The sequence below is a fragment of the Serratia proteamaculans genome (assembly GCF_008830365.1).
GTDB classification, from domain to species: Bacteria; Pseudomonadota; Gammaproteobacteria; order Enterobacterales; family Enterobacteriaceae; genus Serratia; species Serratia proteamaculans.
Genome location: NZ_WBKI01000002.1, coordinates 569,182 through 798,164, shown reverse-complemented (window position 1 = coordinate 798,164; position 228,983 = coordinate 569,182). Strand labels below are relative to the sequence as shown.

The 228,983-nt window shown below is 55.2% G+C and carries 211 protein-coding genes, 1 tRNA gene, 1 other RNA gene, 2 pseudogenes, 1 riboswitch and 1 other annotated feature (2 of these 217 only partly in view); of the genes and pseudogenes, 103 read left to right on the top strand and 112 right to left on the bottom strand.

Annotated elements, in window-relative coordinates; all coding sequences use genetic code 11:
- The 6 genes from F8R23_RS12780 to ppnP form a co-directional block, all read left to right on the top strand.
- Window positions 1-196, top strand: the 3' portion of a protein-coding gene (locus F8R23_RS12780; protein ID WP_099064866.1) for a YaiA family protein. Its footprint begins 5 nt before the window's first position; 196 of the gene's 201 nt are visible here — the last part of the coding sequence; its start codon lies off the left edge, out of view; its stop codon occupies window positions 194-196.
- 307 nt (window positions 197-503) lie between these two features.
- Complete coding sequence (locus tag F8R23_RS12775) at window positions 504-1,277, top strand: IclR family transcriptional regulator (RefSeq protein ID WP_099062334.1); 774 nt, start codon at window positions 504-506, stop codon at window positions 1,275-1,277.
- Between the two features lie 195 nt (window positions 1,278-1,472).
- Window positions 1,473-3,038 (top strand): OPT/YSL family transporter, encoded by a 1,566-nt coding sequence (locus F8R23_RS12770; protein WP_112347736.1) that lies wholly within the window; start codon window positions 1,473-1,475, stop codon window positions 3,036-3,038.
- 32 nt (window positions 3,039-3,070) lie between these two features.
- Window positions 3,071-4,000, top strand: a complete 930-nt coding sequence (locus tag F8R23_RS12765) for a DUF1177 domain-containing protein (protein WP_129939038.1) — start codon at window positions 3,071-3,073, stop codon at window positions 3,998-4,000.
- Window positions 4,001-4,004: 4 nt separating this feature from the next.
- Complete coding sequence (locus F8R23_RS12760) at window positions 4,005-4,682, top strand: AroM family protein (RefSeq protein ID WP_151415685.1); 678 nt, start codon at window positions 4,005-4,007, stop codon at window positions 4,680-4,682.
- 212 nt (window positions 4,683-4,894) lie between these two features.
- Window positions 4,895-5,185 (top strand): pyrimidine/purine nucleoside phosphorylase, encoded by a 291-nt coding sequence (gene ppnP / locus F8R23_RS12755; RefSeq protein WP_099062330.1) that lies wholly within the window; start codon window positions 4,895-4,897, stop codon window positions 5,183-5,185.
- 63 nt (window positions 5,186-5,248) lie between these two features.
- Here ppnP and rdgC read toward each other — a convergent pair whose 3' ends face one another.
- Window positions 5,249-6,160, bottom strand: a complete 912-nt coding sequence (gene rdgC, locus F8R23_RS12750; RefSeq protein WP_012005468.1) for a recombination-associated protein RdgC — start codon at window positions 6,158-6,160, stop codon at window positions 5,249-5,251.
- An 88-nt stretch (window positions 6,161-6,248) separates the two neighbouring features.
- A complete protein-coding gene (locus F8R23_RS12745) occupies window positions 6,249-8,861 on the bottom strand; it encodes an ATP-binding protein (protein ID WP_151415684.1) in 2,613 nt (870 codons plus the stop codon).
- A 141-nt stretch (window positions 8,862-9,002) separates the two neighbouring features.
- Here F8R23_RS12745 and F8R23_RS12740 point away from each other — a divergent pair, with 141 nt between their 5' ends.
- The 6 genes from F8R23_RS12740 to F8R23_RS12715 are packed head-to-tail and all read left to right on the top strand — an operon-like array spanning window position 9,003 to window position 15,161.
- A complete protein-coding gene (locus F8R23_RS12740; protein ID WP_129936012.1) occupies window positions 9,003-10,523 on the top strand; it encodes a sugar ABC transporter ATP-binding protein in 1,521 nt (506 codons plus the stop codon).
- Window positions 10,524-10,551: 28 nt separating this feature from the next.
- Window positions 10,552-11,541: an ABC transporter permease subunit gene (locus tag F8R23_RS12735; RefSeq protein WP_099062326.1), complete on the top strand. Its 990-nt coding sequence runs from the start codon at window positions 10,552-10,554 to the stop codon at window positions 11,539-11,541.
- 43 nt (window positions 11,542-11,584) lie between these two features.
- Window positions 11,585-12,529 (top strand): ABC transporter substrate-binding protein, encoded by a 945-nt coding sequence (locus tag F8R23_RS12730; RefSeq protein WP_085115406.1) that lies wholly within the window; start codon window positions 11,585-11,587, stop codon window positions 12,527-12,529.
- 60 nt (window positions 12,530-12,589) lie between these two features.
- Complete coding sequence (locus F8R23_RS12725) at window positions 12,590-13,276, top strand: D-lyxose/D-mannose isomerase (protein WP_129939034.1); 687 nt, start codon at window positions 12,590-12,592, stop codon at window positions 13,274-13,276.
- 11 nt (window positions 13,277-13,287) lie between these two features.
- Window positions 13,288-14,148, top strand: coding sequence for a ketose 1,6-bisphosphate aldolase (locus F8R23_RS12720; RefSeq protein WP_012005474.1), 861 nt, complete (start codon window positions 13,288-13,290; stop codon window positions 14,146-14,148).
- The gene (locus F8R23_RS12715; RefSeq protein WP_129939033.1) at window positions 14,148-15,161 is read left to right on the top strand and encodes a carbohydrate kinase family protein; all 1,014 of its coding nucleotides are present in this window, start codon (window positions 14,148-14,150) and stop codon (window positions 15,159-15,161) included. Before F8R23_RS12720 ends, F8R23_RS12715 begins: the two co-directional genes overlap by 1 nt.
- On the opposite strand, the gene F8R23_RS12710 is transcribed toward F8R23_RS12715, so the two are convergent.
- Window positions 15,136-15,876: a response regulator gene (locus F8R23_RS12710; protein WP_151415683.1), complete on the bottom strand. Its 741-nt coding sequence runs from the start codon at window positions 15,874-15,876 to the stop codon at window positions 15,136-15,138. The genes F8R23_RS12715 and F8R23_RS12710 overlap by 26 nt on opposite strands.
- Window positions 15,877-16,086: 210 nt before the next feature.
- On the opposite strand from F8R23_RS12710, the gene mak reads away from it, so the two are divergent.
- On the top strand, window positions 16,087-16,995 hold the full coding sequence (mak, locus tag F8R23_RS12705) for a fructokinase (RefSeq protein WP_129936008.1): 909 nt from the start codon (window positions 16,087-16,089) through the stop codon (window positions 16,993-16,995).
- Window positions 16,996-17,081: 86 nt separating this feature from the next.
- Window positions 17,082-17,222, top strand: a pseudogene (locus F8R23_RS12700) (PIN domain-containing protein); the annotation flags it as partial.
- A gap of 2 nt (window positions 17,223-17,224) precedes the next feature.
- On the opposite strand, the gene licT reads toward F8R23_RS12700, so the two are convergent.
- The 3 genes from licT to sbcD form a co-directional block, all read right to left on the bottom strand.
- Entirely contained in the window at window positions 17,225-18,067 is an 843-nt protein-coding gene (gene licT / locus F8R23_RS12695; protein WP_129936006.1) for a BglG family transcription antiterminator LicT, read from the bottom strand.
- A gap of 244 nt (window positions 18,068-18,311) precedes the next feature.
- Entirely contained in the window at window positions 18,312-21,563 is a 3,252-nt protein-coding gene (gene sbcC, locus F8R23_RS12690; protein WP_129936004.1) for an exonuclease subunit SbcC, read from the bottom strand.
- Window positions 21,560-22,792 (bottom strand): exonuclease subunit SbcD, encoded by a 1,233-nt coding sequence (sbcD, locus tag F8R23_RS12685; RefSeq protein ID WP_129936002.1) that lies wholly within the window; start codon window positions 22,790-22,792, stop codon window positions 21,560-21,562. The genes sbcC and sbcD overlap by 4 nt, the downstream gene beginning before the upstream one ends.
- 201 nt (window positions 22,793-22,993) lie before the next feature.
- Here sbcD and phoB point away from each other — a divergent pair, with 201 nt between their 5' ends.
- The 6 genes from phoB (at window position 22,994) to proY (ending at window position 30,539) form a co-directional block, all read left to right on the top strand.
- Entirely contained in the window at window positions 22,994-23,683 is a 690-nt protein-coding gene (gene phoB, locus F8R23_RS12680; protein WP_020825449.1) for a phosphate response regulator transcription factor PhoB, read from the top strand.
- 24 nt (window positions 23,684-23,707) lie between these two features.
- Window positions 23,708-25,024: a phosphate regulon sensor histidine kinase PhoR gene (phoR, locus tag F8R23_RS12675; RefSeq protein WP_112347724.1), complete on the top strand. Its 1,317-nt coding sequence runs from the start codon at window positions 23,708-23,710 to the stop codon at window positions 25,022-25,024.
- A 15-nt stretch (window positions 25,025-25,039) separates the two neighbouring features.
- Window positions 25,040-25,978 carry a PstS family phosphate ABC transporter substrate-binding protein gene (locus F8R23_RS12670; protein ID WP_129939030.1) on the top strand — a complete coding sequence of 313 codons (939 nt, stop codon included), beginning with the start codon at window positions 25,040-25,042 and terminating at the stop codon, window positions 25,976-25,978.
- Between the two features lie 210 nt (window positions 25,979-26,188).
- Window positions 26,189-27,295, top strand: coding sequence for a cobalamin-independent methionine synthase II family protein (locus F8R23_RS12665; protein WP_129935999.1), 1,107 nt, complete (start codon window positions 26,189-26,191; stop codon window positions 27,293-27,295).
- Window positions 27,296-27,741: 446 nt separating this feature from the next.
- Complete coding sequence (brnQ, locus tag F8R23_RS12660; protein ID WP_112347721.1) at window positions 27,742-29,061, top strand: branched-chain amino acid transport system II carrier protein; 1,320 nt, start codon at window positions 27,742-27,744, stop codon at window positions 29,059-29,061.
- Between the two features lie 71 nt (window positions 29,062-29,132).
- A complete protein-coding gene (gene proY, locus F8R23_RS12655) occupies window positions 29,133-30,539 on the top strand; it encodes a proline-specific permease ProY (RefSeq protein ID WP_129935997.1) in 1,407 nt (468 codons plus the stop codon).
- Between the two features lie 57 nt (window positions 30,540-30,596).
- Here the strand turns inward: proY and F8R23_RS12650 are convergent, their stop codons facing one another.
- From F8R23_RS12650 to F8R23_RS12635, 4 genes are all read right to left on the bottom strand, one after another.
- The gene (locus F8R23_RS12650) at window positions 30,597-30,884 is read right to left on the bottom strand and encodes a HigA family addiction module antitoxin (RefSeq protein ID WP_112363951.1); all 288 of its coding nucleotides are present in this window, start codon (window positions 30,882-30,884) and stop codon (window positions 30,597-30,599) included.
- Window positions 30,884-31,162 (bottom strand): type II toxin-antitoxin system RelE/ParE family toxin, encoded by a 279-nt coding sequence (locus F8R23_RS12645; RefSeq protein WP_129935995.1) that lies wholly within the window; start codon window positions 31,160-31,162, stop codon window positions 30,884-30,886. Before F8R23_RS12645 ends, F8R23_RS12650 begins: the two co-directional genes overlap by 1 nt.
- Window positions 31,163-31,253: 91 nt before the next feature.
- Window positions 31,254-31,517, bottom strand: a complete 264-nt coding sequence (locus F8R23_RS12640; protein WP_129935993.1) for a hypothetical protein — start codon at window positions 31,515-31,517, stop codon at window positions 31,254-31,256.
- A 131-nt stretch (window positions 31,518-31,648) separates the two neighbouring features.
- Window positions 31,649-32,914, bottom strand: a complete 1,266-nt coding sequence (locus F8R23_RS12635) for a mechanosensitive ion channel family protein (RefSeq protein ID WP_129939028.1) — start codon at window positions 32,912-32,914, stop codon at window positions 31,649-31,651.
- Window positions 32,915-33,163: 249 nt separating this feature from the next.
- Between F8R23_RS12635 and malZ the strand changes: the two genes are divergently transcribed.
- Complete coding sequence (malZ, locus tag F8R23_RS12630) at window positions 33,164-34,987, top strand: maltodextrin glucosidase (protein WP_151415682.1); 1,824 nt, start codon at window positions 33,164-33,166, stop codon at window positions 34,985-34,987.
- A 64-nt stretch (window positions 34,988-35,051) separates the two neighbouring features.
- Here the strand turns inward: malZ and ggt are convergent, their stop codons facing one another.
- From ggt to F8R23_RS12615, 3 genes are all read right to left on the bottom strand, one after another.
- Window positions 35,052-36,815 (bottom strand): gamma-glutamyltransferase, encoded by a 1,764-nt coding sequence (gene ggt, locus F8R23_RS12625; RefSeq protein WP_129939026.1) that lies wholly within the window; start codon window positions 36,813-36,815, stop codon window positions 35,052-35,054.
- A gap of 229 nt (window positions 36,816-37,044) precedes the next feature.
- Window positions 37,045-37,647 (bottom strand): peroxiredoxin C, encoded by a 603-nt coding sequence (locus F8R23_RS12620; RefSeq protein WP_012005499.1) that lies wholly within the window; start codon window positions 37,645-37,647, stop codon window positions 37,045-37,047.
- A gap of 229 nt (window positions 37,648-37,876) precedes the next feature.
- Window positions 37,877-38,458 (bottom strand): ACP phosphodiesterase, encoded by a 582-nt coding sequence (locus tag F8R23_RS12615; RefSeq protein WP_129935985.1) that lies wholly within the window; start codon window positions 38,456-38,458, stop codon window positions 37,877-37,879.
- 245 nt (window positions 38,459-38,703) lie between these two features.
- Here F8R23_RS12615 and queA point away from each other — a divergent pair, with 245 nt between their 5' ends.
- From queA to secF, 5 genes are all read left to right on the top strand, one after another.
- Window positions 38,704-39,774, top strand: coding sequence for a tRNA preQ1(34) S-adenosylmethionine ribosyltransferase-isomerase QueA (gene queA, locus F8R23_RS12610; RefSeq protein ID WP_151415681.1), 1,071 nt, complete (start codon window positions 38,704-38,706; stop codon window positions 39,772-39,774).
- Between the two features lie 72 nt (window positions 39,775-39,846).
- On the top strand, window positions 39,847-40,971 hold the full coding sequence (gene tgt, locus F8R23_RS12605; protein WP_085115431.1) for a tRNA guanosine(34) transglycosylase Tgt: 1,125 nt from the start codon (window positions 39,847-39,849) through the stop codon (window positions 40,969-40,971).
- 33 nt (window positions 40,972-41,004) lie between these two features.
- Window positions 41,005-41,337, top strand: a complete 333-nt coding sequence (yajC, locus tag F8R23_RS12600) for a preprotein translocase subunit YajC (protein ID WP_012005503.1) — start codon at window positions 41,005-41,007, stop codon at window positions 41,335-41,337.
- Window positions 41,338-41,362: 25 nt separating this feature from the next.
- Window positions 41,363-43,210: a protein translocase subunit SecD gene (gene secD / locus F8R23_RS12595; protein ID WP_129935981.1), complete on the top strand. Its 1,848-nt coding sequence runs from the start codon at window positions 41,363-41,365 to the stop codon at window positions 43,208-43,210.
- Between the two features lie 10 nt (window positions 43,211-43,220).
- The gene (secF, locus tag F8R23_RS12590) at window positions 43,221-44,189 is read left to right on the top strand and encodes a protein translocase subunit SecF (RefSeq protein ID WP_012005505.1); all 969 of its coding nucleotides are present in this window, start codon (window positions 43,221-43,223) and stop codon (window positions 44,187-44,189) included.
- 59 nt (window positions 44,190-44,248) lie between these two features.
- Here the strand turns inward: secF and ttrR are convergent, their stop codons facing one another.
- Together ttrR and ttrS are read right to left on the bottom strand one after the other, a co-directional pair.
- Entirely contained in the window at window positions 44,249-44,869 is a 621-nt protein-coding gene (ttrR, locus tag F8R23_RS12585; RefSeq protein WP_151415680.1) for a tetrathionate respiration response regulator TtrR, read from the bottom strand.
- Complete coding sequence (gene ttrS, locus F8R23_RS12580; RefSeq protein WP_129935977.1) at window positions 44,844-46,601, bottom strand: tetrathionate respiration histidine kinase TtrS; 1,758 nt, start codon at window positions 46,599-46,601, stop codon at window positions 44,844-44,846. Before ttrS ends, ttrR begins: the two co-directional genes overlap by 26 nt.
- 153 nt (window positions 46,602-46,754) lie before the next feature.
- Here ttrS and ttrB point away from each other — a divergent pair, with 153 nt between their 5' ends.
- Genes ttrB through ttrA form a run of 3 tightly spaced genes read left to right on the top strand, consistent with a single transcriptional unit; the run spans window position 46,755 to window position 51,620 of the window.
- Window positions 46,755-47,489 (top strand): tetrathionate reductase subunit TtrB, encoded by a 735-nt coding sequence (gene ttrB, locus F8R23_RS12575; protein ID WP_151415679.1) that lies wholly within the window; start codon window positions 46,755-46,757, stop codon window positions 47,487-47,489.
- Window positions 47,486-48,544 (top strand): tetrathionate reductase subunit TtrC, encoded by a 1,059-nt coding sequence (gene ttrC, locus F8R23_RS12570; RefSeq protein ID WP_129935973.1) that lies wholly within the window; start codon window positions 47,486-47,488, stop codon window positions 48,542-48,544. Before ttrB ends, ttrC begins: the two co-directional genes overlap by 4 nt.
- Window positions 48,537-51,620, top strand: a complete 3,084-nt coding sequence (gene ttrA / locus F8R23_RS12565; protein WP_151415678.1) for a tetrathionate reductase subunit TtrA — start codon at window positions 48,537-48,539, stop codon at window positions 51,618-51,620. Before ttrC ends, ttrA begins: the two co-directional genes overlap by 8 nt.
- Window positions 51,621-51,666: 46 nt before the next feature.
- Here ttrA and F8R23_RS12560 read toward each other — a convergent pair whose 3' ends face one another.
- Window positions 51,667-52,221 (bottom strand): SadB/YajI family lipoprotein, encoded by a 555-nt coding sequence (locus F8R23_RS12560; protein ID WP_129935969.1) that lies wholly within the window; start codon window positions 52,219-52,221, stop codon window positions 51,667-51,669.
- A gap of 186 nt (window positions 52,222-52,407) precedes the next feature.
- Here F8R23_RS12560 and nrdR point away from each other — a divergent pair, with 186 nt between their 5' ends.
- The 6 genes from nrdR (at window position 52,408) to pgpA (ending at window position 56,536) form a co-directional block, all read left to right on the top strand.
- Window positions 52,408-52,857, top strand: coding sequence for a transcriptional regulator NrdR (nrdR, locus tag F8R23_RS12555; protein ID WP_004949256.1), 450 nt, complete (start codon window positions 52,408-52,410; stop codon window positions 52,855-52,857).
- 10 nt (window positions 52,858-52,867) lie between these two features.
- Window positions 52,868-53,977 (top strand): bifunctional diaminohydroxyphosphoribosylaminopyrimidine deaminase/5-amino-6-(5-phosphoribosylamino)uracil reductase RibD, encoded by a 1,110-nt coding sequence (gene ribD / locus F8R23_RS12550; RefSeq protein WP_099062297.1) that lies wholly within the window; start codon window positions 52,868-52,870, stop codon window positions 53,975-53,977.
- 119 nt (window positions 53,978-54,096) lie between these two features.
- Window positions 54,097-54,567 (top strand): 6,7-dimethyl-8-ribityllumazine synthase, encoded by a 471-nt coding sequence (gene ribH, locus F8R23_RS12545; RefSeq protein ID WP_099062296.1) that lies wholly within the window; start codon window positions 54,097-54,099, stop codon window positions 54,565-54,567.
- A gap of 20 nt (window positions 54,568-54,587) precedes the next feature.
- Window positions 54,588-55,004, top strand: a complete 417-nt coding sequence (gene nusB / locus F8R23_RS12540; RefSeq protein ID WP_085115442.1) for a transcription antitermination factor NusB — start codon at window positions 54,588-54,590, stop codon at window positions 55,002-55,004.
- Window positions 55,005-55,056: 52 nt separating this feature from the next.
- Window positions 55,057-56,040 (top strand): thiamine-phosphate kinase, encoded by a 984-nt coding sequence (gene thiL / locus F8R23_RS12535; RefSeq protein ID WP_129938626.1) that lies wholly within the window; start codon window positions 55,057-55,059, stop codon window positions 56,038-56,040.
- On the top strand, window positions 55,982-56,536 hold the full coding sequence (gene pgpA / locus F8R23_RS12530; RefSeq protein ID WP_176979003.1) for a phosphatidylglycerophosphatase A: 555 nt from the start codon (window positions 55,982-55,984) through the stop codon (window positions 56,534-56,536). Before thiL ends, pgpA begins: the two co-directional genes overlap by 59 nt.
- A 43-nt stretch (window positions 56,537-56,579) precedes the next feature.
- Here pgpA and F8R23_RS12525 read toward each other — a convergent pair whose 3' ends face one another.
- From F8R23_RS12525 to xseB, 4 genes are all read right to left on the bottom strand, one after another.
- Complete coding sequence (locus F8R23_RS12525; protein ID WP_129935965.1) at window positions 56,580-57,554, bottom strand: aldo/keto reductase; 975 nt, start codon at window positions 57,552-57,554, stop codon at window positions 56,580-56,582.
- Between the two features lie 107 nt (window positions 57,555-57,661).
- On the bottom strand, window positions 57,662-59,527 hold the full coding sequence (dxs, locus tag F8R23_RS12520) for a 1-deoxy-D-xylulose-5-phosphate synthase (protein ID WP_151415677.1): 1,866 nt from the start codon (window positions 59,525-59,527) through the stop codon (window positions 57,662-57,664).
- Window positions 59,528-59,684: 157 nt separating this feature from the next.
- A complete protein-coding gene (gene ispA, locus F8R23_RS12515) occupies window positions 59,685-60,605 on the bottom strand; it encodes a (2E,6E)-farnesyl diphosphate synthase (RefSeq protein WP_151415676.1) in 921 nt (306 codons plus the stop codon).
- A gap of 5 nt (window positions 60,606-60,610) precedes the next feature.
- A complete protein-coding gene (gene xseB / locus F8R23_RS12510; RefSeq protein ID WP_129935961.1) occupies window positions 60,611-60,874 on the bottom strand; it encodes an exodeoxyribonuclease VII small subunit in 264 nt (87 codons plus the stop codon).
- 232 nt (window positions 60,875-61,106) lie between these two features.
- On the opposite strand from xseB, the gene thiI reads away from it, so the two are divergent.
- The gene (thiI, locus tag F8R23_RS12505; RefSeq protein WP_129935959.1) at window positions 61,107-62,555 is read left to right on the top strand and encodes a tRNA uracil 4-sulfurtransferase ThiI; all 1,449 of its coding nucleotides are present in this window, start codon (window positions 61,107-61,109) and stop codon (window positions 62,553-62,555) included.
- 150 nt (window positions 62,556-62,705) lie between these two features.
- Here the strand turns inward: thiI and yajL are convergent, their stop codons facing one another.
- A complete protein-coding gene (gene yajL / locus F8R23_RS12500; protein WP_129935957.1) occupies window positions 62,706-63,296 on the bottom strand; it encodes a protein deglycase YajL in 591 nt (196 codons plus the stop codon).
- Entirely contained in the window at window positions 63,259-64,170 is a 912-nt protein-coding gene (gene panE, locus F8R23_RS12495) for a 2-dehydropantoate 2-reductase (protein ID WP_151415675.1), read from the bottom strand. The genes yajL and panE overlap by 38 nt, the downstream gene beginning before the upstream one ends.
- Before the next feature lie 182 nt (window positions 64,171-64,352).
- Between panE and F8R23_RS12490 the strand changes: the two genes are divergently transcribed.
- Window positions 64,353-64,844 (top strand): YajQ family cyclic di-GMP-binding protein, encoded by a 492-nt coding sequence (locus tag F8R23_RS12490; protein ID WP_012005524.1) that lies wholly within the window; start codon window positions 64,353-64,355, stop codon window positions 64,842-64,844.
- Window positions 64,845-65,047: 203 nt separating this feature from the next.
- On the opposite strand, the gene F8R23_RS12480 is transcribed toward F8R23_RS12490, so the two are convergent.
- The 8 genes from F8R23_RS12480 to F8R23_RS12445 form a co-directional block, all read right to left on the bottom strand.
- Entirely contained in the window at window positions 65,048-66,412 is a 1,365-nt protein-coding gene (locus F8R23_RS12480) for an MFS transporter (protein ID WP_112363311.1), read from the bottom strand.
- Window positions 66,413-66,612: 200 nt separating this feature from the next.
- A complete protein-coding gene (cyoE, locus tag F8R23_RS12475; protein ID WP_012005526.1) occupies window positions 66,613-67,503 on the bottom strand; it encodes a heme o synthase in 891 nt (296 codons plus the stop codon).
- Window positions 67,504-67,520: 17 nt separating this feature from the next.
- The gene (locus F8R23_RS12470; protein ID WP_012005527.1) at window positions 67,521-67,859 is read right to left on the bottom strand and encodes a cytochrome o ubiquinol oxidase subunit IV; all 339 of its coding nucleotides are present in this window, start codon (window positions 67,857-67,859) and stop codon (window positions 67,521-67,523) included.
- Window positions 67,856-68,473, bottom strand: a complete 618-nt coding sequence (locus F8R23_RS12465; protein ID WP_012005528.1) for a cytochrome o ubiquinol oxidase subunit III — start codon at window positions 68,471-68,473, stop codon at window positions 67,856-67,858. Before F8R23_RS12465 ends, F8R23_RS12470 begins: the two co-directional genes overlap by 4 nt.
- Entirely contained in the window at window positions 68,463-70,454 is a 1,992-nt protein-coding gene (cyoB, locus tag F8R23_RS12460) for a cytochrome o ubiquinol oxidase subunit I (protein ID WP_085115455.1), read from the bottom strand. The genes F8R23_RS12465 and cyoB overlap by 11 nt, the downstream gene beginning before the upstream one ends.
- Window positions 70,455-70,458: 4 nt before the next feature.
- Window positions 70,459-71,409 carry a cytochrome o ubiquinol oxidase subunit II gene (gene cyoA / locus F8R23_RS12455; RefSeq protein ID WP_129935953.1) on the bottom strand — a complete coding sequence of 317 codons (951 nt, stop codon included), beginning with the start codon at window positions 71,407-71,409 and terminating at the stop codon, window positions 70,459-70,461.
- A gap of 443 nt (window positions 71,410-71,852) precedes the next feature.
- Window positions 71,853-73,331: a muropeptide MFS transporter AmpG gene (ampG, locus tag F8R23_RS12450; protein WP_112347698.1), complete on the bottom strand. Its 1,479-nt coding sequence runs from the start codon at window positions 73,329-73,331 to the stop codon at window positions 71,853-71,855.
- A gap of 53 nt (window positions 73,332-73,384) precedes the next feature.
- On the bottom strand, window positions 73,385-73,963 hold the full coding sequence (locus F8R23_RS12445) for a lipoprotein (RefSeq protein WP_099062285.1): 579 nt from the start codon (window positions 73,961-73,963) through the stop codon (window positions 73,385-73,387).
- 365 nt (window positions 73,964-74,328) lie between these two features.
- Here F8R23_RS12445 and bolA point away from each other — a divergent pair, with 365 nt between their 5' ends.
- The 9 genes from bolA to F8R23_RS12395 all read left to right on the top strand — a co-directional run bounded on the left by bolA (window position 74,329) and on the right by F8R23_RS12395 (window position 85,008).
- Complete coding sequence (bolA, locus tag F8R23_RS12440; RefSeq protein ID WP_012005533.1) at window positions 74,329-74,643, top strand: transcriptional regulator BolA; 315 nt, start codon at window positions 74,329-74,331, stop codon at window positions 74,641-74,643.
- 366 nt (window positions 74,644-75,009) lie between these two features.
- Window positions 75,010-76,314, top strand: a complete 1,305-nt coding sequence (gene tig, locus F8R23_RS12430; protein ID WP_112347697.1) for a trigger factor — start codon at window positions 75,010-75,012, stop codon at window positions 76,312-76,314.
- 438 nt (window positions 76,315-76,752) lie between these two features.
- A complete protein-coding gene (gene clpP / locus F8R23_RS12425; RefSeq protein WP_012005535.1) occupies window positions 76,753-77,376 on the top strand; it encodes an ATP-dependent Clp endopeptidase proteolytic subunit ClpP in 624 nt (207 codons plus the stop codon).
- Between the two features lie 162 nt (window positions 77,377-77,538).
- On the top strand, window positions 77,539-78,810 hold the full coding sequence (clpX, locus tag F8R23_RS12420; protein ID WP_085115460.1) for an ATP-dependent protease ATP-binding subunit ClpX: 1,272 nt from the start codon (window positions 77,539-77,541) through the stop codon (window positions 78,808-78,810).
- 194 nt (window positions 78,811-79,004) lie between these two features.
- A complete protein-coding gene (lon, locus tag F8R23_RS12415) occupies window positions 79,005-81,359 on the top strand; it encodes an endopeptidase La (protein ID WP_112347696.1) in 2,355 nt (784 codons plus the stop codon).
- 215 nt (window positions 81,360-81,574) lie between these two features.
- Entirely contained in the window at window positions 81,575-81,847 is a 273-nt protein-coding gene (gene hupB, locus F8R23_RS12410; RefSeq protein ID WP_085115462.1) for a nucleoid-associated protein HU-beta, read from the top strand.
- A gap of 182 nt (window positions 81,848-82,029) precedes the next feature.
- Window positions 82,030-83,916: a peptidylprolyl isomerase gene (gene ppiD / locus F8R23_RS12405; protein ID WP_151415674.1), complete on the top strand. Its 1,887-nt coding sequence runs from the start codon at window positions 82,030-82,032 to the stop codon at window positions 83,914-83,916.
- Window positions 83,917-84,055: 139 nt separating this feature from the next.
- Window positions 84,056-84,439, top strand: coding sequence for a ComEA family DNA-binding protein (locus F8R23_RS12400; protein WP_129935945.1), 384 nt, complete (start codon window positions 84,056-84,058; stop codon window positions 84,437-84,439).
- Window positions 84,440-84,594: 155 nt separating this feature from the next.
- On the top strand, window positions 84,595-85,008 hold the full coding sequence (locus F8R23_RS12395) for an acyl-CoA thioesterase (protein ID WP_151415673.1): 414 nt from the start codon (window positions 84,595-84,597) through the stop codon (window positions 85,006-85,008).
- Window positions 85,009-85,043: 35 nt separating this feature from the next.
- Here F8R23_RS12395 and queC read toward each other — a convergent pair whose 3' ends face one another.
- The gene (gene queC, locus F8R23_RS12390; RefSeq protein ID WP_085115466.1) at window positions 85,044-85,742 is read right to left on the bottom strand and encodes a 7-cyano-7-deazaguanine synthase QueC; all 699 of its coding nucleotides are present in this window, start codon (window positions 85,740-85,742) and stop codon (window positions 85,044-85,046) included.
- A gap of 118 nt (window positions 85,743-85,860) precedes the next feature.
- Window positions 85,861-87,588 (bottom strand): SgrR family transcriptional regulator, encoded by a 1,728-nt coding sequence (locus F8R23_RS12385; RefSeq protein WP_129935943.1) that lies wholly within the window; start codon window positions 87,586-87,588, stop codon window positions 85,861-85,863.
- A 104-nt stretch (window positions 87,589-87,692) separates the two neighbouring features.
- Here F8R23_RS12385 and cof point away from each other — a divergent pair, with 104 nt between their 5' ends.
- Window positions 87,693-88,517 carry an HMP-PP phosphatase gene (gene cof, locus F8R23_RS12380; protein WP_129935942.1) on the top strand — a complete coding sequence of 275 codons (825 nt, stop codon included), beginning with the start codon at window positions 87,693-87,695 and terminating at the stop codon, window positions 88,515-88,517.
- A 60-nt stretch (window positions 88,518-88,577) separates the two neighbouring features.
- On the opposite strand, the gene F8R23_RS12375 is transcribed toward cof, so the two are convergent.
- The gene (locus F8R23_RS12375) at window positions 88,578-89,618 is read right to left on the bottom strand and encodes a PLP-dependent cysteine synthase family protein (protein WP_129936119.1); all 1,041 of its coding nucleotides are present in this window, start codon (window positions 89,616-89,618) and stop codon (window positions 88,578-88,580) included.
- A gap of 122 nt (window positions 89,619-89,740) precedes the next feature.
- Here F8R23_RS12375 and F8R23_RS12370 point away from each other — a divergent pair, with 122 nt between their 5' ends.
- The 5 genes from F8R23_RS12370 to amtB all read left to right on the top strand — a co-directional run bounded on the left by F8R23_RS12370 (window position 89,741) and on the right by amtB (window position 95,795).
- Window positions 89,741-90,202 (top strand): Lrp/AsnC family transcriptional regulator, encoded by a 462-nt coding sequence (locus F8R23_RS12370; RefSeq protein ID WP_085115469.1) that lies wholly within the window; start codon window positions 89,741-89,743, stop codon window positions 90,200-90,202.
- 91 nt (window positions 90,203-90,293) lie between these two features.
- The gene (locus F8R23_RS12365; protein WP_129935941.1) at window positions 90,294-92,069 is read left to right on the top strand and encodes a SmdA family multidrug ABC transporter permease/ATP-binding protein; all 1,776 of its coding nucleotides are present in this window, start codon (window positions 90,294-90,296) and stop codon (window positions 92,067-92,069) included.
- The gene (gene smdB, locus F8R23_RS12360; RefSeq protein ID WP_129938619.1) at window positions 92,062-93,840 is read left to right on the top strand and encodes a multidrug efflux ABC transporter permease/ATP-binding subunit SmdB; all 1,779 of its coding nucleotides are present in this window, start codon (window positions 92,062-92,064) and stop codon (window positions 93,838-93,840) included. The genes F8R23_RS12365 and smdB overlap by 8 nt, the downstream gene beginning before the upstream one ends.
- A 293-nt stretch (window positions 93,841-94,133) precedes the next feature.
- Entirely contained in the window at window positions 94,134-94,472 is a 339-nt protein-coding gene (gene glnK, locus F8R23_RS12355) for a P-II family nitrogen regulator (protein ID WP_012005549.1), read from the top strand.
- Window positions 94,473-94,508: 36 nt separating this feature from the next.
- A complete protein-coding gene (gene amtB, locus F8R23_RS12350; protein ID WP_129938618.1) occupies window positions 94,509-95,795 on the top strand; it encodes an ammonium transporter AmtB in 1,287 nt (428 codons plus the stop codon).
- A 90-nt stretch (window positions 95,796-95,885) separates the two neighbouring features.
- Here amtB and tesB read toward each other — a convergent pair whose 3' ends face one another.
- The gene (tesB, locus tag F8R23_RS12345; protein ID WP_099065380.1) at window positions 95,886-96,749 is read right to left on the bottom strand and encodes an acyl-CoA thioesterase II; all 864 of its coding nucleotides are present in this window, start codon (window positions 96,747-96,749) and stop codon (window positions 95,886-95,888) included.
- A 230-nt stretch (window positions 96,750-96,979) separates the two neighbouring features.
- On the opposite strand from tesB, the gene F8R23_RS12340 reads away from it, so the two are divergent.
- On the top strand, window positions 96,980-97,471 hold the full coding sequence (locus tag F8R23_RS12340) for a YbaY family lipoprotein (protein WP_099065379.1): 492 nt from the start codon (window positions 96,980-96,982) through the stop codon (window positions 97,469-97,471).
- A gap of 65 nt (window positions 97,472-97,536) precedes the next feature.
- On the opposite strand, the gene F8R23_RS12335 is transcribed toward F8R23_RS12340, so the two are convergent.
- Window positions 97,537-97,851, bottom strand: a complete 315-nt coding sequence (locus F8R23_RS12335) for an MGMT family protein (RefSeq protein ID WP_112347684.1) — start codon at window positions 97,849-97,851, stop codon at window positions 97,537-97,539.
- Window positions 97,852-98,009: 158 nt separating this feature from the next.
- Here F8R23_RS12335 and ffs point away from each other — a divergent pair.
- Window positions 98,010-98,106, top strand: an RNA gene (gene ffs, locus F8R23_RS12330) — signal recognition particle sRNA small type.
- Between the two features lie 264 nt (window positions 98,107-98,370).
- Here ffs and F8R23_RS12325 read toward each other — a convergent pair.
- The 3 genes from F8R23_RS12325 to F8R23_RS12315 all read right to left on the bottom strand — a co-directional run bounded on the left by F8R23_RS12325 (window position 98,371) and on the right by F8R23_RS12315 (window position 104,015).
- Entirely contained in the window at window positions 98,371-100,347 is a 1,977-nt protein-coding gene (locus F8R23_RS12325) for an alkyl/aryl-sulfatase (RefSeq protein ID WP_151415672.1), read from the bottom strand.
- Between the two features lie 496 nt (window positions 100,348-100,843).
- The gene (locus F8R23_RS12320) at window positions 100,844-102,187 is read right to left on the bottom strand and encodes an NCS2 family permease (protein WP_129938616.1); all 1,344 of its coding nucleotides are present in this window, start codon (window positions 102,185-102,187) and stop codon (window positions 100,844-100,846) included.
- A 40-nt stretch (window positions 102,188-102,227) separates the two neighbouring features.
- Window positions 102,228-104,015, bottom strand: coding sequence for an adenine deaminase (locus F8R23_RS12315; protein WP_151415671.1), 1,788 nt, complete (start codon window positions 104,013-104,015; stop codon window positions 102,228-102,230).
- Between the two features lie 137 nt (window positions 104,016-104,152).
- Between F8R23_RS12315 and F8R23_RS12310 the strand changes: the two genes are divergently transcribed.
- Entirely contained in the window at window positions 104,153-105,082 is a 930-nt protein-coding gene (locus tag F8R23_RS12310) for a LysR family transcriptional regulator (RefSeq protein WP_151415670.1), read from the top strand.
- Window positions 105,083-105,161: 79 nt separating this feature from the next.
- On the opposite strand, the gene F8R23_RS12305 is transcribed toward F8R23_RS12310, so the two are convergent.
- From F8R23_RS12305 to F8R23_RS12295, 3 genes are all read right to left on the bottom strand, one after another.
- Window positions 105,162-105,365 carry an HHA domain-containing protein gene (locus F8R23_RS12305; RefSeq protein ID WP_012005558.1) on the bottom strand — a complete coding sequence of 68 codons (204 nt, stop codon included), beginning with the start codon at window positions 105,363-105,365 and terminating at the stop codon, window positions 105,162-105,164.
- Between the two features lie 55 nt (window positions 105,366-105,420).
- Window positions 105,421-105,789: an Hha toxicity modulator TomB gene (gene tomB, locus F8R23_RS12300; protein ID WP_004940312.1), complete on the bottom strand. Its 369-nt coding sequence runs from the start codon at window positions 105,787-105,789 to the stop codon at window positions 105,421-105,423.
- A gap of 162 nt (window positions 105,790-105,951) precedes the next feature.
- Complete coding sequence (locus F8R23_RS12295; protein WP_232810690.1) at window positions 105,952-106,305, bottom strand: hypothetical protein; 354 nt, start codon at window positions 106,303-106,305, stop codon at window positions 105,952-105,954.
- A 448-nt stretch (window positions 106,306-106,753) separates the two neighbouring features.
- Here F8R23_RS12295 and F8R23_RS12290 point away from each other — a divergent pair, with 448 nt between their 5' ends.
- From F8R23_RS12290 to F8R23_RS12280, 3 genes are read left to right on the top strand one after another with little or no spacing between them, the layout of a single operon-like run.
- Window positions 106,754-107,467, top strand: coding sequence for a metal ABC transporter ATP-binding protein (locus F8R23_RS12290; RefSeq protein ID WP_129935935.1), 714 nt, complete (start codon window positions 106,754-106,756; stop codon window positions 107,465-107,467).
- Window positions 107,464-108,321: a metal ABC transporter permease gene (locus F8R23_RS12285; protein ID WP_129938614.1), complete on the top strand. Its 858-nt coding sequence runs from the start codon at window positions 107,464-107,466 to the stop codon at window positions 108,319-108,321. The genes F8R23_RS12290 and F8R23_RS12285 overlap by 4 nt, the downstream gene beginning before the upstream one ends.
- 25 nt (window positions 108,322-108,346) lie before the next feature.
- Window positions 108,347-109,225 (top strand): metal ABC transporter substrate-binding protein, encoded by an 879-nt coding sequence (locus F8R23_RS12280; protein WP_151415669.1) that lies wholly within the window; start codon window positions 108,347-108,349, stop codon window positions 109,223-109,225.
- A 115-nt stretch (window positions 109,226-109,340) separates the two neighbouring features.
- On the opposite strand, the gene ykgO is transcribed toward F8R23_RS12280, so the two are convergent.
- The 4 genes from ykgO to sdeX all read right to left on the bottom strand — a co-directional run bounded on the left by ykgO (window position 109,341) and on the right by sdeX (window position 114,429).
- Window positions 109,341-109,481: a type B 50S ribosomal protein L36 gene (ykgO, locus tag F8R23_RS12275; protein ID WP_112347676.1), complete on the bottom strand. Its 141-nt coding sequence runs from the start codon at window positions 109,479-109,481 to the stop codon at window positions 109,341-109,343.
- A gap of 12 nt (window positions 109,482-109,493) precedes the next feature.
- Window positions 109,494-109,751, bottom strand: a complete 258-nt coding sequence (locus tag F8R23_RS12270; protein ID WP_112347675.1) for a type B 50S ribosomal protein L31 — start codon at window positions 109,749-109,751, stop codon at window positions 109,494-109,496.
- A 326-nt stretch (window positions 109,752-110,077) separates the two neighbouring features.
- Window positions 110,078-113,224: a multidrug efflux RND transporter permease subunit SdeY gene (gene sdeY, locus F8R23_RS12265; RefSeq protein WP_129935932.1), complete on the bottom strand. Its 3,147-nt coding sequence runs from the start codon at window positions 113,222-113,224 to the stop codon at window positions 110,078-110,080.
- Between the two features lie 17 nt (window positions 113,225-113,241).
- A complete protein-coding gene (gene sdeX / locus F8R23_RS12260) occupies window positions 113,242-114,429 on the bottom strand; it encodes a multidrug efflux RND transporter periplasmic adaptor subunit SdeX (protein ID WP_129935931.1) in 1,188 nt (395 codons plus the stop codon).
- Window positions 114,430-114,571: 142 nt separating this feature from the next.
- Between sdeX and acrR the strand changes: the two genes are divergently transcribed.
- The 3 genes from acrR (at window position 114,572) to mscK (ending at window position 119,121) form a co-directional block, all read left to right on the top strand.
- Complete coding sequence (gene acrR / locus F8R23_RS12255; RefSeq protein WP_099065366.1) at window positions 114,572-115,255, top strand: multidrug efflux transporter transcriptional repressor AcrR; 684 nt, start codon at window positions 114,572-114,574, stop codon at window positions 115,253-115,255.
- An 11-nt stretch (window positions 115,256-115,266) separates the two neighbouring features.
- Window positions 115,267-115,626, top strand: a complete 360-nt coding sequence (locus tag F8R23_RS12250) for a DsrE/DsrF/TusD sulfur relay family protein (RefSeq protein ID WP_390900934.1) — start codon at window positions 115,267-115,269, stop codon at window positions 115,624-115,626.
- 102 nt (window positions 115,627-115,728) lie between these two features.
- Entirely contained in the window at window positions 115,729-119,121 is a 3,393-nt protein-coding gene (mscK, locus tag F8R23_RS12245) for a mechanosensitive channel MscK (RefSeq protein WP_151415668.1), read from the top strand.
- A gap of 45 nt (window positions 119,122-119,166) precedes the next feature.
- Here mscK and rsmS read toward each other — a convergent pair whose 3' ends face one another.
- A complete protein-coding gene (rsmS, locus tag F8R23_RS12240) occupies window positions 119,167-119,346 on the bottom strand; it encodes a pleiotropic regulatory protein RsmS (protein WP_112347671.1) in 180 nt (59 codons plus the stop codon).
- 106 nt (window positions 119,347-119,452) lie between these two features.
- Window positions 119,453-119,989 (bottom strand): primosomal replication protein PriC, encoded by a 537-nt coding sequence (gene priC, locus F8R23_RS12235; RefSeq protein WP_129935929.1) that lies wholly within the window; start codon window positions 119,987-119,989, stop codon window positions 119,453-119,455.
- Between the two features lie 150 nt (window positions 119,990-120,139).
- Between priC and F8R23_RS12230 the strand changes: the two genes are divergently transcribed.
- The 12 genes from F8R23_RS12230 to F8R23_RS12175 all read left to right on the top strand — a co-directional run bounded on the left by F8R23_RS12230 (window position 120,140) and on the right by F8R23_RS12175 (window position 133,402).
- Window positions 120,140-120,520, top strand: coding sequence for a DUF454 family protein (locus tag F8R23_RS12230; protein ID WP_112347670.1), 381 nt, complete (start codon window positions 120,140-120,142; stop codon window positions 120,518-120,520).
- A 114-nt stretch (window positions 120,521-120,634) separates the two neighbouring features.
- Complete coding sequence (gene apt, locus F8R23_RS12225; RefSeq protein WP_099065360.1) at window positions 120,635-121,186, top strand: adenine phosphoribosyltransferase; 552 nt, start codon at window positions 120,635-120,637, stop codon at window positions 121,184-121,186.
- Window positions 121,187-121,269: 83 nt separating this feature from the next.
- Window positions 121,270-123,222: a DNA polymerase III subunit gamma/tau gene (gene dnaX / locus F8R23_RS12220; protein ID WP_099065359.1), complete on the top strand. Its 1,953-nt coding sequence runs from the start codon at window positions 121,270-121,272 to the stop codon at window positions 123,220-123,222.
- Window positions 122,555-122,619 (top strand) — a sequence feature (DnaX frameshifting element). Its footprint overlaps the gene before it by 65 nt.
- 41 nt (window positions 123,223-123,263) lie before the next feature.
- Window positions 123,264-123,593 (top strand): YbaB/EbfC family nucleoid-associated protein, encoded by a 330-nt coding sequence (locus F8R23_RS12215; protein ID WP_012005575.1) that lies wholly within the window; start codon window positions 123,264-123,266, stop codon window positions 123,591-123,593.
- Complete coding sequence (recR, locus tag F8R23_RS12210; protein WP_012005576.1) at window positions 123,593-124,198, top strand: recombination mediator RecR; 606 nt, start codon at window positions 123,593-123,595, stop codon at window positions 124,196-124,198. Before F8R23_RS12215 ends, recR begins: the two co-directional genes overlap by 1 nt.
- 144 nt (window positions 124,199-124,342) lie before the next feature.
- Window positions 124,343-126,208 carry a molecular chaperone HtpG gene (gene htpG, locus F8R23_RS12205; protein ID WP_165366375.1) on the top strand — a complete coding sequence of 622 codons (1,866 nt, stop codon included), beginning with the start codon at window positions 124,343-124,345 and terminating at the stop codon, window positions 126,206-126,208.
- 203 nt (window positions 126,209-126,411) lie between these two features.
- Window positions 126,412-127,056, top strand: coding sequence for an adenylate kinase (gene adk / locus F8R23_RS12200; RefSeq protein ID WP_085115497.1), 645 nt, complete (start codon window positions 126,412-126,414; stop codon window positions 127,054-127,056).
- A 166-nt stretch (window positions 127,057-127,222) separates the two neighbouring features.
- Window positions 127,223-128,356 carry a sugar diacid recognition domain-containing protein gene (locus F8R23_RS12195; RefSeq protein ID WP_151415667.1) on the top strand — a complete coding sequence of 378 codons (1,134 nt, stop codon included), beginning with the start codon at window positions 127,223-127,225 and terminating at the stop codon, window positions 128,354-128,356.
- Window positions 128,357-128,474: 118 nt separating this feature from the next.
- Entirely contained in the window at window positions 128,475-129,740 is a 1,266-nt protein-coding gene (locus tag F8R23_RS12190; RefSeq protein ID WP_129938610.1) for a GntP family permease, read from the top strand.
- Between the two features lie 9 nt (window positions 129,741-129,749).
- Complete coding sequence (locus tag F8R23_RS12185; protein ID WP_129935924.1) at window positions 129,750-130,898, top strand: glycerate kinase; 1,149 nt, start codon at window positions 129,750-129,752, stop codon at window positions 130,896-130,898.
- A gap of 145 nt (window positions 130,899-131,043) precedes the next feature.
- Window positions 131,044-132,006 carry a ferrochelatase gene (gene hemH, locus F8R23_RS12180; protein ID WP_129935923.1) on the top strand — a complete coding sequence of 321 codons (963 nt, stop codon included), beginning with the start codon at window positions 131,044-131,046 and terminating at the stop codon, window positions 132,004-132,006.
- Between the two features lie 91 nt (window positions 132,007-132,097).
- Window positions 132,098-133,402, top strand: a complete 1,305-nt coding sequence (locus tag F8R23_RS12175; protein WP_112347663.1) for an inosine/guanosine kinase — start codon at window positions 132,098-132,100, stop codon at window positions 133,400-133,402.
- 48 nt (window positions 133,403-133,450) lie between these two features.
- On the opposite strand, the gene ybaL is transcribed toward F8R23_RS12175, so the two are convergent.
- Together ybaL and F8R23_RS12165 are read right to left on the bottom strand one after the other, a co-directional pair.
- Window positions 133,451-135,142 carry a YbaL family putative K(+) efflux transporter gene (ybaL, locus tag F8R23_RS12170; RefSeq protein ID WP_129935922.1) on the bottom strand — a complete coding sequence of 564 codons (1,692 nt, stop codon included), beginning with the start codon at window positions 135,140-135,142 and terminating at the stop codon, window positions 133,451-133,453.
- Window positions 135,143-135,388: 246 nt separating this feature from the next.
- Window positions 135,389-136,609: an MFS transporter gene (locus F8R23_RS12165; RefSeq protein ID WP_129938609.1), complete on the bottom strand. Its 1,221-nt coding sequence runs from the start codon at window positions 136,607-136,609 to the stop codon at window positions 135,389-135,391.
- A 180-nt stretch (window positions 136,610-136,789) separates the two neighbouring features.
- On the opposite strand from F8R23_RS12165, the gene ushA reads away from it, so the two are divergent.
- Window positions 136,790-138,445 (top strand): bifunctional UDP-sugar hydrolase/5'-nucleotidase UshA, encoded by a 1,656-nt coding sequence (gene ushA, locus F8R23_RS12160; RefSeq protein ID WP_129935918.1) that lies wholly within the window; start codon window positions 136,790-136,792, stop codon window positions 138,443-138,445.
- 36 nt (window positions 138,446-138,481) lie between these two features.
- Here ushA and ybaK read toward each other — a convergent pair whose 3' ends face one another.
- The 3 genes and pseudogenes from ybaK to F8R23_RS12145 all read right to left on the bottom strand — a co-directional run.
- Window positions 138,482-138,961 carry a Cys-tRNA(Pro)/Cys-tRNA(Cys) deacylase YbaK gene (gene ybaK / locus F8R23_RS12155; RefSeq protein ID WP_112347659.1) on the bottom strand — a complete coding sequence of 160 codons (480 nt, stop codon included), beginning with the start codon at window positions 138,959-138,961 and terminating at the stop codon, window positions 138,482-138,484.
- 226 nt (window positions 138,962-139,187) lie between these two features.
- Window positions 139,188-139,991 (bottom strand): TraB/GumN family protein, encoded by an 804-nt coding sequence (locus tag F8R23_RS12150; RefSeq protein WP_151415666.1) that lies wholly within the window; start codon window positions 139,989-139,991, stop codon window positions 139,188-139,190.
- A 180-nt stretch (window positions 139,992-140,171) separates the two neighbouring features.
- Window positions 140,172-140,357 (bottom strand): annotated as a pseudogene (locus F8R23_RS12145) (cation transporter); the annotation flags it as partial.
- A gap of 117 nt (window positions 140,358-140,474) precedes the next feature.
- On the opposite strand from F8R23_RS12145, the gene cueR reads away from it, so the two are divergent.
- Complete coding sequence (gene cueR / locus F8R23_RS12140) at window positions 140,475-140,876, top strand: Cu(I)-responsive transcriptional regulator (protein WP_099065345.1); 402 nt, start codon at window positions 140,475-140,477, stop codon at window positions 140,874-140,876.
- Here the strand turns inward: cueR and F8R23_RS12135 are convergent.
- The 3 genes from F8R23_RS12135 to allS all read right to left on the bottom strand — a co-directional run bounded on the left by F8R23_RS12135 (window position 140,873) and on the right by allS (window position 143,238).
- Complete coding sequence (locus F8R23_RS12135; RefSeq protein ID WP_129935914.1) at window positions 140,873-141,334, bottom strand: NfeD family protein; 462 nt, start codon at window positions 141,332-141,334, stop codon at window positions 140,873-140,875. The genes cueR and F8R23_RS12135 overlap by 4 nt on opposite strands.
- A 2-nt stretch (window positions 141,335-141,336) precedes the next feature.
- Complete coding sequence (locus tag F8R23_RS12130; RefSeq protein ID WP_017891872.1) at window positions 141,337-142,242, bottom strand: SPFH domain-containing protein; 906 nt, start codon at window positions 142,240-142,242, stop codon at window positions 141,337-141,339.
- Between the two features lie 81 nt (window positions 142,243-142,323).
- A complete protein-coding gene (gene allS / locus F8R23_RS12125) occupies window positions 142,324-143,238 on the bottom strand; it encodes an HTH-type transcriptional activator AllS (protein WP_129935912.1) in 915 nt (304 codons plus the stop codon).
- Window positions 143,239-143,604: 366 nt separating this feature from the next.
- Here allS and F8R23_RS12120 point away from each other — a divergent pair, with 366 nt between their 5' ends.
- The 7 genes from F8R23_RS12120 to F8R23_RS12090 all read left to right on the top strand — a co-directional run bounded on the left by F8R23_RS12120 (window position 143,605) and on the right by F8R23_RS12090 (window position 151,373).
- Entirely contained in the window at window positions 143,605-144,090 is a 486-nt protein-coding gene (locus F8R23_RS12120; protein WP_129935911.1) for an ureidoglycolate lyase, read from the top strand.
- Window positions 144,091-144,157: 67 nt separating this feature from the next.
- A complete protein-coding gene (gene allR, locus F8R23_RS12115) occupies window positions 144,158-144,973 on the top strand; it encodes an HTH-type transcriptional repressor AllR (RefSeq protein ID WP_129935909.1) in 816 nt (271 codons plus the stop codon).
- Window positions 144,974-145,108: 135 nt separating this feature from the next.
- Window positions 145,109-146,890, top strand: coding sequence for a glyoxylate carboligase (gene gcl / locus F8R23_RS12110; protein WP_129938608.1), 1,782 nt, complete (start codon window positions 145,109-145,111; stop codon window positions 146,888-146,890).
- Between the two features lie 11 nt (window positions 146,891-146,901).
- Window positions 146,902-147,681, top strand: a complete 780-nt coding sequence (gene hyi, locus F8R23_RS12105) for a hydroxypyruvate isomerase (RefSeq protein WP_129935905.1) — start codon at window positions 146,902-146,904, stop codon at window positions 147,679-147,681.
- Window positions 147,682-147,691: 10 nt separating this feature from the next.
- Window positions 147,692-148,573 carry a 2-hydroxy-3-oxopropionate reductase gene (gene glxR, locus F8R23_RS12100; protein WP_129935903.1) on the top strand — a complete coding sequence of 294 codons (882 nt, stop codon included), beginning with the start codon at window positions 147,692-147,694 and terminating at the stop codon, window positions 148,571-148,573.
- 139 nt (window positions 148,574-148,712) lie between these two features.
- Entirely contained in the window at window positions 148,713-150,083 is a 1,371-nt protein-coding gene (locus tag F8R23_RS12095; RefSeq protein ID WP_340641153.1) for an MFS transporter, read from the top strand.
- Window positions 150,084-150,230: 147 nt separating this feature from the next.
- Window positions 150,231-151,373 (top strand): glycerate kinase, encoded by a 1,143-nt coding sequence (locus F8R23_RS12090; protein ID WP_129935899.1) that lies wholly within the window; start codon window positions 150,231-150,233, stop codon window positions 151,371-151,373.
- A gap of 52 nt (window positions 151,374-151,425) precedes the next feature.
- On the opposite strand, the gene allE is transcribed toward F8R23_RS12090, so the two are convergent.
- From allE to allD, 4 genes are all read right to left on the bottom strand, one after another.
- The gene (allE, locus tag F8R23_RS12085; protein ID WP_129935897.1) at window positions 151,426-152,211 is read right to left on the bottom strand and encodes a (S)-ureidoglycine aminohydrolase; all 786 of its coding nucleotides are present in this window, start codon (window positions 152,209-152,211) and stop codon (window positions 151,426-151,428) included.
- Between the two features lie 59 nt (window positions 152,212-152,270).
- Complete coding sequence (locus F8R23_RS12080; RefSeq protein WP_129935895.1) at window positions 152,271-153,533, bottom strand: MFS transporter; 1,263 nt, start codon at window positions 153,531-153,533, stop codon at window positions 152,271-152,273.
- On the bottom strand, window positions 153,530-154,777 hold the full coding sequence (gene allC, locus F8R23_RS12075) for an allantoate deiminase (protein WP_151415665.1): 1,248 nt from the start codon (window positions 154,775-154,777) through the stop codon (window positions 153,530-153,532). The genes F8R23_RS12080 and allC overlap by 4 nt, the downstream gene beginning before the upstream one ends.
- Window positions 154,778-154,947: 170 nt before the next feature.
- On the bottom strand, window positions 154,948-155,997 hold the full coding sequence (gene allD, locus F8R23_RS12070; RefSeq protein WP_129935892.1) for an ureidoglycolate dehydrogenase: 1,050 nt from the start codon (window positions 155,995-155,997) through the stop codon (window positions 154,948-154,950).
- Window positions 155,998-156,307: 310 nt separating this feature from the next.
- Here allD and F8R23_RS12065 point away from each other — a divergent pair, with 310 nt between their 5' ends.
- The 5 genes from F8R23_RS12065 to cfa all read left to right on the top strand — a co-directional run bounded on the left by F8R23_RS12065 (window position 156,308) and on the right by cfa (window position 162,450).
- On the top strand, window positions 156,308-157,975 hold the full coding sequence (locus F8R23_RS12065; protein WP_151415664.1) for an acyl-CoA synthetase FdrA: 1,668 nt from the start codon (window positions 156,308-156,310) through the stop codon (window positions 157,973-157,975).
- 9 nt (window positions 157,976-157,984) lie between these two features.
- A complete protein-coding gene (locus F8R23_RS12060) occupies window positions 157,985-159,250 on the top strand; it encodes a YlbE family protein (protein ID WP_151415663.1) in 1,266 nt (421 codons plus the stop codon).
- A gap of 32 nt (window positions 159,251-159,282) precedes the next feature.
- The gene (locus F8R23_RS12055) at window positions 159,283-160,101 is read left to right on the top strand and encodes an oxamate carbamoyltransferase subunit AllH family protein (RefSeq protein ID WP_129935886.1); all 819 of its coding nucleotides are present in this window, start codon (window positions 159,283-159,285) and stop codon (window positions 160,099-160,101) included.
- Between the two features lie 89 nt (window positions 160,102-160,190).
- Window positions 160,191-161,093: a carbamate kinase gene (locus F8R23_RS12050; RefSeq protein WP_151415662.1), complete on the top strand. Its 903-nt coding sequence runs from the start codon at window positions 160,191-160,193 to the stop codon at window positions 161,091-161,093.
- Between the two features lie 205 nt (window positions 161,094-161,298).
- Complete coding sequence (gene cfa, locus F8R23_RS12045; RefSeq protein WP_129935882.1) at window positions 161,299-162,450, top strand: cyclopropane fatty acyl phospholipid synthase; 1,152 nt, start codon at window positions 161,299-161,301, stop codon at window positions 162,448-162,450.
- 40 nt (window positions 162,451-162,490) lie between these two features.
- Here the strand turns inward: cfa and F8R23_RS12040 are convergent, their stop codons facing one another.
- The 3 genes from F8R23_RS12040 to tesA form a co-directional block, all read right to left on the bottom strand.
- Entirely contained in the window at window positions 162,491-163,345 is an 855-nt protein-coding gene (locus tag F8R23_RS12040) for a co-chaperone YbbN (RefSeq protein ID WP_151415661.1), read from the bottom strand.
- Between the two features lie 79 nt (window positions 163,346-163,424).
- Entirely contained in the window at window positions 163,425-164,201 is a 777-nt protein-coding gene (locus F8R23_RS12035) for an SDR family oxidoreductase (RefSeq protein ID WP_112347652.1), read from the bottom strand.
- 25 nt (window positions 164,202-164,226) lie between these two features.
- On the bottom strand, window positions 164,227-164,865 hold the full coding sequence (gene tesA, locus F8R23_RS12030; protein WP_165366381.1) for a multifunctional acyl-CoA thioesterase I/protease I/lysophospholipase L1: 639 nt from the start codon (window positions 164,863-164,865) through the stop codon (window positions 164,227-164,229).
- Between tesA and ybbA the strand changes: the two genes are divergently transcribed.
- The 4 genes from ybbA (at window position 164,836) to galE (ending at window position 170,870) form a co-directional block, all read left to right on the top strand.
- Window positions 164,836-165,522 (top strand): putative ABC transporter ATP-binding protein YbbA, encoded by a 687-nt coding sequence (gene ybbA / locus F8R23_RS12025; RefSeq protein ID WP_020825556.1) that lies wholly within the window; start codon window positions 164,836-164,838, stop codon window positions 165,520-165,522. The genes tesA and ybbA overlap by 30 nt on opposite strands.
- Window positions 165,519-167,951: a putative ABC transporter permease subunit YbbP gene (ybbP, locus tag F8R23_RS12020; protein WP_129935876.1), complete on the top strand. Its 2,433-nt coding sequence runs from the start codon at window positions 165,519-165,521 to the stop codon at window positions 167,949-167,951. The genes ybbA and ybbP overlap by 4 nt, the downstream gene beginning before the upstream one ends.
- Before the next feature lie 419 nt (window positions 167,952-168,370).
- Window positions 168,371-169,777: a sugar porter family MFS transporter gene (locus F8R23_RS12015; protein WP_129935874.1), complete on the top strand. Its 1,407-nt coding sequence runs from the start codon at window positions 168,371-168,373 to the stop codon at window positions 169,775-169,777.
- Window positions 169,778-169,853: 76 nt separating this feature from the next.
- Window positions 169,854-170,870 (top strand): UDP-glucose 4-epimerase GalE, encoded by a 1,017-nt coding sequence (gene galE / locus F8R23_RS12010; RefSeq protein ID WP_129935872.1) that lies wholly within the window; start codon window positions 169,854-169,856, stop codon window positions 170,868-170,870.
- Window positions 170,871-170,939: 69 nt separating this feature from the next.
- Here galE and purK read toward each other — a convergent pair whose 3' ends face one another.
- The 4 genes from purK to ppiB form a co-directional block, all read right to left on the bottom strand.
- The gene (gene purK, locus F8R23_RS12005; RefSeq protein ID WP_129935870.1) at window positions 170,940-172,007 is read right to left on the bottom strand and encodes a 5-(carboxyamino)imidazole ribonucleotide synthase; all 1,068 of its coding nucleotides are present in this window, start codon (window positions 172,005-172,007) and stop codon (window positions 170,940-170,942) included.
- Window positions 172,004-172,528: a 5-(carboxyamino)imidazole ribonucleotide mutase gene (gene purE, locus F8R23_RS12000; RefSeq protein ID WP_112347647.1), complete on the bottom strand. Its 525-nt coding sequence runs from the start codon at window positions 172,526-172,528 to the stop codon at window positions 172,004-172,006. Before purE ends, purK begins: the two co-directional genes overlap by 4 nt.
- Window positions 172,529-172,694: 166 nt before the next feature.
- Window positions 172,695-173,417: a UDP-2,3-diacylglucosamine diphosphatase gene (gene lpxH / locus F8R23_RS11995; RefSeq protein ID WP_129935868.1), complete on the bottom strand. Its 723-nt coding sequence runs from the start codon at window positions 173,415-173,417 to the stop codon at window positions 172,695-172,697.
- 10 nt (window positions 173,418-173,427) lie between these two features.
- Window positions 173,428-173,922 carry a peptidylprolyl isomerase B gene (ppiB, locus tag F8R23_RS11990; RefSeq protein WP_129935866.1) on the bottom strand — a complete coding sequence of 165 codons (495 nt, stop codon included), beginning with the start codon at window positions 173,920-173,922 and terminating at the stop codon, window positions 173,428-173,430.
- Between the two features lie 302 nt (window positions 173,923-174,224).
- On the opposite strand from ppiB, the gene cysS reads away from it, so the two are divergent.
- On the top strand, window positions 174,225-175,610 hold the full coding sequence (gene cysS / locus F8R23_RS11985) for a cysteine--tRNA ligase (protein ID WP_151415660.1): 1,386 nt from the start codon (window positions 174,225-174,227) through the stop codon (window positions 175,608-175,610).
- A 68-nt stretch (window positions 175,611-175,678) separates the two neighbouring features.
- Here the strand turns inward: cysS and ybcJ are convergent, their stop codons facing one another.
- Both ybcJ and folD read right to left on the bottom strand, forming a co-directional pair.
- On the bottom strand, window positions 175,679-175,891 hold the full coding sequence (ybcJ, locus tag F8R23_RS11980; protein ID WP_129935862.1) for a ribosome-associated protein YbcJ: 213 nt from the start codon (window positions 175,889-175,891) through the stop codon (window positions 175,679-175,681).
- A 10-nt stretch (window positions 175,892-175,901) separates the two neighbouring features.
- A complete protein-coding gene (folD, locus tag F8R23_RS11975) occupies window positions 175,902-176,768 on the bottom strand; it encodes a bifunctional methylenetetrahydrofolate dehydrogenase/methenyltetrahydrofolate cyclohydrolase FolD (protein WP_099065332.1) in 867 nt (288 codons plus the stop codon).
- 332 nt (window positions 176,769-177,100) lie between these two features.
- On the opposite strand from folD, the gene F8R23_RS11970 reads away from it, so the two are divergent.
- A tRNA-Arg gene (locus F8R23_RS11970) sits at window positions 177,101-177,177 on the top strand.
- Window positions 177,178-177,412: 235 nt separating this feature from the next.
- On the opposite strand, the gene F8R23_RS11965 is transcribed toward F8R23_RS11970, so the two are convergent.
- The 3 genes from F8R23_RS11965 to F8R23_RS11955 all read right to left on the bottom strand — a co-directional run bounded on the left by F8R23_RS11965 (window position 177,413) and on the right by F8R23_RS11955 (window position 179,801).
- The gene (locus F8R23_RS11965) at window positions 177,413-178,303 is read right to left on the bottom strand and encodes an alpha/beta hydrolase (RefSeq protein ID WP_211369074.1); all 891 of its coding nucleotides are present in this window, start codon (window positions 178,301-178,303) and stop codon (window positions 177,413-177,415) included.
- Window positions 178,304-178,366: 63 nt separating this feature from the next.
- Window positions 178,367-178,867, bottom strand: a complete 501-nt coding sequence (locus tag F8R23_RS11960; protein ID WP_151415659.1) for a nuclear transport factor 2 family protein — start codon at window positions 178,865-178,867, stop codon at window positions 178,367-178,369.
- 265 nt (window positions 178,868-179,132) lie between these two features.
- Complete coding sequence (locus F8R23_RS11955; RefSeq protein WP_099065383.1) at window positions 179,133-179,801, bottom strand: isochorismatase family protein; 669 nt, start codon at window positions 179,799-179,801, stop codon at window positions 179,133-179,135.
- A gap of 155 nt (window positions 179,802-179,956) precedes the next feature.
- On the opposite strand from F8R23_RS11955, the gene F8R23_RS11950 reads away from it, so the two are divergent.
- Window positions 179,957-180,307: a winged helix-turn-helix transcriptional regulator gene (locus F8R23_RS11950; RefSeq protein ID WP_151415658.1), complete on the top strand. Its 351-nt coding sequence runs from the start codon at window positions 179,957-179,959 to the stop codon at window positions 180,305-180,307.
- Between the two features lie 529 nt (window positions 180,308-180,836).
- Here the strand turns inward: F8R23_RS11950 and F8R23_RS11945 are convergent.
- The 8 genes from F8R23_RS11945 to F8R23_RS11910 form a co-directional block, all read right to left on the bottom strand.
- A complete protein-coding gene (locus F8R23_RS11945) occupies window positions 180,837-181,622 on the bottom strand; it encodes an SDR family oxidoreductase (RefSeq protein WP_129935858.1) in 786 nt (261 codons plus the stop codon).
- A gap of 124 nt (window positions 181,623-181,746) precedes the next feature.
- A complete protein-coding gene (locus F8R23_RS11940; RefSeq protein ID WP_129935856.1) occupies window positions 181,747-182,544 on the bottom strand; it encodes an SDR family oxidoreductase in 798 nt (265 codons plus the stop codon).
- Between the two features lie 57 nt (window positions 182,545-182,601).
- A complete protein-coding gene (locus F8R23_RS11935; RefSeq protein WP_129935854.1) occupies window positions 182,602-183,657 on the bottom strand; it encodes an ABC transporter permease in 1,056 nt (351 codons plus the stop codon).
- Window positions 183,658-183,674: 17 nt separating this feature from the next.
- The gene (locus F8R23_RS11930) at window positions 183,675-185,219 is read right to left on the bottom strand and encodes a sugar ABC transporter ATP-binding protein (RefSeq protein ID WP_129935852.1); all 1,545 of its coding nucleotides are present in this window, start codon (window positions 185,217-185,219) and stop codon (window positions 183,675-183,677) included.
- 1 nt (window position 185,220) lies between these two features.
- Window positions 185,221-185,841 (bottom strand): DUF2291 family protein, encoded by a 621-nt coding sequence (locus F8R23_RS11925; protein ID WP_151415657.1) that lies wholly within the window; start codon window positions 185,839-185,841, stop codon window positions 185,221-185,223.
- A 42-nt stretch (window positions 185,842-185,883) separates the two neighbouring features.
- Window positions 185,884-186,819: a D-ribose ABC transporter substrate-binding protein gene (locus F8R23_RS11920; protein WP_129935848.1), complete on the bottom strand. Its 936-nt coding sequence runs from the start codon at window positions 186,817-186,819 to the stop codon at window positions 185,884-185,886.
- Window positions 186,820-186,952: 133 nt separating this feature from the next.
- Window positions 186,953-188,473, bottom strand: coding sequence for an FGGY family carbohydrate kinase (locus F8R23_RS11915; protein ID WP_151415656.1), 1,521 nt, complete (start codon window positions 188,471-188,473; stop codon window positions 186,953-186,955).
- Window positions 188,474-188,836: 363 nt separating this feature from the next.
- Window positions 188,837-189,787, bottom strand: coding sequence for a sugar-binding transcriptional regulator (locus F8R23_RS11910; RefSeq protein ID WP_129935844.1), 951 nt, complete (start codon window positions 189,785-189,787; stop codon window positions 188,837-188,839).
- A gap of 367 nt (window positions 189,788-190,154) precedes the next feature.
- Here F8R23_RS11910 and F8R23_RS11905 point away from each other — a divergent pair, with 367 nt between their 5' ends.
- The gene (locus F8R23_RS11905; protein ID WP_129935842.1) at window positions 190,155-190,985 is read left to right on the top strand and encodes a transketolase; all 831 of its coding nucleotides are present in this window, start codon (window positions 190,155-190,157) and stop codon (window positions 190,983-190,985) included.
- The gene (locus F8R23_RS11900) at window positions 190,978-191,913 is read left to right on the top strand and encodes a transketolase family protein (RefSeq protein WP_151415655.1); all 936 of its coding nucleotides are present in this window, start codon (window positions 190,978-190,980) and stop codon (window positions 191,911-191,913) included. The genes F8R23_RS11905 and F8R23_RS11900 overlap by 8 nt, the downstream gene beginning before the upstream one ends.
- A gap of 82 nt (window positions 191,914-191,995) precedes the next feature.
- Here F8R23_RS11900 and F8R23_RS11895 read toward each other — a convergent pair whose 3' ends face one another.
- From F8R23_RS11895 to F8R23_RS11890, 3 genes are all read right to left on the bottom strand, one after another.
- Window positions 191,996-192,685: a VIT1/CCC1 transporter family protein gene (locus tag F8R23_RS11895; protein ID WP_129936115.1), complete on the bottom strand. Its 690-nt coding sequence runs from the start codon at window positions 192,683-192,685 to the stop codon at window positions 191,996-191,998.
- Window positions 192,686-192,945: 260 nt separating this feature from the next.
- A complete protein-coding gene (locus F8R23_RS24280) occupies window positions 192,946-193,107 on the bottom strand; it encodes a YnfU family zinc-binding protein (protein WP_218165635.1) in 162 nt (53 codons plus the stop codon).
- A 315-nt stretch (window positions 193,108-193,422) separates the two neighbouring features.
- Window positions 193,423-194,484 carry an aldo/keto reductase gene (locus F8R23_RS11890; protein ID WP_129935840.1) on the bottom strand — a complete coding sequence of 354 codons (1,062 nt, stop codon included), beginning with the start codon at window positions 194,482-194,484 and terminating at the stop codon, window positions 193,423-193,425.
- Window positions 194,485-194,580: 96 nt separating this feature from the next.
- Between F8R23_RS11890 and F8R23_RS11885 the strand changes: the two genes are divergently transcribed.
- The 3 genes from F8R23_RS11885 to F8R23_RS11875 all read left to right on the top strand — a co-directional run bounded on the left by F8R23_RS11885 (window position 194,581) and on the right by F8R23_RS11875 (window position 198,245).
- Window positions 194,581-195,492 (top strand): LysR family transcriptional regulator, encoded by a 912-nt coding sequence (locus F8R23_RS11885; protein ID WP_129938584.1) that lies wholly within the window; start codon window positions 194,581-194,583, stop codon window positions 195,490-195,492.
- Between the two features lie 130 nt (window positions 195,493-195,622).
- Window positions 195,623-196,174, top strand: coding sequence for a flavodoxin family protein (locus F8R23_RS11880; protein ID WP_112350019.1), 552 nt, complete (start codon window positions 195,623-195,625; stop codon window positions 196,172-196,174).
- A gap of 616 nt (window positions 196,175-196,790) precedes the next feature.
- Window positions 196,791-198,245: a GGDEF domain-containing protein gene (locus tag F8R23_RS11875; RefSeq protein ID WP_151415654.1), complete on the top strand. Its 1,455-nt coding sequence runs from the start codon at window positions 196,791-196,793 to the stop codon at window positions 198,243-198,245.
- Between the two features lie 6 nt (window positions 198,246-198,251).
- Here F8R23_RS11875 and F8R23_RS24165 read toward each other — a convergent pair whose 3' ends face one another.
- Window positions 198,252-198,413, bottom strand: a complete 162-nt coding sequence (locus F8R23_RS24165; RefSeq protein WP_165366374.1) for a YnfU family zinc-binding protein — start codon at window positions 198,411-198,413, stop codon at window positions 198,252-198,254.
- A 216-nt stretch (window positions 198,414-198,629) separates the two neighbouring features.
- Window positions 198,630-199,109: a cold-shock protein gene (locus F8R23_RS11870; RefSeq protein ID WP_017891897.1), complete on the bottom strand. Its 480-nt coding sequence runs from the start codon at window positions 199,107-199,109 to the stop codon at window positions 198,630-198,632.
- Between the two features lie 166 nt (window positions 199,110-199,275).
- On the opposite strand from F8R23_RS11870, the gene F8R23_RS11865 reads away from it, so the two are divergent.
- Window positions 199,276-199,785 carry a VOC family protein gene (locus tag F8R23_RS11865; protein ID WP_129935834.1) on the top strand — a complete coding sequence of 170 codons (510 nt, stop codon included), beginning with the start codon at window positions 199,276-199,278 and terminating at the stop codon, window positions 199,783-199,785.
- Between the two features lie 31 nt (window positions 199,786-199,816).
- Here the strand turns inward: F8R23_RS11865 and F8R23_RS11860 are convergent, their stop codons facing one another.
- The 5 genes from F8R23_RS11860 to F8R23_RS11840 all read right to left on the bottom strand — a co-directional run bounded on the left by F8R23_RS11860 (window position 199,817) and on the right by F8R23_RS11840 (window position 204,883).
- Window positions 199,817-200,644: an amino acid ABC transporter ATP-binding protein gene (locus F8R23_RS11860; protein ID WP_112350022.1), complete on the bottom strand. Its 828-nt coding sequence runs from the start codon at window positions 200,642-200,644 to the stop codon at window positions 199,817-199,819.
- Between the two features lie 9 nt (window positions 200,645-200,653).
- Window positions 200,654-201,541 carry an amino acid ABC transporter permease gene (locus F8R23_RS11855; protein WP_112350023.1) on the bottom strand — a complete coding sequence of 296 codons (888 nt, stop codon included), beginning with the start codon at window positions 201,539-201,541 and terminating at the stop codon, window positions 200,654-200,656.
- Window positions 201,542-201,588: 47 nt separating this feature from the next.
- A complete protein-coding gene (locus F8R23_RS11850) occupies window positions 201,589-202,116 on the bottom strand; it encodes a GNAT family N-acetyltransferase (RefSeq protein ID WP_129935832.1) in 528 nt (175 codons plus the stop codon).
- Window positions 202,117-202,208: 92 nt separating this feature from the next.
- Entirely contained in the window at window positions 202,209-203,534 is a 1,326-nt protein-coding gene (locus F8R23_RS11845; RefSeq protein WP_170287988.1) for an LLM class flavin-dependent oxidoreductase, read from the bottom strand.
- 185 nt (window positions 203,535-203,719) lie between these two features.
- The gene (locus tag F8R23_RS11840; protein WP_151415653.1) at window positions 203,720-204,883 is read right to left on the bottom strand and encodes a M20 peptidase aminoacylase family protein; all 1,164 of its coding nucleotides are present in this window, start codon (window positions 204,881-204,883) and stop codon (window positions 203,720-203,722) included.
- A 346-nt stretch (window positions 204,884-205,229) separates the two neighbouring features.
- On the opposite strand from F8R23_RS11840, the gene cspE reads away from it, so the two are divergent.
- Window positions 205,230-205,439 (top strand): transcription antiterminator/RNA stability regulator CspE, encoded by a 210-nt coding sequence (cspE, locus tag F8R23_RS11830; RefSeq protein ID WP_002210315.1) that lies wholly within the window; start codon window positions 205,230-205,232, stop codon window positions 205,437-205,439.
- A 67-nt stretch (window positions 205,440-205,506) separates the two neighbouring features.
- Here the strand turns inward: cspE and F8R23_RS11825 are convergent, their stop codons facing one another.
- The 4 genes from F8R23_RS11825 to F8R23_RS11810 all read right to left on the bottom strand — a co-directional run bounded on the left by F8R23_RS11825 (window position 205,507) and on the right by F8R23_RS11810 (window position 209,280).
- Window positions 205,507-206,697 (bottom strand): multidrug effflux MFS transporter, encoded by a 1,191-nt coding sequence (locus tag F8R23_RS11825; RefSeq protein WP_129935826.1) that lies wholly within the window; start codon window positions 206,695-206,697, stop codon window positions 205,507-205,509.
- Window positions 206,698-206,702: 5 nt separating this feature from the next.
- Window positions 206,703-207,299, bottom strand: a complete 597-nt coding sequence (locus F8R23_RS11820) for a TetR/AcrR family transcriptional regulator (RefSeq protein WP_112350029.1) — start codon at window positions 207,297-207,299, stop codon at window positions 206,703-206,705.
- A 300-nt stretch (window positions 207,300-207,599) separates the two neighbouring features.
- A complete protein-coding gene (gene crcB / locus F8R23_RS11815) occupies window positions 207,600-207,983 on the bottom strand; it encodes a fluoride efflux transporter CrcB (RefSeq protein WP_099065404.1) in 384 nt (127 codons plus the stop codon).
- Between the two features lie 76 nt (window positions 207,984-208,059).
- Window positions 208,060-208,122: riboswitch (Fluoride riboswitch) on the bottom strand.
- A gap of 96 nt (window positions 208,123-208,218) precedes the next feature.
- Window positions 208,219-209,280 (bottom strand): diguanylate cyclase, encoded by a 1,062-nt coding sequence (locus F8R23_RS11810; protein ID WP_129935824.1) that lies wholly within the window; start codon window positions 209,278-209,280, stop codon window positions 208,219-208,221.
- A 219-nt stretch (window positions 209,281-209,499) separates the two neighbouring features.
- On the opposite strand from F8R23_RS11810, the gene tatA reads away from it, so the two are divergent.
- Window positions 209,500-209,712 (top strand): Sec-independent protein translocase subunit TatA, encoded by a 213-nt coding sequence (gene tatA, locus F8R23_RS11805; RefSeq protein WP_129935822.1) that lies wholly within the window; start codon window positions 209,500-209,502, stop codon window positions 209,710-209,712.
- An 86-nt stretch (window positions 209,713-209,798) separates the two neighbouring features.
- On the opposite strand, the gene lipA is transcribed toward tatA, so the two are convergent.
- From lipA to leuS, 13 genes are all read right to left on the bottom strand, one after another.
- Complete coding sequence (gene lipA / locus F8R23_RS11800) at window positions 209,799-210,764, bottom strand: lipoyl synthase (RefSeq protein ID WP_062869912.1); 966 nt, start codon at window positions 210,762-210,764, stop codon at window positions 209,799-209,801.
- Entirely contained in the window at window positions 210,757-211,425 is a 669-nt protein-coding gene (gene lipB / locus F8R23_RS11795; protein ID WP_165366372.1) for a lipoyl(octanoyl) transferase LipB, read from the bottom strand. Before lipB ends, lipA begins: the two co-directional genes overlap by 8 nt.
- 134 nt (window positions 211,426-211,559) lie before the next feature.
- On the bottom strand, window positions 211,560-211,823 hold the full coding sequence (gene ybeD, locus F8R23_RS11790) for a DUF493 family protein YbeD (protein WP_009636895.1): 264 nt from the start codon (window positions 211,821-211,823) through the stop codon (window positions 211,560-211,562).
- A 111-nt stretch (window positions 211,824-211,934) separates the two neighbouring features.
- Window positions 211,935-213,146 (bottom strand): D-alanyl-D-alanine carboxypeptidase DacA, encoded by a 1,212-nt coding sequence (dacA, locus tag F8R23_RS11785; protein WP_099065407.1) that lies wholly within the window; start codon window positions 213,144-213,146, stop codon window positions 211,935-211,937.
- A 178-nt stretch (window positions 213,147-213,324) separates the two neighbouring features.
- Complete coding sequence (gene rlpA / locus F8R23_RS11780; RefSeq protein WP_112350032.1) at window positions 213,325-214,398, bottom strand: endolytic peptidoglycan transglycosylase RlpA; 1,074 nt, start codon at window positions 214,396-214,398, stop codon at window positions 213,325-213,327.
- Between the two features lie 10 nt (window positions 214,399-214,408).
- Window positions 214,409-215,521 (bottom strand): peptidoglycan glycosyltransferase MrdB, encoded by a 1,113-nt coding sequence (mrdB, locus tag F8R23_RS11775; RefSeq protein ID WP_099065409.1) that lies wholly within the window; start codon window positions 215,519-215,521, stop codon window positions 214,409-214,411.
- Window positions 215,522-215,529: 8 nt separating this feature from the next.
- Complete coding sequence (gene mrdA, locus F8R23_RS11770; RefSeq protein ID WP_099065410.1) at window positions 215,530-217,425, bottom strand: peptidoglycan DD-transpeptidase MrdA; 1,896 nt, start codon at window positions 217,423-217,425, stop codon at window positions 215,530-215,532.
- A 38-nt stretch (window positions 217,426-217,463) separates the two neighbouring features.
- Window positions 217,464-217,934: a 23S rRNA (pseudouridine(1915)-N(3))-methyltransferase RlmH gene (gene rlmH / locus F8R23_RS11765; protein ID WP_004949595.1), complete on the bottom strand. Its 471-nt coding sequence runs from the start codon at window positions 217,932-217,934 to the stop codon at window positions 217,464-217,466.
- A 3-nt stretch (window positions 217,935-217,937) separates the two neighbouring features.
- Entirely contained in the window at window positions 217,938-218,255 is a 318-nt protein-coding gene (gene rsfS, locus F8R23_RS11760) for a ribosome silencing factor (RefSeq protein WP_085115571.1), read from the bottom strand.
- A 188-nt stretch (window positions 218,256-218,443) separates the two neighbouring features.
- Window positions 218,444-219,106 carry a nicotinate-nucleotide adenylyltransferase gene (gene nadD / locus F8R23_RS11755; protein WP_112350033.1) on the bottom strand — a complete coding sequence of 221 codons (663 nt, stop codon included), beginning with the start codon at window positions 219,104-219,106 and terminating at the stop codon, window positions 218,444-218,446.
- Window positions 219,096-220,130 (bottom strand): DNA polymerase III subunit delta, encoded by a 1,035-nt coding sequence (gene holA, locus F8R23_RS11750; RefSeq protein WP_099065412.1) that lies wholly within the window; start codon window positions 220,128-220,130, stop codon window positions 219,096-219,098. Before holA ends, nadD begins: the two co-directional genes overlap by 11 nt.
- A complete protein-coding gene (lptE, locus tag F8R23_RS11745) occupies window positions 220,127-220,687 on the bottom strand; it encodes an LPS assembly lipoprotein LptE (RefSeq protein ID WP_112350034.1) in 561 nt (186 codons plus the stop codon). Before lptE ends, holA begins: the two co-directional genes overlap by 4 nt.
- A gap of 14 nt (window positions 220,688-220,701) precedes the next feature.
- The gene (gene leuS, locus F8R23_RS11740) at window positions 220,702-223,284 is read right to left on the bottom strand and encodes a leucine--tRNA ligase (protein WP_129935816.1); all 2,583 of its coding nucleotides are present in this window, start codon (window positions 223,282-223,284) and stop codon (window positions 220,702-220,704) included.
- 309 nt (window positions 223,285-223,593) lie between these two features.
- Here leuS and F8R23_RS11735 point away from each other — a divergent pair, with 309 nt between their 5' ends.
- Window positions 223,594-224,076, top strand: a complete 483-nt coding sequence (locus tag F8R23_RS11735) for a zinc ribbon-containing protein (RefSeq protein ID WP_085115576.1) — start codon at window positions 223,594-223,596, stop codon at window positions 224,074-224,076.
- Between the two features lie 57 nt (window positions 224,077-224,133).
- On the opposite strand, the gene F8R23_RS11730 is transcribed toward F8R23_RS11735, so the two are convergent.
- The 6 genes from F8R23_RS11730 to F8R23_RS11705 form a co-directional block, all read right to left on the bottom strand.
- A complete protein-coding gene (locus tag F8R23_RS11730; RefSeq protein WP_129935814.1) occupies window positions 224,134-224,832 on the bottom strand; it encodes an FMN-dependent NADH-azoreductase in 699 nt (232 codons plus the stop codon).
- 149 nt (window positions 224,833-224,981) lie between these two features.
- A complete protein-coding gene (gene rihA, locus F8R23_RS11725) occupies window positions 224,982-225,914 on the bottom strand; it encodes a pyrimidine-specific ribonucleoside hydrolase RihA (RefSeq protein ID WP_129938579.1) in 933 nt (310 codons plus the stop codon).
- 111 nt (window positions 225,915-226,025) lie between these two features.
- Window positions 226,026-226,751 carry an amino acid ABC transporter ATP-binding protein gene (locus F8R23_RS11720; protein ID WP_129935810.1) on the bottom strand — a complete coding sequence of 242 codons (726 nt, stop codon included), beginning with the start codon at window positions 226,749-226,751 and terminating at the stop codon, window positions 226,026-226,028.
- On the bottom strand, window positions 226,751-227,425 hold the full coding sequence (gene gltK / locus F8R23_RS11715; protein WP_085115580.1) for a glutamate/aspartate ABC transporter permease GltK: 675 nt from the start codon (window positions 227,423-227,425) through the stop codon (window positions 226,751-226,753). The genes F8R23_RS11720 and gltK overlap by 1 nt, the downstream gene beginning before the upstream one ends.
- Window positions 227,425-228,165 (bottom strand): amino acid ABC transporter permease, encoded by a 741-nt coding sequence (locus F8R23_RS11710; RefSeq protein WP_099065420.1) that lies wholly within the window; start codon window positions 228,163-228,165, stop codon window positions 227,425-227,427. Before F8R23_RS11710 ends, gltK begins: the two co-directional genes overlap by 1 nt.
- 199 nt (window positions 228,166-228,364) lie before the next feature.
- Window positions 228,365-228,983, bottom strand: the 3' portion of a protein-coding gene (locus tag F8R23_RS11705; protein WP_151415652.1) for an amino acid ABC transporter substrate-binding protein. 278 nt of this gene lie beyond the right edge of the window; 619 of the gene's 897 nt are visible here — the last part of the coding sequence; the start codon falls outside the window, past its right edge; its stop codon occupies window positions 228,365-228,367.

Sequence of the window (228,983 nt, the reverse complement as noted above, 5' to 3'; positions counted from 1 at the left end):
CGAAAATAATCGGCCTGGCTATCCGAGAACTGCCCGAGTGGTCGCCGTTGACCGGGGCGATCCGAGCTTGAATATGCACCGTTTTGAGGTGCGCACCGATGACATTGAGCCCAATACGCTACTCAGTGAACACCCTACCGAGCAGGAAGCGCTCGATGCCAAGCACCGCTATGAAGATCCGGCGCTGGAAGATTAATTAGCTCGCCTCAGAAACCGGCGTCAGGTCGGTTTCTTTATTTATTCCGCTTACCGCTTTCACTAACTACCTCGCAACGCCGTGCCAAATTAGCATGACATGCTGGTTTATAACGGCACAGTCGAATAACCACGCGGTAATTGACCTGTTTTATCAGCGTTCTCTGTTGTATTTAATTTAGAGAAGCATCATTCGCTGCTATTAACCTACTGGATAGAAAATAAACTGCTTGACGATAAGTTGTACGAGTTTTAGTTTCTTATTATCAAACAGGAACTAAGTTCCATATAGTGGAACAAGGTGCATCATGACAACACTGGAAAATGCTGCTGCGGTATTAAAGTTATTTTCACAACAGCGAATGATGCACGGCCAGTCCGGTATTTCATTCAGCGATGTGGTGAATCAATTGGCGTTGCCAAAAAGCACCGCATCACGTCTGCTGCAGACTATGGAAATCCAGGGCATGCTGGAACGGGATGCTGACAGCAAGCTGTATAAAATTGGCCGTTTGTTGTTATCAGTCTCCAGTCACTATCTGTCGACGCCGTTGGTCGACAGCGTGGCAGCCAACATGGTGCAGCTCAGTCAGCAGACCCACTGCACGGGTTATGTCTCGGTGTTGGAGGCGCAGGAAATCATGGTGATGCGCATGTTCCCTGGCCGCCATTTCCTCCAGGTGGTGACGCCGGCAGGCAGCCGTTCACCGGTGGCGGAAACCTCGGTGGGCCGGGCGATATTGGCGCGTGACAGCGATGAACAGGTGATAGCGCGTTTTACGGCTGGCTACCGTGCGGCTTCACCTAACGCTCCGCAAACGCTGGAGGCGTTATTGAATAAGCTCGCGCAGATCCGGCGGCAGGGCTGGTCCCTGGCGCGCAACGAAACCCTGCAGGGCATCAGTTCGCTGGCGACTGCGGTGACCAACAAACACCGCAATGAAACGGTCGGTCTGTGCTTGTCTTTCCCCACGCAGGCGGAAGAACAGCCGTATTCACCCGGCGTGCTGGAGGCATTAATGACAGTATCCCGGCAATTGGCGGAAAAACTCGGTGATGATTATTGGCAACAGATCAAATAACACACCGAAACAGTTCGTCAGCACCTGATAATTAACGAAAACCAACGCCAGGGAATTTCTTAATTATCTCACTTAGCGTTATGGGTAATAACTCTTTAATTTCACTCGCAGTTCCAATATTTGGAACTGCGATGGCCGCCTTATGCCGAAATTAACGAGATCAAACGCCAGGGAATATTCAGGGAAATTAAAACGATGAAACCAAATAGCAGCATAAATCCGTTGAAAGATATTGGCACCCTGCTGGTGATGGTGCTGCTGTCCATCGTTGGCGCAATTATCGGCGTGCAGTTGATCACCACGCTGGGGGTTACGCCCAACACGTCGATCATTGGCGCGTTACTCGCCATGTTGTTGGCGCGTATTCCGCTGCAAATGTTCCAGCGTTACCGCTCGGTGCATACGCAAAACCTGGCGCAGACGGTGATCTCCTCCGCTACCTTTGGCGCTGCCAATTCATTACTGATGCCGATTGCCGTGCCTTATGTGATGGGGCAACCGCAGTTGATCCTGCCGATGTTTTGCGGGGTGGCTGCGGCGATGTTGCTGGACGCCTACCTGCTGTATCGCATGTTCGACACTAAAATTTTTCCTGCGGCCAATGCCTGGCCACCGGGCGTCGCGGCGGCGGAAGCCATTAAGGCCGGTGACCGGGGCGGTAAACAGGCCTGGCTGTTGGTGGTGGGTGTTGGGGTAGGTATCGCCGGTTCGATGCTGAAAATCCCGATGGCGGCGTTTGGTACCGCGTTTATCGGAAATATCTGGGCCTTGGGCATGTTTGGTATCGGCCTGTTGCTGCGAGCCTATGCAGAACCGATGGCGGGTTTCGACATCAATGCGAATTTCATTCCTCACGGAGTGATGGTCGGTGCCGGGCTGGTGGCGTTGATCCAGGTGGTGCAGGTGATCCGCAGCAAACGCACGGACACCGCCGGTTTCAGCCGGGACGACAGCGAAGTCCGCAAGGCGCTGGGGTTGGGCGCGGTGGGTTATATCGTTATTGCCGCGCTGCTGGCATTGGCCGCTGGGCTGTACAGCGAGATGTCGCTGGGCATGCTGGTGTTGTTTGTGATTTACGCCGCGTTTGCCGCCTTCGTGCATGAGTTGATCGTCGGCATTGCCGCGATGCATTCCGGCTGGTTCCCGGCCTTTGCGGTGGCGCTGATTACCCTGATTATCGGCATTCTGATTGGTTTCCCACCGTTGGCGCTGTGCGTGCTGACTGGGTTTACCGCCGCCACCGGCCCGGCGTTTGCTGACATGGGTTTTGATCTGAAAGCCGGCTTCATTCTGCGCGGCTACGGCAAAGATCTGCAGCAGGAGTTGCTGGGGCGCCGCATTCAGTTGTTTGCCGCATTGCTCGCCTTTGTCGTTGCCATCCCGGTGGTGTACTTCGCTTACACCAGCTACTTCCTGCAGGATCTGATCCCGCCAGTTGCACGGGTGTATGCCAAAACCATCGATGCGGGTGCTCAGCCGGGCATTGCCTACAGCCTGCTTATCTGGGCGATCCCCGGAGCCATTGTACAGTGGATTGGCGGACCCAAGCGTCAGCTCGGTGTGCTGTTGGCCACCGGTCTGTTGATCAATAACGCGTTGGCGGGTTGGGCTGTGCTCGTCGGTATTGCGCTGCGCATCCTGATTATTCGCCGCTGGGGTGACAAGGGCCGCACGCCGATGGAGATCATGGCGGCCGGTTTTATCGCCGGTGACGCGCTGTACAGCTTCTTCAATTCCATTTTTTCCAGCAAAGGGAAATAACCCACCCGGTTAAATTGTGAGGTCAACCGATTATGAGTTTGCAACAAACACTGCAGGTCTTTGAATTAATTGATAGTGCTTACGCAAGCGGTCAGGAGGTCGTCGATCTGTTCACGTCGTATCCCGGCATCCGGGCCAGCACGCTACGTGCCAGCGGGCCGAAAGGCGCGACCGACTTCGTGCGCATTGAGATCCCCGGCAGCAATGGTAAAAGCCAGGGTGGCGATGCGCCGACGTTGGGCATCATCGGCCGATTGGGTGGTATCGGTGCGCGGCCAACGCGTATTGGCCTGGTATCCGACGGTGACGGGGCGATCGCTGCGATTGCCAGTGCGCTAAAACTGGCGGAAATGCAGCGCAAGGGCGATGTGCTGGCGGGCGATGTGATCATCACCACCCATATTTGTCCAGATGCGCCCACTCGTCCGCACGATCCGGTCGATTTTATGGATTCGCCGATCGATGATGTGACGATGAACGATAATGAAGTGGTGGCAGAGGTCGATGCGATTTTGTCCATCGACACCACCAAGGGCAATCGCATCATCAACCACAAAGGTTATGCGTTGTCGCCGACGGTGAAGGAAGGCTACATCCTGCGGGTCGCGGAAGATCTGCTGCGGATTATGGAGATGACCAGCGGTCGCCCGGCGGTGACCTTCCCGATCACCACCCAGGACATTACGCCGTACGGCAACGGGGTGCATCATCTGAACAGCATTCTGCAGCCTTCTACCGCGACCTCTGCGCCGGTGGTTGGCGTGGCGATTTGTACCGAGTCGGTGGTGCCGGGTTGCGGTACCGGTGCCAGCCATGAAGTGGATATTGCGCTAACCGTTAAGTTTGCGGTGGAAGTGGCGAAAGAGTTCGGGCGCGGTACCTGTCAATTTTATCAGGCCGACGAATATGCGCAGCTGCTGGCCCTGTACGGCAGCCTGAGCCACCTGCAAAAAAGGAAATAACCGGATGAATGCCTCATTTGCCACGCTGACTATCGGCCAGGCGCCGCGCAACGACATCATGCCGTTGCTGTCTGCCTATCTGCCCGCGGAGCAGGTGAGGCACGTTGGGTTGCTGGACGGGCTGAGTACCCGCCAGATTGACGAAGGTTACGCACCGCAGGCCGGAGAGAAGGTGTTGGTTTCACGCCTGCTGGACGGCACACAGGTGAGATTGGCGGCCTTGCGGGTTGAGCAGGGGTTGCAGCAGAAAATCCATGTGCTGGAAGCGGAGGGCTGCGAGGTGATCCTGCTGTTGTGCACCGGGGAGTTTGGCCAGTTGCATGCAGAACAGGCGCTGTTACTGGAGCCGGATCGCATTATTCCACCGCTGATTTCTGCCATTGTCAGCCAGCATCGGGTCGGTATTGTGGTGCCGGTGGCGGAGCAAATCAGCCAGCAGGCGGGCAAGTGGCAGTTACTGGCGACGCCGCCCTGTTTCGCCGTTGCCAGCCCTTATCTGGCGGATGACGCGGTACTGGAGTTGGCCGCGTGCGAGCTACAGCGGCAGGGGGCGCAGGTAGTGGTGCTCGACTGTATCGGTTATCACCGCCAGCATCGTGATTTCCTGCAGGCACGGCTTGAAATACCGGTGCTGTTGTCCAACGCGCTGGTGGCCAAGCTGGCTGCAGAGCTAATAGACTGATTAAAAAAGCTAATAAAATCTTATCTGGCGGTCCGTCGGGGGCGGCGCTGCGTGCTTTTGGCCGTGGATCCAGAACGGCGGGCTGACGGTCAACTGCTCGGCAGAGTTTTACTCTGCGCCACGATCGCATTTCGTGAGAAAAACCAGTGACAGATCAACCGCAATCCCCCAATATGGATTTCCCATAAAGTTGATTACGCGGGTGTCAGTCTATGCTGAAAGTGAACGAGTATTTTGCCGGAAAAGTGAAGTCTATCGGTTTCGATAGTAGCAGCATCGGCCTTACCAGCGTCGGTGTTATGGAAGAGGGAGAGTACACCTTTACCACCGCCCAGCCGGAAGAAATGACCGTGATTACCGGAGCGTTGAAAGTGTTGCTGCCGGGCTCGCCGGACTGGCAGGTGTTTATGCCGGGTGAGAAATTCTTCGTGCCGGCCCACAGTGAGTTCAACCTGCAGGTGGCTGACGCAACCGCCTACCTGTGCCGTTACTTAAGTAAATAATTTTCACCCTTCGGTGAGAAATCAGGGCTCTGCATGCAGAGCCCTTGGTATTTTCAGGCAGGATTAACGTTGGGCTTCGCCACCCAGGGCTTCGATGGTGTTCTTGATTAACGCCGCCAGTTCGCTGGTCATCAGGATAAAGTCGGCGTCAAAACGCTGGGCGAAGTCGTCACGATCGATATCGTCATTCTGTTCACGCAGCGTATCGGCAAATTTCAAACGCTTCAGTGAGCCGTCGTCTGCCAGCACCAGCTGAATACGCTCTTGCCAGTCCACTGCCAACTTGGTCACCAGCTTGCCGGCTTCGATATGCACCGCAATCTCATCGCTGATCAGGTTCTGTTTTTTGCAGCGGATCACGCCGCCGTCTTCCAGAATTGCTTTCAACTCCGCTTCGTCCTGAATGATAAATCCGGCCGGCAGTTCGCCGGAACGCACCCATTCGGTCAGCGTCAGTTCGATTGGGCTTTCCATGGTCAAGGGTACTACCGGCAGTGAACCCAGGCTTTTGCGCAGCAGCGCCAGAGTGTCTTCCGCGCGTTTGGCGCTGGCGGCATCAACCATGATCAGATCGTTAACCGTGTCGATCCACATAAAGGTCTGGTTAAAGCGGCTGAAGGCGCGTGGCAACAGGCTGTGCAGCACTTCATCTTTCAGCGCATCTTTCTCGGTTTTCTTCAGCTTGCGGTGTTGTTCGCCTTCCAGGCGTTCAATCTTGGCCTGCAACTCTTGTTTGATGACCGGCGACGGCAGGATTTTTTCTTCCTTGCGCGCGCAGATAACGATCTGGCCGTTAACCGCATGCGTCAGTGACTCGCTGTGTGAGCCCATCGGGGAAACCCAGCCGGTTTTCGCCATGTCCTGGCTGCCGCACGGGGTGAAAGCAAAAGCGCTGAGCTGTTTTTCCATTTCATCCGCGTTTAACGCCACTTCGCGGCTCAAACGGTAAACCATCAAATTCTTAAACCACAGCATAATGTTATCCCTGGCTGGGCGTGCGTCTGGCACGCTGATTCATCAAAAGCAGGGCGGCATAATAACGAATCAGAGGCGAAAAATCGCCTCATTCCCTCCTAATTGCGTCGTCGGCCGCGTTTGAATGGCGTGCCCGTTGCAGTGCCAGTGCCAATTGCCGCTGGCTGAAAGGTTTGCGTAGCAGTTCCACATTGGGCAGTGTGTCTTCGTGGTGGCGGCGTATATCCTGACCGCTGATCAGCAGCGCGGTGATATGCGGATTAATCTCTCGCGCCAGGCCAATCACCTGCACGCCATCCAGTTCACCCGGCAACATCAGATCGCTGATCAATACCCCAATATCCGGCGTCTGGCGCAGCAGGGCCAGCGCCTCATGGCTCTCCGCGCAGTCCAGCGTCAGGTAGCCGAGCTGGTGCAGATGCTCACACAGCGTATGACGCACGTCGTTTTCATCTTCCAGCACCAGTACCAGATTGTCGGTGCCGTCGTTTTCCTCGGGCGGCAGGATTGGCGCTTGCGCGACGGCCGGTGTAGGGGCTCGCGGCAGCTGCAGACGCACCAGCGTACCTTCGCCCGGAGTGGTCTCAATCTGCACCCGACCACCGGACTGGCGGACAAAGCCGTACACCATCGACAACCCCAGCCCGCTGCCACTGCCGACGGCCTTGGTGGTGAAGAAGGGCTCGAACACCTGTGCCTTCACCTCTTCCGACATGCCGCAGCCGGTGTCGATTACCTCCAGCGCCACCATGTCCTGCTTTTTGCCGCCGCTGCGTTGTACCCGCTGGTTGTAGATGCGGATCTTCACTACGCCGCTACGGCCTTCCATGGCATCCCGGGCGTTGACCACCAGGTTGATCAGCGCGTTTTCCAACTGGTTGGCATCGACCCACGCCGGCCAGCCGGGCCGCTGGGACTCAATGGTCAGCGACAGCGTGGTAGGCAGAGAGTGACGCAGCAGCTCCTGCAGATTCTCCACCAGTGACTGCAGCGTGACGGCCTGCGGGTGCAGTGCCTGTTTACGCGAGAAGGCCAGTAACCGTTGGGTAAGCTGTGCACCGCGTTCGGCGGCCTTCAGCGCGCGGGCGATGCGCTGCTCGGTTTGCGCATCCTGAGTCTGTTGGGTGGTCAGTTCCAGGCTGCCGATGATCACCGCCAGCAGGTTGTTAAAATCATGCGCCAGACCGCCAGTGAGCTGGCCTACCGCCTTCATTTTTTGGCTGTGCAGCAGCGCCTCTTCCAGCGCCTTGCGCTCGGTGCGTTCCAGCACCACGTTGACTACGCCGCGATTGGGTACCGGGCTAAAGCGCAGTTCTACGGTGCGGCCATCGCTCAGGCGCAACTCCTGTGGCTGCGGCAGTTCGCTGGACAGGTTAGCCAGTACCGCTTCCCAACGCTGGCCCGCCGGTGGCGTCACGTGTTGCAGCAACTCACGGTAGTGCTGACCACGGTGTAACTGGTGTTCGTTGAGTCCCAGCAACAACGGATACTGCGGGTTCCACACCACCAATTGGCCGTCGTTATCGAACAGCGCAAAGCCGTCGCGCATCGCCAGAAAGGTGGTTTCAAGTTGGGTGCTTTTCTCTTTCAGCAGGCGGGAGGTCTGTTCCAGCGAAGCGGTGTTGCGCGCAAAGACGTTGAATGCCCGCGCCAATTCGCCCAGTTCGTCACGCCGTTGCAACGCCGGTACGCTGACGTCACGTTCACCGCGCGCCAACCGCGTCATGGCACCGGCGATTGCCGTCAGGTTCGAACCGAGATTGCGGTAGATATACAGCCCGGCGAAGCCGGTAATCACCAGCGCCAACAGTGCGAACAGGCCGATAAACCAGCTGATGGAGCTGAGCTCACGATGCGTTTGGTGGGTGCGCAGCTCTGACTCGTCCGCCACCTTCTGTACGTAAAGGTTGATGTCGTCGTTGAGCATCGCCACCAGGGCTTTGATATGGTAGGTGTAATAGGCCAGCGCCAGATCGCTTTGCTCCAGCTCCAGCGTTTCGGGCAGCAGGCGCTGCTCACTGTCGCGAAACTGGCGCATTTTCTCGTCGACCAAGGCATCCGGGCTGCGCTGCGGCCAGTAGGCCATCACGCTGTCGAGCTGTTGGGCGGCGGCCTTGGGCGTTGGGGTTTGAATGGCGATCGCCAGCAGTCGGTCAATCTGGCTTAGCAGCGGCAGCGGAGGCTGGTTCAGGTTATTACGCTGATTGAGGCTGGCGATATGCCGCAGCGTGCTCTGAGCCTGATATAGCCCACTGAGCAGAATATTGCGTTGCAGATGCCGTGCGTGACCGAGATCCAGCATGCGGGTCACGCTGGTTTCCAGCGCGTTGCTGCGGCTGATGATGCGCTGGACTAGTTCCGGCTCGCTGTGTGCCAACGGAGCGTCCGCCAGTCGGCTGAGCGAGGCCTGCAGTGCTAACTGGGTCTGCTTCAGGCGGGCCGATTCGCTCTGGTACTCCAGCGCGCCCACCACCTGCGAAAGCCGGATGGCGGCGGTCGCCACGTTCGAAGTATCCCGGCTCAGCGCCATGCTGCCGTTCATCTCTTTCAGTGTCTGCGCCTGCACCTGTTCCTGCAGCTTGCCCGCATGGTTAAAACCGACGATCGCCACGCCGCTGACCATCAGCGTCACCGCCACCACCAGCAGGTTGAACATCAGCAGGCGCCCACGTGCACCGGCAAGGAAAGGCAGTCTGCGCATCGTATCCCCCGTAACTGACTGTTCGCAGTATAAATCCTCGTTCCATTAACAATATGACAAAGATGAACGGCCGCTGACATTTTGCATTTATTTATGCGTGGTTAACTGCACTCAATCCGAACCGCAACCTGAGGTATGACGATGAGCGCAACCCCGATACTGGAAATGCACAACATCGCCAAGAGTTTTGGTCAGTTCTATGCGCTGAAGGGCGTCAACCTGACGGTTTATAGCGGTGAGATCCACGCGCTGATGGGTGAAAACGGCGCGGGTAAAAGCACGTTAATGAAAATATTGGCCGGCGCTTATATCGCCAGCAGCGGGGAAATTTTTATCGATGGGCAGCCGTTTGCCATTAAAGGGCCAAAAGATGCCCTGGCAGCAGGCATCACGCTGATTTATCAGGAAATGAATCTGGCGCCGAATCTGACGGTGGCGGAAAACATTTTTCTGGGCAGCGAGATCCAGCGCGGTGGCCTGGTGAAGCGCCAGCAGATGTTGCTGGAAGCACAGAAGGTGATCGATCGTTTGGGCGCGCAGTTCAGCGCCGGCGATCGGGTGATGAAATTAACCATCGCCGAACAGCAGCAGGTGGAAATCGCCCGCGCACTGCACCGCAACAGCCGTATTCTGGTGATGGACGAACCGACGGCGGCACTCTCTTCGCGTGAGACACATCGGCTGTTTGAGTTGATCAAACGTCTGCGCGATGAGGGGATGGCGATCATTTACATCAGCCACCGCATGGCGGAAGTGTATGAGCTGTCGGATCGCGTTAGCGTGCTGCGCGACGGCCAGTACGTCGGTAGCCTGATGCGCGACAAACTGTCTGCCAGCGAATTGGTGCGCATGATGGTGGGCCGTCCATTGAGCGATTTGTTCAACAAGGAACAGGGTATTGCCGTGGGTGAGCCGCGCCTGACGCTACACGGACTGACCGACGGCAAGAAAGTGAAACCGGTCAGCCTGCAGGTCCGTGCCGGAGAGATCGTCGGTCTTGCCGGGCTGGTAGGCGCGGGCCGTTCCGAACTGGCGCAGTTGATTTTCGGCGTGCGCAAGTACAGCGGCGGTACGGTCGAAATTGACGGCAAACCGGCCAATATCCATTCACCGCGCGACGCCATTGCGCTGGGCATCGGTTTTCTCACCGAAAATCGCAAGGAGCAGGGCTTGTTCCTCGATCTGGCGGCGCATGAAAATATCGTTATGGCGACGCTGGAGCGCGACGGGCGCTATGGCCTGCTTAATCGCCGTAAGGCACAGCGTATTTCCAGCGATGCCATCGGCCTGCTGAATATCCGCGTGCCGCATGCTCAGGTACGGGCCGGTGGGCTGTCCGGCGGCAACCAGCAAAAGCTGCTTATTTCACGCTGGGTGGCGATCGGCCCGCGAATTCTGATCCTCGATGAACCGACACGCGGCGTTGACGTCGGCGCTAAAAGCGAAATTTACCGCATTATGAGCCAGATGGCGCAGCAGGGCGTGGCGATCCTGATGATATCTAGTGAACTGCCCGAGGTGGTCGGCATGAGTGACCGGGTCTACGTGATGCACGAAGGCAGCATTGCCGGGGAGCTGAGCGGCGGCGAGATCAGTCAGGAAAGCATTATGACGCTGGCCACCGGCGTCGAACCTGTCCTGGAGGCGGCCAGCCATGAATAATTCTATCCCTACGCTCAAGGAGCCTGTCATGACTTCAAATCCGCTGCCACCGGCCGCAAAAAATCCGACACTGAAACGGGCATTTTTGGGCGATATGATGCAAACCGTCGGGATCTTGCCGATCTTGATCCTGATCGTCGCGGTTTTCGGCTTTGTCGCGCCAAATTTCTTTACCGACGCCAACCTGCTGAATATTGCCCGGCAGGCGTCGATTAACATCGTATTGGCGGCGGGCATGACCTTCATCATCCTGACCGGCGGTATCGATCTCTCGGTGGGCTCGATGCTGGGTACCACCGCGGTGGTGGCGATGGCGGTCTCACTGATGCCGGGCCTGGCCGGGTTGTCGATCCCCCTGGCGCTGCTGGCCGGTTTGGGCATGGGCCTGTTTAACGGTTTTCTGGTGGCCTATGCCGGGCTGCCGCCGTTTATTGTCACGCTAGGGACCTATACCGCCCTGCGTGGTGCGGCTTATTTGCTGGCCGACGGTACCACCATCATCAATTCCGATATCAGTTTTGAATGGATCGGCAACTCTTATCTGGGGCCGATCCCCTGGCTGGTGATTATCGCTTTCGCGGTGATCGCGCTGTGCTGGTTCATCCTGCGCCGCACTACCCTGGGCGTCCATATCTACGCGGTGGGTGGCAACATCCAGGCGGCACGCCTGACCGGGATCAAGGTCGGTGCGGTACTGCTGTTCGTCTACGGCATGAGCGGCTTGCTGTCAGGGTTGGGGGGGATAATGAGTGCCTCACGCTTGTACAGCGCCAACGGCAACCTTGGCATGGGCTATGAGTTGGACGCGATCGCTGCGGTGATCCTCGGCGGCACCAGCTTTGTCGGCGGCATTGGTACCATTACCGGCACGCTAGTGGGGGCGCTGATTATCGCCACCCTGAACAACGGCATGACGCTGATGGGCGTCTCATACTTCTGGCAATTGGTGATCAAAGGGGCGGTGATCATCATAGCTGTACTGATAGATAAGTACCGCACCCGCAATTACCAGCATTAATCGCAGACCTTCAAAATATCCGGATAATAATGAGGAAAACACTATGCGTTTCAAGCCATTGATTACCGCTTTACTGGTTACCGCTGCGCTCGGCAGTGCCTCGTTGGTGCAGGCAAAAGAGTTGAAATCGATTGGGGTGACGGTAGGCGATTTGGCCAACCCTTTCTTTGTCCAGATCACCAAGGGTGCAGAAATGAAAGCGCGTGAGTTGGCCGGCGACAAGGTCAACGTGACGCTGGTGTCGAGCGGTTACGATCTTGGCCAGCAGGTGGCGCAGATCGACAACTTTATCGCTGCCAAGGTCGATATGATCATCCTGAATGCCGCAGACTCCAAGGGCATTGGCCCGGCGGTAAAACGGGCCAAGGATGCCGGTATCGTGGTGGTGGCGGTTGACGTGGCGGCCGAAGGGGCCGATGCGACTATCACCTCGGACAACACCCAGGCCGGGGCGATGGCCTGTAAATACATCAGCGATCGTCTGAAAGAGAAAGGCAACGTGGTGATCATCAACGGGCCACCGGTGTCTGCTGTGCAAAACCGGGTAGAAGGCTGCATGACCGAGCTGAAGAAACACCCGGAGATCAAACTGCTGTCTTATAACCAAAACGCCAAGGGCAGCCGTGAAGGCGGGCTGGAGATCATGACCGCACTGTTGGCGGCCAATCCGAAGATCGACGGGGTGTTCGCGATTAACGATCCTACGGCGATCGGTGCCGATCTGGCCGCCAAACAGGCACAGCGCAGCGAATTCTTTATCGTTGGCGTAGATGGATCGCCGGACGGTGAAGAGGCGCTCAAGCGCGGCGGAAAATCGCTGTTTGTCGCGACGCCGGCACAGGATCCTCAGGTGATGGCGGCCAAGGCGGTCGAGATCGGTTACGACATTCTGCAGGGTAAACCCGCGCCAACCGGCCCGGTGCTGATCCCGGTAACCATGATCGATAAAAACAATATCGGCAGCTACAAAGGCTGGACGGTGAAATAACCTGTTATCGGCGGGGCCTGCCGATCGGGCCCCTCATTCCTTATCGCTTCCGGAGGCACCATGAACCGTTCCGCCGTGAACCAAATCCTGCAGCAAACCCAGCATTTTTTTGCCCGCTTCGACGTCCATCTACCGCCGTTTGCCCATTTTAGCCCCGCGGTCTGGCAGCAGCTCGATCGCCAGCCTTGGCAGGAAGTGTTTGACCTGAAACTGGGGTGGGACGTCACGGCATTTGGCGATGATGATTTCGCCCGCAAGGGGCTAACGCTGTTTACCCTGCGCAACGGTTCACCTGGCGGTAAACCCTATGCCAAAGGCTATGCGGAGAAAATCATGCATTGCCGCGAAGCTCAGGTGACGCCAATGCATTTCCACTGGCGTAAACGGGAAGACATTATTAACCGTGGCGGCGGTAACCTGATCGTTGAACTGCACAACGCAGACACTCGGGACGGGCTGGCCGAGACCGCCGTGACCGTGACGCTGGATGGCTGTCGCCAGACCCACGCCGCCGGTTCGCGCCTGCGCCTGGCGCCGGGAGAAAGCATTTGTCTCACGCCGGCTATCTATCACAGTTTTTGGGGCGAAGAGGGCTTCGGAGACGTTTTGGTAGGGGAAGTCTCGACGGTAAACGATGACGATAACGACAACCGTTTCCTGCAGCCGCTCAGCCGCTTTAGCCAGATTGAAGAGGACCAGCCACCGCAGTGGTTGCTGTGTCATGAATATTTGCGCTTTATCGCTTAAGGAGAACCAGCATGGCATTGATTTCATTGGCGCAGGGGTTGGCGCAGGCTCGCCAACACGGCTATGCGCTGGGCGCATTTAACGTGCTCGACAGCCATTTCCTGCGTGCGTTGTTCGCTGCGGCGCAGGCCGCGCGATCGCCGTTTATTATCAATATTGCCGAAGTACACTTTAAGTACGTCTCGCTGGAGTCCCTGGTGGCGGCGATTAAAAGCGAAGTGGCGCAGCACGATATCCCGGTGGTGTTGAATCTGGATCACGGTCTGCATTTCGAGGCGGTGGTGCAGGCGCTGCGGCTGGGATTCAGCTCGGTGATGTTCGACGGTTCCGGCCTGAGCTACGAAGAGAACGTGCGTCAGACGCAGGAAGTGGTACGGATGTGTCACGCGGTCGGCGTATCGGTTGAGGCTGAGCTGGGTGCGGTCGGCGGTGACGAAGGCGGCGCGCTGTACGGCGAGGCGGACAGCAACAAATTTACCGATCCGCAGCGGGCGCGCGAGTTTGTCGAATTGACCGGCATTGATGCGCTGGCGGTGGCGATTGGCAATGCGCATGGCAAATACAAAGGCGAGCCGAAGCTTGATTTTGAGCGGCTGGCGGCGATCCAGCAGCAGGCCGGTATCCCGCTGGTGCTGCACGGCGGTTCCGGCATCAGCGATGCCGATTTCAAACGCGCGATCGGCCTGGGCATTCACAAAATCAACTTCTATACCGGCATGTCGCAGGCAGCGCTGGGGGCGGTTGAACAGCGGATCACGCAACGCCACGCGATTTACGATGAATTTGCCGAAGTGCTGCTGGCGGTGGAGCAGTCGATCAGCGAAGTGGTGCAGCAGCAGATGCATATTTTCGGCAGCGCCGGACGGTTGTGATGAGCCGGCGTGGCATTGTTTCAGCCGGCAATATGCTGGTGGATCATGTGCATCAAATTGCTCACTGGCCGCAGCCGGGCTGGTTGGTGGAGATTGAATACAGCCAACGCGCCACCGGCGGTGCCCCACTGAATGTGCTGCTGACGCTGGCACGCATGGAGGCCGGGTTGCCACTGGCGGCGCTCGGGTTGATCGGCTGCGATGCGGATGGTGACTACATCCTGCAGATGTTGGCGCAGCATCAGGTCGACAGTGACCTGGTGCGGCGCAGCGAAACGGCAATGACTGCCATGTCGCAGGTGATGACCGAGCCGGGCGGGCAACGGACGTTCTTTCACGCACCGGGTGCCAATCGGTGTCTGGATCTGGCCGATTTTGACGGACTGGACAGCGAGCATAAAATTTTCCATCTGGGTTATCTGCTGCTGCTTGACAGCCTGGATCGTCCGGATGAGGAATTCGGCACTCGCAGCGCCCGCCTGCTGGCACAGATGCAGCAGCGCGGTTACCAGACTTCATTGGATCTGGTATCGCGCCAGGGGGATCCACGCTATCGCCCGTTGGTGTTACCGGCACTGCGCTGGCTGGATTATCTGGTGATCAACGAACTGGAGGCCGGTGAGTTTACCGGGCTGGCATTGCGTGCGGCTAATGGTGAGGTGCAGCCGCAGTTGATGGCCGAGGCGGCAGAACAGTTATTGCAGGCCGGTGTGCGGCGGCGGGTGGTGATCCACTGCCCGGAAGGCGCATACGGCGTCGAGCAAGGGGGAGAGGCGCGCTGGCAGCCGTCTTGGCGTGTGAGTGAAAGCGAAATTGTCGGCAGCGTCGGCGCCGGGGATGCTTTCTGCGCCGGTGTGTTGTATGCCAGCCATGAAGACTGGCCACTGGTAGAGACATTGCAGTTGGCACATGCCTGTGCGCGGTTCAATTTACTGTACGCCAACGCGATCGATGGCGCACGATCCTTGCCGGAACTGCAGGGTTATATCAGGCGACAGCCACCGGTTGGCTGACGTCGGCGGCAAAAACATAGCCCAGCCCGCGAATGGTACGGATCAATTCGGGCTGATGTGGATTGCTCTCGATCTTGCGTCGTAACCGCATGATCAGCACGTCGATGGTGCGATCGAACACCTCCAGCGTTTCGCTGTGGGTTAGTTCCAACAGGCGGTCGCGGGTCAGTACTTTGCGCGCATGTTGCACCAGCGCCAGCAGCAGGCCGTATTCGCCCTGGGTCAGATCGACCGGTTGTCGCTGTGGGTTGTGCAAGGTGCAGCGGGCAGTATCCAGGCACCAGCCGTTAAACTGCCAGCCTTCGGGTTTGTTGTGACCGGCGGCGGCCGGTTCCAGCGCCAACGCACCGGTACGACGTAATACCGCCTTGGCGCGGGCGACCACCACGCGTGGGTTAAAGGGTTTGGCGATGTAGTCGTCGGCCCCCATCTCCAGACCGACCACCACGTCGGACTCGGAGCCCAGGCCGGTCAACATCACCACCGGCAGATCCGGTCGCAGCCGGTGGATCTGCTGCAACACCAGCAGGCCGTTGGTGTCCGGCAGGATCAGATCAAGCAGCACCAGCGCAATGTCCGGCTGCTGGTTGAGTAGTGTCAGCGCCTCGCTGCCCCGGTGGCAGGCATGCACGGTAAATACGTGCTCATTGAGCACGTCGCAGAGCAGATCACAGATAGTGGGGTCGTCATCGACAATCAATATGGCAGGTTTCATCGCTGCTCTCCGGATTTTATGATGCGGAAAATGTTATCAATAAGTTAACTGGCTAACTGCAGTGTACCCGATGGCTAATTAATAAGCGGTAGTCGGTGCGGATCTGATGCGGAAATTGCCATCACCGTCACACTCGGCGCTGATTGAGTGATCCTGGTAACTGAATATATTAGGCTGTGACAACGTTGTGGTGCATTGAGGAGAAAAATCGTGCGCATTGGTATTGACCTGGGTGGCACCAAAATTGAAGTGATCGCGTTGGCTAACGATGGGCAGGAACTGTTCCGCCATCGCATCGCTACGCCGCGCCATGACTACCAGCAAACGCTGGATGCGATTACCGGTCTGGTGACGTTGGCAGAAGAAAACACCGGCCAGCAAGGCTCGGTCGGCGTGGGTATCCCCGGCACGCTGTCGCCCTATACCGGGCTGGTCAAAAATGCCAACTCGGTATGGCTCAACGGCCAACCGCTGGATAAAGACCTGTCAGCGATGTTGGCGCGCGAAGTCCGTATTGCTAACGATGCCAACTGTCTGGCGGTATCGGAAGCCACCGATGGCGCTGCCGCCGGCAAGCAAACCGTGTTTGCGGTGATTATCGGCACCGGTTGCGGTGCTGGAGTGGCGATCAACGGCCAGGCACACTCGGGCGGGAACGGTATCTCTGGCGAGTGGGGGCATAACCCGCTGCCGTGGTTGGATGAGGACGAGCTGCGTTTTCGCGCAGAGGTCCCATGTTACTGTGGAAAGCAGGGCTGTATTGAAACCTTTATCTCCGGTACCGGTTTTGCCACCGACTATGCACGTTTGAGCGGCAACCCGCTGAAAGGGCATGAAATCATGACGTTGGTGAAGCAAGGGGACAGGTTGGCGGAGCAAGCCATCAGCCGTTACGAGCTGCGGCTGGCGAAGTCGCTGGCGCACGTGATCAATATTTTTGATCCGGACGTGGTGGTGTTGGGCGGCGGGATGAGCAATGTGGATCGTCTGTATCAGCGGGTGCCGCAGTTAGTGAAATCCTGGGTATTCGGCGGCGAATGTGAAACCCCGATCCGCAAGGCCGTCCACGGCGACTCCAGTGGCGTGCGCGGCGCGGCCTGGTTGTGGCCACAGCTGTAACTGTTGCAAAAAAGCGCGGGCCCGCTCGCGCTTCAATCAATTCCCTGTACAAAAATTAGACTCCCATCTGTGCTTCAGCTAACTTAGCTAAGGAGATCGCGCCGCATCATCAGGATCCTTTTGATCGCATGTTGATCGCTCAGGCGCAGGCCGAAGGGCTGACGTTGATTTCCGCCGATGCCGCTTTCCCGCAGTATGGCATCCGGGTGTTTGACGCCCGGCGCTAGATCTATTTCACTTCGCTTTCGCTGCGTACCCGTTCGATATGAATAGTCAGGAACATCATTTCTTCGCTGGTTAGCTGGTGTTGGTAATTTTTTTCGATGTGTTGGTTAATCTTGCCTGAGCAGGCGAAGGACTCGCGGTATTTTTCTTTCACTACCTGATAGAGCGAATCGTCGTTGCTGTCGACGTAGTTTTTCCCCAGCAGGCGCTGCGCGAAGAACTTCAGATGGGTGACAAAACGGTGATAGCTCAGGGCTTCTTCGTTGTAGTCAAAACGGAAGTGATATTTGACGATGTTCAGGATCTCCTGCATCACCCGGGTGATGTGCAGGGTGTTGTGCATTTCGTCATTCAGTTGGGCGTTGACCAGGTGCAGGGCGATAAACCCGGCCTCGTCTTCCGGCAGGGCGGTGCCCAGCCGTTGAGCGATCAGCGCCAGCGCTTCCAGCCCGACGGCAAACTCCGCCGGGTAGAGTTTTTTGATTTCCCACAGCAACACGTTTTTAATGTCCAGCCCTTGCGCGTGGCGCTGCAGCGCAAAGTGGATATGATCGGTCAGCGTGATATAGACGATGTTGTGCAACTTGCCCGGCAGACGCTGGCGGGCAAGTGTGATGATCTTGTCGGCGGTGGTCACGCAGGCCAACGGGATCTCCGACAGCAGCGTTTTAAAGCGCTCGGCCATTTCGCTGCCGTTTAGGGTAAAGATCTTCTCGATCAGGCTTTCGTCCAGTGGATCGCCGGCCTTCTTTTTAAAACCAATACCTTTCCCCATGACGACCGTTTCTTCCTGACGATCGTCCAGCGTAATCACCACGTTATTATTGAGTATTTTTTCGATCTTCATGGCTATTCCCGGATGTTTCAGCATGCTGAAAACGAAAAAACCTGACGCACAGGAGCGATCCCGTGCGTCAGGTTTTGCCTGTATTTAAATATCTCTACCCTATGAATTTCAAGCTGCGGCTTGAAAGGCGACGGGTATACAGTAACAATCCTGTTATTAGCCGCATCATAACCCTTGCTAGCGTTGGCTCAATGCTTTTAGCCGGGGACTGCCGCCGCGGTCACATTTCTTAGTCAGTGCAGCATTATTCCAGGCGGAACTGCGGCTCCAGCCGGCTGATGCCGAGACCGTTAACCTTTTTCACCTTAATCTGCACCGGAATGCGTTCTTTCATGGCTTCAACGTGGCTGATTACGCCAATGGTTTTCCCGGAGGCGTTCAGGCTGTCGAGTGCGTCCAGCGCGGTATCCAGGGTTTCTGCATCCAGAGTACCAAAGCCTTCGTCGAGGAACAGCGAGTCGATGCTGGTCTTGTGGCTGACCAGATCGGACAGCGCCAATGCCAGCGCCAGGCTTACCAGGAAGCTTTCACCGCCGGACAGGGTGCGGGTATCGCGCAGCGCATCCGCCTGCCAGGTATCCACCACCTGCAATTCCAGCGCGTCGCTGGTTTTGCGTTGCAGCAGGTAGCGCCCATGCAGCCGCCCAAGCTGGTTATTTGCCAGATACACCAGATGATCGAGCGTCAGCCCCTGGGCAAACTTGCGGAATTTGTCCCCCTCTTTGGAGCCGATGAGCTGGTTGAGATAGCTCCAGTCGTCGTACTGACTCTGGCTTTGACTGATTTGCTCAAACAGCGACTGCTGATTGATGCGGCGCGCGGCATCGCTTTCTAACTGATTGCGCACCTCACCCTGGCGTAGCTGCAGGGTTTTTAACTGCTGTGCCAGCGCTTCCAGACTCTGGCTCAGGGTCTGAGGATCGACCTGACTCTCATCCAGCCCTTCAGGGCGCTGTTGTTGGTGCTGTTGCAGGCTGTCTGTGGCCTGGGCCAGCAGGGCGCTGGCTTCAACCTGACGCTGTTGCAACTGCTCTTTACGCTGTTGCAATTGCTGACGCTGGTGGTCATCCAACAGCGCGGCGCTAAAGGCGGCCTCGTCGCTGAATTCACTGGCGGCCAGCGCCTGTAGCCACTCTTGCTCTGCCTGCTGCAACCGCTCGGTCTGTTGCAGCAGTTGCTGCTGTAGTACGGCCAACTGGCCACTCAGACGATCGCGTTGCTCCTGGGCTTTCTGCCATTGTTCGTTAGCCTGCTGGCTGGCCTGCTCACAGGCCGTCTGGCGGGCGCGTAATTGTTCGCGCACCTGCGTGATTTGCTGTTCGCCAAACAGGGCCAGCCTCTGTGCACGTTGTTCACTGAGGGCTTGTTCACCCTCCTGCCACTGCTGCTGCAAACGCTGCTGTTGCAACTGGGCTTCGGTGTGGCTTCTCTCCAGCAGGGTGAAACGCTCGTCCAGCCGCGCCTTGTCTTGTTGCGCCTGCTGCTGCTGTGTTTGCAGTGCGGCCAATTGGTCTTTGGCCTGTTGCACGGCGCGCGACGCCTGCTCGTGTTGCAGCAGAGCGGCCTGACCCAGACGTTCTTCGCTGTCGCAGGCGTTCAGCCACTGGCTCAGACGTTCGGCATCCTGCAGGGCAAAATCAAACGCCAGCGGTGTGCTGAGAGTTTGCCACTGCTGCAGGTGTGCGGCTAGCTGTTGCTCGTCTTGCGCGATGAGTTGCTGTTGGCGCTGTTGCTGTTCTTTCAGGCTTTCGCAACGGGTGCGCAGCTCGGTGCCCTGAGTATACAAAGCCTCGGTTGTAACGCGCATCTGGGCCAGGCGCAATGCGGTCTCAGAAGGTTTTACCGCCTGATACTGTTCAATGGCAGGATGACTGCTGGAACCGCACAGCGGACAGGGTTCACCGGTTTGCAGACGAGTGCGTTCGGCCTCCAGGCTGACAATGCGCTGTTCCAGCTCGAGGGCTTTTTCCACGTCCAACTGGTGGGCTTTTTGTTGTTTATACTGCTGTCGCGTCTCTTCGAGCTGCTTTTCATGATCGCCGAGTTGCGTCTGCCGGGCGGCAAATTCTTTACGCTGTTGCTCCAGCCGCTCGCTGACCTGGCTGAACAGCGAGGAGAGGGCGAATAACTGCTGGCGCACCGGGCGCAGCTCGGCCAATTCGGTCTGACGCTGACGCAGCGCAGCCAGCGGGGACTGGGCTTCCAGCGTATTTTGCAGCTGTTGCTGCGTTGCCAGCGCGTCGGTGAGACCGTTAAGCTTTTCCTGATGCTGTTCGGCCTGTGCGGTTAACTGGGCTCGCTGAAGCTCGAGCTTTTCCAGCTCCGCTTTTTGCAGTGCGTATTGCTGGATGGCGTTAGTGCAGGCCTGTTGCAGTTCGGCCTGGGTTTTCTGCCACTGGGCGATCTGGTTATCGAGCGGAACCACGTGCTCGTCGATCACACGCTGTTGGGTCTGCTGGTGTTCAACATGCGTCTGCAATTGCGCGCGCGCTTGTTCTACCGCCTGCTGCAACGGCGCCATCTGCGCAAGCTGTTGCGCCTGCTGCTGCGTCAACTGGGCGATCTGCTGTTGCAGCGTCTGTTGATCGTGGCGGCAGCGGTTACGTTCGTTAAGCAGCGGTCGCAGTTTTTCTGCCGGCTCGCTGCGCGCTAACTGCTGCAGTTGCGGTTCGGCCGCGGCCTGTTCCAGCTGTGCAGCGCTCAACTGGCGTTGGTATTCCTGCTGCTTATGTTGCGTCTGTTGCCACTGCTGTAACCAGTTCAGCGCCTGCTGCTGCTGGCGGGTCTGTCCGCTAAGGGTATTTTCCTGCGTCCCCAGCTCAATTAATTGGTTTTCAAGCTGCTGACGCTGTTCGTCATTCAGCAGTTCAATGCCGCTGGCGCGTTGGTGCAGTGCATCCAGGTCGGCCTTGGCCTGCTTATGCTGTTCGAAAACCCGCTCGGAAAGCTGGCCGTAGATCTCGGTGCCGGTCAGCTCTTCCAACAGTTCGGCGCGATCGTTGGCGTCGGCATTGAGGAAGGCGGCGAACTGCCCCTGGGACAGCATCATCGATTTGGTAAAGCGGCCGAAATCCAAGCCGGTGATCGCGGCGGTCATATCCAGCTTGTCGCGCACTTTGTCTGCCAGGATCTTGCCGTCTTCACGCAGCGCCAGTTCGACCTTTGGTGCCTGCAAATTGCCGTCCGGGGCGTTTTTGGCGCGTCGTTGGCTCCAGAAAGCACGATAGCCGACGCCTTTAACTTCAAATTCGACCTCAGCCAGCGATTCGGCGGTGTGGCGCGTCATCAGCTCGTTTTGGCTTGGCGTAACGTTAAGGCGTGGCGTTTGGTGGTACAACGCCAGACAGATGGCATCCAGCAGGGTAGTTTTGCCCGCGCCGGTGGGCCCGGTGATGGCGAACAACCCATTACTGGCAAAGGGTTCGGCGGTGAAGTCGATCTTCCATTCGCCCTGCAATGAATTGAGGTTTTTTAATCTCAGGCTGAGAATTTTCATTGGCTCGGCTCCTGGTCGTTATGCTGTACGGCCTCGACCACCTGCTGGAACATTTGGCTCATTCGTTGCCGACGTTCTTCAGCCATTTCAGGCTCCTGTGCCAGCCGCCGTTCGAACACCTCATTGACGCTCAGTTCGTTCAGCGTTTCTTTGTCCTGCTGTTCAATCGCCTGGCGGCGTTGTTCTTTGCTGCGGCGCAACAGCACCACTTCTACCGGCAGCTGATCGGCCAGGAGCTGGATGCGGCGCTGAATGTCGCTAAGGTAATCCTGCGTTGCGACTTCGATATCCAGCCACACCGGTAATTCACCCTGATAATCGGCGAACTGCTGCAATTGTTGCTCGATCTGTGCCAAATTGCCCTTGATAAGCTGCATGGGCTGGAAGCTGGGGATCTCCAGCGCGCTGACCTGTTGCAGGACACCCGCGCTGAAATCCACCATAAACACGCTTTTGGCCTTGCCCAACTCGTCAAAACTGAGTGGGATCGGCGAGCCGCTGTAGCGAATATGTTCGGATTTTGCGACGTTCTGCGCACGGTGAATGTGCCCCAGCGCGATGTAGTCGGCCGGTGGGAAGGCCTGTGCCGGAAAGGCATCCAGCGTGCCAATATAGATATCGCGCACCGAGTCGGAGGTGGTGACACCCACGGTGGTCAGGTGGCCGGTGGCAACAATCGGCAGGGGCAAGCCCAGCGCGTCACGGCGTGCACAGGCCGCCTGATACAGCGTTTGATAATGGTCGGCGATGGCCTCTTGCAGCGCCTGCTGTTTTTGTACCCCGGATTCCCCGGCGCGGCTGGTGAGCAAATCACGCGGGCGCAGGAACGGGATGGCGCACAGCACCGCACCCGGCTGGCCGTCGCGCTGATTCAGCACCAGGATTTGCTGTTCGGTTTCGCTCTGTGCGTTGGCAATCACGGTGGTATTCAGGCAAGAAAGCAATTCACGTGATTCATTTAAGGTTGCCACGGAGTCGTGGTTGCCGCCCAACACCACCAACTGGCAGCCGGTGTGCTGCAGCTCGACCACAAAACGGTTATACAGCTCGCGGGCATAACTTGGCGGCGAGCCGGTATCGAACAGATCTCCGGCGACGATCAGCGCATCCACCTGCTGTTGTTCGATCTGCTCGATCAGCCAGCGCAGAAAAGCCTGATGTTCGGCGGCACGGCTTTTGGTGAAAAAATACTGGCCAAGATGCCAGTCAGAGGTGTGGATCAGGCGCATGACACTCCCAGGGCGATAGAGTAATGGCAGGGATTATAAAGGGAATATGATGTTTCTGCGTGACTAGAAATAATCGCTATGCTTACTGCCTACAACAGGCAGGTTTTGTCATGGCTATTTATTTCATAAATCTGTCACAAAACTGACGCATAATGGCGCCCGCAATCAACTGTGATCGCTAACACATTGGCAGGATTGACGATGGCAAGACGCATACTGGTGGTGGAAGACGAAGCGCCGATCCGTGAGATGGTGTGCTTTGTGTTGGAACAGAATGGTTACCAACCGTTGGAAGCTGAGGATTATGACAGCGCAGTGACGCGCCTGTCTGAGCCGTTCCCTGATTTAGTGTTGCTCGACTGGATGTTACCCGGAGGCTCCGGCATTCAGTTTATCAAACATATGAAGCGTGAAGCGCTGACCCGAGATATTCCGGTGATGATGCTGACTGCCCGCGGTGAAGAAGAAGACCGGGTACGTGGTCTGGAAGTCGGGGCGGATGATTACATCACCAAACCCTTCTCGCCAAAGGAACTGGTGGCACGCATCAAGGCGGTCATGCGCCGTATTTCACCGATGGCGGTGGAGGAAGTGATTGAAATGCAAGGGCTGAGCCTGGATCCTTCTTCACACCGGGTGATGGCTAACGAACAGGCGCTGGATATGGGGCCGACCGAGTTCAAATTACTGCACTTCTTTATGACCCATCCTGAGCGTGTTTATAGCCGCGAACAGTTGCTTAATCACGTCTGGGGCACTAACGTTTATGTGGAAGACCGCACCGTTGACGTGCATATCCGTCGACTCCGTAAGGCGTTAGAGACCAGTGGTCATGACAAAATGGTTCAAACCGTTCGGGGCACCGGCTACCGATTCTCAACGCGCTACTGATCGCGCCGCGCTGGAGAATATGCCGTGCTAGAACGTCTATCCTGGAAGAGGCTGGCCCTGGAGCTGGCTCTTTTCTGCCTGCCTGCGTTACTGCTGGGGCTGCTTTTCGGCTATCTGCCTTGGTTGCTGCTGGCCTCCGTGCTGGCGGCGCTGGTATGGAATTTCTACAACCAACTCAAACTTTCCCACTGGCTGTGGGTTGACCGCAGCATGACACCACCCCCTGGCCGCTGGAGTTGGGAACCGCTGTTTTACGGCCTGTACCAGATGCAGCAGCGCAACCGTCGCCGGCGTCGTGAGCTGGCGCTGTTGATCAAACGTTTCCGCAGCGGGGCGGAATCGCTGCCCGATGCGGTGGTGATGACCACCGTCGAAGGCAATATCTTCTGGTGTAACGGTTTAGCGCAGCATCTGTTGGGTTTCCGCTGGCCGGAAGACAATGGTCAGCACATCCTTAACCTGCTGCGTTACCCGGAGTTCAGCCACTATCTGCAACAGCAGGAGTTCTCCCGGCCGTTAACCTTGCAGTTGAACAATGAACATTACGTCGAATTTCGTGTGATGCCTTATTCCGAAGGGCAGTTGCTGATGGTGGCGCGTGATGTCACCCAGATGCGCCAACTGGAAGGTGCGCGACGCAACTTCTTCGCTAACGTCAGCCACGAGCTTCGCACTCCGTTGACGGTGTTGCAGGGCTATCTGGAGATGATGAGCGACGAAGAGCTGGATGGCTCGCTGCGTGGCAAGGCGCTGGGCACCATGCAGGAGCAGACCCGACGAATGGACGGGCTGGTCAAGCAGTTGCTGACGCTGTCGCGGATTGAGGCAGCGCCTAATGTCGAAATGAACGAACGGGTCGATATCCCGCTGATGCTACGGGTGCTGCAACGCGAAGCTCAGTCGCTGAGCGGGGGCAACCATGAGATTACTTTTCGGGTGAACGAGCAGCTCAAGGTCTTCGGTAACGACGACCAACTGCGCAGTGCGGTATCAAACCTGGTGTATAACGCCGTCAATCATACGCCGAACGGCACCAATATTGAGGTGAGCTGGCAGCAGACGCCAAACGGGGCGCAGTTCCAGGTCAGTGATAATGGGCCGGGCATCGCTGCCGAGCATATTCCGCGCCTGACCGAACGCTTCTATCGCGTCGACAAGGCCCGTTCACGCCAGACCGGTGGCAGTGGACTGGGGCTGGCGATCGTCAAGCATGCCCTCAGCCACCACGACGCGCGGCTGGAGATCCTCAGTGAGCAGGGTATTGGCACCCGATTCATCTTTACCTTGCCTAACCGGTTGATTGTTCCCGCAGCTTTGTCAGAGAATGCGGTGAAAAATTAACGCGGAGAGGCTGGTATGAACCGAATGACCCGAGGGCTGTTGCTTTGCCTGGCGCTGCTGGCGAGCCGTGGCGCGTTAGCACAGCCGGATGGCATGCTGTCCGGCAACCTGTCGAGCGTCGGTTCCGATACATTGGCCAATCTGATGGCGCTGTGGGGGCAGGACTTCAGTCAGCATTACCCCAACGTTAATTTACAGATCCAGGCCGCAGGTTCCTCGACCGCGCCTACTGCATTGGCGGCAGGTGCCGCGCAGCTTGGGCCCATGAGTCGCCCGATGAAAGCGGCGGAGGTGTCGGCTTTCGAACACCGTTATGGCTACGCCCCCCTGGCAGTACCGGTTGCGGTGGATGCGCTGGTGGTGCTGGTGCATCAGGACAACCCGCTGCGTGGTCTTAACCTGCAACAGCTTGACCGGATTTTCTCCGCGACTCTACGCTGTGGCGAAAACCGACCGTTGACGCGCTGGGGAGAACTGGGGCTGAGCGGCGATTGGCAGCAGCGCACTCTACAGCGCTTTGGTCGCAATTCGGCATCCGGTACCTACGGCTACTTCAAACTGCGTGCGCTGTGTGGCGGTGACTTTATGCCACGGGTCAATGAATTGCCCGGCTCGGCCTCGGTGGTACAGGCGGTGGCCGGTTCGTTGAACAGTATCGGCTACGCCAGCATCGGTTTTCGTGCCAGCGGCGTGCGGCTGTTGCCCCTGGCGGAGTCCGGCGAAAACTATGTCATCCCTAACGACACCAACGTGCGCAACGGCAGCTACCCGTTGTCACGCTATCTGTACATTTATATCAACAAAGCGCCCAACCAGCCGTTGGAGCCGCTGACCGCCGCATTTCTCGATCGTGTGCTATCCGACACCGGACAAAACCTGGTGAACCACGATGGCTATCTGCCGCTGCCGTCGGCCACCCTGAAGAAAACCCGCCTGGCATTGGGCCTGAAATAAACTTCTCCCGGGAGCGGCAACGCGCCCAACATGAATTTCTCTCACTACCGATGAAATTTCTTCTATTGCTGCCCAGCAGTCGATATGACAGCATGCTGTTTATTGGATTTCTAGACGTCTGGATGTCTATTGTAACCCAGCGTAATAGTTCACACCGTAAATTACTGAGGCAAAGGCCCGATCTTTTGCCTGCCACCGGGAGTCATAAATATGTGCGATTGCAATCACGCTTTTCACGCTGACGTTGTCGGCAGCCTGTTGCGCCCTGACGCGCTGAAGACCGCTCGCCAACAGTTCCAGCGGGATGAAATTAATGCTGACCAACTGCGTGCGGTTGAAGACGAGCAGATCCGTCTGGCGGTGGCCAAACAGAAAGATCTTGGCCTGGCGGTGGTGACCGACGGCGAATTTCGTCGGGCGTGGTGGCATTTTGATTTTCTGGAAGGGCTGGACGGCGTGGAAGGTTATGACGCGGAGCAGGGGATCCAGTTCAACGGCGTGCAAACCCGGGCGCGCAGTATCAAGGTGGTCGGTAAGCTGGGTTTTAACCAGCAACACCCGATGCTGGCAGATTTTCGGTTCCTGAAGGCGACCGCCGGTGATGCGGTGCCGAAAATGACCATTCCCAGTCCAAGCGTGCTGCACTTTCGCGGCGGGCGCAAGGCCATAGACAGCCAGGTTTACCCGGATCTGAACGCCTATTTTGACGATCTGGCGCAGACCTACCGCGACGCGATCAAGGCGTTTTATGACGCCGGCTGCCGCTACCTGCAACTGGATGACACCGTTTGGGCCTATCTGTGCTCGGACGATCAACGGCGGCAGATCCGCGAGCGCGGAGAAGATCCGGATCGCCTGGCGCGTATTTACGCGGACGTGTTGAATGCAGCGATCGCCGACAAGCCGGACGATCTCATCATTGGTTTACACGTTTGCCGCGGCAATTTCCGCTCCACCTGGATCTCCGAAGGCGGCTATGAGCCGGTGGCGGAGATCTTGTTTGGTCAGGTGAATATCGATGCCTTCTTCCTGGAGTACGACAATGAGCGCTCCGGCGGGTTCGAGCCGTTACGTTTTATCAAACCGGGTAAACAGCAGGTGGTGCTGGGGTTGATCACCACCAAAAACGGCGAGCTGGAAAATCCTGAGCAGGTGAAACAGCGTCTTGAGGAGGCTGCGCAATTTGTCGATCGCCGCCAACTTTGCCTCAGCACCCAGTGCGGTTTTGCCTCGACCGAAGAGGGCAACAGCCTGAGTGAATCACAGCAGTGGAATAAACTGCAAAGCGTGGTGAACATCGCCCGACAGGTTTGGTAACGGCGAACATTCCGTCCAGACCGCGCGGAAATTGGCTGTTTATTGGCGTTTTCGCGCGGTCATTAGCTTTAGGCTTCACGTTTTGTGAATGTGTCGCTCAAAAATGATACAAATCATGTATTGTATATTTATTGATAGCCACTATGATCGACTGGCCCCGAAAGATTATCTGGTCTATAACTCTGCTTTTTGTCATGCGCCTTGCCTTTCAACGCTATAAACGTTTAACTTAGCCTCCGTTGTCGGACTAAACCTCCATTTATAACTCTTAAAACTCTGCCCATCATCATGAGTGGTCACTTTCGAATAAGGACAAAACGCCGGACGTTATGCGTTTTCTGCTCTTATTGGTCTCGCGATGAAATGGCAAGCCGGCAACCGGGTGGGGCATAACGCCACCACGTATCGGGCACTTTTTTTCATTTGAACAGGCAACACGACATCGTATGAGTCATCGTTTAACGTCAAAAGATATTATTGCATTGGGTTTTATGACCTTTGCCTTATTCGTCGGCGCCGGGAATATTATTTTCCCGCCGATGGTCGGTTTACAGTCAGGTGATCACGTCTGGACCGCAGCTATCGGCTTCCTGATCACCGCCGTCGGTCTGCCGGTGATGACCGTGATTGCGCTGGCACGCGTCGGTGGCGGTATTGACGCCCTGAGCACGCCGATTGGCCGCCGCGCCGGTCTGCTGCTGGCGACTGTATGCTATCTGGCTGTCGGCCCGCTGTTCGCCACCCCGCGTACCGCGACCGTCTCCTTCGAAGTGGGGATTGCACCGCTGACCGGTGATGGCGCCATGCCGCTGTTTATTTACAGTCTGGTGTACTTCGCTCTGGTGATCGGCATTTCTCTGTATCCGGGCCGCCTGCTCGATACCGTGGGCCACGTATTGGCACCGCTGAAAATTGTTGCGCTGGGCGCGCTCGGCATCGCCGCGCTGGCCTGGCCTGCAGGTACGCCAATACCGGCGACCGAGGTTTATCAGAACGTTCCATTCTCTACCGGCTTCGTTAACGGCTATCTGACCATGGATACGCTGGGCGCGCTGGTATTCGGCATCGTCATTGTTAACGCCGCGCGTTCCCGTGGCGTGAAGGATGCCAAATTGCTGACGCGTTACACTATTCTGGCGGGATTGATCGCCGGTGTGGGCCTGACGCTGGTTTACCTGAGCCTGTTCAAGCTGGGTTCCGGCAGCGGTGTATTGGTGCCTGATGCAACCAACGGCGCGGTGATCCTGCATGCTTACGTACAGAATACTTTCGGTGGGCTGGGCAGTTTCTTCCTGGCGGCGCTGATCTTCATCGCCTGTATGGTAACTGCGGTCGGCCTGACCTGCGCCTGCGCCGAGTTCTTTGCCCAATACCTGCCGTTCTCTTACAAGACGCTGGTGTTCATTCTGGGGCTGTTCTCGATGCTGGTTTCCAACCTGGGCCTGAGCCATCTGATCCAGATATCCATCCCGGTGCTGACCGCGATTTATCCGCCGTGTATCGTGCTGGTGGTGCTGAGTTTCACCCTGCGTTGGTGGAACAGCGCACCGCGTATCATTGCGCCGGTAATGTTAGTCAGCCTGTTGTTTGGTATCCTTGACGCGGTGAAAGCGTCTACCTTCCAGCACTTCTTGCCGGAGTGGACCAATCACCTGCCATTGGCGGATCAGGGACTGGCATGGTTGCCACCGTCGCTGTTGATGCTGGTGCTGGTCGCGATTTATGACCGGGTTTGTACGCGCTCCGAAGTGACCGCGCACTCCTGATTTCCCGGCTAAATTTTGGGCCACGGACTTGTCCGTGGCTTTTTTACGTTTAAAAACCACGGGTTATTTTCATGCAACAACAGTCACCCGCCGCTCCCGCGGCCAATAAGCTGAAACGCGGTCTCAGCACGCGTCACATTCGCTTTATGGCTCTGGGATCGGCTATCGGCACCGGTCTGTTCTACGGCTCGGCAGACGCGATTAAAATGGCCGGTCCAAGCGTTTTGCTGGCGTATCTGATTGGCGGCATCGTCGCCTTTATCATCATGCGTGCGCTGGGCGAGATGTCGGTCAACAACCCGCAGGCCAGTTCGTTTTCACGCTATGCGCAGGACTACCTTGGGCCGATGGCCGGCTATATCACCGGTTGGACCTACTGTTTTGAGATCCTGATTGTCGCCATTGCCGACGTGACCGCCTTTGGTATCTATATGGGCGTCTGGTTCCCTGAGGTACCGCACTGGATTTGGGTACTGAGCGTGGTGCTGGTGATTGGTGCCATCAACCTGATGAGCGTGAAGGTGTTCGGTGAGCTGGAGTTCTGGTTCTCGTTCTTTAAAGTGGCCACCATCATCATCATGATTGCTGCCGGTATCGGCATCATCATTTGGGGGATTGGCAACGGTGGTCAGCCGACCGGTATCCATAACCTATGGTCTAACGGCGGCTTCTTCAGTAACGGCTTTATCGGCATGATCCTGTCGCTGCAGTTGGTGATGTTTGCCTACGGCGGTATCGAAATTATCGGTATCACCGCCGGCGAAGCCAAGGATCCGAAAACCTCGATTCCCAAGGCCATCAACTCAGTACCTTGGCGCATCCTGGTGTTCTACGTCGGTACACTGTTCGTCATCATGTCGATTTACCCGTGGAACCAGGTGGGCACCAGCGGCAGTCCGTTCGTGCTGACCTTCCAGCACATGGGCATTACCGTGGCGGCCGGCATCCTTAACTTTGTGGTGATTACTGCGTCACTGTCCGCGATCAACAGCGACGTGTTTGGCGTTGGTCGCATGCTGCACGGCATGGCCGAACAGGGCCACGCGCCGAAGATGTTCAGCAAGGTCTCCAAACGCGGTATTCCGTGGGTTACGGTAGTGGTGATGATGCTGGCACTGCTGCTGGCGGTGTATCTCAACTACATCATGCCGGAAAACGTGTTCCTGGTGATTGCCTCACTGGCGACCTTCGCCACCGTGTGGGTGTGGATCATGATCCTGTTCTCTCAGATTGCCTTCCGTCGCAGCCTGAGCAAAGAGCAGGTGAAAAACCTGGCCTTCCCGCTGCGCGGTGGCGTATTTACCTCGGTGGTGGCGATCATCTTCCTGGTGTTTATCATCGGTCTGATTGGCTACTTCCCAACCACCCGCGTATCACTGTACGCCGGTCTGGTCTGGGTCGTGGTGTTGCTGGCGGGTTACTACTTCAAGCTTAACCACCAGAAGAAGCTGGCGGTGCTGGCGCAGCAGCAGGATTAAAAATAAAAACACCGGCCATGCGCCGGTGTTTTTTTATCGTAAGTTCAATAGTGCCCGTTACGCAAAATCCAGTTTACGTAGTTTTGATACATCGATAGATTGTCTGGCGTGCCACAGGTCGTAAGCATCCTGCATTCCCATCCATACCCGTTCTGAGCTGCCGATAACTATCGACAAACGGATAGCCATCTCTGGCGAAATATCCGATTTGCCGGTAATAAGGCGCTGTACCGTTGATGGTGCTACGTCTAACGCTTTAGCCAGACCACGAGCGCTGAGGTTTAATGTCTCCATGGTTTCTTTTATCAGTTCTCCGGGATGCGGCGGGTTAAACATTTGAGTCATTAGTGATAATCCTCATAGTTAACGATATAGACGTCACCCTCTGTCAGCTCAAAAGTGATTCGCCAGTTACCGGTTACAGTTATTGACCAGAGCCCGATTCGATCGCCCGTTAACGAATGCAAAAAGAAACCAGGGAGAGCCACATCATTGATTTCCTTGGCCAGGTCCAAGACGCTCAAACGGAGGCTGATTTTTTTCGCCTGTTTGGTATCGATACCCGCCGTTGAACCGGTTTCAAAAAATTTCTTTAGTCCTTTATGCCTGAAGCTTTTTATCATCCTGAAGGCTCCTTGGGTGTTGCGCTATACGCATCATAGTTCTGTGCCGCGTATGACGCAATGAATTTGACTGTTTTATAACCTCTTTCGTTTAACGTTTTTCCTCTGGCTCATCGTCACCGGAGGAGCGAGCTTCGATGCGCAGGCTGCTGTCGTTCAGTCGTTCTTCCTTCCCTTCTCCTGCTGCGCGAGCCAGAACTTCGCGGATATCCTGCATATTGCTGCTCAGGGCGCTCAGTGCCGGCTGCAAGGTCCGACTCATACGGCTTTCGTCCAGTGAAGCGCTGTGCAGGCAGCCAATAAACAGCAGCGTGGCCAGCAGGGTAAACAGCCGGTGGCGTAATGATTTCAGCAATCCTCTTTTCCTTCTGCGGGCGATAATCAACGCATTAACGCGGTTTTTATGCCGAAAGAGAAGCGAACCGAGACATCCGTTGCCCCTGGGTTGATAGTCATTACCGGCTGAAACAGTTACGTCAGCCTGCGTCAGGAAATCTCCGTCGTTTGTCGCACTTGGCTAAGCATGCTGCGCATGTCGTTGCCGGTTGGCGTTTGGTGCACCCGCAGATCGAATTCGTTAATCACCGCCAGAATATGGTCAAAAATATCCGATTGAATACTTTCGTATTCAGCCCAGACCGTGGTGTTGGTGAAGGCGTAAATCTCCAGTGGCAATCCTTCCGGCAGCGGGGCCAGCTGGCGCACCATCAGCGTCATATTCTGATGAATATTCGGGTGGGCGCGCAGATACGCCACCAGATAAGCGCGCAGCGTACCCAGGTTGGTCAGGCGGCGGCCGTTGAGGGGGGAACTGAGATCGACGGCAATCTGCTGGTTATGTTGGCTTAACTCCTGCGTTTTATCGTTCAGATAGCGTTGCAGCAGCGGGTTGCGGTTCAGCCGTTGCTGCTCTTCGTCCGACAAGAAATGCACGCTGGTGGTGTCGATATTGATGCTGCGCTTGATGCGACGTCCGCCGGATTCGGACATTGAGCGCCAGTTCTTAAAGGAATCGGAGATCAGCGCGTAGGTCGGGATGGTGGTGACGGTATTATCCCAGTTGCGTACTTTTACCGTGGTCAGGCCGATGTCGGTGACCGCACCGTCCGCGCCGTATTTCGGCATCTCCAGCCAGTCGCCAATGGTCAGCATATCGTTGGCGGAAAGCTGAATGCCGGCCACCAGACCGAGGATCGGATCTTTAAACACCAACATCAGCACGGCGGTCATCGCCCCCAGACCGCTGAGCAGCAGCAGAGGTGACTTACCCATCAGCAGGGATACGATCATGATGCCAATCAGAATGGCAGCGACCAACTTCAGCCCCTGGAAAATCCCGCGCAACGGCAACTGGTTTGAAATCGGGCTTTGGCGCAGCATCGCCAACAACGTATCCAGCAGGGAAAACAACGATAACAGGGCGAATCCCATGATCCACACCTGGGCAGCGGTGACGATAATTGCCTGGGTCTGACCGCCAGAGTGCAACCACAGCACCGCCTGCAAATTAATGATCACCCCTTGCAGTAACAGCGCCATGCGCTGGAACAGCTTGTACTGGGTGATTGCCTGTTGCCATACGCGCTGCGATTGCTGACCACGACGTTGGATCGCCTTCAGTACCACGCGGTGCAGCACCAGATGGATCACCACCGAAATCAGGACAATCAGCCCCAGCACCATCAGCAGAGACATCACCCCGCTAAATTCCAGCCCGAACTTCTCCAGCCACAGGGTTATCTGTTGTTGCATTACCGCTCCTTTAAAAAATGTGCAAAAAATATCCAATACACTCAAAACACGTTAGCCTAATGGCTGCGGGCCATAATGTGCGTCTTTTTACCCTTTTTTACATAGGTTTGCCGCTGACCGACTATCTCCACCCCCCGGCTCCTCCCCGAGTTTACCGGCCAGAGAGGAGGGGGACTGGCACTCAACGTGGCATTGTTCGTGGCATTGAATAACGTCGTCGATTTCGTTTTGTACAGCAGGAGGAAAGTCATGCTTAACGCCTGGCATCAACCGGTCCCGCCCTTCGTGGTGAAGAAGGGGCAGCGCCTTGATATCACGCTGTGGTTACAGGGGGAGGATTTACCCGAACGGGTATTTTTACGTGCCGAACCGGATAATGAAGAATGGCTGCTGACGATGAAAGTACAGCAGATTGACGGGCTGTATCGCTATCAGGTCAACCTGACGCTGAATGAGGGTGAACCGACCCGCCGTTACTGCTTCAAGCTGGTTTGGGCCGATCGTCAGCAATGGTTCGGCCCCCAGGGCTGGTCGGTGACGCCGCCGGGGCAACTGGCACAGTTTGCTGTCGATATGCCCGACAGCAGCCCTGCCTGGGTGGCGGATCAGGTTTTCTATCAAATTTTCCCCGATCGTTTTGCCAGTAGCGGGGGTGAACATGGCATTCAGAACGGCCGCTATCGTCATCATGCGGCCGGTTGCGATGTAGTGCGCCACGATTGGCAGCATCCGCTGGAAGACCACCATGCCGCGTCCACCTTCTACGGTGGCGATTTGGAGGGTATTAGCCAAAAACTGCCTTATCTACAGCAACTGGGCGTGACGGCGCTGTATCTGAATCCAATTTTCACCGCACCCAGCGTGCATAAATACGATACCGAAGACTATTACCAGGTCGATCCCTATCTCGGCGGTAACGCTGCCCTGCAGCGTTTGCGAGTGAGTACTCACAAGGTGGGAATGAAACTGGTGCTGGATGGGGTGTTTAACCATACCGGTGATTCGCATCCGTGGTTTGACCGCCACCAGCAAAGTGATAACGGTGCTTGCCATCACCCCGATTCACCGTACCGCGGCTGGTTCAATTTCTACCCCGATGGCCGCGCGCTCGACTGGAAGGGTAATGCCAGCCTGCCGAAGCTCAATTTTGCCGAGCCGCAGGTGGCAGAGGCGATTTATCGCGGCGACGGTAGCGTGGTGCGTCACTGGCTGCGGCCGCCGTACAGCATTGACGGTTGGCGGCTGGACGTGGTGCATATGCTGGGCGAAAACGGTGGCGCCACCGGCAACCTGCAACATCTGGCGGGCATTTATCAGGCGGTTAAACAGGAAAACCCGCAGGCTTACGTGCTGGGCGAGCATTTTGGCGATGCGCGTCGTTGGCTGCATGCCGGTGTGGAAGATGCCGCGATGAACTACATGGGCTTCGCCCTGCCGGTGCGGGGTTTCCTTGCCGGGCTGGACGTGGCGCACCACCCGGTGCAGATGGATGCGGCGGACTGTGCCCAATGGATGGACGACTACCGGGCCGGGTTGCCGCATGGCCGCCAGTTGATTCAGTTTAACCAGCTGGACAGTCATGACACTGCGCGCTTTCTGACACTGCTGCAGGGCAATCAGGCGCGGATGCGCATGGCGGCGGTGTGGCTGATGTGCTGGATCGGCGTGCCTTGCTTATATTACGGCGACGAAATTGGCCTGGATGGTGCCAACGATCCGTTCTGCCGCAAGCCTTTCCCGTGGGACGAAAGCCAGTGGGATCAGCGTCTGTTGGCCCTGTGCCAGCGCATGGCAGCACTGCGTAAACAGAGCCTGGCACTGCGTCGCGGCGGCTGTCAGGTGCTGCATGCTGCGGCAGAAACACTGATATTTGTGCGTCTTTATCAGCAGGAACAGGTGTTGGTGGCGTTACAACGTGGCGGGAGCGGCAAAGTGACGTTGCCGCACAGCCCACTGCTGACGGCAGGCCAATGGCAACGTCTGGAAGGGGACGGTGAGTTGAATAATGAGCTGAACGCTATCGCGCTGCAGTTGGGCGAGGAATCGGTGAGCCTGTGGCGGCGGGTAGGGTAAGGCTGACAGGGGCCGATTTTCCGACCCCTGGATAAGTTAGTGGGCGTTCACACGCCCAGTTAGATCAATAACCTACGGCGGAACCGGCCGGACGACGAACGTCGTTGGCACCGTACAGGTAGCCTTCGCGCACCTTGCCGGACACCGCAGAGTCATTGCCTGAGTTAGCCGGGCTGACGCCTGCCGCACCTGGCAGGCCAACCAGAATCAGTTCGGCAGCGCCCCAGGGGGTTTGTTCAACCATTTTGTAACCCATACCGCTGAGGATTTTCAGCGTATCGGCAGAAACCCCACGCTGTTCGTAGTAAACCTCATCCGGCAGCCATTGATGGTGAATGCGCGGCGCATCGACAGCTTCCTGCGGTGCCATGCCGTGGTCGATCACGTTCAGTGCGGTCTGCAGCGTGATGGTGATGATGCGCGAACCGCCCGGCGAGCCGAGTACCATAAAGATTTTATTGTCTTTGGTCACCAGAGTCGGGCTCATTGACGATAGTGGGCGCTTACCGGGGGCAATGCTGTTGGCGGTTCCCTGCACCAGCCCATAGAGGTTTTTCTCACCCACTTTGACGGTGAAGTCGTCCATTTCATCGTTGAGGAAGAAGCCGGTCCCCGGGGCGATCACCACCGCGCCAAAACGACCGTTGACGGTATAGGTGGTGGAGACGGCGTTACCCTGATGATCGACAATCGAGTAGTGGGTGGTTTCCGGCTTCTCGTGGGGTTCCATACCGGGTTGCACGTTCTCAGACGGCGTGGCCTTGTCCGCAACGATTTTCTTGCGGATCTCTTCGGCATAGCTCTTGCTGACCAGTCTGTCGATCGGGTTCTTGATGAACTCCGGGTCGCCGAGGTAGGTATTACGGTCCATATAGGCGTGGCGCATGGCTTCGGTCATGGTATGGATGGCCGCCGCCGAATTAAAGCCCATGTTTTTTAGATCATAACCTTCAACCACGTTGAGGATTTCGCACAGCGTCACGCCGCCGGAGCTGGGTGGCGGGGCCGAAACAAATTTATAACCGCGATAGCTGCAGGTAATCGGTGGGGTTTCGGTGACTTTGTAATTGGCGAAATCGGCTGCGGTCAGGATGCCTCCGCCCTGTTTGGCTGCTGCCTCAACCGCCTGTGGAATTTTACCTTTATAGAAGGCATCCGGGCCGTCTTTGGCGATGGCCTCCAGCGTATTGGCCAGGTCGCTTTGCACCAGGCGATCGCCCGGCTGCAACGGCGTGCCGTCCGGGTGCAGGAAGATCCGGGCAGATTCCGCATCCTGTTTAAAGCGTGCGATGGTGGTATCGAGGATATCGGTATCGGCACGGGTCAAAACAAAGCCCTCGCGTGCCAGTTTGATCGCTGGCTCCATGACCTGCTCGCGGCTCAGTTTACCGTATTTTTTGCGTGCGGTTTCCATGCCCAACACGGTGCCCGGCACGCCCGCAGCCAGATAGCCGTACAGGCTGGCGCCTTTCTTCACGTTGCCTGCGGCATCCAGATACATATTGGCACTGGCCGCTGCCGGCGCGGTTTCACGGAAGTTGATAAAGGTGTCGGTGCCGTCGGCCAGGTGCACCGTCATAAAACCACCACCGCCAATGTTGCCGCAGCAAGGGTTAACTACTGCCTGTGCATAGCCGACGGCTACGGCGGCATCAATCGCATTGCCGCCCAGCTTCAGGATATCCACGCCGACCTGCGAGGCCAGATGTTGCGATGTCACTACCATGCCGTTTTTGGCTTCGACCGCCGGATTGGATGCGGCATACAGGCTGCTGCTGACCAGCAGCGCCGCCATGGTCAGCGGTTTGCTCCATTTTTGTAAAAACATAGTTATTCCTACCCTGTCAGTTTTCTTATTGTGTTTGGCTTGCCTCTCCAGCTGTGCAAAGAGCGGGCCAGCGTTATTGATACTAGTCAGAGTTTAGGGATAGCGCGGAGAACAGCCGGGTAAATGTGAGCGGAAACAAGGAAATGAAGCACACAATGGAGGCGGTTGCCCTAAAAAAGGGCAAAAAAAACCGGCCGCGAGGGCCGGTTGATACACTTGCAGGCTGAAATTACAGCTTGGAAGCGTTCTCAGACAGGTATTTAGCTACGCCGTCCGGAGATGCGCCCATACCTGCTTTGCCTTTTTCCCACTGAGCCGGGCAAACTTCGCCGTGTTGCTCGTGGAATTGCAGCGCGTCAACGGTACGGATCATTTCGTCGATGTTACGGCCGATTGGCAGGTCGTTAACAACCTGAGCGCGAACCACACCGTCTTTGTCGATCAGGAAAGAACCACGCAGGGCAACGCCTGCTTCTGGGTGCTCGATGCCGTAAGCTTTCTGAATTTCACGCTTGATGTCAGCAACCATTGCGTATTTCACTTCCCCGATGCCGCCATTCTCGACTGGGGTTTTACGCCATGCGTTGTGGACAAATTCTGAGTCGAATGAAACGCCAACCACTTCAACGCCACGCTTCTGGAATTCTTCATAGCGGTGATCGAAAGCGATCAGCTCAGAAGGACATACGAAGGTGAAGTCCATCGGCCAGAAGAACAGTACGGCTGGTTTGCCGTTCAGGTGCTTCTTGAAGTTGAAGTTTTCTACGATTTCGCCACTGCCAAGTACGGCAGCTGCAGTGAAGTCAGGGGCTTGACGAGTTACCAGGACCATAATTACTCCTGTAATAGGTGTTAAGGGGTTGATGTAAAAGCAAGGGCCAGTATAGGGGCCACGACTTAGTGAAGAAAGGGTAAAAGACCAATCAATGAGATAGCTTTCACCTATCAAAGTCGGTGATTAAATTTAGCAGTCTTTAAAAATAACCTTTTCCCATAAAAGGGCAAGGCTTAAAAAGCAATTTCTTGTAAAGCATCGCATTTTCAATGGCTTTGGCTTGACCTTACAGCTTCTTGTCTTTGGCCTGCTCCATCATCTGCGGGTAAAACTGCCAGAATTGTGTTTCAAGCTGATGATAGTTGCGTTCCACGTCGGCGAAAGAACCGGCCAGTGCGGCAAGGCGCGGACGACGGCTGGCCATGCCTGCCAGCACGTTGCCGATAAACGGCAGCTCGGCGTAGCGTTCCAGCCAGCGTTCCGGCCATAAATAGCCGTTCAAATTCTGAAAACGCGGCGGCGTCAGCGCTAAATGCGGCACGATCTGGCTGCGGGCGTGCTGGGTAAACCCCTGCAGGCTGAGAGAGGGCTCCAGTTGTTGCCAATGGCGCGCCAGGAAGTGATCCCACACCACGTCCAGCGTGATGGGGGACACGCGCCGGTGCTCATCAGAGAAATACGCGCGGCAGGCCTTTACCTGCGGCAGACTGTCGGTCAGAACATCGATGCGGCGGTGCATCATAATGCCGGCCACCACGGCGGGATCGTACTCGCCTGCGGGGTTGCCGCGCACGAAGTCGGCCAACAGATTGCCCAACAACGAGCTTTCCGCCAGTGAGGCTAAATGGAGATGAGCGAGAAAATTCATTCGGCAACTATACCTGAAGTCATGCAAATCCTCCTTATTTCTTGCCGCTGACCGCCCGCAGCTTTAGACTAGGCCGCCTGTTTTTTTTGACCAACATACCCGTCGCCTTTCAAGCCGCAGTGTTGTTGGCTGCACTTACCCACCCCAGTCACTTACTCCAGTAAGCTCCCGGGGATGAGCAAGCTGGCCGCCTAACTGCAACTTGAAATTCATAGGGTATATACAATGAAGAAGTGAATAGAGCCATGCGCGTCGCCGATTTTTCGTTTGAACTTCCCGAGTCCCTGATTGCCCACTACCCTCAACCTGAACGCAGCGCTTGCCGTCTGCTGCAGTTGGACGGGCCGAGCGGGGAGCTTAAGCATGGCGTATTCACCGATTTGCTGGATAACCTGGAAGCCGGCGATCTGCTGGTGTTCAACAATACCCGGGTGATCCCGGCACGCCTGTTTGGCCGCAAGGTCAGCGGCGGCAAGATTGAAGTCCTGGTTGAGCGCGTGCTGGACGACCATCGGGTGTTGGCGCACGTTCGCGCCTCGAAGGCCCCCAAACCGGGTACCGATTTGCTGCTGGGTGACGACGAAAGCATCGCCGCGACGATGGTCGCCCGCCACGATACGCTGTTCGAACTGCGCTTTAATGATGAGCGCGACGTATTCACTATCCTTAATGCCGTCGGCCATATGCCGCTGCCACCGTATATCGATCGTCCCGACGAAGACGCCGACCGCGAACTTTATCAGACGGTCTACAGCGAGAAACCGGGCGCCGTAGCGGCACCAACCGCCGGGCTGCACTTCGATGAGCCGCTGCTGGCTGCACTGCGTGAGAAGGGCATTGAGATGGCGTTTGTCACCCTGCACGTGGGCGCGGGCACCTTCCAGCCGGTGCGGGTGGAAACCATCGAAGAGCACGTCATGCATGCCGAATACGCAGAGGTGCCGCAAGAGGTGGTTGACGCAGTTTTAGCCTGCAAAGCGCGCGGCAAGCGTGTGGTGGCAGTTGGTACCACTTCGGTACGTTCTCTGGAGAGCGCCGCCAACGCCAGCAAAGAGGCATTGATTGCGCCGTTCTTCGACGACACCAGCATCTTTATCTTCCCGGGTTACCACTATCAGGTGGTTGACGCACTGGTGACCAACTTCCACCTGCCGGAGTCGACGCTGATTATGCTGGTTTCCGCCTTTGCCGGTTATAAAAACACCATGCATGCCTATCAGCAGGCGGTGGCCGAGCAGTACCGTTTCTTTAGCTATGGCGATGCGATGTTCATCAGCCGTAACCCGCAGGCGGAGCAAGAGTCCGTCGGCGCCTGATTTCCTGGGCTGCGCATCTGGCGCAACCCTGTTTTAACGACATCAGACTGTTTCTCTGATGCTGGAGGCTTTGTGAAGTACGAATTAGACACAACCGATGGCCGCGCCCGCCGTGGCCGCCTGATTTTTGAACGTGGCGTGGTGGAAACCCCAGCCTTTATGCCGGTCGGCACCTACGGCACGGTAAAGGGCATGACGCCGGAAGAAGTGAAAGAGACCGGTGCGCAGATCCTGCTGGGTAACACCTTCCATCTGTGGCTGCGCCCAGGGCAGGAGATCATGAAACTGCATGGCGATCTGCATGATTTCATGCAGTGGCATGGCCCGATCCTCACCGACTCCGGCGGCTTCCAGGTGTTCAGCCTGGGCGCGATGCGCAAGATTAAAGAAGAAGGCGTTCATTTCCGTAATCCGATTAACGGCGATAAAGTGTTCCTCAGCCCGGAAAAATCGATGGAAATCCAGTATGACCTGGGTTCCGACATCGTCATGATCTTCGACGAATGTACGCCGTACCCGGCAGACTGGGACTACGCCAAGAGCTCGATGGAAATGTCCCTGCGCTGGGCGCAGCGCAGCCGTCAGCGTTTTGACGAACTGAATAATAAGAACGCTTTATTCGGCATTATTCAGGGCGGTGTTTACGAAGATTTACGTGATGTATCAGTAAAAGGGCTGGTGGATATCGGTTTTGATGGTTACGCTGTGGGCGGCTTGGCAGTCGGTGAGCCAAAAGAGGATATGCATCGCATTCTTGAACATGTTTGCCCGCAAATTCCGGAAGATAAGCCACGCTACCTGATGGGCGTGGGCAAACCGGAAGATCTGGTTGAAGGCGTGCGTCGCGGTATCGACATGTTCGACTGCGTGATGCCAACGCGTAATGCCCGTAACGGTCATCTGTTCGTGACTGACGGTGTGGTAAAAATCCGTAATGCCAAGCACAAGGATGATACTTCTCCGCTGGATAAAGACTGTGATTGCTACACGTGTCGCAATTACAGCCGCGCCTACTTGCATCATCTCGATCGTTGCAACGAAATACTGGGTGCCCGATTGAACACCATTCATAACCTGCGTCACTACCAACGCCTGATGGCGGGTTTACGCGAGGCCATTGAACAGGGTAAATTAGAGCTGTTTGTTGCGGATTTCTACGGTCGGATCGGTAAACCGATTCCACCTTTAAACGCTTGAATTAATAATTGATAACTTAATGAGGGAATTTCAATGAGCTTTTTCATTTCTGACGCCGTCGCATCCGCAGGAGCTCCGTCTCAGGGAAGCCCGTACTCTCTGATCATTATGCTGGTGGTTTTTGGCCTGATTTTCTATTTCATGATCCTGCGTCCACAGCAGAAACGCGCTAAAGAGCACAAGAAACTGATGGACTCGATCGGCAAGGGTGATGAAGTGCTGACCACCGGTGGCCTGATTGGCCGCGTGACCAAAGTGGCTGACACCGGCATTATCGCTATTGCGCTGAACGACACCACGGAAGTGATGATCAAGCGTGACTTCGTGGCGGCCGTTCTGCCGAAAGGTACCATGAAGGCCCTGTAATTTTGTTTTCCCGAAGGGAATTGCCGTGCTAAACCGTTATCCTTTGTGGAAGTATCTGATGCTGATCGTAGTGATCATCATCGGTCTGCTTTATGCGCTTCCCAACCTCTATGGTGAGGATCCGGCTGTACAAATCACTGGCGCGCGCGGTGTCGCCGCCAGTGAAACTACGCTGGACCAAGTCCGTACCGTATTAGAAAAAGACAAGATCGCGAGCAAGTCGATTGCGCTGGAAAATGGCGCCATCCTGGCTCGCTTTAGCAATCCTGATATTCAGCTGCGCGCGCGTGAAGCCTTAATGGCGGAGCTGGGCGACAAGTTCGTGGTGGCGCTGAACCTGGCCCCGGCCACGCCGGCCTGGTTGGCCATGCTGGGCGCCGAACCGATGAAACTCGGTCTGGACCTGCGCGGTGGCGTGCACTTCCTGATGGAAGTGGACATGGACACTGCGCTGAGCAAGCTGCAGGAACAGACCATGGACACCCTGCGCAGCGAGCTGCGTGAAAAGGGCATTCCTTATGCGTCTATCCGCAAGCTGGACAACAACGGCGTGGAAGTGCGTTTCCGTGACGATGCTGCCCGCGATCAGGCCATCAGCTACCTTGGCCCACGCCAACGTGACATGGTGTTCTCTGCCAACGGCACCAACACCCTGAAAGCCAACCTGACGGATGCCCGCCTGAGCGAAGCGCGTGAGTATGCGGTGCAGCAGAACATCACTATCCTGCGTAACCGTGTTAACCAGCTCGGCGTTGCCGAACCGCTGGTACAACGCCAGGGCTCTGACCGCATCGTGGTCGAACTGCCGGGTATTCAGGATACCGCACGTGCCAAAGAGATCCTGGGTGCCACTGCGACTCTGGAATTCCGTTTGGTTAACACCAATGCGGATGCTACTGCGGCAGCCAACGGGCGCGTGCCGGGCGACTCCGAAGTAAAAGACACCCGTGAAGGCCAGCCGGTTGTGCTGTACAAGCGAGTGATCCTGACCGGTGACCACATTACCGACTCCACCTCCAGCACCGACGAATATAACCAGCCGCAGGTTAATATCTCGCTGGACAGTGCCGGCGGTACCGCAATGTCCAACTTCACCAAGGACAATATCGGCAAGCCGATGGCGACCCTGTTTGTGGAGTACAAGGACAGCGGCAAGAAAGACGCTAACGGCCGTGCAGTCCTGGTGAAACAGGAAGAAGTGATCAACGTGGCGAACATTCAGTCGCGTCTGGGCAACAGCTTCCGTATTACCGGTATCGGCAACCCGAACGAAGCACGCCAGCTCTCGCTGCTGCTGCGCGCCGGTGCGCTGATTGCGCCTATCCAGATCGTGGAAGAGCGTACTATCGGTCCGACCCTGGGACAACAGAACATCACCCAAGGTCTGGAAGCCTGCTTGTGGGGCCTGGTGGCTTCCATCGTGTTTATGGTGGTTTGGTACCGTAAGTTCGGCATGATCGCGACCACGGCGCTGGTCGCCAACCTGGTGCTGATTGTCGGCGTGATGTCCCTGCTGCCGGGGGCGACGCTAACCATGCCGGGTATTGCCGGTATCGTGCTGACGCTGGCGGTGGCGGTCGACGCCAACGTACTGATCAATGAACGTATCAAGGAAGAGCTGAAGAACGGACGTTCCGTTCAGCAGGCGATCCATGAGGGCTATAAAGGCGCGTTCTCCAGTATCGTTGATGCCAACATCACCACTCTGATCACCGCGATTATTCTGTACGCAGTGGGCACCGGTTCGATCAAAGGCTTTGCGATTACCACCGCAATCGGTGTGGCGACGTCCATGTTCACCGCGATTGTCGGTACCCGTGCCATCGTCAACCTGCTTTACGGCGGCAAACGCATTAACAAGCTGTCTATCTGAGGAGTGCGTTGTGGCACAGGATTATACTGTTGAACAACTCAACTACGGCCGTAAAGTCTATGACTTTATGCGCTGGGATTACGTGGCCTTCGGCATCTCGCTGTTGCTGCTGATCGCGTCAATCGCCATTATGTCGGTGCGTGGTTTTAACTGGGGTCTGGACTTCACTGGCGGTACCGTCATTGAAATCAGCCTGGAACAACCGGCCAACCTCGATCTGATGCGTGATACGCTGGAAAAAGCCGGGTTCCAGGACCCGATTATTCAGAACTTTGGCAGCAGCCGTGACGTGATGGTGCGTATGCCACCGGCGATCGGCACCGCAGGCCAGGAACTGGGTAACAAAGTAATCAGCGTGATTAACGACTCGGTCGATAAAAACGCCACGGTGAAGAGGATTGAGTTCGTCGGCCCGAGCGTGGGCACCGAACTGGCGCAAAACGGCGGCATGGCGCTGCTGGTAGCGCTGATCTGTATTCTGATTTACGTCGGTTTCCGCTTCGAATGGCGCCTGGCGCTGGGGGCGGTTATCGCGTTGGCGCACGACGTGGTCATCACTCTGGGCGTGCTGTCGTTGTTCCATATCGAGATTGACCTGACTATCGTCGCATCATTGATGTCGGTTATCGGTTACTCGTTGAACGACAGCATCGTGGTTTCCGACCGTATTCGTGAGAACTTCCGCAAGATCCGCCGCGGGACGCCTTACGAAATCATGAACGTGTCGTTGACCCAGACGCTGAGCCGTACCTTGATGACTTCCGGTACCACCCTGATGGTGGTTCTGATGCTGTACATCTTCGGCGGCGCGATGCTGCACGGCTTCTCTCTGGCTATGTTGATTGGTGTGTCTATCGGTACCATATCCTCTATCTACGTGGCGTCCGCGCTGGCGTTGAAACTGGGTATGAAACGCGAACACATGCTGCAGCAGAAAGTGGAAAAAGAGGGCGCCGATCAGCCTTCGATTATGCCGTGATTCGCCCGTGAGTTGAAATACGATGCCGGTCGGCTTATTCCGACCGGCATTTTTTTTGCCTACAGGCGGCTAATCCCGCTCTCTGGGGGTTTGGTTAACGTCAATTGGTTGAGCGATTTCACCAGCTCCGCCAGGCTGGCGGCCTGCATTTTTTCCATCACTCTGGCCCGATGCACTTCAACGGTACGCACCGCGATAAAGTGACGATCGGCGATCAGTTTATTGGTCATTCCCGCAGCTACGGCACGGGCTATTTCACGCTCACGTGGCGTCAGCGCACTGAAACGCTGCTGTAGCTGATGGCGTTCAAACCGGTATTGAGAATGGGCGATCCCGCGATCCAGCGCTTCGATCAGCGGCGCGGCGGCAATCGGTTTTTGCAAGAAATCCACGGCCCCCAGCTTCATCTCCGTCACGGCCATGGCAATATCACCGTGACCGGTGACGATCACCACCGCCAGCGTACTTTCCTGCCGACGCAGTTGTTGATGAACCTGTTGCCCGTCCATGCCCGGCATCCGAATATCCAGCATCACCACACCGCATTGATAAAGACTGACCTGGTCGACGAACTTTTGGCTGTCGTGCCAGATCTGCACCCGATAGTTCAGCCCCTCGAGTAAAAAGCGGCAGGCGTCGGTAACGGCTAAATCGTCATCGACCAGATGTATTAACGCCATGGCAGGTTTCCTGTTGGATCACGGGGAAGTACAGGGTCACGCGCAACCCTTGCTGTAGAGAATCGGAAAAATAGTTTTCCAGTGTCAGATCTCCGCCCTGGTGCTTCAGCAACCGCTGGCAGATCACCAACCCCAGGCCGAGGCCTTCCTGCTTGCTGCTGCGAAAGGGCACGAACGGCAGTGTCAGCTGTTCGGTGCTCAAACCGCCGCCGTCATCTTCAACCATCAGTCGTTGCTGGTGGGAGTCGGTTTCCAGCCGAAGGGTGATGTGTTGGGCACCTGCTTGCAGGCTGTTACTCAGCAAATTAGTGAGCACTTGCTCCAATAGCGTCGTCTGGCTATACAACTGGCTTTGAGCCGGGATGGCCAGGGTTATGCGGCACAGCGGATACTGTTGTTCTATCTGCATCAGTTTAACCAGGTGTTCCACCAGCGGTCGCAATAACAAGGGCTGCGCGTTTTCATGGTGCGGAGTCTTGCTGGCCCAGCGGCGTAAATTAACAATGCTTTCCGCGCCCCGCTGCGCCTGCTGACCAATCTGTTCGAGGATCGGCAGCAGTTCATGCTGTCGATCGCTGCGCTCAAGACGAATACGGCAGCCCTCCGCATAGTGCCGGATCGCCGCCAGCGGCTGGTTAAGCTCGTGAGCAAAGCCGGACGCCATCTCCCCCAGGGTACTGAGGCGTTGTGCCTGAGCCAGCGCGGTTTCTCTGGCGCGCAGCGTCTGATGCATCTGTTCGAGCTGACGCCCGCGACGGCGTACCAGATGACCAATCCACAGATGGTTAGCGCCGAGCAACAGCATCCCGCCGAAGATGCCACCGAGCAACAGCAGGTGTTGTTGTGCCCAAAGGGTCACCTCCTGCCAGAGTGAGCGTTGGCTTGGGTGGATATTCAAATCGCGCAGTAGCTGATTAACCTGGCGGGATGACGCCGGGGCGCCCCAAACCGGCAGGCCGGGGGCGTTCATCTGCAGTAACTGGCGGGTTAACTCATCTGCCAGCCGATCCGGGACGTGGTTCAGGGCGGCAAATGACCAGTTGGGATACAGATCGGTGCTGGTCAGGCAGGTCTGGCCACTGTGTTTTGCCAACAGGGCGCGGTAATCACTGGCTTGCAGCAACCCTTCCGCCTGCATTTTCTCCAACAGACAAACCGGCACTATCACCGCATCCAGCGCCCGATCGCGCAACTGATAAAGCAGGGCATCCGCCGGGTAACCGCTGAAATGCAGTTGCAAGTCTTTCTCCGGGTCAAGGCCCGCGCCAAGCAGTTCTTTATATCCCAGCAGGTAGCCGCCAAAGGCGTCAGCGGCGACGGCACCGACCTTTTTACCGACTAACTGGCTGGCCATAGTGGTTGGGCTGTCGTGGCGCACCAGTATGACGCTACCGACCACGTTGCCCGAGGCCTGTTGCGGCTGTTGGGAAGAACGCAGCGAAACCAGCCAGCGTAGCGGGTAGCGGTTATCCAACTGGACATATTGCGCCGGGTTGGTGAGCAAAAAGTCCACGTGTTCATTACGGACCGCCTCATCCATACCGGCCAGGCTTAGCGGCAACAGTTGGAAATGATCGCCGGGAAACTGGCGATTAAGGTGATCGGCCAAGGGTTGCCACTGGGCCAGTGCATGGGCATCGCCGCGCAGCGCCAACACCGCGATGGTCCATTGTCCCGCCCAGGCAGCATTTAACCAACCGCCCAGCAACAGGATTAGCGCTGCTCTTTTCACATCGTCTCCACTTTTATGATCCACATCACCGGGTTGAATTGTCCTGGATCAAGCCGCCGTGGGGAATGTGGTAAACCACAATATTGGCGGTCGGTCGCTGTTTTTACACTCCTTTGTATCAGTTCCCCGGCGGATACTTATTGGGAGAAATCAATGGACAGTGGAAAGCGGCAGTTTTTACAACGACTCGGTGCATTGACCGCCGGCGCAGCTCTGGTGCCGCTGGCGCAGTCAGGCTGGCAGTTGCAACCCGCGCGGCGAGAAGGTGACAGCAAAAAGCGCATGGCGATGCTGATCGACCTGCGCCGCTGCATTGGCTGTCAGGCCTGTACGGTCAGCTGTGCGGTGGAAAACCGGTTACCTCAGGGGCAATTTCGCACCAGTGTACTGCAATATCAGGTCAGCCTGACGGGGCAGGGCTCAACCACCAACGTTTTGTTACCCCGGCTGTGCAACCACTGTGACAATCCGCCCTGTGTGCCGGTCTGCCCGGTGCAGGCGACTTTCCAGCGTCAGGACGGCATTGTGGTTGTCGACAATACCCGCTGCGTCGGCTGTGCCTATTGTGTACAGGCCTGCCCTTATGAGGCCCGGTTTATCAACCATGAAACCCAGACCGCCGACAAGTGTACTTTCTGTGTGCATCGGCTGGATGCCGGGCTGTTGCCTGCCTGCGTCGAGTCCTGTGTCGGTGGTGCGCGGATGATTGGCGATCTTAACGATCGGCAAGGTGCATTAAGGCGGGCTCTGGATGAGCATCAGGCACAGCTCAAGGTCCTGAAACCCGAACAGGGGACACATCCTCAGGTGTTCTATCTGGGGCTTGATGAGGCATTTGTCAGTCACGTCCGGGGACAACCGGCGCTGTGGCAGGAGGTGTACCCATGATCCGCGAAATTATGGCTCGCCCGCAGGAGATCGCCTGGTTGCCCTGGGCGGTGCAGTATTTTTTCTTTATTGGCCTGGCATGCGGCAGCATCATGATTGCCGTCTGGCTGCGCTGGCGCGATCCGCAGAACTCATCCCGGCTGGAGCTGGCCGCCGTCTCACTGGCTGTGGTGAGTGGCACCGTGGCGCCGATGGCCCTAAGCGCGGACTTACATCAGCCCGCCCGCATCTGGCATTTCTACGCCTACTTTACCCCCTGGTCGTGGATGTCGCTCGGCTCGCTATTTTTACCGCTGTTTACCCTGCTGGTGGTCAGCTATTTCATTTTGCTGTTGCGGGGGCAGTTGCGAGCGAAAAGCCTACCGTTGTGGGCACGCTGGTTACAGTTCCGACCGGCATGGTGTGAAGATAAATGGCTGCGCGGGGTGGCATTGGCCACTTTGCTTTCGGCGTTCAGTATCCTGCTCTATACCGGACGTGAGGTTTCGGTGCTGCGGGCGCAGCCGCTGTGGTACAGCCTCTGGTTACCCTGGCTACTGTTACTGACCGCTATCCAGGCCGTTCCGCCGCTGTTGGCTTATTGGCTGCGTCAGGAGCCGCAATGGCAGCCGCGCCTGGCTCGCTATCAGGCAGTCAGCCTGCTGCTGTTGTGCCTCTCCGCTCTTGGTTGGTGGCTGGATGGCAGCAGGTCCTCCGTCGCATTGCACTCGCTGGCGACTCAGGGGGCCGTCTGGCTCTGGACAGGTATCGCTTTTGTCGGTTTGACCCTGTTGCTGTTGGCGCTGGCATGGCGAGCACGCATTCAGGCGTTGGGCTCTAATGGGCTACGGGTGCAGTGTGTCGCAGCGCTGCTGCTGTGCTGGGGCGTGCGTTGGATGCTGCTGATGCAAACCCAGACGCTGCCCAAGTTCAACGTATTGACCAATCCTTATGTGTTACCCCTCGGCAGCGAAGGGCTGTTGGCTATCCTGGGCACTTTAGGTTTGTGGATAGCTTTAATCATTGGAATTCGTGAACTACAGCATGGGCTGATGGAGAAAAAATACTATGGCTAAGTCAACGCGGCGTCAGTGGTTAAAAGGCGGGCTCGCCCTGGGTGGATTGGCAGTGTTTGGTGCCAGTTACAGCGAGATGGTGCAGAAAGTGTTTACCGGCCTGCGCGACGGCAGCAGTGGCAAGTTGACGCTCGACCGGATCAGCGCCAACTCGCTGCCGACAGAGGGACGTCGGCACCCGGATGGCTGGCAGGCCAATCCACAGCAGGCGGTGTCCATGACCCAATGTTTTGGCTGCTGGACGCTTTGCGGCCTGCGGGTCAGGGTGGATCGCGACAGTAATCAGATTTTGCGCGTGGCGGGTAACCCATATCATCCATTGTCTCATGACCATCATTTTCCCTATTCTTTGCCGGTGAGTGATGCACTCAACCGTCTGGGGGGCGATGAAGGTCTTGAGCAGCGTTCCACCGCCTGCGCCCGTGGCGCGACCTTGCTGGAAGGGTTGACCAGCCCCTATCGCGTGCTGGAACCGATGAAACGGGTTGGGCCACGCGGCAGCGGGCAGTGGCAGCGCATCAGTTTTGAACAGTTGATCCACGAAGTGGTCGAGGGCGGCGATCTGTTTGGCGAAGGGCCGGTTGAGGGGCTGAGAGCGATCCGCGATCTCGAAACGCCGCTCGACCCTGAGCAACCTTCGCTGGGGCCAAAGGCCAATCAGTTGCTGGTCACCAACGCCGGTGATGAAGGGCGGGACGCTTTTATCAAACGTTTTGCGCAAAACGCCTTTGGGACACGTAACTTCGGCCATCATGGCGCTTATTGCGGACTGGCCTACCGGGCGGGATCCGGGGCATTAATGGGCGATTTGGAAACCAATGCGCACGTTAAACCGGATTGGGACCATTTACGTTTTGGACTGTTTCTCGGTACCTCGCCGGCGCAGTCCGGCAACCCATTCAAACGTCAGGGGCGTCAGTTGGCCAACGCCCGTCTGCGCGATGAGTTCCGTTACGTGGTGGTGGCACCGGCATTGCCATTAACCACCACGCTGGCCAACGATCACAACCGTTGGGTCCCGGTGTTGCCGGGTACCGATTCCGCGCTGGTGATGGGCATGATCCGTTGGATCATCGAGCAGGAGCGTTATAACGCTGGCTACCTGGCGCTGCCCGGCGAAACCGCCATGCAGGCGGCCGGTGAAAAGAGCTGGACCAATGCCACACATCTGGTGGTGATGAATGACGATCATCCGTTGTGCGGTCAGTTTTTGCGCCAGGTACATTTGGACGGCGGCGCAACCGGAGAGGCCGAAAGTCCGCCTTTGGTCTGGGATACGCAGCGGGCTGAACCGGTGTCGGCCAACCAGGCGCTACAGGGCGCGTTGCGGGTGGAGCAACAGCTGCGGCTGGCCGACGGTTCACAGGTCCAGGTTCGTTCGAGCTTTCTCTGTCTGCAGCGGGCGGCTGAGCGCTTCACGCTGGCTGAGTACAGCACCCGTTGTGGCGTTAGTGCCGAGACCATTGCTGCCCTGGCCAGGGAGTTTACTTCCTATCAGCGGCAAGCGGCGGTGATCGCCCATGGCGGTATGATGAGCGGCAACGGCTTCTATAACAGTTGGGCGGTGATGATGCTCAATGCGCTGATCGGTAACCTGAACCTTAAGGGCGGCGTCTCGGTCGGTGGTGGTAAGTTCAAAGAGTTTGCCGATGGGCCTCGCTATAACCTGAAGAGCTTCCCCGGCATGGTGAAACCGAAAGGGCTGGTGCTGTCGCGCAGCAAACAGGCGTACGAGCAATCGGACGAATATCGCCGCAAACTTGAGCAGGGTGAAAAACCTTATCCGGCGCGCGGGCCCTGGTACCCGTTTGTCGCGGGTCAGTTCACCGAGCAACTGGCTCCGGCGCTGCTGGGATACCCCTACCCGCTGAAGGCCTGGATCAGCCATATGGGTAACCCGCTGTACGGCGTTGCCGGTCTGCGCGAGGTGGTTGAAAGCCGGCTGAAAGATCCCCGCCAATTGCCGTTGTTTATCGCGATCGACGCTTTTATTAACGAAACCAGCGCCCTGGCGGATTATATCGTGCCGGACACCCATAACTTCGAGAGCTGGGGCTTTACCGCGCCCTGGTCCGGCGTGATGGTGCGGGCAAGCACTGCACGGTGGCCAGTGGTTCCGTCGCGAACTGCGACCACGGCGGACGGTCAGCCGGTGGCACTGGAAAGCTTTGTTATTGCGTTGTCGAAGGCGATGCAGTTGCCGGGGTTTGGCGATGCCGCCTTGCAGGATGCGCAGGGGAATGCCTGCGGCTTGCACAACGCCGAAGATTATTATCTGCGTGCTGCGGCCAACGTGGCTTTTGCTGGTGAGCCATTGCCGGAAGCGACGGAAAGCGAGCTGCGGCTGACCGGGGTGGATCGCCTGCAACCGGCGTTGGATAGGGTCTTGAAAACGGATGAGCGGTTGCGGGTCGGCTATATGCTGGCGCGTGGTGGACGTTTCGCGCCTTATGAACAGGCCTGGCGAGGAAATGAAACCGGGCCGCAGTGGAAGAAAGGGCTGAATATCTGGAACGAAGAGGTGGCGCGCCATCGTCATGCGATAACCGGAGAACGTTATAGCGGCTGTCCGACCTATTATCCGCCGCGCTTTGCCGACGGTTCCGACGTTGGGGAGCACTATTCAGAGGAGGCATGGCCGTTCCGCCTGATGTCGTTTAAGTCGCACCTGATGAGCAGTTCAACGGCACCGATCGATCGCCTGCGCGCGGTGAAACCGGTCAATCTGGTGGCGCTTAATCCGGCCGATGGTGAGCGTTATGGCCTGCAGCATGGCGATCGGGTGCAGTTGCAGACCCCGGGCGGCAGCGTTGAGGCGCAGATCAGCTTGCTGGATGGCGTGATGCCCGGCGTGATTGCTATTGAGCACGGTTATGGCCATCGCGAGATGGGGGCGCGAGCGCATATGCTGGATGGTCAACTGCTGGCCGCCGATGCGCGCATTGCCTCCGGTATCAACTTAAACGACCTTGGGTTGCCCGATCCGACCAGAGAGATCAGCAATAGCTGGCTTGACTGGGTCAGCGGTGCGGCGGTGCGCCAGGGGCTACCGGCAAGGCTGCAACGGTTGGGTTAAGCTGATGGCCCACTCTCGAGATGGGTTGAGTGTGGGCCTGGCCTGGTTAGTTTGCTGCGGCTGCCGCTGCAGTGGGTTCTACGCTGTGCAGTCGAACATAGCCCAGTTGATCTGGCGTCAGGCCACTGAAACGCAGCTCAAAACTGTGCTCCGTTTTGGGTAGCAGCGAGTCCGCACTGGCGATCGGCTGAGAAAGCGCATCGGCCGTCAGTGGCTTGCCGGTGGCCGCATCCAGTTGGCCCCATTCCACTATGGCTTTGAAGGCCGGCAGCGACGCCTGCGAAAGCGTGCGAACGTGCAGCATGGCCTGGGTGCCGTTAGCCTCGCTCTTCACGTGGCTGAGTGACACGCTCAGTTCACCGAGACTGCTGTGCAGGCGAGCGCCGTTATTGGCCGCCGGCAGCAGGTAAACGCCGCTGGTGGAGTTTTGGTTCAACTGGTTTTGCTGTTCCAGCGCCGTGGCCTGGTTAGTCAGGGTGGTTAATTGCTGATTCAGTGCAACCACCTGATTATGCAGTTTTGGCACTTCGCGAGTTTGCGCGCAGCCTGCCAGCAGTACCAGTGTGCCGAGCAGGAAAATCTTGGGGTAACGGGTTGTCATGGCGGGGATTTCCTATTCAACTTCTCCTGTTATCAGCTTAGTCCGCCTGGCCGGGAAAGTCATGTTAACCCTCGTTTTGACCGCCGTTGATAACGGGTCTTCGCAACAAATAACCGACGGCCTTTGTTGTAACCGCACTTCGGGGTAAACTGTTCTTAACTATGAAAACGTTTATCAGGACGTGTTATGCATTGCCCTTTCTGCGCCGCCGTTGATACCAAAGTCATTGATTCCCGCCTGGTGGGTGATGGTTCGCAGGTGCGCCGTCGCCGCCAATGTTTGGTTTGTAATGAACGCTTCACCACTTTTGAAGTGGCTGAGCTGGTGATGCCGCGGGTAATCAAAAGCGACGAAGTCCGTGAGCCTTTCAACGAAGACAAGCTGCGTCGCGGCATGCTGAAGGCGTTGGAAAAACGCCCGGTCAGCTCTGACGACGTGGAAAACGCGATCAACCACATTAAATCCCAGTTGCGCGCCACCGGCGAGCGTGAAGTGCCGACTAAGCTGGTCGGTAACCTGGTGATGGACGCGTTGAAAAAGTTGGATAAAGTGGCCTATATTCGCTTTGCTTCGGTCTACCGCAGCTTTGAAGATATCCGTGAATTCGGCGAAGAGATCGCCCGTCTGCAGGACTAAGGGACCTTTGATGCATAACGACGAATTGTATATGGCACGCGCCTTTGAACTGGCGCGATTGGGCCGTTTCACTACCGCACCGAATCCCAATGTCGGCTGCGTTATCGTGCGCGATGGTGAAATCGTCGGAGAAGGTTACCATCTGCGCGCCGGTGAACCCCATGCGGAAGTGCATGCGCTGCGCATGGCGGGCGAAAAGGCGCGTGGTGCCACCGCTTATGTCACGCTGGAACCCTGCAGTCATCATGGCCGCACGCCACCCTGTGCCGATGCGCTGGTGGCTGCCGGCGTAGCCCGGGTTGTGGCGGCGATGCAGGATCCCAACCCAGAGGTTGCCGGTCGTGGGCTGTACAAATTACAGCAGGCGGGGTTGGATGTCCGCCACGGTTTTATGCTGGCGGAGGCCGAAGCGGTGAATCTGGGCTTCCTCAAACGGATGCGCACCGGCTTTCCTTATGTACAACTCAAGCTCGGCGCTTCACTGGATGGCCGCACGGCGATGGCTTCCGGCGAAAGCCAATGGATCACCTCACCGCAGGCGCGTCAGGATGTACAGCGCCTGCGGGCGCAAAGCGCCGCGATCCTCAGCACCAGCGCTACCGTGCTGGCGGATGATCCGTCACTGACGGTACGTTGGGATGAGCTGGACGCCGAGACGCAAAGCATTTACCCGCGTGAAAACCTGCGTCAACCGCTGCGTATTATTCTGGATAGCCAAAATCGTGTCACCCCGCAGCATCGGGTGGTGCAACAGCCGGGGCCTACCTGGCTGGCACGCCTGCAGCCGGATCGGCAAACTTGGCCGCAGGATGTCGAGCAACTGACCTTCCCGGCGCACGGTGGCGGGGTCGATCTGGTGGTGATGATGATGCAACTGGCGAAACGTCAGGTGAATTCCATCTGGGTCGAGGCCGGCGCGCAGTTGGCCGGTGCCTTGCTGCAGGCCGGGTTGGTCGATGAGCTCATTTTGTATATCGCGCCAAAATTGTTGGGTGATAATGGCCGCGGCCTGTGTCACCTGCCGGGCCTCGAGCGCCTGGCTGATACACCGGAGTTCGTCTTTAGCGAAGTACGGCAAATCGGCCCTGATTTACGGCTGCGATTGAAGGCAAAATACTGAATGTAACGTCCGCTTGCCGGGACGGTCGTCGTTTTACAAAACCGCCCGCGCAGGCTGATAAAGAATGTGATAGAATCCGCCCCCCTGCGGGGTATTGAACCCATTTTTAAGGAAAGCCCATGAAAGTTATCGAAGGTGTTGTTGCTACTCCAAATGCCCGTGTGGCGATTGCAATTGCACGTTTTAACAATTTCATCAATGACAGCCTGTTGCAAGGTGCCATCGACGCACTGAAGCGCATTGGTCAGGTTGCTGACGACAACATCACCGTTGTCTGGGTCCCGGGCGCTTACGAGTTGCCGCTGACTGCACGCGTGCTGGCTAACACCGGCAAATACGATGCAGTGATCGCACTGGGCACGGTTATCCGTGGGGGCACCGCGCACTTCGAATTTGTCGCGGGCGAAGCCAGCTCCGGCCTGGGCAGTGTTTCTCTGAACACTGAAATCCCGGTTGCCTTTGGCGTGCTGACGACCGAAAGCATCGAACAGGCTATCGAGCGTGCCGGCACCAAAGCAGGCAACAAAGGCGCTGAAGCGGCTCTGACCGCACTTGAAATGATTAATGTTATCAAAGCTATTAAAGCCTGAATTTAGTTAAGGGGAATTCCGTGAAACCTGCTGCTCGTCGCCGCGCTCGTGAGTGCGCTGTTCAAGCGCTTTACTCTTGGCAGTTGTCTAAAAATGACATTGCCGATGTTGAACACCAGTTCCTGTCGGAGCAAGATGTCAAAGATGCAGACATCGCCTATTTTCGGGAGCTGTTGTCCGGCGTAGCGGTGAATGCAGGTCTGCTGGATAGCCTGATGGCACCTGTCCTGTCGCGTCAGCTCGAAGAGCTGGGCCAGGTAGAAAGGGCCGTTCTGCGCATTGCGCTATACGAGCTGAAAATGCGTGAGGATGTACCTTACAAGGTGGCAATCAACGAAGCGATCGAGCTGGCGAAAACCTTCGGCGCTGAAGACAGCCACAAGTTTGTGAATGGCGTGCTGGATAAAGTGGCACCAAGCATCCGCAAGAAAAAATAAAAAATTAAGGCCGGTATCCCCGGCCTTAATTTCTTCTATTGGAATATCGACCATGGCATGTGGCGAATTTGACCTCATTGCCCGCTATTTTGACCGGTTTAAGAGTCTGCGCCGGGATGTACAGTTGGGCATTGGAGATGACTGCGCACTTCTGACAGTGGCAGAAAAACAGCTTTTGGCCGTCAGTACCGACACTCTCGTTTCGGGCGTTCACTTCTTGGCGGATATCGATCCCGCCGATCTCGGCTACAAAGCACTGGCAGTTAACCTGAGCGACCTGGCGGCCATGGGCGCCGATCCCGCTTGGCTTTCATTGGCACTAACCCTGCCGGACGTGAATGAGCCCTGGCTGAAGGCGTTCAGCGACAGCCTGTTCGAACAACTTAATTATTACGGCATGCAGTTGATTGGCGGCGATACCACTCGCGGTCCGTTAAGCATGACGTTAACCATTCACGGCCTGATCCCAGCCGGGCGGGCATTGACCCGCAGCGGCGCGCGCATCGGTGACTGGATCTACACCACAGGTACGCTGGGTGACAGCGCCGCGGGGCTGGCTGTGCTGCAGGACCGTTTGCAGGTGGCAGATACCGAAGCACGCAATTACCTGCTTGGCCGCCATTTGCGGCCGCAGCCACGGGTGTTGCAAGGGCAGGCGTTGCGCGATCTGGCCAGTTCGGCGATTGATATTTCGGATGGCCTGATTTCCGATCTGAAGCACGTGCTGAAAGCTTCTGATTGCGGGGCACGCATCAATCTCGATGAGCTGCCGCTGTCGCAGGCGTTAAGCAGCCATACGGACGCTGATCAGGCACTGCGCTGGGCGTTGACCGGGGGTGAGGATTACGAACTGTGCTTCACCGTGCCGGAAATCAACCGCGGCGCGCTGGAAGTGGCGTTGAGCCATCTGGGCGCTGACTACACTTGCATCGGCCAAATTGGTCCGCTGTCTGAAGGCATCAAGTTCTACCGCAACGATGAAGTGGTGGAGCTGCCATGGCAGGGTTTCGATCATTTCAGTGAAGGGCAGGCGTAACATGGATGAAGCTAAACGCCGCTTGCGGATGAGCAATCCGTGGCACCTGTTGGCCACCGGATTCGGTAGCGGTTTGTCGCCGGTGATGCCGGGCACCATGGGGTCATTGGCAGCGATCCCGTTCTGGCTGCTGCTGATCCAATTGCCATGGCAACTGTATTCGCTGTTGGTGATGTTCAGCATCTGCATTGGCGTCTACCTGTGTCACCAGACCGCCAAAGATATGAAGGTACACGACCACGGCAGCATCGTCTGGGACGAATTTGTCGGTATGTGGATCACGCTGATGGCGCTGCCGGTCAATGACTGGCAGTGGGTTGCGGCGGGTTTCGTGATTTTCCGTGTTTTGGATATCTGGAAGCCGTGGCCAATCCGCTGGTTTGATCGCAACGTGCACGGCGGCATGGGGATCATGGTCGACGACATTGTCGCCGGGGTGTTTTCTGCCGGTATTATCTACCTGATTGGCCACCACTGGCCGCTTGGGTTGCTCTGATCTTGAGGGCGTAGTTCAATGCTACGCCCTTGAACCCTCTGCGTTATTCAAATCCTGTCACGTGGTGCGGTACATAAGCCGTTTCCAGCTCGGCAATCTCTTCCGGTGTTAACTCAAGATCGACGGCGGCGACGGCGTCCTCCAGATGATCATGGCGTGATGCGCCGATAATCGGTGCGCTGACAACCGGCTTGCTCAACAGCCACGCCAGGGCGACTTGCGCACGCGTCACACCGCGTTCTTCAGCAATACTGGCCACGCGTTCGGCAATGATGGCATCGATACCTTCGGTTTCATCGTACAGATTTTTACCGACCTGATCGGAGACCAGCCGCGCGGTCGTTTCGCCCCAGGGGCGGGTTAATCGACCCCGTGCCAGCGGGCTCCACGGCAGCACCGCAATGCCCTCGGCGGCACACAGTGGCAGCATTTCCCGCTCCTCTTCACGCTGGATCAGGTTGTACTGGTCCTGCATGCTGACGAAGCGCGTCCATCCGTGCAGATCGGCGGTGTACAACGCCTTGGCGAACTGCCATGCGTACATTGAGGATGCGCCGATGTAGCGTGCCTTACCGACTTTCACCACCTCATGCAGCGCTTCCAGTGTTTCCTCCAGCGGCGTTTCATAATCCCAGCGGTGGATCTGCAGCAGATCAACGTAATCGGTGCCCAGCCGCTTGAGGCTGTCGTCGATGGACTGCATGATTTTGGCGCGCGACAGGCCGCGTTCCAGATTGCTCAGGGGGAAGTAGACTTTGGTAGCGATCACCACCTGGTCGCGGCGGGCATAATCGCGCAGTGCCCGGCCGACGATCTCCTCACTGCTGCCATCTGAGTAGCTGTTGGCGGTGTCGAAGAAATTGATACCGGCATCCATCGCCTGTTTCAGCAGTGGTCGGCTGCTTTCCTCCGGTAACGTCCAGGCATGGTTGCCGCGGCTGGGTTCACCGTAGGTCATACAGCCCAGACAGATGCGTGAGACGTTCAGGTCGGTGTTACCCAATTTCAGATACTTCATGCTTGCCTCCCGGTGTCAGCACAGAACTTTAACTGTAGCGGATTTTCGGACGGCAGAAACAAAAACGCCCCCGCAAAGCGGAGGCGTTGATCAACCCGGCGCGAGGATTATTGCGCCAGCCAGGTCTCAATTTGCCGTTGTATACCGGCAGCGTCCAGACCCAGATCGCTACGGACTTCTTCCTGACTACCCTGGGAGACAAAGTAGTCCGGCAGGCCGATATTCAGCACCGGAACTACGCGGCGCTTGGCCATCAGCAGCTCGTTCACACCACTGCCAGCCCCTCCCATAATGGCGTTTTCTTCCAGCGTGACCAGCGTGCCGTGGCTGGCTGCCAGTTCAAGTACCAACTGTTCATCCAGTGGCTTCACAAAGCGCATATCCACCAGAGTGGCGTTGAGGTTTTCTGCTACCTGCGCGGCTTCCGGCAGCAATGTGCCGAAATTCAGGATCGCCAGCTTTTCACCCTCACGACGAACAACGCCTTTGCCGATCGGCAGAGAGTTGAGAGGTTCCAGTGGTGCACCGGTACCATTGCCACGCGGATAACGCACGGCGCTTGGGCCTTCGTTATAGTGATAGCCGGTGTACAGCATTTGACGGCACTCATTCTCATCACTTGGCGTCATGATCACCATGGTCGGGATGCAACGCATAAATGACAGATCAAAGGCTCCCTGGTGAGTCTGGCCGTCAGCGCCGACAATACCGCCGCGATCGATGGCAAACATCACCGGCAGCTTTTGAATGGCGACATCGTGGATCAACTGATCGTAAGCGCGCTGCAGGAAGGTGGAATAAATCGCCACCACCGGCTTATAACCGCCAATGGCCAAACCGGCAGCGAAGGTCACCGCGTGCTGTTCGGCAATCGCTACGTCAAAATATTGCTGCGGATAGTCGCGGGAGAACTGCACCATGCCCGAGCCTTCACGCATGGCCGGGGTGATGGCCATCAGCGAGCTGTCTTTGGCGGCGGTTTCACACAGCCAGTCGCCAAAGATTTTTGAATAGGTCGGCAGACCACCGGCGCTTTTTGGCAGGGTACCGCTGGCCGGATCAAATTTCGGCACCGCGTGGAAGCTGATCGGGTCTTTTTCCGCCGGGGCGTAACCACGGCCTTTTTTGGTCATGATGTGCAGCAGCTGCGGGCCTTTCAGGTCACGCATATTTTTCAGCGTGGCGACCAGCCCCTGGACATCGTGGCCGTCGACCGGACCGATGTAGTTAAAGCCCAGCTCTTCGAACAGCGTGCCCGGTACCACCATGCCTTTCAGGTGCTCTTCGGTGCGCTTGACCAACTCTTTGATTGGTGGCAGGCCGGACAACACTTTTTTACCGCCCTCACGCAGGGTGGAGTAGAGCTTGCCGGACAGCAGCTGCGCCAGATGGTTGTTCAGCGCGCCGACGTTTTCCGAAATCGACATTTCGTTATCGTTCAGTACCACCAGCATATCCGGATCGATATCACCCGCGTGGTTCATGGCTTCAAACGCCATACCGGCGGTGATGGCGCCATCGCCAATCACGCAGACCGTGCGGCGATTTTTGCCTTCACGCGCAGCGGCTACGGCCATGCCGAGACCGGCGCTGATCGAGGTGGATGAGTGGCCAACCGACAGAACGTCATATTCACTTTCCGCACGCCACGGGAAAGGGTGCAGACCATTTTTTTGGCGAATGGTGGCAATTTTATCGCGACGTCCGGTCAGGATTTTATGCGGGTAAGCCTGGTGGCCAACGTCCCAGACCAGATGATCGAAGGGGGTTTGGTACACATAGTGCAACGCCACCGTCAGTTCGACGGTACCCAGCCCGGAGGCAAAGTGGCCACTGGAGCGGCTAACGCTGTCCAGCAGGTATTGCCGAAGTTCGTCACACAGCTTCGGTAGGCTCTCTTTTGGCAGCGAACGGAGTTCATCGGGATTTTCCGCTAGCGCCAGGGTCGGGTATTTGGCTATATCAAGACTCATTCGATACTCATATCAGAGGATTTTACCCTTCATCTTTCAAGGTGCAGCGGTGTTGGCCGCCTTTTCTCACCCCCGTCACTGGAATGTCCAGCTCCAGGGGATTCGCTCAGTTGCCGCCTGGCTGCAACTTGAAATCTATTGGGTATCACGTCACACGTTAATTGTCGCGTTCAATAATGAAGCTGGCTAACGCTTGCAATGGCGCTGTGTTATAAGATTGTGCTGCCAAAGTGTCTAATGCAGCTAAAGCTTCCTGATAGAGATCCCACGCTTTTGCTTTCGCGCTGTCAAGCCCGAGCAAAGCTGGATAGGTACTCTTTCCGTGTTGCTGGTCCGCCCCCTGGCGTTTACCGATTTTTTCGGTTTCGCCGACCACGTCCAAAATATCATCCTGCACCTGGAACGCCAGGCCAATCGCAGCGGCGTAGCGGTCAAGCTGCACCAGTGCGGCACGGCCAGGTTGACCTGCGGCTAACGCCCCCAGGCGAACAGCTGCGCGAATTAACGCACCAGTCTTATGGCGATGGATCTGCTCCAGTGCTTCCAGACCAATCTGCTGGTCCTCGGCTTCGAGATCCAACGACTGGCCGCCACACATGCCGGCAACACCGCTGGCGGTCGCCAGTTCGGAAACCATCGCCAGCCGATCGCGCAGCGCCACGTCGGGCATCTCGGCATCGGCCAGAATGGAAAATGCCAGCGTCTGCAGTGCATCGCCGGCCAAAATGGCGTTGGCCTCACCAAATTTGATGTGGCAGGTCGGTTGACCGCGACGCAGGTCGTCGTCGTCCATGGCCGGTAAGTCGTCATGAATCAGTGAATAGGCGTGAATGCATTCTACCGCAGCGGCGGGCGCATCCAAATTATTCAGTGATACGCCAAACATCTGCCCAGTGGTGTACACCAGGAATGGACGTAGGCGTTTACCGCCCAGCAGCGCGCCGTGACGCATTGCTGCCACCATATTGCCATCGTTGAACGGCAGCGGCGCGATAAAATCCAGCAGCGTGCGGTCGGCCCGCTGGCGCAAGGCCTGCAACTGGTCAGAAAAAGCGGTCTGTTGGACAGTTTCGGACATGGTAATTACTCGGCATCCGGTGTGAAAGGCGCCAGCGCGGCATCATCGGCGCTGTCGTTAAGCAAAATCTGTACGCGTTGCTCCGCCTGCTGCAATTTCTGCTGGCCCTGACGCGCCAACTGTACGCCGCGTTCGAATTCATTCAGCGCGTCTTCCAGCGGTAGCTCACCCGATTCCAGACGCGTCACGATGTTTTCCAACTCGCTGAGGGAGTTTTCAAAGCTGACGCTTTGCTCTGTACTGTCTGATTGTGTAGGTTTTTTTGGCATAATTTTCTTTTTACATCATCATGTGAACAGTGGCGCCAGAGCCTATCTTAGCGGCTCTTGATTGGCAAATCATGGCGCACAAGTGTGGTTTTGTGCACCGAGCTCCACCAGATAGTGGTATACTCGGCGCCGCAAATGCGATTGATAAAACATTCGGCAGCCCCGTTGGTTTTATCAATCGCATATACATTGTAAATCCTTTTCCCTCGTAATTCTGACAATAAAGACCGCCATGAAGTTTATCATTAAATTGTTCCCGGAAATCACCATCAAGAGCCAATCTGTGCGCTTGCGCTTTATCAAGATCCTCTCGACCAGTATTCGCAACGTCCTGAAGCAGTATGATGAAACACTGGCGGTTGTCCGTCACTGGGATCATATCGAAGTTCGCGCTAAAGATGAAAACCAGCGACCTGTGATTGCCGATGCGTTGACGCGCATTCCTGGCATTCACCACATCCTGGAAGTGGAAGATCGCGACTATACCGATATGCACCATATTTTTGAGCAGACGCTGGAAGCCTATCGCGAGCAACTGGAAGGCAAAACCTTCTGTGTGCGCGTTAAGCGCCGCGGCAAGCAGGACTTCAATTCGCAGGACGTAGAACGTTACGTTGGCGGCGGTCTGAACCAGCACATTGCCAGCGCGCGCGTTAAGCTGTCGCATCCGCAGGTGACGGTCAATCTGGAGATCGAAGACGACAAGTTGATGCTGGTTAAAGCTCGCCGTGAAGGCATCGGCGGTTACCCGGTCGGGACTCAGGAAGACGTGCTGTCGCTGATTTCCGGTGGTTTCGACTCGGGTGTTTCCAGCTATATGCTGATGCGCCGCGGTTGCCGCGTGCATTATTGCTTCTTCAATCTGGGCGGTGCGGCGCATGAAATTGGCGTGCGTCAGGTAGCTCACTACCTGTGGAACCGCTTTGCCAGTTCGCACAAGGTGCGCTTTATCGCCATCGATTTTGAACCTGTGGTTGGCGAGATCCTGGAAAAGGTCGAAGACGGCCAGATGGGCGTAGTGCTCAAGCGCATGATGGTGCGTGCTGCTTCGCAGATTGCCGAACGTTATGGCGTGCAGGCATTGGTGACCGGTGAAGCGCTGGGGCAGGTATCCAGCCAGACGCTGACTAACCTGCGCCTGATCGACAACGCGTCCGATACGCTGATCCTGCGTCCGCTGATCTCTCACGACAAAGAGCACATCATCAAAGTGGCGCGTGAGATTGGTACCGAGGACTTCGCCAAGACCATGCCGGAGTACTGCGGTGTGATCTCGAAAAGCCCGACGGTGAAGGCGATTAAAGCCAAGATCGAAGAAGAAGAAGGGCACTTTGATTTCAGCATTCTTGACCGTGTGGTTAGCGAAGCCAAGAACGTGGATATTCGCACCATCGCCGAGCAGACTCAGGAGCAGGTTACCGAAGTCGAAACCGTGGCGGAATTCGATGCTGACCAGGTGATTCTGGATATTCGTTCTAACGACGAGCAGGAAGACAAACCGCTGAAGCTGGATCAGGTTGAGGTGAAACCGCTACCGTTTTACAAACTCAGCAGCCAGTTTGGCGACTTGGATCAGAGCAAAACCTACCTGCTGTACTGTGAGCGTGGCGTAATGAGCCGCCTGCAGGCGCTATATTTGCTGGAGCAAGGCTATACCAACGTGAAGGTCTACCGTCCATAATCCACTTCATACTTGAAGCTGCAACTGTGTTGGCTGCGTACACTCACCCCAGTCACTTACTCAAATAAGCTCCCGGGGATTCCCGTACTGGCCGCCTTGTTGCAACTCCAATTATTTTGCGGATTTTATACTTTTTTCAGAACGGGGTATTTAATCGCGGAAATCATACATTCCCGGTATCAATACCAGCTGAGCGGCGATCTCCGCCGCTTTGGCTTTCCCCAGCAGTAAATCAATCAGCTTCAGCGCAAACTCCATTGAAGTTCCCGGCCCCTGGCTGGTGAGCAGGTTAACGCGCGGATCGAACACCACACGTTTCTCTATCCATTTGTCGGCCGGGATCTGTTCTTTCAGCCCCGGGAACCCGGTCATATTGCCAATGGGGAACAGATCGTGGTGTTGCAGTACCAGTGCCGGCGCTGCGCAGATGGCGGCGACGATATTACCCTGCAGGTGCATCTGACGCACTTTCTCCACCAGCAGCGGGCTGTCGCGGAAGCACTCGGCACCTTTCAGGCCACCGGGCAGCACGATGGCGTCGAAAGGTTCGTCCACAATAGATACCAGCGGTGCATCGGCCAGCAGCTTTACCCCGCGTGAACAGACGGTAGTCAGGTCGCCATCGCCGGCTACGCTGGCGGTAGTCACTTTAACGCCCGCCCGCACCAGTAAATCTATCGTGGTGACGGCTTCGATTTCTTCGCTACCAGGTGCCAGGCAGACCAGCGCCGATACGCTCATATTCATTTTCCTTTCGCTTAATCAATTCAAACAGTCGCGCGTTCTCTGGCAGAGTCACGCCGTGGCTACGCGCGCGGCGCAGCAGGTAGCCGGTAATGTAGTCGATCTCGGTGTGCCGCTGGGTGCGGATGTCTTGCAGCATTGAAGAGACGTTGTCCGCAGTGCTTTGGATCACTTCCATGACGTACTGCTGCAAGCCCTCGCATGAGGTGTGGTAACCCTCCATTTCCATCACGCTGGAGACTTCGCGGCAGATAAGCTCGATTTGTTCCGGATAGCGTTGCAGATCGCCATTACGGCAATTATACAGCGCCGTTAGTGGGTTGATCACGCAGTTGACCGCCAGCTTGCGCCAGTTCGCCGAGGCAATATTGTTGTGCCAGGCGACGTCAGGCAGGGCCTGATGCAGCACTTCCGCCAGGTGGCTAAGGGATTGCGCCGCCGGGGAGGTCGGGCCGATATGGGTGGTGCCACCGGCGACATGGATAATAGTGCTGCCGTCATGGCGCGCCGCATGGGTGGTGGTGCCCTGCAGTATCGGTTGGTTGTTCGGTGGCAGTTCATCCTGGGTGCCCATGCCGTTGTGCAGCAGCAGGACGGCGCAACGCGGGTTCAGTTTTGGCAGCAGCGTGCTGACCGCGCTGGACACCTGCCAGGCCTTCAACGTGACCAGCAGCAGTTCGCTCTGGGCTAAATGTTCGGGATCGTTGGTGGGCAAATTACGGTTGAACGAAGCGCCTCCCGGCTCAATCACGTTCACTGCGCAGAAGGGCTGTGGCACTCGTAGCCATCCCTGAACATCGTGACCCTGCTGATAAAGCCGGGAGAGCCACAGTTGTCCGAGCGCACCGCAACCAAGAATAGTTATTTTCATCCAGACTCCTGGGGGTAACGGGAATATCGCTCAATGACTGTCGTATAATTATAGACTTTTCTGCTGTTCGGCGGCTTATTCGCCGGTAGCTTCAGCCGATTTTGCCTGCGGCGCTAAAGCGGTTATCATGCTCGGCATCGAAATCGCCTATCGCATTAGGCTCTCATTCAGGAGGAAGAAGTATGCCATCTTTCGACATTGTTTCCGAAATTGATATGCAGGAAGTGCGTAACGCCGTAGAGAACGCCACGCGCGATCTTGGCACCCGTTGGGATTTCCGTAACGTGCCGGCCAGTTTTGAGCTGAACGAAAAAGACGAAAGCATTAAAGTGGCCAGCGAGTCTGATTTCCAGGTGCAGCAGTTGCTCGATATTCTGCGTGAAAAGCTCAGTAAACGCAGCATCGAAGGCAGCGCACTCGAGATCCCGGAAGAAATGACGCACAGCGGTAAAACCTACAGTGTGGACGCCAAGCTGAAGCAGGGGATTGAAAGCGCCCAGGCGAAGAAACTCGTCAAGCTGATCAAAGACAGCAAGCTGAAGGTCCAGGTTCAGATTCAGGGTGATGAAGTGCGGGTAACCGGCAAGTCACGCGACGATCTGCAGGGCGTGATGGCGCTGGTGCGCGGTGCCGATCTGGGACAACCGTTCCAGTTCAAGAACTTCCGCGATTAAGGTTTTTACGAAGGTGACGATCTTGAAGGGCCAGCTTGCTGGCCCTTGGGTTAGATGACAAAGTTGTCTTTGAGCCCGAGATACTCGGGCCTAGCGCACCGAGGGGCACTCCGGCGGGCAAGCCGCTACGACCCCTTCGGCACGCTCTCCCTAATAATGGGCTTTGTCAGCCGTCTGAAGGGCCAGCTTGCTGGCCCTTTTCTTTACAGTGAATTCACCAGCGCTTCCAATTGGCCGCGGTTGGTTTGTTTGGTATCGACCTTCACGTAGGCGCTGCGCTCTTCCGGCACCACTATCGCTTCCGCCACGCCCGGTTGGGCTTTCAGGCGGCTTTCCAGTGCCGAATCCTTCACGGCCAGTTCCGACAGCGTAATACGCAGGCTGCTGACGTAAGGCGGTTCTTGCATGGTACTGCTGACCAAAAACCAGATTGCCGCTAACACCGCCCCGGCGATAAACACCAGCCCCGCACCCTGCAGGCCATACAGCAAGCCACCCAGGCTGCCGCCGATCGCCACACCGATAAACTGGCTGGTGGAGTAAACCCCCATCGCGGTACCTTTGTAGCCAGCCGGAGACTCTTTACTGATCAGCGATGGCAGAATGGCTTCCATGACGTTAAACGCCATAAAGAACAGCTGCACGCCGGCAATGATGCCCCACAGGTGCGCGCCGGACAGCCACAGCAGCACTTCCGCGCAGAATAACACCGCTACGCAACCCATAAAGACCTGCTTCATGCGGCGCTTCTTCTCGGCATAAATGATAAATGGCACCACGGCAGCAAAAGAAACCAGCATGGTGACCAGGTAGACAATCCAGTGCTCGCTCGGGGCCAAACCGGCTTTCTCCATCGCCAGCGGCAACGCCACGAAGCTGGACATCAGCAGGATATGCAGACACATGATGCCGAAATTCAGCTTTAGCAGGCGGGAATTGCTCAACACCTTGCTGAAGCTGCCGCGCACGATGCTGGATTCACGGTTCAGCACGTGGTGGCTGGCGGAAGGAACTACCGCCAGAGTGATCACGATGCCAGCCAATGCCAGTACCGCAATCATCCAAAACAGCGCATGCAGGCCAAAGGCGTGAGTGACGATCGGGCCCACCACCATGGCAATGGCGAAGGTAATACCGAAGCTGACGCCGATAAACGCCATTGCCTTGGTGCGGTTCTGTTCACGGGTCAGGTCGGACAGCAGCGCCATCACCGCCGCTGCAATAGCGCCCGAGCCCTGTAATGCCCGGCCGAGGATCACGCCCCAGATGGAGTCGGTCGCGGCGGCAATCACGCTACCCAGCGCAAAGATCAGCAGGCCGCCCACAATCAGCGGCTTGCGGCCGATACGATCGGATATCAGGCCGAAGGGGATCTGGAATACCGCCTGCGCCAGGCCATAAATACCGATGGCGATACCGATCAGCGTTTCGCTGGCGCCGTTCAACGCCATACCGTAGGTGGTCAGTACCGGCAGCACCATAAACATGCCCAGCATGCGCAGTGAGAATACGGTTCCTAATCCCCAGGTCGCTCGTCGTTCCAGCGGGGTCATTGCATTATCGTTCATTAAAACCTCATTAAAAGCCATTCCCTCAGGCTATCGGTGATAACGCCTGAGGGGATAGCTTCTGTCAAAGCTGCGTCATTTTAGTGTGAAGGGCAGGGGGGGTAAATCTAATGTTGTTTAACAGATATTACAGTTCGTTGGCTTTTTGGCGAGACAAATAAAATGGGCCGCTAAAGCGGCCCATTCACAGACGATTTGGCTTACCAGACGTAAGTCATCAGCGCTTCCGGCGCGGCTGTCGCACTGAAGTCGATAGACATCATTACGCTCAGCGAAGTGATGGCAACAATCGAGAACACAAACAGCTTACGTGCCCAGACGCTGTCATTTTCGGTTTTGTAACCACGCAGCGCCATACCCAGCCACCATACGCTTACTGCCGCAGCGACAATCAGGTATTTGTAGCCGGCGTAGCCGCCCAGGGTCAACATCAGGGTGGCAATCATAAACGCCACAATGTAGACCGTGATGTGGTTCTTCGCCACCGAAATGCCTTTCACTACCGGCAGGACCGGAATGTTGGCTGCCTGGTAATCTTTAAAGCGGAAGATGGCAATCGCATAGGAATGCGGCATCTGCCACAGGCTAAAGATAGCCAGCAGGATCAACGCACCGGCATCGAACTCGTTGGTGACTGCGCAATAACCGATAACCGGTGGCGCAGCGCCCGACAAGCTGCCGATCAGCGTGCCATAGACCGAGTGGCGTTTCATGTACAGGCTGTAGACGCCGACATAAACCACAAAGCCCATCACCGCCAGCCACATGGCCAGCGGGTTGGCGCCGATATACAGCAACGCAAAGCCCGCAATACCCAGAGCGGTAGCGTAAACCAGGCTTACACTCGGCGCGATCAGGCCTTTAACCAGCACCCGATTCTTCGTTCTCTCCATTTTCTTGTCGATGTCGCGGTCAATGTAGTTGTTAAATACACAGCCCGAAGCGACAACCAACGAGACCCCCACCAGGGTGGCGAGAAACAGGGGATAGTCGATGCTCCCTTTAGAGGCGAGCAGGAATCCCCCGACGACAGAAATTAAATTGCCGAAAATAATTCCTGGTTTAGTTACTTGCAGGTATTGCTTAATCATCACGTCCAGCTCTGCTCTTAATCGACCATCATATTGATGTTGAGGTTGTACATAATCCAGAGTGAACCCACAACAACGATACCGATGATCATAGCGGTGAACAGCAATGCCACCAGGTTCCAGCGCTCTTCCGATGAGGTATTCATGTGCAGGAAGTAAATCAGGTGAACAACCACCTGAATCACCGCCATGCCGACTACAACCGCCAGGATAGTTGAATGAGAGGCGGTGCCGCTCATCACCATCGCAAATGGAATCACCGTCAGGATGATCGACAGAATAAAGCCGATCAGATAGGTCTTGACGCTACCGTGGCTTGCGCCGCCGTGAGAAGTTTCATGGGATGAATGACTCATGACATAACCCCCAGCAGGTAAACAACGGTGAATACGCAGATCCAAACCACGTCCAGGAAGTGCCAGAACAGGCTCAGGCACATCAGACGGGTTTTATTGGTTGAAGTCAGGCCGCGCTTGCTGACCTGAATCATCATGATAACGATCCAAACCAGACCGGTAGTCACGTGCAGACCGTGGGTAGCAACCAGTGCGAAGAAGCCTGACAGGAACGCGCTGCGATCCGGGCCATAGCCTTCAACGATCAGGTGATGGAACTCATAGATTTCCATCGCTACGAAGCCCAGACCAAACAGGAAGGTCAGGAACAGCCAGGTATTCACGCTGCCAACCTTGCCTTTGTTCATGCCGATCATCGCCATACCGTAGGTGATGGAGCTGAACAACAGCAGGAAGGTCTCAACCAGAACAAACTTCAGATCGAAGATGTCTTTGCCAGAGGGACCGCCAGCGGTCCCGTTCACCAGTACTGCATAAGTCGCGAACAAGCTCGCAAACAAAATACAGTCGCTCATCAGGTAGATCCAGAATCCGAAGACTTTGGTCTCTCCTGCGTCGTGGTGCCCATGCTCTGCATGGGCTGCGTCATGGTTAGTCAGAGTATCAGTTGACATGTTTCACGCCTGCTTTGCTGATTTGTTCATAGTGTTGGTTTTCAATGCGCTCGATTTCATCAACCTGCACATAGTAATCAACATCTTGATCGAAGCTCTTGGCAATCCAGGTCACGATCATACCTACGAAGGCAGCGATCGCCATCCACCAGATGTCCCAGATCATCGCGAAACCAAATACCAGGCTGAAGCCAGCAATAATCACACCGGCACCGGTATTTTTCGGCATATGAATCGGTTCGTATTTCGCCGGTTTCTTATAAGCGTTGCCTTTTTCTTTCATGTCCCAGAATTCATCACGGTCATGAATCTGTGGCACTACGGCAAAGTTATAGAACGGCGGTGGAGACGAAGTAGACCACTCCAGAGTACGAGCGCCCCATGGGTCACCGGTCAGATCACGGTTCTGCTCACGGTCACGCACACTGACGTAGATCTGAATCAGTTGGCACAGTATACCGCAGGCAATCAGAGCCGCGCCGCCAGCCGCTACCAGCAGCAGTGGGTGGAACTCTGGGTTGATGTTCTGGCTGATACGACGAGTCATACCCATAAAGCCCAGAGCATACAGTGGCATAAAGGCCACGAAGAAACCGATGATCCAGAACCAGAACGCACGGATACCCCAGGTTTCGTTCAGCGTGAAGCCGAAGGATTTAGGGAACCAGTAGGTCAGGCCGGCGAAGCAACCAAACACCACACCACCGATAATCACGTTATGGAAGTGGGCAATCAGGAACAGACTGTTGTGCAGCACGAAGTTCGCGCCCGGTACTGCCAGCAGAACGCCGGTCATCCCACCCACGGAGAAGGTGATGATGAAGCCGATGGTCCACAGCATTGCGGAGTTGAGCTGAATGCGGCCCTGGTACATGGTGAACAGCCAGTTGAAGATTTTCACCCCGGTAGGAATGGAAATGATCATGGTGGCGATACCGAAGAAGGCGTTAACGTTCGCGCCGGACCCCATGGTAAAGAAGTGGTGCAGCCATACGATGAACGACAGAACGGTAATCGCGATGGTTGCCCATACCAGTGAGGTATAGCCGAACAGGCGTTTTCTTGAGAAGGTCGCGGTGACTTCAGAGAACACACCAAACACTGGCAGAACCAGGATATACACCTCTGGGTGACCCCAGGCCCAAATCAGGTTGATGTACATCATCATGTTGCCGCCCATATCATTGGTAAAGAAATGGAAGCCCAGGTAGCGATCCAGGGTCAGCAACGCGATGGTAACAGTCAGAATTGGGAAAGAAACGATGATCAGGACGTTAGTACACAGCGCCGCCCAGGTGAACACCGGCATCTTCATCAGAGGCATGCCAGGAGCACGCATCTTCATGATGGTGGCGAAGAAGTTCACACCGGTCAACAGGGTACCCAGACCGGAAATCTGCAGACTCCAGATCCAGTAATCGACCCCGACGCCAGGACTGTATTCCTTGCCCGACAGCGGCGGATACGCCAACCAACCGGTCTGCGCAAACTCACCCACCCCCAGAGAGATGTTGATCAGTACAACACCCACCACGAAGAACCAGAAGCTCAGGGAGTTCAGGAACGGGAAGGCAACGTCACGTGCACCGATTTGCAAGGGCACAACCACGTTCATCAGGCCGACCACGAAAGGCATCGCCATGAAGAAGATCATGATTACGCCGTGGGCGGTAAAGATCTGGTCGTAGTGGTGCGGTGGCAGGAATCCGGCCTCGCCGGCGGACGCAAGCGCCTGCTGGCTACGCATCATGATGGCATCGGCAAAACCACGCAGCAACATAACCATTGCCACGATGATGTACATGATACCAATTTTTTTATGGTCGACCGAAGTCAGCCAATCGCTCCATAGCCATTTCCACTTGCCGAAATAGGTTATCAGCGCCAGCAGAGCCAGGCCCCCGATAACAATTGCAGCAACGGTGACCATGATGATCGGTTCGTGGTACGGAACCGCATCAATCGTTAATTTTCCCAACATCAGTTTATTCCTCGGCTCCGGCGTGAGCAGCATGTTCACCCATGTCCATACCCTGGCTCATGTCCATACCTTCGTGCGTGGTAGCGCTCTTGTGCATGTTCATATCGCCCATGAATTTGCCAATAGTTTCTTTGAACAAATTAGGTTTGACACTGGAGAAGTACTCGACCGGGTTATTTTCACTCGGCTCTGCCAGTTTGTTAAAGTCGCTGGTGGCGTTAAGGTTAGTCGACGATGCTTTCACCTTGGCAACCCACTGATCGAAGTCGCCTTCGGTAGGGGTGACAATGGCGGTGAATTTCATGCCGGAGAACCCGCGACCGCTGAAGCTGCTGGAAATACCGTCGTATTTGCCGGCTTCATTGCCGATCAGGTGCAGTTTGGTCTGCATCCCGGCCATCGCATAAATCTGCCCACCTAACTGAGGAATAAAGAACGAGTTCATTACCGAGTTAGAGGTGATTTTGAATTCAACTGGAACATCTTTCGGGAAAGCCAGTTCATTAACCGTTGCGATGCCTTGTTCCGGGTAGATAAACAGCCATTTCCAGTCAAGCGACACCACTTCGATCGTCATCGGCTTCTTGTCAGTCACAATCGGCTTGAACGGATCCAGCTCGTGGGTAGTCTTCCAGGTAATGGTGCCAAGGATGGCGATGATAATGATAGGAATGGTCCAGACGACCGCTTCGATTTTGTTGGAGTGTGACCAGTTCGGACTGTATTTGGCATCTTTGTTGGAAGCACGGTACTTCCAGGCAAAGGCGAACGCCATAAAGATGACTGGTACCACCACGATCAACATCAAGGCGATTGCAGTGATAATCAGTGTCCGTTGCTCAACACCAATTGCTCCTTTGGGATTCATCAATACCATATTGCAACCGCTGAGCATTACAGTGGAAGCAATTAATGACAACATCCCAATACTTTTATTGTATTTCTTAAGTCTCATCTAACGACCCCAATTACAAAGGCTCTATATTGTCGTTTCATGTGTGCGGGCATTTTACGGGAAGGTTGCAGTACTGTAAACATGCTTAAGGGAGTGTCAGCGCCTTGTTGACACTTTCTGTTAAGGGGGTCACAGATGTCACGTTGCGTGACAATTTACTAATGGCAACAAAGCGTTGGCTCGCTGAATCGTGACGAGCAGACTCTATGTTAAGGAAAACTAAAGGTATGCTGAGTTTGGCAGATTTAGCTGTCGTTTTTAAATACGCAGGAAAGGTTTATTTAATGTAAAATAATTGTGTATTTAAAGTGAATTTAATTTTATTTCCGAGTGCCTTAGTCGGATAAAAAAATAATTCCTCCGCCATTTATGTTCTTTTATCCGAAATAAACTCATCACGCTGATGCATTTTTGCCGACCGGTGTGATCACCTGCCGACGATATCAGGCAAGTTTAGTGCGGCGCAGTGCCAGATAGTCCAGCAAACTGCCCATCACTATGCCGACCAGACTTAGCGCGGCACCCAACTGCAACAACCGATCGGCCAGGTTCGGCAAGGCACTCCAGTCGAGCGCGTTGGTGATCAGCAGAATCAGCCACAGCCCCAGCAGTGAACAACCCAGGGTCAGCATGCGTAGCGCCCAGCGGTAAAACTGGCGAAATTCAGTGCGTGGCATGAAGTTATCGGTGCGCTGCGTGTATTCCAGCGTCTGTCGGCACAGGCGCAGCAACAGCAGGCCGGGCAAGGCCGCGGCGATCGAGAATAGATAGAACAGCGGCCAGCCGTGTGCTTCGACAAACCAGCCAGCAATGGGGCCAACATAGACGCGACCGACTGCCGACAGTGCTGACAGCAGGGCAAACTGAGTGGCGGAAAATGACCGGTTGCACAGCGTCATCAGCAGTGCGACGAAGGCGGCGGTACCCATGCCGCCGCACAGGTTTTCCAGGAAGATGGCGCTGCCCATGGTCATGATGTTTTTATCGGTGACCGCCAGTATCCAGTAACCGAGATTGGAAACTGCCTGCAGGATGCCGAACAGCATCAGGGCACGGAACAGACTAAGGCGTTGCATCAGTACGCCGCCAAACAGCGCACCGACGATGGTGGCGAACAGGCCGAGGGTTTTGTTCACCAGCCCGACTTCTCCGGCATCAAAGCCGACACCGCGGATCAGGAAGGTGGTGCTCAGGCTACCGGCAAAGGCATCGCCCATCTTGTACATGACGATCAACAGTAAAATCAGCCAGGCGTTGTTGCGCGCGAAGAAATCACGCAGTGGGGCGACGACTGCCTCCTCCATGGTGCGCGGCGCAGGAATGCTGTTGTCCGGCTCCGGTGCCAGTAGGGTGGCGACGATACCGATCAGCATCAGCCCGGCCATTAGCCAGTAAGTAGACTGCCAACCGAAATAGCGATCTGCCAGCCACAGTGCCAGCCCGCCGGACACCAGCATCGCCAGTCGGTAACCCAGAACCGAGACCGCAGCGCCAGTGCCACGTTCTTCAGCGCTCAACAGATCGGTTTTATAGGCGTCGAAAACAATATCCTGCGACGCAGAACAGAACGCCACCAGTACCGCCAGTGCTGCCAACCACCACAGATGCTGTGCCGGTTGCATAAAGCCCATCGCCACAATCGACACCACCAGCAGCAGTTGGCTGATCAGCAACCAGCCACGCCGCCGCCCAAGGAATGGCGGGGTGTAGCGGTCCATAAAGGGTGACCACAGGAATTTGAACACATAGGCCTGACCAACCAGCGAAAAGATACCGATGGTTTTCAGATCGATGTTTTCGACGGTCATCCAGGCTTGCAGCGTGCCGGAGGTCAATGCCAACGGCAGACCTGACGCAAAGCCCAGCAGCAGGAGGATGGCGGAGTTACGCTGGGTGAAGATATTCAGATAGTTTTTCGACATGAGTTCCCTGTCTGCACCGCCCGACTGTCCGGGCGGCACAAGGCGTTCGTGGCTTAACGCGCGTTTTGCTTGATAAAATCGTTGACGCTGGTGTCTTGCGCCATATCGGCAATGACGTCGCCGAGCACGGTGTTGACCGCGTTGGTGATTTTCTCGTTGGTCGCCGTGAAGGCGCCCTGCACGTTATAGGTTGAGCGGTAGTTTTTCACCTGCTTGTTGCCGTTCTTCGCTTGGGCGGTGATAGAGATATCGGCCTTGGTGGTGATGTTGTAGCGCAGGTTGCCTTCGGAGACGTCCGCATACAGGTTATTGACCACGATTTGCAGGTCAACGGCACCGTCAGCACCGATCATATAGCCGCGTGCGCCCATTTGTTTCTCTAGCACTTCCTGCAGCAGGAAGCGCAGATCGCGGGATGGGGTAAGGGTCACCAACTGGCCGTCGCGGTTCACTTTCGCCAGTGCCTGATCCTGGCGCTGATCCGCACCGTTAATGCTGATGGTCACACCTTGCAGCGTCGGATCCTGTTGTGGCAAGACGATCTTTGGCGTGACGTTCAGGGTGTTGCTGCTGGTAGCACAGCCAGCCAGCAGCAGTGCGGCCAACAGTGGAAGGCAAAGTTTCTTTAACATAGTTACTGTCTCATTCTCGATGGATTTTAAGCCGACGCAAACAGCCCATGACAGAGAGGCCGATTTGAGCAAGCTTTCTGTAATAATCAGAGCGGGATAGCCAACAACAAATTGTCGACATCATAGCATCGCCGCCGGCCGGAGGAAGCGCAGAACGCACCGGAGTGACAAATTTTTACCTGCCGTTGATAAAAACATGCTTTTTTGACCGTCTCAATCAGAAAAACCTCAAGCGACGGCGGATGTTGGCCGTTTTTTGCCCGCAAAGAAGAGAAATTTAGCTGAGGAATGGTCTAAACGGGAAGAAAGCGGCTAATATTGAAATAGATGGGGACGGTCCTCTGCCGGTGTAGTAAGGAGATCCTATGATTCGCGAGCAAATAGAAGCAAAGTTAAGGGCGGCATTTGAGCCCGCGTATCTGGAAGTCGTTGATGAAAGCTATCGTCATAACGTTCCGGCGGGTTCAGAAAGCCATTTCAAGGTGGTGTTGGTCAGCGATCGCTTCGTCGGCGAACGTTTCTTGACGCGGCATCGCTCTATTTACGGCGTTCTGTCGGAAGAGTTATCCGATGGCGTGCATGCGCTGGCGCTGCACACCTATACCCTGAAAGAGTGGGAAGGGTTGCAGGATACCGTGCCGGCTTCTCCCCCTTGTCGTGGTGCCGGAACCTTGGCCTGACGGCTAAATTTGCGGTATCAGTGGAACTTTGACCACGATTTGGGGTATTACTACAGACGAATTTTGGAACGGCCTGCGGGCCGTTTCTGTTTTTGACGACGACACAGCCGATGCGCAATGCAGCCAAGGCCGGGTCGGCTTCGGCGGCCTTTTGGCGATCAAATCGGCAAAAGTGTGAGTTTTAGCGCGCCGCCGCCGCCTTGCTTTCCTCGACTCGCTCCGCATGCGCCGCTATAATGTCGCGTCTTATTTTTCCGGAATGGTTTCGGGACGCTTCTGTCATCAGGAAACTCGGTTCTGTAATGTAGCCGTCCTGGTTCTTGGAACGGAGTTGACCGAGCACTGTGATTTTTTTGAGGTAACAAGATGCAAGTTTCAGTAGAAACCACTCAAGGCCTTGGGCGCCGTCTCTCTATTACTGTACCCGCTGATACAATCAAGCAGGCTATTAAAAAAGAGCTGATCAACGCTGCAAAAAGCGTTCGTATCGATGGCTTCCGTAAAGGCCATGTACCGATGAACATCGTTGAGCAACGTTATGGCGCTTCTGTTCGTCAAGACGTACTGGGCGATGCGATGCAACGCAGCTTCGTTGATGCGATCATCAAAGAAAAGATCAATCCGGCTGGCGCACCAAACTACGTGCCAGGCGAGTACAAAGAAGGTGAAGACTTCACTTTCGCCGTTGAGTTCGAAGTGTATCCAGAAGTTGAGCTGAAAGGCCTGGACGGCATCGAAGTTGAGAAGCCGGTGGTTGAAGTTAACGACGCTGACGTTGACACCATGCTGGACACCCTGCGCAAGCAGCAGGCGACCTGGAAAGAGACCGATCGCGCAGCTCAGGCTGAAGACCGTGTGACCGTTGACTTCTCAGGCTCTATCGACGGTGAAGAATTCGAAGGCGGCAAAGCCTCTGATTTCGTACTGGCCATGGGCCAGGGCCGTATGATCCCAGGCTTCGAAGAAGGTCTGGTCGGTCATAAAGCCGGTGAAGAATTCGCTATCGACGTTAACTTCCCTGAAGATTATCACGCTGAAAATCTGAAGGGCAAAGCGGCTAAGTTCGACATCGTTCTGAAGAAAGTGGAAGAGCGTGAATTGCCAGAGCTGACTGAAGAATTCATCAAACGTTTCGGCGTGGCTGATGGTTCTACCGAAGGCCTGCGTGCTGAAGTGCGTAAAAACATGGAGCGCGAGCTGAAAGGCGCAGTGCGTAACCGCATCAAAACTCAGGCAATCGACGGCCTGGTCAGTGCTAACGAAATCGACGTTCCTGCTGCGCTGATCGACGGCGAAGTTGACGTTCTGCGCCGTCAGGCTGCACAGCGTTTCGGCGGCAACGAGAAGCAAGCGCTGGAACTGCCACGCGAACTGTTCGAAGAGCAGGCTAAGCGTCGCGTCGTTGTCGGTCTGCTGCTGGGCGAAGTGATCAGCACCAACGATCTGAAAGCTGACGAAGATCGCGTTAAAACGCTGATCGAAGAAATGGCTTCCGCTTACGAAGATCCAAGTGAAGTTGTTGAGTTCTACAGCAAAAACAAAGAGCTGATGAACAACATGCGCAACGTTGCTCTGGAAGAACAAGCGGTTGAAGCCCTGCTGGCAAAAGCGAAAGTGACTGAGAAAGCCACTACCTTCAGCGAGCTGATGAACCAGACTCAACAGGCGTAATGTCTGTACGCCAGGGCGCAACTCGTTGCGCTCTCGGGGCCGCCTGGTCGGTCCCGGCGTTAAAAAAGCCCGTAACCTTCGGTTGCGGGCTTTTCTTTTTGCCACGTTGCTGATTAATCTCAGGTTAAGCGTGACAATATGCACTATATTTACACTGTTGATCTTGCAACAGTCTGGCATGATGGTTATCACCCGCAGCGAAGGTGTGCAGGATAGCCGCTAAAAATACGCCGCCGGGCTTGAAATTCTGACAGTGGCCCCAATCTGTAAAATGTATATATATAGGCTGTTTGCCAGAGTGCGCGGGATAAAAAAGCCGTCGGGTACGTGTGGCGTGGGTCGAATGCTTGAGCATAGTCATCATGACCGTTCTCAAGTAGAATCGGTGTAATAGGGTGTAACCCTGGCCGCCAAGGCAATTTCTATTAGGAGACGGTAATGTCATACAGTGGCGAACGAGATCAATTTGCACCTAACATGGCCCTGGTGCCGATGGTGGTAGAGCAGACTTCACGCGGGGAGCGTTCTTACGACATTTATTCCCGCCTGCTGAAAGAGCGCATTATTTTCCTGACCGGCCAGGTCGAAGATCACATGGCCAACCTGATTGTGGCGCAAATGCTGTTCCTCGAAGCAGAAAGCCCGGAAAAAGACATTTTCCTCTACATTAACTCCCCGGGTGGCGTGATCACCGCAGGCATGTCAATCTATGACACCATGAAGTTCATCAAGCCGGACGTCAGCACCATTTGTATGGGCCAGGCGTGCTCGATGGGCTCCTTCCTGCTGACTGCCGGTGCCAAGGGCAAGCGCTTCTGTCTGCCGAATTCACGCGTGATGATCCACCAGCCGCTGGGCGGTTATCAGGGCCAGGCGACGGATATCGAAATCCATGCGCGTGAAATCCTGAAGGTGAAGGCGCGTATGAATGAGCTGATGGCAGAACACACCGGCCAGACACTGGAGCAGATCGAACGCGATACCGAGCGCGATCGCTTTATGACCGCGGAAGAAGCGGTAGAATATGGTCTGGTTGACGGTATTCTGACGCACCGCAAGTAACACCACGCGGCTGGCGAGATAATTGTGCGAGCCGATAGACTATAGTAATCAGAGCGGGCGTGGCTCGCTCTGGTGAGCATTATCGGCATTCCCGGTATGAATTCGGGGCGTACGGCCGCCGTGATTTTCCTGCGGGACAAAGACTAAAGAAGAGGTTTACTGATGACAGATAAGCGCAAAGACGGTTCAGGAAAGCTGCTGTACTGCTCTTTCTGCGGCAAAAGCCAGCATGAAGTGCGTAAGCTGATTGCCGGTCCGTCAGTGTATATCTGCGATGAATGTGTTGATCTGTGTAACGACATTATTCGCGAAGAGATTAAAGAAGTTTCACCGCATCGTGAGCGCAGTGCGCTGCCGACGCCGCACGAGATCCGCCATCACCTGGATGACTACGTCATCGGTCAGGAACCGGCGAAAAAAGTGCTGGCAGTCGCGGTGTATAACCACTACAAACGGCTGCGCAACGGCGATACCAGCAACGGTATCGAGTTGGGCAAAAGCAACATTCTGCTGATTGGTCCTACCGGTAGCGGTAAAACCCTGCTGGCGGAAACGCTGGCACGCTTCCTGGATGTGCCATTCACCATGGCCGATGCCACCACGCTGACCGAAGCCGGTTATGTGGGTGAGGACGTGGAAAACATTATTCAGAAGCTGCTGCAGAAGTGTGACTACGACGTGCAGAAAGCTCAGCGCGGCATTGTCTATATCGATGAAATCGATAAGATTTCTCGTAAGTCAGACAACCCGTCGATTACCCGTGACGTTTCGGGTGAAGGCGTGCAGCAGGCGCTGTTGAAGCTGATCGAAGGCACCATTGCCGCCGTTCCGCCGCAGGGCGGCCGTAAGCATCCGCAGCAGGAATTCCTGCAGGTTGATACCTCGAAAATCCTGTTTATCTGTGGCGGCGCCTTTGCCGGCCTGGATAAGGTGATCGGTCAGCGCGTGAATACCGGTTCCGGTATTGGTTTTGGCGCCACAGTGAAGGGTGAGGCTGAGAAAGCGACCGAAGGCGAACTGCTGCTGCAGGCTGAGCCGGAAGATCTGATCAAGTTTGGTCTGATCCCTGAGTTCATCGGTCGTCTGCCGGTCGTGGCTACGCTGAGTGAGCTGAGCGAAGATGCGCTGATCCAGATCCTGAAAGAGCCGAAAAATGCCCTGACCAAACAGTATCAGGCATTGTTCAATCTGGAAGGTGTAGAGCTGGAATTCCGTGAAGAAGCACTGAACGCCATCGCCAAGAAGGCCATGAAGCGTAAAACCGGTGCTCGTGGCCTGCGTTCCATCGTGGAAGCCGCGCTGCTGGACACCATGTACGACCTGCCATCAATGGACAGCGTCGACAAAGTGGTGATCGACGAGTCGGTCATCGCCGGCCAGTCCAAACCCTTGCTGATTTACGGCAAACCGGAAGCGCAGGCTTCAGGCGAATAATTCGCCAGTCAAACCAGAAAGTTAATGTCAAAATGGGGGATTTTATCCCCCATTTTTATTTCCTGCATTCTGCCGTTGAATGTAAGAGATTCATCCCCATATACTCATTAACCAGATTTTATGAAACGTTTGATGCTTGCGTCTCATGAGATTCCCCCTCAACCTGGCGGAAGTTAAACTTAAGAGAGAGCTCTATGAACCCTGAGCGTTCCGAACGCATAGAAATCCCCGTCTTGCCGTTGCGCGACGTGGTGGTTTATCCGCACATGGTGATCCCGTTATTTGTTGGCCGGGAAAAATCAATTCGGTGCCTCGAAGCAGCAATGGATCATGATAAGAAGATCATGCTGGTGGCACAGAAAGAGGCCTCAACGGATGAACCTGGCATTAATGATTTGTTCTCTGTCGGCACCGTAGCGTCGATCCTGCAAATGCTGAAATTGCCTGATGGCACGGTAAAAGTGCTGGTCGAAGGGCTGCAGCGGGCGCGTATTACTACGCTTTCCGACAGCGGAGAGCATTTTGCTGCCCAGGCCGAATATCTTGAGTCACCTGCGATTGATGAGCGTGAACAAGAAGTGCTGGTGCGCACTGCAATCAATCAGTTTGAAGGCTACATCAAACTGAACAAGAAAATTCCACCGGAGGTGCTGACGTCATTGAACAGCATCGACGATGCTGCACGCCTGGCGGATACCATCGCCGCGCACATGCCGCTGAAACTCAGCGACAAGCAGTCGGTACTGGAGATGTTCGATATCACTGAACGTCTTGAATACCTGATGGCGATGATGGAATCGGAAATCGACCTGCTGCAGGTTGAAAAACGCATCCGTAACCGCGTCAAAAAACAGATGGAAAAAAGTCAGCGCGAGTACTATCTGAATGAGCAGATGAAGGCGATTCAGAAAGAACTGGGCGAGATGGACGATGCGCCAGACGAGCATGAAGCGCTGAAGCGCAAGATCGAAGCGGCGAAAATGCCGAAAGATGCGCGTGAAAAAACCGAAGCGGAACTGCAAAAGCTGAAAATGATGTCGCCAATGTCTGCGGAAGCCACCGTGGTACGCGGCTACATCGACTGGATGCTGCAGGTTCCGTGGAATGCGCGCAGCAAGGTTAAGAAAGACCTGCTCAAGGCGCAGGAAGTGCTCGATATCGATCACTACGGCCTGGAGCGCGTCAAAGACCGTATTCTTGAGTATCTCGCAGTACAGAGCCGCGTCAGCAAAATCAAAGGGCCTATTCTGTGTCTGGTAGGGCCTCCTGGCGTAGGTAAAACCTCGCTGGGTCAGTCGATCGCCAAAGCGACCGGTCGCCAGTACGTGCGTATGGCGTTGGGTGGCGTGCGTGACGAAGCGGAAATTCGCGGTCACCGTCGTACCTATATCGGTTCCATGCCGGGCAAGCTGATCCAGAAAATGGCCAAGGTTGGGGTGAAAAACCCACTGTTCCTGCTGGACGAGATCGACAAGATGTCTTCCGATATGCGCGGTGACCCAGCCTCTGCACTGCTGGAGGTACTGGATCCGGAACAGAACGTGGCGTTTAACGATCACTATCTGGAAGTGGATTACGATCTGTCCGACGTGATGTTCGTGGCTACCTCGAACTCGATGAACATTCCTGCGCCGCTACTGGACCGTATGGAAGTGATCCGCCTGTCCGGATACACCGAGGACGAGAAGCTCAACATTGCCAAGCAGCACCTGTTGCCGAAGCAGCTCGAGCGTAACGCCCTGAAGAAAGGTGAGCTGACGGTCGACGATAGCGCCATCACCGGCATTATCCGCTTCTACACCCGTGAAGCTGGGGTGCGTAGCCTGGAGCGTGAAATCTCCAAGTTGTGCCGTAAAGCGGTGAAAACGCTGCTGATGGACAAGAAGATCAAGCATATTGAGATCAACGGCGACAACCTGAAAGATTACCTGGGCGTACAACGTGTCGATTACGGCCGTGCGGATACCGAAAACCGCGTGGGTGAGGTTACCGGCCTGGCGTGGACGGAAGTGGGTGGCGATCTGCTGACCATCGAAACCGCCTGCGTACCGGGCAAAGGTAAGCTGACCTACACCGGCTCGCTCGGTGAAGTGATGCAGGAATCTATTCAGGCCGCACTGACCGTAGTGCGTGCGCGCGCGGATAAATTGGGGATTAACCCTGATTTTTACGAGAAGCGTGACATCCACGTGCACGTGCCGGAAGGCGCTACACCGAAGGATGGCCCGAGCGCCGGTATTGCGATGTGTACCGCGCTGGTTTCCTGCCTGACGGGCAACCCGGTTCGCGCCGATGTGGCGATGACCGGCGAGATCACGCTGCGTGGTCAGGTACTGCCGATTGGTGGCCTGAAAGAGAAACTGCTGGCGGCCCATCGCGGTGGTATCAAAACCGTGCTGATCCCGTATGAGAACAAGCGCGATCTGGAAGAGATCCCGGCGAATGTTATCGCCGATCTGGATATTCATCCGGTACAACGAATTGATGAAGTTTTGGACCTTGCGTTGCTGAATCCGGCCTTCGGCGCACTGCCGGTAGCGGCAAAATAGTGACGTATCGCAAAAACCATTGATAAAACTTATGCTGGCAAGCCATTTCGGACTTGCCAGTCTTTTTTTGTACCGCTAAGTTAGACAGCTGTCGGCCCGCGTTTTGTCACGCTTTCGGTGGCTTGCCAAGGTACGATGGGATTGATATAACAGCTGCGCTGTCGTGCCGTAGGGATTTTTCGGTGCGACGATTGAATTCTAGAGGGGATGATAGAGTGAATAAGTCACAACTGATCGACAAAATTGCCGCAGGTGCTGATATTTCCAAAGCGGCAGCTGGGCGTGCTTTAGATGCAGTGATTGCATCTGTTACTGAATCCTTGAAGGAAGGGGATGATGTGGCCCTGGTAGGTTTCGGTTCCTTCACCGTGCGTGAGCGTTCGGCCCGTACTGGCCGTAATCCGCAAACTGGTAAAGAGATCGCCATCGCGGCAGCCAAAGTTCCGGCCTTCCGTGCAGGGAAAGCGCTGAAAGACGCAGTAAACTGATTGTTTGCGTCTAACCGTTTAGCGTTACAGGGCTTTGTAATAAACAATCACCTGACGCAACGGTGCTGGTAAGGTAAGATATAAGGCGCATCAGATTGATGCGCTTTTTTTATTTTTGTCGCAGGGAACGCGCCTGCGCAAGGGTGTTTTTAATCCACATCACAGCGGAGTGTTGTCACACTATGATGGACAATTTACGCGCGGCAGCTAATAACGTCGTGCTCAAAATCATCCTGGCCCTGATCATCTTGTCATTTATTTTGACCGGGGTGGGTAACTACCTGATCGGCGGTTCCGGCGATTATGCAGCGAAAGTAAATGGTCAGGTGATCGAGCGCGCTCAGCTGGAACAGGCTTTCCAAAGTGAACGCAGCCGCATGCAGCAACAGCTGGGTGACCAGTTCTCTGCACTGGCGGGCAACGAAGGCTATATGCAGCAGATGCGCCACCAGGCACTGTCACAGTTGATCGACAACATGCTGCTGGATCAATATGCCAAGAAATTAGGTCTGAGCGTCAGCGACGATCAGGTAAAAGACGCTATCCGCAAGGCGCCTTACTTCCAGACTGACGGCCAGTTCGATAACGCCAAATATCTCGATCTGATTAGCCGCATGGGTTACACCGCCGATAACTTTGCGCAGTCCATGCGTCAGCAGCTGGTTAACCAGCAGGTGATCCAGGCCTTTGGCGGTTCAGGCTTCATTCTGCCTGCCGAAGCTCAGGACATGACGGCACTGGTGCTGCAACAGCGCGATGTGCGTCTGGCGACGCTGGATCTGAAAGCGTTGCAGGCCAAGCAGACCGTGACCGACGACGAGCTGAAAGACTACTACAGCCAGAACAAGAACAGCTTCATTGCGCCAGAACAGGTCAAAGTAAGCTACATCCCAATGGATGCCGCTTCCATGCAGGACAAGGTAACGGTAACCGATGCGGATATCAGCGCCTACTACGACCAGCACAAAAGCAGCTACGGCCAGCCTGAGCGCAAGAACTACAGCGTGATCCAGCTGAAAACCGAGGCGGAAGCCAATGCGGTACTGGACGAACTGAAAAAAGGCGGCGATTTCGCCACGCTGGCGAAAGACAAATCCACCGACATCATCTCACGCCGTACTGGCGGTGAGCTGGGCTGGCTGGAGCCGGACACCACGGCAGACGAACTGAAGCAGGCTAACCTGACCGAAAAAGGTCAGCTTTCCGGCGTCGTGAAGTCCTCAGTTGGGTATTTAGTGATCCGTCTGAACGACATTGAGCCGGAGAAAGTGAAGCCGTTGAGCGAAGTGCGTGACGCCATCGCCAAGCAGGTTAAGCAGGAGAAAGCCGTAGACGCTTATTACGCGCTGCAGCAGAAGGTCAGTGAAGCGGCTACCAGCGATAACGAATCTCTGGCATCAGCCGAAGAGGCTGCTGGTGTGAAAGCGGCGCATACCGACTGGTTTACCCGCGACAATATTCCGGCAGCGCTGAACTTCAAACCGGTCATCCAGTCGATTTTTGACGGCACCCTGATTGGCGAGGGCGGCTCTCCGGGCAGCAACTCCGACGTGATCACCGTTGATGGCGACCGTGCCTTCGTGATCCGCGTGTCTGGCCACAAGCCGGAAGGCATTGAACCCTTCGACCAGGTGAAAGATCGCGTGGCGGAGCTGGTCAAACGCAACAAAGCGGAACAGGAAGCGAAACTGCAGGGCGAGAAGCTGCTGGTTGAGCTGAAACAGGGTAAGGGCGACGAGGCGATGAAAGCGGCCGGCCTGAGCTTTGGCAGCGTGCAGAAGATGGCTCGTGCGCCGGAAGACAGCCAGTTGGTGCAGAGCGTGTTCGCGTTGCCGCATCCGCAGGAAGGCAAGCCGGTTTATGGCATGTCGCAGGATCGTCAGGACAACGTGGTGCTGATTGCGCTGGATGCAGTGAACCCTGGCACTTTGTCGGCAGAAGAAATGAAAACCTTCGTCAGCAAAATGGAAGAAGGTTCGACCGGCGTGTCCTTTGACTCTCTGCTGGCCAGCCTGCGCAAAGAAGCCAAGATCACCATGGGCGCCGCTGAGCAGCAGCAACCTCAGTAAAGCGCCGCAGTTTTCTGCAACGCAATGTAATCCTCAAAGGCCGCTTTCGCGGCCTTTTCCATATCTGAAATCCGCCAATTGCTGAAGTTTCCCCGCTGCGGCAAGGTGAGCTTGCTGTTAAACACAAGGAGGACACAGCATGCAACTTACAGAAATAAAAGCGGTAAAGGCTTTCAGCTTCAAAGCGTTGCTGACCATAGCGCTGCTCTCCCTGGCCGGGCTATCGGTGGCCGCGGAAGAGAAAGTGGGGGCTGGGCAACCGGTGCTGTCCGTGCCGGCGGGTAATGCAGGACAAGGTGCAGAGGCCGGAGCGGCTGCCAATGATGAGGCGTCGGTCAGTATCAATCAGGCCGATGCAGAACAACTGGCCAGCATGCTCAAAGGGGTAGGGTTGAAGAAAGCGGAGAGCATTGTGCGCTACCGTGAGCAGAACGGTCCCTTTACGCAGATTGAGCAACTTCAGGAAGTACCGGGCATTGGGCCTGCACTGTTTGAAAGGAATCGCACACGGCTCAAAATGTGATTTCGATCACGGCTGTGTGGCAAAGTGATAATGCAGCCCTTTTTCCTCTGCTACATTTTACAGGTCTTACCAGTTTGGCATCTTGACCAAATGGGTGAAGGAGTCGCTTGCGGCTCCTTCTTTCTGTAATCACCTGGCAGGAGTAGCCGTTTCCTATGCACCAGACCTTTATCAAAGTTCGTGGTTATCATCTTGATGTTTATCAGCACGTGAATAACGCCCGCTATCTGGAGTTTCTGGAAGAGGCGCGTTGGGATTGGCTGGAGAACCAGGAAGGCTTCCGCTGGATGACGGAAAATAACATCGCTTTCATCGTGGTGAACATCAACATTAACTATCGCACCCCGGCAGTATTGGGCGACAAGCTACGCATTGACAGCCAGATGGTGCAGCTAAACGGCAAAAGTGGCGTGTTGAGTCAGAAGGTATTGCAGGATGCCTCGGGGGCTCAGGTGGCGGATGCGCTACTGACCTTCGTTTGTGTCGATCTGAAAACCCAACGGGCCTTGCCGATTGAGGGACAACTGCGCGAACACCTGCAGGTGCTCACGCCGCCAGAAGGTCAGTAAAGCAACGAGCGGCAGCCCGTGCCGCCGTTATTCAATCAGACCAGACCGGTCTTTTGCTTCAGGCTCGCCATCACTTCTGCTTTGTTGATTTGGTATTGCTTCAGCCCGTTGGCGCGCAGATGGCAGGCCGCACATTCACCGCAGCCGTCACCCTTAATACCGTTGTAGCAGGTCAGGGTGTCCTGTTGCACCAGCTCCAACTGATGGTAGTAATCCGCCAGTGCCCAGGTTTCTGCCTTGTTCAGCCACATCAGTGGCGTTTCAAAGCGGATATCGCGGGCGATGCCCAGCACTATTGCCTGGTTCAGCGCTTTGACAAACTCGTCACGGCAGTCAGGGTAGCCGGAGAAGTCAGTCTCACAGACGCCGGTGATCACCGCTTCAGCTTCGACCTGATAGGCATAAATTGCTGCCAGCGTCAGGAACAAAATGTTGCGACCTGGCACAAAGGTGCTCGGTAACCCATTGCTCTGCGTGCTGTCGTAGGCGGGAACCGGAATGTTGTCACGGGTCAGGCTGCTGATCGCCAGCTCATTGAGCAGGCCTACGTCCAGCAGCTTATGCGCCTTGGCCCCCAGGGCCACCGACAGTTCCTGAGCCACCTCAATCTCGGCGCGATGGCGCTGGCCGTAGTCAAAGGTGACGCAGTGAACTTCATCATACTGTTTCAATGCCTGAATCAAGCAGGTCGTGGAATCTTGTCCACCGCTGAAAACGACAACCGCGCGCTTCATAAAATAACCTCAAATTATTGCTGAGACCCTACCCGATACACATTCGGGCGGTAGGATAAAAATGCGTTGCGGCAACAATGGTAGCAGAAATGTCTGGTTACCGCAGAGCCAGCCAGACTTAGTTTGTCGAAGGGGATCCCATGGTGTCCACCGGCGGTGGTAGCCAGGCCTGACAGAAATCGAACCAACCGTGGGCGGTCAGGGTAACGCCATGAATGCGCGGTGGCGCGCTGATTTGATACTGATAGTGAAACAGCGGGGTGATGATCGCTGCCGCCATCAGCTGCTGATAATAGTCTTTCAATTGCTGATAACGCGGCGGCTGTGCCGGGAGCTGCTGGATCTGTTGCAGCGTTTGTTGCTGATGCTGCCAGCGAGCGTCGGGCAGGATACCCCGCCACAGCGTATCCTGCCGCAGCCAGCTTTCCAGCGTTGCTTCCGGTGATTCCCCGATCAGGTTATCCGCCAGCAGCAGATCGGCCTGTTCGATTTGTTCGGTACTTTGCCAGCGCTTGCCCGCGTAGTAGCGTAGCTCCAGCTCGCAGCCATGTTGCGCCAACAGTTGCTGCAAGGCCACTGTGACCGTTTCCAACTCCACCGGTGGCCGATACAACAGCGTCAATTTGGCGGGCAGGGCAATATCCTCGTCGGCCTGATGCAGTGGGATTGCCCAGCCGGGCAGCATTTCGTGGCTGGGGGTGATGACGCTGTTGGGCACCGGCAGATTAGCCAGCAGGCCGGATCGCTGGATCAGCATCAGCAGTTTTTTCCCCTGTGCTTCACTGAGTACGCCGTGCTTCAAATTCACCGCCAGATAGCACCAACCCAGGCTCATGCTGCGCTGTACCGGCCGGGCCAACGCCATCTCTTCCTGCTGGCCAAGGGTAATGCGTACCGGATGCTGGCAACTGGTATAAGCATCGCCAACATTCAGTTCGGGAGTGATCCAATACTCAATGCTCTCCAGATAGGGATGCTGCAAATGGTAAAACGGGTGTTGCTCCAGCCGGACCAGGTGCGGTTGGTTCAGCGTCAATTTAAACGGGCCGGCACCCATGCCTGAAGCATCCGGGTGGGTCAGCAGGCAAGGCAATTCCGCCAGCCGGTGCGCCAGCCAGTAGTCCGGATGCTGCAAATCAAACTGCAGGCACAGCGGATGGGGCAGACTGAGGTTGGCAACGTTGGCCAGGCTGGGTTGACTGCGAGGATGCTGCTGCAGTTTTTCCAGCGTTTGCAGCAGTTGCTGGCCGGTCAGTGGTTCACCGTTGTGCCAGCGTAGTTGGCTGCGCAGAAAGAATTGCCAGCGCAGGCCGTCATGGCTGATTTGCCAATGGTGAGCCAGATCTGATTGTGGCTCGGGATTACCGGTAATAAACCGCGTTAACCCGGCATGCAGGGTGGCAACCAAATGCTGTTCGGCTCGGCCGGTAAGGGTCAGCGGATCCAGCGATTCGAGCGTGCGGTAGTAGGGGATACGCAGCGTTGGGCTGCCAGCTTGCCATTGACCACCAAGATGTGGGCTAAGCAGTTCCTGTAAATGTTGCGGATCTAACTGCGCCATTTCCAACGCGCCCTGATGATCGCCCTCCTGCAGCAGCCTCTGGAGATGGGCAGCCCGCAGCTCGTCCGGCGTTTTCAGGCAATGCAAACACGCACGTTTACCGCGCCCGGGCTGTGACTGCCAACTCAGCCAGCCCTGATCCTGCAGTTGCTGCACCAGAGTGCGGGCGTGGCGCTCGCTGCAATAGAACATCGCTGCCAGCTCACCAATGGTGATGGCGACCGGTGTGCTACCGAGTTGCAGGTACAGGCGTTGATATTGGCTGAGGCGGTGGGTCAGGCGCATGTTAGTAAATCCGGAACAGTTTTCCAGAATTGTTCACTATTACTTCCGCAAATACCATCCCATACTGCAGGGACTGTAATCGCGTTCACATTCATGAGGTCTTTATGTATCGCCTGGCGGCTTTTGATATGGACGGCACGTTGTTGACACCGGATCACCGGGTCGGACCGGAAACTCTGGCGGTGCTAAAGCAACTCCTCGAGCGGGAGATGATCGTCACTTTCGCCACTGGGCGGCACTACCTTGATGCGCAGCCGATCATGGCGCAGTTAGGCCTGCAAGGCTACCTGATTACCGGTAACGGCACGCGGGTCTATGACAATCAGGGGCAGCAACTGCACGCCACCGACTTGCCAGCCGATATTGCCGAAGAGGTGCTGCATACCCACTGGCGAACCGACGCCAGCATGCACGTCTTCCGTGATGAAGGCTGGATGACCGGGTTTGCGGTGCCGGAGGAAATGTTGCTGGCCCACCATCTGAGCGGCTTCCATTATCAACTTACCGAACTGCGACGTTTACCGGCGTTCGGTAACAGCAAGGTTTGTTTTGTTGGTCCGCACGAGGAATTGCTGAAACTTCAGGTGCAGCTGCGCCAGCACTTTGCAGCGCGTGTCGATCTTTGTTTCTCGGCTTATGAATGCCTGGAGGTATTGCCACTGGGCTGCAACAAGGGGTCGGCGCTGGATATGCTGAGCCGCCATCTGGGGCTGGAGATGGCGGATTGTATGGCGTTTGGTGATGCGATGAACGACAAGGAAATGCTGGCGGCGGTAGGGCACGGGGTGGTGATGGGCAATGCTCTGCCACAGTTGAAGTCGCTGTTGCCACAGCTACAGGTTATCGGTCACTGCGAACAGCAGGCGGTGGCTCACTATTTGCAACATTGGCTGCGTTCACCTTACCTCACCTATTCCCCCGAATTATGAGGCTTTATTGGCAGCCGCCGGGTAAGACTTACCCGGCTTTTTTTCGTCTGAACCTGCCGATTACAAATCCGCCAGCTGCGCCAGATACGGCGTCAGATCACCGATATTGTTGCTGACCCATTCTGGGTTGTAATAGGTGTCCAGGTAGCGTTCACCGCTGTCGCACAGCAGAGTGACGATGGAACCCTGCTCGCCGTTTTCTCGCATTTGCTTCGCCAACTGCAGCGCGCCCCATACGTTGGTGCCGGTAGAAGCCCCCACCTTGCGCCCGAGAACTGTCTCCAGCCAGTGGATGGTGGCGACGCTGGCGGCATCAGGCACGCGGATCATGCTGTCGACCACCGACGGAATAAACGAGGGCTCGGCGCGTGGGCGGCCAATGCCCTCGATACGGCTGCCGCAACTGCCGATAAGGGTACGGTCGCGCTGGTGGAAGCAATCATAGAACACCGAGTTTTCCGGGTCGACCACTGTCAGGCGGGTGTCGTGCCCCTGATAGCGGATATAGCGCCCCAGAGTCGCGGAGGTGCCGCCAGTGCCGGCGCTCATCACGATATGTTTTGGCACCGGGAAGGGTTCGCGCGCCATCTGCCGGAAGATGCTGTCGGCGATGTTGTTGTTGCCGCGCCAGTCGGTTGCCCGCTCGGCGTAGGTGAACTGATCCATATAGTGGCCGTTCAGCTCTTGAGCCAACTGTTCGGAAACGGCGTAAATCTGCGCCGCATGGTCGACGAAGTGGCAACGACCGCCGTAGAACGCGATCTGCTCAACCTTGCGGCGTGCGGTGCAGGAAGGCATTACGGCAATAAACGGCAGGCCAATCAACCGGGAGAAGTAGGCTTCGGACACCGCCGTACTGCCGGAGGAGGCCTCGATAATCGTGGTGTTTTCGGTGATCCAGCCGTTACATAGGCCGTACAAGAACAGTGAACGCGCCAAGCGGTGCTTCAGGCTGCCGGTCGGGTGAGTGCTTTCGTCTTTCAGGTACAGGCAGATACCGGGAAATTCCGGCAGGTTCAGGCGGATCAGGTGGGTATCGGCGGAGCGTTGAAAATCCGCTTCTATTTCGCCGATAGCATATTTTACCCAAGAATTTGTCATCATCTGGCCTCAGAATAGGGGGCTTGTTTGATGCATAATATAGCCTGCTGTGGGGAAAAAAGGATTGCCATTTTTCCTGTTTAATCGCCTAATGAGAGAAAACTATTCTCCTGGTTGACGATATGCTAGATAAAACAGACCGTAAATTACTGTGCATGCTGCAACAGGACTGTACGCAGCCGCTGCAGGTGTTGGCCGACGCGGTCAATCTGACGTCGACCCCCTGCTGGAAAAGGCTCAAGCGGCTGGAAGAGGACGGTTATATCCGGGGGCGAGTCGCGCTGCTGGATAACGAAAAGCTCGGCCTGGGCCTGACGGCATTTGTGCTGATCAAAACCCAGCAGCACAGCAGCGAATGGTATCAACAGTTTGTGCAACTGACCAAGCAGATGCCAGAGGTGCTGGCGTTCTATCGCATGGCCGGAGAATACGACTACCTGATGCAGGTGGAAGTGGCGGATATGAAGAGCTACGACAGCTTTTACAAGCGTCTGGTGAACGGTGTACCGGGGCTGATCGACGTCACTTCCAGCTTCGCAATGGAAAAAATCAAATACACCACTGCACTGCCGATTCCTGAGTGAAAAGTTCACCAAATTGGCAAAGTAACGGTGGTATCCTACTCTGCTGAGGCAGAACAAGAGACAAAACCATTACATCCTGGAATAAAACTGCGTGAGACTATTTGCTCAAATCGGCTGGTATTTCCGCCGCGAGTGGCGTCGCTACCTCGGGGCGGTGGTGCTGCTGATCATCATTGCCATACTGCAACTATTGCCGCCCAAGCTGGTGGGGATCATTGTGGATGGCATCACCGAAAAACAGATGTCCGGCGGCGTGCTGATGGCATGGTTGGGACTGATGCTTGGCACCGCCGTGGTTGTCTACCTGCTGCGCTACGTGTGGCGGGTGCTGTTGTTTGGGGCGTCCTACCAGCTTGCCGTCGAACTGCGTGAAAACTTCTACCGCCAACTTAGCCGTCAGAATCCGGCCTTCTATTTACGCCACCGTACCGGTGATCTGATGGCGCGCGCCACCAACGATGTCGATCGGGTGGTTTTCGCTGCTGGTGAAGGGGTGCTGACGCTGGTGGATTCGCTGGTGATGGGATTGGCGGTGCTGGTGGTGATGAGCACCCAAATTAGTTGGCAGCTAACCCTGTTGTCGCTGATCCCCATGCCAATCATGGCGATCGTTATCAAGTACTACGGCGACCAGTTACACCAGCGTTTTAAATCGGCGCAGGCGGCGTTCTCCAGCCTGAACGATCAGGCGCAGGAAAGCATGACCAGCATCCGTATGATCAAGGCGTTCGGTCTGGAAGATCATCAGTCTAATCAGTTTGCCGAAGTCGCTGCCCAGACCGGTGCCAAAAACATGCACGTGGCGCGGGTGGATGCTCGTTTCGACCCAACGATTTATATCGCCATCGGTACCGCCAATCTACTGGCGATCGGCGGCGGCAGTTGGATGGTGGTGAACGGAACCATGACGCTGGGCCAACTGACCAGCTTCGTGATGTACCTCGGCCTGATGATTTGGCCGATGCTGGCGCTGGCCTGGATGTTCAACATCGTTGAACGCGGCAGCGCGGCCTATAGCCGTATTTGCAGCCTGCTGGAAGAAGCCCCGGCAGTGACCGACGGTGAGCGATCGCTGCCGGCCGGGCGTGGCAATCTGGCGATCGATATCCGCGCATTCCACTACCCGGGCAATAGTCAGCCGACGCTGCATGATGTGGTGCTGAAGCTGGAACCAGGGCAAATGCTTGGCCTGTGTGGGCCGACCGGCGCCGGTAAATCGACGCTGCTGTCACTGATCCAGCGCCAGTTCGATGTTGATGACGGCCAGATCAGCTATCAGGGGCTGCCGTTGACCCAGGTCAAACTCGACGACTGGCGCTCGAGGTTGTCCGTGGTCAGCCAGACACCCTTCTTGTTCTCGGACAGCGTGGCGAACAACATCGCGCTGGGAAATCCGGGGGCGACGCAGGAACAGATTGAGCGCGCGGCCCGCCTGGCCAGTGTGCATGAGGATATTTTGCGCCTGCCGCAGGGTTATGAAACCGAGGTGGGCGAGCGTGGCGTGATGCTCTCTGGGGGGCAGAAGCAACGTATCTCCATTGCCCGCGCCCTGTTACTGGATGCAGAAATCCTGATCCTCGACGACGCGTTGTCGGCGGTGGATGGCCGTACCGAACACCAAATCCTGCATAACCTGCGCAGCTGGGGGCAAAACCGCACGGTGATTATCAGCGCGCACCGGCTTTCGGCACTGACCGAAGCCAGCGAAATTCTGGTGATCCAGCACGGCGCTGTGGCACAGCGTGGCCAGCATGCGTCCCTGGCCGCTCAACCCGGCTGGTATCGCGATATGTATCGCTATCAGCAACTGGAGGCGGCATTGGATGAGGCCCCGGAAAGCGGCGAGGAGAGTGAAGCCAATGAATAAGATGCAAAAGCTGTGGCCGACGCTGAAGCGCTTGCTGGCTTATGGATCGCCGTACCGAAAGCCGCTGGGGCTGGCGGTATTGATGCTGTGGGTCGCCGCGGCGGCGGAAGTCGCCGGGCCGATCCTGGTCAGTTACTTTATCGATAACTACGTTGCCAAGGGCCAGTTACCGCTGATGATCGTTTGCGGGCTGGCAGCAGCCTATATCCTGCTGGAGCTGTTGGCGGCGGCGCTGCACTATTTTCAGGCGTTGTTGTTCAACCAGGCGGCGGTCGGGGTGGTTCAACGTCTGCGAACTGACGTGATGGACGCTGCGTTGCGCCAACCGCTGAGCGCCTTTGATACCCAACCGGTCGGGCAGTTGATCTCGCGGGTGACCAATGACACCGAGGTGATCAAAGATCTGTACGTGATGGTGGTGTCCACGGTGCTGAAAAGCGCGGCGCTGATCGGTGCCATGCTGGTGGCGATGTTCAGTCTTGACTGGCGTATGGCGCTGGTGGCGATCTGCATCTTCCCGGCGGTATTTGTGGTGATGGGCATTTATCAGTACTACAGCATTCCTATTGTGCGCCGGGTGCGTAGCTATCTGGCGGACATCAACGACGGCTTTAACGAAGTGATTAACGGCATGGGCGTGATCCAGCAGTTCCGCCAGCAGATCCGCTTCGGGGAGCGCATGAGCGCCGCCAGCCGTTCACACTATACCGCGCGTATGCAGACGCTGCGGTTGGACGGTTTCCTGTTGCGTCCGCTGCTCAGCCTGTTCTCGGCGCTGGTACTGTGCGGTCTGCTGATGTTGTTCGGTTTCAGCGGTGAGGGGTCGATCGGCGTTGGTGTGCTGTATGCCTTTATCAACTATCTGGGTCGTCTGAATGAGCCGCTGATTGAGCTGACATCGCAGCAGTCTATCCTGCAGCAGGCGGTGGTGGCCGGTGAGCGTATTTTCGAACTGATGGATCGCAAACAGCAGAGCTACGGGGCGGACGATCGCCCGCTGGAGAGCGGTCGTATTGATATTGACGACCTGAGTTTTGCCTACCGTGATGACAAAAAGGTACTGCAGCATATTTCGCTATCGGTCCCTTCGCGTGGCTTCGTGGCGCTGGTCGGCCATACCGGCAGCGGTAAGAGCACGCTGGCCAACCTGCTGATGGGCTATTACCCGGTCGATCAGGGTGAAGTGCGTCTCGACGGACGTCCTCTGGCCAGCCTTTCACACCGGACTCTGCGCCAGGGTGTCGCGATGGTGCAGCAGGACCCGGTGGTGATCGCCGAGTCAGTGCTGGCCAACGTCACGCTGGGACGCAATATCAGCGAAGAGGCGGTTTGGCAGGCATTGAAAACGGTACAACTGGCCGAATTGGTGCGCAGCTTCCCGCAGGGTATTCATACCCGGCTGGGCGAACAGGGCAATAATCTGTCGGTGGGCCAGAAGCAGTTATTGGCGATGGCCAGGGTATTGGTACAGGCACCGCAGATCCTGATCCTCGATGAGGCCACCGCCAATATTGACTCAGGCACGGAACAAGCGATTCAGCGGGCGCTGCGTTTGATCCGCGAACACACCACGCTGGTGGTGATCGCTCACCGTTTGTCGACCATTGTGGATGCCGATTCGATTCTGGTGTTGCACCGCGGTCAGGCGGTCGAGCAGGGCAACCATCAGCAACTGCTGGCGCAGCAGGGGCGTTACTACCAGATGTATCAACTGCAACTGGTGGGTGAAGAGCTGGCTGCCGCCAACCGCGAAGAAACACAAACTGCATAATGTCAGAGGCCGCTTTAGCGGCCTCTTTCTTTTCCGCTACGCACCACAAACTGGCATCGCCGCGTTTTAAATCCCTTTCTCTGCACTTTTTCGACGCGTCACGCACCAAAGTAGTGCGCAATATTTAATCAATTCCTTGTGCGGTAGCGTGTCGCTGGCTCATCGCAGTGCGCCCGATTGCCGTCCTGCCGGTTAATTTGCTGAATTAGCGTACAAAACCATTTGTGGCATAGCCTTTGCTTTATAAGACTCGTACCAGGGGTGAGTTTGGGCTTAATTCGTGGAGGGGCAATATGAAGCTGGTGACCGTGGTGATTAAACCATTCAAGCTGGAGGACGTGCGTGAAGCCCTATCCTCTGTAGGTATTCAGGGGCTGACCGTAAGCGAAGTAAAAGGCTTTGGTCGCCAGAAGGGACATGCTGAGCTCTATCGCGGAGCTGAATACAGCGTCAACTTCTTACCTAAAGTAAAAATCGACATCGCTATCGCTGACGATCAGTTAGATGAAGTGGTTGATGTCATTAGTAAAGCGGCCTACACCGGCAAAATCGGTGACGGCAAAATTTTCGTTGCCGAATTGCAACGTGTCATTCGCATTCGCACCGGCGAAACAGACGAAGCAGCACTGTAATCACTGGCTCAGTAAAGTAATGGGGATGGATTGATAATGAAAAAACTTTTATCCATGTTGGGCCTGAGTACGGTAACCATGGTTCCTTCTTTGGCACTGGCCGCTCCGGCGGTCGCAGACAAGGCGGATAACGCCTTCATGATGATTTGCACCGCTTTGGTGCTGTTCATGACCCTGCCGGGTGTCGCTTTGTTTTACGGTGGTTTGCTGCGTTCCAAAAACGTGCTCTCCATGTTGACCCAGGTGACCGTCACCTTTGCACTGGTGTGCGTGCTGTGGGTGCTTTATGGCTACAGCCTGGCCTTCAGCGAAGGCAATGCGTTCTTCGGCGGTTTCCAGACGGCGATGCTGAAAGGCATTGGTATCGATAGTGTCACCGGAACCTTTAGCCAGATGATCCACGTGGCGTTCCAGTGTTCATTCGCCTGTATTACAGTGGCGCTGATAGTGGGCGGCTTTGCCGAGCGCATCCGCTTCTCTGCGGTGGTGATCTTCGCGGCCATCTGGTTCACCATCTCTTACCTGCCGATTGCCCACATGGTGTGGGGCGGCGGCTTCCTGGCCGCTGATGGCGCGCTGGACTTCGCCGGCGGTACCGTTGTGCATATTAACGCCGCAAGCGCCGGTCTGGTGGGGGCTTACCTGTTGGGCAAACGGGCCGGTTTCGGTAAAGAAGCGTTCAAACCGCACAACCTGCCAATGGTGTTTACCGGGGCTTCCATTCTGTACATTGGCTGGTTTGGCTTTAACGCCGGTTCTGCCAGCGCGGCTAACGGCATTGCGGCACTGGCGTTCCTGAACACCGTGGTGGCGACTGCGGGTGCTATCCTCTCCTGGACCTTTGCCGAGTGGATTGTTCGTGGCAAACCTTCACTGTTGGGCGCCTGTTCCGGCATGATCGCCGGGCTGGTTGCCATCACACCGGCGGCAGGCACCGTGGGCGTGGGCGGGGCGTTGATTATCGGCCTGATTGGCGGCATTGCCGGTCTGTGGGGTGTGGTCACGCTGAAGAAATGGCTGAAGGTAGATGATACCTGTGACGTGTTCGGTGTACATGGCGTGTGCGGTATCGTCGGTTGCTTGCTGACCGGGGTATTCACCTCCGCTTCACTGGGTGGCACGGGGTATGCAGAGGGGGTCACCATGGGGCATCAGGTGTGGATCCAGCTGTTAAGCGTGGTAACCACGCTGGTGTGGTCTGGTGTGGCCGCTTTCATTGCCTTCAAAGTGGCGGGCGCCATCGTTGGTCTGCGCGTACCGGAAGAACAGGAACGCGAAGGTCTGGACGTCAACAGCCATGGCGAGAGTGCCTATAACCAATAGGCCTGAAGAAGGGCAGTGCGCTAAATAATTCGAAAAATAATGATGATAGAAAGGGCGATGGAAACATCGCCCTTTTTCTTTGGCTTGCGTTTAGGCTTCGCGTTGGCGGATCACGCCTTCCTGTACCGTGGTGGCAACCAGTACGCCTTCACGGGTATAGAATTGGCCGCGTACAAATCCACGAGCACCGGAAGCGGAAGTGCTTTCCACTACGTACAGCAGCCAGTCATCCATGCGGAATGGGCGGTGGAACCACATTGAGTGATCGATGGTGGCTACCTGCATGCCGGGCTCCAGGAAACCGACGCCGTGTGGTTGCAACGCCGTCGGCAGGAAGTTGAAGTCAGACGCATAACCCAGCAAATATTGATGGATGCGCAGATCGTCCGGCATGGTACCGTTGGCGCGGAACCACACGTAGCGGTGCGGATCTTCCACACTGCCTTTCAGCGGATTGTGGAATTTGACCGGACGCATCTCAATCGGCTTCTGGCCGATAAACTTCTCACGTACCTTGTCCGGCAGCATATGCGACAGCTTCTGGGCAATGTCTGACTCAGACATCAAACCTTCTGGCGGTGGTACGTCCGGCATGGTGTTCTGATGTTCAAAACCTTCTTCCGGGCTTTGGAAGGACGCGGTCATATAGAAAATGGGTTTACCGTGCTGAATGGCACTGACGCGTCGGGCACTAAAGCTGTTGCCGTCACGCAGGATTTCCACGTCATAAACAATCGGCTTGCTGCTGTCACCTGGACGCAGAAAATAGCTGTGGAACGAGTGAACGCTGCGCTCCGCCGGTACCGATTGTTTGGCGGCATACAGCGCCTGACCCACCACCTGACCACCGAATACCTGGCGTAACCCCAGATCTTCGCTTTGCCCGCGGTACAGCCCTTCTTCAATTTTCTCCAGATCCAGCAGATCGAGGAGGTTTTTCAGTGCCTGGCTCATAAAGTTACTACCCTTTTAATAATCATTTTGCGCAGTGTGCGGAATATCACGGCAAGACGTCAATATATTGCGTTATGGCACAGAGAAAATTGACTGAATGCTGAGTGTTATTAGAGGGGTAAGTGATTAATAGGCAGGACTAAATGGATTTTTCAGTGTTTTGTGCTAAGTTTAATAGGTGCGGTGGTGAAAGCCACCAACGTGTTGATAATAAAAAAGGAGACCGATCCATGAAACTCTGGCAAATCGTAGGTGGAGCAGCAGCGTTAACCGTTACCCTGGCAGGCTGTGCCCAAAAGAGTGCGGACGTGCCTGTTCCGACAGCGGGAAACCCGGCGATTGCGCAAACGCAGATTCAGGGCCCGGCGGTGACTGGTTCGGTTAACATTCGCCAGCGCATTGCGCTGCCACCGGATGCGGTGCTGACCGTCACGCTCTCTGATGCCTCGTTGGCGGATGCCCCGTCTAAAGTGATCGCCCAGCGTGCGGTTCGCACCGAGGGCAAGCAGGCGCCGTTTAATTTTGTCCTGCCGTACAATCCGGCCGATATTCAGCCTAATGCACGCATTATCCTGAGTGCGGCAATTACGGTAAATGGTCAGATGACCTTTATTACCGATACTATCCAGGAAGTGGTGAACCGTAACGGTACCCGTGCCGATCTGGTGATGGTTCCGGTGCAGGGTGTTGCCGTTCAGGCCGCCCCGGCGACCATGCCGTAAGCCGGTAATCCTTAAGCAGTAAACCCTTAACAGCCTTTGCGCTCCGGCCAAAGGCTGTTTTGTTGTTACCAGCGCCAACCATAAACCAGCAGGTCAACCGTGCTGTGCGTACCGAAGATAATCCCTTCCTCAAGCAATGCCTGCCGCTGGCGTTGGAAGTCCTCCCCCTGCTGCGAAATTTGTCCGTGTCGGTTAATCACCCGATGCCAGGGCAGGCTGCTGCCTTCCGGCAGGCGTCTTAATACGCCACCGACCTGACGCGCGGCGCGCGGTGAACCGGCCAGTTTCGCCACTTCGCCATAGGTCGTGACCTTACCATAGGGAATGGCAGCCACCACATGGAATACGCGCTGGCTGAATGAGGCGTCTTCTGGTTCCATTTCTGTTTTCCTGCTGCAGCAAAAACCAATAAGGGAAGTGTGCCACAGCCAAGGTGGGTAAGAAAACAGCGGTTGGCCCCGGTTGGCTTGCTATTTGGTTGGCCATCACCGATACTAGCCACCGCTTCGCAGTCATGTGAAGCCGTCAATGGGGGCCCTGTTGGTTCTCCCGCAACACTAACTTGTGAACTCGGTCAGATCCGGAAGGAAGCAGCCGCAGCAGGTGACGTGTGTGCCGGGATGTAGCTGGCAGGGCCTCCACCAATTTCAGTCACTGAGCAATCTCTGCTCGTCCTCCCCCAAGACATTTGCTATCCCTCGATAAAACTAAATCCTTAAATTACCTACTGCAGGCTAAAAGCAAAGCGCAAGGGCAGCATGCCGGCGAATTTCATGATGCCAGAAAGAGACGATGGGCTGTTGGAGGGGGTTAAATGTGGCAGGGCGGCAGGGCAATATGAGAACCGTTGGTATTGGTCGGATTTACCCTGCGACGTAGAAAGCCGCAGGGTATTGGGGTTACGGAGTCACAATATTGAACCAGAATTCAAAGTTATCCATATAGCCTAACATTTCGTCCATTTTTGCAGCGTTACCCGTCACCTTCACTTCTCCCTTATCCTCCGCCTGTTTTAGCGTTTCTTCCTTGAGGATAATTTTATTCAAGGTGTCGCGGTTAAGCGTGAGAGTGGCATCGGCATCTTTAGCTTCGGCATTGGCGGTGTGGTTGAGTACTCCATTTTCCAGTTCCAGCTTATACTTGCCGCCATCGCTGCCCAGATCAATGTTAAACACGGCTTTGGCCTTGCCTGCTTTTTCTCCGTTGATATGTACAGCCAGGAAGTCAAAGAACATCTCTGGCGTCATCGCCCGCACGGTATCCGGACTGGCCGTATTCGGGGTTGGCCCTTTCACCACGCCGTTACGTAGCTCCTGAGCACCGGTGAGATAGAAGTTACGCCATGGGCCAGATTCAGCCTGATAGCCCAGTTGTTCCAGCGCATCGGCCTCAAGATTGCGTGCATCCTGATTCTTCGGATCGGCAAAGACTATTTTGCTGACGACCTGAGCAACCCAACGGTAATTGCCCTGATCAAAGTCGGTTTTGGCTTTCTTAAGGATCGCATCAGCACCGCCCATGTAATCGACAAATTTCTTCGCAGCCTCTTCCGGCGGCAGTTCATCCAGCGTGGCCGGATTACCGTCAAACCAGCCAAGATAGAGCACATAAGTTGCTTTGACATCATGACTTACAGAACCGTAATAACCTCGGTTGGCCCAGGTTTTCGCCAGGCTGTCCGGCAGTTTGAACTTCGCGGCTATTTCGTCGCGGGTCAGGCCTTCATTCGCCATTCTCAGAGTCTGGTCATTAATATAGCGGTAAAGATCGCGCTGACTCTTGAGAAGGTTAACGACGTTTTCGTTGCCCCAGGTTGGCCAGTGGTGCTGAGCCATAATGATTTCCGCTTTGTCGCCCCAGCGAACTATCGCTTCGTTGATATATTTTGACCAAGGGAGCGGCTCACGAATTTTTGCGCCACGCAGGGAATAAGTATTATGCAGCGTATGGGTCACATCTTCTGCCGCTTCGATGAGTTTCTTCTCTTCGATAAACCACAGCATTTCTGATGGTGCTTCAGAGCCTGGTGCCAGCATGAAATCATAAGTAAGGCCGTCGATGACCTCTTTTTGACCATCTTTCTCAATGATGTTGGTTGGGGCAATCAGGGTGACGGTACCTGCCGACGTGGTGGTACCCAGACCTGCACCAACCTGACCTTTGGTTTCTGGCTTCAACAGGTTGCCATACATGTAGCTGGCGCGGCGACTCATGACGTTACCCGCCATGATATTTTCTGCCACGGCTGCTTCCATAAAGCCGGCGGGCGCATAAACTTTCACTTTACCCGACTTAACATCAGCTTCATCGACCACACCTCGTACGCCACCGTAGTGGTCTACGTGGCTATGAGTGTAGATAACAGCGACAACCGGTTTTTTTCCCCGGTTTTTAAAATAGAGATCCATGCCCACTTTGGCGGTTTCGGCTGAAACCAGAGGGTCAACCACAGTCACACCCTCTTTTCCCTCAATGATGGTCATGTTGGACAGATCCAGGTTACGGATCTGGTAAACACCATCTGTGACCTCAAACAGGCCGCTGATGTTAATCAACTGCGACTGACGCCACAGGCTCGGGTTTACGGTATCCGGCGCTTTTTCGCCTTCCTTGATGAATGCATACTGCTGTGGGTTCCAAATGACATTACCTTGCTCACCTTTGATAATTTCGGTTGGCAAGGCAGCTATGAAACCTTTGTGCGCGTTGGCAAAATCGGTGTTATCTGAGAAGGGGAGCTGATCGTACAGTGCATCATTGGCTTGTTTGGTTGCGGGGGCCGCTTCTTTCGGTGCAACCTCTGCCCAGGATGGAATTGCGAAGGTAGTTAGCACTCCCGCTAACGCTAACCCTCTCATGATGGGTGTTAATTTCATTGGAATCCTCGCTGGATTTTAGATGGCGAAGTTAGGTAGCTTTTACTTCCGTTGTAACGAGTTGTAACTCAAATACTAAATGTAATAGAAGATTGGTATTGAGCAAGTTTAAATAAAAAATATTAAATCAGTGGGATCAGACTAAATGTAAAATATCCGAAGGCGATATTGTTAATATAAAAAAGCAATCCCATCCATTTTTTGGGACGGTTAAATAGTGGGATTTAGATGTCGGTGGTGCATTTATGTTTTTGTTTTTTATTTGTTTTTTATTTGTTTTTTATTTGTTTTTTAATTAAATAATAGTGGCGATATTTTCTGGGTGACATTTATGAAAAATTTTATACTTTGTGGTTTAATAATTTAAAATAGTGGAGATTAAATCATAGCAGAGGATTTGGTGAGTGGAGGTTTTATCGTGAAACATTGTGATTTGTGTTTGTTATCGAATGACTGAAGTGTTGCGCTGATATGTTATCAGCGCAACACTTGCAGATTAATGCCTTACCAAGGTGGCGAAATAGTATGCCAGTGGGATCGCCAGAAAATAGAGGCCGACCGGCACTTCACGCCATTTGCCGGCAATCACTTTGATAATGATGTAGAACAGCAGCCCGCCGGCGATGCCGGTACCGAAGCTGTTGGCGATCAGCGTGATCATGACCATCATCAGCACCGGCAGGCCGTCGGTGAAGTTGGCTAAATCAACTTTGCGCAGTCCGCTAAACATATTCAGGCCGATTAGGATCAGCGCCGGGGCAGTGGCTTCTTTCGGGATCATCAGGGCAATCGGTGTGAACAGCAGCATCAGTAGAAACATCACCGCGGCCGCCAATGCGGTTAACCCGGTTTTACCCCCGGCTTCGGCCGCCGCAGAGGATTCAATCAGCGCGGTGGCGGCAGGAATACCGACTATAGGGCCCAGCGCAGCAGCGATAGAGTCCACCATAAAGGGGCGGTTGATGTGTGGCATATTGCCGTGTTCGTCCAGTAGCCCGGCTTCACCACCCACGGCCAGCGTAGTGCCCATGGTGGAGAAAAACTCCGAGGCGAAAAAGACGAACAAATAAGGCAGAAAGGCGATATTCAGTGCACCGATCAGATCAACATGGCCGAGCACCGGGGCCAATGAATGCGGCATTGCCATCAGGCTGTCCGGCAGGTGGGTAACGCCGAACGGGATACCCACCAGAGTCGCAAACAGGATCGCCCATAAAATAGCGCCGGGAATGCGTCGGGCCTGCAGGGCAATCGCCAAAAACAAGCCGCACAGGGCGATTAACGCACCGGGTGCGGTGAAATCACCCAGCATCAATGCATTGGATTTAGCGTTGGCCAGCACCAGTCCGGCATTGCGGAAACCCAGTATTGCCACAAACAGCCCGATAGAGGCCGTCAGCCCCAGCTTGATCGATTGCGGCACCGAGCGGGTCACCACCTCGCGTAATCCCAGCCGGGTCAGAGCGAAAAACAGAATGCCGGACCAGCAGGCAATACCCAGACCAATCTGCCAACTGATGCCTTCGCTGCCCGCCAACGTGACGCCGACCAGCACCGAACCACCAATGCCCGGCCCGACGATAAACGGCAGGTTGCCGTAAAACGCCATCAGCAAGGTCCCCAGCACAAACACCAGAATGGTACCGGTAGTGACTGCGCCCTTATCCATACCGCCGACAGCCAGCAATCCGGGGATCACCACCAGCAGGTAGGCTGCCGCCAGAAAACCGGTGATACCGGCCAGACATTCGGTTTTGACATTACTTTGCCGCGCATGCAGTTGAAAACGCCGTTGCAGCCAGCTCCCTGGTGTTGGAGCAGATACTGAATTATCAGCCATATCAATTATCTCCGTCGCTATCTCATTATTATGATTATTTTTATACCGGGGTTTCCCAGCAGGCGATCAGCGGATCGACAATCTGGCGCGTTGTGCCGTCGGTCAGGCCGAGATCGGTCAGGTGCGGCCCGGCGTTACACGCCAGACAGGTGCCTTCAATGGCCTTGAAAACCCGGTAGGGCGGTTCCCAGTCGGCGATTCGTGCGCTCAGATCGCGCAGGTTTTTAAACTGTCGTGCCAGTTCGGCGGCGGGCAGGTCGGAAAGCATACCGGCTATTGGCATTGCCACCTGCGCCAGAATGGCCCCGTTTTGGCTTAAAGCCATACCTCCGCCACTGGCAATCAGGGCGTTGGCGGCCAGCGCCATGTCGGCGGCATCCCGGCCTAACACCACCAGGTTGTGCGAGTCATGTGAGTAGCTGGTAGCAATAGCGCCACGGAGTTCACCCCAACCTTCCAGCAGCGCCAGTTGTGGTGTGGCCTGGTGACGGCCATGACGGTGTTGCACCCAGATCAGGCTGAAGCCTGGCGGGATCTGCACTTCGCCATTACGCACCTCGACCGTAGTCTCGTTCCACTGGGTAAAGCGTGCGCCCTTAATGTGGCGCAGAATGGCTTTGCCGTGGCGGATAGCCGGCACCTTCAATACGAAATCCCCGGCGACCAGGGGTTGCAACTGCAGGGTATCGCGCGGTGCCATCACGTTCGGGTTAGCGCTGAGCGGTGCCAGCATTTTGCCTTGTTGTGCTACCAGTTTCCCGGCGACGTAGACCTGCTGCGCATTAAGTTGAGTCAGCGAATCAAACACCACCAGATCGGCGATGCGGCCTGCGGCAATCAGCCCAAGATCGTTGCGTTGCAAGCGGATGGCGGCATTGAGCGTGGCCATACGCAGCACGTCAGTCGCCGGTAACCCCTGTTCGATCAGCATATTGAGTAACGCCACAATCCCGCCTTTTTCCAGCAGCATGTCTGGGGGGACATCGTCGGTGCAGACGGTGATTTGTGATGACAGGTGCGGCAACGTTTTCAGTGCTGCGACGATTTCCGGCAGCAGGTAAGGGTGGGAGCCTCTGATCTCCAGCGTCAGACCGGCGCGTAATTTCTCCAGCGCATCGGCTCCGGAGGTCAGCTCATGGTCAGAGGTGACTCCCGCCGCCAGATAAGCCTGCAGATCGGCACCGCTCAAACCGCGTGCGTGGCCTTCGATCAACTTGCCGCTGTTCAGCCCGGCATTGAGGATCTCCAACATGCGTTCGCTGCCGTTCAACACGCCGTGCATGTCCATCACTTCGGCAACGCCGCCGACTTCCGGCCAGGCCAGCATGGTTTCCATTTCCTGACCGGCAAAATCGGCACCGGACATTTCCAGTCCTGGCGTGGAGGGGACGCTTGAGGGCGCGGCACAGATCACTCTGAGTGGCAAGCCACGGCTGGCGTCTACCGCATAGCGCACGCCGGCTACGCCGAGTACATTGGCCAGTTCGTGCGGATCCCAGAAAATGGTGGTGGTGCCTTGAGCGACGACGATCTCGGCGTAGCGTTCCGGTGGCAGGTGTGAACTTTCAACATGTACGTGGGTGTCGATCAGTCCGGGGCTCAGATAGGCACCGGCCAGGTCCTGCGTCTGCAGGGCTTCGTTTAGTGCACCACAGGGATGAACGCTGGCGATCAGTGCGCCAACGATGCCGACATCGGCGCTCCGGACTTCACCGGTTGCCATGTCAATCAACGCGGCGTTAGTCAGCAGCAAATCAAAAGGAAGTTGGCCCAATGCGGCCTTCACCGCACGCTGGCGTTCGTCCGTGCTGATGCAATGAGTGGTCATGGTAATTACCCGGCATGATGACAGGGTTGTTACTCTAGGGGCCCCGGCAGGCTTTGCACAGATGATTTAATTTATCGCCTGATAAGAAACGTTTATGCTGTCGCAAACGTTTACTTTTTAGCGGACGGAAAGCTGATATGTCTGAACCCTGGCGCCGATTGCCGGCGCTTTCTCTTAAGCAGATCCAATATTTCGTCACTCTGGCGCAGCTTCGGCATTTTACCGACACCGCGAACCGTCTGGCGATCAGTCAACCCGCGTTGAGTAGCGCATTGCGGCAGATCGAGTCAGTGCTGGGCGGCAAACTGGTGAACCGTACCGCCTCTGCGGTGACGCTGACGGAGCAAGGCGCCGCTATCTTGCCGCATGCTGAACGACTGCTGAATGTGGCACAGGCGGCTTTTGACGATATGCAACGTATTATGCTGGCGGGCGGAGACGGTACTTTGCGTATCGGGCTGGTGCCTTCGGTCAGCGGGCTGTTATTTCCAGCCGTGCCGCAATTGCTGGCGGCGAATTTCCCGCGCCTGCGCATAGAATTTCACGATCAAACCAATGACTCGTTGTTATTACAATTAGAGAACGGCCTGATTGATTTTGGCATTGGTGCGCTCGACAGTTCGGTACCGGGGTCACTGGAGATATATCCGCTGCAAGAGGACCCGTTCGTGGTAGTGATGCGCCGTGACGATCCGATGGCTGAATCTCACCATCTGCCATGGCGACAATTAACCCGAAGAGATATCGCGGTTTTTTCCAAGGGGAATATCAGTCGGTTGGTATTGGCGTTGGCGGAAAGTCATCGTCTGAATTTAACCGCACGCTACCAGGTTGATTTTCTGGAGACGTTATATGGTTTGGTGCGTTCGAAATTAGCGGTGGCTATTTTACCGCAACTTTATACTACCCATTTGAATGATGATGAATTAACCGTGGTTCAACTGCAGCAACCCATGCTTAGCCGCACCGTGGCGTTAATGCGCAGCGCGCATCGGAACCATCCGGCGTTAATTGAAGACTGTTTCCAATTGCTATTACAGGATTTTCAGCAGCGAATGAAAGTGTAGTACGTCAATGAGATAAATACTGGGGAGGATAAACATTGAGGCCGACGATTGTATCGGCTCAACGCAGTTTTAGTCGGAATTATCTTACGAATTTCCAAACGGCCGTTGGGATTTTATCGTACAGCTTATTCATGGTGAGCTCGGCAAGGCGGTGGTCGGCTGCAGAGTAAAACAGCTCCAGCTCATCATCTGAAAGCTCGTACTTGTTTTTTTCAATAACGCGTTCCAGTGTCTCAATTGTGGTGCATTTACGTAAACGCATCAGATAATCAATTTTAGTCATGATAGCCTTTGGTGTTATAAACCGTAGAATGGAATAAATTGGGGATAATTATCCCCTAAGTTTTCATTGTCGTACAGATGTCCTCTCCTGAGAACATTCTGAATAATCGCGCCTTGGTCTTTTGCCAGCGACGCAGATCGGAATCATTGATACCGTAACTGCTGAACAGCGTGTAGGTATCATCGAGATACTCTTCGACCAGTTCCGATAAATCACTTTCGTCCATGTATTTAATTTTATAACTCATTACAAACGAAGCAATATGTTCTATCAACTCATTAAGCTGGAGGTTGACGGAAGACGTCGGATCGTTCACCCAGCCGTGGTGGCTGTCGCCCAGCGTGGCAATACCTTCATCATACAGGTTTTCACACAAGAATTTCAGCTGAGCAATATCGTGCCTTTTAGGCGAATACTCATCCATATCATCCCCTCCGTAAGTCTTAATTTCGGTGTTGATAACACTCTGTGAGTAAGCTGATTTACATCATGGCCAGAGGTAGCTTAATGATGATGATAAAATAAACTTTCTGTATAATGAATATAAATCATTTCTCCGCATCTGGCCTGCTGTTATTACGTAAACTTACAATTCATCTGCGGTAGATGGACGGGAGTTATCAATGATGTCAAAGATGAGCCCCGCTTCGCCCAGGCTAAATGTGACACTATCGCTGATGTATTCCTCGGCGCTGATATCCAGGCAGGCATTGAAAATTGTCCATTTATAGCGGTAACTCATTGAATAATGGCCGTTGTTCATTTCTTGAATATCAAGTATTTCTAATGAACCTTCAGCATAACGCGCGCTTTCAGAATAAAAACTCAGGCCACTGGTCAATGCCGGTGCCAACTCTGATATTTTTTCGTTAATCACTTTCTTTAGTTTTTTAACAGAAAGTGCTTCCGTCATTGTGTCGCAGCGAAGAGTTACTTGCATTTAATGTCTGACCGTATCGCGATCCTATCTATTAATCTTACTCCTTTTTTATCAATTCGTCGGTAAACTTTTCGTTTGTTACCGGCTTTTTTACCCTATCTCAACGTTGTTTACTGATTAATAACCCTGATATTTCTCAGTCTATCTCCAACGGGGTAGTGCCAGCGTTCTGAAGCCGGGGAATAGTCAGTGAAGCATGACGTGCATTGTTACGTTCAGTTGCATTAATCGTTGGGGCAGAGTCTTGAGTCATTGAAGGGTTTGTGATGTTATATTGTAACACTTAAATTTCCTTTCGCTTGGCCATGAAACTGACACCGACACCTCAAGATGACGCTGTACCGTCATTAAACTCATTGTTCACCGCCTCTGCAGGGTTGCGCTGCGGTATCGCCGTGATGCTACTGGTCCTACTCTGGCTGGGTATTCGCTGGGCGGTAGCACTGCCATGATCACTCTGCAGCAGGCCATCGTGGGCTACGGCGGGGAGTCCCTTTTTCCCCCACTCAACGGTCACTTTGCCGCGGGTTCTCTGACTGCGGTGGTCGGCGTGAATGGTGCGGGCAAGTCCACGTTGTTGAAAGCTTTGGCCGGACTTTTACCGCTGCAAAGTGGCAAGCTGTCTTTCAGCGGTAATAAACCGCCCCGAATAGCTTATTTACCGCAGCAGGCCGAGTTGGATCGCCAGTTCCCGATCGTGGTGAGCGATCTGGTGGCCATGGGCAGTTGGCTGCAGATGGGGATGTTCGGTGGACTGAGCAAGCGCACAACGCAGCAGATTGCCGAGGCGCTGGCTGCCGTCGGTATGACCTCAATGGCCCACAGTCCGGTCGGTGAGCTTTCCGGCGGCCAGCTGCAGCGGGTGCTGTTTGCCCGCCTGCTGGTCCAGCAGGCACCGCTGATTTTATTGGATGAACCCTTTACCGGCATCGACAGCGCGACCACCCAGTTATTGTTGCAAGTGATCGCTCAGTTGCATAAACAGGGGAAGACGGTGATTGCTGTGCTCCATGACATGTCGATGGTAGAGAGGCATTTTCCGCAGGCATTGTTATTGACGCCGCAGTGCTGCCACTGGGGAGCCGCCGATCGGGTGCTGGACCACATTCCCGCGTTGAATATTGCCAACCCGCCGCTGTGCCGTAGGGTGGTGGCGCAATGATGCTGCTTGAGCCCCTCATCGATCCCTTTGCCTCTTTCGGTTTCATGCGCCGTGCGCTGGTTGCCTGTTTTGCACTGTCGCTCAGTGCTGCGCCGCTGGGGGTTTTTCTGTTGTTACGCCGCATGAGTCTGGTGGGTGATGCGCTGTCCCATGCGGTGCTGCCTGGTGCCGCGATAGGCTATTTGATCTCCGGCATGTCGATGGTGGCAATGGGCGTCGGCGGTTTTATCGCCGGGCTGGCGGTAGCGATGTTATCCGGGCTGGTCAGCCGTCGAACGCCGCTGAAAGAAGACGCCAGTTTCGCCGGTTTTTATCTGGGATCGCTGGCGCTGGGGGTGACCCTGGTTTCGCTGCGCGGTTCCAGCGTTGATTTGCTGCATGTGCTGTTCGGCTCGATTCTGGCGGTGGATACACACGCTATTGTGATGGTGGGGGCGATAACCAGCTTTTCCCTCCTGGCGTTGGCCGCACTGTACCGTGCCCTGGTGATTGAATCTTTCGATGCCACCTTTTTACGCGTCAGCGCACCGCGCTGGCTGGCGGTAATACATGGGTTGTTTCTGGCGTTGGTGGTGATCAATCTGGTCGCTGGTTTCCAGATCCTCGGCACATTGATGTCGGTCGGGCTGATGATGCTTCCCGCCGCCAGCGCGCGCTTTTGGGCGCGTAATCTGCCGCAAACGCTGGCGGTGGCTATGGGTATCGGCATGCTTTCAAGCCTTATCGGGCTGGAGTGGTCGTACTACGCCTCGTTGCCCGCTGGCCCGGCAATTGTGCTCAGCGCCAGCGTGATCTTCTTTGTATCAATTTTGTTTGGGACGCGTGGGGGGATTTATTCCCTGGCGCGCCGTTAAGAAGTGTTATATGCAAGGAGAAAGTATGAAACGTTTACCTATATCGCTGGCAGTCGCTGCTCTGCTGTCCAGCCCATTGGCCATGGCCAAGACCGTGGATGCCGTCGCCAGTTTTTCCATCCTCGGTGATATCGTCAAGCAGGTGGGGGGAGAACATGTCAATGTCTCTACGCTGGTAGGGCCGGACGGTGACCCGCACAGCTTCGAGCCTTCACCGAAAGACAGTAAGTTGCTGTCGCAGGCTGATGTGGTGTTCGTTAGCGGCCTGGGGCTGGAAGGATGGATCGATCGCCTGGTCAGTGCGTCGGGTTACAAAGGGCCGGTTATTACCGCTTCGCAAGGGGTTAACTCGCGTCAGATGAACGAAGACGGCAAAGAGGTCACCGATCCTCATGCCTGGAACAGCATGAAGAATGGCGTGCAGTACGCCACCAACGTGATGAACGCGCTGATTGCCGCCGACCCTGAGGATGCCAACTATTTCCGTCAGCGCGGCGCGGAATATATCCAGCAGCTGCAGAAGTTGGATCTGTGGGCCAAAACGCAGTTTGCCGCAGTGCCGCAACAAAAACGCAAGGTGCTGACCAGTCACGATGCTTTTGGCTACTTTGGTCAAGAATATGGCGTCACCTTCCTTGCCCCGGTCGGCTTCTCTACCGAGGCCGAGGCGAGTGCCAGCGACGTGGCCGGGCTGATCAAACAGATCAAGCAGGAAAAGGTTAATGCCTACTTTATTGAGAACCAAACCGATCCGCGCCTGGTGAAGCAAATTGCCGCCGCCACCGGTGCCAAGGCAGGGGGGGAACTGTATCCGGAAGCCTTATCCAAAGCTAATGGTCCAGCAGCCACTTACGTGCAGGCATTTAAGCACAATGTCGATACTCTACTCGGCAGTATGAAATAACGGATTCGCCCTGTCTGTCAGGCAGGGCATTTTTGGTGTTTCAGCTTTCTCCATAAAAAAAGCCCCGTTGAGCAGCAACGGGGCTTTGCGACAGACAGATGGCACTTCTCTTTACTTAACGCTTTTTCTTACGTCCCTGTACCGCTTTGAAGCGTGGGTTAGTTTTACAGATCACATAGATGCGGCCTTTACGGCGCACAACCTTGCAATCCGGATGGCGTTTCTTCGCCGAACGCAATGAACTCAAAACCTGCATGTAGATCCCCTGTTACTTATTGCCAGTAAAGAAGCGACCAAAACGCTGCTGGAAGCGTGCCGTGCTGCCTTCTTTAGAGAACTCTTTCTGCTTGCCGGTGTAATACGGATGCGAAGCGGAAGAGATGTCGAGCGTGACATACGGCCAGTTCTCACCTTCAAGCTCAATGGTGCGATCGGTCTTAATGGTCGATCCCACTTTAAAGTAGGTATCGGCACTCAGATCGTGGAACACCACGGTACGGTAGTCAGGATGGATGCCTGCTTTCATGATGCACTCCAATGTAATGTTATACTATAACAATAATTATGCGCCGCACGGCAGGGCGGATCAAGTACAAAATGCATCTGCAGAGGAATTAATGAGAGTGGTTTGTATTAAGCCGCTGAAGCCAAAGAAAAAGGCCGCATAAGCGGCCTAAGATTACTGACGAAGTTACTTGGGGTTAAAGCAACGACTTGATAGCTACCAGAACCAAAGGATGCTGTCTCTGGTTTAGCCCAAACATCCGAAAACCACGTTTTTCGGGTGTTTGTCGATAAGTTAAAGGCCGCATAAGCGGCCTTTTTATTCAGGGAGAAGCAGTCACTGAGTTATCAGTGATGATCAACCGGATGGCTGTGTTCTACATCGTCAGACTTCTTACTGAAGCGGCGGCGAACCACCACAAAGAAGACCGGAACAAAGAAGATGGCCAATACGGTCGCGGTAATCATCCCGCCCATAACGCCGGTACCTACCGCGTTCTGTGCGCCGGAGCCTGCACCGCTGCTGATAACCAGCGGCAGAACCCCGAGGATGAATGCCAGAGAAGTCATCAGAATTGGACGCAGACGCATACGCACCGCTTCCAACGTGGCTTCGATCAGACCCTTGCCTTCTTTATCCATCAGGTCCTTGGCGAATTCCACAATCAATATGGCGTTCTTCGCCGACAGGCCGATGGTGGTCAACAGCCCCACCTGGAAGTAAACGTCGTTGTTAAGGCCGCGCATGGTGGCAGCCAATAACGCACCGATAACCCCCAATGGCAGAACCAGCATGACCGAGAACGGAATTGACCAGCTCTCGTACAATGCTGCCAGACACAGGAACACCACCAGAATCGAGATGGCATACAGTGCTGGAGCCTGGTTACCGGACAGACGTTCCTGATAGGACATACCGGTCCAGTCGTAACCAATGCCGCTCGGCAGCTTGGAGGCCAGTTCTTCCATCAGGTTCATGGCTTCACCGGTACTCTTGCCCGGCGTTGCCTGGCCCAGAATTTCCATGGAAGGCAGACCGTTATAACGTTCCAGACGTGGTGAACCGTATTCCCATTTCGCCGAGGAGAAGGCGGAGAACGGTACCATCTGGCCGCTGGTGCCGCGGACAAACCATTTATTGATATCTTCCGGCAACATACGGAACGGCGCATCAGCCTGCACGTACACTTTCTTCACACGACCACGGTCGATGAAGTCGTTAACGTAAGAGCCACCCAACGCGGTGCTCAGCGTGCTGTTAATGGTGGTGATGCTAACACCCAGCGCCTTGGCTTTTTCCTGGTCGATAATCAGCTTGAACTGCGGCGTATCTTCCAGACCGTTAGGGCGCATGCCCACCAGCATGTCCGGATGCTTGGCAGCCATGCCCAGCAGTTGGTTACGTGCTTCGGTCAGTTTTTCATGCCCCAGGCCACCCTGGTCAATCAGCTGGAAGTCAAAACCGGTCGCGGTACCCAGTTCGATAATCGCCGGCAGGTTGAACGGGAATACCAGGCCATCTTTGATTTGCGAGAACGCACCCATTGCGCGGCCTGCAATCGCCGGGACCTTATTCTCTTCACCTTTACGTTCAGACCAGTCTTTCAGGCTGACGAATGACAGACCGTTGTTCTGACCATTACCGTTAAAGCCGAAGCCCGCAACGGTAAACACCGAAACCACGTTGTCTTTTTCTTTGGTCATGAAGTAGTCGGTGACTTCTTCCAGAACCTTAGAGGTACGAGCTTCGGTAGCACCCGCAGGCAACTGCACCATGGTCAGCAAAATGCCCTGGTCTTCGTCCGGCAGGAACGAGGAAGGCAAGCGCAGGAACAGCAGCGCCATGCCGACAACGATCAGCAGGTAGATCACCAGATAACGACCGGTGCTGCGCAGGATGTTGGCTACGCTGTCGGTGTAGTGATGGGTGCTCTTTTCGAACATGCGGTTAAACCAACCGAAGAAGCCGGTTTTAACCCCGTGGTCGCCTTTCGCTACGGGTTTCAATAAGGTGGCGCACAGCGCCGGCGTCAGAATCAATGCAACCAGTACCGACAGCGCCATCGCAGAAACGATGGTGATGGAGAACTGACGATAGATGGCCCCGGTCGAGCCGCCGAAGAACGCCATAGGGACGAATACCGCCGACAGCACCATGGCAATACCGACCAGCGCACCCTGGATCTGTTCCATCGATTTCTTGGTGGCTTCTTTCGGCGGCAGTCCCTCTTCGGACATGACACGCTCGACGTTCTCTACCACCACGATGGCATCATCCACCAACAAGCCTATCGCCAACACCATGCCGAACATCGTCAGGGTGTTTATCGAGAAGCCGAAGGCCGCCAGAATGGCAAAGGTCCCCAGTAACACTACCGGCACCGCAATGGTTGGGATCAACGTTGCGCGGAAGTTCTGCAGGAACAAATACATCACCAGGAATACCAGGATGATGGCTTCGATCAGCGTTTTCACCACTTCGTTAATCGAAATTTTAACGAACGGAGTAGTGTCGTACGGATAAACCACTTTCATCCCTTGCGGGAAGAAAGGCTGCATCTTGGTCAGCGCGTCTTTCACACCTTGTGCGGTGTTCAGGGCGTTGGCACCGGTAGCCAGTTTGATACCCAGGCCTGCCGCCGGTTTACCGTTATAACGTGCGGTTACCGCATAGGTTTCCGCACCGCGCTCAATGTGCGCCACATCGCTCAGGCGAACCTGAGAACCGTCGGCATTGACCTTCAGCAGAATTTTACCGAACTCTTCAGGCGAGGTCAGACGGGTCTGCGCGATGATCGAGGCGTTAAGCTGTTGGCCCGGTACCGGTGGCATCCCACCCAGTTGCCCGGCGGCGATCTGGTTGTTCTGCTCGGAGATGGCGGACGTCACATCGGTAGTGGTCAGCTGGAAGTTATTCAGCTTGTTAGGATCCAACCAGACACGCATCGCATACTGGGCACCAAACAGTTGCACCTCACCCACGCCGGATGAACGACTAATTGGGTCCTTGATGTTAGAGGCCACATAGTCCGCGATATCGTCCTGAGTCATGCTCGGATCATCGGAAATGAAGCCGGCCACCATCAGGAAGCTGCTACTGGATTTTTCAACGCTCAACCCTTGCTGCTGCACTTCTTGCGGCAGTAAAGGCGTAGCCAATGACAGTTTATTCTGAACCTGAACCTGAGCGATGTCAGGATCGGTGCCGGAATCAAACGTCAATGTAATGGTGACGCTACCAGAGGAGTCACTGGTGGAGGACATGTACATCAGATTATCGATACCGTTCATGTTCTGTTCGATAATCTGCGTGACGGTATCCTGCACCGTTTTAGCATCTGCGCCCGGATAGTTTGCGGAAATACTTACCGCCGGTGGTGCAATAGTTGGATACTGCGCAATCGGCAGTTTCATTATTGACAACACACCCGCCAACATGACGATGATGGCGATTACCCAGGCGAAAATAGGGCGATCTATAAAGAACTTAGCCATGTCTTACCGGCTCCTTTTTATGACTTCTGCGCATCAGACTGCGGCTGCTTTTGCGCCTGAGTGTCAACTTCCTGCACTTTTACCTGAGCGCCTGGGTGGGCTTTCATCAGGCCGGTGACAATCACGCGATCGCCGGCTTTCAAGCCGTCGGTTACCAGCCATTTGTCGCCAATAGCCAGATCCGCTTTCAGCGTGCGCAATTCGACCTTGTCGTCAGCACCCACCACCAACGCGGTAGCTTCGCCACGCGGGTTACGTGTCACACCCTGTTGCGGCACCAGCAATGCATCGCTACGCACGCCTTCGTCCAGACGGGCGCGAACGAACATGCCCGGCAGCAGCGTATCGTTCGGGTTCGGGAACACGGCACGAATGGTGATGGAACCGGTGGTTTCATCAACGGTGACGTCAGAGAACTCCAGCGTACCTTCCTGAGCGTATTGCGAACCGTTTTCCAGCAGCAATGTCACCTTGGCCTTGCCGTTTTCCTGTTTCAGCGCACCGCTGGCCAGTTCTTGTTTCAGGCGCAGGAAATCGTTGCTTGACTGAGTCACGTCGACGTACATCGGATCCAGTTGCTGCACGGTGGACAGGGCAGTGGTCTGGCCGTTGGTAACCAGCGCACCTTCAGTCACGGCAGATTTGCCGATGCGACCGGAGATCGGTGAAGTCACTTTGGTGTAAGCCAGGTTGATACGCGCGGTTTCCACTGCGGCTTTAGAGGCCACTACTGCGGCCTCTGCCTGTTGCAGCGTGGAGACAGCAGTATCGTAATCCTGTTTACTGATGTAACTGGTACCCAGCAATGGTTTGTAGCGGTTTACCGTGACGCGCGCGATCGAGGCACTTGCCTGGGATTTGGCCAGGTCGCCTTTGGCGCTGTCATAGCTTGCCTGATAGGTAGCAGGATCGATCTGATACAGGGAAGACCCTGCCTTGATATCACTGCCTTCAACAAAGTTGCGTTTCAGGATAATACCGCTGACCTGAGGGCGAACTTCGGCGATACGATACGCAGCTGTACGGCCAGGAAGATCGGTAGTCATATTGAGAGGCTCGGCCTTCAACGTCACTACACCCACTTCGGGAGCCGGTGGTTGGGCGCCTTGCTGTTGGGTTTCTTTATCGTTACATCCTGTAAGCATTAAGCTGCCTGAAAGCATCAGAACTGCCGCCAGAGGCGTTAACCCTCTGTTTTTGTTCATAGAAAAACCTCAAGTGTCCGATTTCAAAATGATCAATGGATCACAAGCTTTAAAACCCATTGCTGCGTTAATTATATGTGCGTGCTATGGTACATACATACGCGAATGTATGTAAATCACACTCCCCCGAAAAAACAACGCCATGGCACGAAAAACCAAACAGCAGGCGCTAGAAACTCGACAGCACATACTTGATGCTGCGGTGCAAGAATTTTCTGAACGTGGCGTTTCTGCAACCTCACTGACAGATATAGCCACGGCTGCCGGAGTTACGCGTGGTGCAATTTATTGGCACTTCAAGAACAAGGTAGACCTGTTTAACGAAGTTTGGGAATTATCAGAGTCAAAAATTGGCGATCTCGAACTAGAGTATCAGGCAAAGTACCCCGAGAATCCACTGCGTATTTTACGAGAAATTCTGATTTACATTCTGACGGCTACGGTCGATGACAGCCGTCGGCGAGCCCTGATGGAAATCGTTTTTCACAAGTGCGAATTCGTTGGTGAGATGATGCCGCTGCATGAGGCGCGTAAAGTCTTGTACCTGGCAGGTTACGAACGTATTGAGTCGGTACTGCGCGACTGTATAGCCCATGGCCAATTGCCCGCTGATTTACATACCCGTCGCTCGGCAATCATTATGCATGCCTATATTACCGGCCTGATGGAAAACTGGCTGTTTATGCCGGAGAGCTTTGATCTGAAAGCCGAAGCGCCGGTGTTGATCGATTCTTTCCTCGAAATGGCCCAATTCAGTCCCACGTTGCGGCTCAGGCCAGAAGAGCTGGCGGCGCAGCCGCGCAGTGTCGAAAGTCATCCTTTATAAGGAGAAATACCATGTCATTGTCCTCCGTTGTGTTGATTGCCAATGGCGCCGCCTATGGTCACGAATCCCTGTTTAACGCCTTGCGTCTGGCGATTACCCTGAAAGAGCAGCAAAGCGATCTCGACCTGAAACTGTTTCTGATGTCCGACGCGGTCGTCGCCGGTCTAGCCGGACAACAGCCGCGAGAGGGTTACCATTTGCAGCAGATGCTGGAAATTCTCACTGCGCAACAGGTGCCGGTAAAACTGTGCAAGACCTGTGCCGACGCGCGTGGCATCAGTCAACTGCCGCTGGCGGATGGGGTGGAGATTGGCACCCTGGTAGAGTTGGCGCAGTGGACGCTGGCGGCCGGGAAAGTGCTGACGTTCTGATCCCACGGCTTCTCTGTACATCACCAGCAACGCTTTTCTTATTCTGTGGCTATCTGCGATCGTGATAATCTTGACGCTTCTTTATTGATTCGAAGCCAAATCATGCATCGCAGGTTAGCTAAACGTTCTTTTCTGGCGTTACCCTCGTTCTTCGGTGTGGGCCTCTCCCGCGCCCTTGCCCTGTTTTTACTGATCGCGGTTTGCGCGGTCTGCCAACCTGCGGCCTATGCGTCCCTGAATGGCGATCTGCCGTCACGCAGCGAAATCCAAAGCCAGCTTGAAGCGCTGAACAAGCAAAAGACGCTAACGCCGGTCAATAAACTCACCCAACAAGATTTAACCCGCACGCTTGAGCTGCTGGATGCCATCGAACGCACCAAACAGGACGGCGCTCAGCTTAAGCAGCAGTTGCAGTTGGCTCCGGGGAAACTGCGTCAGGTCACCGCCGATCTGGATGCGCTGAAGACGCCGGTCGACAGCGCAGCCGCCAGGGCCGAACTGCTGCCGCTTTCCCTGCGTCAGTTGGAAACCCGGCTTTATCAGACACTCGACGACCTGCAAACCGCACAGGAAAACCTGTCGACTTATAACAGCCAACTGGTTTCGCTGCAGACCCAGCCGGAGCGGGTACAGAGCAGCATGTATACCGCTTCGCAGCGTCTGCAGGAGATCCGCAACCAGATCAACGATCAGACACCGGGCCAAAACTCACTGCGCGACAGCCAGTTAGTGATGTTGGCGACCGAACAGACGCTGCTCAATGCGCAAATTGATCTGCAGCGCAAGAGCCTGGAGGCCAACACCACTTTGCAGGATCTGCTGCAAAAGCAGCGTGATTACACCACCGGGCACATTGATGCGCTGGACCACAACGTGCAGTTGCTACAAGAGGTGGTCAACAGCAAGCGCCTGACGCTGTCGGAAAAAACCGCCAAAGAGGCACAGAACCCGGAAGACGCCACGGATATCCAGCACGATCAGTTGGTCAGTAAAGAACTGGACATTAACCGCCAGCTCAGCCAGCGGCTGATTGCCGCCACCGAAGAGAGCAACGTGTTGTTCCAGCAGAATATTCGGGTGAAGAACTGGCTCGATCGCGGCCTGCAGGCGGAGCGCAATTTGAAAGAACAAATCCAGGTGCTGAAAGGCAGTCTGGTGCTGTCGCGCATTTTGTACCAGCAACAGCAAAGCCTGCCGCAGGGCACGTTGGTGGCGGACATGGGCACGCGCATCGCCGATCTGCGTCTGGAACAGTTTGATATCAATCAACAGCGCGACGACCTGTTCAAAGGTGACGACTACATCAATAAGCTGGTTGCCGACAGTAAAGAAAAAGCCAGCACGGACGTGCTTGACGCTTTGAGCGAAATCGTCGATATGCGACGTGAACTGCTGGATCAGTTAAACAAACAGCTGAGTAATCAGTTGGCACAGTCGATCAGTCTACAGATCAACCAACAGCAGCTGACCAGCGTTAACAGCTCGCTACGGGATACGCTGACTCAGCAGATTTTCTGGGTCAACAGCAACAAGCCGGTTGATCTGGCGTGGCTGAAAGCCTTGCCGGGCGCGCTCAGGGATCAGATTGCCACTCTCGACTTCAAATTAGACATCGGCAAAATGGTGCAGGGCGGGCTGAATTCACTGGTCATTCTGATCCCGTTGCTGCTGTTGCTCGGCCTGCTGCGCTGGCGCTACAAGTTGATCGACAGCCATTTGCAGAAACTGGCTAACGATGTTGGGCAGTTAAAGCGTGATGGCCAACTGCACACGCCAAAGGCCATCATACTGACCTTGCTGAAGGTATTGCCAGGCTCAGCGTTGCTACTGGGTGCCGGTTTCTGGTGCTATCGTGCCGAAATTGGCCTCAGTGATTTTATTTGGGCGCTGTCGCAACAATTGGCGCTGTTTTGGCTGATTTTCGGTTTCACCTATCGCACCCTGGCGGTGGGGGGCGTTTGCGAGCGGCACTTCAATTTCACTCCTGAGCTTTGTGCACACTACCGCCGGCAGACGGTGCGTCTGGGCTTGGCGCTGTTGCCGTTGATCTTCTGGTCGGTATTGGGCGAGAAAGCGCCGCTGCGGCTGGTGGAGGATGTCATCGGTCAGGTGGTGGTGATGCTGACGTTGGCGCTGCTGGCTGTACTGGTGTTCCCGATGTGCCGTGACAGCTGGCGTGAGAAAGGCTCGCACGCAGTGCGATTGGTGATTGTTACCGCGATTGCCGCCACACCGCTGATCCTGCTGGGGCTGATGTTTGCCGGTTACTTCTACACCACGCTGCGGCTGGCCGGTCGCTGGATCGACAGCCTGTATCTGTTCTTCCTCTGGAACATTGTTTATCTGACGGCTATTCGCGGCCTGAGCGTGGCGGCGCGGCGTTTGGCCTATCGTCGTGCGCTGGCCCGTCGCCAAAGTCTGGCGAAAGAAAAAGAGGGGGCCGATGGGCTGGAACCGATCGAAGAGCCGCCTTTGGCGCTTGACCAGATCAACCAGCAGTCGCTGCGTCTGACCACCATGGCCCTGTTTATTATCTTTGCCAGCGCCTTCTATGCCATTTGGTCCGATCTGGTGACGGTGATTTCGTATCTGGACAGCATCACGCTGTGGCATTACACCAGCACCGTCGCCGGCAGCAGCGTGGCGCAGGCGGTGACGTTGGGCAACATGATGGTGGCGATTGCTGCGGTTATTGTCGCCTACGTCATGACGCGCAACCTGCCGGGCTTACTGGAGGTGGTTGTGCTGTCGCGGTTGCAGTTGCGGCAGGGCACCTCTTACGCCATCACCACCATACTGACCTATCTGATCACCACCGTGGGTGCAGTGACCGCGCTCGGATCACTAGGCGTATCCTGGGATAAGCTGCAATGGCTGGCCGCCGGTTTGACCGTGGGGCTGGGCTTCGGCCTGCAGGAGATTTTCGCCAACTTTGTCTCCGGCCTGATTATCCTGTTTGAACGGCCGATCCGCATCGGTGATACCATTACTATTGGCAGTTTCTCCGGCTCGGTCAGTAAAATTCGTATTCGCGCCACCACCATCACCGACTTTGACCGCAAAGAGGTGATCATCCCGAACAAGGCGTTTGTCACCGAGCGGCTGATTAACTGGTCGCTGTCAGACACCATCACCCGCGTATTGATCAAGGTTGGCGTGGCCTACGGCTCCGATCTGGACAAGGTGAAAGCGGTGTTGCTGCAGGCGGCGCGTGATAATCCGCGGGTGATGACCGATCCTGAACCGCAGGTGTTCTTCCTGAATTTCGGCGCCAGCACGCTGGATCACGAACTGCGCCTGTACGTGCGTGAGTTGCGTGACCGTAGCTATACCGTTGACGAACTGAACCGCTCGATCGAACGCCTGTGCCGCGAGAACGATATCAATATTGCCTTCAACCAGCTTGAGGTGTACTTGCACAATCAGCAGGGCAACGAGGTGCAGGAGGTGAAACGGACGTTATCACCGGATGAAGGCGGCATGTCGGCAGGCTAATGGGATAAGGATAAGGATAAGGGTTCAGCGCAGGCTGAACCCTTTTTACTGGTCGACAGGCAGGTAAGGGGAGGTCACACCGTTGCGTTGCAATTTTTCCTGATAGTCCCGTTTGACAATATCCAACGCCGCCAGCGCGGTAGCCGGATCGATCTCATTACATTCCAGCAGATAAATCAGATCTACTGCCAGTTGCAATTCTGCTGAGGCATTTTCCAGAGACATAAAACCCACGTTTAAATTGAGATGAATGAGTGATGCTTCGCTTCGGCTGAGTATAGTGAACAAGATCCGCGGAGGGGAATAATCATTAAAATATTGTGATAAATCTTCAAAAACCGTTTTCTTTACGTTCGATACTGCGCTCAATACGTGCCAGCGCCTGACGGCAACGCATTAGTCGACCTTCCAGCGCCGCCAGCTCATGCTGCAGTTTTTGCTGCGCCGCCAGCGTGGTCTGCCTGCCTAACAGACTTTCCCGATCCTGGATCATCGAAATGATCCGACGTTCATAATCCTGATGTTCGGCTAGCTTGTGATACAAATCTACGGCCGTCACTTGCTTGGGCTGATTTTTCCGGCGCAACGCCTGGGTCGCTAATTCACGCTGCAGGGCGGTGATTTGCGCCACCAGTCTCTCGGCCAGAAAGGCCACCTGGGTAGTGCGGCTATCGTTGGCTGCGGTTTGCAACTGGGTAAAGTTCTTTTGTACTTCTGTCAGGTAATCGCGCAGCCGGGTACCACGGTTGGAAAATAACGCAGCGTCAAAGCGTGCCTGAGGGATCGGGGCGTCGCCTTGCGGCGTGATTTCACCGGCTAACACGGTGATCTGCTGTTCTAACACTTGTAAAAGACGCTGAGTGCTCACGTTGGCTCCATGACGATGATATTGGGCTCAGCTTGCCTTCGATCACGCCGTGAAACAAGCGCTGTGCGTATATTCCGGCCGTTGCGGCTGGTGACGCAGGGGAGGCCGATGATAAAGTGACGGCAGACAGGTTGATGGACAAGGACTCGCATGACGCGTTGGTTATTGATAATCCTCGGTTGGTTAGCGGTGGTGCTGGCGACGCTGGGCGTGGTATTGCCCCTGCTGCCGACCACGCCGTTTCTGCTGTTAGCTGCCTGGTGCTTTGCCCGTTCATCGCCGCGATTCCATGCCTGGCTGCTGTACCGATCCTGGTTTGGCTCCTATCTGCGCCACTGGCAACAGCACCGGGCATTACCGCCCGGGGCAAAATGGAAGGCGGTGTTGATGATTGTGCTGACGTTCGCGGTTTCTCTGTGGTTGGTTAAAATCTGGTGGGTGCGCGGCATACTGTTAGTGATGTTGGCCATTCTGCTGATCTTTATGTTGCGTCTGCCGGTTGTTGACCTGCCGCAACAAAAACAGCGTTGATCGCACGCCGCCGGTTGCATTTGTCCGCCAGTTTGCATAAATTTGAGCGTTTTCGTGCGCGGGTTGCAGACGACCTGTGCGCAAGTCATCAGGCAGTTTTATCAGGCAACAATTATGACCGCTACTGCGCAGCAGCTTCAGTTTATTAAAGACAGTATCAAAACCATCCCGGATTACCCTAAGCCGGGCATACTGTTCCGTGACGTCACCAGCCTGCTGGAAAACCCGCTGGCCTATGCCGCCAGCATTGAATTACTGGTTGAGCGCTTCCGTGAAGCGGGCGTCACCAAAGTGGTTGGCACCGAAGCGCGCGGCTTCCTGTTTGGCGCTCCGGTTGCGTTGGCACTGGGCGTGGGCTTTGTACCGGTACGTAAACCGGGCAAGCTGCCGCGTGAGACCCTCAGCGAAAGCTATGAGCTGGAATACGGCACCGACCGACTGGAAATCCATACCGATGCTATCAGCGCCGGCGATAAAGTGCTGGTGGTGGACGATCTGTTGGCTACCGGCGGTACCATTGAAGCCACCGCAAAACTGATCCGCCGTCTGGGCGGTGAAGTCACCGACGCCGCCTTTATTATCAACCTGCCGGATCTCGGCGGTGAAGCGCGTTTAAACACCCTGGGTATTGAATGCTACAGCCTGGTCAACTTCTCCGGCCACTGATCTGCATTACCACAACGGCCTCGCGGATCGCCGCGGGGCTGTGTTAGCATGACCCTCCAGATTACTCGACTTTTCCGGTATTAATGAGCTATCAGGTTCTTGCCCGTAAGTGGCGCCCTCAAACGTTTGCAGATGTTGTCGGACAGGAACATGTCCTGACTGCACTGGCTAACGGCCTCTCGCTGGGGCGGATCCATCACGCCTATCTGTTCTCGGGCACGCGTGGCGTGGGTAAAACCACCATTGCGCGCCTGCTGGCCAAAGGCCTGAACTGTGAAACCGGCATCACCGCCACACCGTGCGGTCAATGTGACAACTGCCGCGAGATTGAGCAGGGACGTTTTGTCGATCTGATCGAGATCGACGCCGCGTCCAGAACCAAGGTGGAAGATACCCGCGATTTACTGGATAACGTCCAGTACGCTCCCGCCCGCGGCCGCTTCAAGGTTTACCTGATTGACGAAGTGCACATGCTCTCGCGTCACAGCTTTAATGCGCTGTTGAAAACGCTTGAAGAGCCGCCTTCGCACGTCAAATTCCTGCTGGCAACCACCGATCCGCAAAAGCTGCCGGTGACGATTCTGTCACGCTGTCTGCAATTTCATCTCAAGGCGCTGGATGTCGATCAGATCCGTGGCCAACTGGAAACGGTGCTACAAGCGGAACAGATCACCAGCGATCAGCGAGCGTTGCAGCTATTGGCGCGAGCCGCCGATGGCAGCATGCGTGATGCACTGAGTCTCACTGACCAGGCGATTGCCATGGGCCAGGGGCAGGTGACTACCGCCACCGTCAGCCAAATGCTGGGCACGCTTGACGACGAACAGCCGCTGGCGATCCTCGAAGCGCTGGTCAGTGCCGATGGCGAAAAGGTGATGGCCCAGGTCGCGCAGGCCGCTTCGCGCGGTGTCGATTGGGAAAATCTGCTGGTCGAGACGCTGGCGTTGCTGCACCGGATTGCGATGGTGCAACTGTTGCCGTCGGTGTTGGACAATCATTATGCCGCCATTGAACAGCGGCTGCGTGAGCTGGCCCGTACCTTGCCGCCGACTGACGTACAGCTCTATTACCAAACGCTGTTGGTTGGACGCAAAGAGCTGTCCTTTGCGCCAGATCGCCGCATGGGGGTTGAAATGACTCTGCTGCGCGCGCTGGCGTTTCACCCGAAAGCGGTGATCCCGGAGCCGGTGGCGATGGTGCAAACCGCGCCAGTGCAGATGGCTCAGCCACAGGCTCAAGCGGCCCAGCCGTCACAGTTTCAGGACGCCCCTCCGCCGTTAGGGCAGGTTGCGCCGCAGAACAATCAGCAAGCGAATTTACCGGATGCCACCGCGCAATTATTAAAGGCGCGAACCCAACTGCTGAGGCAGCAGGGAGCATCCACACCAAAAAAGAGTGAACCGGCGGCGCCTGGAAAAGCGCGGCCGGCAAACTCAGCACTGGAGCGGTTGGCTTCCGTGACTGAGCGCAGCCAGCAGCGCCAGGCGGAAAAGATCGTGCAGGAAAAACCGGCCAAGCCGGAGGCTTACCGCTGGCGTGCATTGACCGAGCCGGTGGCCGAACCGGAGCCGCTGGCCACGCCGAAAGCGCAGCGTACCGCGCTCGAGCATGAGAAAACCCCCGAGCTGTCGGCCAAACTGGTGGTTGAATCGCTGGAACGCGATGCCTGGGCGGCGGAAATCGATAAGCTGAAAATACCGAAACTGGTACAGCAGTTGGCATTAAACGCAGTTAAACAGCTACTGGAACCCGGTAAGATTTGTCTCCATCTGCGGTCGTCGCAGCGTCACCTGAACTCGCCTTCGGCGCAGAAGGTGCTGACCGAGGCGCTCAGCGAGCTGTATGGCAGCCCGGTTGAGTTGACCGTGGTGGAAGACGATAATCCGGCGGAGCGGACTCCGCTGGAATGGCGACAAGCCATTTACGAAGAAAAACTGGCGCAGGCGCGCCAGTCGATCGTTGCGGATACCCATATTCAGACGCTGCGCCGGTTCTTCGACGCGGATCTGGATGAAGACAGTATTCGCCCCATTTAAACGCTGCGTAAAGTGCGCGGCCCTAGCGACGAGAGACGACTATGTTTGGTAAAGGCGGTCTGGGCAACCTGATGAAGCAAGCCCAGCAAATGCAAGAAAAAATGCAGCAGATGCAGGAAGAAGTCGCCAAATTGGAAGTGACTGGCGAATCCGGTGCCGGCCTGGTGAAAGTCACCATCAACGGCGCGCACAACTGCCGTCGTGTGGAGATCGATCCGAGCCTGATGGAAGACGATAAAGATATGCTGGAAGATCTGATCGCTGCTGCGATCAACGACGCAGCCCGTCGCATCGACGAAACCCAGAAAGAGAAGATGGCGTCTGTGTCCAATGGCATGCAACTGCCACCTGGCTTTAAGATGCCGTTCTGATGCAAACCAGCCCGCTCCTTGAAACATTGATGGAGGCGTTGCGTTGCCTGCCGGGCGTTGGCCCGAAGTCGGCGCAGCGCATGGCATTCCAACTGTTGCAGCGCGATCGCAGCGGTGGCATGCGTTTGGCGCAGGCGCTGACCCGCGCCATGTCGGAAATCGGCCACTGTGCCGATTGCCGCACCTTCACCGAGCAGGATATCTGCACCATCTGCGCCAATCCGCGCCGTCAACAAAACGGCCAGATCTGCGTGGTGGAAAGCCCGGCTGATATTCACGCCATTGAGCAGACCGGCCAGTTCGCCGGGCGCTACTTTGTGCTGATGGGCCACCTGTCGCCGATGGATGGCATTGGCCCAGGGGATATCGGTTTGGATCGGCTGGAGCAACGGCTGGAAAAAGAAAGCGTTACCGAAGTGATCCTGGCGACTAACCCGACGGTGGAAGGCGACGCAACCGCCAACTACATCGCCGAAATGTGTGGTCAGTATGGCGTAGTGGCCAGCCGCATTGCCCACGGCGTGCCGGTGGGGGGGGAGCTGGAGATGGTTGACGGCACCACGCTGTCACATTCCCTGGCCGGTCGCCACGTTATCAAGTTCTGATGCTTTTCTCTGACGGGGCTATCCTGCCCCGTCAGTTATTCTGCAAAAATTTCCCTCCAGTCGCTTGAAAAACAATACCCTGACCCCCACTTGATCCTCATTGTCCGATTTTGGTAGCTATTGTCTTTGAGGTAATCAATGAGTATGAAAGGTCAAGAAACCCGTGGTTTCCAGTCTGAAGTAAAACAACTGCTTCATTTGATGATTCATTCGCTGTACTCCAATAAAGAAATTTTCCTGCGCGAGCTGATCTCCAACGCCTCGGACGCCGCCGACAAGCTGCGTTTCCGCGCGCTGTCCACGCCTGAGCTGTATGAAGGCGACGGCGAGCTGCGTGTGCGTCTTTCCTTCGATAAAGACCAGCGTACGCTGACCATTGCCGACAACGGCATTGGCATGAACCGCGAAGAAGTGATTGAAAACCTGGGCACCATCGCAAAATCAGGGACTAAAGCCTTCCTGGAGTCTATCGGCTCCGATCAGGCCAAAGACAGCCAACTGATCGGCCAGTTCGGCGTGGGCTTCTACTCCGCGTTCATCGTGGCGGATAAAGTCACCGTGCGTACCCGTGCTGCCGGTGCAGCCGCCGATCAGGGCGTGTTCTGGGAATCTGTCGGCGAAGGCGATTACACCATTGCCGATGTCAGCAAAGAAGATCGCGGTACTGAAATTACTCTGCATCTGCGCGAAGGCGAAGATGAATATCTCGACGCCTGGCGCCTGCGTTCGGTGATCGGTAAATACTCCGACCACATCGCACTGCCGGTTGAGATTGAAAGCAAAAACGAAGAAGACGGCACCGTTACCTGGGAAAAAATCAACAAGGCGCAGGCCCTGTGGACCCGTAGCAAGGCCGACGTCACCGACGAAGAATACAAAGAGTTCTACAAGCACATCGCTCACGACTTTACCGATCCGCTGAGCTGGAGCCACAACCGGGTGGAAGGTAAGCAGGAATACACCAGCCTGCTGTATATCCCGGCGCAGGCTCCCTGGGACATGTGGAACCGCGATCACAAGCACGGTCTGAAACTGTACGTACAACGCGTGTTCATCATGGACGACGCTGAGCAGTTCATGCCGAATTACCTGCGTTTCGTGCGCGGCCTGATAGATTCCAACGATCTGCCGCTGAACGTCTCGCGTGAAATTCTGCAGGACAGCCGTGTGACCCAAAACCTGCGCGGCGCGCTGACCAAGCGTGTGTTGCAGATGCTGGAAAAACTGGCCAAAGACGACGCGGAAGGCTACCAGAAGTTCTGGCAGCAGTTCGGCCTGGTGTTGAAAGAAGGCCCGGCGGAAGACGCGAACAACAAAGAAACCATTGCCAAGCTGCTGCGTTTCGCTTCTACCCAGAGTGACAGCTCGGCGCAAACTGTCTCGCTGGAAGAGTACGTTGGTCGCATGGCGGAAGGGCAGGAGAAGATTTATTACATCACTGCCGACAGCTATGCCGCCGCCAAGAGCAGCCCGCACCTGGAGCTGTTCCGTAAGAAAGGCATCGAAGTGTTGCTGCTTTCCGATCGCATCGACGAATGGATGATGAGCTATCTGACCGAGTTTGACGGTAAGCCGTTCCAGTCGGTCAGCAAGGCGGACGACGCGCTGGACAAACTGGCGGATGAAACCGAAGAGCAGAAGGCCGCTGAGAAGCAGCTGGAGCCGTTTGTTGACCGCGTGAAGACCCTCCTGGGCGATCGGGTGAAGGACGTGCGTCTGACGCACCGCCTGACCGATACGCCGGCTATCGTCATCACCGACGCCGATGAAATGAGCACTCAGATGGCAAAACTGTTTGCCGCTGCGGGCCAGGAAGCGCCGGCAGTGAAATACATTTTCGAATTGAATCCGGAGCATGCGCTGGTCAAACGCGCATCCGATGTGGGCGATAACGAACAATTCGCCGAATGGATTGACCTGTTATTGGATCAGGCGCTGCTGGCCGAACGCGGCACGCTGGAAGACCCAAATCAGTTTATCCGCCGCATGAATAAGCTGTTGTCCGCATAATTTTGACCTTATACGCCTCTGACCTAAAGGTTGGAGGCGTTTTTTTTTGCTTTTCTCACTGATTTTCAGCGTTTTACCCTCTTTTTTGTCCTTTCTGCTCCGCAATCGATTTCCTCGCGTACCTTGAGCCAGCCCCCCCTGAAATGGTATGGTTGGGCGTTTTCGCAATTTTATAAAAACTACATAGCAAGGGGATTTACGCAATGCGTATCATTCTGCTGGGCGCTCCGGGCGCTGGTAAAGGTACTCAGGCTCAATTCATCATGGAGAAATACGGTATTCCGCAAATCTCTACGGGTGATATGTTGCGCGCAGCCGTGAAGGCCGGCAGTGAACTGGGCAAGCAGGCGAAAGAAATCATGGACGCCGGCAAGCTGGTGACCGATGAGCTGGTCATTGCACTGGTTAAAGAACGCATCACTCAGGAAGACTGCCGTAACGGCTTCCTGTTGGACGGTTTTCCACGCACTATTCCACAGGCTGATGCAATGAAAGAAGCCGGCATCAATGTGGATTACGTGCTGGAATTTGCCGTGCCGGACGAACTGATCGTTGATCGCATCGTTGGCCGTCGCGTACATGCGCCGTCTGGCCGTGTGTATCACGTTAAATTCAATCCGCCGAAGGTGGAAGGCAAAGACGACGCGACCGGTGAAGAACTGACGACTCGTAAAGACGATCAGGAAGAAACCGTGCGTAAGCGTCTGGTGGAATACCATCAGATGACGGCACCACTGATTTCCTACTACAGCAAAGAAGCTGCAGCAGGCAACACCCAATACCGTAAAATCGACGGCACCCGTAAAGTGACCGAAGTGAGCGCTGAACTGGCAACCATCCTCGGCTGATCGGTTTTTCATTGCGGTGTATAGCGCCAGGCCCTATCGGTCTGGCGTTTTTTTTGCCATTTCCCTGCCGAACTGTGATCGCCGTGGCTTGTTGCGCCTGTGTGCTTTAATCATCTGCGATAAATGGCGTATAACTGCCCCCATGTAACCCTCGGGGATCATCCTCATGCTCAGACCCACCAATTTGCTGGCAGAATCCACCGCGCGCCAGATCGTGCAGCGGGCGATGGGTATCATCAATCATTCCGTCAACGTGATGGACAGCAATGGCGTCATCATCGCCTCCGGCAACCCCTCACGGTTGTTCCAGCGCCATGAGGGCGCGGTACTGGCGCTGACCGAAAATCGGGTGGTGGAAATCGATGCGGTCACCGCTGCGCACCTGAAGGGCGTGCGTCCTGGTATCAATCTGCCGTTCAGTTTTCGTAGCCAGCAGGTAGGGGTGATCGGCATTTCCGGTGAGCCAACCCAGGTGCGCGCCTATGCCGAGCTGGTAAAAATGGCGGCTGAGCTGATGGTGGAGCAGGCGGCACTGCTGAGCCAAAACCAGTGGGAAAAGCGCTACCGCGAGGAGCTGGCAAACCAGTTGCTGCAGCCGCAGCCGGCATCGGCCTCGCTGGAGGCCATGGCTGCCTACCTTGGGTTGGATCTGCAACTGCCGCGTATTGTTTGGATCGTGGAGTTGCAGGATCCGCAACCGCATTTGCTACGTGAACTGCTGACGGAACTGGAACACACCCAGCGCGAAGCGCTGCTCACCATCACCGGCTTCAACGAAATGATCCTGCTGCGGCCCGCCAGCCTGGTGCAGGGGGAGTGGAGTTTGAAGCAGGAGCGCAAGCAGGCACAGCAGTTGCAAAGCCAGCTGCCGTCGCGTTTCAACCTGCGTTTGATTATTGGCGGTTTTTTTAGTGGTGAAACGGGACTGCATCGCTCAAACCTGACCGCCCGCGCCACGCAGGCGATGGCGCAGCGGCTGAAACTGCGTCACAAGACGTTGTTCTATCAAGATTATCCTCTGCCCTCATTGCTGTGTGATTTGGGTGAGGACTGGCGGGCACAGGAACTGTCTCGCCCCTGGCAGATCCTGGAGGCCAGCGATGAAAAAGGGGTACTGCGCAGCACCCTGCGGCACTATTTTTCGCGGAATTGTGATCAGACGCAGACCGCCACCGAGCTTCATATCCACGTCAACACCCTGCGTTATCGCCTGCAGCGTATTGAGGCGATTACCGGATTGAAAATCAACCAGTTAGCTGATGCATTGCAGTTGTATATCGGCATGCTGATGCACCACTGAGTTGTGTAAAACCACAACTTTCCGGCGCACCACACGGCGAGTTTTTGTGGCTTCCTCTCACGCTAATGTTCGGCGCTCAGGATATGTTTTCCCCACACCAACAACGGGGAAAATAATAATGACAACGGTATCCACATTGGGGGCGCTGGTGGCATTGGTCGTCGCTATCGTTCTGATTTTACGCAAGGTCCCGCCGGCTTACGGCATGATTGCCGGTGCACTGGCCGGTGGATTGTGTGGCGGCGCCGATCTGGTACAGACCGTGACGCTGATGATCACCGGCGCTCAGGGCATCACCAACGCTGTGATGCGTATTCTGGCGGCGGGGGTGCTGGCTGGGGTGTTGATTGAGTCCGGCGCGGCGCACACCATTGCTGAAACCATTGTCCGCAAGGTCGGGGAAACCCGCGCGCTGCTGGCGCTGGCGATAGCTACACTGATCCTGACGGCGGTTGGGGTATTTATCGACGTGGCGGTGATCACCGTGGCGCCGATCGCACTCTCCATTGCCCAGAAGGCCGGGATCTCGCGGGGGGCGATCCTGTTGGCGATGATCGGCGGCGGCAAGGCCGGTAACGTGATGTCGCCCAACCCGAACACCATTGCCGCTGCCGACAACTTCCATGTGCCGCTGACCTCGGTGATGATGGCCGGTATCGTGCCCGGCCTGTGTGGGTTGGTGGTGGCCTATCTGCTGGCCCGTCGCCTGAGTAACAAGGGTGAAAAGGTGATGGCAGAGGAACTGACTCAGCATGCCGAAGGTTCTCGCCCAGGTTTTGCGGCGGCGATCAGCGCGCCGTTGGTTGCCATTGTGCTGCTGTCGCTGCGACCGATCGCCGGTATCGCAGTTGATCCGCTGATTGCATTACCGGTTGGCGGATTGGTCGGGGCCCTGTTGATGGGGCGTATTCGCCAGTGTAATCAATTTATGGTTTCTGGCCTGAGCCGCATGGCACCGGTGGCCATTATGCTGCTCGGCACAGGTACGCTGGCAGGTATTATCGCCAACTCGGCGTTGAAGGACGCATTGATTAACGGATTGACCCACACCGGGATGCCGGCCTGGTTGCTGGCACCACTCTCGGGGGCGCTAATGTCGATGGCGACGGCCTCGACCACAGCCGGCACCGCCGTGGCATCCGGGGTATTCAGCAGTACCTTGCTGGAGCTGGGTGTCAGCGGGTTGGCCGGTGCGGCGATGATCCATGCCGGTGCGACGGTGCTGGATCACTTGCCACACGGCAGCTTCTTCCACGCTACCGGTGGCAGCGTCAATATGGCAGTCCATCAACGGCTGAAGCTATTGCCGTATGAAACCCTGATCGGCTTTACCATCGCGGCCGTCTCGGCGCTGATGTTTGGCGTATTTAATCTGGCGGGATAAGGAATACTGATGAAAACGCTGAAAAAAGTGGTTATTGCTCCAGACTCATTTAAAGAGAGCCTGAGTGCGATGGAGGTGGCCGAGGCCATCGAGCGCGGATTCCGCCAGATTTACCCGCAGGTGCAGTATGTGAAGTTGCCGATGGCGGACGGCGGTGAAGGTACGGTGGACTCGATGGTGGCGGCTACCGGCGGAGAAATCGTCAGCGTTGAGGTGACTGGCCCGCTGGGCCAGCCGGTATCTGCCTTTTACGGTTTGCTGGGGGAGGGGGAAACCGCCGTGATTGAGATGGCGGCCGCTTCCGGCCTGCATCTGGCGCCTAATGGTCGACGCGATCCGCGCATTACCACCAGTTACGGTACCGGGGAGCTGATCCTGGCGGCGCTGGAGCGCGGCGTGAAGGCGATTATTCTGGGCATCGGCGGTAGCGCTACCAACGATGGCGGTGCCGGTATGATGCAGGCGCTGGGCGCCAGGCTGCTGGATGACAACCAGCAACCGCTGGCACCGGGGGGCGCGGCGCTGGCCCGGTTAGCGCAAATCGACCTTTCTGGGGTGGACCCACGCCTGCAGCAGGTGAGCGTGACGGCCGCCTGTGACGTGGATAATCCTTTGTGTGGCCCTCATGGTGCCTCTGCGGTGTTTGGCCCACAGAAGGGCGCCACGCCGGAGATGGTGGCGCAGTTGGATGCGGCACTGAGCCATTTCGGCCGCTTGCTGGAGCAGGCTACCGGCCGTCAGGTGCTCAATGCGCCGGGTGCCGGTGCGGCGGGCGGAATGGGGGCAGCATTACTCGGCATGCTCAACGCCCGTTTGCGACCGGGAATTGAGATCGTGATTGAAACTTTACGGCTGGAAGAGGCGCTTCGTGATGCCGATTTGGTGATCACCGGAGAAGGGCGGCTGGACAGCCAGTCGATCCACGGTAAAACGCCGATTGGCGTGGCACGGGTGGCCAAACGTTATGGCCTGCCGGTGATCGGCATTGCGGGCAGCCTGTCGAAAGATTATCAGGTGGTGCACCAGCATGGCATTGACGCAGCCTTTTCGGTGCTCGATCGCGTCGTCACGCTGGAAGAGGCCCTGACGGACGCGGCCATTAATCTGGAGGTGACGGCACGCAACGTGGCGGCGGTCTGGCGGCTGGCGCAAGGCTGAGGTCACCTCTTTCACCATGGGCACTACCTGTTGCTGATATCGGTTCCGATGAGGCGCTTTTCCGTTACAATAGGCGCCATTAATCGAGGTTAATCCCCTGACCCAGAACGGGGGGTTAGCTTGCAAGGAATCAAGGGGAACTGAGATGAAGCAAGAGAAACACGGAGTATTGCTGGTGAACCTGGGCACACCAGATGCTCCGACCTCGTCGGCGGTAAAACGCTATCTGAAGGAATTTCTTAGTGACGACCGCGTGGTGGATACTGCCCCTCTAATCTGGTGGCCGATCCTCAACGGAGCGATCCTGCCGATCCGCTCACCGCGGGTTGCCAAGCTGTATCAGTCGGTATGGATGGACGAAGGTTCACCGTTGCTGGTTTACAGCCGCCGTCAGCAGCGCGCACTGGCCGCACGCATGCCGAACACGCCAGTTGAACTGGGTATGAGCTACGGCTCCCCGAGCTTGGCCGAGGCGATCGACAAGCTGCTGGCGCAAGGGGTGACTAACCTGGTGGTGTTGCCGCTGTATCCGCAATACTCCTGTTCGACCAGTGCTGCGGTGTGGGACGGAGTGGCCCGTATACTGAAAGGCTACCGCCGTCTACCGTCAGTCAGCTTTATCCGTGATTATGCCGAGCACCCGGCCTACATTGCCGCACTGCGCCAGAGCGTTGAGCATTCGTTCGCTGAACATGGCCAGCCGGATCGTTTGGTGCTGTCATTCCACGGCATCCCCAAGCGCTATGCGCGCCTCGGTGACGATTATCCGCAGCGTTGTGAAGACACGTTACGTGCTCTGACGGCGGCATTACCGCTGGCGCCGGATCGGGTGATGATGACCTATCAGTCGCGCTTTGGTCGTGAGCCCTGGCTGACGCCTTACACCGACGAAACCCTGAAAGGTCTGCCGTCTCAGGGCGTTAAACATATTCAGCTGATCTGCCCCGGCTTTTCGGCGGACTGCCTGGAAACGCTGGAAGAGATCAAAGAGCAGAACCGTGAGATCTTCCTCAAGGCCGGCGGTGAGAAATTCGAGTACATTTCTGCGCTGAACGACGAGCCGGCGCACATTGATATGATGCAGCAACTGGTGGCGCAACGCTTCTGATCCTCAGCATGCAAAATGGTGACAGCCATCATCAATCAGGCAGGAATGTGCTAACATTCTCTGCCTGTTAACTGCCACTGCCGCCAATTAAATGAAATTTCCTGGTAAACGTAAGTCCAAACACTATTTTCCGGTGAACGCCCGCGATCCGCTCTTGCAGCAAGCTCTACCCGAAAATGAAATCAGCACCTCCTATGTCGTCGGTATTGACCAGACGCTGGTGGATATCGAAGCAAAAGTGGATGACAGCTTCGTCCAGCGCTATGGACTGAGTCTGGGGCATTCCCTGGTGATCGAAGATGACGTCGCCGAGGCGCTGTATCAGGAACTGATCGACAATAATTTAATCACTCATCAGTTTGCCGGCGGCACTATCGGCAATACCCTGCACAACTATTCAGTGCTGGCGGACGACCGTTCGGTACTGCTCGGCGTGATGTGCAGCAATATCAAGATTGGCAGCTACGCCTACCGCTACCTGTGCAATACCTCCAGCCGTACCGATCTTAACTATCTGCAGGCCGTTGACGGTGCCATTGGCCGCTGCTTCACGCTGATCGGTGAAAGCGGTGAGCGAACCTTCGCCATCAGCCCGGGGCAGATGAACCAACTGCGGCCGGAAAGCGTCACGGAAGAAGTGATTGCCGGCGCTTCGGCGTTGGTACTGACGTCCTACCTGGTGCGTTGCAAGGAAGGGGAACCGATGCCGGCGGCCACCATGCAGGCGATCGCGTTTGCCAAAAAGCACGACGTGCCGGTGGTTCTGACGCTCGGCACCAAGTACGTGATTGCCGATAACCCGCAGTGGTGGCGCGACTTCCTGAAACAGCACGTGTCGATCCTGGCGATGAATGAAGATGAAGCGCTGGAACTGACCGGGCTGAGCGATCCGTTGACCGCTTCGGATATGGCGCTGGAATGGGTCGATCTGGTGCTGTGCACCGCCGGGCCAAACGGTCTGTATATGGCGGGTTACACCGAAGAGTCCAACAAGCGAGAAACCCAGCATCCGCTGCTGCCGGGGCATATTGCTGAATTCAACCGCTATGAGTTTAGCCGCGCCATGCGCCGTGAAAGCTGTGAAAGCCCGTTCCGCATCTATTCGCACATTGCGCCATACATGGGTGGGCCTGAGAAAATCATGAACACCAACGGTGCCGGTGATGGCGCGCTGTCGGCGCTGCTGCATGATATTGCCGCCAACGGTTTTCACCGTAATAACGTGCCGAACTCCAGCAAGCACGTTCGCAGTTACCTGACTTACTCCTCGCTGGCGCAGGTGTGTAAATACGCCAACCGCGTCAGCTATCAGGTGCTGAACCAGCATTCACCGCGCCTGACGCGCGGCTTGCCGGAACGGGAAGACAGCCTGGAAGAGTCTTACTGGGAACGGTAAAAAACAAAAGGTCCGGCAAGCCGGACCTTTTTTACATCGCTTGCCACATCAGATCGGGCAGCCACCCATTTTCTCTTCTTCAGTCAGCGTATCCAGTTTAAGGATATTCAGCATGCTGTTGGCGATTTCCCGTTCGCCCATCACCACCTGATCCGCGCCGCGATCGGAGATATACGACACTTCGTCATCGTAGTGCGCCCGGGCAATAATCTCGATATTGGGCCGCTTGGTTCGCGCAGAGGCTACGATCTCACCGGCCTCGTAACCGTTGGGTATGGTCAACAACAGCCAGCGAGCGCAGTCTAGTCGCGCCAGATCCATTACTTCCGGATTGGCGGCATTGCCCAATACCGTTTTGATGCCCTGTTCACGCAGCGCCTCAACCCGTGGACGGGAATTCTCGATCACCACCAGCGGAACGCCAGCCTCGGCCAACTTGGCCCCCAGCAGGCTGCCTACGCGGCCATAGCCGACCACCAGCGCGTGGTTGCACATATCGACCGGGATCTGCTTCTCGTCTTCTACCGCTTCTTCCAGTATTTGGTCTTCTATGGTCTCCGTCTTGGCCAGATAACGCTCGAGCAGGGTAAACAGCAGCGGGTTAAGCATGATCGACAAGATAGCCCCAGCCAGCACCAGATTGCGACCGTGCTCCGACATCATGCCCAGCGTGATCCCCAACCCTGCCAGAATGAAGGCGAACTCGCCAATTTGCGCCAGGCTGGCAGAGATGGTCAACGCGGTGCGCTTGGAGTGACCGAACATTTTCACCAGCAGGAACGCCGCGGCTGATTTACCGAACACGATAATCGCCAGCGTTGCCAGCACCGCCAGCGGTTCGCGGATCAGGATCATCGGATCAAACAGCATGCCGACCGAGACAAAGAACAGTACGGCAAACGCATCGCGTAGCGGCAGCGTGTCGTGGGCGGCGCGGTGGCTCAGCTCCGACTCATTCAGCACCATACCGGCGAAGAAGGCCCCCAGGGCAAAGGAGACGTCAAAGAAGCCGACAGCACCGTAGGCAATACCAAGCGCCAGCGCCAGCACTGCCAGGGTAAACAGCTCGCGTGAGCCGGTACTGGCGGTTTTCGCCAGGATCCACGGCACCAGACGGCGGCCAACCACAATCATCAGCGCCATAAAGGCGATGACCTTGCCAATGGTAATGGCCAGCTCGATCAGCAGTTGACTGCTGCTGGCGTTGTCATTACCCAGCATGTTGCCAAAGGCCGGTAACAGTACCAGCGTCAGCACCATCGCCAGGTCTTCCACAATCAGCCAGCCGATGGCGATTTGCCCGCGTTGGCTGTCAATCAACTGGCGTTCTTCCAGCGCCCGCAACAGCACCACAGTACTGGCGGTGGACAGGCAGAGCCCGAACACCAGGCCGGAAATCAAATCCCAACCCAATAGCTTCGACAACCCCATACCGAGCAGGGTGGCGACGGCAATTTGCGCGACGGCACCGGGAATGGCGATATGTTTTACTGCGAGGAGGTCTTTAAGGGAGAAATGCAGGCCAACACCGAACATCAACAGGATCACACCGATTTCCGCCAGTTCTGGAGCCAACGAGGTATCGGCAACAAAACCGGGAGTAAACGGGCCGGCGAGTACGCCTGCGGCAAGGTATCCCACCAGTGGGGAGATGCGCAGGCGATTTGCCAGCATACCGAAGAGGAAGGCGAGTACTAACCCTCCGACAATGGTGGAGATTAGCGGTGTTGAATTATGCATCCAGACTCCTTCTAGTTATGCATCGCAGCAGAGAGGGAAACGCAACAGAGTTACGAAAAGATACATTTAGTTTATTGCATTTGTTCGCGCCTTGCTTAGCTAAATATAGCTATTTTGCGAAAAAGCAGAGGATTCCGCTTTTGGTGCGCCAGTAAGGGGATTTAACACTTAATAAGTCAAATAACATGGGATTGTGTGGGAGATGACCCGGTTGAGCGATGGATTACAACCGGGGTTTCAACAGGGTTATTTGGCGTTATGGTCCATATTTGGCAGTAGAGCAGTGATAATACCGATCAACGGCAGGAAAGCACATATTTGGTAGACCAGCTCGATGCTGGTCAAATCTGCGACATAACCAAGGACTGCCGCGCCTAACCCGCCCATACCAAAAGCAAAACCGAAGAATAAGCCGGAAACCATACCCACTTTGCCGGGGATCAGTTCCTGAGCATAAACCAGAATGGCGGAAAATGCTGAAGCGAGAATTATCCCGATAAACACCGTTAAAATGCCGGTCCAGTACAGAGATGCATAGGGTAAAATCAGGGTAAATGGGGCTGCACCAAGAATAGAGCCCCAAATAACACGTTTCCTTCCTATCTTGTCGCCAAGAGGCCCGCCAATAATGGTGCCTGCGGCTACGGCAAACAGGAAAGCAAACAGGTGAAATTGGGCATTCTGCACGGATACACCGAACTTGTGCATCAAATAAAAGGTGTAATAGCTGCTAATGCTCGCCAGGTAGAAGTATTTGGAGAAAATCAACACCAGCAGGATGCCAATCGCATAGGTAACGGTACGTTTTGGCAGCGGTTTCACCATCGAGGCCACTTTAGGCTGGCCTTTTGTCGCACGATGCTGCTGTTGATACCATTTACTGACCTGCAACAACACCACGATGGCCAGCAGGGCCGCCAGGGAGAACCAGGCGACATTGCCCTTGCCATAAGGAGCGATAATCAGTGCCGCCAGCAGTGGCCCGAGGGAACTGCCAAAGTTGCCTCCCACCTGGAACAGCGATTGTGCCAGGCCATGTCGGCCACCGGACGCCATACGCGCTACGCGGGAGGATTCTGGGTGGAATACCGACGAGCCGGTGCCGACCAGCGCAGCAGCCAGTAGCACCAGTGGGAAGGTATTGGCCACGGACAGCAGCAGCAGACCGCACAGGGTAAAGCCCATGCCAATCGGCAGCGAATAAGGCTGCGGGTGTTTATCCGTGTAGTAACCAATCAGCGGCTGCAATAAGGACGCCGTGAGCTGATAGGTCAGAGTAATCATGCCGATTTGCACGAAGCTGAGGCTGAAGTCAGCCTGCAGGATCGGGTAAATCGCCAGGATCAGCGATTGAATCATGTCATTGAGCAGGTGAGAGACGCTGATGGCTCCGAGGATCGAGAAAGCCGTCCCTTTAACCGCACTGCTCTTGGCCGGTGGCAGGGCAGTTTCGCTACGGTCGGTCATTTTATTATTAGCCTGGTAAGTTTTAGAGGACAGAGCAGATATCTTAGGCAAGTTGTTCACTATTTACCATATCCGACATAATTTGACGCATATCGCAAAAATTTGAAATTTGTTACCTTCGTTTCGCGCTACAATTTCGTCCACCTCAAAAAAACAGTTAATTATCATATGGAGTTCGCCATGCGCTTTTCGTTAAAAACCACCGCATGTGCCCTGGCCGTATCCCTGACTTTCCTGTCGGGAGCCGCCAGCGCCTGGGAAAAGGATAAGACCTACGACATCACCATTCTGCACACCAACGATCACCACGGCCATTTCTGGCAGAACGACCACGGCGAATATGGTCTGGGTGCACAAAAAACGCTGGTGGATAGCATCCGTCAGGACGTTGTGGCCAAGGGTGGCAGCCTGTTGTTGCTGTCGGGGGGGGACATCAATACTGGTGTGCCGGAATCAGACTTGCAGGATGCCGAGCCGGACTTCCGTGGCATGAATCTGGTGGGCTATGACGCGATGGCGATCGGCAACCATGAATTCGACAATCCGCTCAGCGTGCTGCGCCAGCAGGAGAAGTGGGCCACCTTCCCGCTGTTGTCGGCCAACATCTATCAGAAAAGCACCCAGCAGCGTCTGTTCAAGCCTTATGCCTTGTTCGACAAACAGGGCATCAAAATTGCGGTGATCGGCCTGACCACCGATGACACTTCCAAGATTGGTAACCCGGAATATTTCACCGACATCGAGTTCCACGTGCCGGCGCAGGAAGCCAAACAGGTAGTAGAGCAACTGCGTAAGGACGAGAAGCCTGACGTGATCATCGCCGCGACCCATATGGGCCATTATGATGACGGCAACCACGGCTCTAACGCACCCGGTGATGTCGAAATGGCGCGCAGCCTGCCTGCCGGTTATCTGGACATGATCGTCGGTGGCCACTCGCAGGATCCGGTCTGTATGGCTGGTGAAAACCACAAGCAGGTGGATTATGTGCCGGGCACCCCGTGCTCGCCGGATCGTCAGAACGGCACCTGGATCGTGCAGGCGCACGAGTGGGGCAAGTATGTCGGCCGTGCCGATTTCCAGTTCCGTAACGGCGAACTGAAGCTGGTGAATTATCAGCTAATCCCGGTCAATCTGAAGAAGAAGGTGGAGAAAGCCGACGGCACCAGTGAGCGCGTGTATTACACCCAGCAGATCGCGGAAGATGCGTCGATGATGAAACTGCTGACGCCGTTCCAGGAAAAGGGCAAGGCGCAGTTGGACGTGAAAATTGGCAGCGTCAACGGCAAGTTGGAAGGCGATCGCAGCAAGGTGCGCTTTGTTCAGACCAACCTGTCGCGCGTGCTGTTGGCCGCGCAGATGGAACGTGCCGAGGCCGACTTCGCTGTAATGAGCGGGGGCGGGGTACGTGACTCGATTGAAGGCGGCGACATTACCTATAAAAACGTGCTGAAGGTACAACCGTTCGGCAATACCCTGGTTTACGTCGAAATGAAAGGCAGCGAGGTGGAAAAATACCTGGCGGTAGTCGCCAACATGAAGGTGGATTCCGGTGCCTACGCGCAGTTTGCCAACGTTAGCCTGACGGCGGACGGTCAGCAGGGCGTCAGCAATGTCAAAATCAAAGGCGAACCGCTACAGGCGGATAAAACTTATCGTATGGCAACGCTGAATTTCAATGCGCTGGGTGGGGACGGTTATCCGAAGCTTGATACTCTGCCAAGCTACGTCAATACCGGCTTTATCGATGCCGAAGTGTTGAAACAGTACATTGAGAAGCACTCACCGCTGGATGCGGCGGCCTATGAGCCGAAGGGCGAGATCGTTTATCAGTAAGTGGTAGCCGGGGAGCCTTAAGGCTCCCCTGGCTCTTCAATCGCGCTTGGCGATATCGGCGAAGCTACCGGCCAACAATCGGCAAAGATCTGCTGCCGCCAGCTCAATGTCCAGCCCGCGTTTGCCGCCAGAAACGTAAATGGTGGCGAACTGCTGTGCCGGGCTGTCGATCACCGTTGGCAGGCGTTTTTTTTGCCCCAGCGGGCTGATGCCACCCACCAGATAACCAGTGACGCGTTGCGCCAGCAACGGATCGGCCATTTCCGCTTTTTTAGCCCCCAGTGCACGGGCGACCTTTTTCAAATCCAGCTGAGTGGCGACCGGCGTGACAGCTACCGCCAGATGTTTGGCATCACCGTTCAGTGCCACCAGCAGTGTCTTATAAACGCGGTCGGCATCCAGTCCAAGTTTCTTCACCGCTTCATCACCGAAGTTGGTTTCTGCACTGTCGTGATGATAAGGGTGAAGGGTAAAGGCAACTTTTTGTTTCTCAAGCAGGATCACTGCGGGCGTCATGGGTTTTCCTATTTATCCCGACGCACAAGGGTGCAACGGGTTGCAACAAAACGACAAAAATATAACGGTAACAGCAACCTGAGCAGCGGCAGCGTAAAGCGGGTTGCCAAGATGTTCACTCGGTTGCTACCCTGTGTATTGTAACCGTTAACACGGTTGCTATGCGTATAACTAAAATACAAGAAATTCCTCTTTGACTGGCCAGTAGCGATATTGGCCACTTTTTTTACTGCCCCTGCAGCATTGCCGGCAGATTATCCTCGCCGTACAGATGCAGCGCACCCACCGCCACTACGTAGTTGCCAGCCGGTAAAGCTTCCAGTTTTTGTCGCCAGTCGCGGTTGCGCTGATGCATCAACACGTCGTACAGATCGGCACTGAAAGTCGCGGGCAGGGTTTCCAGCATGCCGTTGGGTTTCGCGTCCAGCCACCAGCTCACCATAGTTTGCAGCAGTCGTGCGTTGGTATGCCAGTGCTCCAGCGTATCACGCAGCAGCGCCATGCCCCCTTCCGGTAGCTGCTCGAGCATCGCCATCTGCTGTTCAGCACCTTCCAGCTCGATCACCTTTTTATGCTGTGCCCTGGCGGCCTGCAACAACTGATAATCCACGCCGTATTCGGCGCGCAGCCCCAGCCGCTGAGCCTGACGAGCCTGCATCATCAGCGCCACCTGCCAGCCGGGCAGGGTTGAAAAGGTCTCGGCATCGGTACCCAGTTCTTGGCACAGCGTCAGCAATTGCTGAAACTCCGGTTCGGAGAGTCGTTGATCCAGTTCTGCCTGCTGCTCGATGTGGTCAAAGGGGGAGGCGGAACCGGTGATATCGGCCTCCACAATCAAGGCATCCGCCTGCTTCAGGCGTGCGGCCAGTTTGGCCGGCAGCGGTGACATATCCACCGTCCCCATATGAATACTGCCCACCAGATGGAACTGACGATCGCCGGGCAGTCGAATGTCCAGTGCCGGATAGGCATAGGTGATGGGGGAGATCAGGCCGAGAAAGGCGGCGATGCGGCGTAACAGTTGACCCATACAGCGTGGCTCCTGAATAACTTGTTCGCCTTTCAGCTTGAAAGGTGAGGGGCGTAACATTTACCCCATGCTAAACGCTATCTGGCATACAAGAAAGTCTGAAGAGTGAAGGAATTATCCCAAAGGAAACGGGGCGCGATGAATTGCGCCCCGTGGTCCTGGTTCGGTCTATGGGGGTTAGGCAAGGCTGGCGTGATAACCGGCCTGTTCCACTGCGTTAATCAGCGTTTGTGGCGTGACATCGCCGGTCACTTTGGCGCTATCAAGGGCGACATCCACGGCGGTAACGCCAGGCACGGCTTCTAAAGCTTTACGTGTGCTGCCAACACAATGCATGCAGGTCAGCCCCTGCAATGCCAGTACGGTAACTTGTGACATGGTTTGATTCCTCTCAAGAGCGGTGTTTAAAGGTTGACCGCTTGACCTGTTTTCACTAAGAATGAAGGATAAACCTTCTAGCAAGGGGAAGGTCAAGGAGTGAAAATGAATATCAGCGACGTGGCGAAAAAAACCGGTTTAACCAGCAAGGCAATCCGCTTTTATGAAGAGAAAGGGCTGGTGACTGCGCCAATCCGTACCGACAACGGTTACCGCAGCTATAACCCAAAGCACATTGAAGAACTGACGCTGCTACGCCAGGCTCGGCAGGTGGGGTTTAATCTGGATGAATGCCGTGAGCTGGTGGCGTTGTTTAACGATCCGGCCCGCCATAGCGCCGATGTGAAAGCGCGCACGCTGCAAAAAGTGGCGGATATTGAAAAGCACATTGCCGAACTCGGTGAGATGCGCCAGCGTTTAGTGGCGCTGGCGGATCAATGCCCGGGTGATGACGGAGCCGAGTGCCCGATCATTAACAATCTGGCGGGTTGTTGCCATAATCACTAACGGGTGGTAGCCCGGATCACCAGAGTGATGCCTTCGACGGCGATCACTTCGACCTCGGTACCCACCGCCAGATCTTCACTGGCCTGGGCACGCCAACTGCTGTCGCCGATGTTAATGCGCCCCATACCGTTATGCATAGGTTCGATCAGCGTGGCGCGGGTGCCAATCAACTGGCGGTTGCGCTGGTTCAGCACCTGCGGACCGCTGGAAGCTGCAGCCGGGCGCTGGCGCAGCCAGTACCACCACAGGTAGGCCACTACCACGGTCAGTACGGCAAAAATCACCCCCTGCCATTCCCAGCCCAACTGCGGCAACAGCCAGACGATGGCGCCGACCACCAGTGCCGATACGCCACTCCACAACAGGTAGCCGCTGGCACCGAGCATTTCTGCCGCCAGCAGCAGCCCGCCGAGGGAAAGCCAAAACCAGTGCGGGTTTGCTGCAATTTGTTCGAGCATGATTACTTGCCTTTGTTGTCTTTCAACAGTTCGGCAATGCCACCAATTGAACCAAGCAGGCTGCTGGCGTCCAGCGGCATCATGATGACTTTACTGTTGTTGGCGGAGCCGATTTTCTGCAACGCATCAGTGTATTTCTGCGCCACAAAGTAGTTCACTGCCTGGATATTGCCGCTGGCGATAGCATCGGACACCAGTTGAGTGGCTCGCGCCTCTGCTTCAGCGGCACGCTCACGGGCTTCTGCCTGCAGGAACGCCGACTGACGTTCACCCTCTGCCTTGAGGATTTGCGACTGTTTGTCACCTTCGGCACGCAGGATGGCAGCCTGACGCACGCCTTCGGCCTCCAGAATATCTGCACGCTTGGTTCGCTCGGCCTTCATCTGGGCGTTCATTGCCGAGATTAATTCTGCTGGCGGACGTACGTCTCGGATCTCAATGCGGGTGATTTTAATGCCCCACGGATTAGTGGCTTCGTCGACGATATGCAGCAGGCGACTGTTGATGCTGTCACGTTGCGAGAGGATTTCGTCCAGCTCCATGGAACCGAGCACGGTACGGAAGTTGGTCATGGTCAGGTTGACGATCGCCAGCTCAAGATTACTCACTTCATAAGCGGCACGCGCCGGATCGACCACCTGGATAAAACACACTGCATCGATGGCCACGTTGGCGTTGTCGCGCGAGATGATTTCCTGTGAAGGGATATCCAGTACCTGCTCCATCATATTAATTTTTCTGCCGATGCGGTCCATAAAAGGCACCACCAGGTTTAAACCGGGCATCAGCGTTTTGGTGTAGCGGCCGAAGCGTTCCACCGTCCATTGGAACCCTTGCGGAACAATTTTGACGCCGGCAAATACGATGATCAGTGCGACGACAATCACGATGGGAATAAGGGTGAACATGGCAAACCTCCTGTCAGACATATGTAAACAGATATTACGCCAGCCCTGCAGGAATGCCTACTGATATACCGTCAAAAAACCTTAGTCCAATGCGCAAACCAGCCCTGCAATCAGTGGATCCTGCGTCTGGAACAGCCCGATAATGGTTTTCACCGCTTCACCGCAGCGGGTGTCTGACCACGCCAGTGATAGAGACGAGTTATGACGGGGGTATTTGAGGTTTTTTTCCACCAGTTCGCCGCGGTCGATATAGGGTTGGCATAACCTGCGTGGCAGGAAGCCGATCCCCAGGCCGCGCAGGTGGCATTCAAGCTTGGTGTGCAGATCCGGTACCTTGATTTCCTGTTGCCCTGACAACAGCCAGGCGATGCGTTTTGCCAGGTGGCGAGCAGTATCCTCGACGTTAATGGCAGGGTAGGCGCGCAGTTGCGCCTCGCCAAGCGGATCGGGTGCATTAGCCAGCGGATGCTGTGGTGCGATAGCAAAAACCCACTCAATCTTACCCAGAGGCAGCACATTGATGCTGTTTTCCAGCGATTCACTCCCCGCCGCGCCGATCGCCAAATGGCAGTCTTCATTCAGCAGTGCGTCCCACACCCCCATATAGACCTGTCGTGAGATGTGGAACTGCGTGAAGGGATACTTCTCATGCAGGTAAGCTAACAGGCCAGCGACGGCGCTGGCGTTGTATAGCAAGTTATTGATAACGATATTGACCTGATGCTCGACGCCATCATTGATTTGCCTCAACTCGCCCGGCATGGCGTCCAACCAATCATGCCATTGACGGCAACGCTCCAACAGGTATTCCCCTGCCGGGGTCAGGTTTACGGTACGTGTTGTGCGGATAAATAGCTGTGTGCCGATGCTCTCTTCCAGCGTTTTAATGCGGTAGCTGATGGTGGCTGTGGTCTTGTGCAGTAATTCGGCTGCACGGGAGAAGCTCTGACACTCAGCAACTTTGATAAACGACCGAATGGTCTCGTGATCCAGCATGAGGGCTCCTTGGCTGACACTGTCTTTCCATTATCGATAAAAAGAATCTACTGATGTTGCGGTGCGATAGGCAGCGGCAAAGCTGAACCCCACGATCCCGGTCACAGAATCATCGTGCAACGGTGCGATTGACGGCACAGGGTACCGCTAATGACTGAGGCATGTTTTATTGAGAGGCGATTCAATTAATTGATTTAAAACATTTATATTTATCGTTGGTGCATAAAATGTGCGATTGATCTTATTATGGAAAAATTTTCCAAAAAATTGCTGTCAAATTAACCATGCTCTGTCTAGAGTGAAGGCTTGAAAGGAACAGTATCGTCGTTTTAACCATCGTCTGGGTAATGAGCCTTGGAGAATTATATGGATCTAATAATCGCTGAGTTAACGCCAGAAGCCTTTGCGCCCTATGGTGATGTACTGCAAATAGAAGGTTCGCGTTTCTTTCATATCAATGATGGAAAAACGGAGCGTTATCACGATCTTGCCAAAATCGAAGTGTCGGATGGCAATAGGGTATTGGCCAGCATCAACCGGGCGGAACCCAGCGAACTGCCAATGGCTTTTTCACTGCTGGAAAAGCATCCGTTGTCGTCGCAGGCCTTTATTCCGATGAACGGCGAGCGTTTTGTGGTGATAGTGGCGGAGCCTGGAGATGAGGTTCCCATTAGCACGCTGCGCGCTTTTATCACCAACGGCAAGCAGGGGGTTAACTATCATCGCAATGTCTGGCACCACCCGCTGTTTGCCTATGAGAAAGTCACCGACTTTTTCACCATCGATCGTGCGGGACCGGATAACTGCGTCGTTAGCCGTTTACCTGAATCTTATCGCATTGTTTTTGGATAGCGCTGGTCGCCTGTAGCGGAGGGTGTTTATTATAGCGGGCAGATGAAACAGACGAAGGAAAGCTTGAATGACCGAATTACGCAGGAAAGGGAGACCATCGACCGATGCAGGGGCAACCAAAGGGGCGCAGGCGTTGGATCGTGGGCTGGAGATCCTCCAGTATCTGGCGAATGCCGGGGGGAGTTCATCCGTTTCCGTGCTGTCAGAAAAGTTGGAATTGCCCCTTTCAACGACATTCAGGTTATTGAAAGTGTTGGAAAAATCAGAGTTCGTTTTTCAGGATCCGCAACTTGGTTGGTGGCATATCGGCATCCAGTCATTCACCGTTGGCTCAGCCTATATGAATGATCGTGATGTGGTGTCGGTGGCGGGGCCGTTTATGCGTCGGCTGATGCTGCTTTCCGGTGAAACCGCTAACCTGGCGATCCGCAATAATTTTGATGCGGTGCTGATTCGCCAGTGTGAATGCCAGGCCATGGTACGCATGTGCGCCCCGCTGGGTAGCCGTTTGCCGCTGCACGCGTCAGGCGCAGGCAAGGCGCTACTGTACCCGCTGGCGGAAGAGGAAATGCTTGACTTGATCGTGCGTTCCGGCCTGCAGTCCTATACGCCGAAGACCCTCACCAGCGTAAATTTACTGCGTAAGGATTTACATCAGTCTTTGGAGCAAGGCTACACCATTGATGATGAAGAACATGCTCTTGGTTTGAACTGCTTGGCCTCGGCGATTTTTGATCGCAATAACAACGTGATCGCAGCCATCTCCATTTCCGGACCAAGCTCGCGGGTCGGTAAGGAGCGCTTTAAGGAACTGGGAGAACTGGTGGGTGAAGTTGCCAGAGACATCAGCGCCGCATTGGGTGAATCGCGCAGCAAGACATAAGCCGTTGCATGTTGGGCGGGTCGTGACCGACTGACGTACACATAGAGTAGCAATCCCCGTTTGATCACCAAACGGGTTTTTTTGAAATAGAATTTAAGTTGGAAAAATTTTCCAACATTTAAGGAGAGAATTAACATGGCAATTATGCGAGCTGTAGATGCTGCAATGTACGTGCTGGAAAAGGAGGGGATCACCACCGCTTTCGGTGTTCCTGGTGCGGCAATTAACCCGTTTTATGACGCGATGCGCAAACATGGCGGCATCAAGCATTATCTGGCGCGGCACGTGGAAGGGGCTTCGCATATGGCGGAAGGCTATACCCGCGCTGCGGCGGGCAATATCGGCGTATGTATTGGCACCTCCGGCCCTGCGGGCACCGACATGATTACCGGGCTGTACTCCGCTTCGGCGGATTCCATTCCTATTCTGTGTATTACCGGACAAGCGCCGCGTGCGCGGTTGCATAAAGAAGATTTTCAGGCGGTGGATATTGAATCTATCGCCAAGCCAGTGACCAAGATGGCCGTGACCGTGCAGGAACCGGCGCTGGTGCCGCGCGTGTTGCAGCAGGCATTTCACCTGATGCGTTCCGGCCGTCCTGGGCCAGTACTGATCGATCTGCCATTCGATGTGCAGATGGCGGAAATCGAGTTTGATCCAGACACTTACTCGTCTTTGCCCGCTTACAAGCCAGCGGCGACTCAGGCGCAGATCGACAAGGCATTGGATTTACTCTGTGCAGCGAAAAAACCGCTAATTATTGCCGGTGGTGGCATTCACAATGCTGATGCGGCAGATTTGCTGCAACAGTTAGCCGAAATCTGCAATGTGCCGGTGATCCCGACACTGATGGGTTGGGGGGCGATCCCGGACGATCACCCGCTGATGGCCGGTATGGCAGGTTTGCAGACCTCGCATCGCTATGGCAACGCCAACCTGCTGGATTCAGACCTGGTGTTTGGCATTGGCAACCGCTGGGCTAACCGCCACACCGGCTCGGTGGATAAATACACTGCCGGCCGTAAAGTGATCCACATTGATATTGAGCCGACGCAAATTGGTCGGGTCATCTGCCCGAATCTGGGGATTGTCTCCGACGCGCGCATTGCTTTGCAGATGCTGGTGGATACGGCTCGTAGCCGTTTTGAACACGGGAAGTTGCCTAATCGTGAAGCCTGGTGCGCGACCTGCCTGCAACGCAAGCAAACTCTGCTGCGTAAAACCCACTTTGATAACTCGCCAATCAAGCCGCAGCGGGTGTATGAGGAGATGAACCGTGCCTTTGGTCGTGATGCCAGCTATGTCACCACTATTGGACTGTCGCAGATCGCTGCCGCGCAAATGCTGCAGGTGTTTGAACCTCGCCATTGGATCAACGCCGGTCAGGCTGGCCCGTTGGGTTGGACGCTGCCAGCCGCGCTGGGCGTATGCGTTGCCGATCCGAAACGCAAGGTGATCGCACTGTCCGGTGATTACGATTTCCAATTCATGATTGAGGAACTGGCGGTTGGCGCGCAATTCAAATTGCCGTACATCCATGTGCTGGTGAACAACGCCTATCTGGGCTTAATCCGCCAGTCTCAGCGTGGTTTCGATATGGATTATTGCGTCCAACTGTCGTTTGAAAATATTAACAACCCGGAACTCGGCGAATACGGCGTGGACCACGTCAAAGTGGTTGAAGGTTTGGGGTGCAAAGCGCTGCGCGTTTTCAAACCGGAAGATATTGCCCCGGCATTCCAGCAGGCGCAGGAGTTAATGAACAAACATCAGGTGCCTGTGGTCGTGGAAATTATTTTGGAGCGTGTCACCAATATTTCTATGGGCACCGAGCTGGATAATGTGAATGAGTTCGAGCCGATTGCAGAGACGCCAGAAGATGCGCCGACTTCGGTCAACTTCTTTGACTACCGTTGAGGAGAATTACCATGCCAAAGTTCTCAGCAAACTTATCCATGCTGTTTAATGAAGTGGATTTTATGCAGCGTTTTCGCCATGCGCAGCAGCAAGGGTTCAGCGCGGTGGAATATATGTTCCCCTACGACTATCCGGCGGCCGCGCTGCGCAATGCGCTGGCCGAACATCAACTTACGCAGGTGCTGCAAAACTTGCCGGCTGGCGATTGGGCGGCCGGCGAGCGGGGCATTGCCTGCCTGCCGGGGCGCGAGGGTGAGTTTCGCGACGGGGTCGGGTTGGCGATCGACTATGCGCATGAATTGGGCTGCGGGCAAATCAACTGTCTGATCGGCAACTCGGATCCGTCGGTCAGCCGCCATAAGACCGATGAGTTGGTGATGGAGAACCTCAGCTATGCCGCTCAGGCATTGGCGAAGGAAAATATTCGTCTGCTGATTGAGCCGATCAATACCTACGACATGCCGAACTTTTATTTGCACGGTTCGCGGCAAGCCATCGATCTTATTGAGCAGATCGGCAGCCCCAATATTTACCTGCAGTATGACATTTACCATATGCAGCGCATGGAGGGCGAGTTGACGCAAACCATGGAGAGGCTGCTGGCTAAAATCAGCCATATTCAGGTGGCGGATAATCCGGGGCGTCATGAACCTGGCAGTGGCGAGATTAATTACGATTATATCTTCTCCGCGCTGGACCGCATGGGATATCGCGGCTGGGTCGGTTGTGAATATAAACCGATGACTACGACAGAAAGCGGCCTGTCATGGATTAAAAAGTACCAATCCTGAGGAGACGAAAATGAAAGTGGGATTTATTGGCCTGGGTATCATGGGTGCGCCGATGGCGGAAAAATTAATCGAGGGCGGCCATCAGTTGTATGCCAACACCCTGCATGAAGTTCCTGCCGAGCTGGTGCAACGGGGGGCGATTGCCTGCCGTCACCCGCAGCAAGTGGTGGACGAGGCCGAGATCATATTCATTATGGTTCCGGATACGCCACAGGTTGAAGAAGTGTTGTTTGGTGACAACGGTTGTGCCGCCGGTAAGCTTGCCGGCAAGGTGCTGGTAGACATGAGCTCTATTTCACCGCTGGAGACCAAGCGTTTTGCCGAACGCATCAACCAACTGGGTGCCGCCTATCTGGATGCGCCGGTGTCCGGCGGTGAAGTGGGGGCTAAACAGGGAACACTGACCATTATGGTCGGTGGCGACGAGGCGACCTTTGAGCGGGTAAAACCCCTGCTGATGCTGATGGGTAAAAATATTACCCTGATCGGCGGCAACGGCGATGGGCAAACTTGCAAGGTTGCGAATCAGATCATTGTCGCGCTGACCATTGAGGCCGTCTCCGAAGCCTTGGTGTTTGCCTCCCGCGCTGGTGCCGATCCGGCCAGAGTGCGTGAAGCTCTGATGGGCGGTTTCGCCTCGTCGCGCATTCTTGAGGTGCACGGTGAGCGGATGATCAAACGGGCCTTTGCTCCAGGTTTCCGCATCTCGCTGCATCAAAAGGATTTGAATTTGGCGTTGCAGGGGGCGAAGGCCTTGTCGCTGAGCCTGCCGAATACTGCCACTTGTCAGGAGTTGTTCAACGTTTGCGCTGCCAATGGTGCGAGCGATCTCGATCATTCCGCGCTGGTACAGGCGCTGGAGATCATGGGTAACCATAAAGTTTCCGGCTAATCGTAATTTAGCCAATAAATAAAAATCTGTACTAATAGAATTAGAGATGGTCGACATTAAAAATACCCTCTTTGTGATAAATAAAGAGGGTCTTCTTCAATAAAAACGATCTAAAACAATAAAGACAATAAATAGCAGGATGCCAACCCAAGGAGAAACTTATATGGCAACCGATAATGCTGTGATTGAAAAAGTGCTTACCGCCCCTGACAAAAATAGTTTATATCGAAAAGTCGCCTGGCGAATCATGCCCATTTTATTGATTAGTTATATTGTGGGTTATCTGGACCGCGTTGGGATTTCATTCTCCAAGTTTCAAATGATGCCGGATATTCTAAACGGTAATGTTTCCATGGCGGAGGCGGTATACGGCCTGGGCGCTGGAGTCTTCTTCATCGGCTATATCATTGCCGGGGTGCCCAGCAATATCCTGCTGAGTAAATATGGCGCTAAGAAGGTCATTGCCCTGCTGATGGTCGTATGGGGAGCGATTTCGATGCTGAGCATCTTTATCACTAACCCAACGCAGTTCTACCTGGCACGTTTTCTGCTGGGACTGGCGGAGGCCGGCTTTTACCCCGGCGTGATCCTTTATCTGACGCTCTGGTTCCCTTCAAGCCAGCGGGCCAAAATGACCGCCTTGTTTGTCTGTGGCATTCCGGTGAGTAATATTATTGGCGGCCCGCTATGTGGTTGGATCATTGAGCATATGAACGGCATGATGGATTTGTCAGGATGGCAGTGGCTGTTCTTTATCAGTGGCCCGCGCGCGCTGTTGATCGCCATAGTTATTTTCTATTTCCTGGATAATACCTATCAGAGCGCCAAATGGCTCAGCCCGGAAGAAAAGGCAATGATTAAGGCGGACATGGAACAGAGTGCACCGCGCAAGTCGAATGATGGTGGAGTTGGTGTGCAGGAGTGGACGATGAAAAGCATGTTGAAGTCGTCGGCATTCACCAAAATGTGGCTGATCTGTTTCTGTACTGTCATGGGCCAGGGGGGATTGGCGTTTTGGGTACCGACCATTATCCGCGATACCGGGGTAGTCTCCGTGATGGATATTGGCCTGTTGACCATGCTGCCTTACATGCTCGCGGTGGTGGCTATGCTGACCGCCGCGCGCAGTTCGGACAAGCATCGGGAGCGGCGCTGGCATATTATTGTGCCTTTCTGCATCGCGGCGGTGTCGTTGATCTTTATCGGTCTGTTCCCGGATAACAAGTATGTAGTGATGGCATCGTTATGCGTGGCGGTAGCTTCCAGCCTGGTGCCTTCTCCGCTGTTCTGGAGCCTGCCGAATGCTATTTTCACTGGCACCTGTGCGGCGGCGGGCATCGCTCTGATCAATTCCATCGCCAATATAGGTGGATTTATATCGCCCTACATCATCGGATATTTCAAACAACTGACGAACAGTAATTTAGTGGCAATGTGCGTATTGTCATCAATGATGATATTAGGCGCGATACTGACTTACAGCGTACCGGCCAAGTTGGTTAATAAATAGCGTCGGCATTTTACCCGGTGATTGATGGTGGGTAGTGCGTTAAGTAATTTAAATTTTATTTCGCCATGTATTTTTCGTCGGGTTATTCATAAGTAACCTCGAATGGAAATGCATGGCTGTTTTATTTATTACGTATAAGGATGCACCATGAAGATTGTTATTGTTCCAGATTCCTTCAAGGAAAGCGTCAGTGCTGAATTGGCGGCACAGGCGATTGCACGGGGATTTCGTGAAGTTTATCCCGAAGCGGAGTGTATTTGTCTGCCGATTGCAGACGGAGGTGAAGGTACGGTCGATGCCCTGGTCGCCGCCACCGGCGGGCAGAAGGTGTGGGTTGAGGTAATGGGGCCGATGGGGGAAAGAGTGGAGGCGTTTTATGGCATCAGCGGCGACGGTAGGACAGCGGTGATAGAAATGGCAGCGGCCAGCGGCCTGATGCTGGTATCGGCTGCGCAAAGAAACCCACTGCAGGCCACCAGCTATGGTACCGGAGAACTCATTCGGCACGCGCTGGATCGGGGGATCCGGCATATCATTTTGGGTATAGGCGGCAGTGCCACGGTCGATGGCGGCGTGGGTATGGTTCAGGCATTGGGTGGGCGTTTCTATCGGCCGGATGGCAAGGCGCTGTCTTTGGGCGCAGTGGAACTGGCGACGTTGAGTGGTATCGATCTCTCTGCGCTTGATGGCCGCTTGCAGCAGTGCAACATCGAGGTGGCTTGCGACGTGGATAACCCTTTGGTTGGGGCACGCGGTGCAGCAACCGTTTTTGGCCCACAGAAGGGGGCGACGTCAGCGATGGTTGAGCAGTTGGAACAGGCGCTGGGGCAGTATGCGGCAGTGATCCGACAGTTTACCGGCAACGACGTTCGGCAGATCCCAGGCGGCGGTGCGGCGGGGGGGATGGGGATCGCCTCGCAGGTGTTTCTCGGCGCGAAACTGAAACCGGGTATTGATATCATCATGGCGGCGCTGCGGCTGGAGGATGCGGTGATTTCCGCCGATCTGATTGTGACCGGTGAAGGGCGTATCGATCATCAGACATTAGGCGGCAAGGCGCTGTCGGGCATCGCCAGGATGGCGCAGCGCCATCATCTGCCGGTGATTGCCCTGGCGGGTGTATTGGGCGAGGGGGCAGAGGCGGTACATCAGCAGGGAATTGATGCGATATTCAGTATCCTGCCCCGGCTGAGCACGCTGGAAAGTGCCCTATCTCAAGGGGAAATCAATTTACAGCAAAGTGCCAGAAACATTGCCCGCGTGATGCAGATGGGTCAACAGATGACGTAAAAAAGAAGAAGGCCACGCTGCGCTGGCAGGTGGCCATCATGGTCAGAGGGACTTACAGCTCGACGTCGCGGTTGCAGTCTTTGGAATAAATGTAGCTGAACTCTTCTTTCCCTACCGCATAGCCTGCCTGCGGGACATAGGCCCCCATAAAGATATAGTCGCCTTTTTTCACTGGTACCCACTCGTTATCCAGGTTGTAGACACCCGCGCCGCTCAGGATATAGGCGCCGTGTTCCTGTACGTGAGTTTCTATATAGCCGTGGCTGGCACCGGGTTTGAAGGAGAGGATATGCATGTTCATATCGAAGCCGAGATCCTTGGGCAGCAGGTCCTGCAAGATCACGTTGCTCATTCCTTCGTAATGGATTTTCTCCAGGTTGTTGACGTTATTGCTCACCACGTGGGCCTCATAGCCCTTGATGCGTTGATAGTTGCGTTTGTACAGGAATAACTGGCTTGGCTGGCCGCCGTTGGCGTTTTCCAGTCGCAATGTTACGCCGGCCGGGCAATAGAGATAGCCGCCACGGGTCAGCGGGTACTCCGTAGCATCGGCGGAGGCGGTGACCGCGCCGTCGATCACGTAAACAAAGGTTTCTACGTTTTCGCCGCCGAAGCCCCGGGTGTTGCGCCCACAGTCATGCAACGTGACCAGGTAATCGACAAAGGTGGCGCCCAGTTTCGGTGTCGACAGAATGGTGACATCGCAATTCTCAAAGCCGGGGATGATATTGCGCACTAATCCGTCCGGCGGAATCAATGCGTAGTTGCTGCGTTTGATAATCGCGCGTGATGCCAGAATATCGTTTGGATAGCCGGTTTGATTGTTGAAGTAACCCACGTTTGTTCTCCTGATCGTTGAAAGGGCGCCGGAAATTGCGCCCGGTAGTTAAAGTGCTGTCAGGCCTGTGTCGCCGCCTGGGATTGAGTTGTGCGTTTCATCAAAACGTTAACAGTGAAGAAAATAACGGTGCCGACCAACAGAATGGCGGCGGAAATATAGAAGCCCATGACTTTGGAGCCGGTTTGATCGGAGATCACGCCAGTCAGGAAAGGGGCGATGACCGAAGACGACATGCCAAAGAAGTTGAACACTCCAAAGCTGGTGCCATAGCCTTTTTTCGGCGCATTATCGGCCACGAAAGAGATCATGATCGGATCGACGGCCAGTTTGCCCAGCAGCCCGTACAGGACCAGACTGATCAGCAGCATGGTGGAGTCTGGGGAGATCACGGTGCAGGTCAGCATCACCGCCGCGCAAATCTGCAGGAAGACGATCAACTGTACCTTTTTGCTTCTGAAACGGTCAGACATACGGCTGAAGAACAGCGCACCCGGCACCGAAGCAAAGGCCACCAGTGCGGAGGCAAAACCGATGGCGACGCCTTCAAACCCTCGTTCCTGCTGTAAGAACGAAGGCAGCCAGGTAACGATCATGTAGTAGCCGTAACAGGTGGCGAAGTACATCACGTAGGCGGAGACCATCCGCAGGCTGAACAAACCACTGGCCTGCGGCTCTTCTTCGAGCGCCTCTGGCGCGGCACTTGGGTTGACGACCGGTACTGGCGCCGTCTGATACGATGAGCCTTTGATGACAATGGCGAACACGATGGTCATTATCACCAGCAATCCGGTGATGATGAACAACATGATCTGCCAGTTCATGCCGACGCTTTTCACCAGCAGGCTGGACGCGATCAGACCGATGGCCATGCCCAGTGCCGAACCGCTGTTAATCACTGCGGTTGCCAGCCCGCGCTTTTCCAACGGAATATTTTCTGACGACAGGGAATACGCCGAACCGTAGTAGGAACCACAGCCCATACCGGCCAGCAGGCTGCCGGCATACACCATGGTCAGGCTGGTGGCGTTACCAATCAGCAGGGTCGCGATGATGAACAGACAAAAACCGGGTATTAACACCACTTTCTTGCCGAATTTATCTACCAGCATGCCCGCCGGGATCTGCATCCCGGTATAGGCGAAAAAGTAGAAGCTGGCGATCAACCCCATTTCGGCGTTGGAATGCGTGCCGATGGTTTGTTGGATCTCGGGAAAGATCGGCGTCAGGATGGTGCGGTAAATCCAGATTACCGCCCAGCCTAAACAGAGTACGACGACTATCTTTTTCCAGTAGCGCGGGTCGAAGTCGTTGCTGCTCATAAATTGGCCCCCTGTTCGGTGTAGGCCAGTTGGTACAACGTCTTCGCCAGAATTTTCACGCCTTCGTTAAGGTCAGCGATGTGGGTTTTCTCTGCTGGGTTATGGCTGATGCCGGCAATGCTGGGCACAAACATCATGACCGTTGGCACATATGGGGAGAAAATCTGCGAGTCGTGCCCGGCACCGCTGTGCATCATGCGGAAGTTCAGTTGCTGCGCCTCACACAACTGGCTGACGCACCTGACCAGTTGCTTATCCATCGGGATAGGTGGTTCATCCATCCAAAGGTCTATTTCGACCTCAATACCCATTTCCGCGCAGATGCGTTGGATATCGCTTTCGATTTCCTGGCTAAAACGCAGCAGAGTGGCCTGATCGGTATGGCGGCAATCGAAAGTGAAGTGGGTAAAGCCCGGCACGACGTTGACGGTGTTCGGCTTAGGGTCAACCTTGCCGAAAGTCAGCACCAGCGGATCGCCTTCGGCCCGCGCTTTGGCGATGGATTCGCAACAAATGCGACTGAAGGCGTGAACGGTATCCTTACGATAGCTCATCGGGGTCGTGCCGGCATGGTTAGCTTCGCCGTGCAGTTTGACGTCATAACGCCGTTGGCCAACGATGCTGGTGACGACACCGATCGTTTTTCCTTCAGTTTCCAGCACTTTGCCTTGCTCAATGTGGATCTCGACAAAGGCTGCAATATCTTTGCGCAGCGGCTGATCTTGCGCAGGGAAGTCGAAACCGGCGCTGTGCATCGCCTCAACAAAGCCAATGCCTTTGGCGTCGCGAATATGCTGGACGTCTTCCTTGCGAGCCTGACCGACAATATTCTTGCTGCCCCAGAAGACATAAGGGAAACGGCTGCCTTCTTCTTCCGCCAGCGCGAGCACCTCCAGGCTGCGCAGTGGCGCGCCATAGGTTTCCTTCAGGTGCTTGATCGCCAGATAAGCGGCTTCAATGCCGAATTGCCCGTCGAGATTGCCGCCGTTGACCACTGTATCAATATGCGAACCGCAAAGAATAACCTGGTCAGGATATTGGCTGCCCTCAAGGCGGCCAAACAGGTTGCCGACAGTGTCGAAATGCGTTTTAAGTCCGGCGGCGTCAAAGGTATTTTTCAACGCCTGTTGGGCTTCAACCCATTCTTTGGTGTAAAGCAGACGGGTCATGCCGCCGCTGGGATCAGCACCTATTTTTGATAACCAGCCTGAAATATCACTAATTTCTTGTTGGAAATTTTTCATTTTTATCTGCCCGCTTTCAATTTCTCAGTGGTAATGTGGTTACGGAACTTAATGACTTTCGCGTACCGAACATTTATCCACTGAGAGAGGTTATTGAGATGACTTTTTAACACCTACGCTGATTAATAAATCGGAGTCATAAGGTAAATGCTAACGTTTATCTGAAGGCTTTAACTGGCAAACGGATCTTTATGGTCGTAAGAACGCTGGTATATATCATCGGAAATTAAGTATTGATAAATTTCGTCGACAATTTCGATACCGTTTTTTTCACTTTCAATTTCGCGCGCGTGGCTATTTTGTCCAGGATAGAGTACCTGGTTAACGCCCGGCGCCGGTTTAACATCGTTCAGTTCTTTCATTACCTGGCTGATATTTTTGCGGAAAGCCTGTTCATTGGTGAAGTGGCCCGGATTGAGCACGATATGCAACTGCCCCAGCTCTCTGCCGGCGCTCAGGTCGTGATACATCGAACTGACATGTTTACCGAATGGCAGGCCGAGCAAAATGCCTGATAGCACATCGACCATCATCATCAGACCGTAGCCCTTTGGCCCGGCGATCGGCAGTAGCCCGCTGACGGCAAAGGGATCGGTGGTGTTCTTGCCTTCGGCATCGACTGCCCAGGTATCAGGGATGGGCGCATTGCGCGAACGGGCGTCCAGCACTTTACCCCAGGCTTGCACGGTGGTGGCCATATCGAAAGTGACCAATTCTTTCCCTTCGCCCGGCGCGGAGAAGGCGATAGGGTTGGTGCCGTAGTAGGCTTCAGCCCCGCCGTAGGGAACCACCATTGGGTCGGATTGACACAAAGAAATACCAATCATGCCGGCACGAGACGCCTGTTGAACAAAGTACGACAATGCGCCGCTGTGGCCGATGCGGCGTGTGCCAACGACGGCTACGCCGTTCTCTTTCGCCATGGTGATGGCGTGATCCATGCTCAATTTGGCCGCGACGTGTCCGGCGCCGTTATCGCCGTCGAAAATGGCACTGCAGGGGCCGGTTTTCTCAAAAGTGAAGTGGGGATGTTTATTGGTGCCCCCTTTGCTGATGCGTTCCGAATAGTACTCAACCCTGACGGCCCCGTGAGAGTGAATGCCGCGTGCGTCCGCATGAACCAGAACGTCGGCGACGATGCCGGCATGTTCCAGATTCAGGCCCGCTGAGTGAATTTTTTGCTGAATCAATTGATGTAATTGTTGTTTAGAGACCTTCATATACAGTCCTTTTTTTACTGCGGTTTATTTAATTCACCTCTGCTATCTAATGTATAAATACCGGGCTGGAATAATGTGATCCAGATGTGTTTTATTTGATTGGTTTAAAAAATCGTTGAATCAAAAATGCATTGTTAGAATATCTTTGATAAAGGTAATTTAAGACTCTGTTAATCAATGTGTGATGAATTAGGTTATTTTTTCTAATAATAAATAAAGTGTGACGAGACTCACCTTTAGCTTTTTTTTTAATTGTAGCTTGATAGGCAACGCTTAAACGAATATCACATGCCGTTTTAAGGATATAGCCATGATCCATGCTTTTATTAAAAAAGGAAGCTTTCAGGATTCGGTCAGCCTGATGCTTATTTCTCGCAAACTGAGTGAATCACCCAATGTGGAAGAAATATCCGTCATGATGGGTACCCCAGCCAATAAATCTCTGCTGGAGGTGACCGGGTTCTGGCACCCGAAATTCAACGAAGCGACGCCGAATGATATTTGCGTGGCCATCAAAGCCGAATCCGACGGCGGGGCGATCGTCGATGAGATTGGCGCAGCGTTGGATGCGGCGCTCAAAGCGATTGCTCAAGGATCGCAGGGCGGGAAAAAACTGCTCAGGGCGCGCAGCTGGCGAACCGCCCGACAAAAGCTGCCGAACGCTAACTTGACGCTGATTTCCATCGCCGGTGAGTATGCGGCGGAGCTGGCTGACCGGGCATTGGACGACGGTTGTAACGTGATGATGTTTTCCGACAACGTCAGCATAGAACAGGAAGTCGCGCTAAAAACCAAGGCGAGCGGCAAAGGGCTGATCGTTATGGGACCGGATTGCGGCACCGCTTGCATCGCCGGTGCGCCGCTGGCCTTCGCCAACGTTGCCCCTCAAGGCGTGATTGGCATTATCGGCGCTTCAGGCACCGGCATTCAGGAGTTGATCTCACAAATTACTCTGGCGGGACAAGCGATTTCGCACGCCATTGGTCTGGGTGGACGGGATTTGACCGCAGAGATCGGCGGCATCAGTGCCGTCAGCGCATTACGCATGTTAGCGGCGGATCCGCAAAGTCGGGTGTTGGCATTTGTCTCTAAACCACCGGCTGCAACGGTGCGGCAGAAGGTGATCGATGAAATGAAGGCCCTCGGCAAACCGGTGGTGGCGCTATTCCTTGGCACCAAAGCCGAGGTGCGGCAGGACGGTAACCTCTATTTTGCCGACACGCTGGACGAGGCGGCGCGTTTGGCTGCCATGCTGGGTAACGTGCAACAGCAGGCGGAACGGCAGCCTGCGGTACCTGGCGGGAAAATCACCGGCTTGTACGCAGGTGGCACGCTGGCCGCCGAGTGCGCGATGTTGTTAGCGGAAAAGCTGCGGTTGCCGATCGACAGCGAGCACCGGCGCGGTTCGATGTTGGCTGCTGACGGCCATCGAATCATCGATATGGGGGATGATTTTTACACCCAGGGCCGGCCGCATCCGATGATCGATCCCGCTGCCCGCAATCATGAGATTGCCAGCCTGGCACAGCAGCCTCAGGTTGGCGTACTGCTGTTGGATGTGGTGATTGGTTTTGGCGCACAGCAGGATCCGGCAGCTTCTCTGGCAGCCGAGGTCATCAAACTGCGGGAGCAACGCGGCGCAGCCCATCCGCTGGCGGTGATCGCCACCGTGACCGGCACTGAACAGGATCCGCAGCAGCGATCGCGCCAAATAGCCAGTCTGGATGAGGCTGGGATAGCGGTGGCGCAATCCTTGCCTGAAGCGGTAGCACTGGCACACCAACTGGTGAGCCCGACATGCCCGGTAACGGAGCGTCCACTGCCCGAGCTGTTATCCGGCGTTGCCGTCATTAACGCCGGCTTGCGCAGCTTCGCCGACGATTTGCAAACCAGTGAAATCGCCGTGGTGCACTACCAATGGGCGCCAGTTGCCGGTGGCAATCAACGCCTGGCCAACTTATTGAAAAAATTAAAGTAAGGAAGGGATATGTACGCAACGATTGAACAAGCTAATGCCGCCGTTATCGCCCGGATCCGTGAGGCGCGTCCACATTGGCAGGATGTGAGTCTGGCGAAGCAGTTGATCCCACAACTTGCCCAAGGGCGCAAGCTGTTGCATGCCGGCCCGCCGGTGACCTGGCTGGAAATGAGCGGACCGGTGCGCGGAGCCTGCATGGGTGCCTGCCTGTTTGAAGGCTGGGCACAGGATGAGCAACAGGCGTTGGCTCTGCTGGAGAACGGTGAAGTTGAATTTATCCCTTGCCATAACGTTAGCGCGGTTGGCCCGATGGGCGGTATCACCTCCGCCAATATGCCGATGGTGGTGGTAAAAAATACCGTTCACGGCAACTACGCCTACTGCAACATGAACGAAGGCATCGGCAAAGTGATGCGCTTTGGCGCCTATGGCGAGGATGTGCAGCAACGCTTGCGTTGGATGCGCGATTCGCTGGCGCCGGTGCTGAAAGATGTGCTGGCAACGCAGGCAGAAGGGATCGATCTGACCGCGCTGATGGCGCAGGCGATCGCCATGGGGGATGAGTTCCACCAGCGCAACATCGCGGCCTCAGCGTTATTGATGCGCCGCCTGGCACCGGAAATCAGCTTGTTGCAGCGTGATCGGAACGAACTTGCGGAGGTCATGCAGTTTCTGAGTATTACCGACCAGTTCTTCCTCAATCTGGCGATGGCCTACTGTAAAGCCGCGATGGATGCCGGTGCGGAAATCAAGCAGGGCACCATAGTGACGGTCATGACCCGCAACGGTAAAAACTTCGGCGTAAAAATCAGTGGCATGGGTGATCGCTGGTTTACCGCACCGGTAAATATGCCGGAAGGGTTGTTCTTCTCCGGCTTTAGCCAAGCCGACGCTAACCCGGATATTGGCGACAGCGCCATTACCGAGACCTTCGGCATCGGCGGAGCGGCGATGGTGGCGGCACCGGGCGTCACGCGCTTTGTCGGCGCTTCCGGTGGTATGAGTGCCGCCACGGATATTTCTGAAGAAATGGCTGAAATTTACCTTGAACGCAACATGATGCTGCAAATTCCCACCTGGGATTTCCAGGGGGCTTGCCTGGGATTGGATGCTCGGCGGGTGGTGGAGGCGGGCATCACTCCGTTGATCAATACCGGTATTGCCCATCGTGATGCCGGCGTTGGGCAGATCGGCGCCGGTACCGTGCGCGCACCGCTGGGCTGCTTTGAGCAGGCCATTGAAGCGCTGGCGGAAAAATTGGGTATCACGGCGTAGGGAATGGCGATCAGCGAGCATCGGAGGACAGCATGGAGATCACCGCGCTGGCGACCAGTCGGCATGTGACGCAGGATTACGGCTCATTGCGATGTGTGGGCCGTTACCACAAGGCGATCAATTTCCTGACGGAGAAAGATCAGTTGTTAACCCTGCATCGTGCGGGCTGTGGGCTGAGTCCTATGGGCTGGCAAATCGATGACACCGCGTTTGATCATGTTCTTCTTCGCTTGCCGGCCACCGGTCGTAGTTCGTTCTCCGGTGAGCGGTTGTTGCTGGGAGGGATAAACATTAGCCGACGATCGGCGCGGTTGAATCTGGCTCTGGAACGCCAATCTGAGATCCCCCTGTGGCCGTTGAGCGAGGCACTAAGCCGGATAACGGCTCAATGCGGCCTGTTTGGTCGCATTGACCAACAGGTTACCCAGCCGCTCTGCCCGGAGGTTGGCGAGCTGTCCCGAAAGTTTTCCTGCTGGCTGCGGGGCGATCAGGTCGACTGGGATAGTGCTGTGGGGAAAGGGCCGGGGTTAACGCCGAGTAATGACGACACCCTGCTGGGCATGCTACTGAGCGCGCATCTTGATGGCCGCGTTGCGGTTGTCGGTCTGGCGCCATTTTTCCAGCGAACAGCGGCGTTATCTGGACTGACCACGCTGGTCAGCGCGCATTACCTGCACTACGCCGAGCAGGGGATTTTCGCCACGCCGCTGCACGGATTGGCGCAGGGATTACTGACGCCGGAGGCGCTGCCTTTGGCAATTGATGAGGTATTGCGCCTGGGGCATTTCTCGGGCGCCGATACTCTGTTAGGGGTCTGGTTGGGCGTCATGGCGATTAACGATCTTCATTAACCAGGAACCAGGCTGTCCTCCCACGGTTTAAAGCGCTATGCCGAATCATTATTCGGCAGGGAGTCTTTTACTTAATGACAGGTGAAAATATGAAAACCTTAGTGATTGCGTTGGGCGGAAATGCCTTGCTGCAGCGCGGCGCCGTGCTTTCTGCGGAAAACCAGTATAAGAGCATCGCATTAATTGCCGATGCGATCGGTAAATTGGCGAAAAGGTTTCGTATTGCCATTGTGCATGGCAACGGGCCGCAGGTCGGGCTGCTGGCGCTGCAGAATCTGGCTTATCGCGACGTACCGCCTTACCCGCTGGATATTCTGGTGGGCGAAAGCCAGGGGATGATCGGTTATATGCTGGCTCAGCAGTTGAACGCCCGCCATCCGTCACAGCCGGTATCAACCCTGATGACGCGAGTATTGGTTGATGCCCAGGATCCGGATTACTTAAAGCCGAGTAAGTTTATCGGGCCGGTTTATGCGCCAGAGCAGCAAAAGGAACTGGAAGCGAAATATGGCTGGACGATGAAAGCGGATGGGATATATATACGTCGGGTGGTGCCTTCACCGGAGCCGAAAAAAATACTCGATATTGCGGCGGTTAACATTCTGCTGGCCAGAGATCATATTGTTATTTGTAACGGCGGCGGCGGTATCCCCATGGTGGCGGGAGAGCAGGGGCTAGTCGGCAGTGAGGCGGTGATTGATAAAGATCTTTCGGCGGCGCTACTGGCAGAAGAGCTGGCCGCCGATCATTTGGTGATCTTGACCGATGCCGATGCGGTTTATCAACATTGGGGGACACCGCAGCAAAAGGCTATTCGCAGCGCGACTACGCGGGAACTGGCACCTATGGCGGTAGCCGATGGTGCCATGGGGCCAAAGATTATGGCGGTGAGTCGTTTTGTGGATCGCACTGGCAAGGTGGCACATATCGGCGGTTTACAAGATATTGACGCCCTTCTGGCAGGGCAGGCAGGGACATCGATCACGGGGTGATCGCGTTGTTGGCAGGAAAGTTAACCGCGCGGCTGAAGGGCCGCGTCAATTATTCCAAATTGGCATGTTTTCAATAATTTTAATTCATTTCATGACGTTGTCCGTCTTGGCTACAGTAAAAAGCATTGCCGCTTTTCACTTCGAATATTTGTCATTTTTATTTGCGACTATGCTTTTTGAAATGACATCAGTGCCAAGGATTGTTATGGACTCAATCAGTGTTGATGAACTCGCCCCAAAAAAAGATCGTTGGTATCGCATTGTGGAGGAATTACTGTCCGCTGCCGGTATCGCCATCAATGGTAACCGTGCCTGCGATATCAAGGTGCATAACCCGGCGCTGTTTAAACGCATTTTGCAGGAAGGTTCGCTTGGGTTCGGCGAAAGTTACATGGACGGCTGGTGGGACTGCGATCGGCTGGATGGGCTATTCACCCGCATTTTGCAGGCCGGTGTCGATGAGCGTTTGCCAAAAAATCTGAGCGACATTGCACGCATTGCCTATACCCGGTTGTTCAACCTTCAGTCACGCAAACGTGCCTGGCAGGTGGGCAAAGAGCATTACGACATAGGCAACGATCTGTTCCGCGCGATGCTCGATCCCTATATGCAATATTCCTGTGGTTACTGGAAGGAGGCCGAAACGCTGGAACAGGCGCAGTTGGCCAAGCTGAAAATGATCTGCGAAAAGCTGCAGTTAAAACCGGGTATGTCGTTGTTGGATATCGGTTGTGGCTGGGGTGGGCTGGCGCAGTATGCGGCGGAAAACTATGGGGTATCGGTGCACGGCGTCACCATTTCCGTCGAGCAGCAAAAGCTGGCGCAGGAGCGCTGTGCCGGTCTTGAGGTCGAGATTCTGCTGCAGGACTACCGCGACTTGAACCTGCAGTTTGACCGCATCGTTTCCGTCGGTATGTTTGAACATGTGGGGCCTAAAAACTATGACACTTATTTCCGTGTCGCAGCGCGTAATCTCAAACCCGATGGGCTGTTCCTGCTGCACACCATTGGTGCCAACCAAACAAATCTTCACGTCGACGCCTGGATAGACAAGTACATCTTCCCCAATGGCTGTCTCCCTTCGGTGCGTCATATCTCCGAAGCCAGCGAAGGACGTTTTGTGATGGAGGATTGGCACAATATCGGTGCCGATTACGATCGCACGCTGATGGCCTGGTATGAGAATTTCAAACAGGCCTGGCCGATGCTGTCCGAGGGCTATTCTGAACGTTTTGAACGGATGTTTACCTATTACCTGAACGCCTGTGCCGGCGCATTCCGTTCGCGTGATATTCAGCTCTGGCAGGTGTTGTTCAGCCCGAAAGGCGTTGAAGGCGGGGTGCGGGTTTACCGCTGAGAAGGGATGGGGCACAGCGGAAGCACTGCGCCCCAAACCATCAGTACAACAGTGAATACAGCTGACGACGGTACTTGGCGGCCAGCGCGTCGCCGGTGCCTAGTGCGGCCAGAATATCCATCAGGGTTTTACGCGCGCTGCCGTTGGTGGCGGCGAGATCTTTCTTCAGATGCCCGATCAACAACTCCAGCGCCTCTTCATTACGTCCAACCTGATGCAGTTGCAGCGCCAGTTGCACGGCCAAGTCGACGTTCTCCGGCTGCTGCTCCACCTGCTGTTGCAACAGCTGAATTTCCGGCGTGTCGGCGGCCTGTTTCAGCAGTTCAATTTGCGCCACCAGGCCCTGATAACGGGTATCCCGATCCTGCAACGGGATAGTCGCCAGCACGGCTTCGGCATCTTCAGTGCGGTTCAGCGCGATCTGGGTTTCTGCCAGTGTCAGGCCGATATCACTACGTTGCTGGCTGGCTTGCCAGGCGTCTTTCAACAGGGGCAGCGCCTCTGCGGCTTTGTCTTCGGCCAGCAGCTCGGTCGCCTGCGCCAGTTTCAGATCTTCTTCCTTCGGCAGGAAACGCTGCAGGAATTCACGGATCATTTCTTCCGGCTGTGGGCCCTGGAAACCGTCGACGGGCTGACCATCTTTGAACAGATACACCGTCGGCAGTGAGCGCAAACCGAACTGGGCTGCGATGGCCTGTTCGGCGTCACAATCGACCTTTGCCAGCAGGAACTGACCGGCATATTCCGCCGCCAGCTTATCGAGTATCGGGGTGAGTTGCAGACAGTGCTGGCTGCGATCCGACCAGAAGTAGAACACCACCGGCATGGACATTGACTGTTCCAGCGTCTGGTGCAGGTTTGTTTCGTTAATATCAACAACAGCTTGAGCTAGCATGTAATTTTCTCTCTGATCTTGCGGAGCCATTGGCTTTTAGATGGGGGCGGAGCGCCATTCTTCAACCCCGGCAGCCAAATTAACCGTTGCTGCGTAATACCCAGTCCAGACAGCGGCCGGGCAGGATGCGACGTAAGACGCTCAGCGCATGCGCCAGCAGGGTCACCGGGTAACGCAGTTTGGCCCTTGGGCTTTCCAGCGCGTGGCGCAGTTTGGGTAAAATGGCCTCCGGCGGCAGCGTCAGACGCTTGGCAATGCCGGGGTTATGCACCGGTTTATCGCTCTGCGCCTGATTGACGTTCTGGGTAAAGTGGGTGGAGATTGGGCCGGGTTCAATCAGGCTGACCTGAACGCCGGTGCCGTGCAATTCCATTCGCAGCGCGTCGGACCAGGCTTCCAGTGCAAACTTGCTGGCGGCATAGGCACCACGTCCGGCGCTGGACACCAGCCCCATCACCGAACTGGTCTGAATAATGCGCCCTTCGCCGTGCGGTAGCATCGCCGGCAACAGCAACTGGGTGAGTTGATGGGTACCGAACAGATTGGTGGCGAATTGCCGTTCCAACTGCTGACGGGAAATGCTGCTCAGCGGGCCATAAACGCCAAAACCCCCGTTGTTGAACAGGCCATACAGGCGGCCGCCGGTCAGTTCGATTACCTGCGCGGCGGCGCGTTCGACGCTGGCACTGTCGTCCAGATCCAGCTCAATGCCTTCCAGCCCAAGCTGAAGCATATTTTCTACGTCTTGCGGCTTGCGACAGGCGGCCAGCACCCGGTAACCACGGTTACGTAGATCCTGCGCGGCAATCAATCCAATCCCGCTGGAACAACCGGTTATCAACACTGCTTTTTGCATAACTTTACCTAGTGTACAACCCTATTTAGTTAGACTCATGTTTTACTAGAGGTTCCAGGCGTTCCGCCATCCAGGTGGCGATAAACGGTTGGGCATCCTTATTGGGATGCAATCCGTCATCCTGCATCCATTCCGCTTTTACCACCACCTGTTCCATGTAGAACGGCAGCAGTGGAATGTCGAACTGTTTGGCCAGCTGCGGATAAATCGCGCTGAAGGCCTCGGTATAGCGGCGGCCATAGTTGGGGGGAATACGGATTTGCATCAGCAGCGGCTGTGCACCGGCCTGCTGCACCAGCGTGATGATTTGGCTGAGGTCGCGCTGCAGGTCCTGCGCCGGGAAACCGCGCAGGCCATCGTTGGCCCCCAGTTCGATCAGTACCCAGCGTGGCTGGTGTTGTTTCAGCAACTCGGGCAGGCGTGCCAGCCCTTGTGCGGCGGTGTCACCGCTGATGCTGGCGTTGACCAGCTGCGGTTCACCCGGTTTTTTCTGCCATTGGTCGGCCAGCAGCGTCGGCCAGGCCTGCGCCACCGGCAAGCGGTAACCGGCACTTAAACTGTCGCCCAATATCAATAAGGTATCGGCGGCGACAGCGCGTAAACTGAATAATCCCAACAGCAAAAGGAAGGGAAGATGCCAGCGGAAAACGTTCTTGAAGTTCATCATCTTAGTAAACACGTTGGTCAGGGTGAGCATCAGCTCTCCATCCTTACCGGAGTCGAGCTGGTTGTCAAACCCGCGCAGACAATTGCCCTGATTGGCGAGTCCGGTTCGGGCAAGTCAACGCTGCTGGGGATCCTCGCCGGGCTGGACGACGGCAGTGAAGGGGAGGTGCATTTGTTGGGCGAGTCACTGACCGCGCTGGATGAAGAAGGCCGTGCCGCCCTGCGCGCCAAAAATGTTGGCTTTGTATTTCAATCATTTATGCTGGTACCGACGCTCAATGCGCTGGAAAACGTACAGTTACCGGCGTTGCTGCGTGGCGAAAGCGATCGCCAGAGCCGCGAACAGGCAGTGCAACTGTTGGAGCAACTGGGGTTGGGCAAGCGTCTTGACCACTTGCCGGCACAGCTTTCTGGCGGTGAACAACAGCGCGTAGCACTGGCACGGGCGTTCAGTGGCCGACCACGGGTCCTGTTTGCCGATGAGCCTACCGGCAATCTCGATCGCCAGACCGGCGAACGCATCGCCGATTTACTGTTTTCCCTCAACCGCGATTTCTCCACCACGCTCATTCTGGTCACCCATGACGAAACCCTGGCGGCACGCTGCCAGCGGCGGCTACGCCTGCGTGAAGGCAAGCTGTGGGAGGAAGCATGATCTGGCGCTGGTTTTGGCGCGAGTGGCGTTCGCCGTCACTGCTGATCGTCTGGCTGGCGCTGACGCTGTCGATGGCCTGCGTGCTGGCATTGGGCAGTATCAGCGACCGTATGGACAAAGGCTTGAGTCAGCAGAGCCGCGATTTTATTGCCGGTGATCGGGTGTTGCGCAGCGCTCGGCCGGTACCGGAAGGCTGGCTGCTGGACGCACAGCAACAGGGGCTGAAAGTCAGCCGACAGCTATCGTTCACCACCATGACCTATGCCGGCGATCGGCCTCAATTGGCGGATGTGAAGGCCACCGATCTTGCCTATCCGCTGTACGGCAAGCTGGAGACCCGTCCGGCTAACGTCAAGCTGGATCCGGGAAGCGTGCTGGTGGCACCGCGTCTGCTGGCGCTGTTGAACGTGACGGTAGGAGATAAGCTGGACGTGGGCGATACCCACTTACGCATCGTCGGAGAAATCATTCAGGAGCCGGATTCCGGCTTCAACCCGTTCCAGACGGCACCGCGCATCATGATCAATCTGGCGGATGTGGACAAAACCGGGGCAGTGCAGCCGGGCAGCCGCCTGACGTACCGTTATATGTTTGCCGGGACCCCGGAGGATATCCAGCGTTATGAAGATCGCCTGACACCGCAGTTGGGGCCTGACCAACGCTGGTTTGGGCTGCAAGAGTCCGGTAGCGCCCTAGGGAAATCACTGCAGCGTTCTCAGCAGTTCCTGCTGTTGTCGGCGTTACTGACCCTGTTGCTGTCGATTGCTGCGGTGGCGGTGGCGATGAGCCACTATTGCCGCAGCCGTTACGACCTGATCGCGGTGCTGAAAACCCTGGGGGCCGGTCGCAGCGCGTTGCGGAAGCTAATCGTCGGCCAGTGGTTGGCGGTGATCCTGCTGGCGGCGGTGTGTGGCGGCATTATCGGGCTGGGGTTTGAAGCGGTATTGATTCGGCTGTTGGCACCGGTGTTGCCGGCGGAGTTGCCTGCTGCCGGTGCCTGGCCGTGGCTGTGGGCGGTCGGCGCATTGCTGATGATTTCGCTGCTGGTGGGGCTGCGGCCATACCGGCAGTTACTGGCGACCCAGCCGCTGCGGGTACTACGTCGTGACGTGGTGGCCAACGTCTGGCCGCTACGCTATTTCCTGCCGGTGACGGCGGTGATAGTGGTGGCGTTGCTGACTGCGCTGATGGGAGCCAGCACGTTGCTGTGGTCGATCCTCGCCGGTATTCTGGTGCTGGCGCTGCTGTTGGGCGCTATCGGCTGGGGCAGCCTGCTGTTGCTGCGCCGTATTACGCTTAAAAACCTGGCGCTGCGGCTGGCGGTTAATCGTCTGCTGCATCAGCCCTGGGTCACTGTCAGCCAACTGGCGGCGTTCTCGCTGTCATTTATGCTGTTGGCGTTATTATTGGTGCTGCGTGGCGATCTGCTCGAGCGTTGGCAGCAGCAGTTGCCATCGGACAGCCCAAACTACTTCCTGTTGAACCTGACTGAAGCGCAGGTGCCTCAGGTGAAAACCTTCCTGCTACAGCATCAAATCAAGCCGGAAACCTACTATCCGATTGTCCGCGTACGCCTGACCGAGATTAACCAGCAGGTGGCGACCGAGCGGGTGCATGAGGACGATCCGGGTGGCGAGGCGGTGAATCGTGAGCTGAACCTGACCTGGCTGGCAGATTTGCCTGCGCATAATCCGCTGCTGGCCGGCAGTTGGCCGCCGAAAGTCGGCGAGGTGTCGATGGATCAGGGTATTGCCGGGCGGCTCAAGATCAAACTGGGTGATACGCTGACCTTCAGCGGCGATACTCAGTCGTTCAGCGCCAAGGTCACCAGCCTGCGTCAGGTGGATTGGGAAAGCCTGAAGCCGAACTTTTACTTCATCTTCCCGCCGGGTGCGCTGGACGGCCAACCGCAAACCTGGCTCACCAGTTTCCGCTACGACGGGGATGGGCAGATGCTGACCCAGCTTAATCGTCAGTTCCCGACGCTCAGCCTGCTGGACATAGGTTCGATCCTCAAACAGGTGGGTGGTGTACTGCAGCAGGTGAGCCGCGCACTGGAAGTGATGGTGGTGCTGGTGGTGCTCTGTGGCGGCCTGTTGCTGATGGCACAGGTGCAGGTGGGTATGCGTCAGCGGCGTCAGGAATTGGTGGTGTATCGCACGCTGGGTGCCAGCAAGCGCCTGTTGCGCAGTACGCTGTGGTGTGAGTTTGCCCTGCTGGGGCTGGTGGCGGGCATTGCCGCTGCGGTGGGCGCGGAAGCGGCGCTGTGGTTGCTGCAGAGCCAGGTGTTTGACTTCCCATGGGCACCCACGCCGGTATTGTGGTGGGCACTGCCGTTACTCAGCGCGCTGTTGTTGTCACTGTGTGGCGGTTGGCTGGGCGTGCGGTTGCTGCGCGGGCAGGCGCTGTTCCGCAGCTACGAGGGTTAACTCAACGTGATATCAGGCCGGCCCAAGTGACAGGGCCGGTCATAACCACAATAAGCACTGCCCCCACGCGTTCCAGTTCTTCGCTTACCTCCCGTATTTATCCCCAACTCCAGCTCTTTCGGCCAGGGCACTTCGACGTTCTGAGTGTGAAATCGGTTACACTTAATGTTCGATTTACTAAAACAGACATCAAAAATGATGGTAAAGGGATGTTACCAATATCGTCATCTCAACTCCACGATTTGGCAAATTATCACATTAAATCAATGTATTTAAGTCTTTGTATGGTTATATTTTGGCTTTTTTCGTGATAATTAAATTATGTAATCGTTTCCACTAATGTGATCGCACTCACTTCTCTCCGGCGGATTGCCTCCTATCATAACGGCAACTTAAGAACGTTATCGATTGGAGGCAGTATGAGTACTACCGTCAAAGTGTCGGCGGCTGAGAAAAGCCAAAGCAATGCAGGCATGACTTTTTTCGTCTGTTTTTTAGCCGCACTGGCCGGGCTGCTGTTTGGTCTGGATATCGGCGTTATTGCGGGGGCTCTGCCGTTTATCACTGATTCGTTTCATATGACCAGTTCCCAGCAGGAGTGGGTGGTCAGCTCAATGATGTTTGGGGCCGCAGTCGGTGCCGTGGGCAGCGGTTGGATGAACTTCCGTATCGGGCGTAAATACAGCCTGATGATTGGCGCAGTGCTGTTCGTGCTGGGCTCGTTGTGCTCAGCGGCGGCGCCTAACGTTGAAGTCTTGCTGCTGTCCCGTATTCTGCTCGGGCTGGCGGTGGGGGTCGCATCCTATACGGCGCCCATTTATCTGTCTGAAATCGCGCCGGAAAAAATTCGCGGCAGCATGATTTCGATGTATCAGCTAATGATTACCATCGGCATTCTGGCGGCCTACCTGTCGGATACCGCATTCAGTTACACCGGCGCCTGGCGTTGGATGCTGGGGGTGATTACCATTCCAGCCGTACTGCTGCTGGTCGGGGTGTTTTTCCTGCCGGATAGCCCACGCTGGCTGGCTTCGCGTAACCGTCATGAGCAGGCGCGTCAGGTCTTGGAGAAACTGCGTGACAGCAGTGCTCAGGCACAGCATGAACTGAACGAAATTCGTGAAAGCCTCAAGCTGAAACAAAGTGGCTGGTCACTGTTTAAAGACAATAAGAACTTCCGCCGTGCCGTTTTTCTCGGCGTCCTGCTACAGGTGATGCAACAGTTCACCGGCATGAACGTTATCATGTATTACGCACCGAAGATCTTTGGTCTGGCGGGCTTTGCCAGTACCGCCCAGCAGATGTGGGGGACGGTGATTGTCGGTTTGGTCAACGTGCTGGCCACCTTTATCGCCATTGGCTTGGTCGACCGCTGGGGCCGCAAACCGACGCTGACGCTGGGCTTTATCGTCATGGCAGTGGGTATGGGGGCGCTGGGGACGATGATGCATGTGGGGATGAATTCACCGACCGAGCAATACTTCGCCGTTATCATGCTGCTGATGTTTATTGTCGGTTTTGCCATGAGTGCCGGTCCGCTGATTTGGGTGCTGTGTTCCGAGATCCAACCGCTGAAAGGTCGTGACTTTGGCATCACCTGTTCCACCGCCACCAACTGGATCGCCAATATGATCGTCGGGGCGACATTCCTGACCATGCTGAATTCGCTGGGCAGCGCTTACACTTTCTGGGTCTACGCGGCGCTCAACCTGATGTTTATCTTCATCACGCTGGCGTTGATCCCGGAAACGAAAAATATCTCTCTGGAACATATCGAACGCAATCTGATGGCCGGCAAACCGTTACGCAACATTGGTTCACGCTGAGCGGTTAACCAGGCACACGAGACCCGCAGATATGGCGGGTTTTCGCTCCTGATACTGAATAAGGGGAAGTGAAGTTATGACGATTCTGGTAACCGGCGGCGCGGGCTACATTGGTTCACATACGGTACTGGCGCTGCTGGAACGTGGTGAAGATGTGGTGGTGCTGGATAATTTGATCAATGCGTCTGAAGAGTCTTTACGGCGCGTGAAACAACTGACGGGCAAAGCCGCGACGTTCTATCAGGGTGATGTGCAGGATGCCGGTTGCCTGAAGCGCATCTTTGAGGAAAACAAAGTTGCCTCGGTGATCCACTTTGCCGGTCTGAAGGCGGTGGGGGAATCCACCCAAAAACCCCTGGAGTATTATCAGAACAACGTGGCGGGGACGCTGGTGCTGCTGGAGGCGATGCGTGAGGCGGGAGTCCATCAGTTTATCTTCAGCTCCTCCGCCACGGTGTACGGAGAACATGCCCCGGTGCCTTACCGGGAAGATATGCCGATCGGTGGCACCACCAGTCCCTACGGTACTTCCAAATGGATGGTCGAACAGATCCTGCAGGATTTTGCCAGGGCCGAACCGGCATTTTCGATTATCGCGCTGCGCTATTTCAACCCGGTGGGTGCCCACGAGTCTGGCCTGATTGGCGAAGATCCGAGCGGCATCCCCAATAACCTGCTGCCTTATATCGCGCAGGTGGCGATTGGCCAGCGGGAAACCCTGAGCGTGTTCGGCGGCGACTACCCGACTAAAGACGGCACGGGCGTGCGTGATTATATCCACGTGATGGACGTGGCGCAGGGCCATCTGGCGGCGATGGATCATTTAGCTCAGATCGTCGGTTTTAAAGCCTACAACCTGGGTTCCGGGGTCGGCTACTCGGTGCTGGAAATGGTGCAGGCGTTTGAAAAGGCCTCGGGGGTTGTCATTCCTTATCAGATCTTACCGCGCCGCGCAGGCGACTTACCTGCCTTCTGGGCCGATGCCGGGCTGGCGAAACAGGAACTGGGTTGGCAGGTGCAACGCGGGCTAGACGTGATGATGCGCGATACCTGGAACTGGCAGAGTAAAAATCCGCAGGGCTATACCCGCTAGCTTCTCATCGGCAATAAAAAAGGTTCAGCTCTATGAGTTGAACCCTTTGTTTTTGGCACGGGGAAACGTTTAAGCCAGTTTTTGCTCAGCCCAGGCCAGGCCGCTTTGGTATTCGCTCGGCAGCAGCGGAGCCAATGCCTGCAACGTTTGCTGCAGCGTGGTGGCGTCAGGATCGTTCAGATTCAGGTGCCCGACCTTGCGACCTTCACGCACCTCTTTCTCATACCAGTGCAGATGCACCAGCGGCAGCGCCAGCCATTGCGGATTCACTGCGGTGCCAATCAGGTTGACCATCACCGACGGCGTGCTTACTACCGGCTTCGGTAGCGGCAGGGCGAGAATAGCGCGCAGATGCAGTTCGAACTGGCTGATAGACGCGCCGTTCTGCGTCCAGTGGCCACTGTTGTGTACCCGGGGGGCCAGCTCGTTAATCAACAGGCGATCGCCAACGATAAAGCACTCCATCGCCATCACGCCAACGTAGTTCAGCTCATCAAGAATGGCCGTCAGCATTTGCTCCGCCTGCCGTTGCAGGGCAGGGTTGGGTTGCGGCAGCGCCACGCTGGTGCGCAGAATGCCTTCTTCATGCAGGTTATGGGTCAGCGGATAGAACACCGACTGGCCGTCATGCCCGCGTGCGCCAACCAGCGACACCTCACCGGAGAAGTTAATGCCCTGCTCGACGATACATTCGCCATAGGCGTCGGCCGGCAGTTCGGCTTCCTGGCCTGGGCGCAGACGCCACTGGCCGCGGCCGTCGTACCCACCAACGCGGCGTTTAACGATCGCCAGTTCGCCAAGGGTAGCAAACACCTGCGGCCATTCGGCGGCATCGGCCAGCAACTGCCACGGCGCGGTGGCCAGGCCAAGCTGATCGAGCAACTGTTTTTGCGTCAAGCGGTCCGCCAGACGTGGGAAGATATCGCGGTTGACGAAGCTGTTATGGGTCGCCAGTTCGCGCGTCAGCGCGGTTTCCGGCCAGCGTTCGATTTCAGCGGTGATCACGCTGTTCTGGTAGGGCACGGCTTCCGGTTCGGCGTCGAGGCCAACCGGATACACGGCGATGCCCAGCGGCTCCCCGGCCTGGCGTAACATGCGCCCTAACTGGCCGTTGCCCAGTACACAAACCGGCTTCATGCTTCCTCCCGCGGATCCGGGTTGTTCAGCACGTCGTCAGTCTGTGCCTGACGCCAGTCGGCCAGGCGTTGTGCCAGCGCGGTGTCGTGCAGCGCCAGAATTTGTGCCGCCAGAAGGGCCGCATTGGCAGCACCCGCTTTGCCGATCGCCAAAGTGCCGACGGGAATGCCACGCGGCATTTGCACGATCGAATACAGACTGTCTACACCGCTTAGGGCGGCGCTTTGGACCGGAACACCCAGCACCGGAACCAGCGTTTTCGCCGCCAGCATGCCCGGCAGGTGCGCAGCACCGCCTGCACCGGCAATGATCACGTCAAAGCCATTATCAGTTGCCTGCTCGGCAAAGCTGAACAGCTTGTCTGGCGTGCGATGAGCGGAAACGACTTCGACATGGAACGGGACATCGAGCGAGGTCAGGACGTCGGCGGCAAACTGCATGGTGGCCCAGTCACTTTTCGATCCCATTACAATTGCGATTTTGACCCCAGCGTGGGTGGCTGAAGCGGCGTTGGCTCCCATGGGTGTAAGGCTCCTGTGATTGTACAAACGACGGCCGGTTGCCTGCGGCGGGAGGCCGAATGAGGGCGTAGAGCATACCATGAGCGCACGGCGAGGAAAACGGTTGCGTCGCCGGTTTTCATCGTCAAAAGCGCGAATTTTTTTACCTGTGCGACAAGTCAGGAACTTAGAACGGGAACTGGATCAGTTCGACGGCATCGGCGCTGACTTTGATCATTGAGCCTTCGACGTGCCAGGCACCCAGCACCACGCGGTGGGCTTTGCCGTTGCTCAATGCCAATTCATGCACCGCCGGGCGGTGAGTGTGGCCGTGGATCATCCAGTGAACCTGGTGGCGCAGCATTGCCTGCTCAACCGCTTGTGGGTTGACGTCCATAATCGATTCCGACTTGTACTGGTTGCTTTGCTGGCTGCGGGCCCGCATTTTGGCAGCGATCTTCAGTCGCCAGCGTAGCGGCATCGCCAGAAACAGTTTTTGGATCAGGGGATTGTGTACTTTACGACGGAACTGTTGGTAGGCCTGATCGTCGGTACACAGCGTGTCGCCATGCAGGATCAGGATTTTTCGGCCATACAGATCCAGCACTTTTTCTTCCGGCAGCAGTTGCATGCCGCTGGCGCGGGCAAAGCGTTTGCCGACCAGAAAATCACGGTTGCCGTGGATAAAGTAGCAGGGGACGCCAGTCTGTTGCAGCGCCTTCAGGGCTGCGGCGATTTCGCCGTGCAGCGGCTCGGGATCGTCATCACCGATCCAGGCTTCAAACAGGTCGCCAAGAATGTACAGGGCGTCGGCGTGGGGAGCATCTTGCCGCAGAAAACGCAGAAAACCGGCAGTAATTGCCGGTTCCTGTGCGCTTAAATGCAGATCTGCGATGAACAGCGTGTTCATGCAGCCGCGATTACTCGCTGACGGTAACGCTAGTGACGATCACGTCTTCTACCGGTACGTCCTGGTGCATGCCGCTACGGCCAGTTTTCACCGCTTTGATCTTGTTAACCACGTCCATACCTTCAGACACTTCAGCAAATACGCAGTAGCCCCAGCCCTGCGCGTTTTCGCCGCGGAAGTTCAGGAAGTCGTTGTCTGCCACGTTGATGAAGAACTGTGCGGTCGCAGAGTGTGGATCGTTGGTGCGAGCCATTGCCAGGGTACCGATGGTGTTTTTCAGACCGTTGTTGGCTTCGTTCTTGATAGTCGCTTTGGTGTCTTTCTGGGTCATGCCCGGCTCAAAACCGCCGCCCTGAACCATAAAGCCATTGATAACACGGTGGAAAATGGTGTTATTGTAGAAACCGTCACGGCAGTAGTTCAGGAAGTTTTCAACGGTAACCGGTGCTTTGTCAGCAAAGGTGTTGATAACGATATCGCCGTGATTAGTGTGGAAAGTAACCATAGTTTTAGTCCTAACAAGATGAATTGAGATGTCACAAGGATCGAGTGAACAATCAGACCGCCGTTATAACATATCTCCTTTAATCAGTCAGCAGCGGCTAAACCGCACGCTGGCTGTGGTAAAACGATAATTGTTATATTATAACATTAGTGGCGATCGCTGATTTCTCACCGTTTTCCACCTCTCAGCTTAGCAAACCACGGCCTTAACCTTGCATTAGATCAGGCTTCGGGTTTCAATACGCTGCTGGGTGAATCGCCTAATTACTATTTTTGTTATCACGCACACCACGGAATGTCCCGATGCTAAAGATTTTTAATACCCTGAGTCGTCAAAAAGAGGAATTTAAACCCATTCATGCCGGTAAAGTTGGCATGTACGTGTGCGGGGTAACCATCTATGACCTGTGTCATATCGGCCACGGGCGTACCTTTGTTGCTTTCGACGTCGTCGCGCGTTATTTGCGTTACCTCGGCTATTCGCTGAACTACGTGCGTAACGTTACCGACGTTGACGATAAAATTATCCGCCGCGCGACAGAGAATGGCGAAAGCTGCGATCAACTGACCACGCGCATGCTGGCAGAGATGCACGCTGATTTCGACTCCCTGCTGATTGAACGCCCGGACATCGAACCGCGGGCTACCCAGCATATTGCCGAGATCATTGAGATCACCCAGCGCCTGATCGATCGCGATCACGCTTATGTGGCCAGCAACGGCGATGTGATGTTCTCCATCGACAGCGATCCACAATACGGCTTGTTGTCACGCCAGGATCTGGATCAGTTGCAGGCCGGTGCACGCGTAGAAATCGACGACGTGAAACGCAACCCGATGGATTTCGTGCTGTGGAAAATGTCCAAGCCGGGCGAACCGAGCTGGGAATCGCCATGGGGCGCAGGCCGTCCGGGTTGGCACATTGAATGTTCTGCCATGAACTGCAAGCAGCTGGGCACTCATTTTGACATCCACGGCGGCGGGTCCGATCTGATGTTCCCGCACCACGAGAACGAAATTGCCCAGTCGAGCTGTGCGCACGATGGCCCGTACGTCAACTACTGGATGCATTCCGGTATGGTGATGATCGACAAAGAAAAAATGTCGAAATCGCTGGATAACTTCTTCACCATCCGCGACGTGCTGGGCTACTACGACGCCGAAACCGTGCGCTACTTCCTGATGTCTGGTCACTATCGTAGCCAACTGAACTACAGCGAAGAGAACCTGAAGCAGGCGCGTACTGCCCTGGAACGTCTGTACACCGCGCTGCGTGGTACCGACGTCAACGCTCAACCGGCCGGTGGCGAAGTGTTCGAAGCCCGCTTCCGCGAGGCAATGGACGACGACTTCAATACGCCAGAAGCTTACTCTGCGCTGTTTGATTTGGCGCGTGAGGTTAACCGCCTGAAGGCTGAAGATCTGATGGCAGCCAACGGGCTGGCGGCGGAACTGCGCAAGCTGGCGAAGGTGTTGGGCCTGTTGCAGCAAGAACCGGAGCTGTTCCTGCAGGGCGGCGCACAGGCTGACGACGGTGAAGTGGCGGAGATCGAAGCCTTGATCAAACAGCGCAACGACGCGCGCAAAGCTAAAGATTGGGCGCTGGCGGATGCCGCGCGCGACCGCTTGAACGAGATGAACATCGTGCTGGAAGATGGCCCGCAGGGGACCACCTGGCGCCGTAAGTAATTCGCTTTAGGCTGACAAACAAAAAAGGCGCTGAGTTAACCCTCAGCGCCTTTTTTATGGAGCACGGCTTACGGCTTAACGACAACCTTGCTGCCGTTATACTCGACTACCTGATCGGCAACGATTTTGCAGCGCTTACGCGTTTCTACTTTGCCGTTCACTTTCACCTGCCCATCGGCGATGACTTCTTTGGCGCCACCGCCGCTTTCACACCAGCCCTGGAATTTGAGCAGGTCGCACAGTTCGACGTGCGGGTGATTATCCAGATTAAAAGTTTCCATACTGCCTTACTTATTTAGGTTGAACGTCGTGATAAACCTCGCAGGCCTGCAAGGTATTTTGGATCAGTGTAGCAACGGTCATTGGGCCAACGCCACCCGGAACCGGAGTAATGTAGGCTGCGCGCTCGCTGGCGGCTTCAAAATCTACGTCGCCGACTACTTTACCACTTTCCAGGCGGTTAATGCCGACATCCACCACGATCGCACCCGGTTTGATCCAATCACCCGGAATAAAGCCCGGTTTACCGACCGCGACCACCAGCAGATCGGCGTTTTCAACGTGATGACGCAGATTTTTGGTGAACCGGTGGGTCACGGTGGTGGTGCAACCGGCCAGCAGCAGCTCCATACTCATTGGGCGACCGACGATGTTGGATGCGCCAACCACGACGGCATTCAGGCCATAGGTATCGATGTTATAACGCTCGAGCAGGGTGACGATACCGCGTGGGGTGCAAGGACGCAGTTTAGGCGAGCGCTGGCACAGGCGACCGACGTTGTACGGATGGAAACCGTCGACGTCTTTATCCGGATGAATACGTTCCAGCACTTTGACGTTATCGATGCCGGCAGGCAGCGGCAACTGCACTAAAATACCGTCGATCTCGCCGTCGGTATTCAGTTGATCGATCAGCGCCAGCAGTTCGGCCTCACTGGTGGTGGCAGGCAAATCATAGGAGCGGGAGAGGAAACCCACTTCATCACAGGCGCGGCGTTTGCTGGCGACATAAATCTGTGAGGCCGGGTTTTCGCCAACCAGTACGACTGCCAGGCCCGGCGCGCGTTTACCGGCAGCCAGACGTTGTTTAACTTGCTCAGCCACTTCGTTTCTAACCTGCTGCGCAATCGTTTTACCATCAATAATCTTTGCTGACATCAGTGAGGAAATCCATCAATTAAGAAAAGCGGGGATGACGCTATTTTGTCAGAAGCGGAGCGCGCTGTCAGGCGCTGAATCGTGTTCGACGCCGTTTGCCTGACATGATTTACGTTTTTTTATGCCAACAGAATGATCCTCTACACCTTTTTACCGCCCGGTACTGAGCCGAACTCAAGATAAATAACGATGTTAACTTCATAGCGATATCTGTAATGGCTGAAAAAACACCATAAAGCACGGCTACAGCCGTAACGTCATGAAAAGGCATTGACTCAGTGACCCCTGACCGTATAATCCCCTCCCGCAACCCTCGGTTGCCGCATCCCAATGCGCCCTTAGCTCAGTTGGATAGAGCAACGGCCTTCTAAGCCGTAGGTCACAGGTTCGAGCCCTGTAGGGCGTACCATTTAGATTCAACGAATTAAGCCTCTTCCTCAACAGCTGCTTTTTCCAAAAGTGCCAGATTAGTGACATTGTCCGCCAAGACTTCGTCAATTTTTTCTCGTATGTTTGGTTAAATGATATGGGGAAACGAGGCAGCTCTTCAAAAGTAGCAATCAGCTTGTTGACCTGGATAAACGCGTTGCAGACCTGAAACTGGGGGACGGAAAAGTCTGGGAATATCCCCCCAAAAAAGAAGATCAGGGGCGCAAGTAATGTTTCAAAAAAGTCACCCCATCTTTTAATCCAGCCATGCCTGCCGGATGGGTGGTGGTATCTTTAAAGAATTGAATAAAACCATGCTCAGCATTTTTATACACGTTAACCAGGGTTGTTACTCCCGCATGGTTTAAAACATCGCCCAACTGTATACATCCATCGTAAAGTGGATCATTGTCACCTACGGATATAAGTGTCGGGGAAAGGTGATGGTGATTTCCATATAATGGTGAAACGAGCGGATCGTTTATTGCCATCCCTTCAGGGAGGTAACAACTTGCCACAAATTTCATAATGTCAGTAGTAGGGAAATTAGTTTCACCAAATACGGCGAAGGATGGCGTGTCAAAATCGAAACTGGCACTGGGATACATCAACCACTGTGCACAAATGGGAGGGCCTTTACGATCACGGGTGAGGGTATTCACCACTATAGCTATTGTCGCTCCCGCGCTGTCACCGGTTACTGCAATAGCATTGCGGTCGATCTTCAACGTCTCTGCCTGCTGATGTAACCATTGTAAGGCTGCATAGCTATCTTCAATCCCTATTGGGGCGGGAAACTCTGGGGCTAAACGGTAGTCAATTGCCAGCACGACAGCACCGAATTTATTGGCCAGGGCGCGGCAAAGTACATCATGAGTATCTAAATCGCCCGAGACCCAGCCACCACCATGAATAAACAGAATTGCAGGTTTAAGTGTGTTTTCTTTTTGTGCAGGGACATACAATCGTGCAGGCATATCATATTCAGTTGAAGTGGGAATAACTATTGCTGACAGGGTTTCTACCCAATCTGGCTCACCGGCAGTCGAGATCAGTTGACGATAATCATTCCGCATTTCTAAAACCCGTTCGATTTTCTTGTCCATTAAATTGCTACTCCTATCCGTTTATCGAAACGTCCCTAAAAAAGGAATGTTGTCTTTTACCGATTATTTTTTCCCTACCTGAAATGCTGCCACATCAGTTCTGCTCTGGATAACCCACTCACCACTGGCACGGAATGATGCCGCAGAGGCATAAGTATCTTCCATGAACTGAAAATATACGATTTTACTGTTTTCTACTTTAGCCTTGATCGAAAAGGGGGAGGTAAACTGGTGTCCCAGCGCGACAGAGGTGTAAGTAAATTGCCCAAATACGGCCACTATATCGCCCTCTGCAAGGATATCAGTGATATCAAAGGCATCAACATTCCAGTAGGTCCCAACATTGACGAAGGTATCAATATACACTTGACGCCCTTGGGAGGTACCCGCCCAAGGCTCAATCTGTTTTAACTCAGGGTTGTTAAAATTGAGCGAGATATAGGTAGCATTAATATCTACTAATTGATTAGCGGCATTTTCAACTTTATCCTTAGCGGTATTTTCTAAGAATGCCTTTACAATATCCTTGGGTTTTCGCGTTTTCAATGCTTGTTCAATCGACATGATATCTCCTTCGTTAATGTTTTTGGTCCAGGTTTGAGAAACTGTGCAGATTCACGTTTGAACTCTGCGCTGAAATTCTTTCTTTTTACTGGGTCACCTTGCGTTGTTATGAGGTGAGATATGACCCCAGTTAAGGTGCTCAAATTCAGTAAACCACTGCATTCTGGCACGAAAGAGGGCACTTTAGTGCCCTCTGTTTCCTCTGTCTCACTCATATGCGATATGAGGAAATTTGCAGCGAGCATTACTTACATATATTTATACTTTACTGATATTTATCGAGATTTGTCTCTGGGCCATCCTTAACGACAGCCTGGGCTTTACTAAAGCTTTCCATCAGGCACTTGTACTCAGGGCACACATGCTCAGAAAGTATTTCAGCAAAGCGTGAACCTTCAGCACGGTTCCAGGTTCGCATTAACTCAGCAACGATAGCGAAGGTGTCAGTAGGGATCGCGCCAGCTTGCGTAACTCGAGCGATAGTGGTGTCAGTTGCCAACTTACTCCAGTTTCCTGAAGCATCGACGACACAATAAACATTGTAGCCCTCTTGTCTCGCGCTCACTGCAGGGAAGGCCATACAAACGCTTGTAAGCGTGCCGGCGATGATCAGTGTCTTCCGACCCGTCTTCTTAATCTCTTCCACAAATAAAGGATTGTCCCACGTGTTTATCTGCCCGGTGCGCGGCACATAAACTGCATGGGGGGCATACTGATGTATTTCTGGGATCAGTGGGCCATTGGGACCATCTGGTACAGAAGCAGTAGTGATCACCGGAATATTCAGCAATGTTGCTGTCTTCGCGATCGCTGTAACGTAATTGCGAAGATCAGGAATGGATACGTCACGAACCGTATTGAACAGTCCACTCTGGTGATCGATAAGTAAAATAACCGAATCATCTGGGTCTAGCATTCCATTGGTAGCAGCCATATTGTTCCTCTTAATATCCAATTTTTACGACGATGTACATCACCAGTTCGGTGAAAGTACTTGAGTCGGACAATGATAAAATATATCTTGCACATCCAAACCACAACTACTTACATTTATGTTACTAGTTTCCAAAATGATACTGAGAACCTGAAATGTCTATAGCTAATAAAAAGGCAAGCTGTCCCGTAGAAATCACGTTGAAAGTCATTGGGGGGAAGTGGAAAGTACTGATCATTCATTTTCTTCTCGAGGGTACCAAAAGATTTGGTGAGCTGACGAGATGCCTTGGACCCATATCGCCAAAAATTCTCGCTCAGCAACTGCGCGAATTAGAGGAGGATGGTCTTATCGTTAGAAAGGATTTTGGGGAAATACCTCCGAGGGTCGAGTACGCGATGTCTTCGCTTGGTAACACCCTCTCACCTATCCTGTATGCAATGGCGGACTGGGGCGATTTTTTTGAAGCCAGGCAAGAAACTGAAAAGCCAGAAATGGATATATGATGAAGAAGAGGTTGTTCTGTGGGTATGGAATGATTTTCGAAAATTTCAGCAGGGAAAAGTCATTTCCAGCTATAGAATGAAATTATTGAAAAATTATTCCCCCCTAGCATTAACAGCCTGATTTACACCTTTTACCATTCTGAATGAGACCTTTCCTGCTCGCTGCTTTTGACTGTGGGATGATTTTCTGGACAGTGAATAAGTATTTCCTCTGAGCCTGGATAATGCCTGGAATAAGAGAAAAACTCGTCATTGTTGCACGCATAACATATTGGGTTTCTTACATTTTAAATTAAGATGTGGGTGCTGTATTTATTCGTTGAGCATTATGAGATAAAGATTATTGGTGTGCTCAATCTGACTCACATGATCAGTTAAATGATTCAGTGCCAAGTGCAGATATCTCTGCATCCCTTTCTATACTTTCATTGTCAGCTCGTAGAATACCCAAAGAGAATCCTCACGACAGAGGATAAATGCGGAGAGGATCCTCCGCATTCGGCTACAGCTCAAAAGTTAAGCACCGCTTTTACCAGCAGACAAAACCGCCATCGACGACCAGATCAACACCGGTACAGAACGACGCGGCATCACTGGCGAGGAAGAGTGCCGGGCCAGCCATCTCCTCCACTTTTGCCATTCGCTGAATCGGCGTCTGGCTTTCAAATTCGCGGGTCTGATGGATCATCTCAGGGCGTGTATTCATTGGCGTGGCGGTGTATCCCGGGCTGATGGAGTTGACGCGGATCCCTTTGCTGACCCATTCCATTGCGAGGCTTTTGGAGAGGTGAATAACACCCGCTTTGGAGCAGTTATAATGTGCCTGCTCAAGACCGCGATTAACAATAATGCCGGACATGGAGGCAATATTAATAATCGAACCACCGCCTAATTCCTGCATCAGTTCGGCTTCCGCTTTACAGGAGTTCCACACGCCGGTGAGGTTAATATCGATAACCCGCTGCCATTGTTCGGTTTCCATCTCAAGCGCCGGGTTGGCGTTGGCGATACCGGCCGCGTTAACGGCGATATTGAGGCGGCCGAAGCGGCTTTTGGCCAAGGCGACGCCAGCACGCAGATCGCTAAGTTGACGAACGTCCCCGGTATAAAAGCAGGCCTGCCCGCCAATCGATTCGATATTTTTAACGGTTTCGGCAAGGCCACCGTCTTCGCGTAGATCAAAACAAACCACACGAGCGCCCGCGCTGGCGAGTCCATAAGCAATCATCTGACCGATGCCGCTGCCTGCACCGGTCACGAAGGCCACGCGGTCCTGTAGACTAAACAGCTGTTGAGAAAAATTTTTTGTGATCATAGCCATCACTCTCTGAATTAATATCCCGTGGCGCAATACGGCGTAAACCGACGGGTAGGAGTATCCCGGGTTGCGGCTAACGTTTTCCTGGCCACTATTCTGGTTTTGTCGTTCCTGACGGGCATTACGACATAATCAGGCCGCCGTCGATGTTGATGGTTTGTCCGGTAAGGTAGCGTGCATCGTCGGATGCGAGGAAGGCCACCAGTCCGGCGACATCTTCCGGTTTACCCGCACGCTTCATCGGAATACCTTCGACCCATTCCGCCATCAGTTCACCTTTGCCATAGCGTTTTTGTTCGGTACTCAGGGCCTCACCCCACACTCGGTCGTTGTAATCCCACATTTCGCTTTCGATAATGCCTGGGCAGAAGGCGTTGACGGTGATATTCCACGGCGCCAGTTCGTGGGCCAGGCTTTGCGTAATGCCTATAACGCCCATTTTGCTGGCAGCGTAATGCGGAGTGTAGATAAAGCCCTGACGACCCTGGCCTGAAGACGTATTAATCAGGCTGCCGTGCTTTTGTTTCACCATGTATTTGGCGGCCTCGCGGCAGCAGAGCCAGACGCCGGTGGTGTTAACCGCCAGCACTTTCTCAAAGTCGGCTTTCGGCATGCGATCGTAATAATCGATGGTGATCACGCCAGCGTTCTGGATAGAAACATCGATAGTGCCGAAACGGGCTGCGGCTTGCTCGTACAACGATTGCACCTGCGCTTCATCAGTGACATCGACCTGCAATGACAGGATCTCGGCCTGGTAACTTTTGCGCAAGGTTTCTGCCGTTTCGTGAACACGCTCGGCGTTGGAGACCATCACCAGGTTTGCACCATCGCGAGCAAAGCGCTCAGCAATACCAGAACCAATCCCGCGGCATGCGCCGGTGATAACGACCGTTTTGTTATGGAAATTTCTTTGCATGTTATTTCCCTTGTGTAGGCCGGACGCAAGCGCGTGCGGCGGGGTAATGAAAGCGTATTAACTGGCGGCCTGAGCCGTGGCAAGTTTTTCCTCATGGCGACGCATCAGGATGACTTTGTTCTGTAATTTCTGCTGGAATTGGTCGACGACGACGGCGGTGACAATCACCACGCCCTTAATGACCATTTGCCAGAAATCGCTGACTCCCATCATCACCATGCCGTCCGCAAGGAAGACGATGACGAAAGCACCAATAATTGAGCCCGTAACCCGCCCACGCCCACCTGCCAGCGCGGTTCCGCCCAGCACGGTGGCACCGATGGCGTCCATTTCGAACATATTGCCGGTCATTGGATGGGCCGTTTGCAGCTGTGAAGCGACGATCAGGCCAACAAATGCGGAGCAAAGGCCGGAGAAGGCGTAAACGAATATTTTTGCTTTAACGATCGGGACACCAGCCAGACGAGCAGCGGATTCGTTACCACCAATAGCGTAGATATAGCGGCCAAGTGGCGTTTTGGTCGTCAGCCAGTAACCCAGCAGCAGGAAACCAATCATCAGCCAGATAGGCAGATAAATACCCATCAGCGTACCGGAGCCCAGAGTAGCGAAACCGGTATTGCCCAGCGCTTCTATACCGTTGAGGTTGGGGTAGGTGCTGCCGTCGTTGAACAGCAAGGCAGAACCTCTGGCGACATACATCATGCCCAGCGTACAGATAAAGGGTGCCACGCCGAAACGGGTGATCACGGCACCGTTAATAAAGCCGACGACGATGCCGAAAATGGCCACGCACAGAATAACTTCAGGGACGTTGAAGAAGATGACGCTGCCGTTCCATAAGGGCAGGCCGTTAGTCAATAATGCTCCGGCGACCATTCCGCAGATCCCGGCGACGGCACCGACAGAAAGGTCGATCCCTCCGGTCAGGATTACCAGCGTCATGCCGACGGCCAGCAGGCCGGTGATGGCCACGTGCTGAGTCATAATCAGCAGGTTAGATGTGGTCAGGAAATTCGGTACCATCACGCTGAAGAACGCGATAACCAGCAGCAGAGCGATAAAGGTTCTGGCCTTCAGCAGGTACATATAAATCATATATTTCTGGTTCATGATGGGTTCCAGCCTGATTAATCTTGAGGTGTTGAAGCCGCGATTAATTTTTCGCGGGTAACCGCATGACGCGGTAAATCGGCGGTAATTCGGCCATCGGCCATCACCAAAATTCGATCAGCCAGCGCCATGACTTCATCCAGTTCCGATGAAGAGAACATCACGGCCAGACCCTGTTGGGCCATTTTGCCTATCAGGTGATAAACGTCAGTTTTGGCACCGACGTCGATACCGCGAGTGGGTTCATCGAGAAAAACAACCTGTGGACGTGTCATTAGGGCTTTGCCTAACACCACTTTTTGTTGATTGCCCCCGCTTAAGGACGTAATCGGCAGTTCAGGGTCGCTGACTTTGATAGCGAGCTCGCGGATCATCTCTTTGACGCTGGCGTGTTCTTTTTGCGGGTTGAGCCATTTCCATGCCTGGCGAAAACCTTTCAGGCTAAGATCTGATAAGGTCATATTCGATTGAATCGACATAATCTGTACCACGCCTTCGCCCTGTCGGTCCTCGGGAACTAACGCCAGGCCTTTTTTAAGTCGGGCTTGAAACTGGGCTTTACCAATGTTTTCGCCATTAAGATGGACGCTGCCATTCTGGCAAGGCATCAGTCCTATCAGGCCTTTAAACAGCTCCGTGCGTCCGGCACCCAGCAGACCGTAAATACCGATCACTTCCCCTTTACTCAGCGTGAAGCTCACATCGTTGAGCTTATATCCGCCGCTGTGGTGTAGCGCTGTCAGACCTTCAACGGCAAGTACCGCCTCGCCTTTCTGCGCGGGCTGATAGTCGAAATGTTTTTTCTTATCACCCACCATCTGTTCGATAATCCAGGGAATGCTGGCATCGCTGACATTACGTTCACTGATAAAGCGTCCATCGCGGAAAATGGTAATGTGATCGCCAATTTCCATCAGTTCTTCCAGTCGATGGGAAATATAAATAATGGTGACGCCGCGACGTTTAAGCTGCTCAATAACGTTAAACAGGATTTTAACTTCCGACTGGCTTAGTGCAGAAGTAGGTTCATCCATGATTAATACGCGAGTGTCTTTCGACAGTGCACGTGCAATTTCGACCAACTGCTGGTGGCCGATACCTAATTCGCCAAGTTGTGTATAGGGATCGACATTGAGCTCCAGTCTTTCCAGTAGTTTTTTGGCTAACTCATATTGATACTTTTCGTTGATTTTCCCTTTCTGAAAAAACTCGTTAGCCATGAAGATATTATCCATGATGTTCATGTTCGGGAATAAATTTAATTCCTGAAAAATGATGCTGATTCCCTTCCTTTCGGCCTGGTGAGTCGAGCTAAGGGAAACCGGGGTGCCCTCAAGAATAATTTGACCGGAGGAAGGGGTTTCAACGCCAGCAAGCATTTTCATCATGGTGGATTTACCCGCACCATTCTCTCCGATCAGAACGTTTACTTTATTTCGATAGACCCGGTAGCTCACGTTATCTAAGGCCACGACCCCTGGATAGACGCGGGACAACTCACGGGTTTCGATAATAACTTCAGATTCGACTGTTTGGGGAGTGACGAGTTCTTGCTGTGGCATTTTATTTCCCTCCCAAACGAACAATTTTCGCCGGCGTAATATCAGGAATGGTTTGCGGAATATCCCAGGCCGAGAATACGCCATACACTTGCGTAGCTTCGCCCGTTTTAACTTGTGCCGCTTGAATCATTTTTACCGCATGTTCGTTAATGGCCTGGCCATATTCGCCAAACAGAACCTGGTCGTTAAAGTCCTGATAACTGGTGTCCTGGTAGGCGTCGCGTAAGAGCGTGCCGCGCAGCGTTGGGCCAATTTGCACCACAACATTGCTGCCGCCGGTATCCTGAATCGTCATTTTTCCGCTACGGGAAGTCGAATCAATATGGGTGATATTGCCTTCAACCTTGACGTAAAAAATGCACGGATTCTCATCCTGAGCGCGATAGCCTAATATTTTGCAAGCGCTATCAATATCTTTAGCCGCGCGTAAGGCTGTCATTAACTCGGCAACGGGACGGGCCTGAGAAACGATCTGGGGAACCACTTTGTCTTGCCACGTCTGATCGATATTCGCCATATGCGGATTGGGCGGGGATTTAAGATCGGCCAGCTCTTGCTGAGAGACTATACGACAGCCTCCAAGCGCAAGAACGGCCAGTGCCAGCCAGGTTTTTTTATACATAAACTCTCCTATACGCCCCCGAAGGGGCGCAACAACCCGAACTCAGGACTTGATGTTGAAGTCCTGAACTTTGTCTGCATTGTCTTTGGTGATCAGAATGCCGCGGAACATAACGCGTTGTTTTGCCGGTTTTTCACCTTTTTGCAGGTAGTTATCGAGGTCGGTAACACCCTGAGCGGCAATCGCCTGAGCCTGGAGCATCACCGTGGCTTGCAGGGTTCCTGCTTTAACGGCATCGCGTTCATCGTTGCTGCCATCAATACCGACAACCACAACATCGGTGCGATTCGCGGCTTTCAGCGCGGCAATAACGCCCAGTGCGACAGGGCCGTTGCCGCAAATTACGCCTTTCACGTCAGGATGCGCCTGCAGAATGCTGTCCATAATGCGTTTGCCGTCGATTAACGTCCCTTTGGCATCTTGTTTCGCGACGCTGACCATATCCGGGTATTGGTCGATGACCTGATGGAAAGATTTAGAACGGGTAACGCAGTTATTGTCAGCAAGGTTACAGGTCAGTTCGGCATATTTTCCCTTTTCCGTCATCTTCTCAACAAATACGTTGGCGACTTCAGAACCAGCCTGGAAGTTATTATGGGTGATTTGTTCAAGAGCGACATCATCAACAGGGATTTCCCTGTTGATTAAGATCACCGGAATACCTGATTTCTTTGCTTTCTCAATTGCTGCGACGCTGGCGGTTGAGTCGGCATTATCAAGGATAATCCCCTGAACTTTTTTACCGATGGCTGTATCAATCAGTTCATTCTGTTTTTTTACATCTTCACCATGCGACAGAATTGTGGTTTGGTATCCCAGTTCTTTTGCTTTCTCGCTGGCACCTTTGGCTTCAGAAGCGTAATACGGATTATCCAGCGAATTTACCATGATCATGATGGTGCCTTTTTCCACTGCCTGGGCAGTAAAAGAAAAAGCGGTCAGGGTAGCAACAGTTAAAAGCGTTAAACGTAATTTCATGACAATGTTCTCTCTTGGTTGTTATTGTCGGGTACGGTGAAACAACGTAAGGCCTGAATATCAAGTTTATGGGTGAGAGGCTCCTTTGGTTGATGATTAAGGTTCGTCGCACACGAAGATTCCCTGGTGGGCGTCAGGTGGACGATGCCGGTTTCCATAATGTTCTGTTCACCGCATGGCGCCACTCCTGCCATCTTTTTTGCAGGCGCTGGTGGCGGGCCATGTCGGGGATAAATTCACTGTGTTCGGTTAAAAAGCCCTTCAGGTCGGTAATCGAACCTGGCGTGAGGGCTTTGCGGGCGAGTAGGGCGGCACCAATCGCCGAAAGTTCGGCAACATTGCTGCGCATCACCGGGCAACCCAGCAGGTCTGCCTGATACTGCATTAGCCAGTCGTTTTTCGTTGGGCCACCGTCGACCATTAATGCTGTTAAGTGAAAGTCATCCTGCTGGCGCATAGCGACAACCACATCGGCGATTTGATAGGTAATTGACTCCAGTGCAGCACGAATCAGATGTGCGCGTTTGACACCACGGCTCAGGCCGCAAATCACGCCGCGAGCGCTGTCATCCCACCACGGCGCGCCAAGGCCGGTTAATGCAGGCACAAAATAGACGCCTAACGTAGATTCCACGGAGGCGGGCAGGGTATTGAGTTCGTGAGCCCGTTCGGCAGCGGAAAGCTCGCTTAAGCCCGTGCTGTCAGCCATCCACGCAACGGCATCACCGGTATGTGGGATATTGCCCTCCAGCCCATAGGTGATGCGATCGCCATCGTGCCAGGCAATGGTGGTGGCCAGCGCGTCAATGTCGCATTTTGCCGATTGCACCGGTGCCATCACCGAGGAGCCTGTCCCGTAGGTGGCTTTAACGCAGCCCAGTTCGCCGAGGGCGTGACCAAACAGTGCGGCATGGGAGTCTCCCACCATCGCCATCACCGGAATACCATCCGGGATCGCGTTTAGCCCGCGGGTATAACCAAATAATCCGCTGGAAGGTTTAATCTCCGGCAGTGCGGCAAGAGGGATCTGGAACAGCGCCAGCATCTCGTTGTCCCACTGCCCGGTTTGCAGGTTCAGCAACTGGGTGCGTGCGGCATTGGAGTGATCGCAATAGAACGCCTCACCCTGGGTTAAATTCCACAGCAGCCAGCTATCGATGGTGCCAAGGCAGATTTCTCCGCGTTCTGCGAGCTGGCGGCCTTCAGGAAGAGACGCCAGCAACCAGCGCATTTTTGAGGCAGAGAACAAGGGAGCTATCGGCAGTCCGGTGGCGGTTTTAATTTGCTGTTCTTTGTTCTCGCAACGCAGTTCATCGCAAAAATCGGCGCTGCGGGTACACTGCCAGGAGATGGCGGCGTTAATCGGTTTACCGCTCTGGCGATACCAGCCAATGGCGGTCTCGCGCTGATTGCTGACAGCTAATGCAGCAACGTTTTCTGCGCCAACGTATTCAACGGCTTTAGCGATAACGTCGAGTGAGGCTTCAACCAGTAGCTCGCCCGACTGCTCGACCCAGCCGTCGCGCGGCGTTTGAATTGCCAGCGGCTGAGAGAATTTCACCACAATGTGTCCGCGGCTATCGAGTACGACGGCTTTGGCGTTAGTGGTGCCTTCGTCCAGTGCAATGATTAACTCTTTACGTGTTGCCTGCATTAGGTCGTCTCCTGAGTCACACTTTGTCCTGGCGCGGAGGGGGAAGGGGAGGCATTCCTCGTTCTCGCACTGCTGCCTGGCAGGCCATGATGTGACAATTCGTTTTCACTTATTTAATCACTGAATATATATTCGATAGTGATTATTTATTTAATACCTTAGCCAGAAAGTTACCGTCGGGCTACAGGAAAAGTTATCAATTGTGCTGGCAATCACACTTATCCGATCGATGACGCTTGCGGATGTGGGTGAAAGAGAGTGAGGGTGGGTGTAATTATGATATTGAAATATATGTGTTTATTTTCTATACCTTTACGCTCGGGTTAAAGCGTAAAGGTCTTGAGAAAGTGTTTGGCTGGGAAGTTAACCGGCGACAAGCAGGCGCGCGGTTGGGTAGTCCGTGATTAAAACATCGATGTAACCACCCGAGAGCGCGCCTTTGATAGCGGCAACCTTATCGGCGCCACCGGCAAGGGCAACCACATTAGGGCACTTTTTCACTTTCTCCAGCGCCATGCCGATAACAGGATCTTCATCATCGCGTAACACAGCCTGGCCGTTCTTATCGTAGTAATGCAAACAGATGTCGCCGACCGCTCCACGTTCCGCCAACACTTGAAGCATATCTTCGTGGTAATAGTTTCCTGAAGTTTTGAGCAGTTGTGAGGGTTCGAGAATGCCAATACCGACGATGGCAATATCGACTTCATCGAAGCGAGCAATCACATTGGCGACATCTTTACTGGCAACAAGACGATTTTTTTCCTCCGTCGAGCCTTCAATGCTCTGGGAGGGTAGCAGCCAGGCATCACAGTTCAGATGTTGCGCCAGGGTTTGGGTGAGGATGGTAGCCTGCACGTTACCGTTAGGCCCCACGCCGCCCAGTAGTTGAATAACACCGTTAGCCTTTAGGTTTTGGGCGTGAACCTCATCGACCATGGCGCGGATTGTCGAGCTCCAGGAAGAGACGCCAATCAGATCTTTCGGCCGTAATCGCGTTTCCAGATAGTGGGCGGCGGCAGAACCGATGGCGCGCTTAATGGTGTGATCGTTGGCATCCTCTTCGGTATCCACCACGATGGCTTGTTTAATTCCGTACCGATCCTCAAGACCTTTTTCAAGATTCAGGAAAATATTCGATGGCTGAACAACGCTAATTTTGACCACGCCTTCCTTTTGGCAACGCGTAATTGCTCGGGAGATAAATGACTGAGAAAGCGAGAGAAGTTGAGCAATATCGGACTGCTTTTGTCCTTCAAGATAGTAAAGCGTAGCAATCTTAACTAATAGCCGTTGTTCATCCTGCTTAGCCATATATATCCCCGAAAATCATTTACGTGCAGCCATTATGTTAGAGCTCTTTATCATACGCGAAAAGAAAAGACATTTAAGTGTGATAGATATCTAACTTTCACCAATACTCAAAATCAGCTATGGACAAAAACAGAACAACGACTGCATAATTGAATAAAGAATCGTTATTGAATATATATTCATTGATGATTCCAGGTCAACTGAAAAAAGTATCCAGGCGCAGATAAGCTTGGTGGTAAGGAGGCAGAATGTTCCTGAGTATGATGCAGCGGCGGAAGCCTTGCGATGCCTTGTCTGGGGATATCTGGTTTTTTTAGTCCCTGACGGAATAAATATTCCAAGTTGAAAATAAATTCAGAGGTATTAAATGAATCCCTATAGCTATGATGTCCCGGCACTTGAGCGTAAAGCCCGCGCCATACGTCGCCATATCGTCAGATTGAATGCCAACAGCCCTGCCGGTGGGCATACCGGAGCCGACCTGTCTCAGGTTGAACTGATCACTGCACTCTACTTTCGTATTCTGAATGTTGCGCCAGAACGTATTGCTGACGACCAGCGCGATATTTACATCCAGTCCAAAGGCCACGCGGTGGGATGCTACTACTGCGTGTTGGCCGAAGCGGGTTTCTTCCCCGTTGACTGGCTGGAAACCTATCAGCATCCGAATTCCCATCTTCCTGGCCACCCGGTTCGGCAGAAAACCCCAGGTATCGAACTCAACACCGGCGCGCTGGGCCACGGCTTGCCGGTTGCCGTGGGGTTGGCGCTGGCTGCGAAAAAAAGTAATAGCGCCCGCCGCATCTTTTTAATTACCGGCGATGGCGAACTGACTGAAGGCAGTAACTGGGAGGCGGCCTTGGCTGCAGCACACTACGGGCTCGATAACATCGTTATCATTAATGACAAGAACAACCTCCAGTTGGCAGGGCCGACCCACGAAATTATGAACACCGATCCGCTGGCCGATAAATGGAAAGCCTTCGGTATGACGGTGACCGAGTGCCAGGGAAATGACATGGCATCGGTGGTTGCGACGCTGGAAGGCCTGAAACAGGAAGGTAAACCCAACGTTATTATCGCCAATACCACGAAAGGTGCCGGTATCTCCTTTATCCAGGGGCGCCCGGAATGGCATCACCGGGTACCGAAAGGCGAAGAAATTGCACTGGCACTGGAGGAATTGAAAGATGAGTAATGCAGAACACCTGGCGAGCGTAATGGTTCAAGCGTTTATTGATGCTGTTGAAAGCGGTATTGATCTGGTACCGGTGGTGGCTGACTCAACGTCGACGGCAAAGATTGCCCCTTTTATTAAACAATTCCCAGGCCGCCTGGTTAACGTAGGGATCGCCGAGCAGAGCATGGTCGGAACGGCGGCCGGGCTGGCGCTGGGCGGGAAAGTGGCGGTGACCTGTAATGCCGCCCCCTTCCTGATCTCTCGCGCCAATGAGCAAATTAAAGTCGACGTTTGCTACAACAATACTAACGTCAAACTGTTCGGTCTCAACGCAGGGGCCAGCTATGGCCCGCTGGCGAGTACCCACCACGCGATTGACGATCTGGCAGTGATGCGCGGCTTCGGCAATATTCAGATTTTCGCGCCCTCTTCACCGCGAGAATGTCGGCAGATTATCGATTATGCCATTCGCTATCAGGGGCCGGTTTATATTCGCCTCGATGGTAAGGCGCTGCCGGAACTGCATGATGAAAATTATCAGTTTGTGCCGGGGGCCGTGGTGACGCTGCGCGAAGGTGAGGATATTGCGCTGGTAGCAACCGGATCGACGGTACATGAAGTTGTCGATGCTGCGCAAAGACTTGCTGACGCGGGGATTCAGGCCAAAGTGGTCAGCGTCCCTTCAATTCGTCCTTGCGATGCGGCAGCGTTGCTGCTGGCACTGAAACCATGCAAAGCGGTGATTACGGTTGAAGAACATAACGTGAATGGCGGGTTAGGAAGTTTGGTTGCGGAAGTGCTGGCCGAAGCGGGTGTCGGCATTCCGCTCAAGCGTCTGGGGATCCCTGATGGAGAATATGCGGCGGCGGCCGATCGCGGCTGGCTGCGTCAGCACCACGGTTTTGATGCAGCCGCTATTGCTGTACTGGCGCAGAAGATGCACTAATTTTGCTATAACAACCAGCGCGGGCAACCGCGCGGTTTTTTGCGTTTATGACGTGCAGAGTGTCCTCACAGAGTTGTTGATCTTAGCCGGCTATCGATCCAAAAAATGCCCCGACGCCTGATGAAGCCCCCATTGCCAGGGTGCTCCAGAAAGTAATGCGAATAATGCCGGGGCCTATCGGGGCCCCGCCGGCTTTAGCGGCAATACCGCCAAGAATGGCCAGAGAAACCAATGCAGAAAGGGCAATGGTGGGGATTGCCCACTGGATCGTGACCATTGCGGCGACCAACAGAGGCAGTATTGCCCCAACCGAGAAACTCATGGCTGAGGTTAACGCGGCCTGCAAGGGGCGGGCGGTAGTGATTTCCGATATGCCCAACTCCTCACGCGCGTGTGCGGCTAAAGCGTCGTGGCTCATCAGTTTTTCTGCCACTTGCTTCGCCAGCGCGACGTCCAGGCCACGATGGACATAAATTGACGTTAACTCGCGGAATTCCCCCTGAAAGTCGGCATCCAGCTCGGCCTGTTCTTCTGCCAGAGCGGCTTTCTCGGTGTCTGACTGGGAAGACACCGAGACATATTCACCGGTTGCCATCGACATTGCGCCCGCGACCAAACCGGCAATGCCGGTCAACAGAATACTTTGGTGGGTGACATTGGCGGATGCCACTCCCAGCAGTAAGCTTGCAGTAGAAACAATCCCATCGTTCGCGCCAAGGACAGCCGCTCTGAGCCAGCCTATCTTTTCTATACTGTGTCGTTCTCTGTGCATCATGGCGCTCCCATTTTACGTCCTGCTGATTCAACCGGTCTGTTTTGCTGGGCTCAGGGGGTTGGTCAGCAAGCAAAGTTCGGAAACTCTGGTTTAGCCTGCCACGGTTTTTCGGACGATTAATGCCTGAAGAGTGGTCGCATTAATTCCAGCACTTTTAATGGTGGTGGGTTTTAGTTGCGTCTATTTGTGGTTCACCCCGCCAGATAAGTGGATGACGCCAACTATACCACTCAGCTTTCGCACTAACGGCAGAGGCACTACTTTTCGTCAGGAAGGAAATAGTGGCCGCATTTGGGGCAAATCAGGGTGATGTTTTTACGCACTTTACGGCTATTTTGTTCAAAAGCGTGAGCGCATTCTGGACAAGTGACTTTTACCGTTGTGCTGCTGAACATCTTAAGGGCATCAAAGATAGACATATCTTTCACCGGGTAGATGTAGGGAACTTCATTCTAGCATTCGGCACCCTTAATAGCCCTTTATTGATTGTTTATTAATCATTTTTGTGAGCGCGGCGAGGGGATTGTGGTGCAGCCTGCGCAAGCGGGCATAGGGTAAAAATGTCACATTTCCATCGGGCGTTACATCTGCCAGAGCAAACTTACTCAGGGATGACAGTTCTATACATTGGGATTGGTAGTGTAGTCCTACCCGATGATGTTGTGTGTTATCCATTCCCTGTAGTGTATTACCCCATCCCTGTTAAGTTTATCCCGCCTGGTGCGGGATTTTTTTTATCTGCGCTCAATTGTCAAACCGCCAAACATAATGTCGTGTGTAGCCTGTAGCGCCAGAAAATCATGGGGGAAACCCAGTTCAATGGCGCTTGCCGTTTCCAGACGCTGCCACTGCTCTTCTGTCAGCCTGACCTCCAGCGCCCCCAGGTTATCTTCCAGTTGTGCCAGCGTGCGTGCACCGATGATCGGGGCCGTCACTGCCGGGTTGCGGAGTGTCCAGGCCAGGGCAACTTGAGAAGGGCTAAAACCCGCCTCCCTGGCCAGAGCCAATACCGTTTCGGCAATGGTAATATTGCGCTCGGTCAGCATCCCCTTGTTGCGAACCATGGCACGTCGGGTGCCGCTCTCTTCCCCCTGCGCTTGCAAATCCTGCCGACTGTATTTTCCGCTCAATATGCCACCGGACAGCGGTGACCATGGAATGACGCCAAGGCCCAGCTCTTGCGCCATCGGGATCAATTCGCGCTCTACGGTACGTTCCAACAGGCTGTATTCAATCTGCAGGCCAATCAACGGCGACCAACCGCGCAAATCCGCCAGCGTCTGCATTCTGGCGGCCTGCCAGGCGGGCAGATCCGAAACGGCCAGATATAACACTTTGCCGGCACGCACCAGATCGTCCATGGCGCGCATGATCTCCTCCGCCGGGGTGGTGGCGTCCCAGGCGTGCAGATACAGCAGGTCGATATAATCGGTATTCAGACGTCGCAGGCTTTCCTCCACTGAGCGCACCATGCTTTTACGGTGGTTGCCGCCAGAATTTGGATTATCGGGCTGCATGGGGAGCGTATATTTGGTGGCGATCACCAGACGGTCGCGGCGTCCGGTGGCAAATTCTCCAATAAATCGTTCGGAACTGCCTTCGGTATAGCGGTTGGCGGTATCAATAAAATTGCCGCCACGTTCTATATAAACGTCGAACAGCCGACGAGCTTCCGCCTGTTCCGCGCCCCAGCCCCAATCGGTGCCGAAGGTCATGGTGCCGAGCGCCAGCGGCGAAACGCGCAGGCCAGAGCGGCCCAGCAGGCGGTAATGGTTCAGGGCCAGTGATGTCAGCATGGGTATTTCCTCTGTAGTTTTGTTCAAGCATAGGCCCCACCGGGAGTGTAATGAATACGTTATAATCTTCATGAATTATTAAGTAATGGAGGCATAATGAGAGGAAGTGACTTTGCGGAATTGCGCGCTTTTGCCGCCATTGTTGAACATGGCAGTTTTACCCGTGCTGCAGCGCAATTGGGCATGTCCGCCTCTGCGCTTAGCCAGACGCAGCGCAATCTGGAGACCCGGCTGGGCGTGCGCCTGCTGAATCGCACCACGCGAAGTGTCGCGCTGACCCAAGCGGGGAAGTTGTTGTTGGCGCGTCTGTCACCGGCGATGGCGGAGATTGAGGCCGCTGTGACGCAGACCGCCGCGCTGCGTTTGCAGCCGGCGGGCACCCTACGGCTTAATGCCTCCGGTCTGGCGGCAATCCATTATTTGGCTCCGCTGTTGGCCCCGTTCAATGCACATTATCCCGATATTGTGGTGGATCTGAGTGTGGAAGATCGGCTGGTGGATATGGTGGCAGCGGGTTTTGACGCGGGTGTGCGGCTGCATGAGCGACTGGAGAAGGATATGGTGGCCGTCGCACTGGGGGGCGAGCAACGAATGTGCGTGGTTGCCTCGCCAGCCTATTTGGCGCGTTATGGTTCGCCGCAAACTCCCGATGCACTCCGTCAGCACCGTTGCCTGAATACTCGCTGGCCAACCAACGGCAGTCTTTATCGTTGGGAATTCGAGCGCGGTGGCGAAAAACAGGAGATCACGGTGGAGGGCCCGCTAATTGTGAACGAGCCGCAGGTGTTGGTGCGTGCCGCCACGGATGGGCTGGGGATTGCCTATTTGTTTGAGAATCAGGTGGCAGATGCACTGAGCGACGGCCGTTTGCTGCTGCTGCTGGCGGCCTGGACGCCACCGTTTCCCGGTTTCTATCTCTATTACCCCGCCAACCGGCAAATGCCGCGGCCGCTGCGCGCGTTTATTGATTTCGCCCGGCTGCAGGGTCCGCAGGCAATGGGCGCATGATCGGCGCCCGGTTTTTTTGAATAACTCTGTCAGATAAATTTGGTATTCACTCCAAGGCCAGTTGATTAGATTGGATCAGAGTATCCTCGGGTGCCGTGGGCACCCTACTGCAACGATCAGGGAGTTCCTTATGGCGAAGACAGTGGTAATTTTTCACTCCGGCTACGGCCACACCGAGCGTTTGGCAAAGGTTGTTGCTCAGGGCGCTGAAGCGGAACTGATCGCTATCGATCAGGAAGGCAATATCAGCGACGAAGCCTGGCAGAAACTGGATGAGGCGGATGCCATCATCTTTGGCTCACCGACCTATATGGGCGGTCCGTCCTGGCAATTCAAAAAGTTTGCCGATGCCAGTTCGAAAGCCTGGTTTAGCCGTAAATGGCAGGACAAGGTTTTCGGTGGGTTTACCAACAGTGCCAGCCTGAACGGCGATAAGCAGGTCACGCTGATCGCTCTGCAAACCCTGGCCTCGCAGCATGGCGGCCTGTGGGTCAGTCTGGGGCTGATGCCGGCGAACACCAAATCGGCGCAGCGTACCGATATCAACAATCTGGGGGGCTCGGTAGGGCTGTTGGTACAGACGCCTGCCGATGCCGGCGTGGATGAAATGTTGTCTGGCGATTTGGAAACTGCCAGCCTATACGGCCAACGTGTCGCGGGCTTTGCTGCCAAACTGGCTTAATCAGCATTCCTCTTTCGCTCATTTTTTCTACACAATTGCAGCGTAGAGTGGTGAATGTTATTAGCCTGCTTGGGCTAACACTGCATTTCGTACAAATATTCCCGGTTCCTAGACCGGGTTTTTTGTTGCTAAGGTGGGCTTAAGCTTCCGGCGATACAATGAGCAGCAGCACAGGCATGAAATGGCTGTGTCGTAACTGTCAATTAGCTGCTCTTCAGGCGAGCCCGCACTGTGCGGGCTTTTTTATATTTTCATTTTTAATTGCTGTTGGGAGTATCTTGCTGGAAAATAATAGCTAACAGAATAGTTTGTGCGACAAGCAAAATACCCTTTTTATTATTATGGTTTTTGCGGTGTGCTGATTAACGATGGTTTAGGCTATGCTGATAGATATCTTTGAACATTATTTCCGGAGGGATGAAAATTCGTTCCGTAGTAAACGATGCGGGTGAGGGTTTGAGTTAAGAACATTCCGTTAAATAGCCGTGAATGTATCTTTGTGACTGATCTGCCTGTATTTTTTAAGTCTGCTTTTGTTTTCATGTCATTCGCATCATGCCGGGCGAGGGAATATGCATAGAATTGCTCTGGTTATTATAAATAAATGGGTTAGACGATGAACGCCAGAATAAGCGACAGACATGGCTTGCCTGCTGCTATCCCGTTGATTACGCTTTTTCTGCTGGCATTTTTGCTTTCCCTACTGGGTATTTTTACCCGGCCAATAGGATCACTTTCCTTGTTTTGGCCGGTGAATGCGATTTTACTCGGTTTGCTATTACGTAAACCCGCCTATGCTACGCCGGCCGGTTGGCTGATCACCTATATTGGGATGATCGCTGCCGATTTAGCCAACGGCGAGAGCCTGTCGCTGGCGATGTGGCTGAATGCCTGCAATATGTCCCTGATTGCCACCGGTTACGGCGTGATGTTGCTGCTGCCAAAGTCGCAGCGCAGGATGGGCAAGCCCCAGACGATCCTTTATATGTTTACAGCCAGCCTGAGCAGCGCGGCGGTGGCGTCGACCTTATCGATACTGCGTAGTGAAAGCCTGTATAACAACACGGCCGTTATCGCCTGGCTGGCGTGGTTCAGTGAACAGTTCTCGACCAACCTGTTGTTGTTGCCGGTATTGCTGGCTGCCCCGCGTCTCAAACAGCTGTTGCGCATGCAGATCAACTGGCAGCTGCGTGCCAGTATGCCGCTGCTGGCGCTGTTGTTTTCACTGGTGTTTAGTGTCTATATCGGTGGGCCGGGGGCGATTGCCTTCCCGATCCCGGCATTGCTGTGGTGCGCGGTGCGTTATCAACTGTTTACGGTGACCTTGTTGACGCTGCTGACCGGCATGACCGAGATCAGCAGTATTTCCGCCAATTTGATGCTGTATGAAACGCCGAACAACCACAATGCCTTCCTTGATACGCTGATGTCGGCTCGCCTGGGGATCGCCATGCTGGTAATGGGGCCACTGATCCTTGCCAGTTCAATTGCCGTTAACCGTAAGCTGCTGCGGCGGTTGGAGCACAGTGCCAATCACGACTTCCTGACCGGCGTACTGGCGCGCAACGCGCTGACGCGTAAGGCCGGCGAGTTGCTGGAGCATAAGCATAAATCGAAAGAGGCGGTGTCGCTGCTGCTGATCGATATTGACCATTTTAAACAGATCAACGACACCCACGGCCACCTGGTGGGCGATCAGGTGTTGGCTTCATTCGCCCATATCGTGCGGCGCGAGTTACGTCACGATCAGCTATTTGGCCGTTTGGGGGGGGAGGAATTCGCGATTATTCTGCCAAGAGCGCTAGCGGCGCAGGGCGTGGCACTGGCAGAACATTTACGTCAATTGGTACAAAAAGCCGATTTGCACCCTGGCGGTAAGGCACTGTTGAACATCACCATCACCATCAGCGTTGGCGTCGCCAGTCTGGCGATGAATGAAGTGAAATCGTGGGAACAGCTGATGAATATGGCGGATATCGCGCTTTATCGCGCCAAGTCGCAGGGGCGTAACCGGGTGGAGTCGTTTAACGTGGTGAGCGGCAACAGCGTCGGGCACATCATGTTCAAATAAGCGGCTTCAGTTCTGCTTGGGTTCAAACTCGGTGCCGCAGTTTGGGCAGATCAGCATGACATTTTGCCGCAGCGTCGCGCATTTTTGGGTGGTGACGTAGGCGCATTTGGGGCAGGCGATTTTGGTAGAGCGGTTAATAAAGCCTTTAACACTGCTGGTATCAGACATAATAAAATGGCCTGTGTCAGGTGAAAGCCCACGCTAACACAGGTGGTATCAAATTGCTTAGAATGTTTTATACCCGTCGCCTTTCAAGCTGCAGCGTTGTTACCTGCACTATCTCCCCCCAGTTACTTACTCAAGTAAGCGTCTGGGGATGAGCTAGCTGGTCGCCTAGCTACAACTCGAAATTCATAGGGTATATGCAGCTGGCGGTGGTTGTGATTACAGGCTTTTCAGCACTTTCAGCGTTTCATCCATGTCGATCTCGTGTTCCGAGAAGGTATGGGTGTCGTTCTGGAAGGTGGTGATGGTCAGCATGCGCAGCGTCTGCATGGTTTGCGGCGCTTCTTCGGACTGCGGGCGAATGCGGTTCATCAACAGGCCGACCGACAGCACGGTATTTTCTTTATCCACGTCCGCTTTCACCGGCACTTCTTTGGTGAAGGTGTTGAAGGATTTAATGCTGGTGATCTTGATTCTTTCGTTGGCGATGATGATGTACTTGCTCGACGCCAGAACCTTGACCGCAAACGCCGACGGGCCTTTGGTGTTGTTGGTCGGTTCGAAAGTCACCGCTGCATTTTTCTTAATCAGCTCCGGGTTCTGTACTTTAATCACGTGAAAATAACGATTTTCCCCGTTCTCATCGGTAATAAAGCCGAAGCCTTTGTCTTCAAAAAAAGTCGTTATCTTGCCGTTCATCATCATTCTCATAAAGTCGCTCAATACAGTGCATATGATAGCGCGGAATGCCTTGCAGTGACAGATTGCGTGCCCGGCATTTGATAATGCGATTACGGCATTTAGCAGGGTTGTCGCCACATGCTATTTTCTTTCTGACTTTATTCATTTCTGAAAGGGACAACCGATGGGCATTAAACGGCTAAACCATGCGGTGCTGTATGTCAGCGATGTACAGCAGAGCGCGGATTTTTATCATCAGGTACTGGGATTTAAGCTCAAGCCCTCAGGCAGCCCCGAGAAAGCGGTGTTTACCCAGGCGGCCGATTCGGATAACGATCACGACTTGGCGTTGTTCAGCAAGAACCTGGGGCAGCAACGGGCCGGAGTGTTTCGCGCCAACGGTGAGCCACCGGCGGAAAACGAGCCGCCGGCCGGGTTGTACCATTTGGCCTGGGAGGTCGACAGCCTGGAGGAACTTGAGCGCATTCGCGACCAGTTGGCGCAGCGCGGCATTCTTGGGCTGGAAGAAGATCATGGCGTGCACAAAAGCATCTATGGCCACGATCCGGATGGGTTACTGTTTGAAGTGACCTGGTTTATTCCGTCGACGTTACTGACCGAGCAGGATCGCAATCAGCGTGGCATCAAACCGCTGGATTTTGCCGCCGAAAAACGCCGGTTCGCGTTGGTCTAACGGAGCGGGGCGCAGGCTGGCGCCCCGTCGGTCACAGCACTTTATTGAGGAAGTTGATGGTGCGAGGGTGTTGCGGATGGTTCAGCACCCGACGAGCATCGCCCTGTTCGACGATTTGCCCATCGACCATAAAGACAATCTGATCGGCTGCCTCACGGGCAAAGCCAATTTCATGGGTGACCACCACCAGCGTTACGCCAAGATCTGCCAGCCCCTTAATCACGTCCAATACTTCACCGACCAGTTCTGGATCGAGCGCCGAGGTCGGCTCATCAAACAAAATCACCTTCGGGTTCAGCGCCAGTGCACGGGCAATGGCGATGCGTTGCTGCTGGCCGCCGGACAGATGACGTGGGTAGGCGTCTGCCTTGTGGCGCAGGCCGACGGTATCGAGCAGTTGATAAGCCACCTCTTTAGCCTCGGCCCGCGAGTAAATCTTATGCACCACCGGGGCTTCAATGATGTTCTCCAGCACCGTCAGGTGAGGGAACAGATTGAAGTTCTGGAACACATAGCCGACGTTGATACGCTGCTTGAGAATGGCATTCTCTTTGAGCTCATACAGCTTGTCACCTTTGCGCCGGTAGCCGACATAATCGCCGTCGATGCGGATAAAGCCTTCATCGACCCGCTCCAGGTGGTTAATGGCCCGCAACAGGGTGGACTTGCCGGAACCGGAAGGCCCGAGGATCACCGTGACGGTGCCCGGTTGCAGCGTCAGGCTGACGTCGTCCAGCGCCTTGTGCTTACCGAAAAATTTGCTGACGTTGCTGATTTCAATCAGGCCGCGCGCCGGTACTGGCACGATGCTGTGTACCGCCGCTTCGCGCAGGGCATAATAATCAATGGCTTCGGACATGGGATCCTCCTAACGTTTTAACCAGCCGGCGAGTTTCTGCCATGGCGTGAGTGGCAATTCGCGCACTGCGCCCCGGGCGAAATAGCGCTCAATGTAATACTGAATGACCGATAGCGCGGTGGTGATGAACAGGTACCAGACGGTGGCGACCATCAGCAGCGGTATCACCTGCTGGGTGCGGTTGTAGATCACCTGAATGGTATAAAACAGCTCCGGCAGCGCCAGCACGTAGACAATCGAAGTGCCCTTCGCCAGGCTGATAATTTCATTGAAGCCGGTCGGAATGATCGAGCGCAGCGCCTGGGGCAAAATAATGCGGAAAGTGCGGCGATAGCCCGGCAACCCGAGTGCTGCAGCCGCCTCATGTTGACCGTACTCGACCCCGATAATGCCGCCACGGATAATCTCTGCGGTATAGGCCGACTGTACCAACGTCAGTCCCAGCACCGCGACCGAGAACTGGCTGAGAATATCTATAGTCGGATAGCTGGCGAACACCAGTGAGGTAAAGGGAATGCCCAGTGAAATGGAGTCGTACAGATAAGAGAAGTTATACAGAATGATCAGCACCAGGATCAGCGGCAGCGAACGGAACAGCCAGATATAACCCCATGCCAGCGACGCCAGCAGGTAAGAACGCGATAGCCGCGCCAGTGCCAGCAGCGTACCGAAGATAATACTGAACAGCGTGCCGAGCAGCGTCAGCAGCAGGGTTTGCCCCAGCCCCGACAGGACTGCGGGCGCAAAGAACCATTCGGCGAAGACACCCCATTCCCAGCGCTCGTTGGCCGCCACCGACTGGACTATCGCCGCCAGAATAAATACCGAAAACAACGCGCCCACCAGCCGCAGCGGGTAGCGGGCGGGAACCACTTTTAATACTTCTTGTTTGGACATGACCATTCTCCTGAAACAGATAAAGGGGTTAACAAGGGGACAGGCCCCTAGGCAATCTTCCTTTCAGGTGCACAACAGAGTGCGCCCGCTGTTTTCAGGCTTTTGCGAAATGGCAGCCGGCCATCGTAAGGGGGATGACTGTAAACTTCACTGTCGACGCTGGGATCGAACTGTGGCTGGTAGCCGTTGCTCAAATACAGCCCCACCGCCTCCGGCTGACGAAAGCCGGTGGTCAGATAGAGTTGGTGATAGCCCTGTTCCTGCGCCAGCGTTTCCAATTGCTGTAATACCCGTTGTGCCAGCCCCTGACGACGCAGCTCGGTCCGTGTCCAGATGCGCTTCAGCTCGGCAGTCTGTAAATCGTAGCGTTTGAAGGCCCCCATGGCGATCGGCTCCCCGGCGCGTAACAGCACGATAAAGGCGCCTTGTGGCGGGGCGTACAAATCCAGCGCTTCCTGTTCCTGGTCACCAAAATAGTCGCCGTAGCGTTGGCGATATTCACCGAATAGCCCTGCAATCACCGGCTGGACCAGCGGATCGCTTGGCAGCGTTTGGATAAAAACGTCGTTTGCCATCTGTATGCTCCTAATCGCCCAGATCGTTACGTTGGCTGGGCAGGACGCTAAAGGTTGTTCGCATAGCGGATATCCCTGAGAAATTATTGTTGTTATTGAGTGAACTGATTGGCAGGCAGCTTGAGGCCCAGGTGGTCACGCAGCGTTTCACCGCTGTAATCGCTGCGGAACAGGCCGCGCTGTTGCAGGATCGGCACCACGCGATCGACAAAGTGGCCGAATGAATTTGGCGTGCCGCCGCTGATGATGAAACCGTCGGCAGCCTGGGTGTCAAACCAGTTTTGCAGGCCGTCTGCCACCGCTTCCGGCGTACCCCCAAATACCGGGCGTGGTGAGGCGGCTTCCAGCGCCACTTCGCGCAGCGTCAGATTGCGTTCGCGGGCATTGCGCTTGATGGCGTCGGTGGTGCTGCGGAAACTGTTTTGCCCCAGTTCACCGACGTCCGGGAAGGGCTCATCCAGCGGATGGCGGGCGAAGTCATAGTGTTCAAAGTAGCGGCCAAGGTAGTTGAGGGCGTTTTCGATACTGACTAGGCGTGCGGTTTCCCAATACTGACGTTCCACGTCTTCATTGTCGTCACCGACAATCACACTGACGCCCTGGAAGATCCGCAGGTCATCCGGCTCACGGCCCTGTTCCACCAACTGTTTTTTGACGTCCTGATAAAACGCCTGAGCCTGTTGCTGGCTTTCATGGTGGGTGAAAATGGCGTCGGCGTGTTTGGCCGCCAACTGCTTACCGTCTTCCGAGGCGCCGGCCTGGAACAGAAGAGGCCGCCCTTGTGGCGTACGGCCAATATTCAGTGGCCCCTGTACCGAGAAGAACTCCCCCTGGTGATTCAGGGTATGCAGTTTACCGGCGCTGAAAAACTCACCGCTGTTCTTGTTGCGTACAAAGGCATCGCTTTCCCACGAGTCCCATAACCCTTTGGTGACGTCGAGGTATTCGCTGGCAATGCGGTAGCGCAGGCTGTGTTCCGGGTGCTCGGTACGCGAGAAGTTCTTTGCCGAGCCTTCCAGCGGTGAGGTCACTACGTTCCAGCCGGCTCGACCTTTGCTGAGGTGATCGAGGCTGGCGAACTGGCGCGCTACGGTAAAGGGATCGCTGTATGAGGTGGATAATGTGCCCACCAGCCCGATTTTATCGGTGGCGGCGGATAGCGCGGCGAGCAGGGTTAGCGGTTCAAAACGATTGAGAAAATGCGGAATGGATTTCTCATTGATATATAAGCCGTCAGCAACAAACACGAAATCCAGTTTACCCTGTTCGGCTTTTTTTGCCGTGGCAATATTAAAATCAAGATTAATACTGGCATCGGCAGTGGCATCCGGATGTCGCCAGGCAGACATATTTCCCGATGCGCCATGCAAAATGGCGCCAAGGCGCAATTGTCGTTGTTCTTTCACACTATTGCTCATTGCTTTCACCCTGTTAAGTGCCAGTGTGGCGCTATCTTTAGAGCCCCACTATTGACGAGCACTCTCAGGATGTAAAACAACAAAACAGCATATTCAAATGTTGAAATTAGCAAATATAACCAAAGGGAAAATAATAACGCGCAGCGCAGAATTCACTGCGCCGCGAAATAATAGCCGGGTGATTTTTAAGCCTTGCTGGTGGCTTTTTCCGGGGCGGTGGCTAATTGCTGCAGCGTGCGTTCTGCCAACAGATCAAAATATTGTGAGGCCGGGAAAATCGCCTGTTCATCCGGGTTGAAACGCGGGTGGTGCAGGCCGAACTCACTCGCCGAGCCGATACTGACAAACACCCCCGGTACGTGGTGCAGATAAAGCGCAAAGTCTTCTCCGCCCATCTGCAGTTCAGCTTCTTCTACCCGGTAACCGGCTTCGGTGGCGACGGTTTTACTGAAGGCTGCCCAGCGCGCGTCGTTGACCACCGCCGGTGGGCCGGCCTGCCAGCGCAGTTCTGCCTGTGCGCCCAGCGAAGCGGCTACGCCGTTAATCACCTGACGGATTTTATCCGGCACCTGGCGACGGACCTGAGCGCTATGGGTACGTACCGTACCTTCCAGCTCCACGGTCTGTGGCAGGACATTCCAGGTATTCCCCCCCTCGATACGTGTGACACTGACCACCAACGACTCCAGCGAACTGAAGCTGCGGCTGGGCAGGGTTTGCAACGCGTTGACAATCTGGCTGGCGGTGACGATGGTGTCCACCCCTTGCTCCGGCTTGGCGGCATGGGCACCTTTGCCGGTGATCAGAATTTGGAAGCGATCGACGTTGGCGTAAAACGCGCCGGCGCGGGTGGCAAAAGTACCGGTGGGCAGTTCCGGCGCGTTGTGCAGACCGAATACAGCAGCCACGTTATCCAGCGCCCCGGCGTCGATCAGGTGCTGGGCACCGTTGAAGGTTTCCTCCGCCGGCTGGAAGAATATACGCACCGTGCCGGGCAGGGAGGCCTCACGCGCTTTCAATAAATGCGCGGCCCCCAATATCACCGAGGTATGAAAGTCATGTCCGCAGGCGTGCATCACGCCGCTGTTTTGCGAAGTGAATGGCACACCGGAAATTTCTTCTATCGGCAGGGCATCAATATCCCCACGCAACGCAATGATCGGCCCTTTGCCACTGCCGATTTCGGCCACCACGCCGGTTTTCAGCCCCAGCGGCAGAATACGGATACCGGCCTCTTCCAGCCAGCGGGTCAGGCGGGCGGTAGTGGCAAATTCGTGGTTGGACAGCTCAGGGTTCTGATGCAGTTCACGGCGGTAGGCGACGATTTTTTCGGCCAGTTGGCTGGTCATAGTCTTGGCTCACAGTGGTTAGTAAGTTCTAACCCTAGTGCAGGGCGGCCAGAAGCAAAAATACTATCTGGTTATATTTCATAGCGATTGTGTCTGCATCGCGTCGTCAATGCGTGTTGACGCTAGATGAAACAGGCGTTCGACCGCTGTTCGCCGGGGTTTAAAGAGGATTGGACTGCCCGGGGGACCGATGACCCAGAGGGTGAGCGCTTTACAACGGAGGCGGCGGACTTTTTCACTTTTTATCGTTTTTATGTGATCCAGGTTGTGGACAAAAACCCGTCTAATTGCTGTACTGTATTGGACACACGTTTTGTGTCTTTCATTCACGTTAAAGGTAAGTTTGATGTCTAAGATTAAAGGTAGCGTTAAGTGGTTTAATGAATCCAAGGGCTTCGGCTTCATTACTCCGGAAGATGGTAGCAAGGACGTTTTCGTTCACTTCTCTGCCATCGCTAGCAATGGTTTCAAAACTCTTGCTGAAGGCCAGCGTGTAGAATTTGAAATCACGAACGGTGCCAAAGGCCCATCTGCTGCTAACGTTATCGCTATCTAATGCTACAGCCGAAATTCTTAAAACCCGCTCACTGAGCGGGTTTTTTATTGCCTTTTTTACCGTCGTTCTATGCCTGCGTTTTGCGTACCAACAGATTAAACAGCGCAATGGCGACGGCGTAACAGCCGACAATGGTCAGTGCCATCGACACGCTGGAGGTTCCTCCCAGGCCGGTGAGCGGCACGCTGCAGGCGCCTAGAGCAAACATGCTCACGCCAATTAGTGCAGAGGCGCTACCTGCTTTGTCGCCCTGGCTTTGCATCGCCAAAGACGAAGCGGTAGGGCCGACAATACCGATCACCGCCACCGAGAAGAACAGCGGTACCATCAACAGCGCCAACGGCGCGTGCAGACCGGCGGCCAGCAGCAGCAGCAGCGAAGAAACCGCCGCCAGGGTTAATCCCCCTTTCAGTACCTTCCTTTCGCCAAAATGTATGCTCAGGCGGCTGGCGATCTGCGCTGAGATAATCAGCCCGACGCCGTTGATGGCGAAGCACAGGCTGAACATCTGCGGGCTGAGGCCATAAATCTGCTGCAGCACAAAGGGAGAAGCGCCGATATAGGCGAACATCCCGGCCATCACAAACCCTTGCGTCAGGCACAGGCCCATAAACTGGCGCTGGGTCAGTAACCCGCCCAATGACCGCAGCATGGCCAGAATGCCGCCCTGGCTGCGGCGTTCTGCGGGCAGTGATTCGTGTAGTTTCAGGCTGGCGAGAGTAAACAGCAACACCGCAATGGCCGCCAGCACGCCGAAAATTCCACGCCAGTCCATAAACTGCAACATGGCGCCACCCAGCACCGGTGCAATGATCGGTGCCAGACCGTTGACCAACATCAGCAGAGCAAAGAAACGCGTCAGTTCGTGTCCGGAATAAAGGTCACGGGCAATTGCACGAGAAATAACTGCACCGCCGGCACCGGCCAACCCTTGCAACAGGCGAGCGATCAGTAATTGGTCGATATTCGGCGCCAGTGCGCACCACAGCGAGGCGAACAGCAGCAGCGCCAGTGACAGCAGCAGTGGGCGCATACGGCCGAGCTTGTCGCTGTAGGGGCCGAAAATCAGCTGACCGACGCCCAGCCCGAGCAGGCCCGCAGTCAGGCTGAGCTGAGCGGTGGCAGTAGAGGTATTCAGCTCACCGGCCATTTCCGGCAGGGCGGGCAGGTAGAGATCGATGCACAGCGGGCCCAGTGAGGCGAGCAGGCCAAGCACCAGCGCGTACACCAGACGTTGTCTGGCGAGTTGTTTGGTCATGAGGATTAAGGTTTCCTGAACAGGTGAGAGATAGCTTGTTGGTATAAGCCGTTCAGCAGGCTGACGTCGGCTTTTTGTGTGGTGAGTATGCGATAACCGGTGCCTTCGCTTAACACGGCGATAAACTCCACTCTGGCAGCGATTTCCTGCTCGCTGAAGTGCGGGTAGATCCGCCGCAGGCTTTGGCAAACATGGTGGAATAACCGAGTTTCGGCATCGCTGAGCATTTTTGCCACTGTCGGGTTACGGGTGGCTTCGGCGGTGACCTCCAGCATCAGCATATGGTCGGTTTCGCTTTCTCCGGGCTGTTGAAACAGGGTGCGCGCCGCCAGGGTGCCGGCGATCAGGTTGATATGATCGCCAAGATCTTCCAGCCGCCGCATTTTACTGGCGATGATGCGGTTAACGATCTCTTCGATAATCGCATCTTTGTTATCGAAATAGCGGTAGATCTGACCAACGCTAAGCTGAGAACCCTGTGCGATTTCCGCCATGCTGGCGGCGTGAAAACCGTGCTGGCGAAAACAGAGTTTTGCGGCGTCGACGATCTGATCGCGGCGGGCCTGTACTTTGGCCTGCCTGCTGTCGCTGGTGGATATCATGCCCCGGTCCTTTGCCAAATGAAATGCGGTTCGCATTCTGGGTGCGAACGTTCATTCTCAATTGTAATGCAACCGTGGCAATAGGCAAGAGCGCAACTGTAAAGGTGGGTTTTGCGGGGCTGAACTTAGGCGAACAGGTAAACCTTGATGAAGGCACCCACAATCAGCAGGCACAGCAGGGCGGCGGTCACTTCAGCGGCAGTTTTCGGCAGGCTAAACATCTGAGTTCTCATCCAGTGGGGATACTGGATGAGATTATGCTCAGTGCAGATTAAGGAAACATTAAGAAGCCGAAATTAATTATTGCCCGTTAATCCAGACCACCAGCATAAACGCCAGCAGGGTCATCGCCAGCGAGCCTGCCAGATTCAGCAGCATGTTGGTCAGCGCCCAGGCGAAGCGGCCATCCTGCAGTAAATACACCACCTCCAGAGAAAAGGTGGAAAAGGTGGTCAACCCGCCGCAGAAACCGGTGGTGATCAGCAACTTCCAGGTGGGATCCAGGTGTGTCATACGGGTGAAAATGGCGATAGCCAAACCAATAATAAAACCGCCCAGCAGATTCACCGCCAGCGTCCCCAGCGGGATGTGCGCGTTAAGCGGATTCATCTTCATGCTTATGGCCCAGCGAAGGACGCTACCCAAACCGCCGCCAATAAAAACTGCCAGTAAAGAACTCAACATGGTTGAAACTGCCTTTCATTAATTAGGGAGTCAAACTCAGAAAGGTTCAGGCGCAATGCTACGCACCTCTCTGAGAGGTTACGTAGACATCATCAGCCTGTGAAGGCGGTTATGGAGGAATGTCATCTCCGTCGATCGGCGCTGCTGTTTACCGCGCAGGCGGGATCTTACACCCGGTGCAGTCTGTTTTGTAGTATCAAAAGTGACGAGACAGCAGAAATTGTCACGCCTGGCCTCAGTGGCCGGGCACGGCCAGCTCCAGGCGGTTGCGACCGTTGTTCTTCGCCCGGTACAGCGCGTTATCGGCGGCTTTTAACCAGTCCAGATAGCCGTTCATATCGCCGTGATAATCCGCAATGCCGGCGCTGATGTTCAGTTTTAGCTGTGGCGCTTCGCGGAAAATAATGTCGTTTAGCCGTTCCTGAATACGCAACAGCGCAATGCTGGCCTGTTCGGCGCTGGTATTCGGCAACACGGCACCAAACTCGTCGCCGCCGTAGCGTCCGACAATATCCACGGCGCGCAGGCCGATTAGCAACTCCTCCGCCAGTACCGCCAGTGCCTCGTCACCCAGCGCATGGCCGAAGGTGTCGTTGATGGTTTTAAAGCGATCGATATCCATCAGGATCAGGGTCGCGCTGTGCTGATAGCGGCGACAGCTGTCAAATTGGTGATGCAGCAAATGTTCCCAATGGCGGCGGTTGTACAGCCCGGTCAGGCCATCACGCATACTGATACGCAGCAACTCCTGCTTTTTCTCCGCCAGGCGCTTGGCGGTGCGGTAGGTCACTAACCCCAATAGGGTCGGATAGAGATAGATCATGGGCAGACATAGATAAATCTGCAGCGGCGTGCTTTGTGGCTGAAAAGGGAAACTCAGCAGGGCGCTGATTGCCAGCGCGCTGACGGCTTGAACAATCAATCCTTTAAAGAACAAAGATTTGCCGGCGGAAGCGATATTGTTCATGCCCATCATCGACAGGATGACCACCGACGGTAAGGCATTGAAGGCCATTGTCGCCACCCACAGCCCACCGAAAAACGAATCGATCAGCAGGTTACGGATTTCAGCCTTAAAAGGCATGGTGGAACGGCGTGCCAATTGGTAGGCGAGGTGCGGCCAGATAAAACCGTGGAAAATCAGCAGCCCCCACAGCCAGGGGGCGGTCTGCTGTGAGGAGAGCACCGAGAACACGCAGATAAAACCGACCCCCAGGCCGACGATGCGTGGCAGGTAAGTGCGTCTGGCGAAGCTGAGGCCGGAACGTCTGGTATCAATGACTGATGGCGTATACATCCGGCAACTCCATAATGAGCAGAGGGACAGCGTACCATGCAGTTGGAAAACTCAGAATAGTCTGAATCGCGTGCGACGTATTTAACCTTGCTTATTGGCGCAGGATCTCACTCTGTTACATGTTGCTGTTGTTTTGGCACAGGGAAAGTAGGTAAATATCCTCAGGCAAGGTTTGTTTTCTCGCTGCGTCCGCAGCGCTATATGAATAAGAAGGTGAGTATGGAAGGGATCAGTATTACCAAACTTCTGGTGATTGCGGTGTTGATCGTTTTGCTGTTCGGTACCAGCAAACTGCGTACTTTGGGCGCTGATTTGGGTGCTGCACTGAAGGGCTTCAAAAAGGCAGTGGGCGATGACACGACTCCGTCAGCGGCAACCACCACGGCTGAAAGTCAGTCCAACCCGCAGAGCGTCGAAAAGAAAGACGTTTAATTTCGTCTTCTGCCAGGCAATAAAAAACGGATGCCGCATGGACATCCGTTTTTTGCCATTCCCGTCGTTGAAAACGTAACAAATAATTACTTCACTTCCATCCCTTTTGCCTGCAGGTCGGCATGGTAGGACGAACGGACAAACGGGCCGCAGGCGGCATGGGTGAAGCCCATCGCCATCGCTTCTTCTTTCATTTCATCGAATTCGGCCGGGCTGACGTAACGCTGTACCGGCAGGTGATGGCGGCTTGGTTGCAAGTACTGACCCAGGGTCAACATGGTGACGCCGTGGCGACGCAGATCGCGCATCACTTCAACGATTTCCGCATTGGTTTCCCCCAGGCCAACCATCAGGCCAGACTTGGTTGGAATGTGCGGATGCGCTTCTTTAAACCGCTCCAGCAGCTTCAATGACCACTCGTAGTTAGCGCCAGGGCGAACCTGACGGTAAACACGCGGTACGTTTTCCAGGTTGTGGTTGAACACATCCGGTGGTGTCTCGGTCAGGATTTCCAGTGCACGATCCATACGGCCGCGGAAGTCTGGCACCAGCGTTTCAATCTTGATGGTCGGGTTCTTGACGCGGATAGCCGCGATACAGTCGGCAAAGTGCTGGGCACCGCCGTCGCGCAGATCGTCGCGGTCAACCGAGGTGATCACCACATAACGCAGGCCCATATCGGCGATGGTCTGAGCCAGTTTTTCCGGCTCGTTGGCATCTGGCGCCACCGGGCGGCCGTGGGCCACGTCGCAGAACGGGCAGCGGCGGGTACAGATAGCGCCCAGGATCATAAAGGTGGCGGTACCGTGGTTGAAGCACTCAGACAGGTTCGGACAGGAAGCTTCTTCACACACCGAATGCAGACCGTTTTTACGCATTGCGGCTTTAATGCCTTGAATACGCGTAGAGTCGGCAGGGAGTTTGATTTTCATCCACTCGGGTTTACGTAACAGCTCCTGCCGTTCTGTGACCACCGTTTTTACCGGGATCAACGCCATTTTGTCTGCATCGCGGTATTTGACGCCGCGTTCCATCTGAATTGGTTTACTCATAATCGTGCAGGTTCCAGTTACGAAGCTCGACCTTCGGGTAGCCGAGTAAATGAACAAATTCCTGTACCAGGACTGGGTGTACGTCTTCTATGCCAACACTGGGCACCAGCGCGCTGACTTGCGCCATCTGCATACCGGCGTAACCGCAAGGGTTGATACGCTGGAAGGGGGTGAGATCCATGGCCACATTCAGGGCCAGGCCGTGGAATGAACTGCCTTTACGGATCCGCAAACCCAACGAACAGATTTTTTGCTCCCCCACATAAACACCGGGCGCATCCGGACGGGCACGCGATTCAATGTGAAAGTGGGCGAGGGTATTAATAACGGTATCTTCGATAGCCGTGACCAGTTGGCGAACGCCAACCTTGTTGCGTTTCAGATCGACCATCACATACATCACCTGCTGGCCCGGCCCGTGATAGGTCACCTGGCCACCGCGATCGCTCTGGATCACCGGAATATCGCCCGGCATCAACAGATGCTCCGCTTTCCCGGCCTGGCCCTGAGTAAACACGGGCTGATGCTGAACCAGCCACAGCTCATCGGGCGTGGTTTCGGTGCGGCGGTCGGTGAAGTTGTGCATGGCTTGGGATACAGGCTCATAGGGCTGCAACCCCAGCTGACGCAAAATGATCTTGTCTGGTTGCAAAAGAGTCATCGTCAGGTTACAGAAGTGGTGTCGCCATTATACCGGGCGCTCTGGCCGGCGACCAGCGTTTCACTGACCAAAAATGCGCAACCCGGGCAGAGAATGCTCTGTCCCGGGCTGAAATGCAGGGGTTTGTGCTGGAATTACAGCACCATGCGGACAATTTCAATGTTACCCAACTCATCATATAAGGTTTCCACCTGGTCGATATGGGTGGCGGTGATGGTGATGGACACGGAGTGGTAATTGCCTTTGCTGCTAGGTTTAACCTGCGGGTTGTAATCCCCGGGAGCATGGCGCTGCACCACTTCAACCACCTGGTCTACCAGCTCGGGTTGTGCCAGGCCCATTACTTTGTAGGTAAATGAGCAAGGGAATTCGAGCAGTTCGTTCAGTTTAGTTTTCATGTGCGCTCCAGAGTGCGGCTATCGATATAGCGATTCTATAAATTATAACTCCCGCCGGAGCGGGAGTTAATGTTAATCAGTATATGGGGGCGATTTCGCCCATTTCAACTGTTAACCGAACCAGTGGTGGAACATCAGTTTGATGTAATCCACGATACGGCTGAAGAAACCGCCTTCTTTCACTTCGTTCATCACCACCAGTGGGCGCTGATCGATGGTTTTGCCATCCAGCTGGAAGTTGATGCTGCCGACAACCTGGTTTTTTGCCAGTGGCGCATGAATTTCCGGGGTGTTCAGCACGTAGCTGGCCTTGAGATCTTTCATCCGGCCGCGTGGGATAGTCAGGTAAACGTCTTTGTCTACGCCCAGTTCTACGCGATCCGCATCGCCGAACCATACCGGCTCAGACGCAAACTCTTTGCCCACTTTCAAGGGCGCAACGGTTTCGAAGAAGCGGAAGCCCCAGGTCAGCAGTTTCTTGCTCTCGGTTTCACGGCCTTTATAAGTACGACCGCCCAGCACCGCAGAGATCAGACGCATCTGGCCTTCGGTGGCAGATGCGACCAGGTTGTAGCCTGCTGCATCGGTATGACCGGTTTTGATACCGTCGACGTTCAGGCTGGTATCCCACAGCAGACCGTTACGGTTCATCTGGCGGATATTGTTGAAGGTGAATTCTTTTTCTTTATAAATCGCGTACTCGTCCGGCACGTCGCGGATCAGCGCCTGGCCGATCAACGCCATATCGCGCGCCGAGCTGTACTGACCCTGTGCATCCAGGCCATGTACCGTCTGGAAGTGGGTGTTCTGCAGGCCCAGCTTGCTGACGTAGGTGTTCATCAGGTTAACGAAGGCGTCCTGGCTGCCGGCCACATAGTCGGCCATCGCCACACAGGCGTCGTTACCGGACTGCAGGTTGATACCGCGGGTCAGCTTGGAGACCGGCACGCGGTCGCCTGGCTTCAGGAACATCAGTGAAGAACCCTTGAATACCGGGTTGCCGGTTGCCCAGGCATCTTGTCCCACGGTAACCAGATCTTCCTGACCGATCTTGCCTGCTTTCAGCGCCTGGCCGATGACGTAACTGGTCATCATTTTGGTCAGGCTGGCAGGATCGCGGCGGGCGTCGGCGTTCATTTCCGCCAAAACTTTACCGGAGTTGTAATCAATCAGGACGTAGGCTTCCGCATCGATCTGCGGTACCCCTGGGATCATGGTTTTGATATTAACGTCATCGGCATGCGCAACGGAGGTTGCACTCATCGCGATAACGGTGCCGAGCGCTATGCTCTTGATTAAGCTGAAAGAGGTTACTTGTTTCATGATCGAGACTACAACATCCATGAGGGTAAAATTAAAAACGAGCCACACTATAACAGATGAGATCCCGGCAGGCATTAGCCAATCCTCTGACTAATCGCGCTTTATTGGCTTTAGCTGAAAGAAAATGTTTCAGCTATAGGAACGCTTATCAACCGCGTTCGCCTGCCGGAGAGTTGTTTTAAGGTGCGGCAGTGACAAAAGATTGTTGCTGCGCTTCGCTGGCCAAACGCTGCTGAAGTTCGGCAGCTTGCTGACGGCTGCTGAACGGGCCTAACTGCACGCGGTAAACGCTGCCGTTGGCGGCGACTTTGCCCGGTACGCCAAACTTTTGGCTCAGGCTTTGTTGCCAGCTTTGGGCGCGTTCGGCACTGCTCAATGCGCCAACCTGCACCACATAGCTGCCACCCGTAGAAGCATTGGCGGCGACGGCGGCGGTCGCTGCAACCGGTGCGGCAATGACGGCAGGTTCAGGTTCTGAGCCCTCCAGTACGCCGACCGGGACGGCGCTTGGCGCACCCAGGAAACCGCTACGGCTATTGCCGGCAGTGGTGGCCGGGGCGTTGTCGCCGGTGTTCAGGCTGCTGTTGTCAATCGGGTGTACTGCAGCACCGTTGGGAACCGGAACATCCTGTTGCATCGGGGTTCCCATGCTGCTGGCCCCGAGTTCCGGGCGTGCGGGCAGGGCATAGCTTTGTTTGGCGACGGTCGTTCCAATGGTACCTGGGCCGCTCAAAGTACCGTCCGGTGCCACGTTGATGAAATCAACCTTGACCTTGGTGTTGTTGGACAGGTTGAGGCGGTCGGCGACGGCTTTCGACAGATCGATAATGCGGCCCTGGGTGTACGGTCCGCGATCGTTAACCCGCACCACCAGTTGGCGGCCGTTGGCCAGGTTGGTCACACGCACGTAACTAGGGATTGGCAACGTCGGGTGTGCGGCCGTCAGGCCGTTAGGATCGAACTGTTCCCCCAGCGCGGTGGTGTTGCCCCGGGCTTCTTCACCATAGGAACTGGCCAGACCGGTCTGTGAGAAGTTCTGCGGATCTTTGACGATGCGGTAAGTGTCGCCATTAACCTTATAATCCTGCATGTTATTAGGGTTATAGGGTTCATATTGAGGCTCAACGCCACCGATTTCCACCACCGGCCCGTTATACGGCTGCTGCGGTGGTGCTTGCTGTTCCGTGGTCGGGGCGGTACAGGCGGAAAGCAATACCGCGACGACGCCGACCCAAAGCCATTCCTTACGCATTACTCACCCCTTATAAACTCTTGGACATCATTTTTCGATGCGTGTGGATCGACATGATAATGCCGAACCCAGCCATAAGCACAATCAGCGCCGAACCCCCGTAGCTGACCAGAGGCAAAGGTACGCCAACTACCGGCAAAATACCACTGACCATACCAATGTTAACAAACACATAAACGAACAAAATCAGCATCAGACCGCCGACCATGACCCGGCCGAAGGTGGTTTGTGCCTTGGCGGCGATCATCAGCCCGCGGATAATCACCAGCAGGTATAGCGCCAGTAACACCAGCACCCCGATCAGCCCCAGTTCTTCGGCCAATACCGCGAAGATAAAGTCGGTGTGACGTTCCGGCAGGAATTCCAACTGTGACTGGGTGCCGTGCAGCCAGCCTTTGCCGGACAGGCCGCCGGAGCCTATGGCGATTTTTGACTGAATAATATGGTAACCGGCACCAAGTGGGTCGGTTTCCGGATCGAGCAGCATCATGACGCGGTCGCGTTGATAGCCGTGCATCAGGAAGAACCACAGCACCGGGATAAAGGCCGCCAGCAGTACGGCGGCCACGGCGATCAACTTCCAGCTCATACCGGACAGGAACAGCACGAACAGGCCGGAGGCGGCGATCAGAATCGAAGTCCCCAGATCTGGCTGTGCGGCCACCAGTAAGGTCGGCAGGAAAATCAGCACCAGTGCAATGGCGGTATTCTTCAGCGAAGGTGGGCAGACGTCGCGGTTCATAAAGCGCGCCACCATCAGCGGCACGGCGATTTTAGCGATCTCGGACGGCTGGAAGCGCACAAAACCAAGATCCAGCCAGCGCTGTGCGCCTTTACTGATCTGCCCGAAAGCGTCCACTAAAATCAGCAGGATCACGCAGAAAATATATAAATACGGTGCCCAGCTTTCATAAACTCGCGGTGGGATCTGTGCCATCACGGCCATCACGATCAGCCCCATGACGATCTGGCCGATCTTGCGCTCCATCATGCCGATATCCTGACCGCTGGCGCTCCACATCACGAACGCGCTGTAGACCAGCAGGGCCAGAATTAATACCAGGAATGTGGGGTCGATATGGATTTTGGTCCAGATCGAGCCCTTTTGTTGGCTTTCAGTCATGTTCTACCTTAATCACCTTCTACACCAGGCGGCAGTGGGGCCGCGTCCGGTAATTGCGTATTGTTGTCGCCCAGCAAAATATGGTCGAGGATCTGACGAGTAATCGTCCCGACCGCCGGACCTGCGCCGCCGTTTTCCAGAATGATGGCGACCGAGACCGTCGGATTATCGTAAGGTGCGAAGGCCGTCATCAGTTTATGGTCACGCAGGTGCTCTGCGAGTTTGTGGGCGTTATAGGTTTCGTAACCGAATACCTGTGCGGTACCCGATTTCGCCGCGGCTTTGTATGGCGTACCTGCAAAGTACTTACGTGCCGTGCCGTTCGGACGGTTGGCCACGCCATACATGCCATCTTTGGCAATTTCCCAGAAGCCGGAATGAATATCGCCGATCTGCTTGCTTTCTTCCTGAATGAAAGGCACCAGCGCACCATTGATTCTGGTGCTCTGCAGCAGGTGCGGCGTTTTGACATTACCATCGTTAATCAGTGTGGTCAGTGCCTTGGCCATCTGGATCGGTGTTGCGGTCCAGTAGCCCTGGCCGATGCCCACAGGAATGGTGTCGCCCTGATACCAGGGCTTTTTATAGCGCTTGAATTTCCAGTCGCGGGTCGGCATCAGGCCGGAACGCTCTTCGGACAGATCAATGCCGGTATATTCGCCGTACCCGAACTTGGTCAGCCAGGTCGACAGGCGATCGATACCCATATCGTAGGCGACCTGATAGAAGAAGGTATCCGCTGACTCTTCCAGGGCTTTGGTGACGTTCAGGCGGCCGTGGCCCCACTTTTTCCAGTCACGGAAGCGTTTTTCCGAGCCGGGCAATTGCCACCAGCCGGGATCGAACAGGGTGGTATTTTTGGTGATCACCCCGGCGCTGAGAGCCGAGACGGAAATGTAGGGTTTCACCGTTGAGGCCGGTGGGTATAGCCCTTGAGTGGCGCGGTTAATCAACGGCCGGTTCGGATCGTTGAGCAGCCCCTGATAGTCTTTACTGGAGATGCCATCGACGAACAGGTTCGGATCATAGCTGGGGTTGGACACCATCGCCAGAATGCCGCCGGTGCGCGGATCGCTCACCACCACTGCCGCGCGGCTGCCGACCAGCAACTGCTCGATATAGCGTTGCAGGTTGAGATCCAGCGTCAGGTAAACGTCCTGACCGGCGGACGGGGGTTGTTCATGCAGTTGGCGGATCACCCGGCCGCGGTTGTTGACTTCAACCTCTTCGTAGCCGGTTTTGCCGTGCAGGGTATCTTCGTAATAACGTTCGATACCCAGCTTGCCGATATCGTGGGTGGCGGCGTAGTTGGCCAGCTTGCTCTCTTTATCCAGGCGTTCGACATCGCGGTCGTTGATCTTCGACACGTAGCCGATCACGTGGGTCAGGGCGGAGCCATACGGGTAGTAGCGACGCTGGTAGCCTTTGACCTCGACGCCGGGGAAGCGGAACTGGTTAACCGCAAACCGTGCTACCTGAACTTCATTCAGGGCGGTTTTCACCGGAATGGAGACGAAACGGCGCGAGCGCTTGCGCTCTTTCTCGAAGTTGGTGATGTCTTCGTCGGTCAGATCGACCACCGGACGCAGTGCCTGCAGCGTGGCCTTCAGGTCATCGACCTTCTCCGGCATCAGCTCCAGCTGATAAATGGTGCGGTTGAGCGCCAGCGGAGTGCCGTTGCGATCATAGATAATGCCGCGACTGGGCGCGATCGGCACCAGTTTGATGCGGTTTTCGTTGGAACGGGTGCGGTAATCCTCAAAGCGGACGATTTGTAGGTTATACAGATTGGCGATGAGGGTGCCGGTCAGCACCAGGATGACAAAGAACGCCACCAGGGCGCGGCGTACAAACAGGGCGGATTCAGCCGTATAGTCGCGAAAAGGGTTACGTTCTATTTTCATCCCGCTGCTTTATTTCACTCTGTCACGGTTACCACCGGCTATTCCCGGTGGTAAGGATGATTTGTTGTAATACTCCAGGCGCGATAGAGGCTTTCAGCCACCAGAACGCGCACTAAAGGATGCGGCAATGTCAACGGTGAGAGCGACCAACTTTGTTCTGCTGCGGCCTTGCACGCCGGTGCCAGCCCTTCCGGGCCGCCAATCAGCAGGCTGACGTTGCGGCCGTCCTGCTTCCAGCGTTCGAGCTGCTGTGCTAACTGCGGCGTTTCCCACGGCGTACCGGGGATATCCAGCGTGACAATGCGATTGCCTTTGCCTACCGCCGCCAGCATTTGTTCGCCTTCCTTTTCCAGAATGCGTTTGATATCGGCATTCTTGCCGCGCTTGCCCGCCGGGATTTCGGTCAGCTCAAACGGCATATCTTTCGGAAAGCGATGCAGATAATCCATAAAGCCGGTCTGCACCCAGTCTGGCATTTTAGTGCCGACCGCTACCAGTTGCAGTTTCACCGCTTAGCTCCAGAGTTTTTCCAGCTCGTACAGACGACGGCTTTCTTCTTGCATTACATGGACGATCACTTCACCCAGATCAACCACTATCCAGTCGGAAGCTTCCTGGCCTTTCATGCCAAACAGTTCCATGCCCGCAGAACGGGATTCTTGCACCAGATGGTTGGCGATCGACATCACGTGACGAGTAGAAGTACCGGTGCAGATGATCATGCAATCGGTGATGCTGGATTTACCCTGTACATCCAGAGCGATAATGTCTTGACCTTTCAGGTCATCAATTTTATCGATGACGAAATCTTGGAGCGCTTTACCTTGCAAAGGTTCCCCCTCGGGAGTGTTCTGTTCATTCGACTGCGGCGGGCAACTGCCCGTTTTGCGGCCTGAATCAATGATAAGTCGGCAGGATGCCGCTGAAAGCCAGCTGGTGACTGCCCGGCCAGCTAAGGTTTCCGGGGTTTTCAGCGAATACCTGAAAAATAGCGGCGCAGTATATCATGCGGCTCTCGCTAGCGATATAAACCCTGTAACTCGATATAGCGCTGTACCGAACGCGGCAACAGGTCGTCACAGTCGAGACCCAGGTGGCGGCGCTGGCGGATTTCCGTCGCTGAAATTTCCAGCTGCGGCGTATCGGCCAGGTAGATATAGCCCTGTGGTTGCAGGCTCAGCAGAGCGGCATCGGTCACCTGATGCTGTTCCAGCCACTGCTGCAGTTCCGGCGTGTCCATCCGGTCGTTGTAGCCAGGTCGCGCCAGCACTAGCAGGTGGCAGGTCTCCAGCAGCGATTGCCAGCGGTGCCATTTGTGCAACGTCAACAACGAGTCCTGGCCAATAATAAACGCCAGCGGCAATGCAGCGCCACGTTCTTTACGAATGGCTTCCAGCGTCTCTATGGTGTAGGACGGCGTGGTGCGGTGCAGTTCGCGATCGTCAACCGCAAACAGCGGGTTGCCGGCAATTGCCAGTTCAACCATTTTCAACCGTTGCTGAGCGTTAGCCTCGGGCTGAGGGCGGTGCGGGGGCACGTGGTTGGGCAGCAGTGTGACCCGGTTCAGGCCAACCTCGGCGGCCAGCGCTTCTACTGGCCGCAGATGGCCGTAATGGATCGGGTCAAAGGTGCCGCCAAACAGGGCGTGCAGGACGGTGGTGTCTTGCGGATTAGTGGGCATCTGAAAAACTCGTGGCCAGAGGTTTGCCGCACAGCAGCATCGACAGGGTTTCCAGTTCCGACCAGACCGACTGGCCGTAATCCTGCTTAAGGGTAATTTCAATCTGCGCTAGCAGATGAACCGCTTGCCGCAGCTGGGCTGCGGATAACCGTTGTAATGCCTGGGTGACCAGGTTACGGCGGTTTTGCCAGACCTTGTACTGGTCAAACAGCGTACGCAGCGGCACTGACGCCATGCGCCGCTGCAGGTTCAGTAACTGCAGCAATTCACGCTGCAGGGTGCGCAGCAGGATCACCGGTTCGACATCTTCCTGCTGCATCTGCTGTAGGATATGCCAGGCGCGCTTGCTTTTGCCCGCCAGCAGGGCGTCCAGCCAGTGGAATGGCGTGAAGTGCGCGGCGTCATTGACCGCCAGTTCAACGCGCGGCAGGGTAAGCTTGCCGTCCGGGTGCAGCAGCGACAACCGTTCCAGCGCCTGCGACAGCGCCAGCAGGTTGCCTTCGTAGCAATAACACATCAGTTGATTGGCTGCGTCGTCCAGTTCCAGCTTCATGGCTTTGGCGCGTTGCGCTACCCAGCGGGGTAACTGCGCCTGTTCCGGTGTCTGGCAACTGACGTAAGCGCCATGCGGGCTGAGTGCTTTGAACCAGGCGCTGTTTTCCTGCGCTTTGGTCAGGCGTGGCCCACGTAGCATCAGTAAAATGTCGTCATGCAGCAGAGCGGCCAGCTTGATCAGCTGTTCGCCGATTGGGGCGGTCGGCCCGTTATCGGGGAAGATCAGCAGCAGCGTCTGACGGCTGGCGAACAGGCTCATGGCCTGACAGATGCTGAAAATGGCGTCCCAGTCGGTATGGGCGTCGAGCGAAATGCTGTAGTGCTCGGTGAATTGCTGTTGCTGTGCCGTTTGGCGGATCAGATCCTGGCTTTCCTGCAACAGCAGCGGCTCATTGCCACTCAATAAATAACAAGCGCGCAGCCCCTCTCGGAGCTGCGCGGCAAGTTGTTCAGGGTAAATACGGATCATTGCTCGACGCGACTTGCCGCTTTTTCACCAGCGGCAGCAGCTTTCTGCTGAGTTTCTTCTTCCGCTGCGTGTACCGTCAGCAGTTTACGCACCAGTTGCTGGGCTGCCTGCTCACGCATTTCCTGGCGAATAATGTCCTGTTCGGAATCTTTTGCCAGTGCGGTCAGCGGGTTATCGAAGAACGAACGGAACACTTTCACGTTCAGCGGATACAGATCGTGACCCGGGATCAGCACCTGTGCCTGGACCGACAGTACCATCTGGTACTCAGCGGTTTTACCGTCCTGGAAGATCGAGGCGGTATCCTGGCTTTCAGTGGCGCCAATGATGCGCAGGGAAGGGAGATCCTTACGTTTTGCATCTTTGACAATGGTCACGTCGCTCAGACGTAATTGTTCACGCACCGAACGGGTCAGCGGACCATAAGGGTCTGAGCTGTCCAGAATCAGCGTTTTCATCTCCGAGGGTACCTGCGTGGTGCCACGCAGGTGAAAACCGCAGCCGGCGGTGACCAGCACCGCCAACCCCAGCAACAGCGTCAGAATACGTTGTCGCACAATTCCTCCTTGTGTTAACCCACAACCAGGTTAAGCAATTTGCCCGGAACATAGATCACTTTACGAACCGTAACCCCGTCCAGATATTTAGCGACCAGATGTTCCTCAGCGGCGCGCGCACGCACCTGTTCTTCGGTTGCATCGGCTGCCACAGTGATTTTAGCGCGAACCTTGCCGTTGACCTGTACCACCACCAGCTTGGAGTCTTCGACCATGGCTTGCTCGTCGGCTTGCGGCCAGGCTGCGGTATCCACATCGCCTTCACCGCCCAACGCCTGCCACAGTGAGAAGCACACGTGGGGGGTGAACGGATACAGCATGCGAACCACAGACAGCAGCGCTTCCTGCAGCAGGGCGCGATCTTGTTCGCTTTCTTGCGGTGCACGGGCCAGCTTGTTCATCAGTTCCATCACGGCGGCAATCGCGGTGTTGAAGGTCTGACGGCGGCCGATATCGTCGGTCACTTTGGCGATGGTTTTGTGCAGATCGCGGCGCAGTGCTTTCTGGTCTTCGGTCAGCGTTGCTACGTTCAGCGGCTGCACTGCCCCTTTCTCCAGGTGTTCGTAGGCCAGTTTCCAGACGCGTTTCAGGAAGCGGTTTGCCCCTTCTACGCCGGATTCTTGCCATTCCAGCGTCATTTCTGCCGGCGAGGCGAACATCATGAACAGACGCACGGTGTCTGCACCGTATTTCTCAACCATCACCTGTGGGTCGATGCCGTTGTTTTTCGACTTCGACATTTTGCTCATGCCAGCATAGACCAGTTCCCGACCTTGTGGATCGGTGGCTTTAATAATGCGGCCTTTGTCATCGCGCTCAACGGTGGCGTCGACTGGGGAAACCCAGACGCGTTCGCCGCTGTTGCCGCTGTAATAGAAGGCGTCAGCCAGTACCATGCCCTGACACAGCAGGCGTTTTGCCGGCTCGTCGGAATCGACCAGCCCCGCGTCACGCAGCAGCTTGTGGAAGAAGCGGAAGTACATCAGGTGCATGATGGCGTGTTCGATACCCCCAACATACTGATCCACCGGCAGCCAGTAGTTGGCGGCGGCGGGATCCAGCATGCCCTGGTCGTATTGCGGGCAGGTGTAGCGCGCGTAGTACCAGGAAGACTCCATAAAGGTGTCGAAGGTATCGGTTTCACGCAGCGCCGGCTGGCCGTTAACGGTGGTTTTCGCCCACTCGGGATCGGCCTTGATTGGGCTGGTAATGCCGTCCATCACCACGTCTTCCGGCAGGATCACCGGCAGTTGGTCTTCCGGGGTTGGCATTACGGTGCCGTCTTCCAGCGTGACCATTGGGATTGGTGCACCCCAGTAACGTTGGCGAGAAACACCCCAGTCACGCAGACGGTAGTTAACCTTGCGCTGGCCGACGCCTTTGGCGACCAGTTTATCGGCAATGGCGTTGAAACCGGCCTGGTGATCCAGCCCGTCAAATTCGCCGGAATTGAACAGCGCGCCTTTCTCGGTCATCGCTTCGGCTTGTACATCCGGTTGGCTGCCGTCGAGTGTGAGTACGACCGGCGTGATCGGCAAACCGTATTTGGTGGCGAACTCCCAGTCACGTTGGTCGTGAGCCGGAACCGCCATTACCGCGCCGGTGCCGTATTCCATCAGCACGAAGTTGGCGACCCAAATCGGCACTTGCTCACCGGATAGCGGGTGGATGGCGAACAGGCCGGTCGGCATGCCTTTCTTCTCCATCGTCGCCATTTCGGCTTCGGCCACTTTGGTGTTGCGGCATTCTTCGATAAATTCAGCCAGCGCCGGGTTGTTCACAGCGCCTTGTTGCGCCAACGGGTGACCCGCAGCGACGGCGACATAGGTGGCACCCATGAAGGTGTCTGGACGGGTGGTGTAAACGGTCAGTTTCTCTTCGCTGCCCGCCACGTCAAAGGTGATATCTACCCCTTCGGAACGGCCAATCCAGTTACGCTGCATGGTCTTCACCTGCTCTGGCCAGCTTTCAAGCGTATCCAGATCGTTCAGCAGTTGGTCGGCGTAAGCCGTGATTTTGATAAACCACTGTGGGATCTCTTTACGCTCTACCTTGGTGTCACAGCGCCAGCAGCAGCCGTCGATAACCTGTTCGTTGGCCAACACGGTCAGATCGTGTGGGCACCAGTTCACCGCAGAAGTCTTCTTGTAGACCATGCCTTTTTCGTACAGCTTGGTGAAGAACCACTGTTCCCAACGGTAGTAATCCGGATCGCAGGTGGCGATCTCTCGATCCCAGTCATAGCCGAAGCCCAGCAGTTTGAGCTGGTTCTTCATGTATTCGATGTTGTCGTAGGTCCACGGGGCCGGTGCGGTGTTGTTCTTGACCGCAGCGCCTTCCGCCGGCAGGCCGAACGCATCCCAGCCGATCGGCTGTAGTACGTTTTTACCCAGCATGCGCTGATAGCGCGAGATCACGTCGCCGATAGTGTAGTTACGAACGTGTCCCATGTGCAGACGGCCTGATGGGTATGGCAGCATGGATAGGCAGTAATACTTTTCCTTGCTCGCATCTTCGGTAACCTTGAAAGTTTGCTTCTCTTGCCAGTGAAGCTGTACGTTCGATTCTATGTCTTCTGGACGGTATTGCTCTTGCATGGCGGCTGGTGGTCCTGTAGGTGTAAAACAGCTACATCCGTAGCATTCTGTTGAGTACTTATAGATCCGCATAGCATAGCTGATAAGACCTCTCGGCAACAACACCAAGCGCCCGACTCGACGTATTTAAAAAATCCCCGCCATGATATGACTCACATCTTGAGGATCCCGTGCCTTGCCAAGTGACATCAGCAATTTACGGCTAAAATGATAAGGGATAGTTTATACCCTATAGCTTTCAGGCTGCAGCTTGAAATCTGCAGGGTATGGGAGGAAAGCCCTGTCACGTAAGTTCATCGAGGAGAGATTATGAACAAGGTTGCTCAGTACTACCGCGAATTGGTGGCATCTCTGACCGAACGCTTGAAAAATGGCGAACGTGATATTGACTCACTGGTCGCGAGCGCTGAAAAACGGCTGAACGAAGCGGGTGAGTTGACGCGCGATGAAGTGGAGCAGGTGACCCTGGCGGTACGGCGCGATCTGGAAGAGTTCGCTCGCAGCTATCAGGAAAGCCGGGAAGAATTTACCGACAGCGTTTTTATGCGGGTGATTAAAGAGAGCCTGTGGCAGGAACTGGCGGACATTACCGACAAAACCCAGTTGGAATGGCGCGAAGTGTTCAAGGACGTCAGCCATCATGGCGTTTACCACAGCGGTGAAGTGGTTGGGTTGGGGAATCTGGTGTGCGAGCAGTGTCACCATCATATGGCGTTTTACACGCCGGAAGTGCTGCCGCTGTGTCCGAAATGCGGCCATGACCAGTTTCAGCGTCGGCCTTTTGAACCTTAAGTTCTCCGCACCCTGGCCTTCTCCTGAGTGGAAAGGGCTGGGGCAGGGAGATCGTCATTAACCGAACAGCTTTTTCATCAGGTTACTGAGAAAACCGCCGCCAGTCGTGGCCGTTGCCCGTTCAGGCTCGCTTGTGAGGGCGGTGTATAGGGTTGCAGGGACTTTCTGTGCCACCGCGATACGGCTGTCTTGTGTCGCTTTTTCTGCCGCTTCCGGCCCGTAAGCAAATCCTTCCGCCAGCACGAATTCCACGTCCGTAATACCGATAAAGCCTAAGAAAAGCTTCAGATAAGGCGTGATCAGGTCGGTTGGCGTCTCAGCGTGGATACCGCCACGGCTGGAGATTACGATCGCTTTCTTGCCGGTGACCAGGCCTTCGGATCCTTCAGAGGTGTAACGGAAGGTTTGGCCGGCGCGTGCTATCAGGTCGAAGTAAATTTTCAACTGGGTCGGGATGTTAAAGTTGTACATCGGTGCGCTGATGATCAGGGTGTCATGCGATTTCAGTTCGGCAATCAGCTCATCGGAAAGCGCCAGCGTCTGTTGCTGATAGGGGGTTAAGGGTTTATCCCCAGCACTAAAACCGCCGATCACTTCACCGTTCAGTTCTGGCAGAGTGGGGGTGGCCAAATCGCGGAAGGTAAAGGTGTCACTTGGGTGCGCTTCTTGCCACTGTTGAACAAAAAAATCGACCAATTTTCCAGACTGGGAGTAATCGCCCAGAATACTTGATTTCAGGACCAGTATACGACTCATGCGGTTATCTCCAGGCTTGCTCTAGGGTGTCAGCGATGCTGTGCGTTTAACAGCATCTTAGAGGCAAGCCGGGATCAGTGATAGCGTAAAAATTCGCTGAGTTAAATCAAAAAAATTGAATGTTGGGGCGTATCTTGCGCCCCTGTGGGTCAGTAGCGTGCGATTCGTTCAGCCAGCAGATCGATAAACCCTTCACGATCGATACCGGTCAGTACTTCCACGTTGGCGGCTTTGCCAGTTTGCTGGAATACATCCACTACCGTCATGCCCTGGGTGTATTCCCCTTTGGTTTCCACCCCGACCCAGCGTTCGATACTGCTAAACAACTGAGGGGCCAGCAGCCAGGCGATGGTGCAGGGGTCGTGCATTGCGGCACCCGGTAACCCACGTGGGTGGCTGAGATACAGCGGCAGGTAGAAGTCGAGCATTTCGGCTACCGCCTGTGCCACCGGGTTGTCAATTTGGCGGATACGTTCGATATCTTGTGGTAGTACCAGAGCCTGGTGGGTGACGTTCAACCCGGCCATGGTCAAGGGCACGCCGGACTTCAGTACCATCTCGGCGGCTTCGGGATCGACAAAAATATTAAATTCCGCCACCGGGGTGGTATTACCGGCGTTCATACCACCGCCCATAAAGACGATGCGCTCGATGTTGCCTTTCAGTGCGGGGTGCTGGGCCAGCAGCAGGGCGATATTGGTCATGGGGCCAGTGACCACCAGAGTGATGGGTTCCGGGCTGCTGCGCAGCAGGCTGGCGATCAGTTCGACGGCGCTTTGTTTGACCGGTTTGATGGTGGGCGTTGGCAGATGGGTATTGCCCATGCCGGTTTTGCCATGCACATAGTCGGCAATCACCAGCTCACGCATCAGCGGGGCTGCGGCACCGGCGGCGACAGGGATGTCTTCACGCTTCATTAGCGTCAGCAGCCCGAGCGCGTTATGCAGGGTTTTCTCCGGCGTCTGGTTGCCGGCGGAGGTCGTAATGGCTTTCACTTCCAGTTCCGGTGAACTCAGTGCCATGGCGAGGGCAATGGCGTCGTCGAGGCCGGGATCGCAATCGATAATGATAGGGCGAGGCATGTGGATCTCCTTGTAGTTGTGTTCCGAGCATCGGATCAAAACCAGGGAGAAACAAGCGCTTTTAGTGCCGGTAAGGGGGAGGTGCGCCCCGAATGGAGCGCATCAGATAAATCAGTGCAGGATTTTTGCCAGGAAGTCTTTGGCGCGTTCAGACTCAGGGTTATTGAAGAAATCGTCTTTATTGCGGTCTTCGACAATTTTGCCTTCATCCATAAAGATCACCCGGTTAGCCACCTTGCGGGCAAAGCCCATTTCGTGGGTCACCACCATCATGGTCATGCCTTCGTTCGCCAGTTCGACCATGACGTCGAGCACTTCGTTGATCATTTCCGGATCGAGCGCTGAGGTTGGTTCATCGAACAGCATGGCGATAGGATCCATGCACAGCGCACGGGCGATAGCCACACGCTGCTGCTGGCCGCCGGAGAGCTGCCCGGGGAACTTGTTGGCGTGGGCGGTCAGGCCGACGCGCTCCAGCAACTTCAGGCCTTTCTCGCGGGAAGCGGTTTTATCACGCTTGAGCACTTTTACCTGGGCCAGCGTCAGGTTGTCGATGATCGACAGGTGCGGGAACAGCTCAAAGTGCTGGAACACCATGCCGACCTTGGAACGCAGCTGCGCCAGGTTGGTTTTCTTGTTGTTGACCGGGGTCCCGTTCACCAGGATATCGCCCTGCTGGATCGGCTCCAGGCCGTTGACGGTTTTGATCAGGGTAGATTTTCCCGAGCCTGAAGGACCGCAGACTACCACCACCTCACCTTTTTTGACTTCGGTGGTGCAATCGGTCAGAACCTGAAAGTGACCGTACCACTTAGAAACATTTTTCAGGGATATCATCAAACAGTCCTTTTCTTCAAATAGCTTACCAGCGCCGAGGCGGCGAGACTGATAACAAAGTAGACAAAGCCGGCGAACAGGATCATTTCAACCTGGGTGCCGTCGCGCTCGCCGATGGTTGAGGCGGTACGGAAGAAGTCAGCCAGGCTCAGTACGTAGACCAGAGAAGTATCCTGGAACAGTACGATGCCCTGGGTCAGCAGCAGTGGCACCATGGCGCGGAACGCCTGCGGCAAAATGACCAGCTTCATTGACTGCCAGTGGGTCATGCCCAGAGCCAGTGCGGCGGAAGACTGGCCGCGCGAGATGCTGATAATACCGGCACGGATAATTTCCGAGTAATAGGCCGCTTCAAACAGGGAAAAGGCTACCATAGCCGAGATCAGGCGAATATCGGTTTTCGGCGACAGCCCCAGAACTTGTTGTAATAAGCTTGGAACCACCAGATAGAACCACAGCAGTACCATCACCAGCGGCACTGAGCGGAACAGGTTGACGTACAAGGCGGCGAACCAGCTGATTGGCTTGATCGGCGACAAACGCATTACCGCCAAAATGGTGCCCCAAAGGATACCGAAGACGATGGCGGTCACGGTGATCTTCAGCGTGATGAACAGACCCTGCAGCAGATAAGGGAAGCTTGGGACAATCGATGCCCAGTCAAATTCGTACATTATTTACTCCCCATATTGCCGGGCAACTGCACTTTTCTCTCTACCAGCCGCATAAACAGCATGATCACGGCGTTGATGGCGATATAGGCCAGCGTAATCGCGGTAAAGGATTCATAGGCGTGCGCCGAGTAATCCAGCAATTTACCGGCCTGGGCAGCCATGTCGACCAGTCCGATGGTGGAAGCGATGGCGGAGTTTTTCACCAGGTTAAGCATTTCCGAGGTCATCGGCGGCACAATCACCCGGTAGGCGTTCGGCAACAGCACGTAGCGATAGGTTTGCGGCAGCGTCAGGCCCATGGCCAGTCCGGCGGCTCTCTGACCGCGTGGCAGTGACTGAATGGCAGCGCGTACCTGTTCGCACACGCGAGCGGCGGTGAACAGCCCGAGGCACAGCATCGAAGAAACGAAGAACTGCACGTTAGGATCGAGTTCGGTTTTGAACCACATGCCGATATTCACCGGCAGCAATTCAGGGATCACCAGATACCAGGTAAAGAATTGCACGATCAGCGGCACGTTACGGAAAAGTTCGACGTAACAGGTACCGAGGGTGGAAAGAAAGCGGTTAGGTACGGTACGCAAAATACCGAATAGCGAACCGACAAAGAAAGCGATAATCCATGCACAGACGGAGAGGGCCACCGTGACCTGAAAGCCGGACCAAATCCATCCGAGGTAGGTGGTATTCCCAAACGGGGCCTGCTGCAGGAAGATACCCCAGTTCCAATCTATTGACATAACAAACTCCGTTAAGCGGGCGCAGAGCGCCTAAAGATTGATGACTATTCAGCGCCAATGGCACCGCGGCCAGTCGGGCTGACTTATCTGTGCGGGCATCGGTGGTGCGTTATGGGGAAAATGCGGGAGGGGAACGACCTCCCGCATGCCTGTCTGTCCCAGTCATCAACAGAGCCAGGTTGGCCTGGCGCCTGTTTTATTAGTTCAGTGCTTTGTCGTTAGGCTCTTTGAACAGTTGCTTCATATCGTCTGACAGTTCGAAGTTCATGTTGAGGTTCTTCGGTGGGATAGGCTGTTTGAACCACTTATCAAACCATTTGGCCGCTTCACCTGAAGTCTGAGCCTGAGCGATAGTGTCATCGACCAGTTTTTTGAACTCAGGATCGTCTTTACGCAGCATACAGCCGTAGGCTTCTTTCGACTGTGGCGTGGCGATGATTTCCCATTGGTCCGGTTTCTTCGCTTTCGCGCGTTCACCTGCCAGCAGAGCGTCATCCATCATAAAGGCGACTGCGCGGCCGCTTTCCAGGGTGCGGAATGAATCACCGTGGTCTTTGGCGCTGATGATGCGCATGTTCATTTTGTTGCTGTCGTTCAGTTTATTCAGCAGGATTTCTGAGGTAGTACCGGATGTCACCACCACGGCTTTACCGGCCAGATCTTTGAAATCTTTGATGTCAGAGCCTTTTTTCACCAGCAGACGGGTACCGACCACGAAGATGGTGTCAGAGAAGGCGGCCTGTTTCTGGCGCTCAAGGTTGTTGGTGGTCGAGCCGCACTCGAAGTCAAAGGTGCCGTTTTGCAGCAGTGGAATACGG

Excerpts from the sequence above, each read along its gene's own strand:
- yajL (WP_129935957.1), bottom strand. The coding sequence starts at position 63,296 with ATGAGCGTATCGGCGCTGGTCTGCCTGGCACCTGGTAGCGAAGAAATC.
- F8R23_RS11930 (WP_129935852.1), bottom strand. The coding sequence starts at position 185,219 with ATGCCACAGCAAGAACTCGTCACTCCCCAAACAGTCGAATCTGAAGTT.
- F8R23_RS12385 (WP_129935943.1), bottom strand. The coding sequence starts at position 87,588 with ATGCGCCTGACCCACCGCCTCAGCCAATATCAACGCCTGTACCTGCAA.
- F8R23_RS11910 (WP_129935844.1), bottom strand. The coding sequence starts at position 189,787 with ATGGCTAAGCAGGATGAACAACGGCTATTAGTTAAGATTGCTACGCTT.
- ttrB (WP_151415679.1), top strand. The coding sequence starts at position 46,755 with ATGGACAGTGGAAAGCGGCAGTTTTTACAACGACTCGGTGCATTGACC.
- panE (WP_151415675.1), bottom strand. The coding sequence starts at position 64,170 with ATGAAAATAACTATTCTTGGTTGCGGTGCGCTCGGACAACTGTGGCTC.
- tesB (WP_099065380.1), bottom strand. The coding sequence starts at position 96,749 with ATGAGCCAGGCACTGAAAAACCTCCTCGATCTGCTGGATCTGGAGAAA.
- F8R23_RS12250 (WP_390900934.1), top strand. The coding sequence starts at position 115,267 with ATGTCATTGTCCTCCGTTGTGTTGATTGCCAATGGCGCCGCCTATGGT.
- ybcJ (WP_129935862.1), bottom strand. The coding sequence starts at position 175,891 with ATGGAAACTTTTAATCTGGATAATCACCCGCACGTCGAACTGTGCGAC.
- F8R23_RS12725 (WP_129939034.1), top strand. The coding sequence starts at position 12,590 with ATGAACCGTTCCGCCGTGAACCAAATCCTGCAGCAAACCCAGCATTTT.
- ybaK (WP_112347659.1), bottom strand. The coding sequence starts at position 138,961 with ATGACGCCCGCAGTGATCCTGCTTGAGAAACAAAAAGTTGCCTTTACC.
- ttrA (WP_151415678.1), top strand. The coding sequence starts at position 48,537 with ATGGCTAAGTCAACGCGGCGTCAGTGGTTAAAAGGCGGGCTCGCCCTG.
- F8R23_RS11855 (WP_112350023.1), bottom strand. The coding sequence starts at position 201,541 with ATGTCCAAACAAGAAGTATTAAAAGTGGTTCCCGCCCGCTACCCGCTG.
- F8R23_RS12760 (WP_151415685.1), top strand. The coding sequence starts at position 4,005 with ATGAATGCCTCATTTGCCACGCTGACTATCGGCCAGGCGCCGCGCAAC.
- F8R23_RS12035 (WP_112347652.1), bottom strand. The coding sequence starts at position 164,201 with ATGCAAAAAGCAGTGTTGATAACCGGTTGTTCCAGCGGGATTGGATTG.
- xseB (WP_129935961.1), bottom strand. The coding sequence starts at position 60,874 with ATGCCAAAAAAACCTACACAATCAGACAGTACAGAGCAAAGCGTCAGC.
- purK (WP_129935870.1), bottom strand. The coding sequence starts at position 172,007 with ATGAAGCCGGTTTGTGTACTGGGCAACGGCCAGTTAGGGCGCATGTTA.
- F8R23_RS12130 (WP_017891872.1), bottom strand. The coding sequence starts at position 142,242 with ATGTTCACCCTTATTCCCATCGTGATTGTCGTCGCACTGATCATCGTA.
- F8R23_RS12670 (WP_129939030.1), top strand. The coding sequence starts at position 25,040 with ATGAACCGAATGACCCGAGGGCTGTTGCTTTGCCTGGCGCTGCTGGCG.
- F8R23_RS12190 (WP_129938610.1), top strand. The coding sequence starts at position 128,475 with ATGACAACGGTATCCACATTGGGGGCGCTGGTGGCATTGGTCGTCGCT.
- allS (WP_129935912.1), bottom strand. The coding sequence starts at position 143,238 with ATGCTGGATCACGAGACCATTCGGTCGTTTATCAAAGTTGCTGAGTGT.
- F8R23_RS12445 (WP_099062285.1), bottom strand. The coding sequence starts at position 73,963 with ATGTTAAAGAAACTTTGCCTTCCACTGTTGGCCGCACTGCTGCTGGCT.
- F8R23_RS12320 (WP_129938616.1), bottom strand. The coding sequence starts at position 102,187 with ATGGCTGATAATTCAGTATCTGCTCCAACACCAGGGAGCTGGCTGCAA.
- glxR (WP_129935903.1), top strand. The coding sequence starts at position 147,692 with ATGAAAGTGGGATTTATTGGCCTGGGTATCATGGGTGCGCCGATGGCG.
- F8R23_RS12050 (WP_151415662.1), top strand. The coding sequence starts at position 160,191 with ATGAAAACCTTAGTGATTGCGTTGGGCGGAAATGCCTTGCTGCAGCGC.
- amtB (WP_129938618.1), top strand. The coding sequence starts at position 94,509 with ATGAAAAAACTTTTATCCATGTTGGGCCTGAGTACGGTAACCATGGTT.
- F8R23_RS12775 (WP_099062334.1), top strand. The coding sequence starts at position 504 with ATGACAACACTGGAAAATGCTGCTGCGGTATTAAAGTTATTTTCACAA.
- sdeY (WP_129935932.1), bottom strand. The coding sequence starts at position 113,224 with ATGGCTAAGTTCTTTATAGATCGCCCTATTTTCGCCTGGGTAATCGCC.
- F8R23_RS12465 (WP_012005528.1), bottom strand. The coding sequence starts at position 68,473 with ATGTCAACTGATACTCTGACTAACCATGACGCAGCCCATGCAGAGCAT.
- F8R23_RS12710 (WP_151415683.1), bottom strand. The coding sequence starts at position 15,876 with ATGAAACCTGCCATATTGATTGTCGATGACGACCCCACTATCTGTGAT.
- cyoA (WP_129935953.1), bottom strand. The coding sequence starts at position 71,409 with ATGAGACTTAAGAAATACAATAAAAGTATTGGGATGTTGTCATTAATT.
- dacA (WP_099065407.1), bottom strand. The coding sequence starts at position 213,146 with ATGAAACAAGTAACCTCTTTCAGCTTAATCAAGAGCATAGCGCTCGGC.
- dnaX (WP_099065359.1), top strand. The coding sequence starts at position 121,270 with ATGAGCTATCAGGTTCTTGCCCGTAAGTGGCGCCCTCAAACGTTTGCA.
- queC (WP_085115466.1), bottom strand. The coding sequence starts at position 85,742 with ATGAAGCGCGCGGTTGTCGTTTTCAGCGGTGGACAAGATTCCACGACC.
- cysS (WP_151415660.1), top strand. The coding sequence starts at position 174,225 with ATGCTAAAGATTTTTAATACCCTGAGTCGTCAAAAAGAGGAATTTAAA.
- nrdR (WP_004949256.1), top strand. The coding sequence starts at position 52,408 with ATGCATTGCCCTTTCTGCGCCGCCGTTGATACCAAAGTCATTGATTCC.
- adk (WP_085115497.1), top strand. The coding sequence starts at position 126,412 with ATGCGTATCATTCTGCTGGGCGCTCCGGGCGCTGGTAAAGGTACTCAG.
- clpX (WP_085115460.1), top strand. The coding sequence starts at position 77,539 with ATGACAGATAAGCGCAAAGACGGTTCAGGAAAGCTGCTGTACTGCTCT.
- F8R23_RS12055 (WP_129935886.1), top strand. The coding sequence starts at position 159,283 with ATGGAGATCACCGCGCTGGCGACCAGTCGGCATGTGACGCAGGATTAC.
- ampG (WP_112347698.1), bottom strand. The coding sequence starts at position 73,331 with ATGTCGAAAAACTATCTGAATATCTTCACCCAGCGTAACTCCGCCATC.
- F8R23_RS12095 (WP_340641153.1), top strand. The coding sequence starts at position 148,713 with ATGCCAACCCAAGGAGAAACTTATATGGCAACCGATAATGCTGTGATT.
- tomB (WP_004940312.1), bottom strand. The coding sequence starts at position 105,789 with ATGGATGAGTATTCGCCTAAAAGGCACGATATTGCTCAGCTGAAATTC.
- htpG (WP_165366375.1), top strand. The coding sequence starts at position 124,343 with ATGAAAGGTCAAGAAACCCGTGGTTTCCAGTCTGAAGTAAAACAACTG.
- F8R23_RS12065 (WP_151415664.1), top strand. The coding sequence starts at position 156,308 with ATGATCCATGCTTTTATTAAAAAAGGAAGCTTTCAGGATTCGGTCAGC.
- galE (WP_129935872.1), top strand. The coding sequence starts at position 169,854 with ATGACGATTCTGGTAACCGGCGGCGCGGGCTACATTGGTTCACATACG.
- cof (WP_129935942.1), top strand. The coding sequence starts at position 87,693 with ATGTATCGCCTGGCGGCTTTTGATATGGACGGCACGTTGTTGACACCG.
- F8R23_RS11730 (WP_129935814.1), bottom strand. The coding sequence starts at position 224,832 with ATGAGTCGTATACTGGTCCTGAAATCAAGTATTCTGGGCGATTACTCC.
- ggt (WP_129939026.1), bottom strand. The coding sequence starts at position 36,815 with ATGTTTTTACAAAAATGGAGCAAACCGCTGACCATGGCGGCGCTGCTG.
- sbcC (WP_129936004.1), bottom strand. The coding sequence starts at position 21,563 with ATGAAAATTCTCAGCCTGAGATTAAAAAACCTCAATTCATTGCAGGGC.
- cueR (WP_099065345.1), top strand. The coding sequence starts at position 140,475 with ATGAATATCAGCGACGTGGCGAAAAAAACCGGTTTAACCAGCAAGGCA.
- F8R23_RS12280 (WP_151415669.1), top strand. The coding sequence starts at position 108,347 with ATGAAACGTTTACCTATATCGCTGGCAGTCGCTGCTCTGCTGTCCAGC.
- holA (WP_099065412.1), bottom strand. The coding sequence starts at position 220,130 with ATGATCCGTATTTACCCTGAACAACTTGCCGCGCAGCTCCGAGAGGGG.
- folD (WP_099065332.1), bottom strand. The coding sequence starts at position 176,768 with ATGTCAGCAAAGATTATTGATGGTAAAACGATTGCGCAGCAGGTTAGA.
- F8R23_RS12370 (WP_085115469.1), top strand. The coding sequence starts at position 89,741 with ATGCTAGATAAAACAGACCGTAAATTACTGTGCATGCTGCAACAGGAC.
- lpxH (WP_129935868.1), bottom strand. The coding sequence starts at position 173,417 with ATGAACACGCTGTTCATCGCAGATCTGCATTTAAGCGCACAGGAACCG.
- F8R23_RS12310 (WP_151415670.1), top strand. The coding sequence starts at position 104,153 with ATGTCTGAACCCTGGCGCCGATTGCCGGCGCTTTCTCTTAAGCAGATC.
- F8R23_RS12175 (WP_112347663.1), top strand. The coding sequence starts at position 132,098 with ATGAAATTTCCTGGTAAACGTAAGTCCAAACACTATTTTCCGGTGAAC.
- allR (WP_129935909.1), top strand. The coding sequence starts at position 144,158 with ATGACCGAATTACGCAGGAAAGGGAGACCATCGACCGATGCAGGGGCA.
- F8R23_RS11935 (WP_129935854.1), bottom strand. The coding sequence starts at position 183,657 with ATGAACCAGAAATATATGATTTATATGTACCTGCTGAAGGCCAGAACC.
- F8R23_RS11870 (WP_017891897.1), bottom strand. The coding sequence starts at position 199,109 with ATGAACGGCAAGATAACGACTTTTTTTGAAGACAAAGGCTTCGGCTTT.
- queA (WP_151415681.1), top strand. The coding sequence starts at position 38,704 with ATGCGCGTCGCCGATTTTTCGTTTGAACTTCCCGAGTCCCTGATTGCC.
- F8R23_RS12635 (WP_129939028.1), bottom strand. The coding sequence starts at position 32,914 with ATGCAACAACAGATAACCCTGTGGCTGGAGAAGTTCGGGCTGGAATTT.
- F8R23_RS12060 (WP_151415663.1), top strand. The coding sequence starts at position 157,985 with ATGTACGCAACGATTGAACAAGCTAATGCCGCCGTTATCGCCCGGATC.
- F8R23_RS12215 (WP_012005575.1), top strand. The coding sequence starts at position 123,264 with ATGTTTGGTAAAGGCGGTCTGGGCAACCTGATGAAGCAAGCCCAGCAA.
- F8R23_RS12195 (WP_151415667.1), top strand. The coding sequence starts at position 127,223 with ATGCTCAGACCCACCAATTTGCTGGCAGAATCCACCGCGCGCCAGATC.
- F8R23_RS11810 (WP_129935824.1), bottom strand. The coding sequence starts at position 209,280 with ATGTATACGCCATCAGTCATTGATACCAGACGTTCCGGCCTCAGCTTC.
- clpP (WP_012005535.1), top strand. The coding sequence starts at position 76,753 with ATGTCATACAGTGGCGAACGAGATCAATTTGCACCTAACATGGCCCTG.
- tesA (WP_165366381.1), bottom strand. The coding sequence starts at position 164,865 with ATGAACTTCAAGAACGTTTTCCGCTGGCATCTTCCCTTCCTTTTGCTG.
- F8R23_RS11880 (WP_112350019.1), top strand. The coding sequence starts at position 195,623 with ATGGCGAAGACAGTGGTAATTTTTCACTCCGGCTACGGCCACACCGAG.
- mrdA (WP_099065410.1), bottom strand. The coding sequence starts at position 217,425 with ATGAAAATAGAACGTAACCCTTTTCGCGACTATACGGCTGAATCCGCC.
- gltK (WP_085115580.1), bottom strand. The coding sequence starts at position 227,425 with ATGTACGAATTTGACTGGGCATCGATTGTCCCAAGCTTCCCTTATCTG.
- F8R23_RS12560 (WP_129935969.1), bottom strand. The coding sequence starts at position 52,221 with ATGACAACCCGTTACCCCAAGATTTTCCTGCTCGGCACACTGGTACTG.
- ykgO (WP_112347676.1), bottom strand. The coding sequence starts at position 109,481 with ATGCAGGTTTTGAGTTCATTGCGTTCGGCGAAGAAACGCCATCCGGAT.
- ybaL (WP_129935922.1), bottom strand. The coding sequence starts at position 135,142 with ATGCATAATTCAACACCGCTAATCTCCACCATTGTCGGAGGGTTAGTA.
- F8R23_RS12470 (WP_012005527.1), bottom strand. The coding sequence starts at position 67,859 with ATGAGTCATTCATCCCATGAAACTTCTCACGGCGGCGCAAGCCACGGT.
- mrdB (WP_099065409.1), bottom strand. The coding sequence starts at position 215,521 with ATGACTGAAAGCCAACAAAAGGGCTCGATCTGGACCAAAATCCATATC.
- ttrC (WP_129935973.1), top strand. The coding sequence starts at position 47,486 with ATGATCCGCGAAATTATGGCTCGCCCGCAGGAGATCGCCTGGTTGCCC.
- F8R23_RS11940 (WP_129935856.1), bottom strand. The coding sequence starts at position 182,544 with ATGCAAAGAAATTTCCATAACAAAACGGTCGTTATCACCGGCGCATGC.
- F8R23_RS11735 (WP_085115576.1), top strand. The coding sequence starts at position 223,594 with ATGAACAAGGTTGCTCAGTACTACCGCGAATTGGTGGCATCTCTGACC.
- F8R23_RS12615 (WP_129935985.1), bottom strand. The coding sequence starts at position 38,458 with ATGAATTTTCTCGCTCATCTCCATTTAGCCTCACTGGCGGAAAGCTCG.
- F8R23_RS12290 (WP_129935935.1), top strand. The coding sequence starts at position 106,754 with ATGATCACTCTGCAGCAGGCCATCGTGGGCTACGGCGGGGAGTCCCTT.
- cspE (WP_002210315.1), top strand. The coding sequence starts at position 205,230 with ATGTCTAAGATTAAAGGTAGCGTTAAGTGGTTTAATGAATCCAAGGGC.
- lon (WP_112347696.1), top strand. The coding sequence starts at position 79,005 with ATGAACCCTGAGCGTTCCGAACGCATAGAAATCCCCGTCTTGCCGTTG.
- F8R23_RS12340 (WP_099065379.1), top strand. The coding sequence starts at position 96,980 with ATGAAACTCTGGCAAATCGTAGGTGGAGCAGCAGCGTTAACCGTTACC.
- F8R23_RS12270 (WP_112347675.1), bottom strand. The coding sequence starts at position 109,751 with ATGAAAGCAGGCATCCATCCTGACTACCGTACCGTGGTGTTCCACGAT.
- F8R23_RS12720 (WP_012005474.1), top strand. The coding sequence starts at position 13,288 with ATGGCATTGATTTCATTGGCGCAGGGGTTGGCGCAGGCTCGCCAACAC.
- allC (WP_151415665.1), bottom strand. The coding sequence starts at position 154,777 with ATGAAAAATTTCCAACAAGAAATTAGTGATATTTCAGGCTGGTTATCA.
- F8R23_RS12730 (WP_085115406.1), top strand. The coding sequence starts at position 11,585 with ATGCGTTTCAAGCCATTGATTACCGCTTTACTGGTTACCGCTGCGCTC.
- rsmS (WP_112347671.1), bottom strand. The coding sequence starts at position 119,346 with ATGTCTCTGGAAAATGCCTCAGCAGAATTGCAACTGGCAGTAGATCTG.
- F8R23_RS11950 (WP_151415658.1), top strand. The coding sequence starts at position 179,957 with ATGTCTATAGCTAATAAAAAGGCAAGCTGTCCCGTAGAAATCACGTTG.
- F8R23_RS12080 (WP_129935895.1), bottom strand. The coding sequence starts at position 153,533 with ATGAGCAGCAACGACTTCGACCCGCGCTACTGGAAAAAGATAGTCGTC.
- F8R23_RS12040 (WP_151415661.1), bottom strand. The coding sequence starts at position 163,345 with ATGCTAGCTCAAGCTGTTGTTGATATTAACGAAACAAACCTGCACCAG.
- F8R23_RS12735 (WP_099062326.1), top strand. The coding sequence starts at position 10,552 with ATGACTTCAAATCCGCTGCCACCGGCCGCAAAAAATCCGACACTGAAA.
- F8R23_RS12015 (WP_129935874.1), top strand. The coding sequence starts at position 168,371 with ATGAGTACTACCGTCAAAGTGTCGGCGGCTGAGAAAAGCCAAAGCAAT.
- F8R23_RS12525 (WP_129935965.1), bottom strand. The coding sequence starts at position 57,554 with ATGAAGTATCTGAAATTGGGTAACACCGACCTGAACGTCTCACGCATC.
- F8R23_RS12740 (WP_129936012.1), top strand. The coding sequence starts at position 9,003 with ATGAGCGCAACCCCGATACTGGAAATGCACAACATCGCCAAGAGTTTT.
- ttrR (WP_151415680.1), bottom strand. The coding sequence starts at position 44,869 with ATGGCGTTAATACATCTGGTCGATGACGATTTAGCCGTTACCGACGCC.
- brnQ (WP_112347721.1), top strand. The coding sequence starts at position 27,742 with ATGAGTCATCGTTTAACGTCAAAAGATATTATTGCATTGGGTTTTATG.
- F8R23_RS12490 (WP_012005524.1), top strand. The coding sequence starts at position 64,353 with ATGCCATCTTTCGACATTGTTTCCGAAATTGATATGCAGGAAGTGCGT.
- F8R23_RS12295 (WP_232810690.1), bottom strand. The coding sequence starts at position 106,305 with ATGCAAGTAACTCTTCGCTGCGACACAATGACGGAAGCACTTTCTGTT.
- F8R23_RS12480 (WP_112363311.1), bottom strand. The coding sequence starts at position 66,412 with ATGAACGATAATGCAATGACCCCGCTGGAACGACGAGCGACCTGGGGA.
- malZ (WP_151415682.1), top strand. The coding sequence starts at position 33,164 with ATGCTTAACGCCTGGCATCAACCGGTCCCGCCCTTCGTGGTGAAGAAG.
- glnK (WP_012005549.1), top strand. The coding sequence starts at position 94,134 with ATGAAGCTGGTGACCGTGGTGATTAAACCATTCAAGCTGGAGGACGTG.
- ribD (WP_099062297.1), top strand. The coding sequence starts at position 52,868 with ATGCATAACGACGAATTGTATATGGCACGCGCCTTTGAACTGGCGCGA.
- F8R23_RS12325 (WP_151415672.1), bottom strand. The coding sequence starts at position 100,347 with ATGAAATTAACACCCATCATGAGAGGGTTAGCGTTAGCGGGAGTGCTA.
- F8R23_RS12770 (WP_112347736.1), top strand. The coding sequence starts at position 1,473 with ATGAAACCAAATAGCAGCATAAATCCGTTGAAAGATATTGGCACCCTG.
- F8R23_RS11955 (WP_099065383.1), bottom strand. The coding sequence starts at position 179,801 with ATGGCTGCTACCAATGGAATGCTAGACCCAGATGATTCGGTTATTTTA.
- F8R23_RS12665 (WP_129935999.1), top strand. The coding sequence starts at position 26,189 with ATGTGCGATTGCAATCACGCTTTTCACGCTGACGTTGTCGGCAGCCTG.
- F8R23_RS12305 (WP_012005558.1), bottom strand. The coding sequence starts at position 105,365 with ATGACTAAAATTGATTATCTGATGCGTTTACGTAAATGCACCACAATT.
- leuS (WP_129935816.1), bottom strand. The coding sequence starts at position 223,284 with ATGCAAGAGCAATACCGTCCAGAAGACATAGAATCGAACGTACAGCTT.
- F8R23_RS12745 (WP_151415684.1), bottom strand. The coding sequence starts at position 8,861 with ATGCGCAGACTGCCTTTCCTTGCCGGTGCACGTGGGCGCCTGCTGATG.
- F8R23_RS12185 (WP_129935924.1), top strand. The coding sequence starts at position 129,750 with ATGAAAACGCTGAAAAAAGTGGTTATTGCTCCAGACTCATTTAAAGAG.
- F8R23_RS11890 (WP_129935840.1), bottom strand. The coding sequence starts at position 194,484 with ATGCTGACATCACTGGCCCTGAACCATTACCGCCTGCTGGGCCGCTCT.
- cyoB (WP_085115455.1), bottom strand. The coding sequence starts at position 70,454 with ATGTTGGGAAAATTAACGATTGATGCGGTTCCGTACCACGAACCGATC.
- F8R23_RS11865 (WP_129935834.1), top strand. The coding sequence starts at position 199,276 with ATGGGCATTAAACGGCTAAACCATGCGGTGCTGTATGTCAGCGATGTA.
- F8R23_RS11825 (WP_129935826.1), bottom strand. The coding sequence starts at position 206,697 with ATGACCAAACAACTCGCCAGACAACGTCTGGTGTACGCGCTGGTGCTT.
- hemH (WP_129935923.1), top strand. The coding sequence starts at position 131,044 with ATGAAGCAAGAGAAACACGGAGTATTGCTGGTGAACCTGGGCACACCA.
- F8R23_RS11895 (WP_129936115.1), bottom strand. The coding sequence starts at position 192,685 with ATGCACAGAGAACGACACAGTATAGAAAAGATAGGCTGGCTCAGAGCG.
- thiI (WP_129935959.1), top strand. The coding sequence starts at position 61,107 with ATGAAGTTTATCATTAAATTGTTCCCGGAAATCACCATCAAGAGCCAA.
- nadD (WP_112350033.1), bottom strand. The coding sequence starts at position 219,106 with ATGCCCACTAATCCGCAAGACACCACCGTCCTGCACGCCCTGTTTGGC.
- F8R23_RS11900 (WP_151415655.1), top strand. The coding sequence starts at position 190,978 with ATGAGTAATGCAGAACACCTGGCGAGCGTAATGGTTCAAGCGTTTATT.
- ribH (WP_099062296.1), top strand. The coding sequence starts at position 54,097 with ATGAAAGTTATCGAAGGTGTTGTTGCTACTCCAAATGCCCGTGTGGCG.
- rihA (WP_129938579.1), bottom strand. The coding sequence starts at position 225,914 with ATGCCTCGCCCTATCATTATCGATTGCGATCCCGGCCTCGACGACGCC.
- thiL (WP_129938626.1), top strand. The coding sequence starts at position 55,057 with ATGGCATGTGGCGAATTTGACCTCATTGCCCGCTATTTTGACCGGTTT.
- F8R23_RS12120 (WP_129935911.1), top strand. The coding sequence starts at position 143,605 with ATGGATCTAATAATCGCTGAGTTAACGCCAGAAGCCTTTGCGCCCTAT.
- F8R23_RS12650 (WP_112363951.1), bottom strand. The coding sequence starts at position 30,884 with ATGACTCAAATGTTTAACCCGCCGCATCCCGGAGAACTGATAAAAGAA.
- F8R23_RS12375 (WP_129936119.1), bottom strand. The coding sequence starts at position 89,618 with ATGACAAATTCTTGGGTAAAATATGCTATCGGCGAAATAGAAGCGGAT.
- phoB (WP_020825449.1), top strand. The coding sequence starts at position 22,994 with ATGGCAAGACGCATACTGGTGGTGGAAGACGAAGCGCCGATCCGTGAG.
- ppiD (WP_151415674.1), top strand. The coding sequence starts at position 82,030 with ATGATGGACAATTTACGCGCGGCAGCTAATAACGTCGTGCTCAAAATC.
- ybbA (WP_020825556.1), top strand. The coding sequence starts at position 164,836 with ATGCCAGCGGAAAACGTTCTTGAAGTTCATCATCTTAGTAAACACGTT.
- F8R23_RS12150 (WP_151415666.1), bottom strand. The coding sequence starts at position 139,991 with ATGGGTCAACTGTTACGCCGCATCGCCGCCTTTCTCGGCCTGATCTCC.
- proY (WP_129935997.1), top strand. The coding sequence starts at position 29,133 with ATGCAACAACAGTCACCCGCCGCTCCCGCGGCCAATAAGCTGAAACGC.
- recR (WP_012005576.1), top strand. The coding sequence starts at position 123,593 with ATGCAAACCAGCCCGCTCCTTGAAACATTGATGGAGGCGTTGCGTTGC.
- F8R23_RS12765 (WP_129939038.1), top strand. The coding sequence starts at position 3,071 with ATGAGTTTGCAACAAACACTGCAGGTCTTTGAATTAATTGATAGTGCT.
- pgpA (WP_176979003.1), top strand. The coding sequence starts at position 55,982 with ATGAAGTGGTGGAGCTGCCATGGCAGGGTTTCGATCATTTCAGTGAAG.
- F8R23_RS11875 (WP_151415654.1), top strand. The coding sequence starts at position 196,791 with ATGAACGCCAGAATAAGCGACAGACATGGCTTGCCTGCTGCTATCCCG.
- acrR (WP_099065366.1), top strand. The coding sequence starts at position 114,572 with ATGGCACGAAAAACCAAACAGCAGGCGCTAGAAACTCGACAGCACATA.
- hyi (WP_129935905.1), top strand. The coding sequence starts at position 146,902 with ATGCCAAAGTTCTCAGCAAACTTATCCATGCTGTTTAATGAAGTGGAT.
- mscK (WP_151415668.1), top strand. The coding sequence starts at position 115,729 with ATGCATCGCAGGTTAGCTAAACGTTCTTTTCTGGCGTTACCCTCGTTC.
- ispA (WP_151415676.1), bottom strand. The coding sequence starts at position 60,605 with ATGTCCGAAACTGTCCAACAGACCGCTTTTTCTGACCAGTTGCAGGCC.
- licT (WP_129936006.1), bottom strand. The coding sequence starts at position 18,067 with ATGAAGATCGAAAAAATACTCAATAATAACGTGGTGATTACGCTGGAC.
- F8R23_RS11915 (WP_151415656.1), bottom strand. The coding sequence starts at position 188,473 with ATGCAGGCAACACGTAAAGAGTTAATCATTGCACTGGACGAAGGCACC.
- lipB (WP_165366372.1), bottom strand. The coding sequence starts at position 211,425 with ATGACTCTTTTGCAACCAGACAAGATCATTTTGCGTCAGCTGGGGTTG.
- F8R23_RS11710 (WP_099065420.1), bottom strand. The coding sequence starts at position 228,165 with ATGTCAATAGATTGGAACTGGGGTATCTTCCTGCAGCAGGCCCCGTTT.
- F8R23_RS12230 (WP_112347670.1), top strand. The coding sequence starts at position 120,140 with ATGACGCGTTGGTTATTGATAATCCTCGGTTGGTTAGCGGTGGTGCTG.
- purE (WP_112347647.1), bottom strand. The coding sequence starts at position 172,528 with ATGGGAGCCAACGCCGCTTCAGCCACCCACGCTGGGGTCAAAATCGCA.
- rlpA (WP_112350032.1), bottom strand. The coding sequence starts at position 214,398 with ATGCGTAAGGAATGGCTTTGGGTCGGCGTCGTCGCGGTATTGCTTTCC.
- lipA (WP_062869912.1), bottom strand. The coding sequence starts at position 210,764 with ATGAGTAAACCAATTCAGATGGAACGCGGCGTCAAATACCGCGATGCA.
- yajC (WP_012005503.1), top strand. The coding sequence starts at position 41,005 with ATGAGCTTTTTCATTTCTGACGCCGTCGCATCCGCAGGAGCTCCGTCT.
- sbcD (WP_129936002.1), bottom strand. The coding sequence starts at position 22,792 with ATGCGCCTGATCCACACCTCTGACTGGCATCTTGGCCAGTATTTTTTC.
- F8R23_RS12335 (WP_112347684.1), bottom strand. The coding sequence starts at position 97,851 with ATGGAACCAGAAGACGCCTCATTCAGCCAGCGCGTATTCCATGTGGTG.
- tatA (WP_129935822.1), top strand. The coding sequence starts at position 209,500 with ATGGAAGGGATCAGTATTACCAAACTTCTGGTGATTGCGGTGTTGATC.
- F8R23_RS12645 (WP_129935995.1), bottom strand. The coding sequence starts at position 31,162 with ATGATAAAAAGCTTCAGGCATAAAGGACTAAAGAAATTTTTTGAAACC.
- bolA (WP_012005533.1), top strand. The coding sequence starts at position 74,329 with ATGATTCGCGAGCAAATAGAAGCAAAGTTAAGGGCGGCATTTGAGCCC.
- F8R23_RS24280 (WP_218165635.1), bottom strand. The coding sequence starts at position 193,107 with ATGTCTATCTTTGATGCCCTTAAGATGTTCAGCAGCACAACGGTAAAA.
- F8R23_RS11905 (WP_129935842.1), top strand. The coding sequence starts at position 190,155 with ATGAATCCCTATAGCTATGATGTCCCGGCACTTGAGCGTAAAGCCCGC.
- F8R23_RS11920 (WP_129935848.1), bottom strand. The coding sequence starts at position 186,819 with ATGAAATTACGTTTAACGCTTTTAACTGTTGCTACCCTGACCGCTTTT.
- F8R23_RS11850 (WP_129935832.1), bottom strand. The coding sequence starts at position 202,116 with ATGGCAAACGACGTTTTTATCCAAACGCTGCCAAGCGATCCGCTGGTC.
- ppnP (WP_099062330.1), top strand. The coding sequence starts at position 4,895 with ATGCTGAAAGTGAACGAGTATTTTGCCGGAAAAGTGAAGTCTATCGGT.
- ybeD (WP_009636895.1), bottom strand. The coding sequence starts at position 211,823 with ATGAAAACTAAACTGAACGAACTGCTCGAATTCCCTTGCTCATTTACC.
- sdeX (WP_129935931.1), bottom strand. The coding sequence starts at position 114,429 with ATGAACAAAAACAGAGGGTTAACGCCTCTGGCGGCAGTTCTGATGCTT.
- smdB (WP_129938619.1), top strand. The coding sequence starts at position 92,062 with ATGAATAAGATGCAAAAGCTGTGGCCGACGCTGAAGCGCTTGCTGGCT.
- F8R23_RS11820 (WP_112350029.1), bottom strand. The coding sequence starts at position 207,299 with ATGATATCCACCAGCGACAGCAGGCAGGCCAAAGTACAGGCCCGCCGC.
- F8R23_RS12620 (WP_012005499.1), bottom strand. The coding sequence starts at position 37,647 with ATGGTCCTGGTAACTCGTCAAGCCCCTGACTTCACTGCAGCTGCCGTA.
- F8R23_RS11925 (WP_151415657.1), bottom strand. The coding sequence starts at position 185,841 with ATGTATAAAAAAACCTGGCTGGCACTGGCCGTTCTTGCGCTTGGAGGC.
- ybbP (WP_129935876.1), top strand. The coding sequence starts at position 165,519 with ATGATCTGGCGCTGGTTTTGGCGCGAGTGGCGTTCGCCGTCACTGCTG.
- cfa (WP_129935882.1), top strand. The coding sequence starts at position 161,299 with ATGGACTCAATCAGTGTTGATGAACTCGCCCCAAAAAAAGATCGTTGG.
- F8R23_RS11860 (WP_112350022.1), bottom strand. The coding sequence starts at position 200,644 with ATGTCCGAAGCCATTGATTATTATGCCCTGCGCGAAGCGGCGGTACAC.
- tig (WP_112347697.1), top strand. The coding sequence starts at position 75,010 with ATGCAAGTTTCAGTAGAAACCACTCAAGGCCTTGGGCGCCGTCTCTCT.
- allD (WP_129935892.1), bottom strand. The coding sequence starts at position 155,997 with ATGAAGGTCTCTAAACAACAATTACATCAATTGATTCAGCAAAAAATT.
- F8R23_RS12315 (WP_151415671.1), bottom strand. The coding sequence starts at position 104,015 with ATGACCACTCATTGCATCAGCACGGACGAACGCCAGCGTGCGGTGAAG.
- F8R23_RS12715 (WP_129939033.1), top strand. The coding sequence starts at position 14,148 with ATGAGCCGGCGTGGCATTGTTTCAGCCGGCAATATGCTGGTGGATCAT.
- dxs (WP_151415677.1), bottom strand. The coding sequence starts at position 59,527 with ATGAGTCTTGATATAGCCAAATACCCGACCCTGGCGCTAGCGGAAAAT.
- rdgC (WP_012005468.1), bottom strand. The coding sequence starts at position 6,160 with ATGCTGTGGTTTAAGAATTTGATGGTTTACCGTTTGAGCCGCGAAGTG.
- F8R23_RS12135 (WP_129935914.1), bottom strand. The coding sequence starts at position 141,334 with ATGCTCGAACAAATTGCAGCAAACCCGCACTGGTTTTGGCTTTCCCTC.
- ppiB (WP_129935866.1), bottom strand. The coding sequence starts at position 173,922 with ATGGTTACTTTCCACACTAATCACGGCGATATCGTTATCAACACCTTT.
- F8R23_RS12090 (WP_129935899.1), top strand. The coding sequence starts at position 150,231 with ATGAAGATTGTTATTGTTCCAGATTCCTTCAAGGAAAGCGTCAGTGCT.
- F8R23_RS12285 (WP_129938614.1), top strand. The coding sequence starts at position 107,464 with ATGATGCTGCTTGAGCCCCTCATCGATCCCTTTGCCTCTTTCGGTTTC.
- F8R23_RS12395 (WP_151415673.1), top strand. The coding sequence starts at position 84,595 with ATGCACCAGACCTTTATCAAAGTTCGTGGTTATCATCTTGATGTTTAT.
- F8R23_RS11720 (WP_129935810.1), bottom strand. The coding sequence starts at position 226,751 with ATGATATCCCTGAAAAATGTTTCTAAGTGGTACGGTCACTTTCAGGTT.
- F8R23_RS12165 (WP_129938609.1), bottom strand. The coding sequence starts at position 136,609 with ATGACCGACCGTAGCGAAACTGCCCTGCCACCGGCCAAGAGCAGTGCG.
- cyoE (WP_012005526.1), bottom strand. The coding sequence starts at position 67,503 with ATGATTAAGCAATACCTGCAAGTAACTAAACCAGGAATTATTTTCGGC.
- crcB (WP_099065404.1), bottom strand. The coding sequence starts at position 207,983 with ATGTTGAGTTCTTTACTGGCAGTTTTTATTGGCGGCGGTTTGGGTAGC.
- apt (WP_099065360.1), top strand. The coding sequence starts at position 120,635 with ATGACCGCTACTGCGCAGCAGCTTCAGTTTATTAAAGACAGTATCAAA.
- F8R23_RS12400 (WP_129935945.1), top strand. The coding sequence starts at position 84,056 with ATGCAACTTACAGAAATAAAAGCGGTAAAGGCTTTCAGCTTCAAAGCG.
- F8R23_RS24165 (WP_165366374.1), bottom strand. The coding sequence starts at position 198,413 with ATGTCTGATACCAGCAGTGTTAAAGGCTTTATTAACCGCTCTACCAAA.
- F8R23_RS11845 (WP_170287988.1), bottom strand. The coding sequence starts at position 203,534 with ATGAGCAATAGTGTGAAAGAACAACGACAATTGCGCCTTGGCGCCATT.
- F8R23_RS11965 (WP_211369074.1), bottom strand. The coding sequence starts at position 178,303 with ATGGACAAGAAAATCGAACGGGTTTTAGAAATGCGGAATGATTATCGT.
- F8R23_RS11885 (WP_129938584.1), top strand. The coding sequence starts at position 194,581 with ATGAGAGGAAGTGACTTTGCGGAATTGCGCGCTTTTGCCGCCATTGTT.
- gcl (WP_129938608.1), top strand. The coding sequence starts at position 145,109 with ATGGCAATTATGCGAGCTGTAGATGCTGCAATGTACGTGCTGGAAAAG.
- F8R23_RS11840 (WP_151415653.1), bottom strand. The coding sequence starts at position 204,883 with ATGACCAGCCAACTGGCCGAAAAAATCGTCGCCTACCGCCGTGAACTG.
- F8R23_RS11945 (WP_129935858.1), bottom strand. The coding sequence starts at position 181,622 with ATGATCACAAAAAATTTTTCTCAACAGCTGTTTAGTCTACAGGACCGC.
- ushA (WP_129935918.1), top strand. The coding sequence starts at position 136,790 with ATGCGCTTTTCGTTAAAAACCACCGCATGTGCCCTGGCCGTATCCCTG.
- F8R23_RS11960 (WP_151415659.1), bottom strand. The coding sequence starts at position 178,867 with ATGTCGATTGAACAAGCATTGAAAACGCGAAAACCCAAGGATATTGTA.